Below are 161,814 nucleotides of genomic sequence, written 5' to 3' on the forward strand. Positions count from 1 at the left end.
CGAGTTCTTCGCGCGGCACTACCCCGAGGAGAAGTACCGCGCTGCCCTCTGCCACTCCTGGCTGCTCGACCCTCAGTTGAAGCGGTATCTGCCCGCGGACTCCAACGTCGTCCGGTTCCAGGAACGCTTCCGGATCGGCCGCGAGGACACGGAGCCGTCGGACACCGAGCCGGTCCAGTTCGTCTTCGGAGACCCGGAAGTGCCCGTGGAGAGCCTGCCGCGGCGCACCTCTGTGGAGCGGGCCGTCGGCGACCATCTGCGGGCGGGTGGCCACTGGTACATCGGGCACGGCTGGTTTCCGCTGTGAGGCGCTGGGATCCGGATGCGGGCCCGGGGCCGGGTATGAGGGCCGGGCTGCCCGCTGTCACTCGGACGGCTGAACCGCAGCCATGCTGGAACTGGCGTGCGGGTGCCGTCCGTTGGACGGGCATGGAGCTGAAAATGCGAGCGGGACATCAGGGGACGGGACCGGGGCCGATCACCCCGGACGGCTGTGCGGTCGAGCTCTATTCGCGGCTGTCCGCAGGGGACGCACCGGACATCATCACCGCGGCCGTACCGGCGGGCGCGCGCATCCTGGAGCTGGGCAGCGGCGTGGGGCGCATGACCCACCCGCTGCTGGAGCGGGGGTTCACGGTGACGGCGGTGGACGAGTCCGCCGAGATGCTGGAGCGCGTCCGCGGAGCGCGCACGATACGCAGCACGATCGAGGACCTCGACCTGGGCGAGAGGTTCGACGTGGTGCTGCTCGCCTCGTTCCTTGTCCACACCGGCGACGTCCAGGAGCGGCAGGCGCGGCTGAGCACGTGTGCACGGCACGTCGCGGAGGACGGCTGCGTGCTCATCCAGCGCGAGGGCGAGGACTACCACACCAACCTGCCGCACGAGCGGGTCGACCCCAGCGGCTACACCGTGCGGATCGCGTCGTCGGAGCCGGTGGGGGACGGCGTGAACTCGGTGCACGCGGAGTACGAGTTCCCGGACGCGACCTGGACCCAGACGTTCCTGACCCGTCCGCTGACGAAGGAGCAGTTCGAGGAGGTGCTGGCGGAGGCGGGTCTGAAGGTGGACAAGTACCTGACGGAGGACCGGATCTGGGTGCGGGCCGTGCCCGCCTCCCAGCAAATGAAGTGAGTTGGCGGACGGCGATGAGTTTCGGAGCCGGCGTCGGTCCACCCCTGTGACAGCACCACGGACCGCTTCACACAGGAGACCCTCATGTCCGAGACCACCGCTTCCGTCACCGCCGGCTCTGCCGCCGCCTCCCGAACCGTCGTCGCCGAGTCCTCGACCGCCCGCGGTCGCCGTGCCCGTATCGCCCTGCGCGCCCTGCAGGTGTTCCTCGCTCTCTTCTATGTGATCGCGAGCGCGCTGCCCAAGCTGATCGCGCACCCCACGGCCGTCGAGGGCTTCGACAAGATGGGATGGGGCAGCGCGGGGATGTACGCCATCGGTGTCCTCGAACTGGCCGGCGGAATCGCGCTGTTGATCCCGGTGCTGCAGTCGGTGGCGGCCGTGGCGCTGAGCGGGCTCATGGTCGGGGCGTTCGTCGTCTCACTCACCGCCCTCGACGGGGAGAACGCGGCGACACCGCTGATCCTGATCGTGCCGCTCGCCCTCATCGCCTGGGCGCGGCGCGGACACAACGCGGATCTGCTGCGTCTGGTGCGACGACAGGCGTGAGGGGCGCGATCCACGCCGCGCGCAGACCGTATGGCTACGGAGACGGCTATGGATACGGCGACGGCGGTGGCGTCCGGCAGGTCGAAGGGCCTGGTCCGGACATCACCGCCGCCGCCGTCGCCGTGGCTGTCAGTGCCCTTCGGGGCTGCCTCCGCCCAGCAGTCCCCGCAGGCGTTCCAGCTCGCGGCGGTCGCGCTTGGTCGGGCGGCCCGCACCGCGGTCGCGGATGCCGGCCGGGGCGACGGCCTCGCGGGGCGGGGGCGGCGGGCTGTTGTCGACGTAGCACTGGACGGCCACGGGGGCGCCGACGCGCTTGCGGATCAGGCGCTTGACGATGACGATCCGCTCCCGGCCCTCGTGCCGTAGGCGCACCTCGTCGCCGATCCGCACGGAGTGCGCGGGCTTCACGCGCTCGCCGTTCACCCGCACGTGCCCGCCCTTGCAGGCGGCGGCTCCCATGGAGCGGGTCTTGACCAGCCGGACCGACCAGATCCAGCTGTCGATGCGCACGCTCTCACCGCTCTGCGGACCGGCCGCCTCGGCGGCGGCCACCGCGGCGGCGACCTTGGGGTCCACGTCCCCGCTCGTCGTGCCGTCCTCGCCCGTCGCGCCGGTCCCGCCCGCCCCGCCCGTCTTGTCGTCGTCCGTACGTTCCACAGCCATGTCTCCGACCTTAATGCCCCGTGCCGAGTCGCTCAGAGGGTTTCGGGCACGGTCGTACGGTGGACGCATGGACACCAACGGCCCCGTCGGTCGCGCCGAGCCGGCCGGTTCCGCCGGTCTTGCCGGGCTCGACGAGCGGATCGCCGGCTGCCGGGCCTGCCCTCGGCTGGTGGCGTGGCGCGAGGAGGTGGCCCGCAGCAAGCGTGCCGCCTTCGCCGACTGGACGTACTGGGGCCGGCCGGTACCGGGCTACGGCCCGCCGGACGCCCGTCTGCTCGTCGTCGGTCTCGCCCCGGCCGCGCACGGCGGCAACCGCACCGGCCGGATGTTCACCGGAGACCGCTCCGGAGACGTGCTGTACCAGGCGCTGTACGACGTGGGGCTCGCCTCGCAGCCCACCTCGGTCTCCGCCGACGACGGCCTGGAGCTGTACGGCGTGCGCGTGACCTCGCCCGTGCACTGCGCCCCGCCCGCCAACCAGCCCACACCTGAGGAGCGGGACACCTGTCGGCCGTGGCTGGTCCAGGAGCTGAACCTGCTCCGGCCGACGCTGCGGGCCGTGGTCGTCCTCGGCGCCTTCGGCTGGCAGGCCGCGCTGCCCGCGTTCGCGCGGGCGGGCTGGACGGTCCCCCGGCCACGACCGGCCTTCGCGCACGGCGCGCACGTGTCGCTCGACGGGCTCGAACTCTTCGGCTGCTTCCACGTCAGCCAGCGCAACACCTTCACCGGACGGCTCACGCCGGTGATGCTGCGGGAGGTGCTGCGCACGGCGGCGCGAGCGGCGGGGCTGCACGGCCTGAAATGAGGCGACGAGGCCGTCGTACGACGGTTAAGGTCCCCGAATGGCCCTTTACCCGGAGATCGAACCGTACGACCGCGGCCTGCTCGACGTCGGTGACGGCAACCGCGTCCACTGGGAGACCTGCGGGAATCCGCACGGCAAGCCGGCGCTGGTACTGCACGGTGGGCCGGGGTCCGGCTGCACGCCGTACTTCCGGAGGCTCTTCGATCCCGCCGTGTACCGGATCGTGCTGCTCGACCAGCGCGGCTGCGGGCGTTCGACACCGCACGCGAGCGCGTACGACACCGATATGAGCGTGAACACGACCGCTCACCTCATCGCCGACCTGGAGCTGCTACGGCGGCATCTGGGGGTCGGGCGGTGGCTGGTGTGGGGTGTGTCGTGGGGGTCGGTGCTGGGGCTGCGGTACGCGCAGACGCATCCGGCCGCCGTGTCCGAGCTGGTCCTGACCGGGGTCGCGACCGGCTCCAACCCCGAAGGGGCCTTACTGACCAGGGGACTTGGGCTGATCTTCCCGCAGGCCTTCCAACGGTTCGTCGGGGAACTGCCGGAAGACGAGCGAGACGGGAACCTCGCCGCCGCCTACAACCGGCTGATCGAGTCGCCCGACCCCGAGGTGCGGGAACGGGCCGCGCGCGCCTGGACGGACTGGGAGACGGCGGCGATTCCCGCGGCGCCCCGATCGGTCCCGCGCTTCGAGGATCCGCGGTTCCGCATGGCCTTCGCCCGCACCGTCACGCACTACTTCGGCAACGACCACTTCATGGGCGAGGGCAACGACGAAGGCGTCGTCCTGCGGGACGCGTACTTGCTGAAGGACATCCCCGGCACCCTCGTCCAGGGCAGCCTCGACTTCGGCAACCTCCTCGGCACCGTCTGGCGGCTCCACCATGCCTGGCCCGGCAGCGAGTTGGTCCTCGTCGACGACGTGGGACACAACGCGGGCGCGCCGGACATGGCGGAGGCGCTGGTGGCCGCGACGGACAAGTACGCCCGCCGCTGACGCTAGGACCGGACGGCTGACACTCAGACCGGACGGGTCGTGCTCAGACCGGACGGGCCGCCGAGACCGGCCGTGTGTCGAGGTCGTACGCCTGGCTGCTGTTGACGCTCCACCGGTACCGGCTGAACTCCCCGGTCGTGTTGTCGGCGTAGAACGTCATGTGGCCGATGCCCACGCCCTGGAAGTTGCTCACGTCGTCGACCATGCGGGTGTCGGGGTACGGGGCGTAGCTGGGCTTGCTGTACATCCCGTGCGGGTCCGACGTGCAGTCGATGACCTCGACGGCGTACTGCGTCGTGCCGCTGACGTTCACCGATCCGGTGTAGACGCCCTTGACCTCCCGGACCATGACGATGTGTCCGGTGCTGCCGTCGACGGCGCCGTTGTAGTCCACCGCGATCAGGTCGCCCGGCTGGAGGTCGGCGACCTTGCGGATCCGCTGGAAACGCGGGCCGGCGGTGCCGTTCGTGAACGCCTGCCGGTAGTCGGCGGCCTCCGGGATGCGGTCCTGGAAGTACTGCGTGAAGTAGTCGTCGGTCGCCCATCCGTAGGTGTGCTTCAGCACCCAGGTGAGGAACGAGGAGCAGCGGGCGTGCGCGATCCAGCTGGTCAGGTCGTCGGGTGTGCCCCAGGTGACCGTCGACCGGGAGCCGATCAGGTAGACGTTGTTGCGGCGGGCTGTCTGGCCGCTGATCAGGCCGATCTCGTCGGCGGTCAGGGCGCGGTCGTACGCCCGTACGTCGTTGATGGCGCCCTTGAACCGGTTCACGGGCGCGCTGTCGTACCGGGCCCGGCCTATGTTGAAGCCCTGGGGCGCGGCCCAGGAAAGCGTCGCGTCGGCGCTGCTCTCCAGCTTGCCGTTCACATAGAGGTGGATGCGCGTGCCGTCCCACACTCCGGTCAGGTGGGTCCACACGCCGAGCGCGGCGGCGGTGGTGGCGACGGCCGAGATCTTGACGCTCTGGTCCGCGCTGCGCACCTTGAACGCCCAGGTGCCGACCGTGTCGTCGTACTGGAGGAGGAAGCGGCTGGCGGTGGTACCGTCCTGGCTCACCGCGGTGTACATGTTGGTCAGGGCGGCCGTGTCCGACAGGCGCACCCACGCCGAGACCGTGAACGGGGCCGTGGTGTCGAGGACGGAGCTCGTGGCGGCGTACGCGCCGGAGGTGCCGTCGAAGCTGAGCTCGCCACCGGCGCGCAGGGTCGTCCAGGTCGTGCCCGCGCCGAGGGTGACGGGCCGGCCGCGACCGGACCGGTCGGCGCCCGTGCCGTTCAGCGACCAGTGTCCGACGAGGCCGCCCGGCAGGTAACCGGCTGCCAGCAGACGCTGGTACTGCACCATCCGCTCGGCCTCCGCCAGATGCGGTGCCGTGACGGGACTGAACGGAGTGTTCAGCGGGGCGTCGGCCGCGGCGGTGCCCGCGCCGCTCACCACCCCTGTCATCGCACCCACTCCCACGAGTGCGGCTCCGCTCAACAGCCCGCGTCTGCTGACCATGTTCTCTCCGTCCCATTTTTCACCTGAAGGGTCGGGAGAGTCTATGCGGACGAGTGTTCGGTTGGGGCCTCGAACAGGTGTCGCATGGTGGACCGATAGTTCGTCCGCACATGGGTCAGCGCGTGTTCCCGTGCCCGGGCTGGGTCGCCGGAGGCGATCGCCTCGTACAACTCGCGGTGTTCGACAAGGAGTTGCGGCCACTCCTCGTTCCGGCGGGTCATCCAGCGCAGGCGGCCGGCGACCGGTTCCAGGGCGGCTATCAGCAGGCTGTTGCCCGCCATTGCCACGATCCGGTCGTGCAGGCGGCTGTTGATGTCGGTGATCGCTTCCGCGTCCTCGGCCTCGGTCGCGGCCGCCGCGAGGCCGAGGAGTTCCTCGACCTCGGCCAGATCCTCGGGCGTCGCGCGGGCGGCGGCCAGTCCGGCGGCGTAGACCTCCAGCGCCTCCCGCAGTTCGAAGAGCTCCTTGACGTCGTCCGGGGTGAGACGGCGTACGACCGTGCGGCGCGGTGTCTCGAAGTGGACGAATCCCTCGGCGACCAGGGCGCGGATCGCCTCGCGGACCGGCACCCGGGAGACCCCGAAGCGCTCGGCCAGCTCGCGCTCGACCAGCCGGTCACCGGGCCGCAGGCCGCCCGCGATGATCTCCTGCCGCAGGGCCGCAAGAACGCGTTCGCGCACCGCGCCGAGAGGTTCGATCTTCGTCATGGAGCTCATGGGCCCATCTTCGCCGACTCGGGGGCTGTTTTACCGAGCGTTAACAAGAGCGACATCGGTCGGAACGGTTGACGGGAGGACCATGACCGCAGTTTGGTATACCAAACGCCTCCCCCCGCAAGCAGTCCTCCGCCGTCCCCGTCCCTGGAGGCCCCGTGTCCCTCGCCGACCGCGCCGAAGCCACCGGCGCACCAGCGTTCGTCCCCGATCCCCGGCTCACCAACGAAGACCTCGCGCCCGCGAAGAAGCGCAACTGGAAGGTCTTCGACCTCTTCGCCATGTGGATGTCCGACGTCCACAACCTCGGCAACTACACGTTCGCCGCCGGTCTGCTCTTCCTCGGCATGAACGTCTGGCAGATCTTCACGTCCCTGCTCGTCGGCTTCGTGATCATCTACATCGGGATGAACATGATGGGCCGCATCGGGCAGCGCACCGGTGTCCCCTTCCCGGTGGTCAGCCGCATCGCCTTCGGTGTGTGGGGCGCCAACATCCCCGCCCTGATCAGGGCGGTCATCGCCATCATGTGGTACGGCATCCAGACCTACCTCGCCTCCGTCGCCGTCAACGTGATGCTGCTGGCGGCCTGGCCGAGCCTGGAGTCCTGGACGCACAACTCCTTCCTGGGGCTCGACGCACTCGGCTGGCTGTCGTTCGTGGCACTGTGGCTGGTCCAGGCGGCCATCATCAGCCGGGGCATGGAGTCGGTGCGGAAGTTCCAGGACTTCTGCGGCCCCGCCATCTGGGTGGTCATGATCGCCCTCGCCGTATGGATCCTCGCCAAGGCCGGCTGGACCATCTCGCTCACCAGCACCCCGCACCCGGTCTCCGTCGGCGAGCAGTGGCGCCAGTGGTTCGGCGCGGTCGGCCTGATCCTCGCCACCTACGGCACGCTGATGCTCAACTTCTGCGACTTCTCCCGCTTCTCGCCCGACTACAAGACGGTCCGCCGCGGCAACTTCTGGGGCCTGCCCGTCAACTCCACGGCCTTCGTGATCGTGTCGGTCATCGTCACGGCGGGCGCCTACGAGGTGTTCGGCAAGGAGATCACCGACCCCGCCTACCTCGTCGCCGAGATCGGCAACACCTGGGTGCTGGTGCTGGGCGCGCTGACGTTCGCCATCGCCACCATGGGCGTCAACATCGTCGCCAACTTCGTCTCACCGGCGTACGACCTGGCCAACGTCTGGCCGCAGAAGATCACCTTCAAGGTCGGCGGCATGATCAGCACGGTGGTGGCGCTGCTGGTGACCCCGTGGAACCTGTTCTCCAACCCCACGGTCGTCAACTACTTCCTCGGCGGCCTCGGCGCCTTCCTGGGCCCGCTGTTCGGCGTGATCATGGTCGACTACTACTGGGTCAAGCGCGGCCGGATCAACGTGAACGAACTGTTCGACGGCCGGCCCGGCTCCCCCTACTACTACCGCAAGGGCGTCAACCCCAAGGCGCTGTGGGCGTTCCTGCCCTCGGCGGCGGTCGCGGCGGTGCTCGCACTGGTGAAGACCTTCAGCGACGTCGCACCGTACTCCTGGTTCATCGGCACGGCCCTGGCCGCGGGGCTGTACGTGATGCTGTGCCGCGCCGAACGCACGGCCGGTTCCGCGGCCGTCCCCGAGAAGACCGTGGAGGTCTGAGAAGCGTGCGAATCGTCGTCACCAACTGCAACACCACGCAGGAGATGACCGAAGAGATCGTACGAGGTGCCCGGGCCGCCGCCGGCCCGGGCACCACCGTGATCGGACTGACCCCCTCCTGGGGACCCGAGTCCGCGGAGGGCTGGCTCGACAGCTATCTGTCGGCCGCCGCGGTCATCGACCTGCTGCGTACGTACCAGGGCTCGCCGTACGACGCCGTGGTCATGGCCGGTTTCGGGGAGCACGGGCGCGAGGGCGTGCGGGAACTGGTGGACGTACCCGTCGTCGACATCACCGAGGCCGCCGCTCATCTGGCCTGCCTGCTGGGGCGGCGGTACGGGGTCGTCACCACGCTGGAGCGGTCGTGCGGACAGATCGAGGACAGCCTGGAGCTGGCCGGGGTGGGCCGCAACTGCGCCGCCGTGATCGGCACCGGCCTCGGCGTCCTGGACCTCGGTGACGACGAGCGCACGGAGACGGCGTTCCTGGCGGCCGCCGAGCGGGCGCGGGAGGCGGGTGCCGAGGTGCTGGTGCTGGGCTGCGCGGGGATGACGGGCTTGCAACGGGTGGTGGGGGAGAAGCTGGGCCTTCCGGTGGTCGACGGGGTCGGGGCGGCGGTGAAGCTGGCGGAGTCGCTGGTGACGCTGGGGCTGACGACGAGCCGGGCGGGGAGCTATGCGAAGCCGGTGCCGAAGAGGAGGGTGTGGGGGCCGGGGGCGGACACGTGAAGTGGTCGCGCACCACGTCGTCGGCGTGGGGCCTGACGACCTGAGGCAAGGCCGGGGCGAAGGAACGCAGCGGGACGTCGGCTGCCGCAGCGGCGTCGGAAGCGACGGCCGTCGCCGTGATCTCCACCAACTGCCCGGGGCACCCGAGGCAGGCCACCCCGTTCCAGACGGCGGAGAGCACCGCGGTCTCACTGCTCACGACGTATACGTCGATCGACAGAACATGAGCCAAGTCGCTCCCGATCGCCCGCATCCGAATTCCCCGCGTCCGCCTCACGCAACGGGGAGGCCGGCGTACGGACTCTCCACCCGCCAGCCACCGTCCCGCGCGACACGCTCGAAGATGCCGATCTTGTACGCGAGCCCCTCCGGCTCCCCGACGTCACACGACCAGTGCGCTTTGGCCCGCTCCTCCTCCCCTCGCACCAACGGCCGTCCCAGCAGGGCCAGATGCAATGCCAGCGTCGATCGCGCGTACAGCCGCACGGAATCACGCCGGTCCGCCCCGCACCGGTACTCCTCCGTCTCCCGCAGCCGCAGCCGCCCGTCTTCACTTCCGGCGACGAGGAACGGAACCAACCGCCCCTCGGCGTCGGCCACTAGAAACGTCACCTCGCCCTCCTCGTTCTCCCGGACCTCATACCGGGGCAGATACGACAACCGACCCAGCCCCAGGGCGTGCTTCCACGACGTGACCCACAACCCGCGCCGAAGGTAGTAGCGGACCGTCCGCTGCCAGGTCCAGTACGTCTCCAGACGGAACCCGTACAGCCCTGCGGCGCGGCAGGCCTCGTACACCGTGTCCAGCGCGGCGGAGGCGATTCCCTGCCGCCGGGCGACGGGGTGGACGTAGAGGGAGGAGACGCCCAGCGCGCCCGCTCCCACGGGCCAGGTGTCGACGGCGATGGTCCCCACGGGCCCGAGCCCGCGCCGGTCTTCCGGTGCACAGATCCAGTACCTCCTGCGGAACTCGTCGTCGTAGCTGTGCTCCCGCCCCGCCGCACCCAGCCTGAGCCGCCACCGCTTCTCGCTCGTCACCGTGAGCGAGTCCGGGTCGACGCACTCGCCGAGGGCGCCCTCGGCGAGTGAGGCGAGGTCCCACAGTCCGAAGCGGCGGCCCTCGCCGAAGGCGACGGGACGCAACTCGGGGCGGGTCGCGAGGCGTTCGTGCACGTGCAGAGCTTGATCATCCTTCATGCGCCGGAGCGTAGGGATGCCTCCGCTCGCCGGTCAGGCATCGCCGGAGCTTCACCCGGGCATGTCATCCCGGCGGTGGACCGCACTCCCGTTCACGCAGCTGGCGTTCGCACTCCTGTGCAAGTTCGGGGTACGCCTCCGAGATGGCGGCGTAGACCCTGCGCCGCAGCAACTCCTCGGCCGCCGCGCGCCCGGTGCTGCCGTACAGACCGTCCAGCAGCTCGTCGTAGCGGGTCAGTCGATGGCGCAAGTAGTTCACCTTCCAGCGGTCGAGCGCGCCGGTCTCGGCACTCTCGACCGTGGCGGGATCCGGTGCATGACCCCACCGCTCGTACGCCCGTTCCTCGTCCCGGCGGTTGCGGTGCTCGACCGCGGCCGCCGCCAGCCGGTCCGGAGCCAGTCGCGGCACGTCGAGAGGCTCCGCCGCGATCCGCGCCAGCACCTCCCGCCGCCGGCGCAGAGCGGCGGCCCGCGCCGCGGCGGACCTCCGTGCGGCAGTGGCCGCGACGGCCCGGAACTCATCGCTCCGCTCAGCCGCCTCGACTCGCTCGACGCGGTAGAGGCGGGTCTGCGGCGCCGAGTGGAAGAGCGGGTTGGTGCGCAACAGGTCTGGTTCACCGAGCAGTTGGCGCACCATTCCGGGCGTCCAGCCCCGGGCGCGCAGTCCGGCGGCCGAGAGGTGGGTACGCGGTGGTGGCGCCGCCTCCGCACCGTGTCCGTCTCGCTGCCGATGCCTGCGGTCCCCTTCGTACGTCGCCATCATGATCTCCCCCGTCGTTACGCTGAGTGACGAGTTCATTGATAGCGCGCACCACTGACAACGGCACCGACAGCGGCCCCGCCGAGCGTTCCTCAGGCGCCTCAGGCGCCTCAGGCCGCTGGGGCGAGCCGCCGGTGACGCCGCCCGACCTTAGGCTCCGGAACCGTCAGGACCCCTCTGACCTGCGGGGGCCCCGAGCCGGGAGACCGCGGTGACCGGGGCGCCGGAAGGTCGATCAGGTCACTCACCCCCGCCACCTCCTGCAAGGTCCGCGCCAGCGACACCAGCGTCTGCCGTACCGCCGTGATCTCGGCGCGCAGCGCCTCCGCGTGCTCCCACTGCCGTTCGTGCGCCACGGGGTCACGGCCGGGCGGTCGCTGGGACTCGTAGGCGGTGAGACGGGGATGCCAGGAGGCGAGGAGCGGCCGCAGGACGCGAAGCAGCACCCAGCGAGTCGGAACGGATGGCCGCCTTCGACATCCAGGTCGAACTGGTCACCCGGATCGGGGTGCAGGAACTGGCACCGGGCACGGGAAGCCTGCGCGAGGCACTGACCTCCCTGAAGTCACTGATCGACTTCACGCGCGCGACGCTGCACACGTACAACATCCATCTGGAGCCCGGCTCGCAGACCGGAGCGCCGACGGTCCAGAGCCTGGCGTACACCTTGATCAACGACGTCATCCGCCCCTTCACCACCCCCTGGCACCCCCGCCTCGCCGCGTACGAGGCCCGCTGCCCGGCGGACATCGCCCCGCCCGACCACGAGGCGGCCTGGCCTCAGGCGGAGACGATGCGCGCCGAACTGACCGCGCTGCGCGAGCCGTTGCGGCGGATTGCCGAGGACCTGGGCGGCATCTCCGGGGCGGACTTCGGGGTGGCGGCGACGGGTTGAGGCCGCCCGGCACGTAATTGCCTGGAGGTGCGGCATCCGGGCTACGTACGCTGCGCCCATGCCCGCCCTCACCGACCCCGACTTCCTGAACACCACCGCCGACCGCCTGGCCTCCCTCCCCACCGTCCAGGCCGTCGCCCTCGGCGGCTCCCGCGCCCAGGGCACCCACACACCCGACAGCGACTGGGACCTGGCGATCTACTACCGCGGCCCCTTCGACCCCGCCGGCCTCCGCGCCATCGGCTGGGAGGGCGAGGTCTCCGAGATCGGCGGCTGGGGCGGCGGGGTGTTCAACGGGGGCGCGTGGCTGACCATCGACGGGCGGCGCGTGGACGTGCACTACCGCGATCTCGACGTGGTGGAGCGGGAGTTGGCGGAGGCCGAGCAGGGGCGGTTCCGGGTGGAGCCGTTGATGTTCCATCTCGCGGGGATTCCGAGCTACTTGGTGGTCGCGGAGCTGGCCATCAACCAGGTGCTGCGGGGCCGGCTGCTGCGCCCCACCTACCCTCGGGCACTGCGCAAAACCGCTCCCGAGCGGTGGTACGGCATGGCCGCCGCAAGCCTCGCCTACGCCAAGGCGGGCCACGCCCCAGCCGGTTCACTCACCCAGGTCGCCGGTGGAATTGCTCTCGCCGCGACGCAGACGGCGCACGCGGTGCTGGCGGCGCGAGGGGTGTGGGTCACCAATGAGAAGAACCTCATCGCGCGGGCAGGGTTGGGCGAAATCCACGAGATCGTAGGGAATCTGACGACGGATCCGGATGTGCTGGAACAGGCGGTCACGGAAGCCGAGAGGCTATTTTCACGCTCTGTCGCAGCCGGCTGAACAATGATCCCGGTGCTCCCCCGGCCCGTACGCTGGTGACGCCACCGACGGCGTTCCATGTGGGGCCCGCCCGCCCCTGCCCACCCAGGCGGACCGTGACGCGGCATCGACCTGGCCGAGGCCAAGATCGACCTGCGCCCTTCCTTCCCCCTGGAGGTCTTCGCCGGGCACGGCGAGGAGCTGTGCTCGGTTCTGGAATGGTTCGCGCACGCGGTGCGGACGGCCCGGCGTTCGGGCCGGGCGGTCCCGGAACGGTCCGCTCACTAGACTGCACGGCGACGTAGCAGGACGAGGGGGAGGCCCACGGCCAGTGGAACCACTGCGGGACGACGACCCGGCGGAGATCGGCGGGTTTACGCTGCGGTCCCGGATCGGGGCCGGCGGGATGGGGCAGGTCTACCTCGGTGAGTCGGCCGGTGGCTCGCTGGTCGCGGTGAAGGTGATCAAACCGTCCGTCCTCGACGAGGAGACACGGGCCCGCTTCGTCGTGGAGGTGGACAACCTCAAGACGGTCTTCGGCTCCTGTGTCGCCGCGTTCGTCGGGGCGGACGCCCATGCCGACCAGCCGTGGCTCGCGGTCGACTATGTCCACGGCCCCGACCTGCGGTCGTTCATCACCGAGAACGGTCCGCTCCCGCTCGCCGAGACCGCCAGCCTCGGCGCTCTGCTCGCCGAGGGCCTGGGCACCGTGCACGCGGCCGGCCTGCTGCACCGGGACCTGAAGCCGCAGAACATCCTCCTGTCCGAGCGAGGCCCGAAGCTCATCGACTTCGGGCTGGCCGTCCTCGCCGAACGCCGCACCCAGCTCACCGCCACCGGTTTCGTCGTCGGGTCGGTGCTGTGCATGCCGCCGGAGCAGGCCCGGGGCGAGCACGACCTCCGGACGGCCGCCGACGTCTACGCCCTCGGTGCCGTCCTGCTCCACGCGGCCACCGGTCACTACCCGTACACCGGTGACACCTGGCAGGCGATCGCGCTGCGGATCGAGGACCCGAAGACGCCGCCCGACCTGTCCGGTCTCCCGTCCGAACTGCGGTCGGTGGTCGAGAGCATGCTCGCGTACGACGCCGAGGACCGCCCCCCGCTGGATGAGGTCACCCGTCGGCTCGTGGACGTCATCAAGGGATGCGGCCTGACGGCGTTGCAGGCCAGGCGGCGTCTCGAAGTGCGCACGCCGGCTCTGCCGCTGCCCGAGTTCCCGCCCTTGCCCGCGCGGCCCGACGAGACCTACGACCCGGCGCTCACCGACCCGGCCGTCGCCGAGGACGACGAAGCCTCGCCCACGGACCGGCAGCCGGACGGGGACGAAGCCGAGGAGGCCGAGCCCGCCGTTCCCGAGCCGGTTCCCGCCCCGACCGGTTCCCGTGACTCCCTGGGGCGCCTCTCCGCCCCGCTGAAGATCGCCGAGCGGATCCGCGCCGCGTACGCCCGTGACGCCCCTTTCCGACCGGAACCCTGACCAGAAGCGGGCAAGTCCCAGATGGCCCCTCCGCCCCCGCTCCACCCCGTGAAAGACTCTGCACAGCATGCAACGGAACACGCACGCCGCGGAGGAACAACGGGTGGCAGACCAGGGGAGCGCCCAGACGCAGGGCGAGGGGGAGACCAGGTATCCACCGGGCGCACAGATCCTCGTGCGCGACGAGGAATGGCTCGTCAAGCAGGTCAAGCCGGCGACCCCCGACGGCGACATGATCGAGGCCCTCGGGGTGTCGGAGTTCGTACGGGACGAAGAGGCCGTCTTCTTCACGAGGATCGACAAGGTGGAGCTCCTCAACCCCGAGGACACCCGCCTGGTCTCCGACACCTCCTCCTACTTCCGCCGCAGCCGGCTCTTCCTCGAAGCGGTTCTGCGCAAGACGCCGCTGCCGCAGACCGAGCGCGGACTCGCGCTCGCCGACCGCTTCCTGCTGGATCCGCTGGTCTACCAGCAGCGCCCGGCCGAGTTGGCCCTCTCCATGCGCAACCTGCAGCCCCGGATCCTGATCGCGGACGTGGTCGGTCTCGGCAAGACCCTGGAGATCGGCCTGCTGCTGGCCGAGCTGATCCGGCGCGGCCGGGGCGAGCGCATCCTCGTGGTGACCCCGCAGAGCGTCCTGGAGCAGTTCCAGCACGAGCTGTGGACGCGCTTCTCCATCCCCCTCGTACGCCTCGACTCGCTCGGCATCCAGCGCATCCAGCGCGAGATCCCGGCGGGCCGCAACCCCTTCACGCACTACAAGCGCGTGATCATCTCGGTGGACACGCTCAAGAACATCGGCCAGTACCGCCACCACCTGGAGCGCATCGAGTGGGACGCCGTCGTGATCGACGAGTCCCACAACCTGATCAACCCCGGCAGCCAGCGTCGCGCCCTCGCCGAAATCCTCGCCCCGCGCACGGACGCCCTGCTCCTGGCCAGCGCCACCCCGCACAACGGCGACAAGCAGTCCTTCGCCGACCTGATCTCCCTGCTCGACCCGGCCGCCATCGCCAACGCCGACCACTACGACCCGGAGAAGGACCTCGGTCACCTCTTCATCCGGCGTACGAAGATCAGCCCCGAGGTCCGCGAGGAGCTGGGCGACGAGTGGGCGGACCGCGGCCCGACTCTCTCGCTGCACTGTGCCGCCACCCAGGCGGAGGAGAAGATCTTCGCGGAGCTCGCCGAGTACTGGCTGCCGGTCACGCCGACGAGCACCGAGTTCGGCACGGGGGATCAGGACAAGCGGTCCGTCAGCACGGACCGGCTCTTCTCCTTCAACCTGCTCAAGACCTTCCTGTCCTCGCACGTGGCCCTCAAGGAGACGGTCGTCACCCGCGAGAAGACCCTCGCCAAGCGGACCCGGGAGGCCGAGGAGAAGGGCGCGAAGCCCGATCCGGCCGTCGCGCGCGAGCAGGAGGCCCTGGCCCGGTTGCGCGCGCTCACCGAGTCCATCGGCGACGGCGGCGCACCCGGCGACTCCGCCAAGCTGGACAAGCTGGTCGAGCAGCTGAAGGAGATCGGCGTCGGCCCCCGCAGTGACCAGCGTGCCGTCGTCTTCTCCGAGCGCGTGCAGACCCTCAAATGGCTCGCCAAGGTCGTCCCGCCCCGGCTCGGCTTCCCGCCGGTGGAGTCCACCGAGAAGGCGCGGGCCGTACGCCTCATGCACGGCGGCCTCAGCGATGACGAGCAGCAGAAGGTCATCGCGGCCTTCGGTCTCGCCGACAACCCGGTACGGCTCCTGTTCACCGGCGACGTCGCCTCCGAGGGCGTCAACCTGCACCGCCAGTGCCACGATCTGATCCACTACGACATCCCGTGGTCGCTGATCCGCATCGAGCAGCGCAACGGCCGTATCGACCGCTACGGGCAGAAGTACGAGCCCCGGTTCCGCGCCCTGATCCTCACCTCCGCCACTGAGGGCGCCAAGGACGACCGAACGGTCGCCGAGAAGCTGCTCCAGCGGGAGGAGGAGGCCCACAAGCTCAACGGCACCGCGGAGGCGGAGAGCGGCTACTACCGTGCCGAGGAGGAGGAGCGTCGGCTCATCCGCGAACTCGTCGAGGGCGGGACAGTCGAGGACTTCCTCGACTCGGGGCCGGGCGCCGGGGACGACGACGTGCTCACCGACCTCTTCGGCCAGGTGGACGCCATCACCGAGCACGAACTGCCGCAGCGCGCCCGGGTGCCCAGCCTCTTCGACGGCGACACGGCCGCCTTCGTGGACGCCGCCCTGGCCGAGCTGTACGAGGACCGCGCCGAGGACCTGATCGGCCTGGCCCGCGCCACGGATCCCAAGGTCGAGGGCGGCGGCGAGTACCTGTCCCTCTCCCCGGCCAAGGCTCCCGACCTGCTGCATCGGCTCAAGGCGCTCCCGCCCTCCTACCTCAAGGAGCAGGGCGTGGCCGAGCGGATGCTGGTCACCTTCGACCGCACCCTCGCCGCACGCAAGCTGAAGGACGCCCACGGCAGCCGGGACACGAACTGGCCGAACGTCTCCTTCCTCACCGACATCCACCCCGTCGTGGAGTGGCTGACCGACAAGGTGCTCGTGCAGTTCGGCCGGCAGGAGGCGCCGGTCATCGCCTCCCCGCACGTCCGCCACCCCACGTTCCTGGTGCAGGGCATCTACTCCAACGCCCTCGGCCGACCCACGGTGGTGCAGTGGATGGCGGTGACCGGGCTGCCCAGCACCCCGCTGGTCAGCCCCCTGTCCGAGGCCCTGGACGCGGCACGGGTCGGCCCCCGGCTCGCGGTGACCGGTGAGCCCAGGGACATACGGGGTCTGAAGTCCCTTGTCCCCGGGGCTGTTTCGGCGGCCCGCGACCATCTGGAGCGGACCCGGAAGGCGTGGGACGAACTGCTCGAGGAGCCCCTCGCCGAGTACCGCAAGCAGCTGACCGAGTGGCGCCAGGACTCCCTGCCGGGCACGACGAGCCGCCGCCGGCAGCAGATCGAGGAGACCGCGAAGGAGCAGTCGCGTCTCCTGAGCGAGTTGCAGACGACGGGCCGCCCCCTGCTCCGGGTCCTGGCCGTCCTCGACAAGCCCGCCACCCCGGCGACCACCGCGGAGAGCTGACGTGACGTACGACTCGCTGGTCAACCACGGCGACTACCTTTCGGCGCACTACCTGGCCGAGGTCCTGCCCAAGGACCTCAAGGCCAAGGACGGCCTGCTGGCCCGCTGGGCGGCGGCCGAGGAGGCGGAGCGCCGCCGGTACCAGGACGCGGTGGAGGAGGCCAAGCGGCTCGGCGAGGACCCGGCGACGGTCCCGCCGCGTGTCCGCACGCCCCGTGAGGGTCTGCGGGCCCTGCACGGCCCGTACTTCGCGAACCGGGCCGCCTTCGAGCAGGACGCGGCGGCCGCGGCCGACCCGGACGAACCCACCCCGGCGGACTGGGCGAAGCGGCTCGCCGACCTCCACCTCGCCACCCTGCGCGCCCTCGGCTTCGCACCGGCCCACGAGCAGAGCGTGACCGTCCACCGCTCGGGCCGCGAGTACCCGGTCCAGGTCCTCCACCACGAGCCCGGCCTCGTCACCGCGGTCTCCTGCGGCTGGGCCACCGCCCCCGACGCGGCCCTGGACCCGGACGGCCCCGGCGGGCTGCTCCACCCGGTCGCCCTGGAGGGCTCGGCACGCATCACGGACGGCAAGGCGCTCACCGACTTCCTCCTCGAATGTGACGAACCGCCGCGCTACGTCCTGCTGTTGGTCGGCGGAGTCGTCGTCCTCGCCGACCGTATGGCCTGGCACGAGGGCCGCTACCTCGCCGTCAGCCTCGACACGGCCCTGGACCGCCGCGACGACCGGGGCGGCGGTGAACTCGACACCATCGCCGCCCTGTTCGGCGCCGACTCGATGCACACCCCGGCGGAGGGCGGTACGCCACCGCTCGCGGACTTCGTCGACAAGTCCGGCAAGCACGCGGTGGGCGTGTCGACCGAACTCCGCGAGGGCCTACGGCAGTCGGTGGAATGGATCGCCAACGAGGTGCTCGCCAGACTGCGCGAGCAGGGCGTCACCCCGGAGCAGCTCGACGACCCGGCCCGCCTCGCCAAACGCCTGGGCCGCGAGTCGCTGCGCTACCTCTACCGGATCCTGTTCCTCCTCTACGCCGAGTCCCAGCCGACCCTCGGCATCCTGCCGTCCGCCTACCCCGAGTACAGCCAGGGGTACGGCCTCCAGCGCCTCGGCGACCTCGTCGTACGCGACCTGATCGGGGAGCGCTCGCGCCAGGGCTTCCACCTCTACGACTCCCTCGACCTGCTCTTCAAGATGGTGCAGCAGGGACACCGCAGGCGCGGCAGCGAACCGGAGGACCTGGCCGCCGAGGCCGCCGACCGCGAGGCGGCCGAGGCCGAGCAGGAAGCCGCCCGGCTCCTCGCCGAGGGCGCCATCACGCGGAAGGACCACGACGAGCGGATGCGCGAGGCCGCCCGCATGCGCCGGTCCGCCGAGCTGAGCGCCGACGTGGGGCTGCGCTTCGAGCCACTGCACTCCGAGCTGTTCAAGGACGGCACGGTACGGCTGATCGGGCAGGGCCGCCACGACACCCGCCTGCGCAACGAGACCCTGCACCGGGTGCTGCGCAGCCTGATGCTGACCAAGGGCAAGGGGAAGGAGCGCGGCGGCTTCATCTCCTACGCGCAGCTCGGCATCAACCAACTCGGCGCGGTCTACGAGGGGTTGATGTCCTACACCGGCTTCATCGCCGAGGAGGACCTGTACGAGGTGGCCAAGGGCGGCGACCCGTCCGGCGGCAGCTGGATGATCCCCGCCTCCAAGGTGCAGAACTACCCGGACGACGTGTTCGTCCAGCGCGAGGACAAGGAAACCGGGGTGCTGCGCCGGGCCTCGTACCCCCGGGGCACGTTCGTCTACCGCCTCGCGGGCCGTGACCGCCAGACCTCGGCCTCCTACTACACCCCGCCGTCCCTGACGAAGGTGACGGTCGAGCTCGCCCTCAAGCACCGCCTGACGGACGACACCTCGGCCCGGGAACTGCTGAGCTGGAAGGTCTGCGAACCCGCCCTCGGCTCCGGCGCGTTCCTCAACGAGGCCGTCGACCAGCTGGCGGAGGAGTATCTACGGCGCCGGGAGCGGGAGTTGGGCAAACGCGTCGACCCCGAGCAGCGGCCGGTCGAGCTGCAGAAGGTGAAGGCGTACATCGCCCTGCACAACGCGTACGGCGTCGACCTCAACGCCACGGCCGTGGAGCTGGCCGAGGTGTCCCTGTGGCTCAACACCATGCACCCCGGCATGCAGGCGCCCTGGTTCGGCCTGCACCTGCGGCGCGGCAACTCGCTGATCGGGGCGGGGCGGAAGGTGTACGCGGCGGAGGACCTGCCGGGCGGGGCGTGGCTGGCGAAGAAGGAGCCGCTGGCGCCGCGTGATCTGCCGTTCCGGGACGGCGAGTTGCCCGAGGGGGCGGTGCACCAGTTCCTGCTGCCCGCGGGCGGGTGGGGCGCGGTCGCCGCCGAACCCGAGGCGAAGCGGCTCGCGGAGGCGGAGGCCGCGGCGCTCGGGCGCTGGCGGAAGGGCGTCCAGAAGGCACCGAAGAAGAAGACCGATCTGCGCAGGCTGCAGGGGTTCGCCCGGCGGGCCGAGTTCCTGTGGAGCCTGGTCGCCAAGCGACTCGAACTGTCCGAGCGGAAGATCGCCCGGCGCGTCGACGTCTGGCAGGCGGACTGGCTGAAGCACCCGGCACAGGCCGTCGACCGGCAGCAGATTCTGGACGACCTCACGGCCACCGGGACGCCGTACTGGCGGCTGAAGACGGTCATGGACACATGGTGTGCGTTGTGGTTCTGGCCGCTGGACAAGGTCGGCTGGCTGGACGGTACGGAGCGGGTGTACGAGACCGGGGGCGCCCTCGTGAGGGAGGGGGACCTGCCTGGCTTGGGCGTGCCGGTGGCTGGCGAGCCGGAGGCTGAGGCTGTCGTGCCCGAGCCGTCCGAGGGGCCCGCGCCCGGGGATCTGGCCTGGGAGGCGGCGGGGCTGTTCGACGATCCGGACGGTGAGCAGGAGGCCTTGGCAGTCGCGGACCGGGAGGCGGGGCTGGCCGGTAAGAACAAGCGAGGGTCGACGGGTCGCAAGTCCGTGATCAAGGGTGACCGTTGGCGGCCGTGCATCCCACTGAAGACGCTGGACGACTGGCTGGACTTCCTGGAGTGCCTCCTGGGCGCTGAGGACATCGCCGCCGACACGTTCTTCGCCGGCCTCGACAAGCTTCCGGTCGACGAGGCGCTGGCCACGCTGCGGACGTTCGAACGGGAACATCTCGACACGCAGATGGGCATGGACCGCGCCGGTCTGATCGAGTCGCGCTTCCCGTGGCTTGCCACCGTGTCGGAGATCGCCGGGCCCACGGAGAAGGAGATACAGGCCGAGGAGGGGCAGGGGTTCTTCCACTGGGAGCTGCACTTCGCGCACATCTTCCAGGGGGAGCGGGGTGGGTTCGATCTTCAGGTGGGGAATCCGCCCTGGGTGCGGCCCGACTGGCTGGAGAACCAGGTCCTCGCCGAGTACGAGCCCTGGTTCATGCTGTCGGAGAAGCAGTCCGTGGCCGCCCGTCAGCAGCGGAAGGCCGAGCTGCTGCGGGAGGAGAAGGTCCGCGCGTACTACCTGGGGGAGCTTGCCTCACTGAGCGGCACGGGGGAGATGCTCGCCTCGCCGGTGGTGTATCCGTTGCTCGCGGGGACACGCCCTGACCTGTATCGGGCGTTCATGTGCCGGACGTGGGAGCACACGGGTCGGGACGGCACGGTCGGGTTGGTCCATCCCGACTCGCATTTCAGTGGGGACAAGGAAGGGCGCCTGCGCGAGGCCGCGTACGAACGGCTGCGTGTTCACGGTGACTTCGCCAACGCGAGCAACCGGTTCTTCCCGCCGCCGATCGGCCACGCCAGCCACTTCGGCGTGCACGTCTACGGCGAGGCAGGGGAAATCGGCTTTGACCATCTCTCTTGGCTTTTCTCCGTGGATGCCCTGAGGCTGTCCTACCAAGACGACGGCACCGGCCCTGACCCCGGCGTCAAATATGGCCACAGCTGGGACGAACGGCCGCATAAGAAGCGGATCGTGAAGGTGGACGAGGAGACGCTCGCCCTCTGGCAGCGTCTGACCGGCGATGAGGAGCAGCCGGTGCGGCAGGCACGGCTGCTGTCTCCGGTGAGTACAGCAGAAGCCAAGGCCATCAAAGCACTGGCCGACTATCCACTGCGGCTGGCAGCACATGAGCCGCAGATTACAAACGGGTATAACGAGACCAACGGCAAGAACGATGGTCACTTCGACTACAACCGCCCTGGCGATGACGGCCGGGTGCACTTGCCGACCGCATGGTCCGAGGTGATCCTCAAAGGACCCCAACTAGGCTTGGCCAACCCGATGTTCAAGCAACCTAGCCAGGGCGCCGGAGAGGTGCTGGGGCTCAATCCGCTCACGCTCGCCGACGATGCCGTACCCGAGACCGAGTATGTGTACGTGGCCGACGAGGACGTCTACAAAGGCGCTCAGGACCGGTGGATCGACCACAAGGTGCTGGCGGAGCTGCGGGCCTCGGAGGAGGAGGTGGAGAAGGCGCGGGTTGTGGTGGCTCAGAGGCGTTTGGTGGCGCCGGAGAAGGTGACTGCTAAAGACATCGACGCGTATCTGGAGGAGCAGTCGCGGCGGCCGTACACGGACTTCTATCGGGTGGCCTGGCGGAAGATGATCGCGCCGGACACCGAGCGCAGCCTCTATGTTGCCCTCTTTCCGCCTGGCCCCACCCACATCGACGCGATGCGCAGCGGGGCGCTGCGAGACACACGCACCACGGCACTGACAGTCGGTTTCTGGTCCTCCATCCCAGTGGACTACTTGCTGCGTACCTCCAAGGTGAGGAACCTCGACGTGGCTCCCGCACGCCGACTGCCCGCCCCCGCAGAGGACCATCCGCTTGCCCTCCCCTTGTTGCTGCGCACTCTCCGGCTCAACTGCCTTACCAACGCGTACGCAGACCTGTGGGAAGAGCTGTACGACCCGACATGGACTTCCGAACCCTGGGCGTGCGACTGGCCCGGCCTGAGCCCGCTGCACAAGGTCACGCCGGCCTGGAGCCGCACAACGCCCTTGAGGACCGAGCGCGCCCGCCGGGCGGCCCTCGTCGAGATCGACGCTCTCGTGGCCGTATGGCTGGGCGTAAGCGCCGACGCCTTGGCGGCTATGTACAAGTCCCGCTTCCCGATCATGCAGGACTTCGACGCTGACACGTGGTTCGACGCCAACGAGCGCAAGATCGCGGGCAGTCGGCACACCTACGGCTTCGGCCAGACCAAGGAAGACTACGAACACCTCCTCGCTTTCAACAAAGGCGACCGCCCCGAACCCCCCGAGGGCTATACCGCCCCCTTCCACAAGGCCAACCGCGAAGCGGAAATGCGCGCTGCGCACGCATACTTCTCCGCAAGGATGATTGAGTCCTGATCAGACTCAAGATTCAGCGCGCGCAACCCGGTAGCGGTCGGCTGGCCCGTGTGTACGGGCTCAATCCCCATGCCCTCCGTTTCTCGCTCGGCGGAACCCCGTTCCGTTTCCCCAGGAGTGGAGCAAGTGAGTCCGTATGTGTGAGCCTCAGCTTCGCCCTTGACGGTTGGCTGGTGGTGCGTAGACCCTGAGAAGGCCGAAGAAGGCTGAAGAAGGCCTAACAAGGTGTCCAGAAGGTCGACGAGTGGGGGAGCGTATGCAGGTTGAGGTTGATGAGGGCACAGGGCGCAGCTTGCGCTCGATGGCAGCGATTCGCGGCTGCTCCACAGGCGAGGTAGTTGCATGGCTGCTGGAGAGAGTAGTAGGCGAAACTGCGCGACCTGAAACAGTGCAGACTTTGAGGGCCGGAGAGGTGGAAGTTTTCGCCTCGTACCGAGGAGAACGCATTTCTGCTGTACTGGATAAAACTAATCGTGGCGTGAGGATCACGTCGGGACCGCTCATTGATCGACAATTTCGTTCCCCTAGTGGGGCGGCAAAGGCGGTCGTTGAATCCCTCAATCCTGGCCGTGAACATTCTGAGCAGAATGGCCTACTTTTCTGGCGGGTCGCGGACGGCCGAAAGATTAAACAGATTCTCCCGTAATCGAAGGGATCTGTTTGTTTAAGCGTTTGGCCCGTTGAGTGCCCAGCGCCGGGTCATCCCTGATGCTGGGCATGCGCGCTCCTATCCAGCTTGAACTGCTGGTCCCGGTTGTCTGATCGTCGCGAGATGCGTGGACAGGTCAGTGAGCAGCAGACGTCGAACTGGCGAAACAGTACTGGATCTTCTTCGGCTTATGGATGCTCAAGTGCGTGAAGCGAGCGGGATGAGCTGAAGCTGCATCCACCGTGCCAGCCCGGCAGGGCGCAACTGCCCCGACACCTTAGAACTCGTTGCGCGCAACCAAGCGCGGATGCTCGGGGCGTGCGCCGATGCGTCCTGCTCGAAGATCCCTTAATGCCCAAAAAATGTTGAAGAACTTGGAAGGGCCAGCTCTTGAACGGGTCGGATTCCCGCTGTAACCACCGCTTCTATGAAGTCTTGATCGTCATCGAGACATCTGTGATCCTCGGTTTTCTCGCTGGCCTCCTCATGATTGCTCTTGGTGCGTCGCCGCTTACCGCAGTGGGCGCTGGTGGCGTAGCGGTCGCCAGTTGTTTTGGCATCGGTATGGGTGCTGCCGCCTATGTCAAGAAGCAGGATGCCTAAGCGCTTCGTGGGGCGGCTCGCTGCCAGCAGTCTGACGTTTATCCGCTTCAGCCGCTGATTACTGCGCCGAACTGGCGTCAGAGCGGGCAGTATGCGAGACGAAGTCCGTCCAAGCCGTGGGAGAGAGCGCAAGCTGCGGGCTCTGCTCGTCCTTGGAGTCCCGGACGCGGATTGTGACAGGGGTGAGGGCGACTTCCACGCAGCTGTCGCCTTCGGAGCCGCTGTAACTGCTCTTGAACCAGGCCATTTCGGACGTGTTGCTGCTCATTGCGCTCCTCGCATTCGCTCCAGCAGGCTCCGGGAGTCCGCTGGGGTGAGAGCCTGCGAGCGCAGTTTCGCATACCGCTGTTGGAGGACGCTGATCTCTTTCCGGTCCGAGATGAGACGGCCGTTCTTCTGCCCCTCCGAGTAGGCGAACCACTGGTTGTCCGGGGTCTCCAGCAGCTGTACCGGCCCGTCCAGCCCCGCATGCGCAGGCTGCCACAACGGCATGACCTGCACCTCCACGTTCCAGTTCCGCTCGATCACGTCCAACAAGTGATCCAGTTGCTCCAGCATGACCTCCTCCCCGCCCGTCCCTCGCTTCAGCACCGCCTCCTCGATGATGAAGTTGAACGCGCACGGCGGCTTCCGCCGCGTCGACAGCAGTTCCCGCCGTGCTAGCCGCGCGGCGATCCGCTCGTTGAGCTCCTCCTCGGACGGCCTTGGCGGCACACTCAACGACACCGCCCGCATGTACGCCTTGGTCTGCAACAACCCCGGCACCACCCGGCATTCGTACGTGTACAGGCTGATCGCGGTCGCCTCCAGCCGCGCCCACTGCCGGAACCAGGCCGCCAGCCCCGGCTGTCGCGCCAGTCGGTCGGCCGCCTTCCGCAGGACACCGGTGTTGCCCAGCGACTCCTCCGCCCGCTCCACGAAGGCCGGGTCCGGCATGCGCCGTCCCAACTCCACCGATGCCACCGTGTGTTTGGAGAAGCGGACCTTCTCGGCCAACTCCGCCCGGCTCAGACCTGCATGCTCCCGCAGTGCCTGGACCACCGCCCCGAACGTCCGTAGACCGTCCGAGGGCTCCGGCTCGCCGCCCGTGCCCGTCCCCACCGTGCTGTCCGCCACCATCGGCCACCTCCCGCGCACCCGCCCCGCTGCACACTTCGAGCCCGCCCATGGTTACGGGACGTGACCGGTACTGTCCAGTCCGTGACCGCGTACGCTGCCGCAGCGTACGCGGTGCACCCCTGGTGAACCGGTGCTCCCGGCCGCCAGATTGGGTCCATGACCACACCCCCCGCACCCCAACAGCCCGTCACCGTACGTACGTTCGCCCAACTTCAGCGTCACCCCGCTCGGCGCCCGTCTCGCCCGTCACCTCGCCCTGAACGAGCTCGACACCTGGGACATCCCGCACGGCTCTGACGTCTCCGACGCGGTGGTCCTGATCGTTGCCGAACTGTCCGCGAACGCCGTGACGCACGGCCGTGTACCGGGTCACCGACACCCGTGCCGAGGCGCGCCCACAGGCGCCCGGTGCCGTAGCCGCGCCGGGGCCGCTCGCCGACACCGGCGTGGGCTCGTCCTCGTCGAGGCGGTCGCCGACCGCTGGGAGGTGCTGTACCGGGAACCCGGCAAGACGGTGCGTGCCGAGGTCGACGTGCCGCGCTGGCGCGCGCTGTTCGAGCGTGTTGAGGACGACTTCTCGTAAGGTGCGACCACCGGACCGCGATAGGCATGGCATCGCAATGCCAAAGGGAGTAGTGACGACATCCATGTCAGGGCTGGAGCACGAGGTCGACCCTCGAGGCGCGCTCTTCGAGAGGCCCGTCGAGGTCGGCACGAACGGGCAGCCCACCGGTGTGGAGCTGGAACTCCCCCCGGACGAGCCGGAGCGCCGGAGTCACCTTGATCCGAAGAACGTGGGCATCGAGACCGTCCCCGCCACCGTCGATCGACTGCTGTCGCGGTATTGGGCCGGTCGCATCGACCTGGCGCCGGACTTCCACCGCAGGGCCGGCATGTGGAGCGACGCGCAGCAGAGCCGGTTCGTCGAGTCGCTGTTGCTGGGCATCCCCGTGGCGCCCTTCCACATGGCGCAGCAGAGCGGGGACGTCTGGTCCGTCGTCCTGGGAGTGCAGGAGCTCACGGCGCTCGCGCGGTTCGTGGGCACGCCACCGGATGAGCTGCCGCCGCTGCGGCTGACCGGGCTGGAGTACATGGGGTCCCTCGAAGGGGCGACGTTTCGGCACCTGTCCGGTCGGATGCGTATCCGACTGCTGGAGGTACCGCTCGTCGTCCACCTGGTCCGGCAGACAACCTCGGACGCCGTCAAGTTCAACGTATTCTCCCGGGTCAGTGCCAGCGGTCCGCAGCTCGCGCCGCAGGAGATCCGGCACGCCATGATGCCCGGCCCGGCCCGTGAGCTGCTCGCGGATCTCGCGGAGCATCCGGCCTTCGGGCAGGCCACCGGGTTCGGAGTGTCCAACGAGCGGATGGCCGACCGGGAGCTGGTGTTGCGCTTCCTCGCGTTCCGGCTCACGGGGCCCTTGGAATACCGGCAGCGCAGGTACGACTTCGAGCAGTTCCTGACCGCCGCCATGCGTCAGGTCAACGAGCTGTCCGAGGAGCAACGGCGAGAGGAGGAGCTGAAGTTCCTGCGCGCCATGGAGACCGCGCACCGGCTGTTCGGGGACCAGGCATTCCGCAGGTCACTGGGGCACAAGCGCAAACTTCCAGTCAATAAAGCGCTGTTCGAAGCCATTGCTGTAAACCTCGCGACCCTCGACGACCATGAACGTAAGCGGCTGGTAGCGTCGCGTGACGAAGTCCGGGCGGGGCTGTTCGCGCACCTCACCGGGAACTTCGCCTTCGAACGCGCCCTGACCGTCGCTCCCGGCGACCCCGACAACGTATGGGCGCGCTTCGATGTGGTGAGAGAGCTCTTCAAGGAGGTACTGCGCGGTGATTGACCGGCTGACGCTGACGAACTTCAAGGCGTTTCAGCAGGCGGACATCCCGCTCGGCCCGCTCACCCTGCTGACCGGACTCAATTCCTCCGGCAAGAGCACGGTGTTACAGGCGCTCGCGCTGCTCAGGCAGTCGTACACCTCCGGCAACCTCGGTTTCCTGGACGAGGAGGCGGGCTTTCTCCTCAACGGCGAGTTCGTCGGGCTCGGCACGGGCCAGGACGTCCTGCACGAGGACTTCACCGGGGACGATCCGTTCATCACCGTGGGGGTGGAAGAGGGGCCGTTCCGCTACGCGTGGACCGTCGACTACGCCCCGGAGGACAACCTCCTGCCCCTGGTGTCCGCCCACCTGCCGGGGTCCGAAGAGGGCTCTCACGCACCCGAAGGCGAAGCCGCTCTGGTGCCGGGCTACTTCACCGACGGCTTCCAGTACCTGCACGCCGACCGCATCACCCCCACCGAGGGCCATCCCCGCGACCACCACATGGCCGTACGGCGGGGATTCCTCGGCGCGCGCGGCGAACACACCGTCAACTTCCTGCGGCACCACGCCCGCGACGCTGTTCCCGAAGGGCCGCTGCGTCACCCCAGGGCTCGCGGTGAACTGCTTCTCGAACAGGTCGCCGCCTGGTTGGGCGAGTTGTGCCCGGGCGTGAACATCGAGACGGCCACGATCGAAGGCATGGACTCCGTCCGCCTGTCGTTCGGCTTCGGCGAGGGAGCCGAGGCCACCCGCCACCGTCACCGCCCCGCCAACGTCGGCTTCGGCCTCACCTACGCCCTCCCTCTTGTCGTCGCCTGTCTGACCGCGCCCCCCGGCAGCCTTGTACTCCTGGAGAACCCGGAAGCACACCTGCACCCGCGCGGACAGACCAAGATGGCCGAACTTGCCGCCGCGGCGGCCGCCCAGGGCGCCCAGCTCGTCGTCGAGACGCACAGCGACCACGTGCTCAACGGGATGCGGCTCTCGGTCAAGCGGGGGCTGCTCGAACCGGAGCAGGCGCTCGTGCACTACTTCCGTGGCAGCGCCGACGGTTCCGGCACCGAAGTGGTCAGCCCGCAGATCGACCGGGACGGGCTGCTCGACCAGTGGCCGAAGGGGTTCTTCGACGAGATGGACGAGGCACTGGACCAGCTCCTCACCTGAGCCGCGCCGTCCGTCCATCGTCACGCACCACGCCATTGCCCAGGGGGGACCTGTGCCGCTGCTGTTCCTGAACGACAAGTCGTACATGACCACCTGTGAGCCCAGGCGTGCGAGCCGCGCCATGACGGAGTTCGTGAAGACCGCGGTGGCCGTATGGAAACTGGACGGCTCGACCATGGTGGTGAGCAAGGTTCCCCTGCCGGAGCTGGAGATCGTCGACGGTTACCCCGTGGGCAAGTGGCTCGGTGACCATAAGGCCAACCCCGAATGGTGGCGTCGGCTGAGGCGACTGCAGACCAAGTCGCCGTACAAGGCCGTCTACCCCGAGGACATGGACAGTCTCGGCGTCGAGTACCAGTACGAGGGTGTCGAGGTCGAAGGGCTGGGCGCGGCCCACCTGATGGGCGGACTCGGCATCTCCCTGCCCGTCCACAGCTGGTGGGAGGCCACCAACCTCACCCTGCGGCGGCTGACGCTGCTCGACGCGGACGAGGAGCCGGTGGGGAGCGATGTCGACGTCCGGCACGTCTCCGGCGAGCCGCACATCGAGGCACACCTCGCCTGGATCAAGGAATGCCGCGACACCGCCGCCAGGACCGGTGCCGAGCTGTGGGAGAAGCGCGACAAGATCTGTCCCAGCCTTCAGTTCCTGGACGGAGCCGAGAAGCAGCTGCGGAAACTGGACCCCGTATCCGTGCCCACCGTCCGCAAGCGACTCCTCGAACTGGAGGAGAAGGTCGCGGAGTGGGCCTCGAACCCGGAACTGCGGCTTCCGGACTGGGGGGACGATGTGCGCGGCGAGCACAAACAGCGGGAACTGCTGTGCTGGTTCACCGACCGGGACGGCGTCTCCAGGCTCTTCGAGTGGCACACCGACTTCCGCCCCGAGCCCGGCCGGATCCACTTCCGGCACGTGAAGGAAGAGCGCACCATCCGCATCGCCCACATCGGCAGGAAGCTCGGCGTCTGAAGCGGCCGACGCGGAGCGCTCCGCTGAGGGTGCCGCAATGTGCCGTCGTTCCGCTGCGGCGCCGTCGTGGCTGGTCGTGCCCGCGTGGCGGTAGCCACACATCGAGCACAGCCTCGCGCCCCTTCAGGGCGTCGCCCAACCGCAGCGGACTTCACACGCCCTAGGGTACGGCGCTCGGGGGAGTCCCTTACGGTGGGTGTGCACATCATGATCCAGCGCTGAAGGGGGACCGCGCGTGCGACCGACACTCGCCGCCGAGCAGGTACGCGCCAGCCTGAGCCAGTACCTGGCGACCACGTACGCACTGGCGGACGAGTCCACGCGGCGGGCCCTGCAGGAGTTCCTCGGCGACCCGGACGACGGCATCTTCCGGGGGCCGTACCTGCGGATCCGCACCCCCTTCCAGACCGCGGTCGACGACGGCTGGAAGCGGCACCTGGAGTGGCACCCCACAGGCTTCCGGCCGCACCGGCACCAGGCCCTGGCCTGGGAGCGGCTCTCCACGCTCCACGGCCGCGCCGAGCCCACGCTCGTCACCACCGGCACCGGGTCCGGCAAGACCGAGTCCTTCCTGATCCCCCTGCTCGACCACTGCCTGCGCCGGCGCGCCGCCGGGCGGGACGGGGTGAAGGCCCTCCTGCTGTACCCCATGAACGCGCTCGCCACCGACCAGGCCCAGCGCATCAACGACCGCCTCGACGGGGACCCGAGGCTGAAGGCCGCCGGCGTACGGGCCGGCCTCTACATCGGCGACACACCCTCGCGCGACTTCAAGGACTCCGCGCCCAGGATCGCCGTCGACCGCGACGAGATCCGGCGCACCCGGCCGGACATCCTCATCACCAATTACAAGATGCTCGACCTGCTGCTCCAGCGGCCCGAGGACCGGCAGCTGTGGCAGGACGCGTCGCTCGCGTACGTCGTTCTGGACGAGTTCCACACCTACGACGGCGCCCAGGGCACCGACGTGGCGATGCTGCTGCGCAGGCTCGGCGCCGTCACCGGGCTGGCCGAGGACGGGCGGCCGCTCGGGCCCGTGTGCCCGGTCGCCACCTCGGCCACCCTCGGCGAGTCCGGCACGGCCGGGGGCACCATGCTGGAGGTCGCCGAGCAGGTCTTCGGCGTGCCGTTCCCGGCCGAGGCCGTGGTGGGGGAGTCCCGGCTCGGCGTGGACGACTTCGTGGGGGAGACCGACTTCTCGCTGCCCTTCCCCTCGCCGCACGACGTCGCGAGTCTCGGGGATCCCACCCGCGACCAGCGCGCTCTGGACGAGCTGATCGCCCGGTTCACCGGGCAGACCGGGCTGTCCTCGGCCGAGCTGGGGGCCAGGCTGCGCCGGCACCGGCTGACCGCCATCGTGCTGGAGATCCTGGACGGCAGCCCGCGCACCATCGCGGAGATCATGGAGTTCCTGCCCCGGCTCGCGCCCCACTGGGGCATGGCCGTCCGGCAGCATCCCCAGACCGCGGCCCAGGCCCTCGCCCGCTACGTGGCGCTGCTCTCCACAGCCCGGAACCCGGACGATCCGAAGCTGCCGCTGCTGTCCATCGAGGTCCACCACTGGGTGCGGTCCGTCTCGCGCGTCCTGCGCGGGATCACGCCCGCGCGGGCCGAGTTCCGCTGGGACGACGAGCGGATCACCTCCTGCGGGCGGCTGGCGGGCAAGGGGCCCGAGGAGCCCGTCGACTCGGCGAGCGGTTCGGTCACGGACGACGCGCCCGTCCCCGCCGACGACAGCGCACCCCGGCCTGCCGAGGTGTTCCTGCCCGCCGTCTTCTGCCGCGAGTGCGGGCGCTCCGGCTGGGCGGCCCTGTCCCCGGAGACGGACGCCGCCGACCTCGACCTGAACGCCACCAAGATCCGCCGCGCCTCGGTCAGCAGGGACAAGCGCCGGGTGCGGAACATGATCGCGGCCACGGAGGCCGAGGCGTACGAGGTGGCCCTGGCCAAGGAGAAGCCGCGCAGCGGGTCCACCGTCATGGTGCTGGACGGCGACGAGGGGCGGCTGCGCCCGGTGTCGCCCGAGACCGACTTCGAGCGGTCGGACGGCGGCACGGGACCACGGGTCGCCAAGGCACTGCACAACGCGTCGTTCGTGGTCGTCGACCTCGGGGGCGACCGGGCCGCCCAGACCGACCAGTGCCCGGCCTGCCGTACCTTCAACGCCATCCGCTACCTCGGTACCGGACTCGCGGCCCTCGCGGCGGCCTCCATCACCCAGCTGTTCACCGGCGGAGAACTGGACGAGAAGCTCAAGGAGAACAAGACCCTCCTCTTCAACGACTCCGTCCAGGACGCCGCCCACCGCGCCGGATACGTCGCCAGCCGCTCCTACACCTTCTCCCTCCGCTCGCTGCTCGCCAGCCGGGTCGACGAGGACGGGTGGAGCACGCTGAGCGACCTGGCGGCGGACATCGTGACAGAGGTCGTCGACAGCAAGAAGGTGCAGGTCGCCGTCGTACCGCCCGACCTGCACGTGTTCCGCGGAGTCGACACGCTGCTGGCCGGGCGCAGCAGGGGATCCAAACCCACGTGGCAACTCATCGCCGAGCGGCTGGCGTTCGTGGCCGTGATGGAGTTCGGACTGCGGTCACGGCAGGGCCGCACCCTGGAACTGACCCGGACCGTGGCCGCCGACGTGCCGCTCGCCGACCCGGACGGCGTTGCGGAGATCGTCCGGGAGCTGCTGCACACCACCCCGGGTGACATCGCCCTGCCGGACGGATCCGTGCCGGGCCCCGACCAGTTCGTGGGGTACGTCCGCGGGCTCCTGGAGCGGCTGCGCACACGGGGCGCGATCCGGCACGCGTGGCTGGACCCCTGGCTCGACGAGGCGGGCGTACGCCGCTGGCAGATCACCGGGGGGCGGCGGCCGGGGATGCCCGCCTTTCCGCGCGGAGTCTCCGCGCCCGCCTTCCTGCTCGGCAGTCCCAAGAAGGGCAGTGACGACTTCGACGTGCTCACCGGCCGCCTCGGCTGGTACCAGGACTGGACCATGCGCGCCCTGGGCCTGCGCAACCGGGACTCGGCCAACGACTTCCTCGTACGGCTGCTGCCCGCCCTCGTCGAAGCGGACGTCCTGTCCGCGCGCACCGCCGGCGACGGCAGCACGCGTATCTACGGACTCCAGCCCGGCCACGTCCGCGTCCGCAAGCTCGCCGACGAGGTCGTCGCCCAGGCGGGCGTCCGCTGCGACCGCTGCTCCTGGCAGCGGACCGTCCACCCCGACTTGATCGACCACTGGCACGGACAGACCTGCCCCCGCTACCAGTGCCGGGGAGAGCTGCGGGCAGGCGAAGAGACCGTCCGCCGCCGGGACTTCACCGAGGACTTCTACCGGCACATGTACCGGCACGCCGGCGTGTTCACCATCAACACCGCCGAGCACACGGGCACGTTGGACCGCCGCAAGCGGGAGGCCGTCGAGAAGGCCTTCCGGGAGGGCACCGACGTCCACTACGCCAACCCGCAGGTGCTGTCCTGCACGCCGACCCTCGAACTCGGCATCGACATCGGCGACCTGTCGGCCGTGGTGCTGGCCTCGCTGCCCAAGGGGCCGGCGAACTACGTTCAGCGGGTGGGCCGCGCCGGGCGCTCCACCGGAAACGCCTATCTGCTCACCATGGTCGACCGGGGACCACGCGACCGGTACTACCTGGAAGACCCCACGCAGATGATCGCCGGCGAGATCCAGCCCCCGGGCTGCTATCTCTCGGCGGTGGAGATCCTGAGGCGCCAGTACCTCGCCCACCTGCTCGACGTCGTCGCGGCCGGACAGCTGCCGTCGCCGGACAGTGACGGGACGCCGCTGCGCCCGATGCCCCGCCGGGCCGAGGAACTCTTCGACGGCTCGGGCTGGCTGACGGAATTTCAGCAGGCCGCGCTGGCCGACGGGAAGCGGCTCGTCAAGCGATTCCTCAAACTCTTCCCGCCGTACGACGAAGAACGCGGCACCGGCCTGAGCCCCGAAGCCGCCACCGCCGTCGAGGAGTTCGCCACCGAAGGACTGGCGGGCGCCCTGGACAGGGCACGCCGACAGTGGAACCTTCGGCGGAGCGATCTCCAGCACCGCAGCAAGGAGATCCGGGGGGCGCTGGACGAACTCGTCGCGGGTGACCCCGAGCACGAGAAGCAGGGCCGGGAACTGCGGGCCGAACTGCGTGCCGTGGGCAGGAGCGGCAGGGACGTCAGCACCGGCACCGCGCACGCGGCCCTCGTCGACCTGGGCCTGCTGCCCAACTACAGCCTCGTCGACTCCACCACCGAACTCGAAGCCACCCTCCTGTGGAAGGAGGAGGAGAACGGAGAGACGCGGCACAAGAGCAAGGTGCTCAGGTACGACCGCACCGCACGGTTCGCGCTGGAGGACTTCGCGCCCGGCAACTACTACTACGTCCAGGGCTACAAGCACCGCATCACCGGCCTCGACCTCGGCAGCCCCAAGCGGCCGGCCTGGCTGTGGTGGCGCATCTGCCCCGACTGCGGATACGTCCGCACCCACCAGGCCCAGCAGGACCCCGCCCGCTGCCCGCGCTGCCGCTCCGCCGCCATCGGTGACGTCGGCTGCCTGCACAAGGTGCTCGTGCCGCACCGCGTCCACTCCCGGGACCAGCGCGACGACGCCCGGGTACGTGACGACACCGACGAGCGGGAACGGCGGCACTACACCGTCGTACCCGCCGTCGACATTCCACGGGACAGAGTGGTCGAGGCGCACAAGCACAAGAAGGCCACCTTCGGCTGGGAGTTCACTAGGGACGCGGTCGTGCGGCACCTCAACGTCGGCGCTGCCCGGGTGGACGCCGTCACCGACGAGGCCTTCGCGGGGCGACAGGTACGGCTCAACCCCTTCTGGGTGTGCGACTCGTGCGGTCACGCCGATCCGGACGGTGGCCCGGCCCAGGAGGACGCGCTGATCCCGGCCAAGGCCACCAAGTACCACCGCCCGTGGTGCCCGAGACTGCGCGCCGGCCTGCCGGACTCGCGCTCCCGGCAGCAGGGCATCCGGCTGCTGCTCGCCCACGAACTGCGTACGGAGGCCCTGCGCATCCTCATCCCCGCCGTCACCGCCCACACCCAGGAGCGGCTCGTCTCCTTCAAGGCGGCGCTGCTCGCGGGCATCGCCCGCTCCTACGGCGGCGACCCCGACCACCTGGACGTGGTCACCGACTCCATGCCCGACGCGGAGAGCGGCGACCCGGACGTGCGCCGCCACTTCCTCGTCCTGTACGACACGCTCCCCGGCGGCACCGGCTACCTGCACCGCCTCGCCGGGCCGGACGGCCTGCGGGACGTGCTCTCCCTCGCCCGGCGGGCCATCGAGACCTGTGTGTGCCGGGACGAGGGGCGCCCCGCCTGCCACCGGTGCCTGCTGCGCCACGTCGCCGACAGCGAGTACGAACTGGTCTCCCGCGAGGAGGCCCTCGACATGCTCGGTGAGCTCTTCGGCCCGGACGGCGACCGCTGGATGTCGGAGCCCGTCGACGACACCCAGGACATCACGCTGGTGCCCCAGGTCGAGAGCGAGCTGGAGGCCCTCTTCCGGCGCGGACTGCTGAAGTGGGCGGGCCGCGACGACGTGGACGAGGCGAGCGTCAGGACCGCGATCACACCGGACGGTGAACGCAGCACCGAACTGCGCCTGACCGCGCCCGACGGGACCGTCACCCGATGGCAGATGGAGGCGCAGTACGACTGCGGGTTCACCCGCCCCGACGTCGTGTTCCGGCGGTTGGACCAGGACGAGCCGCGCGTCGCCGTGTACCTCGACGGCTACCGCCACCATGCGAGCCCGGCACGCAATCGAGTCGCCGGTGACGCGGCCAAGCGCACCAGGCTGCGGGCGCTCGGCTGGCAGGTGTTCCAACTGACGTGGGATGACGTCCAGGTGTGGACCGGGCGGCGCAAACCGCCCGCCGACCCGGTCTGGACGCCGTACCAGAACACGGCGCAGAAGACCGCCCTCGACATCCACCGGCGGCTGCACAGCGGCGACACCCGGGACCTGCCCCGCTTCGTGTGGGCGAACCCGGTCGACACACTGATCGGCTATCTGGCCCGGCCCGAAGCGGAGTTGTGGCGCCGCCGCACCCAGAGCGCGCTCGCCGGGTTCGCCGCCGTGGCCGCCACCAGCCGCGCTCTCGCCGACGGGCCCGCCATCGTCGAGCGGATCGGCGAGGCCCTGCACGGGCAGCGACTGGCCGGTGGCAAGGGCGCGGTACAGGTGATGGCGACCCGGGACGCCAGTGGCTGCCCGCTGACCATCGCCCTCGACCTGCGCCGCGGCCAGGCCGGTGCCGTCTGGTCGGCGGCCACCGTGCTCGACGACAGCCCGGAGGCCATGGCCGACGAGGCCGCTCACCGGCGGCGCTGGCAGGCATGGTTGTACTGGACGAACCTGCTGCAGTTCCTCAACGAGGGAGACGGCGACGGGGCGCAGCTCGTGGCGAGCACGCTGTCGGAGTTCGACGCGGCGGAGCTGGCCGTCAGCGGCGGGGGAGGATGGCTGACCTCGCAGCGTAGGGCGGCCGCCGCCGAACACGAGGGCGGAGCCGGACCTGTGCCCGAGGCACGGCCTGTCGCCGAGCCCGGGACCGTACGCGATCCGGCCTGGTCCGAAGTCATCGAATATCTCGTCCCCGAGGAGCGGGGGCTGGTCGAGCTCGCGGGCGCTCTGGCGGACCGGGGCGTGCCCGCTCCCGAAGGGGGCTACGAACTCGGCGCCGCCGCCTGGGCCGCCGAACTCGCCTGGCCCGACCGGCGGGTCGCGGTGATGCTCGCCCATCGGCCGCCCGTCGGTGAGACCGAGGACATCGAGGCGAAGCAGCGCGACGAGGCCTACGCCGAGGCGGGCTGGCAGGCCCGCACAGCGACCGAGTGGGACGCCGGGGAGCTGGCCGGACTGCTCCTGGACGACCGTGACCCGCACGAGGACCACGAGGACAAGGAGCACGACGCATGACCGGGGGCGCCACGCTGCGGCTGTTCGACAAGGCGGAGCGGGAGATCGCAGCCCTGGACACGAAGACCGTCGAGGCGGTCTACCGGTTCCAGCGCGACTTCCGGCGCAACCCCCACGAAGGCGTCTTCCCCCGGCAGCAGTTGCGCGGCGACGGCCGCCTGTGGGCCGTCGCCCTCGCCCCGGACTCGGATCACCGGGCGTTGCTGCTGCGGCTCGCCGAGGACGACTGGCTGCTGATCTCGGTCAAACACCGCGACGAGGTGCGCCAGTACGCCGACCGGCTCGCCTACGGCATCAACCAGATCACCGGCGCCATCGAATACGTCGACCTCCAGGCGGTGGAGAACGACGTTCAGGGTGCCATCGTTCAAGGTGCCGCCGCGCCCGCTCAACCGGCCCAGGACACACCGCTGTTCGCGGATCTGGGCGCGCAGAAGCTGGCCGAGTTGGGTGTGGCCCAACCGCTCATCCCGATCGTCCTGAAGCTCACCACGGACGACGAGGTCAGGGCCCTCGCCCAGTACGCCCCGCGCCACACCGGCGAGGTGCTGCTCCGGCTGCGCGACGGCTCCTCGTACGACGAGGTGAGAGAACAGGTCACCAAGCCGGTCGAGGTCGAGCAGGACAAGCTGGACCCCGACGACTGGCAGTCGGCCGCGGGGCGTTCCCAGGCCGTCGTCATCACCGATGACGAGTCGTTGCAGAGCATCATCGAGGAAGGAAACTTCGGCCGCTGGAAGGTCTTCCTGCATCCCACCCAGGAGAAGCTGGTGCGCCGGGAGTACTCCGGTGCTGCCCGGGTCAGCGGCGGCCCCGGAACCGGCAAGACCATCGTGGCGCTGCACCGGGTGAAACACCTGGTCGACCGGCTCGGACCCGGCCACACCAAGCCGGTCCTGCTCACCACTTTCAACAAGAACCTCGCCGCCGACCTCCGGGCCCGACTGCTGTCGCTCGGCGGTCCACAGACCGTGGCCCGCGTCGACATCGTCCACGTCGACCAACTGGCCACCCGTGTGGTGCGGGAAGCCGATCCGGGCAATGCCAAACGGCGTATCGAGGACACTCAGGCACTCAAGGAATGGCGTGCGCTCCTCGTGGAGGCCGGAGAGCACCGCTTTGACGCTGAGTTCCTCTGCGACGAATGGAACCAGGTGATCCTCGGGCAGGCCGTGCGCTCCCGCTCCGAATATTTCGTCGTCCGCCGGGCGGGGCGAGGCCGCACTCTCAACAGGGCCGATCGTGCGCAGGTCTGGCAGCTCGTGGAACGCTTCACCCAACGGCTGGAGCTGAAGGGGCTGGAGACCCACCGGCAAGTCGCCGAGCGAGCGGCCCGGCTGGAGACCGACCGCAAGACGAAGATCGACAAGCGTCAGCAGCAGAAGGACGAGCGCGACGGACTGGCCAACGTCCACGTGGAGTCCGGCTCCGGGGCCTTCCTGCGCTACCGCTACCGGCACATCGTCGTCGACGAAGCCCAGGATCTGAGCCCGGCCCACTGGAAGATGCTCCGCGCGATGGTCCCGGTCGGCGCGAACGACATCTTCCTGGTCGGTGACACCCACCAGCGGATCTACGACAACCAGGTCACCCTTGGCAGCCTGGGCATCAACATCAGGGGCCGGTCCTCCCGGCTCACCCTCAGCTACCGCACCACCCGGGAGATCCTCCGTGATGCGACGCGGGTCATGGACGGCACAGAGTACGACGACCTGGACGGCAGCGCGGACAGCCTGAAGGACTACCGTTCGGTGCTTCATGGTAGGCGCCCGGTGCTACGCGGCACCGGCAGCTGGGACGAGGAACTCGACGCGATCGCCGAGCAGGTGAGGGAATGGCATGACATCCCGCGTGAATCCGTGGCGGTCTGCGTCGCGACGAACGAGATGGCCTCGGACGTGGAGAGGCGGCTCGCGCGGCACGGGATCAGCTCCACGGTGATGACCCGGGACGGGCTGCCGCGAAACGAAGGCGTGCACATCGGAACGATGTACCGGTTCAAGGGACTCGAGTACCAGCGCATGATCATCGCGGGTGTCTCCGAAGGGCTGGTCCCGCGTTCGTCCGTCGACGCGTGGGCACAGTCCGACCCGCTCCGCCACCAGCGCGAACTGCAGCGCGCCCGATCGCTGCTCTTCGTCGCCACGACGAGGGCCCGCGATGCCGTGGCGGTCTTCTGGCACGGGGAACCCAGTCGATTCCTTGCACCGTTGGGCGTCGTGACCGAATAGGTACTCTTTCGAACATGTCCGCTCAGTGCCACCGTTTCGTCAGAAACGGACACCGGGGGCGGGCATGGCGGCGTTACCTTCGTACATTCCGGGACTGCCTGTGAAGGACGCGGCGCTGGCAGGGTTCCAGCACGTCGACATTCCCGACAAGATGCGGGTGCAGCCACTGTGGACGATTCCGCCGCAGGGTGGGCAGGATGATGAACTGGCGGCGTATCTGAGGGGAAAGGCGCAGAACCTCCGCGATGGTCCCGGACTGCATCCGGGGTGGCTCGACGCGCGCAACGCCGAGGACGCGCTCGACCTCGTCGTCCTGCACGTGTGGGAAGAGGTCTGCGCGACCTTGATGGGAACGGAGTTACGACCGGTCACGGGCCCGGAGCGTGACCCGGCACAGCAGTCGGCCGCTGCCGAAACCGCTCAGCAGTGGGGCAACGGGCTAGGCGTCCGGATCCGGCTCGGCAACGCACCGGATGTCGACCTGCCACCGCGGTCTCGTGAACTGCTGGGGCGGCTGCGAGGCCATGGCCTGGAGCTGGATCTTCTCCTGGATCTGTACGAGGTCGGCAGTGCCGACAACGGCATGACCCGAGCCCTCTCCGGCTGGCGTGAGTTCGGTGCTTTGGCCGGGTGGCGGACCGTGGCGCTGCTGGGCGGCTCCTTCCCTTGGGGAGCCAAGCAGCTGAAGGACCATGACTTGACCGTGTGGCCGCGCCTGGAGTGGCAGGTGTGGGAGGGAGTACGGGACCTACTCGGGGATCGCGGCGTTTGCGTCGCCTTCGGCGACTACTCGACTGTCCATCCCCGAACCGGCGACGCCCCGCCCGCACAACACCCGTTCATCTATGAGAAACCCCGGTACACCACGGCCGAACACTTCCTCATCGGCAAGGGGAAGCTGAGAGGAAGCGGCGAGGAGAGTCGTATGCAGACTCTCGCCGCACGTATCGTCGGCGACCCCGAATTCCGTACGTCCCACAGCGCGGGCGAGCTATGGCTGCAAGCCCAGGCCGCCCCTGACGTCACCACCAACCCCGGGAGTCCGGCGGTGTGGGTTCAGAAGGGGCACGTCCAGCACATCACCTTTCTGGCCGGCCAGATGAACGAGCCGGACCACTGATCCGCCCCTCAAACGCGACGCCCCCTCGGCACCAGCGCAGCGTCCTCGGCGTACACCTCGCGGAGCGCGCCGCACTGCTTGTTCTTGCCCGACTTGGGGTCGGGCTTCCACTCCGGACAGGCCCACGCCCAGTAGTGCGACTTGCCGTTGCCCTTCCCCTTGGCGCTGTACTTCCTGACCTCCATGTCGACGTGGCACTTGGGACAGCGCACGGGGCGCGAGAACTGCTCGGCGTGTTCGTGCTCCAGCAGGGAACGTGCGAAGCGGGAGCCACGGAAGCGGACCATGACCTCGCGCCGCGCGCCGCCTCCTGTGGGAGTGGAAAGGGTGTTGAGGCTTCCGAGGAAGGTCGTCCGGTCGTCCACGACCAGGATCTTCTGGTGCATGGTCCTGATACGGACCACCCGGCTCACGGCTGCGATCAGTTCGGGCAGTCGCCGCTCGGCGTCCTGCGCGGTCCGGGGATCGTGCAGCTGCTGCTGCAGCCCCTTGTCGGAGTCCTCGACGACGAACACGACGACGTGTACGCCACGTTGACGCGCCGCGTGCAGATGGGGGAGGACCTCCCAAAGGCGTTTGTAGTACCACGGTGCCCACAGCCACACGGTGTGCCGGGCGCTGTCGATGGCTTCGAGTGCGGCGGGGAAGTAACTGTGTTCGTCGTAGATCGCGTCCCATCGCACATGGCCGTCGAACGCCTGCCAGATCTCGTGCTGGACGGGCGTGAACTCCTGGGGCACGTCCAGCTCGTCCAGGCCGAGCAACTGCGCCGCTCGTACGCCGAGGATGCGTCGCTCCGGGCCAGGCGTGGCCAGCTCCCGCACATGAGCGAGGACCGTGCCGTGATGCGCGCGGGATACGGCGGCCCAGGAAGCGATGATGTAGACGCGTCGCCTGGCCCTGGTCGCCCCTACGTTGAACAGACGTGCGCCGTCCCGGTTGAAGGCGTCGACGTCGTCCATCCGCCCCTTGACGGTCCAGCCGGGACGCCGGCCGTCCTCCACGAGGTCGAGGACCACCACGTCGAACTCCCGGCCCTGGAAGCGGTGGGCCGTGCCCACCTCGACCGCGGGTGAGCGGTTCAGGCTGTCCTGATCGGCCAGCCAGTCGTGAGTGATGTCCGCCTGTGCCCTGTAAGGGGTCACGATGCCCACGGACTCACCCTGGTCACGGTGGTGCTCGGCCAGCGCCTACGCGATCACGCTGCCCACGGTCCACCAGCGGCCCGACCCCTTCTTGGGCGTACGGACGAGACCGAGTCCGCCGTCATCGAGCTGATCCGTGGTGATCAACACGATCTCGGGATCCGCGTCTCGATCCCGCGCAGCCACTCCGGAGAGGAGCCGCGGACCGTCCGCGCGATCGCTGCCATACGCGATGTGGTTGACCAACTCCGTCACGTCAGGGCCGAACCGGTGCGTAGTGAGCAGCGCCGCGCAACCGTGGTGCGCCCGGGCCGCGTCCGGCGTACGGATACCGACGAGTTCGAAGCAGTCGCGCGTCAGCCAGCGAGCGAGGTGCTCCTCCTTGGGTGTCCGCTTGTGCTTGACAGCACCCAACTGGCAGAAGTCGCCCAGCAGTACGGCTGTTTCCTTGGCCTTGGCAACTGCCACGACTATGTCCGGCAGCGACGCTGCCGCTGCCTCGTCCACCAGGACCACGTCGTACGGTTCCTCGGCCACCGTCTTGTGGATGCGTGTACGAGCCGGAGTCGTCGCCACGACACGGGCCCCGCGGATGATGTCCGGCTCGGCCCGCGCCCGCAACCGGTCGAGCTCCTTGAGGAGCTGTTCATGGCGCCGCTCAAGGCCTCGGCACTGCTCCACGAATGGCTCGGCCTCTCGCGTCAGCCTCCGCCTCTCCTCGTCGAGCCCGGGCAGACCCGCTCGCCCCGCCGCGTCGACCGTGGCCCGGTCGTCGGGCAAGGGACGCGGATACTGCTCCTGGGCTGTGGCGAGTTCGGTGACAGCCCTTGCCAGCTCGCCTTCCGCGGCCGACAACTGCGTAAGCGCATTGCCCTCCTCCTTGCGAGCGAGTTCCACGGCGTCCACGCGTCGCGTCACCTGGGCGTCGTCGACAGGGGAGGCGGCCACACGCGCCGCACGGATCTGCGGCTGAAGGATGCTGCGCTGCCGCTCGTACTGCGTCATCGCTTGGGATGCCGAGGCGACGGCCTGCTGCCAGGCAGTGTCGAGGGTCGAGGCCAGCAGGCCGAGTTCATTCCGACGCGCCTTGGTACGGCGCCGGGCACGTAGACCCTTTTCCTGCTTCAGGGCGCCGAGTTCGAGTTGGACCTCACTGAGCCGGCGCTCGGCGCTTCGGGCAGCGGACTGTGCTTGAAGGGTCTCGCTCTCCATGCCGTCGAGGACACGCTGCAGCCGCGCCGCCTCGTCGAGCAGCGCTCGCTGCGGGGCAAGGGCCTCCAACGCCTCCAGGTGCTGCCGCGTGAGGGCAGCGCAATGGTCGTATACGTCTGTTGCGGTGGTCACCGCCGTTCGTATGTCGTCGGTCTTCTCGGCGAGCTCGTCGAGAAGGCGGCCGTTCGCCAGCCGCTGCTGAGCCTGGCGGTAGGCATTGGGGTCATACCCGGAAAGCAGGTGGCCGAGGTCGCGGAGCCTGGTGAGCAGGGGCGAGTTCATGAGCTCGATCGGCTCGGCCTCGGCTTTAGCACGCTTGCTCTCGGTCTCCTCCAAGCGCGCTCGCACCAACAACGGCAACGAGACCCGCGCGTCCTCGGCCACGGAAGCCAGGTGGGGTGTGCCGACCCTGACCATCTCCCCGGGCTTCAGACCCGTCCTGGTCCGGACGGCACCCTCGAGTGCGTTGTCCACGGCGATGTTCGTACCGGAGACCAGAAGCACCCGCTTGCCCCTGGTCACCAGATCGTCCAGCGCACGTTTGAGGACGGTCGTCTTGCCGGTGCCCGGCGGGCCCCAGACCATCCGGACGCCCGGGGTGGTGCAGGCCAGGTATGCCTGTGCCTGTGCTCCCTGGAGCACTCCTCCGCACGCGGTGCTGGTGGGCGGAGCGACCTGGTCGAGACGGCCGGTGACAAGGCGTTCCGCGAGGCCGGGGTGCCCCATCGCGGTCAGCGCCCCGTGGAGGGACCTTTCCAGAAAGTCGGGCGGACGGCCGATCGCCCACAGCCCGAGCCCGGTCCTTGGCGCGTGTGCGCCGACCTGGAGTTTCAGACGTTCCGGTTCCACCCTGTACGAGATCACCCGGTAGCAGGTGTCACCCGTGCTCGGCGAGCCAGTTCCCGGTGCCAGACAGAGGTCTGTGAGGTCGTCGGGGTCGATCGAGCGCTCGTAGGTGGGCAGGGCGTACCAGCCGTCTTCGAGGCGGCTTACATCGCCGTGGTATTTGAACTTCCCGTCAGCGGAAGGGGATGACGCCGCAGTTCGGTCGCCGAAGAGACGTGAGACTGCCTGCGTCATCTCTTCGAGCCAGCGCGCCACACAGCCTCCCCGATCCCAGTGAGATGAACATGATCGGTTTGAGGAGCATGGGATGTCCAGAGCGCACCGATGTGCTGGCGGGCGCAAGGCGGCAGCCTGGCGGAAAGCGATCGGACCGACCGTCCTTTGAGGCGGAATGCCTTGCACTGGTCTCCGATTGCGTTCATAAAGAACGCGCATCTCCCGCCAACCGTCACACCCCCGAAATGCAACCGTCCCATTCCCTCCAAGGTCGCGACCTACCGTGGAGACCACAGGCCGCACCCATACGGCCCACCCCAGCCCGGCCACCGTCGCCCGAAGGCTCACCCCTGCCCTCGACGAGACGACAGGAGCCCCGTGTCGCGTTCCGTTTCCCTGACCCTTCCGCCCTGGCTCGCCCACACCCTCCGTGCCCAACGGGGGCCGGTGCCCTGGAACGCGGTCGTGCGGGGCGCCCTGTCCGCCGGGCCGTTGCTTCTCGTCGCCGTGCTCATCGGCCGTACGTCCCTCGGTGTCGTCGCCGCCATCGCCGCCATGCTCGCCGGGATCAACGACCGGCCCGGCAGTCGGCGGGCCTCGGTGAAGCGGCTCGGGGTGCCCGCGCTCGCGGGGGCGGGCGGGCTGCTCGTGGGGACGTATGCGGGGGATCATGTGGGGGCGGTGGTGCTGACAGTCGTCCTCACCCTCGTCGGGCTGGTCGCCGGGAGTGTCAGTGCCGTGGGGCCCGTCGCCTCCGGGGCCGGGACCCAGATGCTCGTCGCCTCCGCCATCGGGGCCGGGATGCCGCTGCCCGAGTCCGGCTGGCAGCGGGCGCTCGCCTTTCTCGTGGGGGCCGGATGGCTCATCGCCCTGCGGCTGGTCCTGCCGACCCCCGGTGCCCTCGCCGGCGACTTCCGGTTCGACGGGGAGCGGCAGGCCGTCGCCGCCGTATACGACGCCGTGGCGGACCTTCTCGACGCCGCAGGGGCCGATGACGCCATGGCCCGGCGCGCCGCTCTCACCGCCGCCCTCGATCACGCGCAGGACGCCCTCGCCGGGCCCCGGCTGCGGCGCTACGCCAGTTCCTCGGCCGAGCGGCGGCTGCACGCGCAGTACGCCGCCGCGCTGCCGCTCGCGGAGGCCGCGACCGCGTTGGCCTGGGCCGGGGAAGCGGTGGCCGGGCGGGCGTCCGAAGGGCCCCGGCGGCTCGCCGCCGCCGTGCGCGACAACACACACACCGGGCCGCTGCCCGCCCCCACCCGGTCGGCGCCCGCTCTGCGGGCCCTCGACGACGCCCTCCTCCACGCCGCAGAGGCCTTCGACCGGGCCAAGGGCACAGACCTGCACACCCGCAGGCGCACCGCCAGGAGCCTGCTGCGCACCGTCTTCGGGGCAGGGGGACGTGAGTACGGCCTCCGCGTCGCCCTCTGCTTCGGGGCCAGCGTCGCCGTCGCGCAGGCCCTGCACCACTCCCGCTGGTCCGGGCAGCACGAGCACTGGTACTGGCTGCCCGCCACCGCCGTCTTCCTCGTCAAGCCTGACCTCGGACCGCTCGTCTCGCGTGTGCTGTGCCGTGCCGCCGGGACCGTCCTCGGGGCCCTCGTCTTCGCCGGGTTCGCCGTCGTGCTGCCCCGGCCGGAGGGGCTCATCGCGCTCGTGGCGGTCAGCGGTGCCCTCATTCCCGTCGCCACGCGGCACTTCGCCGCGCAGACCGCCGTCGTCACCGTCCTCGTCCTGGCCCTGGTGATGGTCGGTGGCGAGCCGCAGGCCTCAGCCAGCCGGATCCTGGAGACGCTGCTGGCCTGCGCGATCGTGCTGATCGTGGGGCATTTGCCGATGCCGGGGCAGCGGGGCGGGGGCGTGCGCGCCCGGCTGGCCGCCGCGAGCAGCGCCGCTCAGGCGTACCTCGTCCACGTCCTGCGCGAGGCCGACGGGCGTGTCATGAGCAGCGTCAGCCCCAGCGGCAAGACCGGCGTGAGCCCCGGCAGCAAGGCGGCCGGCGTGAGCCCCGGCAGCAAGGCGGCCGGCGTCAGCCCTGGCACCTTGGACGGCGTCAGCCCCCGCACCAAGACCGGCGTCAGCCCCCGCACCAACACCGGCGCCAGCCCCCGCACCAACACCGGCGCCAGCCCTCGCACCAAGACCGGTGCCAACATCAGCTCCGACGCCGGCGCTCCCACCCACTCCGACGCCCGCGCCGTCCGCTGGACCCTCCGCCGTGAGGCCTACCGCACCCTCGCCGAGGCCCGTACCGTCATCTCCCTCGCCGCAGCCGAACTCCCCGCTCTCGCCCGGCACTCGGAAGGCGCGGACGAGATCGTCGCCGTCCTGGAACGGCTCGTCGACACGACCACCGCGTGTGCCGTTGACCTCGACGACTCCGGCCGGCTCACGCCCCGGCACACCGAGCGGCTCGCCGAACTTCTCGACGAACTCGCGGGGCACCGCGAGCGCGTGGGTCTACGGCTGCCCGAGCTGCCCCTCGCCATGTAGCCGACCGAGCTGCCCCGCTTGGTCCAGCACCGTGTGCACCAACGCCGTCCCCGGCCCGGTCCTGCCACCCGGTCCCGGCGTGTGCCTGACATCCTCCGGCCGCAGTTCGCCGCCGCAGTGCGAGCACGTCACCCGTGCCTCGGCCGTGTGCCCGCACGTCTCGTGGACGAGCACCAGGGGCGGGCCCGCCACCGCCCGGTGCCGGTCGCCCCACGTCAGCAGCGTCAGGACGACGCCGTACAAGTCCCTCCCGGCATCCGTCAGGACGTACTCGTACCGCACCGGACGCTCCTGGTACGCCACCCGTTCCACGACTCCCTCGGCCACCAGGTGGTCGAGCCGGTCCGCCAGGACGTTGGTGGCGATGGCCAGGTCGGCGCGCAGGTCCTCGTAGCGGTTCAGGCCGAGGAAGAGGTCGCGCAGGATGACGACCGTCCACTGGTCCGCGAGGACGGCCGCGGCTCGCGCGACCGAGCAGTGCATCCGCGCGAAGCGTTCACCTTTCATGCCGCCACGGTAGTCCCTTGCAAAGCGCAAGGGAGCCTCCTAGCCTCCCTGTAGCGGGTTACTTGCAAATGACAAGTCACCCGATGTCCGGGGTGATGCCCGGAGCCATGCCCGGAACGCTGCCTGAAGTGAGGGGCCCGCATGTACCACGCCATCGTCCGCCGCAAGGTCCGCAACCTCTGGCGCACCGTCGGCAGCGGTGCCGGCGGCTACCGGCAGGCCGTCGCCCTCGCCGCCCCCGACGTGCGCTTCCGCTTCCTCGGCGACACCCCTATGGGCGCCGATCTGCGCGGCCGGGAGGCATTCGCCGACTGGTTCGAGCGGTTCGAGCGTACGTTTCCCGGGCTCCGGCTGACCCTTCAGGACCTCGTCGTCCAGGGGCCGCCCTGGAACACCAGCGTCGTGACGCGACTGACCGTCCGCGGCACCCTCGCGGACGGCAGCGCGTACGAGAACGAGGCCATGCAGTGGGTACGGCCGCGCTGGGGGCGCATGATCGAGGACACGGTCCTGGAGGACATGCTGCGGCTCGACCAGTCGTATCGGAAGCAGACCGCGGCTCGCGCTAGCTGACCCGCACCCACACCGGTGCGTGGTCCGACCCCGCCGCTCCCCGGCGCTCCCGCGGATCGGTCCCCACCGACGGCAGCCGTGGCATCCCCTCGTCGGGCAGCCCCGTCCCCGCCTCCGTCACCCGGTGCACCAGGCGGTGGCTGACCAGGACGTGGTCGATCAGCTCGCGGCGCCCGGAGTTGACGCGGGAGTAGCGTCGCTCGGCGGGGATGAGCGGGGCCACGTTCCACAGACGGGTGGCGTCGCCCTTGTCGGGTGCCTCGTACCCGGGTGTGCCGATCTCGGAGCCAGGTGGGCCGAGCAGGATCTGCGTGGTCGCCGCCTGCACCTCGTCGTTCAGGTCGCCCAGTATCGCGACGTCCCGGGCGCGCCCGTCACCGGCCAGCAACTCGTCGGCGAGTGCGCGCAGTGCCGTCGCCTCGGCCGTGCGCCGGTACAGGGCGTACGCGCCGTACCGCGCCCGCTCGCCCTCGTCGCGCGGCTGGAACCGCCCGCGCGGATACGACAGCAGCTTCGACTTCAGATGCGCGACCGCCGCCCGCAACGGCCCGCTCCCGGTCGCCGCCTCCACCGCCAGGAAGCCGCGGCCCGACTCCGCCACCGACACCCCCTCGTCGTCCGCCTGCACCGGCCGTAGTTTCTCCGGGAACGCGCTGGTGTCGGACAGCACCTCGAACGGCGTACGACCGAGGAAGCCGACCCGGATGCCCCGGCTGTCCGCGCGCCGGGATAGGGCCAGATGCCAGTCGCCGTCCAGCATCCCGGCCAGATCCCGCAGCGCCTCGGGCTCGCCGACCTCCTGGAGGCCGAGCAGCGTCGGGTCGAGTTGGTCGATCACTGCGGCGAGGGCGGCGAGCTTCGTCTCGTAGGCGGCCTTGTCCTTGGGGCCGAACGGGTCGCCGGGCCGGTACAGGTTCTCCAGGTTCCAGGTGCCTATGAGCATGCCGGGCTCCTTCCAGAAGCCGTCGGGCAGCGGGCGGTGGTGAGGCCAGGGTGCCCGTACGGGCCGCCCCGGGACAGAGCCGCGACGGGATGCGCGGTTCGGCTCACGCGAGCCCATGACGGCGTCGTACGTTGGCGTGATGACGCCCTCTCCCGCAGAGAAAGCCGCCGAGAACGCCGCAGGGAACGCCGAAGGAACCGCCGATCTCATCATCACCGGCTGCACCGTCCTCGTGCACGACGACCAGGAGCGGATCGGGTTCGAGGAGGACGCCGCGATCGTCGTACGGGACGGAGTCGTGGAGTCCGTGACGACCGCGGCCGCGGTGGCGAACCGCCCTGCCGCCGAACGCATCGACGCGCGCGGACAGCTCGCCATGCCGGGGCTGATCAACTGCCATACCCACGCCCCCATGGTCGCCCTGCGCGGTCTCGCCGAGGATCTGCCGACCGAGGAGTGGTTCAACGACGTCGTCTGGCCCGTGGAGTCCAACCTCACGGAGAAGGACGTGGAGTTGGGGGCGCGGCTCGCCTGCGCCGAGATGATCCGCGGTGGCGTCACCTGCTTCGCGGACCACTACTTCAGCATGGACGCGGTCGCCGCCGTCGTCGCCGAGTGCGGGATGCGGGCCCACCTCGGCGAGGCCTACTTCTCCTCCCAAGGGCCCGAAGGCCGGGAGAAATCACTGGAGTTCGCCCTACGGCACCGTGATGGCGCCGACGGCCGCATCACCACCGCCCTCGCCCCCCACGCCCCCTACACCGTGGACGACGCCGACCTCGCCGCCACCGCCCGACTCGCCCGCGAGCACGACCTCCCCGTGCACCTGCACGCCTCCGAGAACCGCGACCAGACCGACACCAGCCTCGCCCGGCACGGCGTCACACCGATCGAGGTCCTTCAGCGCACCGGAATCCTCGACACCGACGTGCTCATCGCGCACGGCACCGGCATCGTCGAGCGCGACCTGCCCGTCCTCGAAAACGCCGCCGGTCGCACGGCCGTCGCCAGTGCGCCCCGCGGCTACCTCAAGTTCGCCTGGCCCACCACCACACCGGTCCGTGCCCTGCACGACCTCGGCATCCCCGTCGGACTCGCCACGGACGGCGCCGCCTCCAACAACTCCCTCGACGTATGGGAGTCGATGGCGCTCACCGCCCTGATCCAGAAGTCCACGACGGGCGACCCGCGCTGGCTGACGTCCCGCCAAGCCCTGCACCACGCAACCCTGCAGAGCGCCCGCGCGGTCGGCCTCGGCGACCGCGTCGGCAGCATCGCCCCGGGCCGCCGCGCCGACCTCGTCCTCGTCGACCTCACCGGCCCGCACACCCAGCCCGTCCACGACCTCGCCGCGACCCTCGTACACAGCGCCCGCTCCTGCGACGTCCGCACCACGATCGTCGACGGACGGATCCTGATGCGCGACCGTGAGCTGCTGACGATCGATGTGCCGGCGGTGGTGGGAGAGCTGGGGGAGCGGCTGCCCGCACTCGTGGACCGCAGCCACGGCAAGCGCATCCAGGACTACGACACATAGGCCTGGCGGTTCCACAGGCTGAGCCGCAGGGATCCCGCCGACGGCCTTCTCCACCACCCGAACGACGTCCACCGGCGCCTGCGCGACACCGCGCCGGTGCACCGCATCGCCGGCCCCGACGGCAGCCCCGCCTGGCTCGTCATCCGGTACGACGACGTCCGCGAGGCCCTCGCCGATCCACGCCTCTGCCTGGACAAGAGGAACGCGAAGGAGGGGAGTTACAAGGGGTTCGCCCTGCCGCCCGCCCTCGACGCCAACCTCCTCGACGCCCTCGGCCCGCGCGGCACCACCGACCTGATCGCCGCGTACGCGGCACCCCTCCCCCTCACCGTCATCTGCGACCTCCTCGGCGTCCCCGACGCTCACCGCCGGGACTTCCGGACCTGGACCGACGCCCTCGTCGCACCCCACCCGGCAACGACTTCACCGGACTCCTCGCGGACAGCGGAAGGAGCCCGCCGACGATCTGCTCCCCGACCTGATCGCCGTGCGCGAGGAAGGCGACCGGCTCAGTGAGGACGAGTCGATGTCCCGCGCCTTCCTCATCCTCTTCGCCGGATACGAGAACACCGTGCAGCTCATCGGCAACGCGGTGCTGGCGCTGCTCCGGCATCCCGAGCAGCTTGCCGACCTGCGCACGGTCAGCTTGAGGCAACTGCCCGCCGCCAACCGCGACCCGGCCCCGCTTCCCCGAGCCCGACCGTCTCGACCTCGGCCGGGACGCCTCCGGACACCTGGCCCTCGCCCACGGCATCCACTACTGCCTGGGCACGCCGCTCGCCCGCGCCGAGACCGAGATCGCCCTGGCCGCGCTCCCACAGGACTTCCGACGCACCCCAAGAAAACCTCTGACGCGGCGATGAGTTCCGACCTGCCCACCGGTCACCACCAGAACGGACCGTTGCACAGGAGGGGCCCATGTCGCTTCCGGAGATCGTCTCGCGTGCGCAGTGGCGCTCGGCGCGTGAGAAATTACTGATCAAGGAGAAGGTGGTCACGCGCGCGCGGGACGTGCTCAACGCCGAGCGGCGGAGACTGCCGATGGTCGAGATCGACACCGAGTACGTGTTCGAGGGCGGCGACGGCAAGGCCACGCTGCCCGACCTCTTCGAGGGGCGTCCCCAGCTCGTCGTCTACCACTTCATGTTCGCCCCCGAGTGGGACGCCGGCTGCCGCAGCTGCTCGGGCTTCCTCGACCAGATAGGCCACTTGGCGCATCTGAAGGCGCGGGGGACGACGTTCGCCGCCGTGTCCCGGGCGCCGTACACGAAGATCCTGCCCTTCAAGGCGCGGATGGGCTGGACGGTGCCCTGGTACTCGTCGTACGGCAGCGACTTCAACCAGGACTTCGAGGTGACCCTGGAACGCGAGGGGGAGCTCGTCGAGCGGCCGGGCGTCAGCTGCTTCCTGCGGGACCACGACCGGGTCTTCCACACCTACTCGACGTACGAGCGCGGCCTGGACGGGCTCGGCTCGACCACCAGCCTGCTGGACCTCACCGCGCTGGGACGACAGGAGGAGTGGGAGGAACCCAAGGGCCGGGCGTCGGTTCTCGGGGCGTCTGCGGGCAGCGAGGGCATCCGATATCACGATGAGTACGAGGATTGATACGGAAGGTGATCGTGATCGTCGTATAGTGACAGGAACCTCACCCTCCGCGGTGAACGAGTGTCAACTACGTCTCAGTACGGCAACTGAGCGAGGCTTTCGGCTGCCGGAAGGCGTTAACTCCTACAAGTACAACGCTTTCTGGAGGTGCAGGATGGTGAACGGGCGAAGAGTGCTCGAACGCTTTCCCGCAGGTGGGCCGCGAGGCTCGTGGCCGGCGGAGGAGTTCGCGCACGCGCGACGTCTGGAAGGGCTGCCCGCGGAGGTCGTCATGGACCTCTCGACGGACACGTTCCTGGTGATCGTCCGCAGCGGCGAGACAGCCGACGCGGCGGCCTGAGGGTCAGCCCGCCTTCGGGGCGGGCACCTTCGCCGTGGCCCCGGAAGCGGGCGCCTTCGTCGTGAACTGCTCCGCCTGGAGCGAGTACAGCTCCGCGTAGACCCCGCCGGTGTTCAGCAGCTCCTCGGGTGTGCCGGACTCCACGAGTCGGCCCTGGTCCAGGACGTGCACCAGGTCCGCGTGGCGTACGGACGCCAGGCGGTGGGTGATGAGGATGACCGTCTGGCCGGTACCGGCCAGGGCGCGGATCTTCTCGAAGACCTCCAGCTCGGCCCGGGCGTCCAGGGCGGCCGTCGGCTCGTCCACGATCAGGATGCGGCCGCGCCGGTACGCGGCCCGGGCGATGCCGAGCCGCTGCCACTGGCCGCCGGACAACTCGTGCCCGCCGCTGAAGTTGCGGGCCAGCAGGGTGTCCAGGCCACGCGGCAGATCCCCGACCACGGCATCGGCCCCGGCCTCCGCGACCGCCTCCGTCACCCGCTCGTCGGTGAGCGGCGCCGAGGAGCGGCCCACCGCCACATTGACGCGGGCCGTGAACGGCCACCGCTTGAAGTCCTGGGCGACCATCGCGACGCGCTCCGCGAGCAGATGCCGGTCCGCGCCCGCCGCGTCCACGTCGTCCCACAGGATCCGGCCGCGGTCGGGGGAGTACAGTCCGGCCAGCAGCTTGACCAGGGTCGTCTTGCCGGAGCCGTTCTCGCCGACCAGCGCGACGATCTTGCCGAGCGGCACGGTGAGCGTGACGTCGTCGAGAGCGGGGCGAGCCGCGTCACCCGGATAGGTGAAGCTGACGTTCTCGAACCGAATCTCGCGCGGGTCCTCCGGCAGTGCCGCCCCGCCCACCGGAATCGCCCGCTCCGCCGCCTCCGCGTAGAGCCGCTGGAGGTCGCCGACGAACAGCGCCTCCTCGTGCAGGGCGTTCACCTCCACCACCAGGGTCTCCAGGCTCTGCGAACCCGTGCGGATGGCGATCACGGCCGTACCCGCCACCGACAGCGCCATCGCGCCCGCCAGCAGCAGCCCGCCCAGCGTCGCGTACGTCGCCGCCGTCGCCAGGCCAGTCCAGGCCGCTGCGATCAGACCCGTACGGGCCGCCAGCCGGGCCAGGCGGGCCTGCTCCGCCTCCGCCGTCTCCGACATCGCGCGGAAATGGCGCAGCAGGAACGGGCCCACCCCGTGGACGCGGATCTCGGGCGCCGCCTCGGGCTCGATCAGCAGGGCGCCCAGCAACCGGCCCGCGCGCGCGTGCTGCACCCAGGCGTGGAAGGACTCGTAACGCCGGCGCGCCATCGTCAGCGCGCTCCAGGCGCTCGGCAGGGTCATCGTCATCAGCAGCGGCAGCAGCGCCGGGTGCAGCACGGTCAGCACGCCCGCCGCCGCGATCAGCGAGATCATCGCGTTCACCACGCGCGTGGCGTACGAGATCATCCGCCGGGCGGAGGCGGCGCCGTACTGTGCGGTGTCCAGCAGTTTGTGGAAGGCGTGGTCCTCGATCGCGGCCAGCTCCACGGTCGCCGCGCGCTCCAGATAGCGCTCGGTCGCCACCCGCTCCACCTTGGGCTCCAGACGCCCGGTGGCGTACGTGGACGCGGCCCGCAGCAGTGCCCCGACCAGCATCACGGCGGCCATCACGACCAGCGCGGGGACGGCGCCGCGCAGCCGGTCCTCCAGCGTGCCGTCGCCGATCAGCCGGCCGAGCACGCTGTTGACCGCGAGCAGGCTCACCGCCTGGGCGGCACCCCGGCCGACCTCGGCGGCCAGCACGGTCCGCGCGGCGCGCCGGTCGGCCTGCCAGGCGAGCCGGAAGCTGGCCGTCAGCAAGGCCGGCAGCCGGGTCACCATGGCCCGGAAGTTCAGCTCCAGGAAGGCGTCGGCGTGCGAGTTCCAGCCCATGTCGTAGCGCAACGGGCCGCCGAAGAGCAGCCGCTCCGACTCGGACATCTCCGGCTGCGCCGAGTTCCTTCTCTTTTCCCGCCCGGCCCGGCTCCTCTTTTCCCGCCCGGCCCGGCTCCTCTTTTCCCGCCCGGCCCGGCCCTGCTTCTTCCCCACCCGTGACCTCCCCCGATCGTGGACGAACGGCCACTATCGCGGGGCGGACTTCTTCGGGGCAGGGCGCGAGCCGGAGCGACGGGAGCGCGCGGGCGCACGCCCGGGAAGCGGCGCCGACTTACGCGCTGACCGGTCGTGACCAGGTAGGAGTCGTGCCGGTCGCCCGGCACAGCGCGAGGTACAGCGGTATCGGCGGGGTGTACGGCAGCGTGCCCTCCGGCCTGTGAATCAGGCCGGGGAGGCCCGGGGCGTCCGGGACGACCGCTCCGGTGGCGTACCGCGCGGGGGCGGGCCACTCCAGGGCGTAGTCCGAATCCGACGGAACGATCCACCACCAGTGCGTCTCGTTGGCGTAGACGCACCCCACCCGCGGCAGCCGGGGCATCATCAGGGGACCGAAGTGGGCGGGCACCGCCACCGCGTCGCAGCCCATCGGGGCCGTCATGCCCTCGGGTACGGACAGTCGCCGGGGGGCTGCCGGGGAGTGCAGGCCGCGTCGGAGGCGGACCAGCGTGTCCAGGTTCAGCACCTGGCCGCCGCCAGGCCCAGGCCTCACGCCTCCCCCCAATCCGGGCTCCGCCTGGGCGGGGGGACCGTCGGGTGCGGCACTGCCGTCGAGCCGTGGTGCGCCTCCGCCTCCTCGCCCGAGCCGCCGGCCGGGCCGGGCTTGGGGCGGGCTCCCCAGCCCAGGTCGTTGCGGGGGCCGGTGTCGTGACACGGCGTGTCCGCCTTGCGCGGCAGCTCGGCCCAGACCAGCAGCCCGGGCCCGTGTTCGTGGGTGCCCCAGGAGTGGCTCAGGGCCTCGACGAGGAGCAGTCCCCTCCCGTGCTCCTCCTCGGGCCGCTGAGGCGCCGGGTGGGGCTCACCCGGCGCACATCCTTCGTCGCGTACGGCTATGCGCACCAGGTCGTCACCGTCGTGCAGCTCGCAGACCACACGGCTGCTCGCGGTGTGCACGATGGCGTTGGTGACCAGCTCGGAGACCACCAGGGCCGCCGTGTCGCAGGTGTCCTCGCAGACCGACCAGCCGGTCAGTCGCGCCCTTGTCAGGCGTCTGGCCTGCGCGGGAGAACCCGGATGGGCGGCCAGCTCGAAGCGGAACCGGCGCTCGGCAGCGGCCCTGTCGGGGCCCGCTTCCACGGCGGCACCGAGCCCGAGGGGGCGGCCTGCGGCAGCGTCTGTTCCTAAGGGCGGGGACGGAATCACGCTTGCCACTATCGCCCCGCCGTGAACACTTGGCAAGTGTCACTCTGAAAAATGCAGAGTGCTGTGTGACGTGGTGAAGCGCCGTGGCACACTGCTCGCAACAGCACGTCGAGCGGCGCCAGTTGGGATCACCGGAGGTCCGTACGTATTCGTACAGCTCTTCGAAAAGATCTTCGAATGGCGCCGCAGGGCTGCCAGCATGCTTCGCCCGTACGGCGGTCAGCATGCTTGTGTGGCCGGCCTGAGCCCTTCTGGCCGTCCTGCCAGGGACTTTGTGGAGGTGGAGGGTGAGCGAACCGCGGTCCGCGCCGACGGTCGGCCAGGTCGTCCTCGGCCGACGCCTGTTGGACCTGCGGGAACGCGCCGGGCTCAAACGCGAGGAGGCCGCCCGCATCCTCCGTGTGGCCCCCGCCACAGTCCGCCGCATGGAGATGGCCGAGGTCACGCTCAAAATCCCGTACCTCCAGCTGCTGTTGAAGGCCTACGGCGTCTCCGACCTGGAGGCCGAGGCCTTCGTACAACTCGCCGAGGAAGCCAACCAGCCCGGGTGGTGGCAGCGGTTCCACGACGTCCTGCCCGGCTGGTTCTCGATGCACGTCAGCCTCGAGGGCGCGGCCGCCATGATCCGCCAGTACGAACCGCACTTCGTCCCGGGACTGCTGCAGACCGAGGACTACGCGCGTGGCGTCCTGGAGTCGGGCGCCGTCGGCCAGACGAGCCCCGACGAGATCGAGCGCCACGTCGCCCTGCGTATGCAGCGCCAGGAACTGCTCACCCGTCAGGACGCGCCCCGGCTGTGGGTCGTGATGGACGAGACCGTGCTGCGCCGCCCGGTCGGCGGTCCGGAGGTGATGCGTGCCCAGATCGACAAACTGCTCGACACCACGAAGCTGGCCAACGTCACGCTGCAGGTCGCCCCGTTCGCGAACGGGCCGCACCCCGGCACGTACGGGCCCTTCGTGCTGTTCCGATTCGCCATGCCGGAACTCCCGGACATGGTCTACAGCGAGTACCTGACCGGTGCCGTCTACCTGGACGCGCGCACCGAGGTGGCGACCCACCTCGAGGTCATGGACCGTATGGCGGCGCAGGCCGCTACTGCACATCGCACGAAGGAGATCCTCCGGGAACTCCGCAAGGAGCTGTGAATGAATCGCATCAAGCCGCGCATACGCGTCTACAACGGCATGCCCGCGCGGGACTTGGGGAGCGAAGGCTGGCACAAGCCGTGGAGCGGCGGCAACGGCGGGAACTGTCTGGAGGCGATGAAGCTCGCCGACGGCAGGATCGCTGTCCGCCAGTCCACCGACCCGGACGGTCCGGCGCTGATCTACACCACGGACGAGATGACCGCCTTCATCGAGGGTGCCAAGGCGGGGGAGGCCGACTTCCTGCTGTCCTGATGTGATTGCTCTTTCTCTCGCTCGACTTCCTTATCTTGGTACTGAATTGATCACTACCCATTGCGTCTTACGGAGTGCCTCATGACCGGGCAGGACCCTCTCGGCGCCGCCGCGATCGACACCGGCAAGCCACATCCCGCGCGGATGTACGACTGGTATCTCGGCGGCAAGGACAACTACCCCGTCGACGAGGCGATGGGCCGGCAGATGCTCGCCCTCGACCCGAGGGTGCCCGTGATGGCGCGGGTCAACCGCGCGTTCATGCACCGGGCCACACGCTGGCTCGCCGAGCAGGGCGTACGCCAGTTCCTGGACGTCGGCACCGGGATCCCGACCGAGCCGAACCTCCATCGGGTCGCCCAGCAGATCGCGCCCGAGGCGCGCGTCGTCTACTGCGACAACGACCCGATCGTGCTCGCCCACGCGGCAGCGCTGCTGCGCGGCACCGAGGAAGGGGCCACCGAGTACCTCCAGGCCGACGTACGGGACCCGGAGGCCATCCTCGAAGGCGCCAAGAAGGTCCTGGACTTCGGCCGGCCCGTGGCGCTCTCGCTCATCGCGCTGCTGCACTTCGTGTCCGACGAGGCCGGCGCGCACGAGCTGGTGCGCCGGCTGCTGTCCGAACTGCCCTCCGGCAGCTTCCTGGTGGTCAGCCACGCGACGGCCGACTTCACGCCCGAGGAGTCGAAGGCCGCCACCGAGAAGCTCAAGGCCGCCGGTGTCACACTCGCGCTGCGCTCCCGCGAGGAGTTCACCCGCTTCTTCGACGGCCTGGAACTCGTCGAGCCCGGCGTCGAGGTGCCGCACCGGTGGCATCCGCAGCTGGGTGAGCCGGTGCCCGGTCAGGACGACGGGGTGATTCCCGGGTACGGGGCGGTGGGGCGCAAGCTGTGACTCAGCCGTGATCACCGTGATCAGCCGTGATCACCGTGATCAGCGGTGATCAGCTGTGATTCAGCGGTTCACACCCACGACCGCAAGATGGTTCACACCCACGACCACATGCGGCGCGGGGCGTCCACCAGGCGGCTGACCACCACCACCGGCAGCGGCGGCTGCTCCGCCTTGCTGGGGCTGAGGTTCAGCCCGTAGTAGATCTGCTCGATCGACGGTGGTCCGACCGCGAGGTTGCGCCGGACCGCCATCGACGACGACGACTCGCCGGTGTGCACCAGGTACGCCGCCGCCATCGTGCCCGTACGGCCGACCCCGGCGCCGCAGTGCACGAACACCGGCCCGGACGCCTTGGCGACAACGTCGAGGAGGCGCTGCACCTGCTCGGGCTTCGGCGTCTGCCCGTCCCGGATGGGCATGCGTACGACGTCCAAACCGGCGTTGCGAGGACCGGCGAGCTGGTGGGCGCTCAGGTCCTCGGCGCGCAGGTCGACGACTGTGGTGAAGCCCATACTCGCCAGCTGCCGGTAACCGGCGGGGGAGGGGGCGGCACCGCGCCACAGCCGTCTCTCGGCGTCGACAGGCTGGAAGTGGTGCACACCCTGCACCGTGCGGGTCCCCGGCGGCGCCGGGGTCTCCTCGCGAGCCCAGAACGACAGCGCCAGGATTCCCAGTGCGCCGGTGGCCCACAGAGTGAGGTAGCCGAGGGCCAGGAGGATGAGGATCCGCAGGGACCGCCGTGACAGAAGACGCTGGCGGAGAGCGGGAGCGGGCAGGGTTGCGCTGAGAACAGCCATGGGCGACCCGGGGGCTAGGGGACGAGGGCGCGTTTGGAATCGTAACCCGAGTCGCGTATGACAGTCTTGTCCGAGTACGTATGTATATACGAGCCCTACGGCCCGGTCAGTTGTCGTCCGCGTCCGCGTGGCCGATGCCGACCACCGTGAGGTGGGCGCGTTCGAGGGTCGCGTCCTCCAGGCAGCCGCGCAGCCGCAGCTGGTCGTGGTCGGTGAGGGCCGGCCGGACGACGCCGGCGAACATGCCGTCTCCCAGGTCGCCGAGGGCCGCGTGGCGCAGCGGTACGGACGTGGAGTCCCGGCAGCGCTCCCAGACCTGCTTCGCGGCGAGCGACCGCCGCTCGGCTGTCATGTCCGTGCCCCGCAGGTCGACCTGGACGAGCACCGAGGTCGCCTCGCTCTCGTTCGCGGCTTCCTCCCGGGTCTGGGTGAGATCGGCGAGCCCCACGACGAGCGAGCCGAGCAGGGCGAGACCGACCACGCCGACGGCGGCCACGCGCGCGGTGCGGCCCCGGGAGCGCCCGGCGTCCAGCGACGGCAGGTCCTCCAGATCGTCGTGCGCCGACGGGTCGGGTGCGGCGAGGACCGCCAGCCGTCCGGCGAGCCGCCGCTCGGCCGGCCGGGCCGTCACTGACGCGATCCGCTGCACCACCCAGGCGAGGCCGGACAGCACCACACCGGTGACCATGAGGACCGGTACGAAGACGTACGTGCGTTCCGCCGGCTCCTCCAGCCAACGGAACCGTGCGCCACCGCGGGGCTCCGGCTCGGGTGCCTCGCGCAGCCGGGCCAGCACGTCGTCCTGCCGCGCGGCCAGCTCCCGCTGCCGCCGGTCGGAGTCGCGCAGCCGCTCCTCGATCCGCGTCAGCCGCCCCAGCATCACAAGGCCCAGCAGCATCACCTCGATGACCACCAGCAGCACCCCGCTCAGCAGGGCTCGCTGCCACTGCCACCGGTACAGGTAGACGACGAGGTACGTCCCCGCGCCGGCGGCGGCGAGGCTTCCGAAGACGAAGGCGATCTTCCTCATGGCGCGTCCCCCAGCTGTACGTCCCCGGTGGTCCCGTCGACGGTGAGGCGGGAGCCGGGCGGGAAACGCCGTACGGCGTCCATGGCGCCGACGACCGCCGGGAGCCCGAACTCCCTCGCCAGCACCGCGAGATGGGACAACGGACTGCCGGTCTGGGCGACCAGCCCGGTGAGGCCGGGCAGCAGCGGGGCGAGCGCGGGGTCCAGCGTGCGCACGACGAGCACCGCGTCCGGGGGCGGGGTGCCTGTGCCGTCCCACACCGTCCCGACCGCGCGCCCACGGGACACGCCCCGCATTCCGTCGCCGCGGCCGCCGTCACGCTCGGCGACGACGACCCCGCCCTCCGCGAGCCGGAAGACGTCCGGCAGCGGAGGCGACTCGGGCTGCGGCACGCGCGCGTGCAGGTCGCCGGGAAGGGCACCGCCTTCGAGTACGGCGGCCAACTCCCGCCACCGCAGCAGCCCGACACGCTCCATGTCCAGCCCCACCCGGCGCGCCGCTTCCCGCACGAGCCGGACCTGGAGCTCCTGCACCCACCGGATGCGGAGACGGAGGGCTTCTCGGGGTGGGAGAGCGGGGGTGGGGGACGGACGGGGAGCCGGGGCTTCGGCTACGGCGACGGTGTGGGGCGCGGGCCGGCCGGGTTCGGGGGGCGTCGATGTGTGGCCCCGGGCGCCGGTGGCGGTCCTCGGGGCCCGCTCGACGGTTGTGGCGGTCCTCGGGATCCGCTCGACGGTTGCCACCCGTGGTTCCGGTACCGCACCGTCCCGGCCCGGTGCGACCGCCTGCGGCAGCCGCTCCCGCCCCCGCAGGCTCGGTGCAGTGAGGGCCAGGACCACGGGGTTCGCGGCCACCACCCGATGGTCGGGCACGCCCTGGGCGCGGGCCTCCGCCAGTGCGGTCAGGGCGGTGCCCGCCGCCGTACGGGTCTTGGGCGGCTCGCTCAGCAGGGCGCCCGTGAGCGCTTCCTGGGCGTGCAGGGAGACCAGGAGCGTACGGGTCCAGCGGAGCTCCGCCGCCAGATCTGGACCGGCGAACTCGGCCGGCGCCGGGATCTCCGCCAGGCGGCGGTCGACGTCCGCCACCAGGTCCGTCGCCAGACCGGGCAGCGCCGCGGTGAGACGGCCCACCCGCCAGGCCGCACCGAGCCGGCGCGCCCCCGGCGCCGGGTTGAGCAGCGCGAGCCACCGGTGCCGGGGCCCGACGGCGCCGAGGAGGCGCAGGTCGGCGGTGGCCCGCCCACCGACCGTCGTGACCACCGGCACCGTCCGCAGCAGCCGGCGCGGTGCACTGCCCCCGATGTCGAGCGCGGCGGCCAGCCCACGGGCCATGGGCGCCACCCACAGGTCCTCCTCCATCGGCTGGAGTTGCCCCGGCAGCGTCTCCGCGACCGGTCCGGGCCCGAGCAGCCGGGCCCCGCGCCCGGGCCGCGCCGCCATCGCCGTGATCGGCCGGCTCTGGAACAGCCACAGCCGCCCGTCGTCGTCGAACCCGAACTCGATGTCCTGCGGCCCGCCGAAGATCCGCCGGGCCCGCCGCGCGAGCCGCGCCAACCGGAAGAGTTCGGAGCGGGTGAGCGGCGAGCCGGTGTCCAGGGGCTCGCCGTGAGTGAGAAGCGGGTTGGTTTCCGAGGGCCCGCCGTGAAGGAGGAGCGCGTCGGTCTCCACGAGATCGGTGCGAGTGCGGGTGCGAGTGCGAGGCGCGTCCGGGTCCGCGGGCTCGGTGCTGCTGGGCGGCGCGCCGGCCTCCGGTGGCTCCGTCCGCAGGACGCGGCCGTGCTTGCTCAGCCAGTGGTTGGACCCGGCCTGTGCACCGCTGACCAGGCTGTCCGGCCCGCCGCGCACCGCGCTCACCAGCATCCGGTCGGCCCGCCCCTCGACGGGGTCGGCACCGAACATCACCCCGCCGACACGGGCCGTGAGCATCGGCTGGACGAGCACCGCCATGGGCGCCGTGGACCCGTCGGGCCGGTGCGCCGAGTCGAGCACGGTCTGTACGGCCGTACGAAAACCCCGCCAGCCGCGCACATCGAGCACGGACGTGAACTGGCCCGCCAGGGACGACTCCTCCGTGTCCTCCTGCGGGGACGAGGAGCGTACGACGAGCGGGCGGGCGCCGCCGTCGGACAGGTCGTGCCAGGCGTGCCGCAGGGCGACCGTGTCGCCGCCCCCTCCGTGCGGGATCACGAAGCCGGGGAGCACCGGCAGTCCGGCGCGGGCCGCGCGGGCGAGGTTCGCGGCTTTGGATCCTGCCAGTCGGGGGAGCGCGGCGCCGGGCTGATCCAGCGGGACGACGGCCGGGCCGACCGCTTCCACCAGGCCGAGAGCACTCTCGCCCAGGGGCCCTTCCCCGTCCGGCGCGCCTTCTCCATGACGTTCGTCGAGCGTCGTCATCGAACACCCTCCAGGACCGGCCGCCAACAGGGGGGACGCGCGGGGGTGGCCCTGCGCCTGACGGCGGAACGAAGGATGGGGGCGAGCAACCGCACGCCTCCTGCTTTTTCCGATGATCCCACCACTGTTCCGATACATGTAGCCTGTAAGCCACTTTTCGGGCAGTTGAGAGAAAAATCAGTACGGCGGACTAGGTCCCCGGAGTGGTTCGTCCGAGGGAAGCGGCCGCCGACTCCTCCGCAGGCAGGACACCGTCGCGGTCGCTCATCCGCGGGCAGGACAGGGTCCCCGCCGCTCATCCCCGGGGCATGACCCTGTCGGGGCCACTCGTCCCGAGGCCGGGTCCCGCGACTCACGTGCGCCGGCCCGCTCCGGCTCACCAGGCGGCAGCACCCCGCACAGCGCGTCCCCCGCCCCCGAACAGGCGTGCTCCGAGGGCAGCCGTAGTACGGCGTGCGGCCCGGGCAGACACCAGTGACCTCGACGTGCGGCGCGGGCGGGGGCGCGGCGAGCGCGGCGGTCAGACGGTCACGGCGGTTCGGGTACCGCTGCCGTATACGCCGTACAGGACGGTCGTAGGACCCCGGGAGATCGACCGGGAGGTGGCGGGGACGGACGCGCGACGCCAGGGCCCAGTCGCCTTACATGCCGTCGGGCCGGCCTACACGGTCATCGGGCGGTCGTACGGCCCGATCGGCGCCGGCAGTCGTGAACTGCCCGTCAGGTGACGGTCGACGGCCGCCGCCACCGCCCGTCCCTCCGCGATCGCCCACACGATCAGCGACTGCCCGCGTGCGGCGTCCCCGGCCGCGAACACGCCCGGGACGTTGGTCGCGAAGCCGGCGTCCCGGGCGATCGTGCCGCGGGGCTCCAGCTCCAGCCCCAGCTGGTCGACGAGCCCGTCGCCCCGGTCCGGTCCGGAGAAGCCGAGCGCGAGCAGCACGAGGTCGGCGGGTAGGGCCCGCCCGGTGTCCGCCACCGGCCGCCGCCGCGCGTCCACCTCGACCAGGTGCAGCGCTCGCACATGCCCGTCGGCGTCCCCGGTGAAGCGGAGCGTGGACGCCGCGAACAGCCGCGCGTCCGCGTCCGCCGCCGACGCCGTCCGCAGGTCACGGGCCTCCTCGTGTGCGGCCGACAGCCGGTAGATCTTGGGGTACGTCGGCCAGGGCTCCGCGTCCTCGTCGCGGTCCGCGCCCGGCTGGGCGTAGATGTCCAACTGGGTCACGGACGCGGCGCCCTCCCGCACCGCCGTACCCAGGCAGTCGGCCCCCGTGTCCCCACCGCCGACGATGACGACGTGCTTCCCGGCGGCGGACATGGGCGAGACCTCCAGGTCCCCCTCGCACACCCGGTTGGCCAGCGGCAGATACTCCATCGCCTGCTGGATGCCGGCCAACTCCCGCCCCGGTACGTCCAGTTCACGCCACGCCGTCGCCCCGGTGGCGATCACCACCGCGTCGTAGCGCGCCCGCAGTTCGGCGGCTCCGATATCCCGCCCGACCGCGGTGGACGTGCGGAACTTCGTGCCCTCCGCCCGCATCTGCTCGATCCGCCGCTGAAGATGGTGCTTCTCCATCTTGAACTCGGGGATGCCGTACCGCATCAGACCGCCGAGCCGGTCGTCCTTCTCGTACACGGCGACCGTGTGCCCCGCCCGGGTCAACTGCTGTGCCGCGGCCAGCCCGGTGGGCCCCGACCCGATCACCGCGACCGTCCGCCCGGACAGCCGGTCCGGCGGCCGCGGCGGCGCGAAGCCCTCCTCCCAGGCCTTGTCGGCGATGGCGCACTCGACGTTCTTGATCGTGACGGCCGGCTGGTTGATGGCGAGCACGCAGCCCGCCTCGCACGGCGCCGGGCACAACCGGCCCGTGAACTCGGGGAAGTTGTTCGTGGCGTGCAGCCGGTCCGCCGCGGCCCGCCAGTCCTCGCGCGAGACCAGGTCGTTCCACTCGGGGATGAGATTGCCCAGCGGACAGGCCTCGTGGCAGAAGGGGATGCCGCAGTCCATGCAGCGGTCGGCCTGCTTGTTGACGATGGGCAGCAGCGCCCCGGGGACGTAGACCTCGTTCCAGTCCCGGACCCGTTCCTCGACAGGCCTGCGCGGCCAGTCCTGGCGAGGCGTGGTCATGAATCCCTTGGGATCGGCCATGGCCGTCTTCCTTGCGTACGCGTGTGGCAGGCCGTGCGTCATCGGGCGGCACATTCCTCCGGCCACGATACGTCCCATCGGGCACGCCCGCAGAGGGGTCGACAGCGCTTTTTGCGAGGTCCCGGCCCTCTCTAGGTGAGGGCCAGCACATACGCCACCGCCGCGGCGGCCGAGGCGACCGCACGGACGTGGTTCCAGAACGTCCACTCGCGTACGTACGTCGGCCAGTACGCGGCCGCCTCCGGGGTGCCCGGGTCCAGCCGGGCCAGTGCGTCGTTGCGCGGCACGTTCGCCACCATGGTCAGCCCGAAGACGCCGAACAGGTACAGCCCGCTGCCCACCAGCAACTCCACCGTCCCTTCGTCCGGCCACAGCACGAACGTCACCACCGCGATCACCGCGCACAGCACCGCCGACCCGACGAACACGAGCATGAACGCCGGCTGCAACGCGGCGACATTGATTGCGTTCATCGCGGCGATGCCCTGCGCGGGCGGCAAGGCGGCGAGCCCGCGCATCACGAAGGTCGAGAACCCGCAGAAGACCCCGGCCACCAGCCCGGTCCCGAGCACACCCACGACCGTCAGTACGAAGTACGGTCCCTCGATCATGCCGACACCAACTCCCGCATCAGGCCGAGCCCATACCCGGCACCACCCGTTGCCACCAGTGAATCCCCGCACGAGAACGCCGACCATGGCCGAGCCACGCGACGGCATACGCGAGCGTCCAGGCCGGGCGGGGCGGCGGGGGCGCGGAGCCGGAGGTTGTGTGAGCGCGTGGGGTCGGCGGGCGCCGTGCGGAGGTGCGTGTGCGCGGCCGGCTGTCCCTGCGGGATGCGCACGGCCGTCGGGCTCTTGTGGGGTGCGCGCGGTCGTCGGGCCCTTGTGGGATGTGCGCGACCGCCTGGCCCCTTGTGGGAGGGGCACACAGTCGTCGGCCTCTGCCCGGTGCGATGCGGCCGTACGGGACGGCGCGGGGGCGTGCGGGGCGGCTGCCGAGGCTGAGCGCGAACGCGGCGTGCCATGCCATGGGCTCGGTGCGTCGCGGCCCACGGCCGACCGTGCAGGCGGTCTGCCGGGGGAACTCGGCCGGCCGGACCGCCGGGGAACTCGGCCGGCCCGAGGACCACGACGGCCGCAACCGCGATGGTGCAGTCCGGAGGTGTCTCACCCCGTCCCTCTTCGCACCCACGACTCCCACTCCACCCCCCCACCTTCAGCCGGCCTCCGCCTCCACACCCGCCGCCCTCCACCCCCTCAGCACCGCCTCCACGGCCCCCGCGATCCGCCGCCGCGCCTCATGCCTCGCCACCCCGCTCATCAGCAACTGGTCGTACGGCGTGTCCACATGCCGTACGGACGCCACGACCGCCGAGGTCACCGCCCCCTCCGACAACGCCCGCCCCGCCGCACTCCGCCCCACCCGCCCGCTGCCCCGCACGGAGGCATGTGCGGCGATCTCCCGCGCCCGGTCCCTCGGGCACCCGGGGAACAGCCGCCGTATCTCCGCCGCGAACGCGTCCGCGAACCGCACGTCCGCCTCCGCCCGGCGCCGCGCGTCCCGTGCCCGGCGCCGTCGTCGCGCCTCCGCGTCGGCCAGGCACCGCTCCTCGGCCCGGGCGAGCCCGGCCTCCTCGACGAGGACGCCCTGCCGCTCGTACCGCCCCTTGCGCCGGTTGAACCGCACGACCACCGCCGACAGCGCGCTCTCCTCCCGCGACCGCCGGGTCAGTGCCACGTCCCCGCGCGGCAGGAACACCAGGTGCCCCAGATCGGCACAGTCGAGGCACCGTGGCGCGCCGTCCTCGACGACGAGCAACGACAACGGCCCGCCACGGCACTCCACGCAGTGCCGTCTCCGCAGCGGCTGGATGACGAGAAGTCCGGTGCGCGGCGGGGGAGTTGCGAGGAAGGCCATACGGGGTTCATTCCCGCCGGTGACAGGGACCCACGCCATCTCCGGACGACGTCGGCCGTCGCCTCCTGCCGGGCCTGCCCGGCCCGTCCCGCTCCGAAGACGACGATCCCGCTCGTGCCACGAGCGGTGGGCACCCTGCCCCCGGCCTGACGCATCATGGGCCGTGTGCGACTCGAAGCGATCACCTGGGACCGGCTCGGCGACCTGTTGGCCGAGCGCCTGCTCGACCTGAAACCGGCCGACGGCAGTCCCTGGCCACGCATCGCCTTCGACGGCGCCCCGGCAGTCCTCCCGGGCGACCTCGCCGAGCGCGTCTCCGCGGCGCTGCGCATACGCGGCCGCCCCTCTCTGGTCGTCGGCACACACGGCTTCCTGCGCCCCGCCTCGCTCCGCCTGGAGCACGGCCACCAGGACGTGGAGGCCTATTACAACGGCTGGTTCGACACCGGCTCCCTCTGGCGCGAGGTCTTCGGCCCCCTCGAACCCGGCGGCGACGGCCGCGTCCTGCCCGACCTGTGGGACCCGGCCACCGACCGTGCCACCCGCAGCCCCTACGTCCAGCTTCCGCCCGGTGGCTTCCTGTTGCTGCACGGCCCCCTCCTGCTGCGCCACTGGTTCCCCTTCGACCTGACCGTCCATGTCCTGCTCTCCCCGGGCGCACTGCGCCGCCGCACCCCCGAGGCCGAGCACTGGACGCTCCCCGCCTTCGAGCGCTACGAGAACGAGACCGACCCGGCCGGCACGGCGGACGTCCTGGTACGCGCCGACGACCCGCGGCATCCGGCCTGGAGCGGCTGATGTGGTCCGATCTGACCAAATCACCTTTGGATGCGCATGCATTTAACTAGCCTGACGTCATGACGACCTCCTCGAGCAGCCCCACGCCCTCCGCTTCCTCCGCCCCGTCCGTCACCTTCGACGACTCGGTCCGTGCCCTCCTCGACGGCAAGAACTTCGCCGGCGTCGCCACCCTCGGCCCCGACGGCGCCCCGCAGAACTCGGTGGTCTGGATCAAACGCGAGGGCGACACCGTGCTCTTCTCCTCCACGGACGGGCGCCAGAAGGTGCGCAACCTCCGCCGCGACCCCCGCATCAGCCTGTCGATCTTCGACCTCGCCAACCCCTACACCTCGGTCGAGATCCGTGGCACCGCCGAGATACTCCCGGACGACGACAAACGGCTCCCGCACGAGCTCTCGCACAAGTACCTCGGCATCGACCCGCCGTCCGAGAAGGACGACGAGGTCCGCGTGATCGTCCGCATCGTCCCGCGGAAGATCGTGGGCTTCTCGGCCTGACCGCCGGCCCGGAGCTCGTGCGCGAGCCGGGTGGCCCCCCCGGCTCCGCGTGCGTGCGCCGGGTGACGCGGCGAGAATGAAGGGCGCCGGGACTTGCGATGCCGTCCGGCACCGCGCCGGCCGTCCGGCACCGGGAGGTACTTCATGACCACCGCCGGAGACATCATGCACCGTGGTGCCCAGTGGATCCCCGCCCACGAAACCCTGGACCGCGCCGCCCAGCTCATGCGCGAGCTCGGCGTCGGGGCCCTGCCCATCAGCGACCAGAACGAACGGCTCTGCGGCATCCTCACCGACCGCGACATCGTCATCGGCTGTGTGGCGATGGGCCACGACCCGGCCAAGGTCACCGCGGGCGAGATGGCCCAGGGCACCCCGCGCTGGATCGATGCGAACGCCGATGTCAGCGAGGTGCTCCACGAGATGCAGGAGCACCAGATCCGCCGGCTCCCCGTCATCGAGAACAAGCGCCTGGTCGGCATGATCAGCGAGTCCGACCTGGCCCGGCATCTGCCGGAGGACCAGATCGGGGCCTGGGCCGAGAGCGTCTACGCCAGGACCTCCGGCCGCCACTGATCCCTGCCGCGGTGCCCCCTGTCCCGGACGCGGACTCGGTCAGAGCCAGCCGATGCGCCGGAAGCCGCGGTACAGCGCCAGACAGGTGATGGATATCAGTCCGATGACCATGCCGTAGCCGTACTGCCAGTGCAGCTCCGGCATGTGCTCGAAGTTCATGCCGTACACCCCGCAGACCATCGTCGGTACGGCGATGATCGCGGCGCATGCCGTGATCTTCCGCATGTCCTCGTTCTGCGCGACCGTCACCTGCGCCAGGTGCGCCTGGAGGATCGAGTTCAGCAGTTCGTCGAAGGCGGCTATCTGCTCCTTGGCGCGCAGCAGATGGTCGGAGACGTCGCGGAAGTAGGCCTGTATCTCCGGATCGACGACTCGGATCGGCCGGGTGGCGAGTTCCTCGAGCGGGCGGCTGAGCGGCATCACGGCCCGCTTCAGCTCCAGGAGTTCGCGCTTGAGCTGGTAGATGCGTCCCGGGTCGACCCGGGCGCCGGTCTCCGCGAACACGGCCGTCTCGACCTCGTCGATGTCCTCCTGCACGGAGTCGGTGACGTTCAGATAGTCGTCGACCACGTGGTCCGCGATCGCGTGCAGCACCGCGGCGGGTCCCTTGGCGAGTTGCTGGGGGGCGGATTCCAGCTCCTCGCGCAACGGGCCCAGTGATCCATGCCGTCCGTGGCGCACCGTGATCACGAAGTCGTGCCCGACGAAGAGCATGATCTCGCCGGTGTTGACCACCTCGCTCGTCGCCGTGAGTTCCTCGTGTTCGACATAGCAGACCGTCTTGAACACGGCGAACAGCGTCTCGTCGTAGTGCTCCAGCTTCGGGCGCTGGTGGGCCTCGACCGCGTCCTCGACCGCCAGCGGGTGCAGGTCGAAGAGTTCGGCGATACCCGCGAACTCCTGGTCCGTCGGCTCGTGGAGACCGAGCCAGACGAAGCCGTCACGGCTCTTGCGCACCCCTTCCACGGCATCGACCAGGTCGCCGCCGACGGGGACACGGACGCCGTCGCGGTACGTCACGCAGTTCACCACCGAGGAGCCCAGCGGGGAGCGGGCCGGGTGGCTCAGGTCAACGCGGGGGCGCCGCCGGGCAAGTCGCGCCACCTTGCGCAGGCCGCCGACCCTGCCAAGGCTCGTGACCTTCCGCAGGTTTCCTGCCATGGACATCGGCATCTCCCCTTGCACGGATCTTCTTGCGACGCGTTCCCACGCCCTGGCGAGCCAGTTTGCCAGGTCGGAGTAATCGTCGGATGAGCCTGTGGGAACGGGATGTTCCGCTTGGTTCCCGGCTGTGGACGCAGGGGTGCACGTGAGCCGAGACGCGAGGAACCGGGGTGTTTCCAGCGGTGATCGGGCCCGTTGCGCCGCACGGCGGCATCGGCCGTCTGGTCGTGTCCTGGAGCCGTGTCCGAAGTGTCGTGTCCGAGCGTCGACCGTTCCGGACAAGCCGGGCAACTGGGATGATCGCGGTATGACGCGAACCGACGGGTACCTCCTCGACAACCGGCAGACCGAGGCGGGCGAGCGCTTCGACGCCTTCGCTTCCCTCTTCGATCCCACGACCTTCCGGCACCTCGAAGCATTCGGCGTCGGACCGGGCTGGCACTGCTGGGAGGTCGGCGCCGGCGGCACCTCCGTGGTGTCCTGGCTGGCCAAGAAGGTCGGCCCGACCGGACGGGTCGTCGCGACCGACATCGACACCTCGCGGGTCGCCTCGGTCGCCCGTCCGCCGGTCGAGGTGCGCGTCCACGACGTGGGTGGCCAGGAGCCGCCGGGGGAGGGGTTCGACCTGGTCCATGCCCGGCTCGTCCTCGTCCATGTCCCGGACCGGGAACGGGCGTTGCGGTCGATGGTCGAGGCCCTGCGGCCAGGCGGACGGATCCTCGTCGAGGACGCCGATCCCGCTCTGCAGCCCCTGATCTGCCCCGACGAGCACGGCCCGGAGCAGCAGCTCGCCAACCGGCTGCGGCAGGGCTTCCGCCAACTGCTGGCCGACCGCGGCGCCGACCTCGCCTACGGCCGCAGGCTTCCGCGGCTGCTGCGCGAGGCCGGTCTGCGCCGGGTGGAGGCCGACGCCTACTTCCCCGTCACCTCGCCCGCCTGCGCCGCCTTGGAGTCCGCCACGATCCGCCAGCTCCGGGACCAGCTCGTCGCCGCGGGCCTCGCCACGGACCAGGACATCGACCGACACCTTGCGAACGTCACCTCCGGCGGCCTGGACCTGGCGACGGCTCCGATGATCTCGGCGTGGGGGCGTAAAGCATAGAAGCAGTACGGAAGTTGACGCGGATGCCAGGCGCTGGCCCGCCCGCAGCATCCGGGCATTCGGCCCGACGTCCGGGTCGTGGCTGCCGTTGGCGGGCTGCCCGTGACCGGCCACCGTGGGGGGGCGCGGGCCCAGACTCGCCGTCGGCTCCCTGCCGTCGGTCGGTTGGGGCCTGTCCGGCGGATCAGGTCGCAGGAAATCGACGGCGTCCCGTCAATGCTGGTGAGTGGGGTCCGGTGCGTCCAGCTGCAAGGCGGAGGAGGGCGTCGACGCGATGGGGGAGTCGGCGAGTGACGACAACGCGGCAGATGGGCGTGCCAGACCCCGCGTCAACAACGCTGCGGGTCAATACACCTAGACAGCCCGCCTTGCCCGCGGCCCGTTGCCGACGGCCGGTGTGGGCGCCCGTCGTATTCGCGCCTCGTTGCCGTCGACCGCTGCGGGCGGCCGAGACCGGGCTCCGCTAAGCCCTGCCGTTCAACCGCGCCCAGGCGGCCTGCCCCCCACCCGCTCCACCGCCGATGCCCCCGCCCGGCATCCCTCCGCCGCCGCGTCCTCGGCTCCGGCGCCGGTGAGCAGCGCGGCGAGGAAGGCGCCGGTGAACGCGTCGCCGGCCCCGGTGGTGTCCCGGGGCGTCGCCGGTACGGCGGGGACACGGGCGCACACCGCACCGGAACGGGCCACCAGCGCACCGTCCGCCCCCTGCTTGGCGACCACCAGCGGCACGTGGCGGCTCAGTTCGGCCGCCGCGTCCGCCGCATCGGGCAACCCCGTGAGCAGGCACGCCTCGTCCCGGCTGGGCAGCAGGACGTCCACGCCTTCGACGAGCGCCAGGAACCGGTCGACGCCCAGCTCCACCAGGAAACCGGCCGACGCCGGATCCAGGCTCACCGGCACCCCACGCGCGCGTGCCGCCTCCAGCGCCACCGCCACCAACGCGCGGCTCGGTTCGGAGAACAGCAGGTAGCCCGACAGATGCAGTCGTACGACACCGTCGAGCAACGCGTCCGACCAGTCGTCGGGCGAGAGCCGCAACGACGCGCCGCTGTCGGTGAGGAACGTCCGCTCGGCGGCGGCATCCGCATCGACGAGGCAGATCACCGTCCCGGTCGGCGACTGCGGATCGACGACGAGCCGGGGCCGTACTCCGCAGGCGACCAACTCCCGCTCGTGCCACGCCGCCGCGTCCGCGCCCACCCGGCCGAGCAGCCGTACCTCCGCATGGCCACCGTGAGCGGCCCAGCAGGCCACGTTCGCGCCTGCGCCGCCCGGCAGCGTCCGGATCGTCGCGGCCGTGTCCGTGCCCGCGGCGAGCGGCCCCCGGCGCCGGGCGACGACGTCCGTGACGACATCCCCTACGACCAGCAGCGCGCCGTCCGGACGGGCTCGGCTTCGCCGGTGATCCGCCGCAGCGGCCGCGTCGCGCCCGGGCCGCCCCGCTGTCACGCCCCGGCCCAGGCCGCCGCGATCCGCCCCGCCAGCCGCACGTTGCCGCGCACCGCCGCCAGGTTGGCGCTCAGTGAGGCCCCGTCGGTGTGCCGCACCAGGTAGTCGAGCAGGAAGGGCGTGACCGCCTGACCTGTGATCCCCTCCTCCTCGCACGCGTGCAGCGCGTCGGCGAGCACACGCGCGTGCAGCTCGGGATCCAGCTGTTCCTCCTCGGGCACCGGGTTGGCGACGATCAGTGCCGACTCGGGCCCGTCGAGCGCGTCCTGTGCCGTCATCACGTCCGCCACCCGCTGCGGGGAGTCCAGCGTCCAGTCCACGGGATGCCCCGAGTCGGACAGATAGAAGCCGGGGAACCGGTCCGTGCCGTACCCGGCCACCGCGACGCCCAGCGTCTCCAGCCGCTGGAGAGTCGCCGGCACGTCCAGGATCGACTTCACCCCCGCGCACACCACCGTGATGCGTGTGCGCGCCAGCAGGCCGAGGTCGGCCGACTCGTCCTGCGTCACCGTCCACTCCCGGTGCACCCCGCCCAGCCCGCCCGTCGCGAACACCCGTACGCCCGCCAGGGCCGCCAGCAGCGCGGTCGCCGACACCGTGGTAGCCCCGCTCGCCCCGGAGGCCACCGCGAGCGGCAGATCGCGATGACCCAGCTTGCGGATCCCGTCCTCGTTCGCGACCCGCTCCAACTGCTCCTTGTCCAGGCCGACGTGGGGCCGCCCGTCCAGCACGGCGATCGTCGCGGGGACGGCGCCCTCCCGCCGTACGACGTCCTCCAGCTCCAGCGCCACCCGCAGATTGCGCGGGCGCGGCAGCCCGTGCGCGATGATCGTGGACTCCAGGGCGACCACGGGTCGACGCGCGTCGATCGCCTCCCGGACTTCTTCGGACACCACCAGCACCACGTGCCTGCCTCCTGTCGGTCGGTCTTCCCTCATCTCTGGCGGGCGGCGCGCCCGGTCAAACACTTGCGGCCTGTGGGGGACGACACCAGCCTGGGCTGCATGACGGACAACACGACACGCCTCGACCACATCGTCCTCTGGGTACGCGACCCCGTCGCCGCCGCCGACTTCTACGAGAAGGCCGTCGGACTGGAGCCGGTCAGGCTCGCCGAATTCACCGCCGGCGAGGCGCCGTTTCCCTCCGTACGCGTCAACGACGAGGCCATCGTCGACCTCATGCCGCTGACCATGGCGGAGCGCATGAAGATGCTCCCCGGCGCCGCGGACAGTTCCGGGCACCCCGTCAACCACGTGTGTCTCGCCCTGCCCCAGGACGCCTTCGACGCGCTGCGCGCCCGACTGGAGGAACGCGCCGTTCCCGTGTCGGACGTCTCGCAAGGCTCTTTCGGCGCCCGTGGCAAGGCCACAAGCAGCTTCTACTTCCGTGATCCGGACGGCAACGTCTTCGAGGCGCGCCACTACGACTAGGGCGCGGGGGGCCACGCGCGCGTGGCCCCCCGAAGGGCGTCCCACATGCTCTGGCATCCCGGCCGGCCGTCGCGCGCGGACGGCGCCCGAGTGCTCAGAACAGCGGCTCGGGCAGTACCCCCTCCAGGGCGAGCAGTTTCCGCTTGGTCTCCAGGCCGCCCCCGAAGCCGCCGATGCCGCCGTCGCTCTCGACGACCCGGTGGCAGGGCACGACCACCGGCAGCGGATTGGAGCCCATGGCCATGCCCACCGCCTGGGCCGCGCCCGGCTGGCCGACCCGCCCGGCCAGATCGCCGTACCCGACGACCGTGCCGTACACCACGCCGGACGACAGCTCGCGCAGCACCTGTCGGTTGAAGCCCGAGATCAGCGACCAGTCCAGGGGCAGCTCGAAGTCGTGCCGCTCGCCCGCGAAATAAGCCTTCACCTGGCGTATCGCCTCCGCCAGCAGCGGGGAGTCGGGTGCCTCGACCGGCTCGTCGCCCAGCCTGGACCTCAGGCGGTCGAGCGCCTTGTCGCGGACCGCGTCCGTGGCGTGGAAGACGACGTTGACCAGGCCCTCGCGGGTCGCGGCCAGCAGCAGCGGACCGATGTCGGTGGCGACGACGGCCCACACGACCTGCTGCTCGTACTGCCCATGGCTGTTCATGCGACCCACCGTACGACCCGGCACTGACAACGCCCGGGGAGCCGCGGACGCCGGACTGTGCGGGCTCCCCGGTCGGGGCTCAGAGCTCGGGCAACGCGTCGCGCACCACGTCCGGCGCGTTGGTGATGATGCCGTCGACGCCGTACCCCGCGACCAGCCGGGCGGTGTCCGCGGTGTCGACGGTCCAGGTGAAGACCTCCAGCGGCTTGCCGTGCGGGCCGGTGAAGGCGTGTACGGCGGAGACGTACTCCGCGGAGAGGGAGCCGTACGAGGGGTTGATCTGGTCGGTGAAGGTCGCGTAGGTGGGCAGGTCCGCCACGGGCGGCGTACCGAGGAAGCCGGTCTTCACGCCGGGCTTGAGTTCGTGAACGGTCCGCACGGTGTCCGCGTTGAAGCTCTGCACGATCAGCCGGCCCGCGAGGTGCCGCCGGTCCAGCCAGCCCTCGTTGCTGAGGAGCTTGAGGGTCTGTCGCTCGATGCCGGGGTACAGCTGCGGGTTCTTGATCTCCAGGAGCAGCTTCTGGTGATGGTGCTCGACGCGCCGCACGTACTGCTCGAGCGTCGGCACGCGCGCGTCCGCGTAGGCGGCACCGAACCAGCTCCCCGCGTCGAGGCGCGCGATCTCGGCCGCGGTGAAGTCCCGCACCTTCCAGGGCGCCCGGTCGGGGAAGACCTCCTCGACGTCGGTGGTGCGTTGCAGGCTGTCGTCGTGCAGGACGACGAGCTCGCCGTCCTTGGTGCGCTGGACGTCGTTCTCGACCCAGTCGATCCCCAGCTCGGCCGCCTTGTCGACGGCGGCCAGGGTGTTCTCGGGCGCATGGGCGGAGGCACCCCTGTGGGCGATGACCGTGGGCCGCTCACCGCCCTCGCCGATGCGGACGTCGGGGGCGGGCAGCAGAAAGGCGGTGGTCCCCAGGAGTGCGGTGGTCGTGGCGGCGGCAACTGCGCGCGCGTGCATGCGTACTCCTCGCGTCGAGCAATCGGGAAATCACAGACAGCTCAACTGTGACAGCAGAGGGTCAACGGCAGAGGGGTACAGAATGGCCACAAGTTGAATGGAGTTGCCCCAAGTCCGCTCACTGGTACCGCACAACTGCGGCAAGGGCGTGTTTCTTTGCCGGAAAGTCGTTCGACCATTCCGGTGGGGGTCATACTCTCTGCGTCAACCCTGACCGCTCGGGCGGTCCTGGGAAGGGGTGCACATCAGGGAATTCCGGGACGGAAGAGGGCGGAAGGGTAGCCGCGCATGCAGGGCACGGTCGACGGATTCAGCTACGGACTCGTCACACCGCTGGTGGCCTACCTCATGGCCTGCCTGGGCGGGGCCCTCGGCCTGCGCTGCACCACCAGATCCATGCTCGTCGGCAACTCCTGGCGACCCGGCTGGCTGGCCCTGGGCGCGGCCGCGATCGGCTCCGGCATATGGACGATGCACTTCATCGCGATGATGGGCTTCAAGGTCGAGCAGTCGCCGATCCACTACGACATGGCGACGACATTCGCGAGCCTGGGGGTGGCCATCGTCATGGTGGGCATCGGGATCTTCATCGTCGGCTACAAGGGCACGACCGGAGCGCCCCTGATGACCGGAGGTGCCATCACCGGCCTGGGTATCGCCTCGATGCACTACCTGGGCATGGCCGGCATGCGCCTCAACGGAAAGCTGGAGTACAACACGCTCACCGTCGCCGCCTCCGTCGTCATAGCCGTCGTCGCCGCCACCACCGCCCTGTGGGCGGCCGGACAGGTCCGGGGGTTCCTGTGGAGCGTGGGCGCGAGCCTCGTCATGGGGCTCGCCGTCAGCGGCATGCACTACACGGGCATGGCGGCCCTCAAGGTCCATCTCCACGGCACGGCGGCCCCCACCGCCGGCGATTCGCCCGCGTCCCTGCTGGCACCCCTGATGATCGGCCCGCTCGCCTTCCTGCTCCTCGCGGCCGTGGTCGTGATGTTCGATCCGCTGATGGTCATGGGCAAGCCCGTCTGGACATCCGCCGAGAACAAGCCAGGCGTTCCCGCGCGTGAACTGGTCACTCACCCTCCCGCCCGCCGCCCCTCGTTCCGCACCCCCCGCCCCTTGGGCCACCACGACCGCACACCGCAGAAGCGCTGATCCGCCACAGGCACCCGGGACCACCTGTCCCTCCCGCCGGGCAAAGCCGCTGTTCGGGCCGCGTTGTCAGTGGGGGGTCGTACGGTGGATGGCATGCGGCCCGTTTCCCACATCGAACGCACGGTGGCGCCTTTCGAGGTCGTCAGCCCGTACCAGCCCAGCGGCGACCAGCCGACGGCCATCGCCGATCTCGCGCGGCGCATCGAGGCCGGTGAGAAGGACGTCGTCCTGCTCGGCGCGACCGGCACCGGCAAGTCCGCCACCACCGCGTGGATGATCGAGAAGCTCCAGCGCCCCACGCTCGTGATGGCGCCGAACAAGACGCTGGCCGCCCAGCTGGCGAACGAGTTCCGCGAGCTGCTGCCGAACAACGCCGTCGAGTACTTCGTCTCGTACTACGACTACTACCAGCCAGAGGCATACGTCCCGCAGTCGGACACCTACATCGAGAAGGACTCCTCGATCAACGAGGAGGTCGAGCGGCTGCGCCACTCCGCGACCAACTCGCTGCTCACCCGCCGCGACGTCGTGGTGGTCGCCTCGGTCTCCTGCATCTACGGCCTCGGTACGCCGCAGGAGTACGTGGACCGGATGGTCCCCCTCAGGGTCGGCGAAGAGTTCGACCGCGACGAGCTCCTGCGCCGCTTCGTGGACATCCAGTACACGCGCAACGACATGGCCTTCTCCCGCGGCACCTTCCGCGTCCGCGGCGACACCATCGAGATCTTCCCGGTCTACGAGGAGCTCGCCGTCCGCATCGAGATGTTCGGCGACGAGATCGAGGCCCTGTCCACCCTCCATCCGCTCACCGGCGAGATCATCAGCGACGACCAGCAGCTGTACGTCTTCCCGGCCTCCCACTATGTCGCCGGTCCCGAGCGCATGGAGCGGGCCGTCAACGACATCGAGAAGGAGCTCGGGGAGCGCCTGGCCGAGCTGGAGAAGCAGGGCAAGCTCCTGGAGGCCCAGCGCCTCAGGATGCGCACGACGTACGACCTCGAAATGCTCCGCCAGATCGGCAGCTGCTCCGGCGTGGAGAACTACTCGATGCACTTCGACGGCCGCTCGCCCGGATCCCCGCCCAACACCCTGCTCGACTACTTCCCGGACGACTTCCTGCTCGTCATCGACGAGTCGCACGTCACCGTCCCGCAGATCGGCGCCATGTACGAGGGCGACGCCTCCCGCAAGCGCACGCTCGTCGACCACGGCTTCCGCCTGCCCTCCGCCCTCGACAACCGCCCCCTGAAGTGGGAGGAGTTCCAGGAGCGCATCGGGCAGACCGTCTACCTGTCGGCGACCCCCGGCAAGTACGAGCTCTCCCGCTCGGACGGCGTCGTCGAGCAGATCATCCGGCCCACCGGCCTCGTCGACCCCGAGGTCGTCGTCAAGCCCACCGAGGGCCAGATCGACGACCTGGTGCACGAGATCCGCAAGCGGACCGAGAAGGACGAGCGCGTCCTGGTCACCACGCTCACCAAGAAGATGGCCGAGGACCTCACCGACTACTTCCTGGAGCTCGGCATCCAGGTGCGGTACCTGCACAGCGACGTCGACACCCTGCGCAGGGTGGAGCTGCTGCGCGAGCTGCGCTCCGGCGAGTTCGACGTCCTGGTCGGCATCAACCTCCTGCGCGAGGGCCTCGACCTGCCCGAGGTGTCCCTGGTGGCGATCCTGGACGCCGACAAGGAGGGCTTCCTGCGTTCGGGCACCTCCCTGATCCAGACCATCGGCCGCGCGGCGCGCAACGTCTCCGGTCAGGTCCACATGTACGCCGACAAGATCACCCCGGCGATGGAGAAGGCCATCGAGGAGACCAACCGCCGCCGGGAGAAGCAGGTCGCGTACAACAAGGAGAGGGGCCTCGACCCCCAGCCGCTGCGCAAGAAGATCAACGACATCGTCGCGCAGATCGCCCGCGAGGACATCGACACCGAGCAGCTGCTCGGCTCCGGCTACCGCAAGGCGAAGGACGGCAAGGGTGCCAAGGCCCCCGTGCCCGCCCTCGGCGGCAAGGCGGCGGGGGGCGCCAAGGCCGGCAAGGGCAAGGCCAAGGAGACGGTCCCGACCGACCGCCCGGCCGCCGAGCTCGCGGGGCAGATCGAGGAGATGACCGAGCGCATGCGCGCCGCCGCCGCCGACCTCCAGTTCGAGATCGCGGCCCGGCTGCGCGACGAGGTCTCCGAGATGAAGAAGGAGCTGCGCCAGATGAAGGAGGCCGGCCTGGCCTGACGGCCCGCACAAGCGTCCCCGCGGCTCGCCGCGTACGCACTGTGTTGCAAGACCGACACAAAGTGCGGACATGGGTACGGCACTGTCAGTGGCCCTGCGTAGGGTTCAGGGCATCCGCGGATCCCGCGGCAACAGGGGAAACACGAGAGGGGACCAGCGCGTGGTGGACGTATCCAAGGGCGGCGCGTCCGGTGGCGGCGTCAATCTGGCCAAGGGGCAGGCCATCAGCCTGCAGAAGAACGACGGCGGCAGCCTGACGGCCGTGCGCATGGGTCTCGGCTGGCAGGCGGCTCCCCGGCGCGGCCTGTTCGGCACGCGCACCCGGGAGATCGACCTGGACGCCTCCGCCGTCCTGTTCGCGGACAAGCAGCCGGTCGACGTCGTGTTCTTCCGTCACCTGGTGAGCGACGACGGCTCGGTGCGTCATACCGGTGACAACCTCGTCGGTGGTGTCGGCCAGGGCGGCGACGACGAGGCGATCCTCGTCGACCTGTCGCGCCTGCCGGTCCACATCGACCAGATCGTCTTCACCGTGAACTCCTTCACGGGACAGACCTTCCAGGAGGTCCAGAACGCGTTCTGCCGCCTGGTCGACGAGACCAACGGCCAGGAGCTCGCCCGCTACACGCTCGCGGGCGGCGGCGCCTACACGGCCCAGATCATGGCCAAGGTGCACCGCACGGGCCCGGGCTGGACGATGACGGCCCTCGGCACGCCGACCAACGGCCGCACCTTCCAGGACCTGATGCCGGCGATCCTGCCGCACCTGTAGGCCGGCACGGCGGGCCGCCCACGACACGACACAACGACACAGGGGGACGAAGGGCGATGACGGCCGAGCTGGTGCGGGGGCAGAACCACCCGCTCTCCCAGGCCCGTCTCGAGATCCGGGTCTCGGCCGGCACACCGGTCGTGGCCGTGGCCACGCTCGGCGACGAGCAGGGCACGGTGCACGGCGTCGAGTGGGTGGCCCACCCGGGCACACCCGCCCTGCCGGGGCTCGAGGTCTCCCGGCAGGCGGCCGCCGACCATCGCCTCGCGGTCGACCTGGGCGCCATGCCCGAGGCCGTGCACCGGATCAGCGTGCTGCTCGCCCTGCCCGCGGCGGGCGGGGGAGGACCGGTGCGCTTCGGTGCCGTAGCCGCCCCGTTCGTCGCGGTCACCGGCCTCGACGGCACCGAGGTCGCCAGCTACACGATCACCGACCTGGACGCCGAGTCGGCCGTCGTCGCCCTGGAGCTGTACCGCCGCCAGGGCGCCTGGAAGGTGCGCGCCGTCGGCCAGGGATATGCGGGCGGCCTCGCCGAACTCCTCACCGACCAGGGCCTGCCCCAGGCCCACCAGCTCGCCGGCGGTATCAACGAGGCGGTGGCGCAGGGCCTGGCCCGCTCGGTCCCGGCACCCCCGCCACGTACGACGGACGGCGACCGCTCCCGGCAGGCGGCCGCACCGGCCCGCGGCCCCGACCAAGGCGGACCCACGCCCCAGGGCGCCTCCGGCCCCGTACCGACACAGCCGACGTCTTCGTACGGTCCCCAGGCACCCGGCGCACCGACGCAGCCCACGTCTCCGTACGGCACGCAGGGCACCCCGGCACCCGGCGCACCACCGCAGCCCACCCCTCCCCACGACACGCAGGAAACTCCGGCGGCCAGTACCCCGCAGCAGCCGACCTCTCCCTACGGAACTCCGGGCACCCCGGCGGTGAACACCCCGCAGCCCGGATACCCCCAAGAACCCGCGCCCAGGGGCCCCTCAGCGGTCACCCAGCCGTCCCTGCCGCCCACCGGCGGCCCGATCGACTACAGGCACCCGCGCCGACAGAACGCGGCCCCGCCGGCCCCTCCGACCGCGCCCCCGGCCCAGCCCGGGCAGCCCGCGCGGCCGGTCGCGGGTGACGCGACCGGCTGGTCCATGGCCGAGCGGCTCTACAACCAGGTGTGGGGCATGTTCGAGGACCTGGCCCGCACCATGGCCGCGTATCGCAGCGCCGTCGACTTCGCCGACTCGCGCATGGAGAAGGAACTCGACCAGATCCTGTCCGACCCGCGCAGCCGGATCGGCGGACAGGGCGACGCCGCGCGCGAGGCGGCCCGCGCCAAGTACACCCAGCTCGTCGACCAGGCCCGCGAGGCCCTCGACCGGGACCTCACCCAGCTCACCGCCGAATCCGAGGTCGTCGAGCCCGCGCTGCCGCCGGCCTACGCAGGCTGGGACAGCCCCGTATGGCACGGCTACCGCGTGCCCATGGACAACCCCATGGCGCTGCGCCTGGGCGACCTCCACCTGCCCGAATGCGCTCAGCTGCGGATTCCGTTGCTGGTCCGCCTGCCGCTGGAACGCGGGATGTGGATCGACAGCGGACGTGCCGGATCGCTGGACGGCTCGTTCACCGACGCCCACGACCTGCGGCGGCTCGCGATGGAGACGGCGGTGGCGCACGCGGCCCGGCTGCTCGCCGTCCATCCGGCGGGCGAGTTCACCGTGCACGTCATCGACCCCGCCGGTTCGGGAGGGCAGGCGCTGGTACCGCTGGTGCGGACCGGCGTCCTCGCGGCCCCGCCCGCGCTCGGAGCGGCGGGGGTGACGGATGTCCTCGGCCGCCTCACCGAGCGCGTCGACCTCGTACAGATGGCGGTGCGCGCCGGCGCGGCCGATTCGCTCCCGCCCGGCCTCGACACCTCCGAGCAGCTCTTGATCGTCAACGACTTCCCGCACGGCTTCGACGACCGCGCCGTGAACCAGCTGCGCTACCTCGCGGACGAGGGTCCGGCCGTAGGCGTCCACCTGATGATGGTCGCGGACCGCGAGGAGGCGGCCGGCTACGGCCCGTTGCTCGACCCGTTGTGGCGTTCGCTCCTGCGACTGACCCCGGTGCCCGACGACCACCTCGCCGACCCCTGGGTGGGGCATGCCTGGACGTACGAGCCGTCGCTCGTGCCGGCCGGCAGTCAGGTGCTCCAGCACGTGCTCACCGAGGTCGCAGCGGCCCGCACCAAGCGCATGTAAAGAGAGCTGAACAGGCAGTTTGACCTTTACTTTGCCAACGGCTTTACCTTTCCTTGGTGATTGGGGTACCGTCTTCCTCACGGAGGGGAGTACTCCCTGTCGACTGCGGCGTACCCGTCAATACGGATCAGGCCAGATCCCGGGGCGTCGGCCCATCTTGGGTGGAAGAGACCTCCGGTAGCGACGACGCTGACATTTGCCGTTATGACTGCCGGAGGCGCAGTGGATGTTTCCCTGACCCTGTGGGTCCTGACGATCGTGGGCCTTGGCGCCCTGATCGCGGTCGACTTCTTCATCGGCCGCAAGCCACACGACGTATCGATCAAGGAAGCCGGAATCTGGACGGTCGTCTGGATCGTCCTGGCCGCACTCTTCGGATTCGGCCTGCTCGTCTTCGGCGGCGGTCAGCCAGCCGGCGAGTTCTTCGCGGGCTTCATCACCGAGAAGTCGCTGAGTGTCGACAATCTCTTCGTCTTCGTCCTGATCATGGCGAAGTTCGCGGTTCCCTCGCAGTACCAGCAGCGGGTGCTGCTCATCGGCGTCCTCATAGCCCTGGTCCTGCGGGCCATCTTCATCGCCGCCGGCGCGGCGATCCTCGCCAGCTTCTCGTGGGTGTTCTACCTCTTCGGCGCCTTCCTGATCTGGACCGCCTGGAAGCTCATCAAGGAGGCCCGGGCCGACGAGGAGGACGAGGAGTACGAGGAGAACAAGCTGCTCAAGGCCGCCGAGCGCCGCTTCGGCGTCGCCGACCGCTATCACGGCACCAAGCTGTGGATCCAGCAGAACGGCAAGCGGGTCATGACCCCGATGCTGGTCGTGATGCTCGCGATCGGCACCACGGACGTCCTCTTCGCGCTCGACTCGATCCCCGCGATCTTCGGCCTGACCCAGGACCCGTACATCGTCTTCACGGCCAACGCGTTCGCGCTGATGGGCCTCAGGCAGCTGTACTTCCTGATCGGCGGACTGCTCAAGAAGCTGGTCCACCTCAGCTACGGCCTGTCGATCATCCTCGGCTTCATCGGCGTCAAGCTGGTTCTGCACGCACTGCACGAGTCCGGCGTCCACGTCCCGGAGATCAGTATCCCGGTCTCCCTCGGCGTGATCTGCGCGGTTCTGATCGTCACCACGATCACCAGCCTCAGGGCGTCCAAGAAGCAGGCGGCGGCCGAGGCGGCGCAGGCCCAGGCCGAAGACGCTCCGAAGGACAGCATCGAGGCCTGACCACCTCGGACGCAGGAACAACCACCCCCCGGGAGGGGGGTGGTTGCCTGTCGTCTCTGCGACGATCACTTCATGAGCCGGCGATCAATCCATAGCCGGCTTCGCCGCCACCACCGGCACCGGCCGTGTCTCGGGCAGCAGCGTGAAACACGCCAGACTGAGCAGCGCGATCCCGGTGAGATACGCCCCCACGCCCCACGGCACCCCACCGCCCTGCTCGACAAGAGCCGTCGCCACGATCGGCGTGAGTGCGCCCCCTAGGACCCCGCCGAGGTTGTAGCCGACCGCGGCGCCCGTGCAGCGCACCCGCGGCTCGTACAGCTCCGGCAGATACGCGGCGATGACCGCGAACATCGTGATGAACGCCAGCATCGCTCCCAGGAAGCCGAGGAACATCCGCAGCGGCTCCCCCGTCGCGAGAAGCGCGACCATCGGGAACATCCACACGGCGGCGGCCGCACACCCGGCCAGACACAGGGGCCGCCGCCCCCAGCGGTCGCCGAGCAGCGCCGCCACGGGCGTCAGCGAGCCCTTCACCAGCACCGCGGCCATGATGCAGGTCAGCATGACGGTACGGCTCACCCCGAGCCGCTCAGTCGCGTACGCGAGGGACCAGGTCGTCACGGCGTAGAAGATCGCGTACCCGACCGAGAGCGCCCCGGCCGTCAGCAGCACGAGCCGCCAGTGGTCGCGCACGACCTCGGCGAGCGGCACGCGCGCGTGGTCGTCGATTTCGAGAAAACGGGGACTCTCCGCGAGCGAGGACCGCAGCCACAGTCCGACCACGGCCAGCACTCCCGCCGCCCAGAACGGCACCCGCCATCCCCACTGCGTGAACTGCGCCTCGGACAGCGTCGCCGCCAGCCCCAGCACCACGCCGTTGGCGAGCAGGAAGCCCAGCGCGGGCCCGACCTGCGGGAAGCTCGACCAGAGGCCGCGCCGCTCGGCGGGCGCGTGCTCCACGGTCAGCAGCACGGCCCCGCCCCACTCCCCGCCGAGCCCCAGCCCTTGCAGGAAACGCAGCACCAGAAGCAGCACGGGAGCGGCCACGCCGATCGTCTCGTACGTCGGTACACAGCCGACCGCGACCGTGGAGGCGCCGGTCAGCAGCAGCGAGGCGACCAGGACCGGCCGACGCCCGTGCCGGTCCCCGATGTGCCCGAACAGCACCGACCCCAGCGGCCGCGCGACGAAGCCCACGCCGAACGTCCCGAAGGCGGCCAGGGTCCCCGCCACCGGCGAGAACGTCGGGAAGAACAGCGGACCGAGGACCAGCGCCGCGGCTGTCCCGTAGACGAAGAAGTCGTAGAACTCGATGGCCGTCCCGGCGAGCGAGGCGGCCGCGAGCCGCAGCATGGAGGGTGCCCTTACGGTGCGTACGTCGTGCATGCCGCGTCAACTACCCACAGTGATCGTGGGTTACGGGGGCGCGCGGGGTCGCGGCCCGCGTCAGTACGCGACCGTGATGCGCCTGGCCGGGCCGTCGACGCGCACGGTGCCGCCGTAGGGGATGACGAGTTGAGGGTCGGTGTGCCCGAAGTCCACGTCGAAGACGATCGTGGCCTCGGGGGCATAGGCCCGCATGACGCGCAGCACGGCCTCGCGCTGCTCGGCGGCGTAACGGGCGCCCTCCTCCGGGCTGTTGGGGTGCTCGAAGGACCAGGTCTTCGGGCGGCCCATCAGGAGCGCGGAGAAGCGCTGGAGCAGACCGCGCTCGCCCATGTTCCGCAGGGTGCGGAAGACCTCCGTGTCACTCGGCAGGTCCTCCGAGGTCTCCAGGAGCAGCACTCCGCCGTCGTACACCGTCAGATCGCGGCAGACCTCGCGGTCGGCCATCAGCAGCCAGCCGAGGATCTCCAGGCAGCCGCCCCAAGTACGGCCCTCGACCACCCGGTCGGCGTTCAGCCAGGTCCACCCGGTGCCGGGCCGGGTCTCGGGCTCCGCCTCGAAAGTCGCGGGGTCCGCCCAGTCGCGGTCGACGTCCTTCCAGCGCTCGGCGGGCCTCAGTTCGTACTCGCCCGAGGTGAACAGGGCCGCCCGCAGGGACTCGGCGGTCTGCGGGTGCATGGCGCCCGGGCGGCCCAGTTCGACCATCACGCTCGCGCCGTGGTAGCCGACGATCCCGGCGCTGTGCAGGTAGGCGAGCAGGTTCGTGTTGTCGCTCATCCCGAAGAAGGGCTTCGGGTTCGTGCGGATCAACTCCCGGTCCAGCAGCGGCAGCACGGTGATCTGGTCGTCGCCGCCGATCGACGCGATGACGGCCTTGACGCCTGGGTCGGTGAAGGCCGCGTGGATGTCGTCGGCACGCTCCCGCGGCGTCGTCCCCATCTTCCGGGTCGTCGGATACTCGACGGGTTCGAGGCCGAACTCCGTGCGCAGCCGCTCCAGGCCCAGCTCGTACGGGCGCGGGAAGAGCTCCGGCAGGCCACCGGAGGGCGAGACGACGGCTATACGGTCGCCGGGCGAGGGCTTGGGAGGGTACGCGGGTGTCGTCATCCCGCGAAGGGTACGAGCCGTCACTCCCTCCTCGCACCGTGATAAACCGGGTCCGAGCAGTCCACCTTCACCGGACCGGAGGAACCGTGCCCCGCACCCTGGCCAACGCCCCGATCATGATCCTCAACGGACCCAACCTGAACCTGCTCGGTCAGCGCCAGCCGGAGATCTACGGCTCCGACACCCTCGCCGACGTCGAGGCCCTGTGTGCCAAGGCGGCGGCCGCGCACGGCGGCACGGTGGACCTCCGTCAGTCCAACCACGAGGGCGAGCTGGTCGACTGGATCCACGAGGCGCGGCTGAACCACTGCGGGATCGTCATCAACCCGGGTGCCTACTCGCACACGTCCGTCGCGATCCTGGACGCACTCAACACCTGCGACGGACTGCCGGTGTTGGAGGTCCACATCTCCAACATCCACCAGCGCGAGTCGTTCCGGCACCACTCGTACGTCTCGCTGCGCGCCGACGGGGTCATCGCGGGGTGCGGGGTGCAGGGGTACGTGTTCGGCGTCGAGCGGGTCGCGGCGCTGGCGCGGGCGGGTCAGGCCGAGGCGTAAGTCCCGCTGTCCTGGCGGACGCCCCTTACAGCCGCCCCGCCTCCACGATCCGCCGCAGGAAGCGCTGCGTGCGTTCCTGCCGCGGGTCGCCGAAGATCTGCTCGGCCGTGCCGCGCTCCAGAACCACCCCTCCGTCCAGAAAGCAAACCTGGTCGGCGACATCGCGGGCGAAGCCCATCTCGTGCGTCGCCAGCACCATGGTCATACCGTCCTCCTTCAGGTCGCGGACGACGGTGAGGACCTCACCCACGAGCTCGGGGTCGAGGGCGGCGGTGATCTCGTCGAGCAGCAGCAGCCGGGGACGTACGGCCAGAGCGCGGACGATCGCCGCCCGCTGCTGCTGGCCGCCGCTCAGCCGGTCCGGGTACTCGCCCGCCTTCTCGCCCAGTCCGAGCCGCTCCAGGAGCTCACGCGCGCGTGCCTCGGCCTCCGCGCGGGACACGCCGTGCACCCGGCGCGGGGCCAGGGTGATGTTCTCCAGGACCGTCATGTGCGGAAAGAGGTTGTACGCCTGGAAGACCACGCCGATACGGCGGCGTACCGCGTCCTGGTCGACACGCGGGTCGGTGATCTCCTCGTCGTCCAGCCAGATCGCGCCGTCGTCGATCTCCTCCAGGAGGTTGGCGCAGCGAAGCAGTGTGGACTTACCGGAGCCGGAAGCGCCGATCAGCGCGGTCACCGTGTGCGGAGCGACCTCCAGATCGACGTCCCGCAGCACGACCGAGCCGCCGAAGGTCTTGCGGACTGACTCCATGCGCAGCACGGGTGCGTCGCTCACAGTGATCCTCCCTGGGCCCGCTGACGGTCCATCCGGGCCGTCACCCAGTCGGTGAACCGGGTCATCGGGATGGTCAGGGCCACGAAGACCAGGCCCGCGACGATGTACGGCGTGTAGTTGAGGCTGCGGCCCACGATGATGTCGGCTGCCCGTACTGCGTCGATCGCGCCGCCGATCGACACGAGACCGGTGTCCTTCTGGAGGGACACCAGGTCGTTCAGCAGGGGCGGCACCTGGCGGCGCACGGCCTGCGGCAGGACGACGTGCCGCAACGCCTGCCGGTTGGTCAGGCCGAGCGAGCGGGCCGCGGCGCGCTGCGAGGGGTGCACGGACTCGATGCCGGCGCGGAACACCTCGGCGACGTACGCCGAGTACGTCAGCGTCAGCGCCGTACCGCCCAGCAGCACCGGGTCGACGGTCACGCCCTGCAGTCGCAGCGCGGGGACGCCGAGGACCACGATCATCAGGTTGATGATGAGCGGCAGGCCCCGGAAGAAGTCGGTGTACGCGGCGGCCAGCACCCGCAGCGGGAAGAACACCGGACCCCGCAGGGTGCGGGCGACGGCGATCAGCATCCCGAGGACCAGAACGGCGGCGCCGCAGATCAGCAGCAGCCGGACGTTGAGCCAGAGCCCTTCGAGCACCCTGGGGAGCGCCTCGCGCGCGTAGCCCCAGTCGAAGAACGTCTCCTTGGTGCGCGGCCAGCCAGGCGCGTTGACGACGACCACATAGAGGACGACGCCCGTGATCAGGGTCGAGAGCGCGGCGATCGCCGTGGCACGACGGGAGCGGGCGCGTTTGTAGGCCTCGCGTTCGATCCGCCGCTGCGACGGGACGTAACCGTCGCCCCCGCCGCTCATGTCACCCTTGTCGTCCGCGCCCTCCTGGCCGGACTCCTCCTTCGTGACCGTCACTTGAGCACCGGGGCGTCGACGGCTTCGGACAGCCACCGCTGCTCGAGCTTCGCCAGCGTGCCGTCCTCGCGCAGCGCGTCCACGGCGTCCGTCACGCACGAGGTGAGCGCGCTGCCCTTGTCGAGGACGAGCCCGAACTGCTCCGGCGTACCGCCCTGGTTCTCGAACTGCCCCACGATCTTCGCGTCCGTCACCTCGGCCGAGGTGATGTAGAAGGCGGTCGGCAGGTCCACGACGATGGCGTCGACCTGGCCGTTCTGCAGCGCGGACTTGGCCTGGTCGTTCTTGGCGTACGCGGCGGCCGCCTGCTTCGGCCGCACCACGTCGTTGATGTAGTTGAGGCTGGTGGTGCCGACCTGGGCGCCCAGCTTCACGTCCTTCAGGTTCGCGATGCTCTTCGCCTTCGCGGCCTTGGAGTCCTTCAGCGCGATGACGGCCTGGCGCACGTCGTAGTAGCCGGACGAGAAGTCCACGGCCTTCTTGCGCTCGTCGCTGATGGACACCTGGTTGATGTCGAAGTCGAACGTCTTCTCGCCGGGCGCGAAGGCTTTGTTGAAGGGGATGCTCTGCCAGACGACGGCGCTCTTGTCGTAGCCGAGCTGCTTCGCCACGGCGTACGCGACCGCCGACTCGAAGCCCTCGCCGTTCGCGGGCTTGTCGTCCTTGAACCACGGCTCGTACGCGGGCTCGTCGGTGGCGATGGTCAGCTTGCCGGAGGTCTTGGTGCCCAACTTGCCCTTGGCGCAGGTGGTCCCGGCCGGTCCCGAAGGCGAGTCGGCCGCCTTCTCCTCCGGCTGCGGAGCACAGCCGACGGCGGTGGCGAGCAGAGCGATGGTCGCGGCGGCGACGGCGCGGCGCAGCGCGCGCGGGGCAGGATGCATGGCGGGAGATTGACAGCCCGCCGGCCCGTTTGTCGAGGTCACAGCGGGAATTGTCCGGATAGTGGGAACGGGTGTTGCATTCTTGTGAACACTTCCCGTGAAGGTCGCCGGGGCCGCCGGCCGAGGGCGGGGATCGGAAGACCGGCGGCCCGTACCGCGCAGGAGCCGTCATCCTGTGCGGGGCTGCTTCCAGTTGACTGCGCAACCATGTGCGCGGGGAGCGTGCGCGCGACACCGGCGTGTGTGAATGGTTCACACGGGGCGCGTGCACGGCGCTGGCGCGGGGCGCGCATTCAGTACGCGCGCCCGCGTGCCGCCGCTCACCACCCGCGCGCGTGCCACTCCGGCAGATGCGGCCGCTGCGCGCCGAGCGTCGTGTCGTTGCCGTGCCCCGGGTAGACCCAGGTCTCGTCCGGCAGCACGTCGAAGATCTTCGTTTCGACGTCGTGGATCAGGCTGGCGAACGCCTTCGGATCCTTACGGGTGTTGCCCACGCCGCCCGGGAAGAGGCAGTCCCCGGTGAACACATGGGGATGCCCGTGCGGGTCGTCGTAGACGAGGGCGATCGAGCCCGGCGTGTGCCCGACCAGATGGCGCGCGGTGAGCTCCACCCGCCCCACGCGGATGACGTCGCCGTCGTCCACCAGCACGTCGGTCGGCACGGGAATGCCGTCGGCGTCGTCCCGTCCGGCGTAGGTACGGGCGCCGGTGGCCGCCACGACCTCGGCGAGCGCCTGCCAGTGGTCGCCGTGCTGGTGCGTGGTGACCACCGACGCGATGCCGTCGTCGCCGATCATGCCGAGCAGGGTGTGGGCGTCGTTCGCCGCGTCGATCAGCAACTGCTCGTCGGTGGCCCGGCAGCGCAGCAGATAGGCGTTGTTGTCCATCGGGCCGACCGCGATCTTCGTGATCATCAGGTCCCGCAGCTCGTGCACATCGGCCGGGCCGCCGACCTTCACCGCTCCGCTGTACGTCATGGCGGTCAGCCTATAGCGGGGAGCGGCCCGGGGGCCGTCCCGGTGCTACAGCGGAGGGAGCGCGGGCAGGGCGCCGCCACGCACCGTCAGCGCAGAGCCGTCACGGCGTCCGGCGAGCCAGCCGAGCAGGTCGGGTCCGGTGCCCGTGACGGTGACCTCGGGTGTGCCCGCCTCGCGGCCCGTGCTCCACGCGCGCGTGCCGTCCGTGAGATGAGTGGCCGGCACGTCGGGGTGGCCGCTGAAGCGCTCGGCCAGGAAGTCGATCTCCCGCTCCACGAACTCGGCGGGAAGATCCTCCAGCTCGTACCCGATCCCGAGGTCCACATGGTGCAGCTCCACCTCGGCCCACCGCCGGAACGGCACCCGGGACGCCGAGTCGGTGACCCCGTTTCGCAGCTCCACCGTGCGCGACCAGTCCGCCGGGGCGGCCCCGGTCTCCTGGAAGCGGGCCGCGCTCTCGCGCAGGTCGGCGAGCTGGACGTCGAGGGGGCGCTGGGCGTCCCGCTCGATCTCGGCGTCACGCGCCTGGGCGGAGGCGTACATGGGACGCCCCTCCAGGACGTTCACGAGGGCGTCGGCGTTCCGGGAGAGGTGGGCCAGGATGTGGCCGCGGGTCCAGTCCGGCAGTCGTGACGGCTCGGACACTGACGCGTTGTCCAATTTGGCGGCTGCGGTGAGGAGCCGCTCCGTCGCGTCGCGTACAGACGCCAGGTCATGAGCGTGATCAATCATGCTGCTGACCCTAAACCCGCCACACCTTTGGGTGAAGGTGGTGAACAGGCGCCGTAAATCGAATGTGCGTGCTATAGGGTCGGGCGTGGCGTCGGGCATGCTGGATGGCCGGGGATTGTTATGCCTCCTGGGAATCCGACCGGCGTTGTCAGTGGCTCCCCCTAGTCTGAGAAAGCACGGGGGCCTCGCCCCTGTCACTTCTCTCAAGAAAGGTGCGGACCGGCGTGGCCGACCGTCTCATCGTCCGTGGCGCGCGCGAGCACAACCTGAAGAACGTCTCGCTCGACCTGCCCCGCGACTCGCTCATCGTCTTCACGGGCCTGTCCGGTTCGGGCAAGTCCTCCCTGGCCTTCGACACCATTTTCGCCGAGGGTCAGCGGCGCTACGTGGAGTCGCTCTCCTCGTACGCCCGCCAGTTCCTCGGTCAGATGGACAAGCCGGACGTCGACTTCATCGAAGGCCTCTCGCCCGCGGTCTCCATCGACCAGAAGTCGACCTCGCGCAACCCGCGCTCGACGGTCGGCACGATCACCGAGGTCTACGACTACCTGCGCCTGCTCTTCGCGCGCATCGGCAAGCCGCACTGCCCCGAGTGCGGCCGCCCGATCACGCGCCAGTCGCCGCAGGCCATCGTCGACAAGGTCCTGGAGCTGCCGGAGGGAAGCCGATTCCAGGTGCTGTCGCCGCTGGTGCGCGAGCGCAAGGGAGAGTTCGTCGATCTCTTCGCCGATCTCCAGACCAAGGGCTACTCCCGCGCGCGGGTGGACGGCGAGACGATCCAGCTCTCCAACCCGCCCACCCTGAAGAAGCAGGAGAAGCACACCATCGAGGTGGTCGTCGACCGTCTCACGGTGAAGGAGTCCGCCAAGCGCCGCCTCACCGACTCCGTGGAGACCGCCCTCGGCCTGTCCGGCGGCATGGTGGTGCTCGACTTCGTCGACCTCCCCGAGGACGACCCCGAGCGCGAGCGTATGTACTCCGAGCACCTGTACTGCGCGTACGACGACCTCTCCTTCGAGGAGCTGGAGCCCCGCTCCTTCTCCTTCAACTCGCCCTTCGGCGCCTGCCCCGATTGCACCGGCATCGGCACGCGCATGGAGGTCGACCCCGAGCTGATCGTCCCGGACGAGGACAAGTCCCTCGACGAGGGCGCCATCCACCCCTGGTCGCACGGCCACACCAAGGACTACTTCGGCCGCCTGATCGGCGCCCTGGCGGACGCGTTGGGGTTCCGGACGGACATCCCCTTCGCCGGTCTGCCGCAGCGCGCCAAGAAGGCTCTGCTCCACGGCCACAAGACGCAGATCGAGGTCCGGTACCGCAACCGGTACGGGCGCGAGCGCGTGTACACCACGCCCTTCGAAGGAGCGGTCCCCTTCGTCAAGCGCCGGCACAGCGAGGCCGAGAGCGACGCCAGCCGCGAGCGCTTCGAGGGCTACATGCGCGAGGTGCCCTGCCCCACCTGTGAGGGCACGCGCCTGAAGCCGATCGTCCTCGCGGTCACGATCATGGAGAAGTCGATCGCCGAGGTCTCCGCGATGTCGATCAGCGACTGCGCGGACTTCCTGCGCGAGCTGAGGCTGAGCGCCCGCGACAAGAAGATCGCCGAGCGCGTGCTGAAGGAGGTCAACGAGCGGCTCAGGTTCCTGGTCGACGTCGGCCTGGACTACCTCTCGCTGAACCGCGCGGCCGGCACCCTCTCCGGCGGCGAGGCCCAGCGCATCCGCCTGGCCACCCAGATCGGCTCCGGCCTCGTCGGCGTCCTCTACGTCCTCGACGAGCCGTCCATCGGACTGCACCAGCGCGACAACCACCGGCTCATCGAGACCCTGGTCCGGCTGCGGGACATGGGCAATACGCTGATCGTCGTCGAGCACGACGAGGACACCATCAAGGTCGCCGACTGGGTCGTCGACATCGGCCCCGGCGCGGGTGAGCACGGCGGCAGGGTCGTGCACAGCGGCTCCCTGAAGGAGCTGCTCGCCAACCCCGAGTCGCAGACCGGTCAGTACCTGGCGGGCAAGAAGTCCATCCCGGTGCCCGACATCCGGCGCCCCCTCGACCCGTCCCGGCAGCTCACGGTGCACGGCGCCCGCGAGAACAACCTCCAGGACATCGACGTGTCCTTCCCGCTGGGCGTGTTCACGGCGGTCACGGGCGTGTCCGGCTCCGGCAAGTCGACGCTGGTCAACGACATCCTGTACACGCACCTGGCCCGTGAGCTGAACGGCGCCCGGAGCGTTCCCGGGCGGCACACGCGCGTGGACGGCGACGACCTCGTCGACAAGGTCGTGCACGTCGACCAGTCGCCCATCGGCCGCACCCCCCGGTCGAACCCGGCGACGTACACCGGCGTCTTCGACCACGTCCGCAAGCTGTTCGCCGAGACGACCGAGGCGAAGGTCCGCGGCTACATGCCCGGCCGCTTCTCCTTCAACGTCAAGGGCGGCCGCTGCGAGAACTGCGCGGGCGACGGCACCATCAAGATCGAGATGAACTTCCTCCCGGACGTGTACGTCCCGTGCGAGGTCTGCCACGGCGCCCGCTACAACCGGGAGACCCTGGAGGTCCACTACAAGGGCAAGTCCATCGCGGACGTGCTGAACATGCCGATCGAAGAGGCCATGCACTTCTTCGAGGCCGTTCCGGCGATCTCCCGCCACCTGAAGACGCTCAACGACGTCGGTCTCGGCTATGTCCGGCTCGGCCAGTCCGCGACCACTCTGTCGGGCGGTGAGGCGCAGCGCGTCAAGCTCGCCAGCGAGCTGCAGAAGCGCTCCACCGGACGCACGGTCTACGTACTGGACGAGCCGACCACCGGTCTGCACTTCGAGGACATCAGCAAGCTGCTGACGGTCCTGTCCGGCCTGGTCGACAAGGGCAACACGGTCATCGTCATCGAGCACAACCTCGACGTGATCAAGACCGCCGACTGGGTCGTCGACATGGGTCCCGAAGGCGGCGCCGGCGGTGGTCTCGTGGTCGCCGAGGGCACGCCCGAGCAGGTGGCCGGGATCCCGGCCAGCCACACCGGCAAGTTCCTGCGGGAGATCCTCGGCGCCGACCGGATCAGCGATGCCCCGGTGAAGGCCCCGAGCCGGAGGGCGGTCAAGAAGACGGTGGCGGCCACATCGACGACGAAGAGAACGGCGGCGACGGCCAAGGCCGCCAACAACACGGCGACGAAGAAGGCGACGGGAGCCACCAAGAAGGCCACGCCCGCGAAGAAGACGGCCCGGGCCCGGAAGGTCTGACCGAGGACCGAGGACCGAGGGCTCGGACCGGCGACTCGCAAAGCGTTTCAAGTGGTTGGCCCGGACCGTTGCGGCTGGACACACGCAGCCCGTAGCGGACCGGGCCACCCCTTGCACGTGCTTGCCGTGCACGCGCGGTTGCGCCGTCGTGACCAACGTGGCTTCAGACTGCTGAAGTTGGCGACGCTCCTGCTGGCTGCCGGGCTACCGGTGACCGTCGCCGCGTCCGCGCCCACTGGGGTCGCGGCGCTGATGGGTGGCCTGATCGCGGTCATCGGGGGCGCGCAGCAGCTGTTCAAGTTCCAGGAGAGCCGGATCAACTACCGGTCCGTGTGCGAGAACCTGCGCCGCGAGCAGCACCTGTACCTCGCCCGCGCGGGGCATTACGCCGACGCCCCCGACGGCGACATCCTGCTGGCCGAGTCGGTGGAGCGGATCCACGGCCAGGAGACCACCCAGCCGCGGCTCGCCGTGGGCTCCGCCGCCGTCGGCACGGACCTGCTGACCGCCGGCGTGCACTGCCCTCCGGCAGCCGGGTCGAGCTCTTGGTCACCGAGGACCCCGAGGGGTCCGTGGCCGCTTCCGTCGCCGACAAGGGGCCGCAGTGGGAGCGGCGCTGTCGCACGCTGACCGCCAGGACCGGGGCCGACCTGCTCCCCGTACCCGGAGCGAAGGCGGACGACGAGGGGTTTCGTGCCGTCAACCAGGCGATCCTGGACCATGCGCGCGGCCGCCTCGGCGACGCCGAACAGGGTGCGGGCGACCCCGAGGAGCTCGGGGTCGTCGCGGTGACGCACGGCCGACGTGCGGGAGAGGACGACACCGAGGCCGCCGCCGAGTCGGCGGCGGCCGTCGGCCACCTCGTGCTGCGCCTCGACCCCACGCAGAGCCCGTCCGCGGGTGTGACATCGCCGCGGCCGGAAGGCGCGGGAGAGGCCCCGGACGCGGACTGAGCAACCGTGGATCGGACGTCTCGGGCGCTCAGCCCAGTTCCGCCGCGAACGGCGGCTCGGCCCCCGCGCGCGAGCACGTGATCGCCGCCGCACGCGCGGCGAACCGCAGCAGCCGGGTCCACCCGTCGGCGCCCAGACCCACGAGAGCCTGCGGGGTCAGGGCGTCCCGATCGGACAGGCCGTGCAACAGAGCCGCGTTCACGGTGTCGCCGGCGCCGATCGTGTCCACGACGTCGACCTTCTCGCCCGGCACGGCGTACACCGCCCCGTCCCGGGTGAAGGCCGTCAGGCCGTCGCCACCCTGGGTGATCACGACGGCCGAGGGGCCGGCGGCCAGCCACTCGTGCGGGGTCCCGCCCAGCCACCGAGCGTCCTCCTCGGACAGCTTGAGCAGCGACACCGACGGCAGCCAGCTCTTGAACCGGGCCCGGTAGGCGTCCGCGTCGGGAATCAGCCCCGCCCGGATGTTCGGGTCGAGCGTGGTGAACACGCCCTGCGCGGCCGCGCCCCGCATCAGCTCCTCATAGGCGCTCGCGCCCGGCTCCAGCACCAGCGAGCAGGTGCCGAAGGACACCGCCCGCGTCCCCGCGGGCAGCTCCGAGGGTGCCGTGAACAGCCGGTCGGCGGTGCCGTCGACGTAGAAGGAGTAGGCGGCCGAGCCGTGCCCGTCGATCGTGGCGACCGCGAGGGTGGTCGGCTCCGTGCCACGCTGTACGGCCGACACGTCGACGTCGGACTCCCGCAGCCTGTCCAGCAGGGCCTCGCCGAAGGCGTCGTACGAGACGCGGGAGCAGAAGGCCGTGGGGGAGCCGAGGCGGCCGAGGGCGACGGCCGTGTTGTAGGGGCCGCCGCCGAGCGCCGGCTTCAGGTCCGCGAGGGCGCCCGTGCCCTGCGGTACCAGGTCGATCAGGGCCTCACCGGCGACGACGATCACGAGACGGTTCCTTTCGCGGACTGCTGGGGCTGCGCGGGGTGCTCCGGCTCCGCGGGGCAGCCGCACGAGGTGCGATGGACGAAGGCGCAGGCGAGCCGCACGGTCCGGGCGGGCCGGTCCGGTGCGGCGAGGCGGTCCAGGAGCAGCCGGACCGCCTGTGCGCCGATGTCCTTGCTGGGCTGGGCGATCGCGGTGAGTTGGGGAGCGAACAGGTCCGCCCAGGGGAAGTCGTCGAAGCAGCACAGCGCGATGTCGTCGGGCACCGACAGGCCACGTTCGCGCAGCGCGCGCAGGGCCCCGATGGTCATCGCGTTGTTGGCGGTGACGAGCCCGGAGGGTGGCGTGGCGAGGGAGAGCAGGGCCGCGGTCGCCCGTTCGGCGCCGGCCGCCTCGGAGTCGCCGTGCACCACGAGCCGCTCGTCATAGGGGAGCCCGGCGGCCGCGAGGCCGTGCCGGTACCCGGTGATCCGCTCCCCGGTCGTGCTCAGCCCCGGCCGGCCCGCGACCAGGGCGATCCGCCGGTGGCCGAGCCCGGCGAGGTGCGTGACCAGCTCGGCCGTCGGTTCGGCGCTGTCGGCACAGACCTGGTCGAAGCGCGCCACGCCGTCCTCGGGAGAGTCGAGCAGCCGGTCGAGGAACACGGTCGGTACGTCGTGACGCCCCAGGTAGGCGACCAGCTCGCGCGGATCCGCGGAGGGCGCGACGATCATGCCGTCCACCCGTCGTTCGTGCAGGAGCTGGACGACCTTGCGCTCGTGCTCCGCATCGTCGTGTGGATCCGCGATGAGCAGGCTGTAGCCGTGCTCCAGGGCGCTGGCCTCGACTCCCTGGAGGATCTCCGTGAAGTAGGGGTTGCTGATCGCCGACACCGCGAGGCCGATGGACCGCGTGCGGGAGGTCACCAGCGAGCGGGCGAGGGTGTTGGGGGTGTAGCCGAGCTCGTCGATGGCGTCCAGCACGGCCTGACGCGTGTGGGGAAGCACCGGCCGGGTGTCGTTCAGTACGTGCGAGACGGTCGCCACGGACACGCCGGCGCTGCGTGCGACGTCGGCCATGGTCGGCATGGAGACCACCTCCCGGAACGAAACGGCACCGCACCGCGCGGCACAGCACCGGGAACGTATCGCATGCGACGGCGGACGTAAACGCTTGCGCAATCGTTTACGCCCGGTGACCGGACATCAAAGAGGCGCGCCGAGCCGACCTCACGACCTGCCCCTCACTCCCAGTCCCACGCGATCCCCACGATCCCCGACCGCACCCGAGGCTCCACGAGGTGCACCGAGTGGTGTCGGCCGGTCAGGGCCAGTTCTTGTCGGCCGCTGCGGGGAGCCGCCGCCGAGTGCTGGGCGAAACGGTGGCAGCGCGTCGGCAGCGCGTCCTCGTCGAACCGCACCTGGAGCGCGTACTGGCCGCCGGCCGGCCCGAACCCGCGGACGTACTCCCGCGACACACCGGCCGTGCCGTCCTCGACGCGGTAACGGAAGAGGAAGGTGTCGCCGGCCCGCAGCCGGGTGTCGAAGAGCAACTCGGCCACCAGCACCCCGGTCTCGTGGTCCGAACGGACGCGTCCCGTACGGCAGTTCTCCAGGGCGTGGACTCTCATGCGCTCCGGCGCGCAGCCCGGGTCGCCATGGTGAACGGCCACGAAACGGTCGACGCCGTCCCGGTGGGCGCGCACGATGTGCTGCGACTCGCGCCCCGTCAGCTCGCGGCGCGCCCCGATCCGTACGCGCTCGTGGTGCCCGAGTGTGTGCAGCCCGCCGTCGAGCGGCGAGTCCAGCTCGGCCAGCAGCTGTTCCAGGACACCCGAGGCCTCCACCAGGGACCGGTAGGAGCGGGCCGCGGGCCGCTGTGCGGCCGGGTCCTCGTCGGTCCGGGCCAGCAGCCGGATCAGGGACTCCTCGGGCAGCTGGAGAATCTCCTCCAGCGCACGTACGGCCCGCAACGACTCGGGGCGTTGCGGGCGCCGGGCGCCTTGCTGCCAGTAGCTCAGGCTCGTGACGCCGACCCTCACCCCGTACCGCGACAGATGGTGCTGCACCCGCTGCAGCGGCAGTCCGCGGGCGGCGATCGCGGCCCGCAGCGCGACGTGGAAGGGCCCGCCACGCAGGGCCGAGTCCAGTTCCGTTGTGGCGATGGTGGCGACGTCCGCGTGCTGTGGGGCGTGCGGCATGCAGGGGCCTTTCTGTGAATGCTTCACAACGGCTGGTCAGACCGTTCACGAGGGTGTGCCGGGGGCGCCGCGCCGGCGCCGGGGGATCTTCACATCCGTACGCCGTCGTGCAGGGCCCCCGAGTTCCCCCGCATTGAAGCGTGTTGACCAAGTCCCGACAACACCTGATGTCGAACAGCGCCGTACTCATGACCGATTTCGCGCGGCCTGGCTGACAGAAAGATCTCTTCACTCAGCGTAATGATGGGCTCATGAGGGGTAGTGAGGTGCCGCCCTGGCGACGTTGTCCACAGGGAACCCGGCGACCCGGCGGACGTTGTCCACAGCCCGCCGCGCTGTCACCCCCCGCCAGTAGGGTGTGAGACATGGCCGATCCCTCCAGCTACCGCCCCAAGCCGGGACAGATCCCGGACTCTCCCGGGGTGTACAGGTTCCGTGACGAGCACCGCCGGGTGATCTACGTCGGAAAGGCGAAGAGCCTGCGCCAACGCCTGGCGAACTACTTCCAGGACCTGGCGGGCCTCCACCCCCGCACCCGCACCATGGTCACCACGGCCGCCTCCGTGGAGTGGACCGTGGTTGCCACGGAGGTCGAGGCCCTGCAGCTGGAGTACTCCTGGATCAAGGAGTACGACCCCCGGTTCAACGTCAAGTACCGCGACGACAAGAGCTACCCGTACCTCGCTGTGACGATGAACGAGGAGTTCCCGCGCGTGCAGGTGATGCGCGGTCACAAGAAGAAGGGCGTCAGGTACTTCGGGCCGTACGCGCACGCGTGGGCCATCCGCGACACCGTCGACCTCCTCCTGCGCGTCTTCCCGGTCCGCACCTGCTCCGCCGGCGTCTTCAAGAACGCCGCCCGCACCGGCCGCCCCTGCCTGCTCGGCTACATCGGCAAGTGCTCCGCACCCTGCGTCGGCCGGGTCTCCGCCGACGAGCACCGCGAACTCGCCGACGAGTTCTGCGACTTCATGGCCGGCCGCACGGGCACGTATCTCCGCCGCCTGGAGAAGCAGATGACGGCGGCGGCCGAGGAGATGGAGTACGAGCGCGCGGCCCGCCTGCGCGACGACATCGAGGCCCTGAAGAAGGCCATGGAGAAGAACGCGGTCGTGCTCGCCGACGCGACCGACGCCGACCTGATCGCGGTCGCCGAGGACGAGCTGGAAGCGGCCGTGCAGATCTTCCACGTCCGTGGCGGACGCGTGCGCGGCCAGCGCGGCTGGGTGACCGACAAGGTCGAGGAGATCACCACCGGCGCCCTCGTCGAGCACGCCCTCCAGCAGCTCTACGGCGAGGAGAAGGGCGACGCGGTCCCCAAGGAGGTCCTCGTCCCGGCCCTGCCCGACCCGGTGGAGCCCGTCCAGGAATGGCTGACCGGGCGCCGCGGTTCCAACGTCTCGCTGCGCATCCCGCAGCGCGGCGACAAGAAGGCCCTCATGGAGACCGTGCAGCGCAACGCCCAGCAGGCGCTCGTGCTGCACAAGACCAAGCGCGCCTCGGACCTGACCACGCGCTCGCGCGCGCTGGAGGAGATCGCCGAGGCCCTGGACCTGGACAGCGCCCCGCTCAGGATCGAGTGCTACGACATCTCGCATCTCCAGGGCGACGACGTCGTGGCCTCCATGGTCGTCTTCGAGGACGGACTCCAGCGCAAGGGCGAGTACCGCCGCTTCCAGATCAAGGGCTTCGCGGGCCAGGACGACGTCCGCTCCATGCACGAGGTGATCACCCGCCGCTTCCGGCGCTACCTCGCCGAGAAGGAGAAGACGGGGGAGTGGTCCGACGGACAGAACGCCCTCACGGAAGAGGACGGCCGTCCCAAGCGCTTCGCCTACCCGCCCCAGCTCGTCGTCGTCGACGGCGGCCAGCCGCAGGTCGCGGCCGCCAAGAAGGCCCTCGACGAGCTCGGCATCGACGACATCGCCGTCTGCGGCCTCGCCAAACGCCTGGAGGAGGTCTGGCTGCCGGACGAGGACGACCCGGTGGTCCTGCCCCGCACCAGCGAGGGCCTCTACCTGCTCCAGCGGGTCCGGGACGAGGCCCACCGCTTCGCGATCACCTACCAGCGCACGAAGAGGGCCAAGCGCTTCAGGTCGAGCCCCTTGGACGACGTGCCGGGGCTCGGGGACACGCGCAAGCAGGCTCTGCTGAAGCATTTCGGTTCGTTGAAGAAACTGCGATCCGCCACCATCGACCAGATCTGCGAGGTTCCCGGCATAGGCCGCAAGACGGCCGAGACGATCGCCGTGGCTCTCGCCCAGGCGGCTCCGGCCACGCCGGCGGTGAACACGGCGACTGGAGAGATCATGGAAGAGGAACCCGGCACCATGGGTTCCAGTGGGGAGCCCGTGAGGATGGGCGCCCCGGACGAACGACGGGGGCAGGAGACATGAATGTGAACGAGCACGACGGGCAACAAGGCCAAGGCGGAGACGGAGCACAAGTGAGTACGGGCACGCCCAACGAGACGGCCGCAGTCCCGGACACCGCGATCCCCGAGCTGGTGATCATCTCCGGCATGTCCGGAGCGGGCCGCTCGACGGCCGCCAAGTGTCTGGAGGACCTCGGCTGGTTCGTCGTCGACAACCTCCCGCCGGCGCTGATCCCCACCATGGTGGAGCTCGGCGCCCGCTCCCAGGGCAACGTGGCGCGGATCGCGGTCGTCGTCGACGTCCGCGGCCGCCGCTTCTTCGACAATCTCCGCGAATCCCTCGCCGACCTGGACAGCAGGCAGGTCACCCGGCGGATCGTCTTCCTGGAGTCCTCCGACGAGGCCCTGGTACGCCGCTTCGAGTCGGTGCGCCGCCCGCACCCCCTCCAGGGCGACGGCCGCATCGTCGACGGCATCGCCGCCGAGCGGGAGCTGCTGCGCGAGCTGCGCGGCGACGCCGACCTGGTGATCGACACCTCCAGCCTGAACGTGCACGAGCTGCGCGCCAAGATGGACGCCCAGTTCGCCGGCGAGGAGGAGCCCGAGCTGCGGGCCACCGTCATGTCCTTCGGCTTCAAGTACGGCCTCCCGGTCGACGCCGACCTGGTCGCGGACATGCGCTTCCTGCCCAACCCGCACTGGGTCCCGGAGCTGCGCCCCTTCACCGGCGTCAACGAGGAGGTCGCCGCGTACGTCTTCAACCAGCCCGGCGCCAAGGAGTTCCTCGACCGGTACGCCGAGCTGCTCCGGCTCATCGCGGCCGGCTACCGCCGCGAGGGCAAGCGGTACGTGACCATCGCCATCGGCTGTACGGGCGGCAAGCACCGCTCGGTCGCCATGTCGGAGAAGCTCGCCGCGCGCCTCGCGGCCGAGGGCGTGGAGACGGTGGTCGTACACCGGGACATGGGACGCGAATGACGGGACGTACTCCGCGGCTGAGCAGGCTGCGCCGTGCGGTGCCCGAGGGGCGCGCGAGCAGGCCCGTCGAGGCCCGCGGCGCCAAACCGCGCCGCCGGGGCGCCCAGCCCAAAGTGGTCGCCCTCGGCGGCGGCATGGGCCTGTCCGCCTCGCTCGCCGCACTGCGCCGGATCACCGGCGACCTCACCGCGGTCGTCACCGTGGCCGACGACGGCGGCTCCAGCGGGCGCCTGCGTGACGAGCTGGGCGTGCTGCCGCCCGGCGACCTGCGCAAGGCGCTGGCCGCGCTGTGCGGCGACGACGACTGGGGCCAGACCTGGGCCCGCGTCATCCAGCACCGCTTCCAGTCCAAGGGCGACCTGCACGAACACGCGGTCGGCAACCTGCTGATCGTCGCCCTGTGGGAGCAGCTCGGCGACCACGTCCAGGCCCTCGACCTGGTCGGCAAGCTCCTCGGCGCGCACGGGCGCGTTTTGCCCATGTCCGCCGTACCCCTGGAGCTCCAGGCCCTGGTCAAGGGCCACGACCCGGACCGGCCCGAGGAGGTCGACACCGTGCGGGGCCAGGCGACCGTGGCCCTCACCCCCGGCGAGGTGCAGTCCGTGCACCTCGTGCCGCACGACCCGCCGGCCGTACCCGAGGCGGTGGAGGCCGTCCTCGACGCGGACTGGGTGGTCCTCGGCCCCGGCTCCTGGTTCTCCTCGGTCATCCCGCACCTGCTCGTGCCCGAGCTGCTGGACGCCCTCACCCAGACGAAGGCACGCCGGGTACTCTCGCTGAACCTCGCCCCGCAGCCCGGAGAAACCGACGGCTTCTCCCCGCAGCGTCATTTGGAGGTTTTGGGACGACACGCCCCTAAACTCGCCCTGGACGTGGTGCTGGCCGACGAGGCCGCCGTGCCCGACCGCTATGTGCTCACCGAGGCCGCCAAGCGGTTCGGTGCCGCGGTCGAGCTGGCCCCGGTCGCCCGGAGAGACGGTTCTCCGCGGCACGACCCGGAGCTGCTGGCCGCCGCGTACGACCGTATTTTTCGGATGCATGGAAGGATCGGCCCATGGCGATGACGGCAGCGGTGAAGGATGAGATCTCCCGGCTCCCCGTCACCCGGACCTGCTGCAGGAAGGCGGAGGTCTCCGCCGTTCTGCGGTTCGCCGGCGGCCTCCACCTGGTGAGCGGGCGCATTGTGATCGAGGCGGAGCTGGACACCGCGATGGCGGCCCGCAGACTGAAGCGGGACATCCTGGAGATCTTCGGCCACAGCTCCGAGCTGATCGTGATGGCGCCGGGCGGGCTGCGCCGCGGTTCGCGCTACGTCATCCGGGTCGTCGCCGGCGGTGATCAGCTGGCCCGGCAGACCGGACTGGTCGACGGCCGCGGCCGCCCGATCCGCGGCCTGCCCCCGCAGGTGGTCTCGGGGGCCACCTGCGACGCGGAGGCCGCCTGGCGCGGGGCCTTCCTGGCGCACGGCTCGCTCACCGAACCCGGCCGTTCCTCCTCCCTGGAGGTGACCTGCCCGGGCCCCGAGGCCGCCCTCGCCCTGGTCGGCGCCGCCCGCCGCCTGTCGATCGCCGCCAAGGCCCGCGAGGTGCGCGGCGTGGACCGGGTCGTCGTCCGCGACGGCGACGCCATCGGCGCCCTGCTCACCCGGCTCGGCGCCCACGAGTCGGTGCTGGCCTGGGAGGAGCGGCGGATGCGCCGCGAGGTGCGGGCCACGGCGAACCGTCTCGCCAACTTCGACGACGCCAACCTGCGCCGCTCCGCGCGCGCGGCCGTCGCCGCCGGTGCCCGGGTCCAGCGGGCCCTGGAGATCCTCGGCGACGACGTCCCCGAGCACCTCGCCGCCGCCGGCCGGCTGCGCATGGACCACAAGCAGGCTTCCCTGGAGGAGTTGGGCGCGCTCGCCGACCCGCCGCTGACCAAGGACGCCGTCGCCGGCCGTATCCGCCGTCTGCTGGCGATGGCCGACAAGCGGGCCCAGGACCTCGGCATCCCCGGCACGGAGTCCAGCATCACCGAGGAGATGGCGGACAACCTCGTGGGGTGACGTGAGCGGGAGACGTGAGCAGGTGACGTAAGCAGCCCAATACGCCGGTGCCGACGCCCACTTGGGCCACCGGCACCGGCGTTCGCATGTGCTCGAGGCACCCTTGACTGGATCATGAAGTGACATGAGCCTGGCATGTGCTCGCCACTGTGGCGAACCATTGCTAGGGGGGTTCATGAGACGAAAAGCGAGACCGATCCTCGCTGTTGGCGCGCTCCTGCTGGGCGGTGCGGGAATCGCACCCATCGCCCAGGCGGCGCAAGACCCCGGTACTCCCGATCCGAACGAGGTCAAGGTCTTCCGGGCCGAGGTCACCCAGAAGCAGGTACCCCTGCTGCTGGCGGCCGGTCAGGACGCCCACGAACTCGGTGAGCAGGTGCCCGAGAAGGGCGAGGCCACCGTCGAGGTCTACCTCACCGACCAGCAGGCCGAGAAGCTCGAGGACAAGGGTGTCGACCTCCGAGAGCACAAGCTGTCCGCCAAGGCCGAGAACCGCGTCGAGGACGCCGCCGAGGGCGTGTTCCGGCCGTACAGCGGACGCGGCGGGCTGAAAGAGGAGATCCTCAAGACCAGCCAGGAGCACCCCGGCCTCACCAAGGTCGTCTCCATCGGCAAGACGGTGGGCGGCCAGGACATCCTCGCCCTGAAGATGACCAAGGGCGCCAAGAAGTCAAAGGACGGCTCCAAGCCCTCCGTGCTGTACCTGTCCGCCCAGCACGCGCGCGAGTGGATCACGCCGGAGATGACCCGCCGGCTGATGCACCATTACCTGGACAACTACAAGACGGACAAGCGCATCAAGAAGATCGTCGACTCCACCGAGCTGTGGTTCGTGCCGACGGCCAACCCCGACGGCTACGACTACACCTTCCAGGACCCCGACAACCGCATGTGGCGCAAGAACCTGCGCGACAACAACGGAGACGGCATCATCGGCACCGGCGACGGCGTCGACCTGAACCGCAACTTCTCCTACAAGTGGGGCTACGACGACGAGGGCTCGTCCCCCAACCCCACCAGCCAGACCTACCGCGGCGCGGCCCCCGGCTCCGAGCCCGAGACCCAGGCCCTGGACGCCTTCGAGAAGCGGATCGGCTTCACGTACGGCATCAACTACCACTCCGCCGCCGAACTCATCCTCTACGGCGTCGGCTGGCAGGTCGCCACGCCCACCCCGGACGACGTGCTCTATGAGGCGCTCGCCGGCACCCCGGAGAACCCCGCGATCCCCGGCTACCACCCGCAGGTCTCCTCGGAGCTGTACACGACCAACGGCGAGTCCGACGGCCACGCGGCGAACGTCAACGGCATGGCGATGTTCACCCCCGAGATGTCGACGTGCGAAACCGCCTCGAACGTCGACCCGAACGACGCCTGGAAACCGGAAGACTGCCAGTCGATCTTCACCTTCCCGGACGACGAGACGCTGATCCAGCAGGAGTTTGCCAAGAACATCCCGTTCGCGCTCTCGCTCGCCGAGTCCGCCGCCCGCCCCGACCAGCCGAAGTCCGCGGTCGGCCTGAACGCCGCCGACTTCACCCCGGCCGCCTTCTCGACGTCGTACTCGCGCGGCGCCGACCAGGAGGTCTCCGTCGTCGTACGCAAGTCCGTACGCGACAAGGAACTCAAGTACCGCGTCAACGGCGGCCGTACGGAGGACATGGCGCTCAAGGCCTGGAAGGGCGGCGAGACGTACGGCGGGGAGGACAACCTCTACTTCGACGAGTACCGGGCCGAGGTCCAGGACGGCGACCCGGGCGACAAGGTCGAGGTCTGGTTCACCGGCGAGACGAAGAGCGGAAAGCCCGTCTCCAGCGAGCACTTCACCTACACGGTGGCCGAACGGCCCCGCGCGGACACCCTCGTCGTCGCGGAGGAGGGCGCGGCCGCCACACAGGCGCAGACGTACGTCGACGCGCTGAAGGCGAACGGCCGCAAGGCGCTGGTGTGGGACGTCGCCACCCAGGGCGCGCCCGACGCGCTGGGGGTCCTCGGGCACTTCAAGACGGTGGTCCACTACACCGGCGCGAGCGTCCCCGGCATCGCCACCCAGCTCCAGCTGCGCGCCCACCTCAACGAGGGCGGCAAGCTGATCGAGGCCGGCGAGCAGGCCGGCGGCAGCGTCGACCTCGGCGGCGGCACCCCGTCGAACGACTTCAGCCAGTACTACCTGGGCGCCTACACACGGACGTCGACCCCAGGGGCCACCGGCTTCACCGGCTCCGGCAGGCTCGGCGGCTTCACCGGCGCGCTCACCGGGGCGACCGGCAACCCGCTGGACCGCGCCGGGACGTACGGCGTGACGTCCGACGAACTGCCCGTCGACAAGTTCCCCCAGTTCGCCAGCGCGGGCGCGGGCCGGTTCGCCGGGACCACCAACCCGTACGGACCGTACGCGGGCGCTTCCATGGCCGCCGCCGTCCACACCGACGACGCCTACAAGCGGCTCACCCGCACCGTGGACCTCACCGGCGTCACCGCGGCCGACAAGCCCACCCTGCGCACCCAGCTGCTGTGGGACACCGAGCCCGGCTACGACAACGTACTGGTCGAGGCCCACACCACGGGGGCCGACGACTGGACGACGCTCCCGGAGGCGGGCGGCGCCACCCGCACCACCGTGCCGGAGGACTGCGCGGCCGGCTACTACGTGGGCGAGCACCCCTGGCTCCAGCACTACCTGACCGTAGGGGCCGGCGGCTGCACCGCGACCGGCACCACCGGCTCGTGGAACGCCCTCACCGGTGCCTCCGAGGGCTGGCGGCAGGTGAACTTCGACCTGAGCGCGTACGCGGGCAAGTCGGTCGAGGTCTCGATCAGCTACGTCACCGACCCGGGCAGCGGCGGCCGAGGCGTCCTCGCCGACGACGCCTCGCTCGTCGTCGGCGGCACGGCCACCGAGACCGAGGGCTTCGAGACGTCGCTGGGTGCCTGGAAGGTCGCCGGTCCGCCCGCGGGCAGCCCGGCCGCCCTCAAGGACTGGGCGCGCACCGGGGCCCTGTTCCAGACGTACGGAGCGGTCACCACGGACGACACCGTGCTGCTGGGCTTCGGCCTGGAGCACGTCGCCTCGGCGGCCGACCGCACGGCTCTGCTGAAGAAGGCGCTTACCGCCCTCAAAGGGTGATCCACCTGGTCAAACCGGCGTGACTTCGAGTCGCCGGATCGAGTGACCGGGCCTTCCGGCGCGGCGGTCCGTACCCCTACTGGCGGGTACGGACCGCCGTGCCGTGTATGGGGCATCTCGATGTCACTCCGGAGCCCTCAGGGAGGTAGGGTCGTAGGCGGTCGGGGACATCCCATACAGCTCGCCGGTCTCGAAACCGGCGTACCAACGAGGAGATCGGTTCGTGACGATCCGCGTAGGCATCAACGGCTTTGGCCGCATCGGTCGTAACTACTTCCGCGCGCTGCTTGAGCAGGGTGCAGACATCGAGATCGTGGCTGTCAACGACCTGGGTGACACCGCGACCACCGCTCACCTGCTGAAGTACGACACCATCCTGGGCCGCCTCAAGCAGGAGGTCTCCCACACCGCCGACACGATCACCGTCGACGGCAAGACCATCAAGGTCCTGTCCGAGCGCAACCCCGCCGACATCCCGTGGGGCGAGCTGGGCGTCGACATCGTCATCGAGTCGACCGGCATCTTCACGAAGAAGGCCGACGCCGAGAAGCACATCACCGGCGGCGCCAAGAAGGTCCTCATCTCGGCTCCGGCCAAGGACGAGGACATCACCATCGTGATGGGTGTCAACCACGACAAGTACGACCCGGCGAACCACCACGTCATCTCCAACGCCTCCTGCACCACCAACTGTGTGGCGCCGATGGCCAAGGTCCTCGACGAGAACTTCGGCATCGTCAAGGGTCTGATGACGACCGTGCACGCGTACACGAACGACCAGCGCATCCTGGACTTCCCGCACAAGGACCTGCGCCGCGCCCGTGCCGCCGCCGAGAACATCATCCCGACCACCACCGGCGCCGCCAAGGCCACCGCCCTGGTCCTGCCGCAGCTCAAGGGCAAGCTGGACGGCATCGCGATGCGCGTCCCGGTCCCGACCGGCTCGGTCACCGACCTCGTGGTCGAGCTCGGCCGCGAGGTCACCAAGGACGAGGTCAACGCCGCCTTCCAGAAGGCCGCCGAGGGCGAGCTCAAGGGCCTTCTCGAGTACACCGAGGACGCGATCGTCTCCTCCGACATCGTCAACGAGCCGGCGTCCTGCACCTTCGACTCCTCCCTGACCATGGTCCAGGAGGGCAAGAGCGTGAAGGTCATCGGCTGGTACGACAACGAGTGGGGCTACTCCAACCGCCTCGTCGACCTGACGGTCTTCGTCGGCAACCAGCTCTGATCAACAGAGCAGGCACTTGATGTGAGGGCAGGGCTCGGGCAGCGCAGGGACGCGCTGCCCGAGCCCTGACTCACGTACGGATCAGCCCTCTTACGATCACGAGCATCACGAGCCCTCCCAGGAGTTCCCTCCATGAAGACGATCGACGAACTTCTCGCCGACGGCGTGGGCGGCCAGCGGGTCTTCGTCCGCGCCGACCTGAACGTGCCGCTCGAAAGCGGCGCCGAGACCGTAAAGATCAGCGACGACGGCCGCATCCGCGCCGTGCTGCCCACCGTCAAGGCTCTCGCCGAGGCGGGCGCCCGCGTGGTCGTCGCCTCGCACCTGGGCCGCCCCAAGGGCGCCCCGGACCCGGCCTTCTCGCTCGCTTCCGCCGCCGCGCGCCTCGGTGAACTCCTGGGCGCCGACGTGGCCTTCGCGACCGACACGGTCGGCGAGTCCGCCCGCTCCACGGTCGCCGGCCTCGCCGACGGCCAGGTCGCCGTCATCGAGAACCTGCGCTTCAACGCCGGCGAGACGTCCAAGGACGACGCCGAGCGCGGCGCCTTCGCCGACCGGCTCGCCGAGCTCGCCGATCTGTACGTGGGCGACGGCTTCGGAGCGGTGCACCGCAAGCACGCCTCGGTCTTCGACCTCCCGGCCCGGCTGCCGCACGCCGCCGGCTACCTCATCGCCACCGAGGTCGCCGTCCTGAAGAAGCTCACGGAGGACGTCAAGCGCCCCTACGTCGTCGCCCTCGGCGGCGCCAAGGTCTCCGACAAGCTCGCCGTCATCGACCAGCTGCTCGGCAAGGCCGACCGGCTGCTCATCGGCGGCGGCATGGCCTACACCTTCCTCAAGGCCAAGGGCTACGAGATCGGCAAGTCCCTCCTCCAGGAGGACCAGATCCCGGCCGTCGTCGAGTACATCGAGCGTGCCGAGAAGAACGGCGTCGAGCTGGTCCTGCCGGTCGACACACTGGTCGCCACCGGCTTCCCGGACCTGAAGACCAAGGCTCCGGCCGACTACGAGAACGTCGACGCGGACAAGATCCCCGCGGACAAGGAGGGCCTGGACATCGGCCCCGAGTCCCGCGAGCTGTTCGCCTCCAAGATCACCGACGCCGAGACCGTCTTCTGGAACGGCCCCATGGGCGTCTTCGAGCACCCCGACTACGCCGGAGGCACGACCGCTCTCGCGCAGGCCCTGCTCGACAGCAAGGGCTTCACGGTGGTCGGCGGTGGCGATTCCGCCGCCGCAGTCCGCACCCTGGGCTTCGACGAGTCGAAGTTCGGCCACATCTCGACCGGCGGCGGCGCATCCCTCGAATACCTCGAGGGTAAGACGCTCCCCGGCCTCGCCGCACTGGAGGACTGACCAAGCATGAGTACGCGCACGCCGCTGATGGCGGGCAACTGGAAGATGAACCTCAACCACCTCGAGGCCATCGCCCAGGTCCAGAAGCTCGCTTTCGCCCTGGCCGACAAGGACTACGAGGCCGTCGAGGTCGCCGTTCTGCCGCCCTTCACCGACCTGCGCTCCGTGCAGACCCTGGTCGACGGCGACAAACTCAAGATCAAGTATGGCGCCCAGGACATCTCGGCGCACGACGGCGGTGCCTACACCGGCGAGATCTCCGGCTCGATGCTGGCCAAGCTGAAGTGCACCTACGTCGCCATCGGCCACTCCGAGCGCCGCCAGTACCACAACGAGACGGACGAGCTGGTCAACGCCAAGGTCAAGGCCGCCTACAAGCACGGCCTGACCCCGATCCTGTGCGTCGGCGAGGAGCTGGAGGTCCGGGAGGCGGGCAATCACGTCACGCACACCCTCGCCCAGGTCGAGGGCGGCCTGAAGGACCTCCCGGCCGAGCAGGCCGAGGCCATCGTGATCGCCTACGAGCCCGTCTGGGCCATCGGCACCGGCAAGGTCTGCGGCGCCGAGGACGCCCAGGAGGTCTGTGCCGCCATCCGCGGCAAGATCGCCGAGCTGTACACGCAGGAACTGGCCGACCAGGTCCGCATCCAGTACGGCGGCTCCGTGAAGTCCGGCAACGTCGCCGAGATCATGGCGCAGGCCGACATCGACGGCGCGCTGGTCGGCGGTGCCTCGCTGGACGCCGACGAGTTCGTCAAGATCGTGCGGTTCCGCGACCAGTGAGTATGCGGTAGCGGCGTTCCGTCGTACCCTTGCGGGGGCATGGTGGCTTGCCACCGTGCCCCCGTCGTCTATCCAGATCCGAGGAAGTTGGTCCAGCCGTGGTTATGGGGTTCTCGATCGCCCTGATCGTCTTCAGCCTGCTGATGATGCTGCTGGTGCTGATGCACAAGGGGAAGGGCGGCGGCCTCTCCGACATGTTCGGTGGCGGTATGCAGTCGTCCGTCGGCGGCTCCTCGGTCGCCGAGCGCAACCTCGACCGCATCACCGTGGTGGTCGGTCTGCTGTGGTTCGCGTGCATTGTCGTACTCGGGATCCTGATGAAGGTGAACAACTGATCAGCGTCGCACGCGCAGCACGCCCATTCCGCACGTAACGCCCCATGTTCGGTACGCGCTCCTGAGCGCGGCCTATCATGGGGCTTGCGTCTGTGTGTGGGGGTTGTAACTCCAATCACTGGACGCGCGTTGGGCCTTACGTAGACTGAGGCGCTCGCAGTGAAGCGAAACGCCGACTCGCTTTGCGGCACCATCACGCAGGGAGTTACGACCGTGGCAAGTGGCAACGCGATCCGAGGAAGCCGGGTCGGGGCGGGGCCGATGGGCGAGGCCGAGCGCGGCGAGTCCGCGCCGCGGCTGCGCATCTCCTTCTGGTGCTCCAACGGGCACGAGACGCAGCCCAGCTTCGCCAGCGACGCGCAGGTCCCCGAAACCTGGGACTGCCCGCGCTGCGGCTTTCCGGCGGGGCAGGACCGGGACAACCCACCGGACCCGCCGCGCACCGAGCCCTACAAGACGCATCTCGCCTACGTGCGGGAGCGACGCAGCGACGCGGACGGCGAGGCGATCCTCGCCGAGGCGCTCGCCAAACTGCGGGGCGAAATCTAGGAGTTGACAACCGGCCGGGCACCGAGCGGTGCCTGGCCGGAGCTGTTTCGCGCACCCGCGGCCGCCTGCCCGCGGACCGATTGTCAGTGCTGCCCTTTACGGTTTGTGAATCGGCGAACCGTGAGGGGGACTTGTGGCAACGGTCGAGGGGGCGGACGGGCGTGCGCCCGCGTGGCGCGGAGGATTCGGATGGCTGTGGAGTGCCGCCGTGCTCTCCAGCTTCGGTGACGCGCTGCGTGGATCCGCGCTGCCCCTGCTCGCCGCGACACTGACCGACCGGCCGCTGCTCATCGCTGCGGTCACCGCCTGCGGCTATCTGCCCTGGATCGTCTTCGGACTGCTCGGCGGCGCCGTCGCCGACCGCGTGGACCAGCGGCGCGCCATGTGGACGGTGGACGCGGTACGAGGACTGCTCGTCGCGTGCTTCGCGGTGGCCGTCGCCCTCGGGCACGCCTCGATCGGCCTGCTGATCGCGCTGGCCTTCGCCCTCACCACCCTCCAGACACTGTTCGACAACGCCTCCACGGCCCTGCTGCCGGCCCTGGTGGACCGGGAAGCGCTGGGCAGCGCGAACGCCCGCCTGATGACCGGCCAACAGATCGCGGGCGGCCTGCTGGGCGCACCCGTCGTGCCGCTCCTGCTGGTGGCCGGCGCCGCCGTGCCCTTCGCGGTCGACGCCATGACCTTCCTGGTGGCCGCCGCGCTGGTCGCCTCGCTGCGGACCACCGTGCCGGAGCGGAAACCGAGACCGGCCGGCAGCACCCTGCGCCGGGAGATCACCGAAGGGCTGCACACCCTGGGGCGCGACCGGGCCCTGCGCGGGCTGTGCGCCGCGACGGCGTTGTGCAACATCGGCGTGGGCGCCCTCATCGCGGGTCTGGTGCTCCTGGTGACCGGCTGGCTGGACGCCGGTACGGCGGGATACGCGGCGGCCACGACCGCGTACACGATCGGCGGCCTGACCGGGGGAGCGGCGAGCGGCCGGCTCGTCGCCCGGCTCGGGCGGGTCCGTGCGGTGCTGCTCGCCGGGATCGTGCAGATCGGTGCGCTGATCGTCATGGGCTCGGTGCGCAGCCCGGTGGCGCTCGCGGCCGCCATGGCCGCCTTCGGGTTCATGGGCATGGTGTGGAACGTCAACACCAGGACGCTGATGCAGGAGCGCAGCCCCGCCGGGATGCTGGGCCGGGTCAGTTCCGCCTTCCGGACCCTGGCTGTGGCGGGCGCACCCCTGGGTGCTCTGCTCGGTGGCGTCGTGGCCACCGCCTGGGGCCTGAACACTCCGGCTCTGCTCGCGGCGGCCTTCTTCGTCCTGTCCGTCACCGCGCTGATACCCGCGCTCAAGGCGGACGTATCTGTTGTTGCGTCGGACGACGACGCCACGACAGCTCACGCCCCACGCTGATCAATTAGGTTGGGAACGGCAGCGGGGCAGCACGGACAGGGACGAAAGAAGGCTGAAGTCCGACATGAACGCAGACGGCCGTAACCGGCTCAACCAGAGGCCCGAGTGGACCGCTCTGGCCAAGCACCGCGAGGAACTCGGCGAGGTGCGGCTGCGCGAGCTGTTCGCCGCCGACCCGGGCCGCGGCACCGGCTACACCCTGCAGGTCGGTGACCTGCACGTCGACTACTCCAAGCACCTCGTCACCGACGAGACACTGCGGCTGCTGCGCGAGCTGGCCGCCGCGACCGACGTCTTCGGCCTCAGGGACGCCATGTTCCGCGGCGAGAAGATCAACACGACCGAGAACCGGGCCGTGCTGCACACCGCGCTGCGGGCGCCGCGCGAGGCGGTGATCGAGGTCGACGGGGAGAACGTCGTCCCGGCGGTGCACGCCGTCCTCGACAAGATGGCCGACTTCGCAGAGCGCGTTCGCTCCGGTACCTGGACCGGCCACACCGGCAAGCGCATCAAGAACGTGATCAACATCGGTATCGGCGGCTCCGACCTGGGCCCCGCGATGGCGTACGAGGCGCTGCGCGCGTACACCGACCGCGACCTCACGGTCCGCTTCGTGTCGAACGTGGACGGCGCCGACCTGCACGAGGCCATCCGCGACCTGGACGCGGCGGAGACCCTGTTCGTCATCGCCTCCAAGACCTTCACCACGATCGAGACGATCACGAACGCGACCTCGGCCCGCGACTGGCTGCTCACCGAGCTGAAAGCCGGTCAGGAAGCCGTCGCGAAGCACTTCGTCGCCCTGTCGACAAACGCCGGGAAGGTCTCCGGGTTCGGCATCGACACGGCGAACATGTTCGAGTTCTGGGACTGGGTCGGCGGGCGCTACTCGTACGACTCGGCGATCGGCCTGTCCCTGATGATCGCCATCGGCCCGGACCGCTTCCGGGAGATGCTCGACGGCTTCCACCTCGTCGACGAGCACTTCCGCACCGCGCCCGCCGAGTCCAACCTGCCTTTGCTGCTGGGCCTGTTGGGTGTCTGGTACGGCAACTTCCACGACGCCCAGTCGCACGCGGTGCTGCCCTACAGCCACTACCTGTCCAAGTTCACCGCCTACTTGCAGCAGCTGGACATGGAGTCCAACGGCAAGTACGTCGGCCGGGACGGGCAGGAGGTCGGCTGGCAGACCGGGCCGGTGGTGTGGGGCACGCCGGGCACCAACGGGCAGCACGCGTACTACCAGCTCATCCACCAGGGCACCAAGCTGATCCCGGCGGACTTCATCGGCTTCGCCGAGCCGGTCGCCGACCTTCAGCCCGGCCTGGTGGCCCAGCACGACCTGCTGATGGCGAACTTCTTCGCCCAGACGCAGGCGCTGGCCTTCGGCAAGACGCCGGACGAGGTGCGGGCGGAGGGCGTGCCGGAGGAGCTGGTGCCGCACAAGACGTTCAAGGGCAACCACCCGACCACCACGATCCTCGCCCGCGAGCTGACCCCGTCGGTCCTCGGCCAGCTCATCGCCCTCTACGAACACAAGGTGTTCGTCCAGGGCGCGATCTGGAACATCGACTCCTTCGACCAGTGGGGCGTCGAGCTCGGCAAGGTCCTCGCCAAGCGCGTCGAGCCCGCCCTCACCGAGGGGGCGGAGGTGCCGGGCCTGGACGCGTCGACCAGGGCCCTGGTCGCCACGTACCGGGAGCTGCGCGGCCGGCAGTGAGCACGGGTACGGAAGCGGACGGCGCGCGGCTGTCCGCTTCCGCACGTCTTGGTTTCCGCACGTCCTGGTGCGCCGGCGGACAGGCCCGTCCCGTTGTCCTGCCTATCCTGGTAAAGGGTGATCCGGTAAGAGGTGATCCGGCCGCTGGAGAGCGGAAGGAGCCGGCCGTGGCTGACCAGACCACCGGCACCGGGCAGCGGCTCGGCCGGCCGGCGCAGCAGGCGGCGGACGCCGGTGCCGCGACGGCTTCCCCGGAGGCCGTCCGGCGGGCACGCGCAGCCGTCGCCCGCGAGGCCTGGGCCGACGCCTACCGCCTCCTGAACGGCATTGATCCCACCCGCCTTGCGCCGGACGACTTCGCGGCCCTCGCCGACGCCGCCTGGTGGACGAGCCGCGTCGAGGAGTCGATCACCGCGCGGATGAGGGCGTACTCCGGTTATGCGGCGGCGGGTGCCGCCCGGCAGGCCGGGTATTGCGCCTGGATGCTCTTCTACGAGCACCGGCTGGCGGGACGTACGGCCCTGGCGGCCGGCTGGCTGCGCCGGGCGCGGCAGCATCTCCAGGACCGGACCGAGTGCGCCGAACAGTGCTATCTCGCGTGGATGGAGGCGGAGGAGGCACAGGAGCACGGCGCGTTCGGCCAGGCCATGACCTCGGCACGGCGCATGGCGGGGATCGCGCGCCGCTGCGGCAACCCGGACCTGTACGCCATGAGCATCCAGGTGCAGGCAGGCGTCCTGCTGGCCCAGGGGCGGGTGGCCGACGGGCTCGACCTTCTGGACGACGCGATGTGCTCGGCGATGGCGGGCGAACTCAGCTCCTTCTTCACCGGGTGGATCTACTGCCTCGGCCTCCAGCGCTGCATGGCCTGTGCCGACCTCGAACGCGCCGCCGAATGGACCGATGCCGCCATGAGGTGGTGTGCGTCGATGCCGACGGAGAACAACTTCCGGGGCCTGTGCCGGGTGCACCGGGTGGAGGTGCTGGAGTTGCGTGGCGCCTGGACCCAGGCGCTGACCGAGGCCGCGCGGACCTGCGAGGAGCTACTGCCGTACGAGGGCCGGATCGCCGCCGAGGCGTTCTACCTGGCCGGGGACATCCAGCGACGGCGCGGCGACCTGGCCGTGGCCGAGGCGTCGTACGACCGGGCGCACGGACTCGGCCGTGACCCGCAGCCCGGACTCGCCCTGCTGCGCCTGGCGCAGGGCAAGGCCGATGCCGCGGCCGCCGCGCTGCGGCTCACCCTCGCGAGCGAAGCCGGCGAGGGCGATTGTCCGGGACCGGACGGGGGGAGCAGCCGCCTCGGGCGCGGTCGGCTGCTCGCGGCCCAGGCGGAGGTCTCACTCGCCCTCGGCCGGCTCGACCAGGCCCGCACGGCGGCGCGGGAACTGGAGGTCCTGGCCCGCGACTGGCAGCGGCGGCGCGGTTCGGAGACGACCGTGCTGCACGCCGTCGCGGCGTCGTCGGGCGGCGCCCTGGCGTTCGCCGCCCATGACCTCGACCGTGCGTTGCCCGTGCTGCGCCGGGCACTGGAGCTGTGGCTGGCCCTGGGGGTCCCCTACGAGGCGGCTCAGATCCGGATGACCCTGGCCGCCGCCGACCGGACCGCCGGCGACGAGGACGGCGCCCGGATGGAACTGCGGGCCGCACGGGAGACCTTCGAACGGCTGGGTGCCGAACCGGACGCCCGCCGGGCGGCCGCGCTGCTCGACAGCGTGCGCCCGCACCGGCCCGGCGCGCTCACGGAGCGGGAGATCCAGGTGCTGCGACTGGTCGCCGCGGGGCGGACGAACCGGTCGATCGCCGCCGAACTGGTGATCAGCGAGCACACCGTCGCCCGCCATCTCAACAACATCTTCGCCAAGCTCGAGGTGTCCTCACGGGCCGCGGCGACGGCGTACGCGTACACGCACGGTCTCGTGTGACCGGGCGGCATGGGCTGTTCCGCCCATGCCCGGTGCGGCGAAATGGGCGGTTCCGGCGACGAGCGCCGACCGGCCCCGCGTGTACACAGATGGTGCAACCGTTCTCCGACCCGACGGAAAGCAGGAGGCGGTCATGACCACCTACACACCAGCCCTCGACGAGCAACTGCTGGGACGGCTTCGAGGAGCAGTGCGCGGCGGCATCGTCCAGCCCGGTGACCCCGACTACGACGAGGCCCGCAAGGTCTACAACGCCATGCACGACAAGCGACCGGCGATCGTCGTCAGGGCCGTCGACGCGGGCGATGTCATCGCCACCGTCGACTTCGCCCGCGAGACACGGCTGCCACTCGCGGTACGCGGCGGCAGCCACAGCGTCCCCGGCTACGGAACCTGCGACGACGGAGTCGTGCTCGACCTCGGACGGATGCGCGGGATCCGCGTCGACCCCGAGAGGCGTACGGCACGGGTCGAGGGCGGCTGCACCTGGGCCGACGTCAACCACGCCACGCATGTCTTCGGTCTGGCCACCACCGGCGGGATGGTCTCCACCACCGGCGTCGGCGGTCTGACCACCGGCGGGGGCATGGGCTACCTGGTCCGCCAGTGCGGCCTGGCCTGCGACAACCTCGTCTCGGTCGACCTGGTGACGGCCGACGGATCCTTCCTGACCTGCACAGAGGAGCACAACGCCGACCTGATGTGGGCGGTACGCGGGGGCGGCGGGAACTTCGGAGTCGTCACGTCCTTCGTCTACCGGCTGCACCCCGTGGCCGACATCCTCGGAGGCCCGACGTTCTACCCGCTCGACGGGGACGTGATCCGCCGCTACCGGGACCTCATCGCCGAATCCGAGGAGCGGCTCGGCGCCCTGCTCGTCGTCGGGCTCGGCCCGCCGCTCCCCTTCCTCCCCGAGCGCTGGCACGGGCGGCCGCTCTGCGGAGTGATCACCTGCTGGACCGGGCCGGAGGAGGAGGACGACCGGATCCGCGCCCGGCTCGGCGCGCTCGGCCCGGTGCTGGGGCAACACCTGGGGCGCATGCCTTACCCGGTGATCAACACGCTCTTCGACGAACTGGTTCCCCCGGGTCTCTTCCACTACTGGAAGGGCGCCTTCAGCCACGGCCTGCCGGACGGTGCCATCGACGCGTACGTCGAACACGGCGCCTCGACCCCGTCCATCCAGAGCGTGACGGTCGTCTTCCCCATCGACGGCGCCTGCCACCGGGTCGGGCCGGAGGACACCGCCTTCTCCTACCGGGACGCGGACTTCTCGACCGCGCTCAGCCCCACCCTGACCACCCGCGAGGACTGCGAGGCCCAGAAGGACTGGGTGCGCGGCTTCCACGCCGCCCTGGAGCCGCACTCCGCCGAGGGCGGTTACGTCAATTTCATGGACGGCGACGACCAGGACCGGGTCCGCGCCAACTATCGCGGCAACTACGCCCGGCTGATCGACATCAAGCGGCGCTACGACCCGGAAAACCTGTTCCGCCTCAACCACAACATCGCCCCATGAGACGTCCGACCAACGACGTCCGACCAACAACGTCGAACAGCAGCATCCGAACGACGGAGAGCCCCAGGCGGTCAGCCTGGGGCTCTCCTGAGAAACGGTGCTCAGGCCGAAGCCGGCGGATACATGGACCTCGGCAGCTGAGAGGCAGCCGCCGCGTCCAGCAGCCACAGCGTCCGGGACCGGCCCTGCGCTCCCGCCGCCGGGGCCTGGATCTCGCCCGCGCCGGACAGGGCGATCGCCGCGGCCTTCGCCTTGTCCTCGCCGGCCGCCAGGAGCCACACCTCGCGGGCCGCGCGGATCGCCGGAAGGGTGAGGGTCACCCGGGTCGGCGGGGGCTTCGGGGCGCCGTGGACGCCGACGACCGTGCGCTCGGTCTCCCGTACCGCGGGGAGCTCCGGGAACAGGGACGCCACATGGGTGTCGGGGCCGACGCCCAGCATCAGGACGTCGAAGGTGGGCACCGCGCCATGGTTCTCGGGGCCGGCCGCACGAGCCAGCTCCTCCGCGTACCCCGCGGCCGCCGCGTCCGCGTCGGCGCCGTACGGTCCGTCCGACGCGGGCATGGCGTGCACGCGCTGCGGGTCCAGGGACACCGAGTCCAGCAGGGCCTCGCGGGCCTGCGTGACGTTGCGCTCCGGGTCGCCCTCCGGCAGGAACCGCTCGTCGCCCCACCACAGGTCGAGACGGCCCCAGTCGATGGCGTCCCGGGCGGGGGCGGCGGCCAGGGCGGCCAGCAGGCCGTTGCCGTTGCGGCCGCCGGTGAGGACCACGGACGCCGAGCCCCGCGAGGCCTGGGCGTCCACGATCTTCGTGATCAGGCGGGCCGCCGCGGCCTGCGCCATCAGCTCCTTGTCGTGATGCACGACCAGCTGCGGAGTACTCACTTCGCCGCCGCCTTCTTCACCGGCGCCTGCGCCGCCGCCTCTTTCGCGGGTGCTTTCGCAGCGGTTTCGACGGGAGCCGGGACCGCGACCGCGTCTCCTTTGGCCGGCGGCTCGTCGGCCGGGACGTCGGCGACGGCCCTGCCGTTCGAGGAGTTCAGCCGGTCCACCCCGAAGCGCAGCGCGGACGCGTACGTGTCGTCCGGGTCCAGCCGCCTGAGCTCCTCCGCGATCAGCTCGGCCGTCTCCCGGCGCTTGAGCGCCACCGCGCGGTTCGGCTGGCCCTGGATGGACAGGGTGGCCAGCGTGCCGTGCGCGCGGTCCAGCGTGATCGGCCCGCAGTCGGTGTCCAGACGGACCCCCGTCAGGCCGGGGCCCGACGACAGCGAGCGCTTCACCGGAACGTCCAGCCGGTCCGCGAGCCACATCGCCAGCAGCTCGCAGCTCGGGTTGAACTCCTCGCCCTCCACCTCAACGGCCTCGACCTCGCAGGTGACCTGGTCGAGGGCCGCCGCCAGCATCGAACGCCAGGGCGTGATCCGGGTCCAGGAGAGGTCGGTGTCGCCGGGCGTGTAGGTGTCGGCGCGGGCAGCGAGCTCCCGTACCGGCTGCTCGGAGGCGTAGGTGTCGGTCACCCGGCGCTGGGCCAGCGCGCCCAGCGGGTCGTTCGCCGGGTCCAGCGGCGCGTTCACCGGCCACCAGACCACCACCGGGGCGTCCGGCAGCAGCAGCGGCAGGACCACCGACTGGGCGTGGTTCACGACCTCGCCGTACAGCCGCAGGACGACCGTCTCGCCGGTGCCCGCGTCCGCGCCGACCCGCACCTCGGCGTCCAGCCGGGACTGTGTCCGGTCGCGGGGCGAACGCGAGACGCGCTTGATGACGACGAGCGTGCGCGAGGGGTGCTCGTGCGCCGCGTCGTTCGCCGCCTTCAGGGCGTCGTACGCGTTCTCCTCGTCCGTGACGATGACCAGCGTGAGCACCATGCCGACGGCCGGCGTGCCGATGGCCCGGCGGCCCTGCACCAGCGCCTTGTTGATCTTGCTGGCCGTGGTGTCCGTGAGGTCTATCTTCATGGCCGGCGCCAGCTCCGTCCGTCTCGCTCGAGCATTTCGTCCGCCTCGACGGGCCCCCAGGTACCGGCCTGGTACTGGGCGGGCTTGCCGTGCCGGTCCCAGTACTCCTCGATCGGATCGAGGATCTTCCAGGACAGCTCGACCTCCTCGGTGCGCGGGAAGAGGTTCGAGTCGCCGAGCAGCACGTCGAGGATCAGGCGTTCGTACGCCTCCGGGCTCGACTCCGTGAAGGACTCGCCGTACGCGAAGTCCATGGAGACGTCCCGGATCTCCATCGAGGTGCCCGGCACCTTGGAGCCGAAGCGGACCGTGACGCCCTCGTCGGGCTGGACGCGGATGACGATCGCGTTCTGGCCCAGCTCCTCGGTGGCCGTCGTGTCGAAGGGGGAGTGCGGCGCCCGCTGGAAGACGACCGCGATCTCGGTGACGCGGCGGCCCAGGCGCTTGCCCGTCCGCAGGTAGAAGGGGACCCCGGCCCAGCGCCGGTTGTCGATCTCCAGCTTGATCGCCGCGTAGGTGTCGGTCTTCGACTGGGCGTTGATGCCGTCTTCCTGGAGGTAGCCGATGACCTTCGCACCGCCCTGCCAACCGGCCGCGTACTGCCCGCGGACGGTGTTGCGGCCCAGGTCCTTCGGCAGCTTCACCGCGCCGAGCACCTTGGTCTTCTCCGCGGCCAGCGCGTCCGCGTCGAAGGAGGCGGGCTCCTCCATGGCCGTCAGGGCCATCAGCTGCAGGAGGTGGTTCTGGATGACGTCACGGGCGGCGCCGATGCCGTCGTAGTAGCCGGCCCGGCCGCCGATGCCGATGTCCTCGGCCATGGTGATCTGCACATGGTCCACGAAGGACCGGTTCCAGATCGGCTCGAACATCGTGTTGGCGAAGCGCAGCGCCAGGATGTTCTGGACGGTCTCCTTGCCCAGGTAGTGGTCGATGCGGAAGACCTGGTCCGGGGCGAAGACCTCCTCGACCGTCGCGTTGAGTTCCTCGGCCGACTTCAGGTCGTGGCCGAAGGGCTTCTCGATGACCGCCCGCCGCCAGGAACCGCTCGACTGGTCGGCCAGGCCGTGCTTCTTCAGCTGCTGGATGACCACCGGGAAGGCGCCCGGCGGCACGGACAGGTAGAAGGCGAAGTTGCCGCCCGTGCCCTGCGCCTTGTCGAGCTCATCGATCGTGCCGCGCAGCCGCTCGAAGGCGTCGTCGTCGTCGAAGGTGCCCTGGACGAAGCGCATCCCCTGGATGAGCTGCTGCCAGACCTCCTCACGGAACGGCGTACGGGCGTGCTCCTTGACGGCGTCGTGGACCTCCTGCGCGAAGTCCTCGTTCTGCCACTCGCGCCGCGCGAAGCCGACCAGCGAGAAACCCGGCGGCAGCAGACCCCGGTTCGCGAGGTCGTACACGGCGGGCATGAGCTTCTTTCGTGACAAATCGCCCGTGACGCCGAAGATGACCAGGCCCGACGGCCCCGCGATACGCGGGAGCCGTCGGTCGGCGGGGTCACGAAGCGGGTTCGCTCCGGAACCGGAAGAAGGCGCCAAGGTCTCAGCCCTCCGAGGGGGCGAGGCGCTGAAGCTCCGCCTCGGTCGACTTGAGCAGGTCGGTCCAGGACGTCTCGAACTTCTCGACGCCCTCCTCCTCCAGGAGCTGGACCACGTCGTCGTAGGCGATCCCGAGCTTCTCGACCGCGTCGAGGTCGGCACGGGCCTGCTCGTACGTCCCGGCGATGGTGTTGCCGGTGATCTCGCCGTGCTCCTCGGTGGCGAACAGGGTCGCCTCCGGCATGGTGTTGACCGTGTTCGGCGCCACCAGCTCGTCGACGTACAGGGTGTCCTTGTACGCCTTGTCCTTGACGCCGGTCGACGCCCACAGCGGACGCTGCTTGTTCGCGCCGGCGTTCTCCAGCTTGCTCCAGCGGTCGGTCGAGAAGACCTCCTCGTACGCCTGGTAGGCGAGGCGCGCGTTGGCGACGCCTGCCTTGCCGCGGGCGGCCTTGGCCTCGTCCGTGCCGAGCGCGTCGATCCGCTTGTCGATCTCGGTGTCCACGCGGGACACGAAGAAGGACGCCACCGAGTGGATCTTCGACAGGTCGAGACCCTTCTCCTTCGCCTTCTCCAGGCCGGACAGGTACGCGTCCATGACCTCGCGGTAGCGCTCCAGCGAGAAGATCAGCGTGACGTTGACGCTGATGCCGGTGGCGATCGTCTCGGTGATCGCCGGAAGACCCGCCTTGGTGGCCGGGATCTTGATCAGGGTGTTGGGGCGGTCCACGAGCCAGGCCAGCTGCTTGGCCTCGGCGACGGTCGCCTTGGTGTTGTGCGCCAGGCGCGGGTCGACCTCGATGGAGACCCGGCCGTCCTGGCCGCCGGTGGCGTCGAAGACCGGGCGCAGGATGTCGGCGGCGTCGCGGACGTCCACCGTGGTGATCATGCGGATGGCCTCTTCGACGGTGACCTTGCGGGCGGCGAGGTCGGAGACCTGCTGCTCGTAGCCCTCACCGCTGGAGATCGCCTTCTGGAAGATCGACGGGTTGGTGGTGACGCCCACGACGTGCTGCTGGTCGATCAGCTCGGCCAGGTTGCCGGACGTGATCCGCTGGCGCGACAGGTCGTCCAGCCAGATCGCGACGCCTTCCTCGGAGAGGCGCTTCAGTGCGTCTGTCATGGAAATTGCATCTCCTACGTGTCGTATATGAGCGTCAGCGCTGGGCTGCGGCGATCGATTCCCGGGCTGCGGCAGCGACGTTCTCCGCAGTGAAGCCGAACTCGTGGAAGAGGACCTTGCCGTCGGCCGAAGCACCGAAGTGTTCCAGGGAAACGATGCGGCCGGCGTCCCCCACGTACTTGTGCCAGGTGAGCCCGATACCGGCCTCCACCGCGACACGCGCCTTCACCGCAGGCGGCAGGACGCTTTCCCGGTACCCCTGGTCCTGCTCCTCGAACCACTCGACGGACGGCATCGACACGACCCGCGTCGGCACGCCCGCGGCTTCCAGCTGCTCGCGCGCCTCGACGGCGACGTGCACCTCGGAACCGGTGGCGATGAGGATCGCTTCCGGCGTCCCCGTGGAGGCCTCGAACAGGACGTAACCGCCGCGCGCGGCATCCTCGTTGGGCTCGTACGTCGGCACCCCCTGACGGGTCAGCGCCAGGCCGTGCGGGGCGCCCTTGCCGAACACCTTCGTCCAGCGCTTGAGGATCTCGCGCCAGGCGACCGCGGTCTCGTTGGCGTCGGCCGGGCGGACCACGTTCAGGCCGGGGATGGCGCGCAGCGAGGCGAGGTGTTCGATCGGCTGGTGCGTCGGACCGTCTTCACCCAGACCGATGGAGTCGTGCGTCCACACGTACGTCACCGGCAGGTGCATCAGGGCCGACAGCCGCACGGCGTTGCGCATGTAGTCGGAGAAGACGAGGAACGTGCCGCCGTAGATACGGGTGTTGCCGTGCAGGGCGATGCCGTTCATCTCCGCGGCCATGGAGTGTTCGCGGATGCCGAAGTGGATCGTTCGGCCGTACGGGTCGGCCTCGGGCAGCGGGTTGTCCGCCGGCAGGAACGAGGACGTCTTGTCGATGGTGGTGTTGTTCGAGCCGGCCAGGTCGGCCGAGCCGCCCCACAGCTCCGGGACGACCGCACCCAGCGCCTGGAGCACCTTGCCGGACGCGGCGCGCGTGGCGACACCCTTGCCCGCCTCGAAGACCGGGATCTTCTCTTCCCAGCCGGTGGGCAGCTCGCCCGCGGCGATACGGTCGAACTCGGCGGCGCGCTCGGGGTTGTTGTTGCGCCACTCCTGGAACGACTTCTCCCACACGGCCTTGGCCTGCCGGCCCCGCTCCAGCGCCTTGCGGGTGTGGGTGATGACCTCGTCGGAGACCTCGAAGCTCTGCTCCGGGTCGAAGCCCAGGACGCGCTTGGTGGCCGCGACCTCGTCGTCGCCGAGCGCCGAGCCGTGCGCGGCCTCGGTGTTCTGGGCGTTCGGGGCGGGCCAGGCGATGATCGAGCGCATCGCGATGAACGACGGCTTGTCCGTGACCTGCTGGGCGGCCTGGATCGCCGCGTGGATGGCCTGCGGGTCGAGGTCGCCGTTGGCCTGGGGCTCGACACGCTGCACGTGCCAGCCGTACGCCTCGTACCGCTTGACGGTGTCCTCGGACACGGCCGTCTCGGTGTCGCCCTCGATGGAGATGTGGTTGTCGTCCCACAGCAGGATGAGGTTGCCGAGCTTCTGGTGGCCGGCCATCGAGGAGGCCTCCGCGGAGATGCCCTCCTGCAGACAGCCGTCACCGGCGATGACGTAGACGAAGTGGTCGAAGGGGGAGGTGCCCTCGGGAGCCTGAGGGTCGAACAGGCCGCGCTCGTAGCGGGCGGCCATCGCCATGCCCACCGCGTTGGCCACGCCCTGGCCCAGCGGGCCGGTCGTCGTCTCCACGCCCGTGGTGTGGCCGTACTCGGGGTGACCGGGGGTCTTCGAACCCCACGTGCGGAACGCCTTCAGGTCGTCCAGCTCCAGGCCGAAGCCGGCCAGGTACAGCTGGGTGTAGAGCGTCAGGGACGAGTGGCCGGCGGACAGCACGAAACGGTCGCGGCCCACCCAGTCGGCGTCCGCGGGGTCGTGCCGCATCACCTTCTGGAAGAGGGTGTAGGCGGCAGGTGCCAGGCTCATCGCCGTACCCGGATGGCCGTTGCCGACCTTCTGTACGGCATCGGCGGCCAGGACGCGGGCGGTGTCGACGGCCCGCTGGTCCAACTCGGTCCACTCGAGGTCTGTGGTGGTCGGCTTGGTGCTCACCCTGGGTCAGGGCTCCTCTCCACATGTCGAATACCGGCTGATCTGGGCGCGCGCCCACCGGCTGCCGGTGCACTGGGCGCCCACCGGCCGCTGTCGAGCCTACCCCCGTAAGAACGTGCGTTTTTTCGAGTCATTCCAGACTGCCGGGACCAAGTGGCATTCGCCTCCCGACCGCGCCGGATCGCATTCGGCAACTGAATACGCGCCCGCTCGTCCGAGTGCTCAATCGAGCTTCCGTACGCACGGAGGACGACCGCCCCGACGAGGCGAGTCGGCACGTCGGAACGTGCCTGCCAACACGACCCCACCCCCGCGAATGCCGGGATATGGGCAACGTCTACAGTGGCGTGGTACGCGCGAGCCTTTACCGGGACTTCACACGGGGGAGGCTTGCTGGGATGTCTCTGTAGGGGTGTGCGTGACGGCCGTCGAATCCCGTCCAGCGGGTGTGCTCGGTGCGAGCCAGAGCCCGCGTCACCGGCCGTTCGGGGCCCGTGTCAAGGCGTTCGTGGCGCTGACCAAGCCGCGGATCATCGAGCTGCTGCTGATCACGACCGTGCCGGTGATGTTCCTCGCCGAGCAGGGCGTGCCGGACCTGAAGCTGGTGCTGCTCACCTGCGTCGGCGGCTACCTCTCGGCGGGCGGCGCCAACGCGCTGAACATGTACATCGACCGCGACATCGACGCGCTCATGGACCGCACCTCGCAGCGCCCCCTGGTGACCGGCATGGTCAGCCCGCGCGAGTGCCTGGTCTTCGGCATCACCCTGGCGGTCGTCTCCACCCTGTTGTTCGGCCTGACCGTCAACTGGCTGTCGGCCTGGCTCGCACTCGGCGCACTCCTCTTCTACGTCGTCGTCTACACGATGCTCCTCAAGCGCCGTACGTCGCAGAACATCGTGTGGGGCGGCATCGCCGGCTGTCTGCCGGTGCTCATCGGCTGGTCCGCCGTCACGAACTCCATGTCGTGGGCGCCCGTCATCCTCTTCCTCGTCATGTTCTTCTGGACGCCGCCGCACTACTGGCCGCTGTCCATGAAGGTGCGGGAGGACTACGCGCGCGTGGGCGTGCCGATGCTGCCGGTCATCGCCTCCAACAAGGTCGTCGCCAAGCAGATCGTGATCTACAGCTGGGTGATGGTGGCGGTCTCGCTGCTGCTGATGCCGCTCGGCTACACGGGCTGGTTCTACACGACGGTGGCGCTGCTGGCCGGCGGCTTCTGGCTGTGGGAGGCGCACGGACTGCAGAACCGGGCCAGGGCCGAGGTCACCGGCGCCAAGCTCAAGGAGATGCGGCTGTTCCACTGGTCCATCACCTATGTGTCGATCCTCTTCCTGGCGGTCGCGGTGGACCCGTTCCTCCGTTAGCTCCGTCCGGTCGCTGTTCTCTCGCGGGCGGGGTGCGTGGTCAAGGCCACGCACCCCGCCCGTCGCCGTTCGGTCTACCCGTCGGTAGCATCTTGGTCATGGCAGACACGCAGCAGGTGGACCCGAAGGCGGAGCGCAAGGCGACCCGCCTGGCCCGGCAGATCAGCACCTTCTCCAAGGCTCACGGCGGGGCCGAGGGCCAGATCGCGTACCTCGGGCAGCGCGGCGCCCGGATCGTGCTCGTCGGCGAGGACGGCACCTGGGGCGACGTGGTGGCCCCCTCCAACGAGCTCGCCGAGAAGGCCGTGGAGAAGTCCGGCATCACGGTCCACGAGGACTTCGACGGCGAACTCGCGGCGAAGGTGAGGACGGGGCCGTACGAATGGACGCGTATGGCGGGCATCCAGGTCGGCGGCCCGTCCAACGGCTGAACAACGCCCGACGAGGGCCGCGACCTGACACCCCGTTCACCCGTTAGGACCTGTGGGAACGACATGGTCCAAGCGACGGGGAGTCCGGATGATCGAAACGCCGTCCCTCGTGGACCAGTACTGCCACGGAGTACTGAGAACGGAGCTGGGCCTCGGCACCTTCGAGGCACAGCTGGCCCGCACCGAGGGCCCGCCCGCCCCGGGCACGACGCTCTTCGACACCCAGACCGGGTTCGCCGTACGACGCTGGTGCCCTCCGCTGCTCGGCCTGGAACCGCACTGCCCGCCCGCCCGCTATCTCGCCCGGCGCCGGGAACTGGGCGTACTGGAGGCGGGCCGCAGGCTGCTGCGGGGCAGCGGCATCACCACCTATCTGGTGGACACCGGGCTGCCCGGCGACCTGACCGGCCCCGCCGAGATGGCCTCCGCGGCGGTCGCCGAGGCCCGTGAGATCGTGCGGCTGGAACTCCTCGCCGAACAGGTCGCCGACACCTCCGGCACCGTCGAGTCCTTCCTCGCCAACCTCGCCGAATCGGTGCACGGCGCCGCCGCGAACGCCGTGGCCTTCACCTCCGTGGCGGGCGTACGGCACGGACTCGCGCTGGCCCCCGAGCCGCCGGGGCCGGGAGAGGTACGGGGCGCGGTCGGCCGCTGGCTGGCCGGACGCCGGGTCGGCGGGGAGCTGAGCGACCCGGTGCTGCTACGGCACCTGCTGTGGATCGCGGTCGCCTCGGGGCTGCCCCTGCAACTGCACGCGGGGCTCGGGGAGCCGGGCCTGCGCATCGACCGCACCGACCCGGTCCTGCTGACGGACTTCGTACGGGCCACGGCCGGCCTCGGCACCGACCTGGTCCTGCTGCACAGCTACCCCTACCACCGGCACGCCGCCCACCTCGCCGGAGTCTTTCCGCACGTGTACGCCGACTCGGGCGCCGCCCTCGTCCGCACGGGAGCGAGGGCGGCCACCGTACTGGCGGAGATCCTGGAGCTGGCCCCCTTCGGCAAGATCCTCTTCTCCAGCGGGGCCCAGGGCCTGCCGGAACTGCACGTCGTGGGGGCACGCCTGTTCCGCGAGGCCCTCGGGCGGGTGCTGGGCACCTGGGTCACCGAGGGGGCGTGGTCGCTGGCGGACGCGCAGCGGGTGGCGGGGCTGGTCGCGGCGGGGAACGCGCGGCGGGTGTACGGGCTGGGGTGAGGCCGGACCGGCGTCAGCTCGAAGCGGGCTCCAGCCGGTCGCGGTGGGCGGGGGCCGGAATGTCCGGGTCGGCGACGGGGCGTTCACGCAGCGACAGCAGCACCCGCAACACCCAGATCCACATCACGGCCGAGCCCAGCATGTGCAGGCCCACCAGAGCTTCGGGAAGGTCCGTGAAGTACTGGACATAGCCCACCGCACCCTGACCCAGCAGGATCAGGAACAGCTCGCGTGTGCGGGCCAGCGGGCCCCTGGGCGCGTCGACCGCCTTGAGGACGAACCACAGGGCGAAGGTCAGCGACACCACGATCCAGGCCAGTACCGCGTGCACCTTGCTGACCGTCTCCCAGTCGAGCGGCATCCGCTCGACCTCGCTGGAGTCGCCCGCGTGCGGACCCGCGCCGGTCACCACCGTGCCCACCAGGATCAGCAGGACCGAGGCCGCGAGCAGGAACCACACCAGCTGCCGCACGGCCTTGCCGACCAGCGGGCGGGGTGCCGTGTCGCCCTCCCGGGTGCGCTGCCACATCACCGTGGCGACCGCGATCAGGGCCGATGTCGCCACGAAGTGCGTCGCGACCGTATACGGGTTGAGACCGACGAGCACGACGATGCCGCCGAGGACCGCGTTGCTCATCACGATCCAGAACTGCGCCCAGCCCAGCCGGGTCAGGCCGCGCCGGTACGGCTTCTCGGAGCGCGCGGCGATGATCGCCCAGCCGACCGCGGCGCACAGCACGTAGGTGAGCATGCGGTTGCCGAACTCGATGGCCCCGTGGAAGCCCATCGCGCTGGTGGCGGTCAGCGAGTCGTCGGTGCACTTGGGCCAGGTCGGGCAGCCGAGCCCGGAACCGGTCAGCCGCACCGCACCGCCGGTGACCACGATGAGCACCGACATCACGAGCGCGGCGAGGGCCGCCCGCCGGACCGTCCTGGGGGTCGGGGTCCAGCGTTCGGCGATGAAGGCGAGCGGGTTGCGGAGGGCAGCCACGGCGTCGGCGCGGGTCACTTTTGGCACGCGCTCCATCGTAGAGGGCCGCTTGTGCACGCTTTCACGAGGGTCCGTGACGGGGCCCACCCCCTCTACTCCCAGCGGAAGAACTTCCCGGCGGCGGCCAAGCCCACGACCGCCCAGACGGCGAGAATCCCCAGATCACCCCAGGGCATGCCGGCGCCGTGCTGGAGTACGTCCCGCAGCCCGTCGGACAGCGCGGAGATCGGCAGCAGCCCGAGGACGTCCTGGGCCGCGGCCGGGAACTTGTCCAGCGGCACGATCACCCCGCCGCCGACGAGCAGCAGCAGAAAGACCAGGTTCGCGGCGGCGAGCGTCGCCTCCGCCTTCAGCGTGCCCGCCATCAGCAGGCCGAGCCCCGAGAAGGCGGCCGTCCCGAGGATCAGCAGGAGCAGTACGGCGAAGGGGTTGCCGTGCGGCGACCAGCCCAGCGAGAAGGCGATCACCGTCAGCAGGACGATCTGGAGGACCTCCGTGACCAGCACGGACAGCGTCTTCGCGGTCATCATGCCCCAGCGGGGGAGCGGCGAGGAGGCGAGGCGCTTGAGGACGCCGTACCGGCGCTCGAAGCCGGTCGCGATGGCCTGGCCCGTGAACGCGGTCGACATCACCGCCAGCGCGAGGATGCCGGGCGTGAGGAAGTCCACCGCCTCGCCGGCCCCGGTGTCGACGATGTCCACGGAGCTGAAGAGGGCAAGGAGCAGCGTGGGGATGACCACCGTCAACAGCAGCTGCTCGCCGTTGCGCAGCAGCATCTTCGTCTCGAGGGCGGCCTGGGCCGCGATCATGCGGGGCAGGGGCGCGGCCCCCGGCTTCGGCGTGTACATCCCGGTGCCGACGGTGGTCACGAGCGCAGGTCCTTCCCGGTGAGCTCCAGAAACACGTCTTCGAGGGTGTGGCGTTCGACCGAGATCTTCTCCGGCATCACGCCGTGCTGAGCGCACCAGGACGTGACCGTGGCGAGCAGCTGCGGGTCGACCTTGCCGACGACCCGGTACGAGCCCGGCGTCAGCTCCGCGGCCGAGCAGTCCGCGGGGAGCGCCTTCAGCAGGGAGCCGACGTCCAGTCCCGGGCGGCCGGTGAAGCGGAGCGTGTTCTCGGCGCCGCCGCGGCACAGCTCCTCCGGGGTGCCCTGGGCTATGACCTGGCCCGCGTCGATGATCGCGACGTCGTCGGCGAGTTGCTCGGCCTCGTCCATGTAGTGGGTCGTGAGGATCACGGAGACGCCGTCGGTGCGCAGGTCGCGGACCAGGTCCCAGGTGGCGCGGCGGGCCTGTGGGTCGAGCCCGGCGGTCGGCTCGTCCAGGAAGACCAGCTCCGGGCGCCCCACCACGGCCATCGCCAGCGCGAGCCGCTGCTGCTGGCCGCCCGACAGCCGCCGGTACGTGGTCCGGCCGCAACTGCCGAGCCCCAGGCGCTCGATGAGCGCGTCGACGTCGAGCGGATCGGCGTGCAACTTGGCGACGTGGCGCAGCATCTCGTCCGCCCGCGCGCCCGAGTAGACGCCCCCGGACTGCAGCATCACGCCGATCCTGGGGTGCAGCTCACGGGCCTGTCTCACCGGGTCGAGGCCCAGGACGCGCACCGTGCCGGAGTCCGGCTTCCGGTACCCCTCGCAGGTCTCGACCGTGGTCGTCTTGCCCGCCCCGTTGGGACCGAGTACGGCGGTCACACCCGCCCTGGCCACCAGGTCGAGGCCGTCCACCGCGGTCTTCGTGCCGTACCGCTTCACCAGGGCCTGGACCTGGACCACGGGCTCGCTTCGCATGGGTCCAGAGTCTAGGTACGTGGACCGCGCCTCAGACGGGCGGGTGCAGGATCTCCTCCTCACGGGGCCGGTGCACCGCCAGCCACCGCTCCGCGTACGCCACGGCGTCCGCGACGGGAAACAGCCGTGCGTCGGCCGCGCCCACCTCGCCCCGTACGACGGGACGGTCCCGCTCGAAGTCGCTGCCCAGCTCGTCGAACCGGTCGGAGTCGATGGACACCTCCGTCAGCACCTCCCAGCCGCCGCCAGGGGCCGGCCGCCCGACCTCGACGAGTGGCGCCGGTATGCGGTATTCGGCCAGGTGGAAGCTGGTACAGGAGTCGTAGCCCACGCCGAGCAGCAGCACCCGGGCGCCCAGCTTCTCCAGGCGGGCCAGCGGGCTGCGTTCGCCCAGGCGGCAGTCGGGGGAGTGGCCCTCGGTGATCTCCGCCGCGCGCGGGCCGACGGCCGCGAAGGACGTGTGCGGGTGCGCGCTGCGCAGGGCGCCCGGCCAGCGCCGTACGGTCTCCGGGATCACGCCGACCCCGCGCGTGGGGGTGATCAGCGGGTCGTACGCGGGCATGGCGGCCCTGATCCGCTCCCACCACTCCTCGGGCACCGGCGGATTGCTCCACAGCGCCGGGTCGGAGAGGTCGGCGCTCTGGGCCGGGACGACCAGGGTGCCGTCCGGGCCGAGCGCGTCGAGCAGTCCCTGGACGAGCGCGACGGGCCCTCCGCAGACCCAGCCGAGGGAACTGAGCGAGGAGTGCGCGAGGAGGGTTTCGCCGGTCTCGACACCCAGTCGGCGCAGTTGTGCGGCGAGGGTGTCCCGGGTGACAAGAGGGCCGGTGGGAGGCGGTGTGGGCATGGTCGGGAGTGTCCCCGAAGTGCTCCCTGGGTGCCAGCCATTTGATCGATCAAAGATCGTTTCCGCAGGTCAGATTAGGTAAGCCTAAGTGACGCAGGGCACCGTCCGTCCCCCGGACGCCGCTTGCCCGCCCCTGAGGAATTACGCAACAATGGCGTTGTGAAAAACGTCGGCGAGGCCCCTCAGGAGGAACTCGCGACCGGGGAGCGCTCCACGCGCAACCGGGTCGCGCGGTCCATCCTGGACCACGGGCCGTCGACCGTCGCCGCGCTGGCCGGACGACTGGGGCTCACCCAGGCGGCCGTACGGCGGCATCTGGACGCACTGGTCGCGGACGACGTCGTGGAGGCGCGCGAACAGCGGGTCTACGGAGCGCGGACCCGTGGCCGCCCGGCCAAGGTCTTCGCGCTCACCGACTGTGGCCGCGACGCCTTCGACCAGTCGTACGACCAGCTCGCCGCGGACGCCCTGCGCTGGATCCAGGAGCGGTTCGGCGGGGACGAGGCCGTGATCGCCTTCGCGCGCGCGAGGATCGCCGAACAGGCTGGCGCGTACCGCGCGGCGATCGAGGCGGCCCCGCCCGAGCAGCGGACCGAAGCCCTGGCCAAGGCCCTGAGCGCGGACGGGTACGCTGCTACGGCGCGCAGCGCACCGGTCGGCGAGCAGCTCTGCCAGCACCACTGCCCGGTGGCCCACGTCGCGGAAAAGTTCCCGCAGCTCTGCGAGGCGGAGACCGAGATCTTCTCCCAGCTGCTCGGCACGCACGTCCAGCGACTGGCGACCATCGCGCACGGCGACGGCGTCTGCACGACGTTCATCCCGAAGATTCCCAAAACCACTCATCACGCATCCGCAAGCACGGCCGGGAGGAACCCCGCATGACTCTCCCCACGGAGACTGCCCACCCTGAGCTCGAGGGCCTGGGCAAGTACGAATACGGCTGGGCCGACTCCGACGAAGCCGGTGCCTCTGCCAAGCGCGGTCTGAGCGAGGGTGTCGTCAAGGACATCTCCGCGAAGAAGAACGAGCCGGAGTGGATGACCAAGCTCCGTCTCAAGGGCCTGCGCCTGTTCGACAAGAAGCCCATGCCGAACTGGGGCTCGGACCTGTCGGGTATCGACTTCGACAACATCAAGTACTTCGTACGTTCCACGGAGAAGCAGGCGGAGTCCTGGGAGGACCTGCCCGAGGACATCAAGAACACGTACGACAAGCTCGGTATCCCGGAGGCGGAGAAGCAGCGCCTCGTCGCCGGAGTCGCGGCCCAGTACGAGTCCGAGGTCGTCTACCACCAGATCCGCGAGGACCTGGAGGAGCAGGGCGTCATCTTCCTCGACACCGACACGGCCCTGAAGGAGCACCCGGAGCTCTTCAAGGAGTACTTCGGGACCGTCATCCCGGTCGGTGACAACAAGTTCGCGTCGCTGAACACCGCCGTGTGGTCGGGCGGCTCCTTCATCTACGTGCCGAAGGGCGTGCACGTGGAAATCCCGCTCCAGGCCTACTTCCGTATCAACACGGAGAACATGGGCCAGTTCGAGCGGACCCTGATCATCGTCGACGAGGGTGCCTACGTGCACTACGTCGAGGGCTGCACGGCTCCGATCTACAAGTCGGACTCGCTGCACAGCGCCGTGGTCGAGATCATCGTCAAGAAGAACGCCCGCTGCCGCTACACGACCATCCAGAACTGGTCGAACAACGTCTACAACCTGGTCACCAAGCGCGCCGTCGCCTACGAGGGCGCGACCATGGAGTGGATCGACGGCAACATCGGCTCCAAGGTGACGATGAAGTACCCGGCCGTCTACCTGATGGGCGAGCACGCCAAGGGCGAGACCCTGTCCATCGCCTTCGCGGGCGAGGGGCAGCACCAGGACGCCGGCTCCAAGATGGTCCACATGGCGCCGAACACGTCGTCCAACATCGTGTCGAAGTCCGTCGCCCGCGGTGGCGGCCGTACCTCCTACCGTGGTCTGGTGGAGATCGGCGAGGGCGCTCACGGCTCGAAGTCGAACGTGCTGTGCGACGCGCTGCTCGTCGACACCATCTCCCGCTCGGACACGTACCCGTACGTGGACGTACGGGAGGACGACGTCTCCATGGGCCACGAGGCCACCGTCTCCAAGGTCTCCGAGGACCAGCTCTTCTACCTGATGAGCCGCGGTCTGAGCGAGTTCGAGGCGATGGCGATGATCGTGCGCGGCTTCGTCGAGCCCATCGCGAAGGAGCTGCCCATGGAGTACGCCCTTGAGCTCAACCGGCTGATCGAGCTGCAGATGGAAGGCGCGGTCGGCTAAGTCCCGCCTTCCGAAGCGGCCTCCCGATTTCTAGACGTAGGAAAGAGAGCACAACGACAGCCATGGCTGAGGCTCAGAACATTCCGGTGGGGTCCACCACCGCCGGCCAGATCGCGGTGGCCGCCGAGTCGACCGTCGCCACGCGCATGAGCGCGCCCCCGTCCTTCGACGTCGCGGACTTCCCGGTCCCGCACGGCCGCGAGGAGGAGTGGCGGTTCACGCCGCTGGAGCGCCTGCGCGGGCTGCACGACGGCACCGCGGTCGCCACCGGCGACGGCGTGAAGGTCGACATCGACGCCCCCGAGGGCGTCATCGTCGAGGCCGTCGGCCGTGACGACGCCCGGATCGGCAAGGCCGGCACCCCGGTGGACCGCGTCGCCGCCCAGGCGTACTCGGCGTTCGAGAAGGCCGGCGTGGTCACCGTCCCCAAGGAGACGGTGCTCACCGAGCCGATCCGCATCGCCGTGCACGGCGAGGGCGGGGTCGCCTACGGCCACCAGGTCGTCGAGCTGGGAGCCTTCGCCGAGGCCGTCGTCGTCATCGACCACACCGGTGACGCCGTGCTCGCCGCCAACGTCGACTACATCCTGGGCGACGGCGCCAAGCTGACCGTCGTCTCCGTCCAGGACTGGGACGACAAGGCCGTCCACGTGGGCCAGCACAACGCGCTGATCGGCCGGGACGCCACCTTCAAGTCGTTCGTGGTCACCTTCGGCGGCGACCTCGTACGTCTCCACCCGCGCGTCGCCTACGCCGGCACCGGTGGCGAGGCCGAGCTCTTCGGCCTGTACTTCACCGACGCCGGTCAGCACCAGGAGCACCGCCTCCTGGTCGACCACAACACCCCGCACTGCAAGTCCAACGTCGCCTACAAGGGCGCGCTCCAGGGCGACGACGCGCACGCCGTGTGGATCGGCGACGTGCTGATCGAGGCCAAGGCCGAGGGCACGGACACCTACGAGATGAACCGCAACCTGGTCCTGACGGACGGGGCGCGCGTGGACTCCGTACCGAACCTCGAGATCGAGACCGGCGAGATCGTCGGCGCCGGCCACGCCTCCGCGACCGGCCGCTTCGACGACGAGCAGCTCTTCTACCTGATGGCCCGTGGCATTCCGGCCGACGAGGCCCGCCGCCTGGTGGTCCGCGGCTTCTTCGCCGAGCTGGTCCAGCAGATCGGCGTCGACGACATCGAAGAGCGCCTTCTCGTGAAGATCGACGAGGAGCTGGAGGCGTCGGTCTGATGACTGCCTTCGTACGCGTCTGTGGGCTGAGCGAGCTGGAGGAGGACACCCCGAAGCGGGTGGAACTCGACGGCACGCCGGTCTCGGTCGTCCGTACCGAGGGGGAGGTGTTCGCCATCTACGACATCTGCTCCCACGCGAACGTCTCGCTCTCCGAGGGCGAGGTGGAGGACTGCCAGATCGAGTGCTGGCTGCACGGTTCCAGCTTCGACCTCCGTACCGGCAAGCCGTCCGGCCTTCCCGCGACGCGCCCCGTCCCCGTATACCCCGTACAGATCGAAGGGGACGACGTGCTCGTCTCCCTCACCCAGGAGTCCTGAGGCACCCATGGCAACGCTTGAAATCCGAGACCTGCACGTCACCGTCGAGGTCGAGAACGGCACGAAGGAAATCCTCAAGGGTGTCGACCTCACCGTGAAGCAGGGCGAGACGCACGCCATCATGGGCCCGAACGGCTCCGGCAAGTCGACCCTCGCCTACTCGCTCGCGGGTCACCCGAAGTACACGATCACCGGCGGCACCGTCACCCTCGACGGCGAGGACGTCCTGGAGATGTCCGTCGACGAGCGCGCCCGCGCCGGCCTGTTCCTGGCCATGCAGTACCCGGTCGAGGTCCCCGGCGTCTCGGTCTCCAACTTCCTCCGTACGTCCGCCACCGCCATCCGCGGCGAGGCCCCCAAGCTGCGTACCTGGGTGAAGGAGGTCAGGGAGGCCATGGAGCGCCTCAACATCGACCCGTCCTTCGCCGAGCGCAACGTCAACGAGGGCTTCTCCGGCGGTGAGAAGAAGCGCCACGAGATCCTCCAGCTGGAGCTGCTCAAGCCGAAGGTCGCGATCCTCGACGAGACGGACTCCGGTCTGGACGTCGACGCGCTCCGCGTCGTCTCCGAGGGCGTCAACCGCGTCCGCGACACCGGCGAGGTCGGCACGCTGCTGATCACGCACTACACGCGCATCCTGCGCTACATCAAGCCCGACTACGTCCACGTCTTCTCGGCCGGCCGCATCGTGGAGTCCGGCGGCGCCGAACTCGCCGACAAGCTGGAGGAAGAGGGCTACGAGGCATACACGAAGGGTGGCGTATCCGCGTGACACAGCTGCCGGGCCTCCTCACTGAGCCCACTCTTCTGGGCGAGGCGATCCGCAAGGACTTCCCGATCCTGGACCGTCTGGTCCACGACGACCGGAAGCTCGTGTACCTGGACAACGCGGCGACCTCGCAGAAGCCGCGCCAGGTGCTGGACGCCCTGAACGAGTACTACGAGCGCTACAACGCCAACGTCCATCGCGGTGTGCACGTGCTCGCCGAGGAGGCCACGGCGCTGTACGAGGGCGCGCGCGACAAGGTCGCCGCGTTCATCAACGCGCCGAGCCGCGACGAGGTGATCTTCACCAAGAACGCCTCCGAGTCGCTCAACCTCGTGGCGAACATGCTGGGCTGGGCCGACGAGCCCTACCGGGTGGACCACGAGACCGAGATCGTCATCACGGAGATGGAGCACCACTCCAACATCGTGCCGTGGCAGCTGCTGGCGCAGCGCACGGGCGCGAAGCTGAAGTGGTTCGGCCTCACCGACGACGGCCGCCTCGACCTGTCCGACATCGACGAGATCATCAACGAGAAGACGAAGATCGTCTCCTTCGTGCTGGTGTCGAACATCCTGGGCACGGTCAACCCGGTCGAGGCGATAGTCCGCCGCGCGCAGGAAGTCGGCGCGCTCGTCTGCATCGACGCCTCGCAGGCCGCGCCGCACATGCCGCTGGACGTACAGGCCCTCCAGGCCGACTTCGTGGCCTTCACCGGCCACAAGATGTGCGGCCCGACGGGCATCGGCGTGCTGTGGGGCCGCCAGGAACTCCTGGAGGACCTGCCGCCCTTCCTCGGCGGCGGCGAGATGATCGAGACGGTGTCGATGCACTCGTCGACGTACGCCCCGGCGCCGCACAAGTTCGAGGCGGGCACGCCCCCGATCGCGCAGGCGGTCGGTCTCGGCGCGGCCATCGACTACCTGTCCTCGATCGGCATGGACAAGATCCTCGCCCACGAGCACGCGCTCACCGAGTACGCGGTGAAGCGGCTGGCGGAGGTCCCCGATCTGCGGATCATCGGCCCGACCACGGCCGAGGACCGCGGGGCGGCCATCTCCTTCACGCTGGGTGACATCCACCCGCACGACGTGGGCCAGGTCCTCGACGAGCAGGGCATCGCGGTCCGGGTCGGCCACCACTGCGCGCGGCCGGTCTGCCTGCGGTACGGAATTCCTGCGACCACGCGAGCGTCGTTCTATCTGTACTCCACGCCGACCGAGATCGACGCTCTGGTCGACGGCCTGGAGCACGTACGGAACTTCTTCGGCTGAGAGGCTGGTCGTGAAGCTGGATTCGATGTACCAGGAAGTCATCCTGGACCACTACAAGAACCCGCACGGGCGTGGTCTGCGGGATGGCGACGCCGAGGTGCACCACGTCAACCCGACGTGCGGCGACGAGATCACGCTGCGCGTGAAGTACGACGGCACGACGATCAGCGACGTCTCGTACGAGGGCCAGGGCTGCTCGATCAGCCAGGCCTCCGCCTCCGTACTGAACGAACTCCTCGTCGGCAAGGAGCTGGCCGAGGCGCAGAAGGTCCAGGAGACCTTCCTGGAGCTGATGCAGTCCAAGGGCCGGATCGAGCCCGATGACGCGATGGAGGAGATCCTGGAGGACGCGGTCGCGTTCGCGGGTGTCTCCAAGTACCCGGCGCGGGTGAAGTGCGCCCTCCTGAGCTGGATGGCGTGGAAGGACGCGACGGCCCAGGCACTGGGCGGAGCCGACGCCGAAAGGAACACGGCATGAGCGAGACCGTTGAGATGAAGCCGGCCTCGGAGGAAGAACTCCGCGAGGCCCTGTACGACGTCGTCGACCCCGAGCTGGGCATCGACGTCGTCAACCTCGGCCTGATCTACGGCATCCACGTCGACGATGCGAACATCGCAACCATCGACATGACCCTGACCTCGGCGGCCTGCCCGCTGACGGACGTCATCGAGGACCAGGCCAAGTCCGCCACGGACGGCCTGGTCAACGAGCTGCGCATCAACTGGGTCTGGATGCCGCCGTGGGGTCCCGACAAGATCACGGACGACGGGCGGGAGCAGCTTCGGGCGCTCGGGTTCAACGTCTGAGATCCACCGGCCGACGCGAACGGCGACGCCTCTTGGGCGTCGCCGTTTCTCGTGCTCGGGCCAGTCGCCGGAGCCGGCTGTCAGGCCAGCCCGTTCACCAGCCGGAACGCCGAGTCCGCCTGATACAGGCCCGAGTGCTGGTAGGACTCCAGGCGGAGCGTGAAGTCCTTGTGGCGCAGGAAGCGGCCCGGGAAGTTGACCGACTCCAGCATGATCGCGTCGGACACCGACGCGCCGCGCGGGCAGAACGTGGCGTCCCGGTCGAAGAGGGGCGAGCCGTCGTGCCCTTCCTCGCGCAGCACGAAGTCGCGGTGGCGGAGGTAGGTGCCGTCGGCCGTGGCGAAGGAGTAGCAGGACGCGTCGGACAGGCCCTTGACCAGCTTGAAGGTGGCGTCCTGCCGGGCCGAGGCGGAGTGGATCTCATCGAGCCGGACGCTGCTGCCGCTGATGTGCCAGTAGCGGTCGGGGTAGTTGACCGAGCGGACCGATCGCCAGGTGGCGGCCGGTGGCTTCGCGTCCGGCGAACTGGGCCGTGGGTTGGGGGACTTCGGCGGGTCGGCGGACGGGGTCGCGGAGGTCGGGCCGTGCGGGCTGGGGGCCTTCGGGGTGGCGCGGGCGGGAGGCGCGTCGCTCTTCCCGCCCGGCGTCGCGGCGCCGCTCGTGGAGGGCGTGGCGAAGGAGATCAGACCGGGGCCGGTCGGGTCGGTGCCGGCCGCCTGGTCCTGGGGCGACGGTGACCGGTCGTCAGAACGCCGGTCCGTCATGGCTATCGCGGTCAAGCACGCGGCGACGGTGGCCAGCGCCAGCGCGGCGGCCAGCCACAGGCGTCGCGTTCCCGGTACCCGGGAGGTGTCCGGAGTCCAGCCGCTCTCCCACGGCTGGTTCTGCGGGGGCCGGGACTTGCTTTCTGGCATGCGCGATTCCTCCAGCGGCGCCCATGGCGACGGCTGCGGCCGGTGATGGGGGAGTTGATGAACGGTGAAACACTAGTGGAGTCGGTGAGTTCCCGGCAGCCGTTTGCACCGAGCGCCTTCCACATCGGATATGTACGCTCGTACACATGGGATACCTGATGCTCGCCGGCGCCATAGCCGCCGAGGTGGCCGCGACGACGGCCATGAAGTACACCGACGGCTTCACCAAGCTGCTGCCCTCGCTGCTCACCGCCCTCGGCTACGTCGTCTCCTTCGCGCTGCTCGCCCAGACACTGAAGACCGTGTCGGTCGGCACCGCGTACGCGATCTGGGCCGGGGTCGGCACCGCGGCCATCGCCACCATCGGAATCGCGTTCCTGGGGGAGGGCATGACCGCCGCCAGGGCGGTCGGCATCGCGCTGATCATCGTCGGCGTGGTGGTGCTGAACCTGGGTGGCGCGCACTGATGCCCCGGCGGTACGACCCCGAGCGACGGCAGCGGATCATCGACGCGGCGATCCGGGTCGTGGGGGAGAAGGGCCTCGCCGGACTGAGCCACCGCTCCGTCGCCGCCGAGGCCGATGTGCCGCTCGGCTCCACGACGTACCACTTCAAGACTCTCGACGACCTGATGGTCGCGGCGCTCCGGCAGGCGAACGAGGGCTTCGCCAAGGCGGTCGCCGCCCGCGGCGGCCTGGCCGACCCGCGCACCGACCTGGCCGCGGAACTCGCCGGCCTGCTGGGTGAGTGGCTCGCGGGCGAACGCACCGGTGTCGAGCTGGAGTACGAGCTCTACCTCGCCGCCCTGCGCCGCCCCGCCCTGCGCCCGGTCGCCGCCGAATGGGCCGAGGACCTCGCCGCCCACCTCGCCCACCGCACGGACCCGGTCACGGCACGGGCGCTGGTCGCGCTGCTGGACGGGATCTGTCTGCAGGTGCTGCTGACGGGGACGCCGTACGACGAGGCGTACGCGCGGGAGGTGTTGTCGCGGGTCATCGACGCCTCGGCGTGAACCGCCGTGATCCCGCCGGGCGTCGCCCGTGAATCCCCTTCCGCCGCCCTCCGCGAACCGTTCCGCCGCCCTCCGTGAACCGTTCCGCCGCCGTCGGGGAACAGCGGGTGACATGCTCACCCCGACCACACCCACGGAGGCCACCACGTGACCGGACCACCGGACCCGTCCTCGCCCGAGGACGCCCAGGTCGTCGCCCAGTCCCTGGAGGAACCGGAGCTCTTCGCCCGCCTCTACGACCGGTACGCCCCCGACATCCACCGCTACGCGGCACGGCGGCTGGGCGTGAGCGCAGCCGACGACATCACCGCGGAGACCTTCCTGGTCGCCTTCCGCATCCGGTCCCGCTACGACACCACGCGCCCCAGCGCCCGCCCCTGGCTCTACGGCATCGCGGGCAACCTCATCGGCAAGCAGCGCCGCGCCGAGGTGCGGGCCCTGCGGGCGCTGGCCCGTACCGGGCACGATCCGGTCGCCGAGACCTGGTCCGAGCGCGCCGACGACCGCGTCACCGCGCAGGCGGCGCAGGCCCCGCTCGCCGGGGCACTGGCCGCGCTGTCCGTGGGCGACCGGCACGTGCTGCTGCTGGTGGCCTGGGCGGATCTGACGTACACCGAGGTCGGTGAGGCGCTCGGCATCCCCGTCGGAACCGTGCGCTCCCGGCTCAACCGCGCCCGCCGCAAGGTCCGTTCGGCCCTGGGCGCCGATCCCGCATTCACGCTGGACGCCACGGAGGTGGTCTGACATGGACGAGATGACGGCGGTCCGCGACCTGCGGGCCCAGGCGCCGGCGGCCGAGCGCGCGGACCTCGTCGCCGGGCGCGAGCTGCTGCTGCGGGAAGCGGCAGGCCGCGCCCGCACCCGCAGGCTGCGGGGCGACTGGCGGCTCGTGGCCGCGGGAACGGCGGCCGTGATCACCGCGGTGGCCGTGATCGGGACACAGGTGGCGGACCGCGGACCGGAGGGTGCGCAGCCGGGAGCCGGGCCCGGCTACAACCTCGAACTGGGCAGTGCCAAGGACTTCCTGAACGACGCCGCCGACGCCATCGCCGCAGGTCCCGCGGTCACCGCGCGCGACGGCCAGTGGATCTACGTGAAGTCCGCCGAGACGAACGTGACGGACGACGAGCCCGACCCGCAGACCAGCGAGGACTGGATGGCGTACGCCGATCCGAAGATGGAGGGCGGGCGGGCCGGCGACGACCACTCGCCCAGGGAGGAGTACGCGTTCCTCAAGAGCCTCCCGGACGACCCGGCGAAGGTGCGGGCGAAGGCGCGCGCGTTCTTCTACGCCACCGACCCGTCCGAGACCCGTACCCAGCACGAGTACCGGGCCCTCGTGGCCGTCCTCAGCCGGGCGTACGCGTACGATCCCGCCGGCCTCGCCAAGGTCTACCGGGCCCTCGCCACGATCCCCGGCGTGCAGGTCGCGGAGGTCCAGGACGAGGCGGGGCGCAGCGCCTACGCGCTTTACCTGAAGAGTGTCTCGGACACCTCCCGCGACGAAGTGCTCCTCGACCCGGACACCTGGCTCTACGCGGGGTACCGGTCGCTGGACCGGAGCAGCCGGAACGAGGAGTGGGGCGAGGGGGACGTCGTGATCAGCTCGGCACGGCTGGCGGTGGCGGTGGTGGACAGGAAGGGCGAGAAGCCCTGAGGGCGCCCTGATCAGAAGCCTTGAGGCCGCCCTGATCAGGGCTCGCTCCCGGCCGGTGTGCCCGGCACATGAGACGCCGTGCACACCGGTTCGCCCTCACCCCGCCCGGCCGGTTAGGTTGCCCATATGACCGACACGACTGCTCCTCGCACCACCGGCGCCGTTGCCGCCGGCCTCGCCACGATCGCCGCCGACGGCACCGTGCTCGACACCTGGTTCCCCGCGCCCGAGCTCGCCGCCGAGCCCGGCCCGTCCGGCACCGAGCGGCTGTCCGCCGAGCGTGCCGCGGAGCTGCTCGGCGGAGGCGCGACCGCGGCGATCGGCCCGGACGCCCGCCGGGGCGTCGAGGTGGTCGCGGTCCGCACGGTCATCGGCTCCCTCGACGACAAGCCGATCGACGCGCACGACGTCTACCTGCGCCTGCACCTGCTCTCGCACCGCCTGGTCAAGCCGCACGGCCAGAGCCTGGACGGCATGTTCGGCTTCCTCGCCAACGTCGCCTGGACCTCGCTCGGCCCGGTCGCCGTCGACGACATCGAGAAGGTCCGGCTGAACGCCCGCGCCGAGGGTCTGCACCTCCAGGTGACCTCCATCGACAAGTTCCCGCGCATGACGGACTACGTCGCCCCGAAGGGCGTCCGCATCGCCGACGCCGACCGGGTCCGCCTGGGCGCCCACCTCGCCGCGGGCACCACCGTCATGCACGAGGGCTTCGTCAACTTCAACGCGGGCACCCTCGGCACGTCGATGGTCGAGGGCCGTATCTCCGCGGGCGTCGTGATCGGCGACGGCTCCGACATCGGCGGCGGTGCCTCGACCATGGGCACGCTCTCCGGCGGCGGCAACGTGATCATCTCCATCGGCGAGCGCTGCCTGATCGGCGCCGAGGCGGGCGTCGGCATCGCGCTCGGCGACGAGTGCGTGGTCGAGGCCGGTCTGTACGTCACCGCGGGCACCCGCGTCACCATGCCCGACGGCCAGATCGTCAAGGCCCGCGAGCTGTCCGGCGCCTCCAACATCCTCTTCCGCCGCAACTCGGTCACCGGCACGGTCGAGGCCCGGCCGAACAACGCGGTCTGGGGCGGCCTGAACGAGATCCTGCACAGCCACAACTGACGTACGCACAGCGCCACGTACGAGTTACCCGGCGTGACCTCTCGGCGGTTCAATCAGATGAACGGGTGGACGCTTCAGTCCGATCAGACGCCGAACCGACGAAACGAGGGACCTGGGTATGAGGAACGAGCGGGCGAGGATCGTGGCGCGCTGCCTGACCGGAGCGGTCACGGTGGCGGTGGCCTGCTGGCCGGCGGCCGGCGTCGCGCACGCCGACGAGACCAACACGGCCTCGCACAACGGCCCCCGGATCGGGCTGGTCAACGTGGGCCAGGTCGACGACCCGATGGAGGACGTGCTGGAGCACACCCTGCTGTTCGGCGACGGCTACCGCTGGGGCTGACCCACTGCCTCGACAGGCCGGGGTCCCGTATCGCACACGCGCGGTACGGGACCCCGGCCCGTTTTTATGTGCGCAGGCATAGTGGGAGGCCCCCGCGCGCGTCACAAGGGGCACAGGGAACGGACAGCGGGTCCGCTCTCGGGGGAAGAGAAGGTGACGATGGATGCCGACGCGCAGGAGAGTTTCCGGGAGTTCGTGGCGAACCGGTCGTCCGCGCTGCTGAAGACCGCGGTCCTGCTGAGCGGCGGCGACCGGCACGCGGGCGAGGACCTCCTCCAGAACGCGCTGATCAAGGCGGCGGGCCGCTGGCACCGCATCGACGAGCCGGAGGCCTACGTACGGCAGATCCTCTACCGGCAGCAGATCAGCCGCTGGCGGCTGAAGTGGCCCAGACGCGAACTCAGCGTCGCCGAGCCACCGGAGACCGGCGCGGACCCGGACGCCTCGTCCGCGGCCGAGCTGCGCCTGGTGATGCGCCAGGCCCTGTCCCGGCTCACCGCGCGGCAGCGCACCGTGCTGGTCCTGCGCTACTTCGAGGACCTGCCCGAGGCCGAGGTGGCCCAGCTGCTGGGCTGCTCCGTCGGCACCGTACGGTCCACCACCCACCGCTCGCTGGCCCGGCTGCGCTCGCTGGCGCCCGAACTGGCCGCCCTCGGCCCCGCCAAGGCCGAGCAGCTCCCGTCCCATGACTACTCGCCCGTGGAGGTGCGGTCATGAACGTCGACGAACTCGTGCGCGACGCCCTGCGCGAGCAGGCCACCGAACAGCCCCCGGCGGCATCGGGGTTCGCCGACCGCGTGCTGGCCGTCCGCCGGCGCCGCCGCACCCGCAGGCTCGCGGGAGCCGCCGTGGCCACGGCGGCAGCGGTCGCCGTAGGAGTGGCCGTGCCGCTGCTGGACTACGGCAAGCAGGACGCACGTCCCTCGGGCGGCGGCATCGTGGTGGAGAGGAAGGACACGAAGGCTCACCCCGACCAGTCGCCGCCGCGCGAGGAGATCTCCGTCGGGGGCACGACCCTGGCCGGGTACTTCATCCCGGAGACGGTCGAGAAGACCACGGACACCGCCGTCTACCAGCGCACCTACTACCTGCTGAACCCGAAGACCGGCAAGTACGCCAAGGCCGCGAACTGGTCCTGGGTCGCCGTCGCCCCCGGCATGAAGACCGCCGCCGTCCTGGAGCAGGACCTGCCCGCCTCGCGGATCGGCCTGCTCGACCTGACCACCGGCAAGGTCGAGCGGTGGATCCCGGTCGACCACGGGGTCGGCGGGCTCGCCTTCTCCCGCGACGGCCGCAAGCTGGTCGCGACGACGTACGGCGAGAACCCCGATCTGCGGGTCAAGACGGAGGGCTCCGACGACTGGGGCCAGGAATGGACGTCGAGCCGCACCGGCTTCTACGTCCTCGACGTGGCCTCCGGGAAGGGCGCCTGGACCGAGGTCGAGCTCGCGAGCGACCCCGACGACCAGGGCGGCACCTTCCTCAACACCCGCCAGGACTTCGCCCTCACCGACGACGGCCGGCACGTCTGGGCGGGTCACCCCATGGGGGACATCGGCAAGCAGTTCTACGACTTCACGGGCAAGGAGGTCCCCGCGCCGACGGGCGACAAGTACCTGTCGTGGTCCGTCGACGCGGGCAAGTCGCCGAGCGGGAAGCTCGTCGCCGGTGACTTCGCGGGCAAGAAGTGGAAGACCTCCTCCTACGTCCTCGACGCCGCCACCGGGGCGAAGACCGAGGTGCGCGGGCAGCAACTGCTCGCCTGGGTCGGCGAAAAGCAGCTCATCGCCTGGGACATCGGCAAGAACGACAAGAACGAGTTCCACCAGCGGCTCGTGCTGGTCACCATCGGCAGCGACAAGGAGGTCCCGCTCAGCGGCTTCCGTCAGGGGAACGACGGACACGCCGGGCGCTGGGAGCCGATCTTCGGCCAGCCCTGATCGGGGCGTGCTGATCGGGAGGCTCTGACCAGGCGTTTCCGATCATCCGGCCAGCAGCCGTTCGTACTCCGCCAGCAGCCCGTCGGCCGTCTCCCGGCCGGCGGGCCGCAGCGGGGCGCGGACCGGGCCCGCGGGCAGACCGAGTGCGTTGAGCAGGGCCTTGGCGGTGACCGTGCCGGGCAGTCCGCTCGACATCATCAACTCGATGAGCGGAGTGGCGCGTTGCTGCAACCGGGCCGCCTCAGCGGTGTCTCCCGCGTCGAACGCGTCCAGAACGGCGCGGAGTCGGGCCGGGGCGGCGTTCGCGACCGTGCTGATGTACCCCGCGCCGCCCACCGCGTACAGGGCGAGGTTGTGCTCCTCGCAGCCCGCGTAGTACGCCAACTCCGTGCGGGAGAGGACCTTCTGGGCGCCGAGGAAGTCGTACGAGCAGTCCTTGACCGCCACGATCCGGGGATGCTCGGCGAGCCGGATCATCGTGTCGGGCTCGATGCGGGTGCCGGTGCGGCCCGGGATGTCGTACAGCGCCACCGGTAGCCCGGACGCGTCCGCGACCTGGCGGAAATGTTCCTCCAGGGCGTCCTGAGGGGGCTTGCTGTAGTACGGGCTGACCACCAACAAGCCGTCCGCGCCCGCCTTTTCGGCCGCGAGGGCCAGTTCGACGGTGTGCCGGGTGTCGAAGGTACCCACGCCCGCGACGATCGGCACCCGGTCGCCCACCGCCTCCCGGACCGCGGTGATCAGCGCGGCCTTCTCCGCGTCCGTCGTGGTCGGCGCCTCGCCCGTCGTACCGGACAGCACGAGGCCGTCGCAGCCGTCCGTCACCAGCCGCTCGGCGAGCCGCTGCGCCCCGTCGAGATCGAGCGCGCCCGCGTCGCCGAAGGGCGTGATCATGGCACAGAGCGCGCGGCCGAAGGGAGCGGCGGAGGGGGTGGCGGAGTGTCGGGCTGTCGTCATGCGAGTAGTCTCGGCAGAGCTACAGTGAAGCTCCACTTAATTTTCCTACGAGGTATCGGTAAGGATTACTGCGAGGTGGCCGTTCGTGGCAGCGTCCTCCGAGGCGCGATGGCCCTATGTCCAAGCCGGCCCTTCATGGGTCACCATGGCCAGGACGGTCATCGACCCCTGGTCATGGGAGGCGTCATGAAGCTCGGCAAGGCACTCGCCACCGGAGTCGCGGAAGAGCGGCCGCAGGCCACCGTGGAAGAACCCGATCTCGAACTTGCCGCGGAGATCCGGGACGTCGAAGAGTCAGCTCCCGAAGAGGCCCCGGCCGCCCGATGAGGCTGCGGCTCCCCGAGGAACGCCCGACGGAGCCGCCGACCGGATACAAGATCGCCCACCCGGTGCTGTCCCACGACGGAACCCGGGCCGGGTTCACCGGTGTGTCGCTGGGCGGCGCGCTGCCGTACGGAGCCCTGGCCGACGCGGCTTGCGTCTACGGCCTGCGGCACCGGGCACCGCACCGCCGCTGCGACTGCGGCTTCCACTGCGTGCACGACCGTACGACGGCCGAGGCGCTGCTGTGCACGGCCGAGCACCGGACGGCCGTCCTGCTCGAAGTCTCGGTACTCGGCCGCTACATCCGCTTCGAACGCGGCTTCCGCTACGCCCGCCAGCGGGTGCGCACCGCCACGGTCGGCCCGTGCGCCTGCGGCAAAGTCGCGGCGGCGCTCGCCGACGCCGGCTGGGGCCGCCCCGGCTGGCGCGCGCTGGCCCCCTCATGCGGGGGATGCCTGCGCGGCCGTACGTCCGTCTCACTGGCCGGGTTCGCCCGGCTGGCCGGAGAGGGCCTGCGGGTGGTGGCCGGAAAGGGCGCGGTGCCGCCCGTGGCCGACCTCGCCGGGGCCGAGGGGCTGGGCGTACCCGAACTCGTCGCGGAGGCCGCGCTCCTCCAGGCCCGGCTGGACTGGTTCCAGGCCCAGCTGGCGCGGCTCGGCGAGCACGGGGCGGGCGGCGCGCCGCACGGGTAGCCGGGGGCCGGTCAGGGTACCCGGGGGTTCCGAAACCGAGAGGAGGCGGAACCGTGACCGGGACCACGGCCCCCAGGCCGGCACACGACGAACACCATTCGGTGGGGGAACTCGTCGGACAGGCCAGCGAACAGCTTTCGCGGCTCGTACGACAGGAAGTGGCCCTCGCCAAGGAGGAACTGGCCGAGAAGGGCCGCCGCGCCGGACGTGGCGGCGGGCTGCTCGGTGCCGCGGGCGCCGTCGGCTACGCCGGCCTGCTCGCCCTGGCCGCCACGGCCGCCGCCGCGCTCTCGCTGGCGCTGCCCGTGTGGGCCGCGGCGCTCATCGTGGCGGGCGTGCTGTTCGCACTCGCGGGCCTGCTCGCGGCGACCGGCCGCGCCCAGCTGCGCCGCGCCGCACCGCCCACGCCCGAGGAGGCCCTCGGCAGCGTCAGGGCGGACGTCGAGGAGATCAAGGAAAGGGCGCACCGATGACGCAGGAGCGGGACAAGGCGGCGCAGGGGCGCGAGGCGGTGGGGGCGAAGGGGCCCGATGAACTGCGCCGCGAGATCGAACGGACCCGGAGTGAACTCGGCGACACGGTCGAGGAGTTGGCCGGGAAGGCGGATGTGAAGGGGCGGGCGCGGGCCCGGGCGGCCGATCTCCGGGACAAGGCGGGAGCGGTGACGGTGCAGCTGCGGAGCAGTGCGGCGCAGGCGGGGCACACGGTCCAGGGGAAGGCGAGCGAGGCGGGTCACGCCGTTGAGCACAGCCTGCCCGGTCCGGTCCGCAGCGCCGTGCAGGTCGGAGTGCGTCATCCCCGGCCCGTGCTGATCGTCGGCGCGGCCGCGGGGGTGGTGGTCGCGGCGGGGGTGTGGCGGTGTAGGCATGGAGGACGGTGAGTGAGCGGGTTTCCATTGGGTGAGTGACGGCGGTGCCCGGGTGGGGTGCGCAGCCCGGCGCTACGGGGTGCCGCCTCTCGTGGAGGAACCCGAGCCGCGCGAGGGCGGCAAGGGCCCCTTCGGCTCGACCGTCACCGCCTGGGACCCGCCGCACCACTGCACCCACCGCGCCGAGAACGTCGAGGGCGTCTCCGAGCAGACCCTCAACGCCAGTACCTGACGCACTGCGACCGCCGCCCGGTCGCCTTCACCACGTTCGACGGCCCCGACGCGTCCAAGGCGTCCGACTCCTTCGCCGCCGTCGGCCGGGCGCGTCCGGCGCCGATGCCAAGGCGGACGAGGCCGCCTGGAAGGGCCGGCTGGACGGGGTGTTCAGCCAGCCCTGACCACCGCGATCGATTACGGCTCGAACCGCAGCACCTGCGGGTCGTGGTCGCTGATCTGGTCGTTGAACTCCGAGTTGACGTGCACGCTGTCGTACTCGAAGTCGCAGGACCACCGGATGGACGGGCTGACCAGGATCTGGTCCAGAACCTGGGCGTTGCCCTGGTAGACGTACGAGTAACGCTCGCTCTTCGGCAGCGACTTGATCGCCGACCAGAGCGCGCCGTCGTCCTCCAGGAGCTTGGTGGTGGCGGAGAACTCGAAGTCGTTGATGTCGCCGAGGGTGACGACGTCCGCGTTCTTCTGGGTGGCCAGGATCTGCTTGACGAAGGTGTTCACCGCGGTCGCCTGGGCGTGCCGCTGGGTCTCCGAGCTGCGCGTCGGCGGCTGGTACTGCGAGTGCAGTGCCTGGTCGCCGCCCTTTGAGGCGAAGTGGTTGGCGATCACGAAGACCGTACGGCCGCGGAAGAGGAACTCGCCGGCCAGCGGCTTGCGGCTGTTGGCCCAGGCGGTGTTCGTCGGGTCGATCCGGCCGGGGGAGACCGTCAGCGCCGCCCTGCCGTGCTCCTTGGTGACGCCGACGGCGGTCGTGGCGTCGCCGCCCGCGCGGTCGGTGAAGGACACCCGCTGTGGGTTGAACAGGAACGCCTGGCGGATGTTGCCGCCCGGCTGCCCGCCGTCGGTGTTGTTGGCCGGGTCGATCGAGCGCCAGTCGTACTTCGGGCCGCCGGCCGCCACGATCGCGTCGATCAGCTTCGTCATCGTCCGGTCGGCGGCGACCGTGCCGTCGTTCGTCGCGCCGTTGTTGTCCTGGATCTCCTCCAGGGACACGATGTCGGGCGACTGGAGGTTGTGCACGATCGCGGCGGCGTGCTCCTCGAAGGTGGCGTCGGTCGGGTCGAGGTTCTCGACGTTGTACGTCGCGACCGCCAGCTCGCCCCTCTTCTGCTTCTCGGTGGTCTCCCGCTCGAGGCCGGCGCCCTTCAGTGTGCCGATCTTGTTGGCGACGAGGGTGTAGCCGCCGAACTGGTTGTAGTCCAGCGGGCCCGCGGTGGTCCCGGTGAGGGTGTCGCCGACGTTCGCGGCCGGGAAGTCGGCGACCGCGCCGAGGGACTGGATCTGGAGCCGGCCGGTGTTCTGGGAGTCGTAGGAGCCGTAGACCGTGCCGCCGCGGCGGTTGCGGTTCTCCCACGGCTTGACCGTGACCCACAGCTCGGTGAACGGGTCGGTGGCGCCGACCACACGCGTGTCGGAGACCTGGACGTTCATGCCCTCCAGGGACTCGTAGCGGTCCAGGGCGTACTTCGACGGCCTCAGGGTCAGGCCGTTGACCGAACCGTTCGCGCCCGCGTCGCCGGCCGGGGCGTAGGCGCTCGGCACGGACCTCGCGTCGATGACGGTGGCGGCCGGAACCGCGTTGCCGCTGGAGACGACCGTGACCGTCGGGCGGACGATCTCGGTCAGCGCCTGGTTGCCGGAGGAGGTGCCGCCGGGGACGAACTCCGAGACCGTGCCGGAGACGGTCACCGCGTCTCCGACCGCCACCTTCGGGGAGCTGGTGAAGACGAAGACACCCTCACTGGTGGCCGGGTCCGCGTCCGGGTTCGGATCCTGGATCCAGAAGCCACGGGACGAGCCGTAGGTGCGCACGCCGGTGACGATTCCGGTCACGTCCGTGACCTGCTTGCCGGCGTACGGGGATATCCGGGTCGTGCCCTGGATGTCATGGATGCGCACGGAGTCCGCGTGCGCGGGCGAGGTGAGGACGACGGTCGACGCCGCGGAACAGACGGCGGCGACGGTGAGCGCGGCGAGACGCGCGGAAGACTTGCTCGGCAACGGGATCCCTCCGGGGACGTACATGGGCGCCGGGACGAGGGTGGAGCGTGGAACCGTGGGAGCCGCGACCTGTGGGGCGGTGGCGACGCGCGTAGAAAATACAGTGAACAAGTGTCCGACAGGTTTCTACGCGCGTAATCTCCTGCCTGGTCAAGCCACTTGTCAAGGTTTCAGCCATGTACGGGTCCTGTCCGGGAGATGAACCGGGCGGCATGGGTGGAAAGCGGTCTAGGCTGAGCGGCTGAGTAGTACGTCGCGTCCCCTAGGAGAACCAGCCGATGTCAGACAGCTCCCCCCTGCCGCCGGCGCGGCTGCACCCCGAAGCGGAGCTGGCGCGGGACGCGCTGTCCACGCCGCTGCTGTCGAGGGCCGCGCGGCTCGCCCGCTGGGCCGGCCCGGACACCCGCGTCGACGCCGGAGCCGGACTCGTCGACGAACAGCTGCCGGCGGCGGCCGAGGCCCTCGGGCTGAGCGGGGAGGACGCCGCGGCGGACGCGAGCGAGGCCTGGCGGGTCGCCGTCGACACCGGGCTCGTCGAGGTCATCGATGAGGAAGCGGGCACCGTCGCGGCGGGCGCGGACCTGGCCCGCCTGACCGGCGGTGCGCCGCAGGACGTGCTCGCGGTCTGGCTGGGCGCCCTGGAGACGGTGGTCGCCGACGCGAGCGTGCCGGACCTGGACGACCTGGTGGAGGCCGTGGACACGGGCGCCGAGATCGACCTGTCGTCCCTGGACTGGGACCCGGAGGCCGAGGCGGAGTTCCTGGACGGCGTGCTCGCGAACCTGTACCTGCTCACCCTCAACGAGGACGGGCCGGGCGACGGCGCCGTCCCGCTGCCCGCGCTGGCCGCGTCGATGATCGTGCCCAGCGACATGGGGGAGCCCACCAACGACATACTGGAGCAGGTGTCCGACGCGATGATGCGCCTCGACGACCAGTTCCGGATGCTTGAGCCGGTAGGGCTGGTGGAGTACCAGCCGGTCGACGAGGCCCTGATGGCGGACACCGCCGAGGAGCCGTCGGCCCCCGTCGACGAGACCGACGTCTCCCGCTACGGCATGGTGCGACTGACCCCGCTCGGCCTGTACGGGCTGCGGGCGCGGCTGCTGGAGGCCGGGGTCGAGGCACCCGCGGTCGGCGACCTCGCGGACAAGGGCGCCGACGCGCTGTTCGACGGGACGGCGACGTTCCCGCCGGCGGCGGCGCAGGCCGAGACCGAACAGTGGCTGGCGCACCGCGACCCCCTCGCCGCCGCACGCGAGTTGCTGGCGGCCGCGCGCGGCTCGGACACCGGCGCGCCGCTGCGGCGGCTGCGCTGCCAGCAGGCGCTGTCGCTGGTCGGCGCACAGGCCGAGCCAGCGCTGCGCGAGGTGCTCGACGACGCCGAGCTCGGCGGACTGGCACGGGTCTGGCTGACCGAGCGGGGCGCCCCGGACGTGCCGGCGCCGTCCGGGGACATGGTGTTCTGGCTGACCGTCGACACGATCGCCGCCCAGCTGGCGGCCGAGGGGAACTCCGCGGAGCTGAGGGCGCTGGTGGAGGGGCTGGCCCAGCACCACAGCGGGTTCTTCACGACGGCCTGGCGGGTCGACCACCCGGCCACGGCGGACGTGCTGGAGGCGATGGGGCGGCTGCACCCGGACAAGAAGATCGCCAAGGAGGCACGCAAGGCGGCCTTCAAGGCGCGGTCGCAGCAGGGTAGTTGACGTCTGGGCCGTCGGCCCCTCGCACGGTGTGTTACGGGTTCATGGAAGCGGACCCGGTGAAGTCTCCCGGCGTTCAACCCGCGTTCAGACATGGGCGGGACCGTGGCGCCGACCGAGGTCCGCCACCCTCCACTGGCATACCCACCGTCACAGGAGACACCATGTCGCTCACCCGCAGGGACTTCGCCAGAAAATCCGCGATCACCGGTGCCGGTGTCGCGCTGGCGGGCAGCGTCGGCGCCCTCGCCACCGCTCCGGGAGCCCTCGCGTCCTACGACACCGACAGTGCGGGGGAGGAGTCGGCGGACGCGTCCGGCGGGGTCGGCTACGGACCCCTGCTCCCCGACCCGAAGGGCATCCTCGCGCTGCCCGCCGGGTTCAAGTACCGCATCCTCACCCACAGCGGAAAGACCAAGCTGGAGTCGGGCGAGTTCACCCCCTCCAACCACGACGGCACGGCCACCTTCGCCGGCCCGCGCGGCACGACTCTGCTCGTCAACAACCATGAGCTGAAGGGCCCGCGCGCCAACTGGAAGTACCCGGTCCCGCTCACCGAGGGCCTCGTCTACGACCCCGCCGCCTCCGGCGGCTGCACGGTCGTCGAGGTCCGCCCCGACGGACAGGTCGCCGAATGGGTCGGCATCGCCGGCACCTCCACCAACTGCGCCGGCGGCAGCACTCCCTGGGGCACCTGGCTCACCTGCGAGGAGAACTCCGACCGGGCCGGCACCAACGGCATGACCAAGGACCACGGCTACGTCTTCGAGGTCGACCCCGTCGACCGGCGCGCCAACCGCGCCCCCAAGCCGCTGAAGTTCTTCGGCCGCTACGACCACGAGGCCGTCGTCATCGACCCCAGGCGCGGCCACGCCTACCTCACCGAGGACGCCTCGAACCCCAACGGCCTCTTCTTCCGCTGGACCCCGCCCAAGGGCTTCGAGTACGGCCGCGGCAAGTTCCGCACGCTCCCGGACGACGCCGGCGTCCTCCAGGCGCCCAAGTGCTTCGACTCCGGCGGCAAGTTCGTCGACGACCTCTCCCGCGCCACGAAGATCGGCACCGTGTACGGCGTGGACTGGGTGGACGTACCCGACCGCGACGCCAAGACCGTCGCCGTGCGCAAGCAGTTCGGCGCCGGCGAGATCACCCGCGCCCGCAAGCTGGAGGGCATGTGGTGGGGCGACGGCGGCGCCTACATCGTCTCCTCCTACGCCCGTGAGGAGAGCCCCGTCGCGCACGACGGCCAGGTCTGGTTCTACGACCCCAAGCGCCGCACGCTGACGCTGAAGGTCCTGCTCGGCGTCAACCCCGACCCGTCCAAGGACGGTGCCTTCGACGGCCCCGACAACATCACCGTCTCCCCGTACGGCGGCCTGATCCTCGCCGAGGACGGCGAGGGCGTCTCGCACCTCTTCGGCGCGACCGACAGCGGCCGTACGTACCCCATCGCCCGCAACGACCTGAACGTCGGCACCGAAGAGGAGCCGGAATACAGCGAGTTCGCCGGTGTCACCTTCTCGCCCGACGGCCGCACGCTGTTCGCCAACATCCAGGACCCGGGCATTCTGCTGGCCATCACCGGGCCCTGGAAGCGGCAGCGGCGATAACCGGTTCAGGTCCCTCGAAAGAGTGGCTCTGCCTAGCAACTCTGAACTTGTCTCTCTTGCCGGAATAGCGTTTCGAGTATCGAACTGGCAGCCGGGGAGAGTTGAAGAGGCGCTGTGGACAGGGAGTTGCAGGGAGGGGTCTCCGAGGGCTCCCGCGTATGGCTTGGCGACGGCTCGATGAGGACCATTGAGGACGTGATCGAGAGACGTCTCCCTGCGCTTTCGTACAGTAAGGAATGGGATACCAGCACCAAGGCTCGCGCGACCATTCGGTCGGCGATCTCATTTCGGTTCAGCCGAGTGCCTGCTTCAGCGGTATCGCTCACGAGGCGCTCAGCGTCCGGTTTGTGTCCGGTCGGGTGGTTGAAGTCGTGCCCGGCCTGGCGTGGGAGTGGAAGCGGGCCGACGCCCTGGTTCCCGGTGATCGGATCCCGTTCCCCTTGCTTGCTGGTCACTTCGGCATCGAGGGAAGCGCTCACGACGGATACTTCGTCGGCGCCATGCTCGGTGACGGCGGAATGACGTCATGTACTCCTGAGTGCCATGATGATTCGCAGGACGGGGCGGTGGAATTCATGCGGAGTTTCGCCACTGAGCGCGGGTGTGGCGTGCGTGCCTGACTGAATGCCTCCGTCGTTACGGTGTCTGGGGGCAACGGTGTGACCGGAAAGCGTTGCCTGACAGGTTGCTCAGCCGCGACTTCTGGATCGGCTGTCTCTCGGGACTGTCGAGTACGCCACGGTATCGCAATCAACGGCAATATCATCGCAAGCCGTCGGCCGATTCACATCGTCGAAGTGTCGCGAGCTACCGTGATGGTTCGACTGGCAGGGCAGCTGAAACTTCGCATCGGCTACAAGGCTCACAAGCTGGAGCGAGTGACTCATGCGGTTGGGTACGTGGCCCCAGCGCGTAGTGAAATGCATGGATATGACGAAGCCGTAGCCCTGGACAGGGTGAAGAGCGTCACGCCGGTAGGAGGGAGGCGCTTTTACGGCGTTACTGCCAGTCCTTCTGGACTGTTCGTAGTGAACGGCCTTGTGCTAGGCGCCGGGTAGCCAATGCCTGTGACCAGAGAGACCCTCCCAGAGTGGGTCCCGTGCCCGTCACTTCGAGTGCCTGAGCTGTTTTCTCTGCCCCAGAAGCTTGCTTCTGGAGGAGCTGATATCTAACATTTCAATCCATGGAGGCCATCCGACCCGCCCCCCGCACCCTGCTCAGGGACCGCGCCTACGCCTCGATCCGGGACGCCATCGTCTCCGGGGAGATCGAGCCCGGCGCGGTCGTCCGGGACGCCGAGCTGGCCGAGCAGCTCGGGCTGTCCCGGGCGCCGGTGCGCGAGGCCTTCGCGCGGCTCGTGGACGAGGGGCTGCTGGAGAGCAAGCCGCAGAGCTACACGCGGGTCACTCGGGTCGTGGCCGCCGACGTACGGGACGCGGCGGCCGTGGTCGGGGCCATGCACGAGCTGGTGACACGGGTCGCCGTACCCCGGTTGTTCGCCGCCGACATCGAGGCGATGCGCGAGGCCAACGAGTGCTTCGCGGCGGCCGTCGGCGCGGGCGACGTGGACGCGGCACTGGAGGCCGATGACGAACTCCACGACGTCCTGGTCCGGGTGAGCGGCAACCACGCCGCCGCCGCGACCATCACGCGCTACACCCCGCTCATCCGCCGGCTGGAGCGACGGCGCTTCGGCGAGGGCGGCAACTGCCGTTCGGCCGGGCTGCACGATCAGCTGATCGAGGCCTGCGCGGCCGGTGACGTGGACGAGGCGGTCCGTGTCACGGCGGAGATCTGGCGGGGTCTGGAAGGGCTCGCCGACACCGACTGACCCGGGAGGACCCATGTCCCTTTCCTCGCCTCTGTCTTCCTACGGCCGTCACCCCCTCCTCTTCGGACCGTCGCCCGTGCACCCCCTGGAGCGGCTCACCGCGCACCTCGGCGGCGCCGCCCTCTGGGCCAAGCGCGAGGACTGCAACTCCGGTGTCGCGTACGGCGGGAACAAGACCCGCAAGCTGGAGTACCTGATCGCCGACGCGCTCGCGAAGGGCTGCGACACACTCGTCTCGATCGGTGGGGTGCAGTCGAACCACACCCGGCAGGTCGCCGCCTGCGCCGCTCGCGCCGGGCTCAAGTGCGTTCTGGTGCAGGAGAGTTGGGTGGAGTGGCCCGACGTCGTGTACGACAAGGTCGGCAACATCCTGATCAGCCGGCTCGCCGGAGCCGACGTACGGCTGGTGAGGGCCGGCTTCGGGATCGGGTTCAAGGAGAGCTGGGAGCAGGCGCTCCGGGACGTCGAGGAGGGAGGCGGGAAGCCGTACGCCATTCCCGCCGGCGCCTCCGACCATCCGCTCGGCGGTCTCGGCTTCGCCGGGTGGGCGTATGAAGTGGTCGAGCAGGAGCGGGAGTTGGGGATCTTCTTCGACACCGTGGTCGTGTGCTCGGTGACCGGGTCCACCCAGGCCGGCATGGTCGCCGGGTTCCGTGCGCTGGAGGAGGCGGGCGGGCGGACGCGGCGCGTGATCGGCATCGACGCGTCGGCGGAGCCCGCCCGCACCCGGGAGCAGATCGCGCGGATCGCGCACAACACCGGGCAACTCATCGGCCTCAAGGGAGAGTTGACGGAAGCGGACGTCGAGCTCGACGAGCGGTATCACGCGGGGACGTACGGCATCCCCGACGAGACGACCCTGGAGGCCATGCGGCTCGCGGCCCGCACCGAGGGCATGGTCACCGATCCCGTCTACGAGGGGAAGTCGATGGCCGGGATGATCGATCTGGTGGGGCGCGGGGAGATCGGGCGGGACTCGACGGTGCTGTACGCCCACCTGGGCGGCCAGCCGGCACTCAACGCCTACAGCGCGCTGTTCTAGGGCCTGTCCGGCGGATCAGGTCGCAGGAAATCGGCGGCGCCCCCGTCAACGCTGATGAGTGGAGTCCGGTGCGTCCAGCCGCAAGGCGGAGGAGGGCATCGACGCGATGGGGGAGTCGGCAACCGACGACAACGCCGCAGATGGGCGTGCCAGCCCCCGCGTCTGCGGCATGATCCGCCGGACAGGTGATCTCGTCGGCCGATGCGGGCCGGTGTGTACCCTTTTGTTGCGCTGTAGGATTCGGAGAGGGTCCCCGGTCCGCAAGGAGTATCTGGATGGCGCAGGTCAGGCCCATGCGAGCGGACGCCCGGCGCAACCACGAGCGGTTGCTGGAGATGGCGGCCGAGGCGTTCGCCGAGCACGGGGAAAACGCGTCCCTCGACGACATCGCCAAGCGGGCGGGGGTCGGCTCCGGCACTCTGTACCGGCACTTCCCGACGCGGCAGGCACTGTTGGAGGCGGCGTACCTCGACCGAATCGAGGCGATCGCGGCGCGGGCCGACGACATCGCCGCGCGGCTGCCGCCGGGTGAGGCGCTCGTGGAGTGGCTGAACGAACTCAGCGCCGGCATGATCCAGGTCCGCGGGCTGAAGGCCCTGCTCGGGTCCGCCGTCACGGACGGCAGCCCGGCCGTGGTGACCGCCTGCGGCGACTCCGTCAAGAGCGCGGCGGCGCGGCTGGTCGGGGCGGCGCAGGAGGAGGGGACGCTACGGCGGGACGTCGACCCGATCGACGTCCTGCGCCTGGCCCACGGGGTCGCGACGGCGTCGGAGCTGGCGGACGGGGAGGGGACGCACATCCGCCGGTACCTGGCGTTGCTTACGGAGGGATTGCGGCCTTGAGGGGTTGACGTCCGGCGGGCCTGATGTCTGCGCGCCCAGGCCCCGGCGGCCGACATCGGCGAGGATCTCCACCGCGGGCCCGGCGCTGGACCCTCCCGTTTCGTCAGGGCTCTCGCGGGTACTCCGAGCCGTCTCCGTGTCCGACCAGCACAGGAGGCGGTAACGATCGACACCCCGGCCCGCAGGACGGCACACCGGTACATGGACATCGACGGAATCCGCGTCTTCTACCGTGAGGCCGGCCCCCCGGACGCCCCCGCCGTCCTGCTCCCGCACGGCTATCCGTCCTCCTCGTTCCAGTTCCGCGCCCTCATGCCGGCTCTCGCCGACCGGTGGCGGCTTGTCGCACCCGACTTCCCCGGCTTCGGCTACAGCGACACCCCGGACCCAGCCGACTTCTCGTACACCTTCGACGGGTACGCCGACTTCCTGGAGCGGTTCACCGCCGCGCTGACGCTTCGGCGGTATGCCCTCTACCTGCACGACTACGGCTCCCAGATCGGGCTGCGGCTGGCGATGCGCGCACCGGAGCGGGTCGCGGCCCTCGTCATCCAGAACGGGGACATCTACCAGGACGAGCTCGGCCCGAAGTACAAGGCGCTCAAGGAGTACTGGGACCACCCGACGCCGGACGGGCGGGCGCGGCTGCTGGAGGCCGTGACCGAGGAGGGGCTGCGGCACGAGTTCGTCGGCGAGATCGACGAGCGGCTCGTCGATCTGATCAGCCCCGACCTGTGGAAGCTGTCCTGGCCGCTGCTGGCCTCCCCGCGGCGCCGCGAGATCATGGTCGGGCTGATGGAGGGCCTGCGGGAGAACCTCGACTGGTTCCCGAGGTACCAGAGGTACCTGCGGGAGCATCGCCCTCCGACACTGATCGCCTGGGGGCCTCAGGACGGCTATATGCCCGAGGGAGCCGCACGCGCCTACCTGCGCGACCTTCCGGACGCCGAACTGCACCTGCTCGATGGCGGGCACTGGCTGCTGGAGACCCATCTGGAGGAGGTCGTCGCCCTGGTGCGGGACTTCCTCGGCAGGGTGCACGCCCAGCAGCCGGCCCAGTAGTGGTTCCTCGGGATCCGGGGCTCTGGCTACAGCGCCTGGGCGGCCGGCTTCACCATCCCCCGCACGGTGCGGGACTTCACGAAGTCGCCCATCGCCGTCATCTCCCACTCGCCGGAGAACTGCTTGATCAACTTGGCCATCATCACGCCCGTCTGCGCTTCGGCGTTGGTGAGGTCGAAGCGGACCAGTTCCTCGCCGGTCGCGGCGTCCAGGAGGCGGCAGTAGGCCTTGGCGACCTCGGTGAACTTCTGGCCGGAGAAGGAGTTGACGGTGAAGACCAGTCCGGTGACGTCCTGCGGGAGGCGGCCGAGGTCGACAACGATCACCTCGTCGTCGCCGCCGCCCTCGCCGGTGAGGTTGTCGCCGGAATGCTTGATCGCGCCGTTCACGATGGACAGCTTGCCGAAGTAGCAGCTGTCGATGTGGTTGCGCTGCGGGCCGTAGGCGATGACCGAGGCGTCCAGGTCGATGTCCTTGCCGCGGTACGCCGGCTCCCAGCCGAGGCCCATCTTGACCTGGGAGAGCAGCGGGCGGCCGCCCTTGACCAGGGAGACGGTCTGGTTCTTCTGGAGGCTGACCCGGCCCTTGTCGAGGTTGATCTTCCCGGCGCCCAGCGCGGGGGCGGGCGGGGCCGGGGGAGCGGCGGGCGCCGGGGGCGCGGTGACGCGCGGGTCCATCGACGGGGCCGGCGGGGCCACCGGGGTCTGCAGGGTCGGCGGGGGCGGGGCGACCGGCTGGGCCGGGGCGGCGGGGGCCGGCTCCTCGACCGAGACGCCGAAGTCGGTGGCGATGCCCGCGAGGCCGTTGGCGTAGCCCTGGCCGACGGCGCGGGCCTTCCAGGCGCCGTTGCGGAGGTAGACCTCCACGATGACGAGTGCCGTCTCGGTGCCGAGCTGCGGGGGCGTGAAGGTGGCCAGGACGCTGTTGTCGTCCGCGTTGCGGATGGTGGCCGTGGGTTCGATGCCCTGGAACGTCTGGCCCGCGGCGTCCGGGCTGGCGGTGACCACGATCTTCTCGATGCCCGGGGGGACGGCGGAGGTGTCCACCGTGATCGCGTCGGGGGACGTGCCGCCGCCGGAGCGGTACGTCACGCCGGGGCCGGCGGGCTGGTTGTAGAAGATGAAGTCGTCGTCGGAGCGCACCTTGCCGTCGGCGGTGAGCAGCAGGCCCGATACGTCGAGCCGCACGGGGGCGGCGACGTCCACCGTCACGCGGGCGGCGGGGAGAGGGATGTTCGAGCCGGGGGTCATAGCTGTCATGCCCGGTTGAACGAGCGAGGGCGTTTTACCGTTCCCTTACCGACGGCCAATCGGGGCGGGGGCGGTCAGCGGGTGTTGCGGGGGTGGGTGCGGGCGGTGCGTTCGTTGCCGCGTCTGTAGTTTCCGGTCCAGCGGGCCATGACGAGTTGGGGGTCGCCGGATGCCACCTCGGTGAGGAACTGTGCGGCTCGGGGGCCGCGGAGGGTTCCGGCGGGGCGGGCGTGGTGCGTTATCCGTACGGTGCCGTCGGAGTGCTCGGTGTATGAGAATCCATGGGGATGGGGCATATCGGGGATCGTAGAGGGCTGGTGGTGGGTGGGCCCAGGGGTTTTTCGCCCCCGCCGCCCCTACCGGTCCCATCCCCAGGGGCGCTGCCCCTTCGACCCCGCCAGGGGCTCCGCCCCCTGGACCCCCGGGCCTATGCCCACCCAACCACCCGTCTCGGTACCTCGAGAGGTGGACCACCGGGGCGAACGTCACCTGTCGACCCACCGAGTCGCCTCTTGGGTGACCGAGTCGGGCGGGCGGGTGGGCAAGGAGTACCTACGGCACCACCACGATCTTCCGGCCCACCCCCGCCGCGAACTGCTCCAGCGCCTGCGGGTACCGCTCCAGCGGGATCCGGTCGCTGATGAAGATCTCGGGGTCGAGGACGCCGTTCGCGAACAGCTCCGCCGCCCGTTCGAAGCTGTGGAGGACCGCCATGGAGCCCGTGATGGTGATCTCCTGGTTGTAGATGCGGTACGGGTCGATCGTCACCCGCGTCGCGTAGTCCGCCACCCCGAACTGCAGGAACGTGCCCGCCTTCGCCACCCGGTCCAGGCCGTCCTGGATCGCCGCCGCGTTGCCGGTCGCGTCGACCACCAGGTCCCACCCTTGCGGGCGGTCCAGTTCGTCCGGGTTCGCGGCCGACGCCGAGACGCCCAGGCGGCGGGCCGTCTCCAGGCGGGACGCGTTGACGTCCACCATGTCCACGCTCGCCGCCCCCGTCCGCTTGGCCAGCTCCAGCATCATCAGGCCCATCGTCCCGGAGCCGTAGATCAGGACGTGCGCGCCCAGGCGCGACTGCAGGACGTCGTAGCCGCGAACGGCGCAGGACAGGGGTTCCACCAGCGCCGCGTCCTCGGTGCGGACGTGCTCGGGCAGTCGTACGCAGTTCGCGACCGGGGCCACGGCGTACTGCGCCGCGCCCCCCGCCGTCGTCACGCCGATCGCCGCCCAGCGTTCGCAGAGGTTGTTGTGGCCCGTACGGCAGTACCGGCACTCGTAGCAGTACAGCGACGGGTCGACCGCCACCCTGTCGCCCACCGACAGCTCCGTGACCTGGGTTCCCACCCCGACCACCGCGCCCGCGAACTCGTGTCCCGGCACGATCGGCAGCTTCGGGGCGAACTCGCCCTGCAGGATGTGCAGGTCCGTGCCGCACAGGCCGCAGGCCGCCACCTCGACGACGACTTCGCGCGGTCCTGGCGTCGGGTCCGGGACCTCGGCGACGACGGCACGGCCCACGGACTCGATGACGGCGGCCTTCATTTCACGGCTCCCAACGACAGGCCCTGGACGAGTTTGTCCTGGGCGGCGAACCCCGCGGCGAGCACCGGCAGGGAGATGACGAGCGACGCGGCGCACACCTTCGCCAGGAACAAGCCCTGGCTGGTGATGAAGCCGGTCAGGAAGACGGGGGCTGTTTCCGCTACCACGCCGGTCAGCACCCTCGCGAAGAGCAGTTCGTTCCAGCTGAAGATGAAGCAGATCAGGGCTGTGGCGGCGATGCCGGGGAGCGCGATGGGGGCCACCACGCGCGCGAGGATCGTCGGCAGGCGCGCGCCGTCCACGCGTGCCGCCTCGATGATCGCCACCGGGACCTCGGCCAGGAAGGACTGCATCATCCACACCGCGATCGGCAGGTTCATGGAGGTGTAGAGGATGACCAGCAGCCAGATGTTGTCCAGCATGTCGGTGTTCTTGGCGAAGAGATAGATCGGCAGCAGGCCCGCCACCGCCGGCAGCATCTTCGTCGACAGGAAGAAGAACAGGACGTCCGTCCATTTCTTCACCGGGCGGATCGAGAGCGCGTAGGCCGCCGGGAGGGCCAGCAGCAGCACGAAGAGCGTCGAGGCCACCGAGGCCACCGTCGAGTTGATCAGCGCCGGCCAGGGGCTGGCGCCGCCGCCCGTGCCGAAGAACTCGCGGTAGCCGTCCAGGGTCAGGGCGGCGGTGAAGGACGGCGGGTTGGTGGCCGCGTCCTGCTCCGAGTGGAAGGACGTCAGGGCCATCCAGGCGATGGGCAGGAAGAAGACGATTCCCGCCAGCCAGGCCACCAGGCCCAGGCCCGCTCCCTTACGACGGCCGCGCACGCGGTTCTGTACGGCGATGGCGCTCATGCCCGGGACACCTCCTCGCGGAACAGGGACGACACCACGCGCAGCGCGAAGGTCGCGATGATGATCGAGCCGATGACCACCAGGACGCCGGCGGCCGAGGCGAGGCCGTTCTCGTGGGCCTGGTAGAAGCTCTGGTAGACGGTGTAGGGCAGGTTCGCCGTGCCCAGGCCGCCGGATGTGATCGTGAAGACGGCGTCGAAGTTCTGGACGATGTAGATGGAGCCCAGGAGGGCGCCCAGTTCCAGGTAGCGGCGCAGGTGCGGGAGCGTCAGGTGGCGGAAGATCTGCCAGTCGCTCGCGCCGTCCACCCTCGCCGCTTCGATCTGCTGCTGGTCACGGCTCTGCAGGCCCGCCAGCAGGATCAGCATCATGAACGGCGTCCACTGCCAGACGAGGGACGCCTCGACCGCGAGCAGCGGGGTGTTGGAGATCCAGTCCGGCTGTGGGCCGCCCACATAGTGCAGCAACCCATTGAGCAGGCCGTATTCGGGGTTGTAGAGCACATGCTTCCAGAGCAGGGCCGCCGCGACGGGGACCACGAGGAAGGGCGCGATGAGGAGCGTGCGGACCACGCCCCGGCCGCGGAACCTCCGGTCGAGGAGCAGCGCCAGGGCGAGGCCCAGCACCAGGCTGACCAGGACCACCCCGACCGTCAGCAGGACCGTCGTCCACACGGACTGGCGCAGGTCCGCGTCGGTCAGCACCTGGCGGTAGTTCTCGAGACCGGTGAAGTGCCGGGCCTTGGGATAGAGGGCGTTCCAGTCGAAGAAGGAGATCACCAGCGTGGCCACGAACGGGAGCTGGGTGACCGCGATCATGAAGATCAGGGCGGGAAGCAGGGGGGCCCGGGTCGCCCAGGCGCGCAGCCGGGCGGAGGGCTGCTTCACGGTGCGAACGGGAGCGGTGGCCACAGGGGCCGTTGTCGTCGCGGTCATCGTCCCTCGTACTCCTCGGAGATCCGCTCGGCGAGCTGCTGGGACTTCTTCAGGGCCGACTCGATGGACTGGCGTCCGGCGATGGCCGCGCTGATCTCCTGGGAGACCTTGGTGCCGAGATCGGTGAACTCGGGGATGCCGACGAACTGGATGCCGGGCGCGGGGCGCGGCTGCACGCCGGGGTCGTTGGGCCGGGCGCCCTCGATGGCTTCCTTGGTCATCTCCTGGAAGGCGGCGGCCTCTTTGACGTAGGCGGGGTTGGTGTACGTCGACGCGCGCTTGCCCGCGGGGACGTTGGACCAGCCGATCTGGTCGCCGACCAGCTGCTCGTACTGCTTGCTGGACGCCCAGGAGACGAACTTCCAGGCCTTGTCGTGGTTGCGGGACGCCTTCTGGATGCCCCAGGCCCAGGTGTAGAGCCAGCCGGAGGACTTGGTCTGCTCGACGGGGGCGGGGGCGTAGCCGAGCTTGCCCTTGACGGGGGAGTTGGCCGCCTCCAGGGAACCGGCGGCGGAGGTGGCGTCGTACCACATGGCGACCTTGCCCTGGGTCATGTTGTTCAGGCACTCGGCGAAGCCGGACTGGGCGGCGCCGGACTGGCCGTGCTTGCGGACCAGGTCGACATAGAACTTGGTCGCCTTCTCGAAGGCGGGGGAGTCGAGCTGTGCCTTCCAGTTCTTGTCGAACCAGGTGCCGCCGAAGGTGTTCACGACCGTGGTGAGGGGGGCCATCACCTCGCCCCAGCCCGGCAGGCCGCGCAGACAGATGCCCTTCATGCCCGGCTCGGCGCCGTCGGTCTTCGCGGCGAGGTCGGCCACCTGGGTCCAGGTGGGGTGGGCGGGCATCGTCAGGCCCTGCTTCGCGAACACGTCCTTGCGGTACATCAGGAAGGACGACTCGCCGTAGAAGGGCTGGCCGTAGAGCTTGCCGTCGTCGCCGGTCAGGGACTGGCGCATCGGCCCCAGGACGTCCTGTTCGTCGTACGCCGGGTCCTTGGCGACGTGGGAGTTCATCTCCTCCAGCCAGCCGTTGCGGGCGTAGATCGGTATCTCGTAGTTGGACAGGGTGGCCACGTCGTACTGGCCGGCCTGGTTGGCGAAGTCCTGGCTGATCTTGTCGCGGACGTCGTTCTCGGGCAGGACGGTGAAGTTGACCTTGATGCCGGTCTCTTGTGTGAAGTGGGCGGCGGTGAGCTTCTGCAACTCGGTCATCTGGGGGTTGTTGACCATCAGGACGTTGATCGAGTTGCCGCCCGATCCGGCCCCGCCCGCTCCGACCCAGCAGCCGGAGAGCAGCGGGGCGAGCAGCGTCCCTGCGGCGGCCATGGCGAGCGTGGCTCGCGGGGGCCGTCGTCGGCTCTGGGTTCGCATGGATCGCTCCTGGACGTGAGAGGAGATAGACGTATGGGGGAGATGGGCGTATGGGGATATAAAGGGCACCGTTCGGCAAAGGGTGCCGTACGAAGTGGGTGGGTGGTTTTCAGACGCGGATGACCTGCGGTCCCAGCAGGGAGTAGCGATGGGCCTCGGCCGTCGGAAGCAGCGTGCTCGTCACGATCGCCTCCAGCGCGCCGACCTCGGCGAACCGGCAGAAGCTGACCGCTCCGAACTTGGTGTGCACGCCCGCGAAGACCGTGCGGCGCGCGGCGCGGATGGCCTGCGCCTTGACCTCGCTGACCGCGGGGTCGGGGGTGGTCAGGCCGTGCTCGCGGGAGATGCCGTTGGCGCCGATGTAGGCCAGGTCGACGACGAAGCCGGCCAGCATCTTCGTCGTCCAGTGATCGACCGTCGCCAGTGTGCCGGAGCGGACCCGGCCACCGAGCAGCAGGACCGAGATGCCGTCGGCTTCGGCCAGCGTACCGGCGACCGGCAGGGACGCGGTGACCACGGTCAGCGGCCGGCCCCTGGGCAGCGCCTCGGCGATGAGCTGCGGGGTGAAGCCCTCGTCGACGAAGACGGTCTCGGCGTCGCCGAGCAGCTCGGCGGCCGCGGCCGCGATCCGGCGCTTCTCGGGAACGTGGCTGGTGGCCCGGAAGGCGAGCGTCGTCTCGAAGCCGGCGCTCTCCACGGGGTAGGCGCCGCCGTGGGTGCGGCGGACCAGGCCGTGGTCCTCCAGGGCGCGCAGATCCCGTCGTACGGTCTCCTTGGCCACGCCCAGCTCGGCGGCGAGCGCGGTGACGTCGACCGAGCCGGTGGCGCGCGCGGCCCGCACGATCTCCCGCTGACGTTCTTCCGCTGTCCTGGGGATCATGGCCGTCACCCGCTTCCGTGCTTGCTTGCCCGTTCGGGCCCAGTGGGGCCCATGGGTGAAAGTTCTACAGCGGGTGCGCGGCACCGACCAGGCCTGTTGCGGGTCCGATGCTGCCCGTGTGTGCCCGATTACGGTGGGCTGTGCCCGTCTCGGACCTGCGCGGCTGTGCGTTCGACCGTGAGATCGGGCAGTGCGGGTGCCCGAATGCGGCGGCGGGCGGGCCCTCGGGGAGCCGACGGGCGAGTTCCTCGGCGCCGGGGAAGTCGGTGTGCAGCGCGAAGCCGGGT

At 70.4% G+C, this 161,814-nt stretch carries 141 protein-coding genes and 3 pseudogenes (1 of these 144 running past the window's edge); 87 read left to right on the forward strand and 57 right to left on the reverse strand.

Annotated elements, in window-relative coordinates:
• The 3 genes from ABT063_RS13425 to ABT063_RS13435 form a co-directional block, all read left to right on the forward strand.
• Nucleotides 1-307, forward strand: the 3' end of a protein-coding gene (locus ABT063_RS13425) for an acyltransferase domain-containing protein (RefSeq protein WP_351057404.1). Its footprint begins 593 nt before the window's first position; only the last 307 of its 900 coding nucleotides appear in the window; the start codon falls outside the window, past its left edge; the stop codon is at nucleotides 305-307.
• 134 nt (nucleotides 308-441) lie between these two features.
• Nucleotides 442-1,134 (forward strand): class I SAM-dependent methyltransferase, encoded by a 693-nt coding sequence (locus ABT063_RS13430; protein ID WP_351057405.1) that lies wholly within the window; start codon nucleotides 442-444, stop codon nucleotides 1,132-1,134.
• Between the two features lie 84 nt (nucleotides 1,135-1,218).
• Nucleotides 1,219-1,683 carry a DoxX family protein gene (locus ABT063_RS13435; protein WP_351057406.1) on the forward strand — a complete coding sequence of 155 codons (465 nt, stop codon included), beginning with the start codon at nucleotides 1,219-1,221 and terminating at the stop codon, nucleotides 1,681-1,683.
• 129 nt (nucleotides 1,684-1,812) lie between these two features.
• Here ABT063_RS13435 and ABT063_RS13440 read toward each other — a convergent pair whose 3' ends face one another.
• Complete coding sequence (locus ABT063_RS13440; RefSeq protein ID WP_351057407.1) at nucleotides 1,813-2,346, reverse strand: RNA-binding S4 domain-containing protein; 534 nt, start codon at nucleotides 2,344-2,346, stop codon at nucleotides 1,813-1,815.
• Nucleotides 2,347-2,413: 67 nt separating this feature from the next.
• Between ABT063_RS13440 and ABT063_RS13445 the strand changes: the two genes are divergently transcribed.
• Both ABT063_RS13445 and pip read left to right on the forward strand, forming a co-directional pair.
• Nucleotides 2,414-3,151: a uracil-DNA glycosylase gene (locus tag ABT063_RS13445; RefSeq protein ID WP_351057408.1), complete on the forward strand. Its 738-nt coding sequence runs from the start codon at nucleotides 2,414-2,416 to the stop codon at nucleotides 3,149-3,151.
• A gap of 37 nt (nucleotides 3,152-3,188) precedes the next feature.
• Complete coding sequence (gene pip, locus ABT063_RS13450) at nucleotides 3,189-4,151, forward strand: prolyl aminopeptidase (RefSeq protein ID WP_351057409.1); 963 nt, start codon at nucleotides 3,189-3,191, stop codon at nucleotides 4,149-4,151.
• Nucleotides 4,152-4,194: 43 nt separating this feature from the next.
• Here the strand turns inward: pip and ABT063_RS13455 are convergent, their stop codons facing one another.
• Together ABT063_RS13455 and ABT063_RS13460 are read right to left on the reverse strand one after the other, a co-directional pair.
• On the reverse strand, nucleotides 4,195-5,649 hold the full coding sequence (locus ABT063_RS13455) for a LamG domain-containing protein (protein WP_351057410.1): 1,455 nt from the start codon (nucleotides 5,647-5,649) through the stop codon (nucleotides 4,195-4,197).
• Between the two features lie 41 nt (nucleotides 5,650-5,690).
• Entirely contained in the window at nucleotides 5,691-6,365 is a 675-nt protein-coding gene (locus ABT063_RS13460) for a GntR family transcriptional regulator (protein ID WP_351057411.1), read from the reverse strand.
• Nucleotides 6,366-6,520: 155 nt separating this feature from the next.
• Between ABT063_RS13460 and ABT063_RS13465 the strand changes: the two genes are divergently transcribed.
• Both ABT063_RS13465 and ABT063_RS13470 read left to right on the forward strand, forming a co-directional pair.
• On the forward strand, nucleotides 6,521-7,999 hold the full coding sequence (locus tag ABT063_RS13465) for an NCS1 family nucleobase:cation symporter-1 (RefSeq protein WP_351057413.1): 1,479 nt from the start codon (nucleotides 6,521-6,523) through the stop codon (nucleotides 7,997-7,999).
• 5 nt (nucleotides 8,000-8,004) lie between these two features.
• On the forward strand, nucleotides 8,005-8,727 hold the full coding sequence (locus ABT063_RS13470) for an aspartate/glutamate racemase family protein (RefSeq protein WP_351057414.1): 723 nt from the start codon (nucleotides 8,005-8,007) through the stop codon (nucleotides 8,725-8,727).
• Nucleotides 8,728-9,000: 273 nt separating this feature from the next.
• Here the strand turns inward: ABT063_RS13470 and ABT063_RS13475 are convergent, their stop codons facing one another.
• The 3 genes from ABT063_RS13475 to ABT063_RS13485 all read right to left on the reverse strand — a co-directional run bounded on the left by ABT063_RS13475 (nucleotide 9,001) and on the right by ABT063_RS13485 (nucleotide 11,130).
• Nucleotides 9,001-9,924: a GNAT family N-acetyltransferase gene (locus ABT063_RS13475; protein ID WP_351057415.1), complete on the reverse strand. Its 924-nt coding sequence runs from the start codon at nucleotides 9,922-9,924 to the stop codon at nucleotides 9,001-9,003.
• Between the two features lie 64 nt (nucleotides 9,925-9,988).
• The gene (locus ABT063_RS13480) at nucleotides 9,989-10,684 is read right to left on the reverse strand and encodes a hypothetical protein (protein WP_351057417.1); all 696 of its coding nucleotides are present in this window, start codon (nucleotides 10,682-10,684) and stop codon (nucleotides 9,989-9,991) included.
• Nucleotides 10,685-10,794: 110 nt separating this feature from the next.
• A complete protein-coding gene (locus ABT063_RS13485; RefSeq protein WP_351057418.1) occupies nucleotides 10,795-11,130 on the reverse strand; it encodes a hypothetical protein in 336 nt (111 codons plus the stop codon).
• Between the two features lie 17 nt (nucleotides 11,131-11,147).
• Here ABT063_RS13485 and ABT063_RS13490 point away from each other — a divergent pair, with 17 nt between their 5' ends.
• From ABT063_RS13490 to ABT063_RS13515, 6 genes are all read left to right on the forward strand, one after another.
• Nucleotides 11,148-11,579 carry a hypothetical protein gene (locus ABT063_RS13490; RefSeq protein WP_351057419.1) on the forward strand — a complete coding sequence of 144 codons (432 nt, stop codon included), beginning with the start codon at nucleotides 11,148-11,150 and terminating at the stop codon, nucleotides 11,577-11,579.
• A gap of 58 nt (nucleotides 11,580-11,637) precedes the next feature.
• Nucleotides 11,638-12,405: a nucleotidyltransferase domain-containing protein gene (locus ABT063_RS13495; RefSeq protein WP_351057420.1), complete on the forward strand. Its 768-nt coding sequence runs from the start codon at nucleotides 11,638-11,640 to the stop codon at nucleotides 12,403-12,405.
• Between the two features lie 310 nt (nucleotides 12,406-12,715).
• Nucleotides 12,716-13,864, forward strand: a complete 1,149-nt coding sequence (locus ABT063_RS13500; RefSeq protein WP_351057421.1) for a serine/threonine-protein kinase — start codon at nucleotides 12,716-12,718, stop codon at nucleotides 13,862-13,864.
• Between the two features lie 67 nt (nucleotides 13,865-13,931).
• Entirely contained in the window at nucleotides 13,932-16,946 is a 3,015-nt protein-coding gene (locus ABT063_RS13505) for an SNF2-related protein (RefSeq protein ID WP_502990807.1), read from the forward strand.
• Nucleotide 16,947: 1 nt separating this feature from the next.
• Nucleotides 16,948-22,335: an Eco57I restriction-modification methylase domain-containing protein gene (locus tag ABT063_RS13510; protein WP_351057423.1), complete on the forward strand. Its 5,388-nt coding sequence runs from the start codon at nucleotides 16,948-16,950 to the stop codon at nucleotides 22,333-22,335.
• A gap of 1,084 nt (nucleotides 22,336-23,419) precedes the next feature.
• Nucleotides 23,420-23,587, forward strand: a complete 168-nt coding sequence (locus tag ABT063_RS13515; protein ID WP_351057424.1) for a hypothetical protein — start codon at nucleotides 23,420-23,422, stop codon at nucleotides 23,585-23,587.
• A gap of 58 nt (nucleotides 23,588-23,645) precedes the next feature.
• On the opposite strand, the gene ABT063_RS13520 is transcribed toward ABT063_RS13515, so the two are convergent.
• Nucleotides 23,646-23,855, reverse strand: coding sequence for a DUF397 domain-containing protein (locus ABT063_RS13520; RefSeq protein WP_351057425.1), 210 nt, complete (start codon nucleotides 23,853-23,855; stop codon nucleotides 23,646-23,648).
• Complete coding sequence (locus ABT063_RS13525) at nucleotides 23,852-24,706, reverse strand: helix-turn-helix domain-containing protein (RefSeq protein ID WP_351057426.1); 855 nt, start codon at nucleotides 24,704-24,706, stop codon at nucleotides 23,852-23,854. Before ABT063_RS13525 ends, ABT063_RS13520 begins: the two co-directional genes overlap by 4 nt.
• A gap of 647 nt (nucleotides 24,707-25,353) precedes the next feature.
• Between ABT063_RS13525 and ABT063_RS13530 the strand changes: the two genes are divergently transcribed.
• The 6 genes from ABT063_RS13530 to ABT063_RS13555 all read left to right on the forward strand — a co-directional run bounded on the left by ABT063_RS13530 (nucleotide 25,354) and on the right by ABT063_RS13555 (nucleotide 38,979).
• Entirely contained in the window at nucleotides 25,354-26,550 is a 1,197-nt protein-coding gene (locus ABT063_RS13530; RefSeq protein ID WP_351057427.1) for a DUF262 domain-containing protein, read from the forward strand.
• Nucleotides 26,543-27,697 carry an AAA family ATPase gene (locus ABT063_RS13535; protein ID WP_351057428.1) on the forward strand — a complete coding sequence of 385 codons (1,155 nt, stop codon included), beginning with the start codon at nucleotides 26,543-26,545 and terminating at the stop codon, nucleotides 27,695-27,697. The genes ABT063_RS13530 and ABT063_RS13535 overlap by 8 nt, the downstream gene beginning before the upstream one ends.
• 52 nt (nucleotides 27,698-27,749) lie before the next feature.
• Nucleotides 27,750-28,667 (forward strand): hypothetical protein, encoded by a 918-nt coding sequence (locus ABT063_RS13540; RefSeq protein ID WP_351057429.1) that lies wholly within the window; start codon nucleotides 27,750-27,752, stop codon nucleotides 28,665-28,667.
• A 235-nt stretch (nucleotides 28,668-28,902) separates the two neighbouring features.
• On the forward strand, nucleotides 28,903-35,628 hold the full coding sequence (locus tag ABT063_RS13545) for a DEAD/DEAH box helicase family protein (RefSeq protein ID WP_351057430.1): 6,726 nt from the start codon (nucleotides 28,903-28,905) through the stop codon (nucleotides 35,626-35,628).
• On the forward strand, nucleotides 35,625-37,859 hold the full coding sequence (locus tag ABT063_RS13550; protein WP_351057431.1) for a UvrD-helicase domain-containing protein: 2,235 nt from the start codon (nucleotides 35,625-35,627) through the stop codon (nucleotides 37,857-37,859). Before ABT063_RS13545 ends, ABT063_RS13550 begins: the two co-directional genes overlap by 4 nt.
• 64 nt (nucleotides 37,860-37,923) lie before the next feature.
• Entirely contained in the window at nucleotides 37,924-38,979 is a 1,056-nt protein-coding gene (locus ABT063_RS13555) for a beta family protein (protein ID WP_351057432.1), read from the forward strand.
• An 8-nt stretch (nucleotides 38,980-38,987) separates the two neighbouring features.
• On the opposite strand, the gene ABT063_RS13560 is transcribed toward ABT063_RS13555, so the two are convergent.
• On the reverse strand, nucleotides 38,988-40,166 hold the full coding sequence (locus tag ABT063_RS13560) for an AAA domain-containing protein (protein ID WP_351057550.1): 1,179 nt from the start codon (nucleotides 40,164-40,166) through the stop codon (nucleotides 38,988-38,990).
• Between the two features lie 3 nt (nucleotides 40,167-40,169).
• Nucleotides 40,170-42,416 carry an AAA domain-containing protein gene (locus tag ABT063_RS13565; protein ID WP_351057433.1) on the reverse strand — a complete coding sequence of 749 codons (2,247 nt, stop codon included), beginning with the start codon at nucleotides 42,414-42,416 and terminating at the stop codon, nucleotides 40,170-40,172.
• Between the two features lie 360 nt (nucleotides 42,417-42,776).
• On the opposite strand from ABT063_RS13565, the gene ABT063_RS13570 reads away from it, so the two are divergent.
• Nucleotides 42,777-44,891: an FUSC family protein gene (locus ABT063_RS13570; RefSeq protein ID WP_351057434.1), complete on the forward strand. Its 2,115-nt coding sequence runs from the start codon at nucleotides 42,777-42,779 to the stop codon at nucleotides 44,889-44,891.
• Here the strand turns inward: ABT063_RS13570 and ABT063_RS13575 are convergent.
• Entirely contained in the window at nucleotides 44,859-45,398 is a 540-nt protein-coding gene (locus ABT063_RS13575) for a winged helix-turn-helix transcriptional regulator (protein ID WP_351057435.1), read from the reverse strand. The genes ABT063_RS13570 and ABT063_RS13575 overlap by 33 nt on opposite strands.
• A 141-nt stretch (nucleotides 45,399-45,539) precedes the next feature.
• Between ABT063_RS13575 and ABT063_RS13580 the strand changes: the two genes are divergently transcribed.
• Nucleotides 45,540-45,971, forward strand: coding sequence for a nuclear transport factor 2 family protein (locus ABT063_RS13580; protein ID WP_351057436.1), 432 nt, complete (start codon nucleotides 45,540-45,542; stop codon nucleotides 45,969-45,971).
• Here the strand turns inward: ABT063_RS13580 and ABT063_RS13585 are convergent.
• Nucleotides 45,964-46,914: an endonuclease/exonuclease/phosphatase family protein gene (locus ABT063_RS13585; protein ID WP_351057437.1), complete on the reverse strand. Its 951-nt coding sequence runs from the start codon at nucleotides 46,912-46,914 to the stop codon at nucleotides 45,964-45,966. The two genes, ABT063_RS13580 and ABT063_RS13585, sit on opposite strands and share 8 nt — an antisense overlap.
• 139 nt (nucleotides 46,915-47,053) lie before the next feature.
• On the opposite strand from ABT063_RS13585, the gene ABT063_RS13590 reads away from it, so the two are divergent.
• From ABT063_RS13590 to ABT063_RS13605, 4 genes and pseudogenes are all read left to right on the forward strand, one after another.
• Nucleotides 47,054-48,451: an amidohydrolase gene (locus ABT063_RS13590; protein WP_351057438.1), complete on the forward strand. Its 1,398-nt coding sequence runs from the start codon at nucleotides 47,054-47,056 to the stop codon at nucleotides 48,449-48,451.
• 18 nt (nucleotides 48,452-48,469) lie between these two features.
• A pseudogene (locus tag ABT063_RS13595) lies at nucleotides 48,470-49,278 on the forward strand (cytochrome P450 family protein); the annotation flags it as partial.
• Nucleotides 49,279-49,369: 91 nt separating this feature from the next.
• Entirely contained in the window at nucleotides 49,370-50,059 is a 690-nt protein-coding gene (locus ABT063_RS13600; protein ID WP_351057439.1) for a DUF899 domain-containing protein, read from the forward strand.
• A 154-nt stretch (nucleotides 50,060-50,213) separates the two neighbouring features.
• A complete protein-coding gene (locus ABT063_RS13605) occupies nucleotides 50,214-50,399 on the forward strand; it encodes a DUF8839 family protein (protein WP_351057440.1) in 186 nt (61 codons plus the stop codon).
• Nucleotides 50,400-50,402: 3 nt separating this feature from the next.
• On the opposite strand, the gene ABT063_RS13610 is transcribed toward ABT063_RS13605, so the two are convergent.
• The 3 genes from ABT063_RS13610 to ABT063_RS13620 all read right to left on the reverse strand — a co-directional run bounded on the left by ABT063_RS13610 (nucleotide 50,403) and on the right by ABT063_RS13620 (nucleotide 53,663).
• Nucleotides 50,403-52,340 (reverse strand): ABC transporter ATP-binding protein, encoded by a 1,938-nt coding sequence (locus ABT063_RS13610; RefSeq protein ID WP_351057441.1) that lies wholly within the window; start codon nucleotides 52,338-52,340, stop codon nucleotides 50,403-50,405.
• A gap of 226 nt (nucleotides 52,341-52,566) precedes the next feature.
• A complete protein-coding gene (locus tag ABT063_RS13615) occupies nucleotides 52,567-53,004 on the reverse strand; it encodes a hypothetical protein (RefSeq protein ID WP_351057442.1) in 438 nt (145 codons plus the stop codon).
• A complete protein-coding gene (locus ABT063_RS13620) occupies nucleotides 53,001-53,663 on the reverse strand; it encodes an ATP-binding protein (protein WP_351057443.1) in 663 nt (220 codons plus the stop codon). The genes ABT063_RS13615 and ABT063_RS13620 overlap by 4 nt, the downstream gene beginning before the upstream one ends.
• A gap of 278 nt (nucleotides 53,664-53,941) precedes the next feature.
• Here ABT063_RS13620 and ABT063_RS13625 point away from each other — a divergent pair, with 278 nt between their 5' ends.
• From ABT063_RS13625 to ABT063_RS13635, 3 genes are all read left to right on the forward strand, one after another.
• Nucleotides 53,942-54,802, forward strand: a complete 861-nt coding sequence (locus tag ABT063_RS13625) for a Sco1979 family transcriptional regulator (RefSeq protein ID WP_351057444.1) — start codon at nucleotides 53,942-53,944, stop codon at nucleotides 54,800-54,802.
• The gene (locus ABT063_RS13630) at nucleotides 54,803-55,057 is read left to right on the forward strand and encodes a DUF397 domain-containing protein (RefSeq protein ID WP_095752488.1); all 255 of its coding nucleotides are present in this window, start codon (nucleotides 54,803-54,805) and stop codon (nucleotides 55,055-55,057) included.
• Nucleotides 55,058-55,138: 81 nt separating this feature from the next.
• On the forward strand, nucleotides 55,139-55,951 hold the full coding sequence (locus ABT063_RS13635; RefSeq protein ID WP_351057445.1) for an SAM-dependent methyltransferase: 813 nt from the start codon (nucleotides 55,139-55,141) through the stop codon (nucleotides 55,949-55,951).
• 92 nt (nucleotides 55,952-56,043) lie between these two features.
• Here ABT063_RS13635 and ABT063_RS13640 read toward each other — a convergent pair whose 3' ends face one another.
• From ABT063_RS13640 to ABT063_RS13670, 7 genes and pseudogenes are all read right to left on the reverse strand, one after another.
• Entirely contained in the window at nucleotides 56,044-56,748 is a 705-nt protein-coding gene (locus ABT063_RS13640) for a protein-tyrosine phosphatase family protein (protein ID WP_351057446.1), read from the reverse strand.
• A 106-nt stretch (nucleotides 56,749-56,854) separates the two neighbouring features.
• The gene (locus ABT063_RS13645) at nucleotides 56,855-57,778 is read right to left on the reverse strand and encodes a hypothetical protein (RefSeq protein WP_351057447.1); all 924 of its coding nucleotides are present in this window, start codon (nucleotides 57,776-57,778) and stop codon (nucleotides 56,855-56,857) included.
• Nucleotides 57,775-60,171 (reverse strand): PEP/pyruvate-binding domain-containing protein, encoded by a 2,397-nt coding sequence (locus tag ABT063_RS13650; RefSeq protein ID WP_351057448.1) that lies wholly within the window; start codon nucleotides 60,169-60,171, stop codon nucleotides 57,775-57,777. The genes ABT063_RS13645 and ABT063_RS13650 overlap by 4 nt, the downstream gene beginning before the upstream one ends.
• Nucleotides 60,172-60,435: 264 nt before the next feature.
• A pseudogene (locus ABT063_RS13655) lies at nucleotides 60,436-60,755 on the reverse strand (hypothetical protein); the annotation flags it as partial.
• Between the two features lie 77 nt (nucleotides 60,756-60,832).
• Nucleotides 60,833-62,320, reverse strand: coding sequence for a glutamate synthase subunit beta (locus ABT063_RS13660; protein ID WP_351057449.1), 1,488 nt, complete (start codon nucleotides 62,318-62,320; stop codon nucleotides 60,833-60,835).
• Nucleotides 62,321-62,451: 131 nt separating this feature from the next.
• Nucleotides 62,452-62,931: an anthrone oxygenase family protein gene (locus tag ABT063_RS13665; RefSeq protein ID WP_351057450.1), complete on the reverse strand. Its 480-nt coding sequence runs from the start codon at nucleotides 62,929-62,931 to the stop codon at nucleotides 62,452-62,454.
• A gap of 607 nt (nucleotides 62,932-63,538) precedes the next feature.
• Entirely contained in the window at nucleotides 63,539-64,240 is a 702-nt protein-coding gene (locus ABT063_RS13670) for a DUF2293 domain-containing protein (RefSeq protein ID WP_351057451.1), read from the reverse strand.
• Nucleotides 64,241-64,396: 156 nt separating this feature from the next.
• Here ABT063_RS13670 and ABT063_RS13675 point away from each other — a divergent pair, with 156 nt between their 5' ends.
• The 3 genes from ABT063_RS13675 (at nucleotide 64,397) to ABT063_RS13685 (ending at nucleotide 66,114) form a co-directional block, all read left to right on the forward strand.
• Nucleotides 64,397-65,038, forward strand: coding sequence for a nucleoside/nucleotide kinase family protein (locus tag ABT063_RS13675; RefSeq protein ID WP_351057452.1), 642 nt, complete (start codon nucleotides 64,397-64,399; stop codon nucleotides 65,036-65,038).
• Between the two features lie 59 nt (nucleotides 65,039-65,097).
• Entirely contained in the window at nucleotides 65,098-65,538 is a 441-nt protein-coding gene (locus ABT063_RS13680) for a PPOX class F420-dependent oxidoreductase (protein ID WP_351057453.1), read from the forward strand.
• Nucleotides 65,539-65,682: 144 nt separating this feature from the next.
• Entirely contained in the window at nucleotides 65,683-66,114 is a 432-nt protein-coding gene (locus ABT063_RS13685) for a CBS domain-containing protein (protein WP_351057454.1), read from the forward strand.
• A 39-nt stretch (nucleotides 66,115-66,153) separates the two neighbouring features.
• Here the strand turns inward: ABT063_RS13685 and corA are convergent, their stop codons facing one another.
• The gene (corA, locus tag ABT063_RS13690) at nucleotides 66,154-67,281 is read right to left on the reverse strand and encodes a magnesium/cobalt transporter CorA (protein WP_351057455.1); all 1,128 of its coding nucleotides are present in this window, start codon (nucleotides 67,279-67,281) and stop codon (nucleotides 66,154-66,156) included.
• A gap of 304 nt (nucleotides 67,282-67,585) precedes the next feature.
• Between corA and ABT063_RS13695 the strand changes: the two genes are divergently transcribed.
• Nucleotides 67,586-68,380 carry a methyltransferase gene (locus tag ABT063_RS13695; RefSeq protein ID WP_351057456.1) on the forward strand — a complete coding sequence of 265 codons (795 nt, stop codon included), beginning with the start codon at nucleotides 67,586-67,588 and terminating at the stop codon, nucleotides 68,378-68,380.
• Nucleotides 68,381-68,857: 477 nt separating this feature from the next.
• Here ABT063_RS13695 and ABT063_RS13700 read toward each other — a convergent pair whose 3' ends face one another.
• On the reverse strand, nucleotides 68,858-69,748 hold the full coding sequence (locus ABT063_RS13700; RefSeq protein ID WP_351057551.1) for a carbohydrate kinase family protein: 891 nt from the start codon (nucleotides 69,746-69,748) through the stop codon (nucleotides 68,858-68,860).
• A gap of 74 nt (nucleotides 69,749-69,822) precedes the next feature.
• Complete coding sequence (locus tag ABT063_RS13705) at nucleotides 69,823-70,731, reverse strand: pseudouridine-5'-phosphate glycosidase (RefSeq protein WP_351057457.1); 909 nt, start codon at nucleotides 70,729-70,731, stop codon at nucleotides 69,823-69,825.
• 99 nt (nucleotides 70,732-70,830) lie between these two features.
• Here ABT063_RS13705 and ABT063_RS13710 point away from each other — a divergent pair, with 99 nt between their 5' ends.
• Nucleotides 70,831-71,259 carry a VOC family protein gene (locus tag ABT063_RS13710; RefSeq protein ID WP_351057458.1) on the forward strand — a complete coding sequence of 143 codons (429 nt, stop codon included), beginning with the start codon at nucleotides 70,831-70,833 and terminating at the stop codon, nucleotides 71,257-71,259.
• Between the two features lie 94 nt (nucleotides 71,260-71,353).
• Here ABT063_RS13710 and ABT063_RS13715 read toward each other — a convergent pair whose 3' ends face one another.
• A complete protein-coding gene (locus ABT063_RS13715; RefSeq protein ID WP_351057459.1) occupies nucleotides 71,354-71,908 on the reverse strand; it encodes a methylated-DNA--[protein]-cysteine S-methyltransferase in 555 nt (184 codons plus the stop codon).
• Nucleotides 71,909-71,987: 79 nt separating this feature from the next.
• Nucleotides 71,988-72,866 carry a glycerophosphodiester phosphodiesterase gene (locus tag ABT063_RS13720; protein WP_351057460.1) on the reverse strand — a complete coding sequence of 293 codons (879 nt, stop codon included), beginning with the start codon at nucleotides 72,864-72,866 and terminating at the stop codon, nucleotides 71,988-71,990.
• A 288-nt stretch (nucleotides 72,867-73,154) separates the two neighbouring features.
• Between ABT063_RS13720 and ABT063_RS13725 the strand changes: the two genes are divergently transcribed.
• From ABT063_RS13725 to ABT063_RS13745, 5 genes are all read left to right on the forward strand, one after another.
• Nucleotides 73,155-74,021, forward strand: a complete 867-nt coding sequence (locus ABT063_RS13725) for an MHYT domain-containing protein (RefSeq protein WP_351057461.1) — start codon at nucleotides 73,155-73,157, stop codon at nucleotides 74,019-74,021.
• Nucleotides 74,022-74,114: 93 nt separating this feature from the next.
• Nucleotides 74,115-76,253, forward strand: coding sequence for an excinuclease ABC subunit UvrB (gene uvrB, locus ABT063_RS13730; RefSeq protein ID WP_351057462.1), 2,139 nt, complete (start codon nucleotides 74,115-74,117; stop codon nucleotides 76,251-76,253).
• A 205-nt stretch (nucleotides 76,254-76,458) separates the two neighbouring features.
• Nucleotides 76,459-77,025, forward strand: coding sequence for a TerD family protein (locus tag ABT063_RS13735; RefSeq protein ID WP_351057552.1), 567 nt, complete (start codon nucleotides 76,459-76,461; stop codon nucleotides 77,023-77,025).
• A gap of 56 nt (nucleotides 77,026-77,081) precedes the next feature.
• A complete protein-coding gene (locus tag ABT063_RS13740; protein WP_351057463.1) occupies nucleotides 77,082-79,262 on the forward strand; it encodes a TerD family protein in 2,181 nt (726 codons plus the stop codon).
• Nucleotides 79,263-79,484: 222 nt separating this feature from the next.
• Entirely contained in the window at nucleotides 79,485-80,486 is a 1,002-nt protein-coding gene (locus tag ABT063_RS13745) for a TerC/Alx family metal homeostasis membrane protein (protein WP_351057464.1), read from the forward strand.
• A gap of 84 nt (nucleotides 80,487-80,570) precedes the next feature.
• Here ABT063_RS13745 and ABT063_RS13750 read toward each other — a convergent pair whose 3' ends face one another.
• Both ABT063_RS13750 and ABT063_RS13755 read right to left on the reverse strand, forming a co-directional pair.
• Nucleotides 80,571-81,875 (reverse strand): MFS transporter, encoded by a 1,305-nt coding sequence (locus ABT063_RS13750; RefSeq protein ID WP_351057465.1) that lies wholly within the window; start codon nucleotides 81,873-81,875, stop codon nucleotides 80,571-80,573.
• Between the two features lie 60 nt (nucleotides 81,876-81,935).
• Nucleotides 81,936-82,982, reverse strand: a complete 1,047-nt coding sequence (locus tag ABT063_RS13755) for a S66 family peptidase (protein ID WP_351057467.1) — start codon at nucleotides 82,980-82,982, stop codon at nucleotides 81,936-81,938.
• An 86-nt stretch (nucleotides 82,983-83,068) separates the two neighbouring features.
• Between ABT063_RS13755 and aroQ the strand changes: the two genes are divergently transcribed.
• A complete protein-coding gene (gene aroQ / locus ABT063_RS13760; protein ID WP_351057469.1) occupies nucleotides 83,069-83,542 on the forward strand; it encodes a type II 3-dehydroquinate dehydratase in 474 nt (157 codons plus the stop codon).
• 25 nt (nucleotides 83,543-83,567) lie between these two features.
• On the opposite strand, the gene ABT063_RS13765 is transcribed toward aroQ, so the two are convergent.
• The 5 genes from ABT063_RS13765 to ABT063_RS13785 all read right to left on the reverse strand — a co-directional run bounded on the left by ABT063_RS13765 (nucleotide 83,568) and on the right by ABT063_RS13785 (nucleotide 87,824).
• Nucleotides 83,568-84,296, reverse strand: coding sequence for an amino acid ABC transporter ATP-binding protein (locus tag ABT063_RS13765; protein ID WP_351057553.1), 729 nt, complete (start codon nucleotides 84,294-84,296; stop codon nucleotides 83,568-83,570).
• Nucleotides 84,297-84,316: 20 nt separating this feature from the next.
• Nucleotides 84,317-85,234 carry an amino acid ABC transporter permease gene (locus ABT063_RS13770; protein WP_351057470.1) on the reverse strand — a complete coding sequence of 306 codons (918 nt, stop codon included), beginning with the start codon at nucleotides 85,232-85,234 and terminating at the stop codon, nucleotides 84,317-84,319.
• On the reverse strand, nucleotides 85,231-86,115 hold the full coding sequence (locus ABT063_RS13775) for an ABC transporter substrate-binding protein (protein ID WP_351057471.1): 885 nt from the start codon (nucleotides 86,113-86,115) through the stop codon (nucleotides 85,231-85,233). The genes ABT063_RS13770 and ABT063_RS13775 overlap by 4 nt, the downstream gene beginning before the upstream one ends.
• A gap of 320 nt (nucleotides 86,116-86,435) precedes the next feature.
• On the reverse strand, nucleotides 86,436-87,092 hold the full coding sequence (locus ABT063_RS13780; protein WP_351057472.1) for an MBL fold metallo-hydrolase: 657 nt from the start codon (nucleotides 87,090-87,092) through the stop codon (nucleotides 86,436-86,438).
• Nucleotides 87,093-87,137: 45 nt separating this feature from the next.
• Nucleotides 87,138-87,824 (reverse strand): maleylpyruvate isomerase family mycothiol-dependent enzyme, encoded by a 687-nt coding sequence (locus ABT063_RS13785; RefSeq protein WP_351057473.1) that lies wholly within the window; start codon nucleotides 87,822-87,824, stop codon nucleotides 87,138-87,140.
• A gap of 224 nt (nucleotides 87,825-88,048) precedes the next feature.
• Between ABT063_RS13785 and uvrA the strand changes: the two genes are divergently transcribed.
• The 3 genes from uvrA to ABT063_RS13800 all read left to right on the forward strand — a co-directional run bounded on the left by uvrA (nucleotide 88,049) and on the right by ABT063_RS13800 (nucleotide 92,031).
• Nucleotides 88,049-91,078: an excinuclease ABC subunit UvrA gene (gene uvrA, locus ABT063_RS13790; RefSeq protein ID WP_351057474.1), complete on the forward strand. Its 3,030-nt coding sequence runs from the start codon at nucleotides 88,049-88,051 to the stop codon at nucleotides 91,076-91,078.
• Between the two features lie 126 nt (nucleotides 91,079-91,204).
• On the forward strand, nucleotides 91,205-91,708 hold the full coding sequence (locus ABT063_RS13795; protein WP_351057555.1) for a DUF4231 domain-containing protein: 504 nt from the start codon (nucleotides 91,205-91,207) through the stop codon (nucleotides 91,706-91,708).
• The gene (locus ABT063_RS13800) at nucleotides 91,651-92,031 is read left to right on the forward strand and encodes a hypothetical protein (RefSeq protein ID WP_351057475.1); all 381 of its coding nucleotides are present in this window, start codon (nucleotides 91,651-91,653) and stop codon (nucleotides 92,029-92,031) included. Before ABT063_RS13795 ends, ABT063_RS13800 begins: the two co-directional genes overlap by 58 nt.
• A 28-nt stretch (nucleotides 92,032-92,059) precedes the next feature.
• On the opposite strand, the gene ABT063_RS13805 is transcribed toward ABT063_RS13800, so the two are convergent.
• The 3 genes from ABT063_RS13805 to ABT063_RS13815 all read right to left on the reverse strand — a co-directional run bounded on the left by ABT063_RS13805 (nucleotide 92,060) and on the right by ABT063_RS13815 (nucleotide 95,141).
• Nucleotides 92,060-92,965, reverse strand: a complete 906-nt coding sequence (locus ABT063_RS13805) for a carbohydrate kinase family protein (protein ID WP_351057476.1) — start codon at nucleotides 92,963-92,965, stop codon at nucleotides 92,060-92,062.
• Nucleotides 92,962-94,029, reverse strand: coding sequence for a LacI family DNA-binding transcriptional regulator (locus ABT063_RS13810; RefSeq protein WP_351057477.1), 1,068 nt, complete (start codon nucleotides 94,027-94,029; stop codon nucleotides 92,962-92,964). The genes ABT063_RS13805 and ABT063_RS13810 overlap by 4 nt, the downstream gene beginning before the upstream one ends.
• Before the next feature lie 155 nt (nucleotides 94,030-94,184).
• Nucleotides 94,185-95,141 (reverse strand): hypothetical protein, encoded by a 957-nt coding sequence (locus tag ABT063_RS13815; protein ID WP_351057478.1) that lies wholly within the window; start codon nucleotides 95,139-95,141, stop codon nucleotides 94,185-94,187.
• A 365-nt stretch (nucleotides 95,142-95,506) separates the two neighbouring features.
• On the opposite strand from ABT063_RS13815, the gene uvrC reads away from it, so the two are divergent.
• The 14 genes from uvrC to ABT063_RS13885 all read left to right on the forward strand — a co-directional run bounded on the left by uvrC (nucleotide 95,507) and on the right by ABT063_RS13885 (nucleotide 114,484).
• Entirely contained in the window at nucleotides 95,507-97,537 is a 2,031-nt protein-coding gene (gene uvrC / locus ABT063_RS13820) for an excinuclease ABC subunit UvrC (protein ID WP_351057479.1), read from the forward strand.
• Nucleotides 97,534-98,493 (forward strand): RNase adapter RapZ, encoded by a 960-nt coding sequence (gene rapZ / locus ABT063_RS13825; RefSeq protein WP_351057481.1) that lies wholly within the window; start codon nucleotides 97,534-97,536, stop codon nucleotides 98,491-98,493. The genes uvrC and rapZ overlap by 4 nt, the downstream gene beginning before the upstream one ends.
• Nucleotides 98,490-99,557 carry a gluconeogenesis factor YvcK family protein gene (locus ABT063_RS13830; RefSeq protein ID WP_351057482.1) on the forward strand — a complete coding sequence of 356 codons (1,068 nt, stop codon included), beginning with the start codon at nucleotides 98,490-98,492 and terminating at the stop codon, nucleotides 99,555-99,557. The genes rapZ and ABT063_RS13830 overlap by 4 nt, the downstream gene beginning before the upstream one ends.
• Nucleotides 99,548-100,537, forward strand: a complete 990-nt coding sequence (whiA, locus tag ABT063_RS13835; RefSeq protein WP_351057483.1) for a DNA-binding protein WhiA — start codon at nucleotides 99,548-99,550, stop codon at nucleotides 100,535-100,537. The genes ABT063_RS13830 and whiA overlap by 10 nt, the downstream gene beginning before the upstream one ends.
• A 175-nt stretch (nucleotides 100,538-100,712) precedes the next feature.
• Nucleotides 100,713-103,664, forward strand: a complete 2,952-nt coding sequence (locus tag ABT063_RS13840) for a M14 family metallopeptidase (RefSeq protein WP_351057485.1) — start codon at nucleotides 100,713-100,715, stop codon at nucleotides 103,662-103,664.
• 223 nt (nucleotides 103,665-103,887) lie between these two features.
• Nucleotides 103,888-104,895: a type I glyceraldehyde-3-phosphate dehydrogenase gene (gene gap / locus ABT063_RS13845; RefSeq protein ID WP_351057486.1), complete on the forward strand. Its 1,008-nt coding sequence runs from the start codon at nucleotides 103,888-103,890 to the stop codon at nucleotides 104,893-104,895.
• 132 nt (nucleotides 104,896-105,027) lie between these two features.
• Nucleotides 105,028-106,251 (forward strand): phosphoglycerate kinase, encoded by a 1,224-nt coding sequence (locus ABT063_RS13850; protein ID WP_351057487.1) that lies wholly within the window; start codon nucleotides 105,028-105,030, stop codon nucleotides 106,249-106,251.
• Nucleotides 106,252-106,257: 6 nt separating this feature from the next.
• The gene (gene tpiA, locus ABT063_RS13855; protein WP_351057488.1) at nucleotides 106,258-107,034 is read left to right on the forward strand and encodes a triose-phosphate isomerase; all 777 of its coding nucleotides are present in this window, start codon (nucleotides 106,258-106,260) and stop codon (nucleotides 107,032-107,034) included.
• A gap of 104 nt (nucleotides 107,035-107,138) precedes the next feature.
• Complete coding sequence (secG, locus tag ABT063_RS13860) at nucleotides 107,139-107,369, forward strand: preprotein translocase subunit SecG (RefSeq protein ID WP_029181151.1); 231 nt, start codon at nucleotides 107,139-107,141, stop codon at nucleotides 107,367-107,369.
• 213 nt (nucleotides 107,370-107,582) lie between these two features.
• Nucleotides 107,583-107,918: an RNA polymerase-binding protein RbpA gene (locus ABT063_RS13865; RefSeq protein ID WP_003976875.1), complete on the forward strand. Its 336-nt coding sequence runs from the start codon at nucleotides 107,583-107,585 to the stop codon at nucleotides 107,916-107,918.
• A gap of 133 nt (nucleotides 107,919-108,051) precedes the next feature.
• Nucleotides 108,052-109,320 (forward strand): MFS transporter, encoded by a 1,269-nt coding sequence (locus ABT063_RS13870; RefSeq protein ID WP_351057489.1) that lies wholly within the window; start codon nucleotides 108,052-108,054, stop codon nucleotides 109,318-109,320.
• 64 nt (nucleotides 109,321-109,384) lie between these two features.
• Complete coding sequence (pgi, locus tag ABT063_RS13875) at nucleotides 109,385-111,040, forward strand: glucose-6-phosphate isomerase (protein WP_351057490.1); 1,656 nt, start codon at nucleotides 109,385-109,387, stop codon at nucleotides 111,038-111,040.
• Between the two features lie 167 nt (nucleotides 111,041-111,207).
• Nucleotides 111,208-112,965, forward strand: coding sequence for a LuxR C-terminal-related transcriptional regulator (locus ABT063_RS13880; protein ID WP_351057492.1), 1,758 nt, complete (start codon nucleotides 111,208-111,210; stop codon nucleotides 112,963-112,965).
• 133 nt (nucleotides 112,966-113,098) lie between these two features.
• Nucleotides 113,099-114,484 carry an FAD-binding oxidoreductase gene (locus tag ABT063_RS13885; RefSeq protein WP_351057493.1) on the forward strand — a complete coding sequence of 462 codons (1,386 nt, stop codon included), beginning with the start codon at nucleotides 113,099-113,101 and terminating at the stop codon, nucleotides 114,482-114,484.
• A gap of 101 nt (nucleotides 114,485-114,585) precedes the next feature.
• Here the strand turns inward: ABT063_RS13885 and pgl are convergent, their stop codons facing one another.
• From pgl to tkt, 5 genes are read right to left on the reverse strand one after another with little or no spacing between them, the layout of a single operon-like run.
• Nucleotides 114,586-115,368 carry a 6-phosphogluconolactonase gene (pgl, locus tag ABT063_RS13890; RefSeq protein WP_351057494.1) on the reverse strand — a complete coding sequence of 261 codons (783 nt, stop codon included), beginning with the start codon at nucleotides 115,366-115,368 and terminating at the stop codon, nucleotides 114,586-114,588.
• A complete protein-coding gene (opcA, locus tag ABT063_RS13895) occupies nucleotides 115,365-116,441 on the reverse strand; it encodes a glucose-6-phosphate dehydrogenase assembly protein OpcA (protein WP_351057495.1) in 1,077 nt (358 codons plus the stop codon). The genes pgl and opcA overlap by 4 nt, the downstream gene beginning before the upstream one ends.
• The gene (gene zwf, locus ABT063_RS13900; RefSeq protein ID WP_351057496.1) at nucleotides 116,438-117,976 is read right to left on the reverse strand and encodes a glucose-6-phosphate dehydrogenase; all 1,539 of its coding nucleotides are present in this window, start codon (nucleotides 117,974-117,976) and stop codon (nucleotides 116,438-116,440) included. Before zwf ends, opcA begins: the two co-directional genes overlap by 4 nt.
• Nucleotides 117,977-117,980: 4 nt before the next feature.
• A complete protein-coding gene (gene tal, locus ABT063_RS13905; protein ID WP_351057497.1) occupies nucleotides 117,981-119,099 on the reverse strand; it encodes a transaldolase in 1,119 nt (372 codons plus the stop codon).
• A 34-nt stretch (nucleotides 119,100-119,133) separates the two neighbouring features.
• Entirely contained in the window at nucleotides 119,134-121,221 is a 2,088-nt protein-coding gene (tkt, locus tag ABT063_RS13910; RefSeq protein WP_351057498.1) for a transketolase, read from the reverse strand.
• A gap of 412 nt (nucleotides 121,222-121,633) precedes the next feature.
• On the opposite strand from tkt, the gene ABT063_RS13915 reads away from it, so the two are divergent.
• The 3 genes from ABT063_RS13915 (at nucleotide 121,634) to ABT063_RS13925 (ending at nucleotide 124,213) form a co-directional block, all read left to right on the forward strand.
• A complete protein-coding gene (locus tag ABT063_RS13915; protein WP_351057499.1) occupies nucleotides 121,634-122,587 on the forward strand; it encodes a heme o synthase in 954 nt (317 codons plus the stop codon).
• A gap of 98 nt (nucleotides 122,588-122,685) precedes the next feature.
• The gene (locus ABT063_RS13920; protein WP_351057500.1) at nucleotides 122,686-123,018 is read left to right on the forward strand and encodes a hypothetical protein; all 333 of its coding nucleotides are present in this window, start codon (nucleotides 122,686-122,688) and stop codon (nucleotides 123,016-123,018) included.
• A gap of 88 nt (nucleotides 123,019-123,106) precedes the next feature.
• Nucleotides 123,107-124,213: an amidohydrolase family protein gene (locus ABT063_RS13925; protein ID WP_351057501.1), complete on the forward strand. Its 1,107-nt coding sequence runs from the start codon at nucleotides 123,107-123,109 to the stop codon at nucleotides 124,211-124,213.
• A 13-nt stretch (nucleotides 124,214-124,226) separates the two neighbouring features.
• Here the strand turns inward: ABT063_RS13925 and ABT063_RS13930 are convergent, their stop codons facing one another.
• Genes ABT063_RS13930 through ABT063_RS13945 form a run of 4 tightly spaced genes read right to left on the reverse strand, consistent with a single transcriptional unit; the run spans nucleotide 124,227 to nucleotide 127,840 of the window.
• Entirely contained in the window at nucleotides 124,227-125,240 is a 1,014-nt protein-coding gene (locus ABT063_RS13930; RefSeq protein WP_351057502.1) for a COX15/CtaA family protein, read from the reverse strand.
• Nucleotides 125,241-125,296: 56 nt separating this feature from the next.
• Complete coding sequence (locus ABT063_RS13935) at nucleotides 125,297-126,052, reverse strand: ABC transporter permease (protein ID WP_351057556.1); 756 nt, start codon at nucleotides 126,050-126,052, stop codon at nucleotides 125,297-125,299.
• A 17-nt stretch (nucleotides 126,053-126,069) separates the two neighbouring features.
• Nucleotides 126,070-126,993 carry an ABC transporter ATP-binding protein gene (locus ABT063_RS13940; RefSeq protein WP_351057503.1) on the reverse strand — a complete coding sequence of 308 codons (924 nt, stop codon included), beginning with the start codon at nucleotides 126,991-126,993 and terminating at the stop codon, nucleotides 126,070-126,072.
• Nucleotides 126,994-127,024: 31 nt separating this feature from the next.
• The gene (locus tag ABT063_RS13945) at nucleotides 127,025-127,840 is read right to left on the reverse strand and encodes an AAC(3) family N-acetyltransferase (RefSeq protein WP_351057505.1); all 816 of its coding nucleotides are present in this window, start codon (nucleotides 127,838-127,840) and stop codon (nucleotides 127,025-127,027) included.
• Between the two features lie 159 nt (nucleotides 127,841-127,999).
• Here ABT063_RS13945 and ABT063_RS13950 point away from each other — a divergent pair, with 159 nt between their 5' ends.
• The 8 genes from ABT063_RS13950 to ABT063_RS13985 all read left to right on the forward strand — a co-directional run bounded on the left by ABT063_RS13950 (nucleotide 128,000) and on the right by ABT063_RS13985 (nucleotide 134,551).
• Nucleotides 128,000-128,722 carry a helix-turn-helix transcriptional regulator gene (locus ABT063_RS13950; protein WP_351057506.1) on the forward strand — a complete coding sequence of 241 codons (723 nt, stop codon included), beginning with the start codon at nucleotides 128,000-128,002 and terminating at the stop codon, nucleotides 128,720-128,722.
• Entirely contained in the window at nucleotides 128,719-130,140 is a 1,422-nt protein-coding gene (sufB, locus tag ABT063_RS13955) for a Fe-S cluster assembly protein SufB (protein WP_351057507.1), read from the forward strand. The genes ABT063_RS13950 and sufB overlap by 4 nt, the downstream gene beginning before the upstream one ends.
• 62 nt (nucleotides 130,141-130,202) lie before the next feature.
• Nucleotides 130,203-131,384: a Fe-S cluster assembly protein SufD gene (gene sufD / locus ABT063_RS13960; RefSeq protein ID WP_351057509.1), complete on the forward strand. Its 1,182-nt coding sequence runs from the start codon at nucleotides 130,203-130,205 to the stop codon at nucleotides 131,382-131,384.
• A complete protein-coding gene (locus ABT063_RS13965; protein ID WP_351057511.1) occupies nucleotides 131,384-131,704 on the forward strand; it encodes a non-heme iron oxygenase ferredoxin subunit in 321 nt (106 codons plus the stop codon). Before sufD ends, ABT063_RS13965 begins: the two co-directional genes overlap by 1 nt.
• A gap of 7 nt (nucleotides 131,705-131,711) precedes the next feature.
• On the forward strand, nucleotides 131,712-132,476 hold the full coding sequence (gene sufC / locus ABT063_RS13970) for a Fe-S cluster assembly ATPase SufC (protein WP_351057512.1): 765 nt from the start codon (nucleotides 131,712-131,714) through the stop codon (nucleotides 132,474-132,476).
• Nucleotides 132,473-133,744, forward strand: coding sequence for a cysteine desulfurase (locus tag ABT063_RS13975; RefSeq protein WP_351057513.1), 1,272 nt, complete (start codon nucleotides 132,473-132,475; stop codon nucleotides 133,742-133,744). Before sufC ends, ABT063_RS13975 begins: the two co-directional genes overlap by 4 nt.
• A 10-nt stretch (nucleotides 133,745-133,754) precedes the next feature.
• Entirely contained in the window at nucleotides 133,755-134,222 is a 468-nt protein-coding gene (gene sufU, locus ABT063_RS13980; RefSeq protein ID WP_351057514.1) for a Fe-S cluster assembly sulfur transfer protein SufU, read from the forward strand.
• Nucleotides 134,219-134,551: a metal-sulfur cluster assembly factor gene (locus tag ABT063_RS13985; protein WP_030677253.1), complete on the forward strand. Its 333-nt coding sequence runs from the start codon at nucleotides 134,219-134,221 to the stop codon at nucleotides 134,549-134,551. Before sufU ends, ABT063_RS13985 begins: the two co-directional genes overlap by 4 nt.
• A gap of 80 nt (nucleotides 134,552-134,631) precedes the next feature.
• Here the strand turns inward: ABT063_RS13985 and ABT063_RS13990 are convergent, their stop codons facing one another.
• Nucleotides 134,632-135,465: an AbfB domain-containing protein gene (locus ABT063_RS13990; protein ID WP_351057515.1), complete on the reverse strand. Its 834-nt coding sequence runs from the start codon at nucleotides 135,463-135,465 to the stop codon at nucleotides 134,632-134,634.
• A gap of 146 nt (nucleotides 135,466-135,611) precedes the next feature.
• Between ABT063_RS13990 and ABT063_RS13995 the strand changes: the two genes are divergently transcribed.
• From ABT063_RS13995 to ABT063_RS14030, 8 genes are all read left to right on the forward strand, one after another.
• Nucleotides 135,612-135,932 carry a DMT family transporter gene (locus ABT063_RS13995; RefSeq protein WP_351057516.1) on the forward strand — a complete coding sequence of 107 codons (321 nt, stop codon included), beginning with the start codon at nucleotides 135,612-135,614 and terminating at the stop codon, nucleotides 135,930-135,932.
• Nucleotides 135,932-136,477, forward strand: coding sequence for a TetR/AcrR family transcriptional regulator (locus tag ABT063_RS14000; RefSeq protein ID WP_351057517.1), 546 nt, complete (start codon nucleotides 135,932-135,934; stop codon nucleotides 136,475-136,477). The genes ABT063_RS13995 and ABT063_RS14000 overlap by 1 nt, the downstream gene beginning before the upstream one ends.
• A gap of 147 nt (nucleotides 136,478-136,624) precedes the next feature.
• Entirely contained in the window at nucleotides 136,625-137,221 is a 597-nt protein-coding gene (locus ABT063_RS14005) for an RNA polymerase sigma factor (RefSeq protein ID WP_351057518.1), read from the forward strand.
• Between the two features lies 1 nt (nucleotide 137,222).
• Nucleotides 137,223-138,134 carry a CU044_5270 family protein gene (locus ABT063_RS14010; protein WP_351057519.1) on the forward strand — a complete coding sequence of 304 codons (912 nt, stop codon included), beginning with the start codon at nucleotides 137,223-137,225 and terminating at the stop codon, nucleotides 138,132-138,134.
• 126 nt (nucleotides 138,135-138,260) lie between these two features.
• Nucleotides 138,261-139,250, forward strand: coding sequence for a 2,3,4,5-tetrahydropyridine-2,6-dicarboxylate N-succinyltransferase (dapD, locus tag ABT063_RS14015; protein WP_351057520.1), 990 nt, complete (start codon nucleotides 138,261-138,263; stop codon nucleotides 139,248-139,250).
• Nucleotides 139,251-139,368: 118 nt separating this feature from the next.
• Entirely contained in the window at nucleotides 139,369-139,593 is a 225-nt protein-coding gene (locus ABT063_RS14020) for a hypothetical protein (protein WP_351057521.1), read from the forward strand.
• A 159-nt stretch (nucleotides 139,594-139,752) separates the two neighbouring features.
• Complete coding sequence (locus ABT063_RS14025) at nucleotides 139,753-140,310, forward strand: SigE family RNA polymerase sigma factor (protein ID WP_351057522.1); 558 nt, start codon at nucleotides 139,753-139,755, stop codon at nucleotides 140,308-140,310.
• Nucleotides 140,307-141,533: an SMP-30/gluconolactonase/LRE family protein gene (locus ABT063_RS14030; RefSeq protein ID WP_351057523.1), complete on the forward strand. Its 1,227-nt coding sequence runs from the start codon at nucleotides 140,307-140,309 to the stop codon at nucleotides 141,531-141,533. Before ABT063_RS14025 ends, ABT063_RS14030 begins: the two co-directional genes overlap by 4 nt.
• A gap of 42 nt (nucleotides 141,534-141,575) precedes the next feature.
• Here the strand turns inward: ABT063_RS14030 and dapA are convergent, their stop codons facing one another.
• Entirely contained in the window at nucleotides 141,576-142,490 is a 915-nt protein-coding gene (gene dapA / locus ABT063_RS14035; RefSeq protein ID WP_351057525.1) for a 4-hydroxy-tetrahydrodipicolinate synthase, read from the reverse strand.
• Between the two features lie 186 nt (nucleotides 142,491-142,676).
• Between dapA and ABT063_RS14040 the strand changes: the two genes are divergently transcribed.
• The 5 genes and pseudogenes from ABT063_RS14040 to ABT063_RS14060 all read left to right on the forward strand — a co-directional run.
• Entirely contained in the window at nucleotides 142,677-142,817 is a 141-nt protein-coding gene (locus ABT063_RS14040; protein ID WP_351057526.1) for a hypothetical protein, read from the forward strand.
• On the forward strand, nucleotides 142,814-143,506 hold the full coding sequence (locus ABT063_RS14045; protein ID WP_351057527.1) for a hypothetical protein: 693 nt from the start codon (nucleotides 142,814-142,816) through the stop codon (nucleotides 143,504-143,506). Before ABT063_RS14040 ends, ABT063_RS14045 begins: the two co-directional genes overlap by 4 nt.
• Nucleotides 143,507-143,559: 53 nt before the next feature.
• On the forward strand, nucleotides 143,560-143,979 hold the full coding sequence (locus ABT063_RS14050) for a phage holin family protein (protein ID WP_351057528.1): 420 nt from the start codon (nucleotides 143,560-143,562) through the stop codon (nucleotides 143,977-143,979).
• Nucleotides 143,976-144,386: a DUF3618 domain-containing protein gene (locus ABT063_RS14055; RefSeq protein ID WP_351057529.1), complete on the forward strand. Its 411-nt coding sequence runs from the start codon at nucleotides 143,976-143,978 to the stop codon at nucleotides 144,384-144,386. Before ABT063_RS14050 ends, ABT063_RS14055 begins: the two co-directional genes overlap by 4 nt.
• A 79-nt stretch (nucleotides 144,387-144,465) precedes the next feature.
• Nucleotides 144,466-144,698: pseudogene (locus ABT063_RS14060) on the forward strand (SRPBCC family protein); the annotation flags it as partial.
• An 87-nt stretch (nucleotides 144,699-144,785) separates the two neighbouring features.
• Here the strand turns inward: ABT063_RS14060 and ABT063_RS14065 are convergent.
• Nucleotides 144,786-146,609, reverse strand: coding sequence for a DUF8508 domain-containing protein (locus ABT063_RS14065; RefSeq protein WP_351057530.1), 1,824 nt, complete (start codon nucleotides 146,607-146,609; stop codon nucleotides 144,786-144,788).
• A 278-nt stretch (nucleotides 146,610-146,887) separates the two neighbouring features.
• On the opposite strand from ABT063_RS14065, the gene ABT063_RS14070 reads away from it, so the two are divergent.
• The 7 genes from ABT063_RS14070 (at nucleotide 146,888) to ABT063_RS14100 (ending at nucleotide 154,699) form a co-directional block, all read left to right on the forward strand.
• On the forward strand, nucleotides 146,888-148,315 hold the full coding sequence (locus ABT063_RS14070) for a hypothetical protein (RefSeq protein WP_351057531.1): 1,428 nt from the start codon (nucleotides 146,888-146,890) through the stop codon (nucleotides 148,313-148,315).
• Between the two features lie 161 nt (nucleotides 148,316-148,476).
• A complete protein-coding gene (locus ABT063_RS14075) occupies nucleotides 148,477-149,922 on the forward strand; it encodes an alkaline phosphatase PhoX (RefSeq protein ID WP_351057532.1) in 1,446 nt (481 codons plus the stop codon).
• 236 nt (nucleotides 149,923-150,158) lie between these two features.
• Entirely contained in the window at nucleotides 150,159-150,542 is a 384-nt protein-coding gene (locus tag ABT063_RS14080) for a hypothetical protein (RefSeq protein ID WP_351057533.1), read from the forward strand.
• Nucleotides 150,543-151,105: 563 nt separating this feature from the next.
• On the forward strand, nucleotides 151,106-151,753 hold the full coding sequence (locus tag ABT063_RS14085) for a GntR family transcriptional regulator (protein WP_351057534.1): 648 nt from the start codon (nucleotides 151,106-151,108) through the stop codon (nucleotides 151,751-151,753).
• Between the two features lie 13 nt (nucleotides 151,754-151,766).
• Nucleotides 151,767-152,795, forward strand: coding sequence for a 1-aminocyclopropane-1-carboxylate deaminase (locus ABT063_RS14090; RefSeq protein WP_351057535.1), 1,029 nt, complete (start codon nucleotides 151,767-151,769; stop codon nucleotides 152,793-152,795).
• Between the two features lie 275 nt (nucleotides 152,796-153,070).
• Nucleotides 153,071-153,637: a TetR/AcrR family transcriptional regulator gene (locus ABT063_RS14095; protein WP_351057536.1), complete on the forward strand. Its 567-nt coding sequence runs from the start codon at nucleotides 153,071-153,073 to the stop codon at nucleotides 153,635-153,637.
• Nucleotides 153,638-153,838: 201 nt separating this feature from the next.
• A complete protein-coding gene (locus ABT063_RS14100) occupies nucleotides 153,839-154,699 on the forward strand; it encodes an alpha/beta fold hydrolase (RefSeq protein WP_351057537.1) in 861 nt (286 codons plus the stop codon).
• A 26-nt stretch (nucleotides 154,700-154,725) separates the two neighbouring features.
• Here ABT063_RS14100 and ABT063_RS14105 read toward each other — a convergent pair whose 3' ends face one another.
• From ABT063_RS14105 to ABT063_RS14140, 8 genes are all read right to left on the reverse strand, one after another.
• Nucleotides 154,726-155,949: a TerD family protein gene (locus ABT063_RS14105; protein ID WP_351057557.1), complete on the reverse strand. Its 1,224-nt coding sequence runs from the start codon at nucleotides 155,947-155,949 to the stop codon at nucleotides 154,726-154,728.
• A 74-nt stretch (nucleotides 155,950-156,023) separates the two neighbouring features.
• The gene (locus ABT063_RS14110) at nucleotides 156,024-156,245 is read right to left on the reverse strand and encodes a hypothetical protein (protein ID WP_351057539.1); all 222 of its coding nucleotides are present in this window, start codon (nucleotides 156,243-156,245) and stop codon (nucleotides 156,024-156,026) included.
• A gap of 256 nt (nucleotides 156,246-156,501) precedes the next feature.
• The gene (locus ABT063_RS14115) at nucleotides 156,502-157,491 is read right to left on the reverse strand and encodes a zinc-dependent alcohol dehydrogenase family protein (RefSeq protein WP_351057540.1); all 990 of its coding nucleotides are present in this window, start codon (nucleotides 157,489-157,491) and stop codon (nucleotides 156,502-156,504) included.
• A complete protein-coding gene (locus tag ABT063_RS14120) occupies nucleotides 157,488-158,342 on the reverse strand; it encodes a carbohydrate ABC transporter permease (RefSeq protein ID WP_351057541.1) in 855 nt (284 codons plus the stop codon). The genes ABT063_RS14115 and ABT063_RS14120 overlap by 4 nt, the downstream gene beginning before the upstream one ends.
• Complete coding sequence (locus ABT063_RS14125) at nucleotides 158,339-159,277, reverse strand: carbohydrate ABC transporter permease (protein WP_351057542.1); 939 nt, start codon at nucleotides 159,275-159,277, stop codon at nucleotides 158,339-158,341. Before ABT063_RS14125 ends, ABT063_RS14120 begins: the two co-directional genes overlap by 4 nt.
• Complete coding sequence (locus tag ABT063_RS14130) at nucleotides 159,274-160,647, reverse strand: ABC transporter substrate-binding protein (RefSeq protein WP_351057543.1); 1,374 nt, start codon at nucleotides 160,645-160,647, stop codon at nucleotides 159,274-159,276. The genes ABT063_RS14125 and ABT063_RS14130 overlap by 4 nt, the downstream gene beginning before the upstream one ends.
• Nucleotides 160,648-160,756: 109 nt before the next feature.
• Nucleotides 160,757-161,527: a DeoR/GlpR family DNA-binding transcription regulator gene (locus ABT063_RS14135; RefSeq protein WP_351057544.1), complete on the reverse strand. Its 771-nt coding sequence runs from the start codon at nucleotides 161,525-161,527 to the stop codon at nucleotides 160,757-160,759.
• Nucleotides 161,528-161,591: 64 nt separating this feature from the next.
• The coding region (locus ABT063_RS14140) for a hypothetical protein (protein ID WP_351057545.1) at nucleotides 161,592-161,814 on the reverse strand (223 nt) is incomplete at its 5' end.

Source organism: Streptomyces sp. NPDC002838 (genome assembly GCF_040295365.1).
Taxonomy (GTDB): domain Bacteria; phylum Actinomycetota; class Actinomycetes; order Streptomycetales; family Streptomycetaceae; genus Streptomyces.

Coding starts and splice junctions, on each gene's coding strand:
- ABT063_RS13430 (WP_351057405.1), top strand. CDS start 442: ATGCGAGCGGGACATCAGGGGACGGGACCGGGGCCGATCACCCCGGAC.
- ABT063_RS13435 (WP_351057406.1), top strand. CDS start 1,219: ATGTCCGAGACCACCGCTTCCGTCACCGCCGGCTCTGCCGCCGCCTCC.
- ABT063_RS13440 (WP_351057407.1), bottom strand. CDS start 2,346: ATGGCTGTGGAACGTACGGACGACGACAAGACGGGCGGGGCGGGCGGG.
- ABT063_RS13445 (WP_351057408.1), top strand. CDS start 2,414: ATGGACACCAACGGCCCCGTCGGTCGCGCCGAGCCGGCCGGTTCCGCC.
- pip (WP_351057409.1), top strand. CDS start 3,189: ATGGCCCTTTACCCGGAGATCGAACCGTACGACCGCGGCCTGCTCGAC.
- ABT063_RS13455 (WP_351057410.1), bottom strand. CDS start 5,649: ATGGTCAGCAGACGCGGGCTGTTGAGCGGAGCCGCACTCGTGGGAGTG.
- ABT063_RS13460 (WP_351057411.1), bottom strand. CDS start 6,365: ATGAGCTCCATGACGAAGATCGAACCTCTCGGCGCGGTGCGCGAACGC.
- ABT063_RS13475 (WP_351057415.1), bottom strand. CDS start 9,924: ATGAAGGATGATCAAGCTCTGCACGTGCACGAACGCCTCGCGACCCGC.
- ABT063_RS13480 (WP_351057417.1), bottom strand. CDS start 10,684: ATGGCGACGTACGAAGGGGACCGCAGGCATCGGCAGCGAGACGGACAC.
- ABT063_RS13490 (WP_351057419.1), top strand. CDS start 11,148: ATGGCCGCCTTCGACATCCAGGTCGAACTGGTCACCCGGATCGGGGTG.
- ABT063_RS13495 (WP_351057420.1), top strand. CDS start 11,638: ATGCCCGCCCTCACCGACCCCGACTTCCTGAACACCACCGCCGACCGC.
- ABT063_RS13505 (WP_502990807.1), top strand. CDS start 13,932: ATGCAACGGAACACGCACGCCGCGGAGGAACAACGGGTGGCAGACCAG.
- ABT063_RS13520 (WP_351057425.1), bottom strand. CDS start 23,855: ATGAGCAGCAACACGTCCGAAATGGCCTGGTTCAAGAGCAGTTACAGC.
- ABT063_RS13525 (WP_351057426.1), bottom strand. CDS start 24,706: ATGGTGGCGGACAGCACGGTGGGGACGGGCACGGGCGGCGAGCCGGAG.
- ABT063_RS13530 (WP_351057427.1), top strand. CDS start 25,354: ATGTCAGGGCTGGAGCACGAGGTCGACCCTCGAGGCGCGCTCTTCGAG.
- ABT063_RS13550 (WP_351057431.1), top strand. CDS start 35,625: ATGACCGGGGGCGCCACGCTGCGGCTGTTCGACAAGGCGGAGCGGGAG.
- ABT063_RS13555 (WP_351057432.1), top strand. CDS start 37,924: ATGGCGGCGTTACCTTCGTACATTCCGGGACTGCCTGTGAAGGACGCG.
- ABT063_RS13565 (WP_351057433.1), bottom strand. CDS start 42,416: ATGACGCAGGCAGTCTCACGTCTCTTCGGCGACCGAACTGCGGCGTCA.
- ABT063_RS13575 (WP_351057435.1), bottom strand. CDS start 45,398: ATGAAAGGTGAACGCTTCGCGCGGATGCACTGCTCGGTCGCGCGAGCC.
- ABT063_RS13580 (WP_351057436.1), top strand. CDS start 45,540: ATGTACCACGCCATCGTCCGCCGCAAGGTCCGCAACCTCTGGCGCACC.
- ABT063_RS13585 (WP_351057437.1), bottom strand. CDS start 46,914: ATGCTCATAGGCACCTGGAACCTGGAGAACCTGTACCGGCCCGGCGAC.
- ABT063_RS13590 (WP_351057438.1), top strand. CDS start 47,054: ATGACGCCCTCTCCCGCAGAGAAAGCCGCCGAGAACGCCGCAGGGAAC.
- ABT063_RS13600 (WP_351057439.1), top strand. CDS start 49,370: ATGTCGCTTCCGGAGATCGTCTCGCGTGCGCAGTGGCGCTCGGCGCGT.
- ABT063_RS13605 (WP_351057440.1), top strand. CDS start 50,214: ATGGTGAACGGGCGAAGAGTGCTCGAACGCTTTCCCGCAGGTGGGCCG.
- ABT063_RS13610 (WP_351057441.1), bottom strand. CDS start 52,340: ATGTCCGAGTCGGAGCGGCTGCTCTTCGGCGGCCCGTTGCGCTACGAC.
- ABT063_RS13630 (WP_095752488.1), top strand. CDS start 54,803: ATGAATCGCATCAAGCCGCGCATACGCGTCTACAACGGCATGCCCGCG.
- ABT063_RS13635 (WP_351057445.1), top strand. CDS start 55,139: ATGACCGGGCAGGACCCTCTCGGCGCCGCCGCGATCGACACCGGCAAG.
- ABT063_RS13640 (WP_351057446.1), bottom strand. CDS start 56,748: ATGGCTGTTCTCAGCGCAACCCTGCCCGCTCCCGCTCTCCGCCAGCGT.
- ABT063_RS13645 (WP_351057447.1), bottom strand. CDS start 57,778: ATGAGGAAGATCGCCTTCGTCTTCGGAAGCCTCGCCGCCGCCGGCGCG.
- ABT063_RS13650 (WP_351057448.1), bottom strand. CDS start 60,171: ATGACGACGCTCGACGAACGTCATGGAGAAGGCGCGCCGGACGGGGAA.
- ABT063_RS13660 (WP_351057449.1), bottom strand. CDS start 62,320: ATGGCCGATCCCAAGGGATTCATGACCACGCCTCGCCAGGACTGGCCG.
- ABT063_RS13665 (WP_351057450.1), bottom strand. CDS start 62,931: ATGATCGAGGGACCGTACTTCGTACTGACGGTCGTGGGTGTGCTCGGG.
- ABT063_RS13670 (WP_351057451.1), bottom strand. CDS start 64,240: ATGGCCTTCCTCGCAACTCCCCCGCCGCGCACCGGACTTCTCGTCATC.
- ABT063_RS13675 (WP_351057452.1), top strand. CDS start 64,397: ATGGGCCGTGTGCGACTCGAAGCGATCACCTGGGACCGGCTCGGCGAC.
- ABT063_RS13680 (WP_351057453.1), top strand. CDS start 65,098: ATGACGACCTCCTCGAGCAGCCCCACGCCCTCCGCTTCCTCCGCCCCG.
- ABT063_RS13685 (WP_351057454.1), top strand. CDS start 65,683: ATGACCACCGCCGGAGACATCATGCACCGTGGTGCCCAGTGGATCCCC.
- corA (WP_351057455.1), bottom strand. CDS start 67,281: ATGTCCATGGCAGGAAACCTGCGGAAGGTCACGAGCCTTGGCAGGGTC.
- ABT063_RS13695 (WP_351057456.1), top strand. CDS start 67,586: ATGACGCGAACCGACGGGTACCTCCTCGACAACCGGCAGACCGAGGCG.
- ABT063_RS13710 (WP_351057458.1), top strand. CDS start 70,831: ATGACGGACAACACGACACGCCTCGACCACATCGTCCTCTGGGTACGC.
- ABT063_RS13715 (WP_351057459.1), bottom strand. CDS start 71,908: ATGAACAGCCATGGGCAGTACGAGCAGCAGGTCGTGTGGGCCGTCGTC.
- ABT063_RS13720 (WP_351057460.1), bottom strand. CDS start 72,866: ATGCACGCGCGCGCAGTTGCCGCCGCCACGACCACCGCACTCCTGGGG.
- ABT063_RS13725 (WP_351057461.1), top strand. CDS start 73,155: ATGCAGGGCACGGTCGACGGATTCAGCTACGGACTCGTCACACCGCTG.
- uvrB (WP_351057462.1), top strand. CDS start 74,115: ATGCGGCCCGTTTCCCACATCGAACGCACGGTGGCGCCTTTCGAGGTC.
- ABT063_RS13740 (WP_351057463.1), top strand. CDS start 77,082: ATGACGGCCGAGCTGGTGCGGGGGCAGAACCACCCGCTCTCCCAGGCC.
- ABT063_RS13750 (WP_351057465.1), bottom strand. CDS start 81,875: ATGCACGACGTACGCACCGTAAGGGCACCCTCCATGCTGCGGCTCGCG.
- ABT063_RS13755 (WP_351057467.1), bottom strand. CDS start 82,982: ATGACGACACCCGCGTACCCTCCCAAGCCCTCGCCCGGCGACCGTATA.
- ABT063_RS13765 (WP_351057553.1), bottom strand. CDS start 84,296: ATGGAGTCAGTCCGCAAGACCTTCGGCGGCTCGGTCGTGCTGCGGGAC.
- ABT063_RS13775 (WP_351057471.1), bottom strand. CDS start 86,115: ATGCATCCTGCCCCGCGCGCGCTGCGCCGCGCCGTCGCCGCCGCGACC.
- ABT063_RS13780 (WP_351057472.1), bottom strand. CDS start 87,092: ATGACGTACAGCGGAGCGGTGAAGGTCGGCGGCCCGGCCGATGTGCAC.
- ABT063_RS13785 (WP_351057473.1), bottom strand. CDS start 87,824: ATGATTGATCACGCTCATGACCTGGCGTCTGTACGCGACGCGACGGAG.
- ABT063_RS13810 (WP_351057477.1), bottom strand. CDS start 94,029: ATGCCGACCATGGCCGACGTCGCACGCAGCGCCGGCGTGTCCGTGGCG.
- ABT063_RS13815 (WP_351057478.1), bottom strand. CDS start 95,141: ATGCCGCACGCCCCACAGCACGCGGACGTCGCCACCATCGCCACAACG.
- uvrC (WP_351057479.1), top strand. CDS start 95,507: ATGGCCGATCCCTCCAGCTACCGCCCCAAGCCGGGACAGATCCCGGAC.
- rapZ (WP_351057481.1), top strand. CDS start 97,534: ATGAATGTGAACGAGCACGACGGGCAACAAGGCCAAGGCGGAGACGGA.
- ABT063_RS13830 (WP_351057482.1), top strand. CDS start 98,490: ATGACGGGACGTACTCCGCGGCTGAGCAGGCTGCGCCGTGCGGTGCCC.
- whiA (WP_351057483.1), top strand. CDS start 99,548: ATGGCGATGACGGCAGCGGTGAAGGATGAGATCTCCCGGCTCCCCGTC.
- ABT063_RS13840 (WP_351057485.1), top strand. CDS start 100,713: ATGAGACGAAAAGCGAGACCGATCCTCGCTGTTGGCGCGCTCCTGCTG.
- ABT063_RS13850 (WP_351057487.1), top strand. CDS start 105,028: ATGAAGACGATCGACGAACTTCTCGCCGACGGCGTGGGCGGCCAGCGG.
- tpiA (WP_351057488.1), top strand. CDS start 106,258: ATGAGTACGCGCACGCCGCTGATGGCGGGCAACTGGAAGATGAACCTC.
- secG (WP_029181151.1), top strand. CDS start 107,139: ATGGGGTTCTCGATCGCCCTGATCGTCTTCAGCCTGCTGATGATGCTG.
- pgi (WP_351057490.1), top strand. CDS start 109,385: ATGAACGCAGACGGCCGTAACCGGCTCAACCAGAGGCCCGAGTGGACC.
- ABT063_RS13885 (WP_351057493.1), top strand. CDS start 113,099: ATGACCACCTACACACCAGCCCTCGACGAGCAACTGCTGGGACGGCTT.
- opcA (WP_351057495.1), bottom strand. CDS start 116,441: ATGAAGATAGACCTCACGGACACCACGGCCAGCAAGATCAACAAGGCG.
- tal (WP_351057497.1), bottom strand. CDS start 119,099: ATGACAGACGCACTGAAGCGCCTCTCCGAGGAAGGCGTCGCGATCTGG.
- ABT063_RS13920 (WP_351057500.1), top strand. CDS start 122,686: ATGGCAGACACGCAGCAGGTGGACCCGAAGGCGGAGCGCAAGGCGACC.
- ABT063_RS13925 (WP_351057501.1), top strand. CDS start 123,107: ATGATCGAAACGCCGTCCCTCGTGGACCAGTACTGCCACGGAGTACTG.
- ABT063_RS13930 (WP_351057502.1), bottom strand. CDS start 125,240: ATGGAGCGCGTGCCAAAAGTGACCCGCGCCGACGCCGTGGCTGCCCTC.
- ABT063_RS13935 (WP_351057556.1), bottom strand. CDS start 126,052: ATGTACACGCCGAAGCCGGGGGCCGCGCCCCTGCCCCGCATGATCGCG.
- ABT063_RS13940 (WP_351057503.1), bottom strand. CDS start 126,993: ATGCGAAGCGAGCCCGTGGTCCAGGTCCAGGCCCTGGTGAAGCGGTAC.
- ABT063_RS13945 (WP_351057505.1), bottom strand. CDS start 127,840: ATGCCCACACCGCCTCCCACCGGCCCTCTTGTCACCCGGGACACCCTC.
- sufB (WP_351057507.1), top strand. CDS start 128,719: ATGACTCTCCCCACGGAGACTGCCCACCCTGAGCTCGAGGGCCTGGGC.
- sufD (WP_351057509.1), top strand. CDS start 130,203: ATGGCTGAGGCTCAGAACATTCCGGTGGGGTCCACCACCGCCGGCCAG.
- ABT063_RS13965 (WP_351057511.1), top strand. CDS start 131,384: ATGACTGCCTTCGTACGCGTCTGTGGGCTGAGCGAGCTGGAGGAGGAC.
- sufC (WP_351057512.1), top strand. CDS start 131,712: ATGGCAACGCTTGAAATCCGAGACCTGCACGTCACCGTCGAGGTCGAG.
- ABT063_RS13985 (WP_030677253.1), top strand. CDS start 134,219: ATGAGCGAGACCGTTGAGATGAAGCCGGCCTCGGAGGAAGAACTCCGC.
- ABT063_RS13990 (WP_351057515.1), bottom strand. CDS start 135,465: ATGCCAGAAAGCAAGTCCCGGCCCCCGCAGAACCAGCCGTGGGAGAGC.
- ABT063_RS13995 (WP_351057516.1), top strand. CDS start 135,612: ATGGGATACCTGATGCTCGCCGGCGCCATAGCCGCCGAGGTGGCCGCG.
- ABT063_RS14000 (WP_351057517.1), top strand. CDS start 135,932: ATGCCCCGGCGGTACGACCCCGAGCGACGGCAGCGGATCATCGACGCG.
- ABT063_RS14010 (WP_351057519.1), top strand. CDS start 137,223: ATGGACGAGATGACGGCGGTCCGCGACCTGCGGGCCCAGGCGCCGGCG.
- dapD (WP_351057520.1), top strand. CDS start 138,261: ATGACCGACACGACTGCTCCTCGCACCACCGGCGCCGTTGCCGCCGGC.
- ABT063_RS14020 (WP_351057521.1), top strand. CDS start 139,369: ATGAGGAACGAGCGGGCGAGGATCGTGGCGCGCTGCCTGACCGGAGCG.
- ABT063_RS14025 (WP_351057522.1), top strand. CDS start 139,753: ATGGATGCCGACGCGCAGGAGAGTTTCCGGGAGTTCGTGGCGAACCGG.
- ABT063_RS14030 (WP_351057523.1), top strand. CDS start 140,307: ATGAACGTCGACGAACTCGTGCGCGACGCCCTGCGCGAGCAGGCCACC.
- dapA (WP_351057525.1), bottom strand. CDS start 142,490: ATGACGACAGCCCGACACTCCGCCACCCCCTCCGCCGCTCCCTTCGGC.
- ABT063_RS14040 (WP_351057526.1), top strand. CDS start 142,677: ATGAAGCTCGGCAAGGCACTCGCCACCGGAGTCGCGGAAGAGCGGCCG.
- ABT063_RS14045 (WP_351057527.1), top strand. CDS start 142,814: ATGAGGCTGCGGCTCCCCGAGGAACGCCCGACGGAGCCGCCGACCGGA.
- ABT063_RS14055 (WP_351057529.1), top strand. CDS start 143,976: ATGACGCAGGAGCGGGACAAGGCGGCGCAGGGGCGCGAGGCGGTGGGG.
- ABT063_RS14070 (WP_351057531.1), top strand. CDS start 146,888: ATGTCAGACAGCTCCCCCCTGCCGCCGGCGCGGCTGCACCCCGAAGCG.
- ABT063_RS14075 (WP_351057532.1), top strand. CDS start 148,477: ATGTCGCTCACCCGCAGGGACTTCGCCAGAAAATCCGCGATCACCGGT.
- ABT063_RS14080 (WP_351057533.1), top strand. CDS start 150,159: ATGGGATACCAGCACCAAGGCTCGCGCGACCATTCGGTCGGCGATCTC.
- ABT063_RS14085 (WP_351057534.1), top strand. CDS start 151,106: ATGGAGGCCATCCGACCCGCCCCCCGCACCCTGCTCAGGGACCGCGCC.
- ABT063_RS14090 (WP_351057535.1), top strand. CDS start 151,767: ATGTCCCTTTCCTCGCCTCTGTCTTCCTACGGCCGTCACCCCCTCCTC.
- ABT063_RS14095 (WP_351057536.1), top strand. CDS start 153,071: ATGGCGCAGGTCAGGCCCATGCGAGCGGACGCCCGGCGCAACCACGAG.
- ABT063_RS14100 (WP_351057537.1), top strand. CDS start 153,839: ATGGACATCGACGGAATCCGCGTCTTCTACCGTGAGGCCGGCCCCCCG.
- ABT063_RS14105 (WP_351057557.1), bottom strand. CDS start 155,949: ATGACCCCCGGCTCGAACATCCCTCTCCCCGCCGCCCGCGTGACGGTG.
- ABT063_RS14110 (WP_351057539.1), bottom strand. CDS start 156,245: ATGCCCCATCCCCATGGATTCTCATACACCGAGCACTCCGACGGCACC.
- ABT063_RS14115 (WP_351057540.1), bottom strand. CDS start 157,491: ATGAAGGCCGCCGTCATCGAGTCCGTGGGCCGTGCCGTCGTCGCCGAG.
- ABT063_RS14120 (WP_351057541.1), bottom strand. CDS start 158,342: ATGAGCGCCATCGCCGTACAGAACCGCGTGCGCGGCCGTCGTAAGGGA.
- ABT063_RS14125 (WP_351057542.1), bottom strand. CDS start 159,277: ATGACCGCGACGACAACGGCCCCTGTGGCCACCGCTCCCGTTCGCACC.
- ABT063_RS14130 (WP_351057543.1), bottom strand. CDS start 160,647: ATGCGAACCCAGAGCCGACGACGGCCCCCGCGAGCCACGCTCGCCATG.
- ABT063_RS14135 (WP_351057544.1), bottom strand. CDS start 161,527: ATGATCCCCAGGACAGCGGAAGAACGTCAGCGGGAGATCGTGCGGGCC.